At 65.3% G+C, this 227792-nt stretch carries 205 protein-coding genes and 3 pseudogenes (1 of these 208 running past the window's edge); 102 read left to right on the top strand and 106 right to left on the bottom strand.

The annotated features are described in order from the left end of the window. The 3 genes from QLQ85_RS17625 to QLQ85_RS17615 form a co-directional block, all read right to left on the bottom strand. A protein-coding gene (locus QLQ85_RS17625) for a scabin-related ADP-ribosyltransferase (RefSeq protein ID WP_282740202.1) crosses the window boundary here: on the bottom strand, positions 1 to 4139 show its 5' portion. Its footprint begins 3751 nt before the window's first position; only the first 4139 of its 7890 coding nucleotides appear in the window; the start codon lies at positions 4137 to 4139; the stop codon falls past the left edge of the window. Positions 4140 to 4719: 580 nt separating this feature from the next. Then, entirely contained in the window at positions 4720 to 13341 is an 8622-nt protein-coding gene (locus tag QLQ85_RS17620; RefSeq protein ID WP_282740201.1) for a hypothetical protein, read from the bottom strand. Positions 13342 to 13543: 202 nt separating this feature from the next. Continuing rightward, a complete protein-coding gene (locus tag QLQ85_RS17615; RefSeq protein WP_282740200.1) occupies positions 13544 to 14410 on the bottom strand; it encodes a LysR family transcriptional regulator in 867 nt (288 codons plus the stop codon). 215 nt (positions 14411 to 14625) lie between these two features. Between QLQ85_RS17615 and QLQ85_RS17610 the strand changes: the two genes are divergently transcribed. Beyond that, positions 14626 to 15300 (top strand): FMN-dependent NADH-azoreductase, encoded by a 675-nt coding sequence (locus tag QLQ85_RS17610; protein WP_282740199.1) that lies wholly within the window; start codon positions 14626 to 14628, stop codon positions 15298 to 15300. A gap of 437 nt (positions 15301 to 15737) precedes the next feature. After that, a complete protein-coding gene (locus tag QLQ85_RS17605; protein ID WP_282740198.1) occupies positions 15738 to 16610 on the top strand; it encodes a LysR family transcriptional regulator in 873 nt (290 codons plus the stop codon). On the opposite strand, the gene QLQ85_RS17600 is transcribed toward QLQ85_RS17605, so the two are convergent. Further along, positions 16594 to 18084, bottom strand: coding sequence for an AlkA N-terminal domain-containing protein (locus QLQ85_RS17600; RefSeq protein WP_282740197.1), 1491 nt, complete (start codon positions 18082 to 18084; stop codon positions 16594 to 16596). The two genes, QLQ85_RS17605 and QLQ85_RS17600, sit on opposite strands and share 17 nt — an antisense overlap. A gap of 76 nt (positions 18085 to 18160) precedes the next feature. After that, positions 18161 to 18907 (bottom strand): TIGR01458 family HAD-type hydrolase, encoded by a 747-nt coding sequence (locus QLQ85_RS17595; RefSeq protein WP_282740196.1) that lies wholly within the window; start codon positions 18905 to 18907, stop codon positions 18161 to 18163. 198 nt (positions 18908 to 19105) lie between these two features. Between QLQ85_RS17595 and QLQ85_RS17590 the strand changes: the two genes are divergently transcribed. Next, complete coding sequence (locus QLQ85_RS17590; RefSeq protein ID WP_282740195.1) at positions 19106 to 19444, top strand: MmcQ/YjbR family DNA-binding protein; 339 nt, start codon at positions 19106 to 19108, stop codon at positions 19442 to 19444. Positions 19445 to 19776: 332 nt separating this feature from the next. Then, positions 19777 to 20406 carry an MSMEG_1061 family FMN-dependent PPOX-type flavoprotein gene (locus tag QLQ85_RS17585; RefSeq protein ID WP_282740194.1) on the top strand — a complete coding sequence of 210 codons (630 nt, stop codon included), beginning with the start codon at positions 19777 to 19779 and terminating at the stop codon, positions 20404 to 20406. 14 nt (positions 20407 to 20420) lie between these two features. On the opposite strand, the gene fusA is transcribed toward QLQ85_RS17585, so the two are convergent. After that, on the bottom strand, positions 20421 to 22463 hold the full coding sequence (gene fusA / locus QLQ85_RS17580) for an elongation factor G (protein WP_282740193.1): 2043 nt from the start codon (positions 22461 to 22463) through the stop codon (positions 20421 to 20423). A 121-nt stretch (positions 22464 to 22584) separates the two neighbouring features. Here fusA and QLQ85_RS17575 point away from each other — a divergent pair, with 121 nt between their 5' ends. Beyond that, positions 22585 to 23244: a hypothetical protein gene (locus QLQ85_RS17575; protein ID WP_282740192.1), complete on the top strand. Its 660-nt coding sequence runs from the start codon at positions 22585 to 22587 to the stop codon at positions 23242 to 23244. Between the two features lie 280 nt (positions 23245 to 23524). Here QLQ85_RS17575 and QLQ85_RS17570 read toward each other — a convergent pair whose 3' ends face one another. Next, complete coding sequence (locus QLQ85_RS17570; RefSeq protein WP_282740191.1) at positions 23525 to 27853, bottom strand: DEAD/DEAH box helicase; 4329 nt, start codon at positions 27851 to 27853, stop codon at positions 23525 to 23527. A gap of 146 nt (positions 27854 to 27999) precedes the next feature. On the opposite strand from QLQ85_RS17570, the gene ftsH reads away from it, so the two are divergent. From ftsH to QLQ85_RS17550, 4 genes are all read left to right on the top strand, one after another. Continuing rightward, positions 28000 to 29952, top strand: a complete 1953-nt coding sequence (gene ftsH / locus QLQ85_RS17565; RefSeq protein WP_282740190.1) for an ATP-dependent zinc metalloprotease FtsH — start codon at positions 28000 to 28002, stop codon at positions 29950 to 29952. A gap of 102 nt (positions 29953 to 30054) precedes the next feature. Beyond that, positions 30055 to 30600 (top strand): cytochrome P460 family protein, encoded by a 546-nt coding sequence (locus QLQ85_RS17560; RefSeq protein WP_282740189.1) that lies wholly within the window; start codon positions 30055 to 30057, stop codon positions 30598 to 30600. 124 nt (positions 30601 to 30724) lie between these two features. Further along, positions 30725 to 31654 (top strand): hypothetical protein, encoded by a 930-nt coding sequence (locus tag QLQ85_RS17555; RefSeq protein WP_282740188.1) that lies wholly within the window; start codon positions 30725 to 30727, stop codon positions 31652 to 31654. Positions 31655 to 31757: 103 nt separating this feature from the next. Continuing rightward, positions 31758 to 32039: an MmyB family transcriptional regulator gene (locus tag QLQ85_RS17550; RefSeq protein WP_282740187.1), complete on the top strand. Its 282-nt coding sequence runs from the start codon at positions 31758 to 31760 to the stop codon at positions 32037 to 32039. An 88-nt stretch (positions 32040 to 32127) separates the two neighbouring features. On the opposite strand, the gene QLQ85_RS17545 is transcribed toward QLQ85_RS17550, so the two are convergent. Beyond that, positions 32128 to 33036: a LysR family transcriptional regulator gene (locus QLQ85_RS17545; protein ID WP_282740186.1), complete on the bottom strand. Its 909-nt coding sequence runs from the start codon at positions 33034 to 33036 to the stop codon at positions 32128 to 32130. A gap of 144 nt (positions 33037 to 33180) precedes the next feature. Here QLQ85_RS17545 and QLQ85_RS17540 point away from each other — a divergent pair, with 144 nt between their 5' ends. The 3 genes from QLQ85_RS17540 to QLQ85_RS17530 all read left to right on the top strand — a co-directional run bounded on the left by QLQ85_RS17540 (position 33181) and on the right by QLQ85_RS17530 (position 37534). Continuing rightward, on the top strand, positions 33181 to 34314 hold the full coding sequence (locus QLQ85_RS17540; RefSeq protein ID WP_282740185.1) for a 4-oxalomesaconate tautomerase: 1134 nt from the start codon (positions 33181 to 33183) through the stop codon (positions 34312 to 34314). Positions 34315 to 34371: 57 nt separating this feature from the next. After that, a complete protein-coding gene (locus QLQ85_RS17535; protein ID WP_282740184.1) occupies positions 34372 to 35496 on the top strand; it encodes a Bug family tripartite tricarboxylate transporter substrate binding protein in 1125 nt (374 codons plus the stop codon). Positions 35497 to 35584: 88 nt separating this feature from the next. Beyond that, on the top strand, positions 35585 to 37534 hold the full coding sequence (locus QLQ85_RS17530) for a tripartite tricarboxylate transporter permease (protein WP_282740183.1): 1950 nt from the start codon (positions 35585 to 35587) through the stop codon (positions 37532 to 37534). Between the two features lie 103 nt (positions 37535 to 37637). On the opposite strand, the gene QLQ85_RS17525 is transcribed toward QLQ85_RS17530, so the two are convergent. Then, a complete protein-coding gene (locus QLQ85_RS17525; RefSeq protein WP_282740181.1) occupies positions 37638 to 38792 on the bottom strand; it encodes an MFS transporter in 1155 nt (384 codons plus the stop codon). Positions 38793 to 38859: 67 nt separating this feature from the next. On the opposite strand from QLQ85_RS17525, the gene QLQ85_RS17520 reads away from it, so the two are divergent. After that, entirely contained in the window at positions 38860 to 39381 is a 522-nt protein-coding gene (locus QLQ85_RS17520) for an Lrp/AsnC family transcriptional regulator (protein WP_282740180.1), read from the top strand. Here QLQ85_RS17520 and ada read toward each other — a convergent pair. Beyond that, positions 39345 to 40448, bottom strand: coding sequence for a bifunctional DNA-binding transcriptional regulator/O6-methylguanine-DNA methyltransferase Ada (gene ada / locus QLQ85_RS17515; protein ID WP_282740179.1), 1104 nt, complete (start codon positions 40446 to 40448; stop codon positions 39345 to 39347). The genes QLQ85_RS17520 and ada overlap by 37 nt on opposite strands. Before the next feature lie 241 nt (positions 40449 to 40689). Between ada and QLQ85_RS17510 the strand changes: the two genes are divergently transcribed. After that, positions 40690 to 41460, top strand: coding sequence for an SDR family oxidoreductase (locus QLQ85_RS17510; protein ID WP_282740178.1), 771 nt, complete (start codon positions 40690 to 40692; stop codon positions 41458 to 41460). A 44-nt stretch (positions 41461 to 41504) separates the two neighbouring features. On the opposite strand, the gene QLQ85_RS17505 is transcribed toward QLQ85_RS17510, so the two are convergent. The 3 genes from QLQ85_RS17505 to QLQ85_RS17495 form a co-directional block, all read right to left on the bottom strand. Continuing rightward, positions 41505 to 42377: a DMT family transporter gene (locus QLQ85_RS17505; RefSeq protein WP_282740177.1), complete on the bottom strand. Its 873-nt coding sequence runs from the start codon at positions 42375 to 42377 to the stop codon at positions 41505 to 41507. Between the two features lie 102 nt (positions 42378 to 42479). Continuing rightward, on the bottom strand, positions 42480 to 42656 hold the full coding sequence (locus QLQ85_RS17500; protein ID WP_282740175.1) for a hypothetical protein: 177 nt from the start codon (positions 42654 to 42656) through the stop codon (positions 42480 to 42482). A 167-nt stretch (positions 42657 to 42823) separates the two neighbouring features. Next, positions 42824 to 43720, bottom strand: a complete 897-nt coding sequence (locus QLQ85_RS17495; protein ID WP_282740173.1) for a LysR family transcriptional regulator — start codon at positions 43718 to 43720, stop codon at positions 42824 to 42826. A 124-nt stretch (positions 43721 to 43844) separates the two neighbouring features. Between QLQ85_RS17495 and QLQ85_RS17490 the strand changes: the two genes are divergently transcribed. Then, on the top strand, positions 43845 to 44171 hold the full coding sequence (locus QLQ85_RS17490; RefSeq protein ID WP_282740172.1) for a rhodanese-like domain-containing protein: 327 nt from the start codon (positions 43845 to 43847) through the stop codon (positions 44169 to 44171). Positions 44172 to 44322: 151 nt separating this feature from the next. On the opposite strand, the gene QLQ85_RS17485 is transcribed toward QLQ85_RS17490, so the two are convergent. Next, positions 44323 to 44598, bottom strand: a complete 276-nt coding sequence (locus QLQ85_RS17485; protein ID WP_282740171.1) for a YrhK family protein — start codon at positions 44596 to 44598, stop codon at positions 44323 to 44325. Between the two features lie 321 nt (positions 44599 to 44919). On the opposite strand from QLQ85_RS17485, the gene QLQ85_RS17480 reads away from it, so the two are divergent. Further along, positions 44920 to 45327: a VOC family protein gene (locus QLQ85_RS17480; RefSeq protein WP_282740170.1), complete on the top strand. Its 408-nt coding sequence runs from the start codon at positions 44920 to 44922 to the stop codon at positions 45325 to 45327. Between the two features lie 93 nt (positions 45328 to 45420). Then, entirely contained in the window at positions 45421 to 45771 is a 351-nt protein-coding gene (locus QLQ85_RS17475; RefSeq protein ID WP_282740169.1) for an antibiotic biosynthesis monooxygenase family protein, read from the top strand. Positions 45772 to 45959: 188 nt separating this feature from the next. Here the strand turns inward: QLQ85_RS17475 and QLQ85_RS17470 are convergent, their stop codons facing one another. Further along, positions 45960 to 46667, bottom strand: a complete 708-nt coding sequence (locus QLQ85_RS17470) for a glutathione S-transferase family protein (RefSeq protein ID WP_282740168.1) — start codon at positions 46665 to 46667, stop codon at positions 45960 to 45962. A gap of 104 nt (positions 46668 to 46771) precedes the next feature. Here QLQ85_RS17470 and QLQ85_RS17465 point away from each other — a divergent pair, with 104 nt between their 5' ends. Genes QLQ85_RS17465 through QLQ85_RS17455 form a run of 3 tightly spaced genes read left to right on the top strand, consistent with a single transcriptional unit; the run spans position 46772 to position 48536 of the window. Then, entirely contained in the window at positions 46772 to 47725 is a 954-nt protein-coding gene (locus QLQ85_RS17465; RefSeq protein ID WP_282740167.1) for a helix-turn-helix transcriptional regulator, read from the top strand. 34 nt (positions 47726 to 47759) lie between these two features. After that, positions 47760 to 48089, top strand: a complete 330-nt coding sequence (locus QLQ85_RS17460) for a hypothetical protein (protein ID WP_282740166.1) — start codon at positions 47760 to 47762, stop codon at positions 48087 to 48089. A gap of 27 nt (positions 48090 to 48116) precedes the next feature. Continuing rightward, positions 48117 to 48536, top strand: coding sequence for a sigma-70 family RNA polymerase sigma factor family protein (locus QLQ85_RS17455; protein ID WP_282740165.1), 420 nt, complete (start codon positions 48117 to 48119; stop codon positions 48534 to 48536). Here the strand turns inward: QLQ85_RS17455 and gcvA are convergent. Beyond that, on the bottom strand, positions 48531 to 49451 hold the full coding sequence (gcvA, locus tag QLQ85_RS17450) for a transcriptional regulator GcvA (RefSeq protein WP_282740164.1): 921 nt from the start codon (positions 49449 to 49451) through the stop codon (positions 48531 to 48533). The genes QLQ85_RS17455 and gcvA overlap by 6 nt on opposite strands. 141 nt (positions 49452 to 49592) lie before the next feature. Between gcvA and QLQ85_RS17445 the strand changes: the two genes are divergently transcribed. Both QLQ85_RS17445 and QLQ85_RS17440 read left to right on the top strand, forming a co-directional pair. Further along, on the top strand, positions 49593 to 50312 hold the full coding sequence (locus tag QLQ85_RS17445) for an FMN-dependent NADH-azoreductase (RefSeq protein WP_282740163.1): 720 nt from the start codon (positions 49593 to 49595) through the stop codon (positions 50310 to 50312). 98 nt (positions 50313 to 50410) lie between these two features. Next, positions 50411 to 50857 carry a GNAT family N-acetyltransferase gene (locus QLQ85_RS17440; RefSeq protein ID WP_282740162.1) on the top strand — a complete coding sequence of 149 codons (447 nt, stop codon included), beginning with the start codon at positions 50411 to 50413 and terminating at the stop codon, positions 50855 to 50857. Positions 50858 to 50875: 18 nt separating this feature from the next. On the opposite strand, the gene QLQ85_RS17435 is transcribed toward QLQ85_RS17440, so the two are convergent. The 4 genes from QLQ85_RS17435 to QLQ85_RS17420 form a co-directional block, all read right to left on the bottom strand. After that, positions 50876 to 51646: a phosphodiesterase gene (locus QLQ85_RS17435; RefSeq protein WP_282740161.1), complete on the bottom strand. Its 771-nt coding sequence runs from the start codon at positions 51644 to 51646 to the stop codon at positions 50876 to 50878. Positions 51647 to 51651: 5 nt separating this feature from the next. Then, positions 51652 to 52401, bottom strand: coding sequence for an arsenical resistance protein ArsH (gene arsH / locus QLQ85_RS17430; protein ID WP_282740160.1), 750 nt, complete (start codon positions 52399 to 52401; stop codon positions 51652 to 51654). Next, positions 52398 to 53561 carry an MFS transporter gene (locus QLQ85_RS17425; protein ID WP_282740159.1) on the bottom strand — a complete coding sequence of 388 codons (1164 nt, stop codon included), beginning with the start codon at positions 53559 to 53561 and terminating at the stop codon, positions 52398 to 52400. The genes arsH and QLQ85_RS17425 overlap by 4 nt, the downstream gene beginning before the upstream one ends. A 130-nt stretch (positions 53562 to 53691) precedes the next feature. Next, positions 53692 to 54114: a PadR family transcriptional regulator gene (locus QLQ85_RS17420; RefSeq protein WP_282740158.1), complete on the bottom strand. Its 423-nt coding sequence runs from the start codon at positions 54112 to 54114 to the stop codon at positions 53692 to 53694. Between the two features lie 119 nt (positions 54115 to 54233). Here QLQ85_RS17420 and QLQ85_RS17415 point away from each other — a divergent pair, with 119 nt between their 5' ends. The 3 genes from QLQ85_RS17415 to QLQ85_RS17405 all read left to right on the top strand — a co-directional run bounded on the left by QLQ85_RS17415 (position 54234) and on the right by QLQ85_RS17405 (position 56221). Then, positions 54234 to 54965, top strand: a complete 732-nt coding sequence (locus tag QLQ85_RS17415; protein WP_282740157.1) for a DUF899 domain-containing protein — start codon at positions 54234 to 54236, stop codon at positions 54963 to 54965. Positions 54966 to 55034: 69 nt separating this feature from the next. Then, positions 55035 to 55469 carry a VOC family protein gene (locus tag QLQ85_RS17410; protein WP_282740156.1) on the top strand — a complete coding sequence of 145 codons (435 nt, stop codon included), beginning with the start codon at positions 55035 to 55037 and terminating at the stop codon, positions 55467 to 55469. After that, complete coding sequence (locus tag QLQ85_RS17405; RefSeq protein WP_282740155.1) at positions 55466 to 56221, top strand: DUF899 domain-containing protein; 756 nt, start codon at positions 55466 to 55468, stop codon at positions 56219 to 56221. Before QLQ85_RS17410 ends, QLQ85_RS17405 begins: the two co-directional genes overlap by 4 nt. Positions 56222 to 56242: 21 nt before the next feature. Here the strand turns inward: QLQ85_RS17405 and QLQ85_RS17400 are convergent, their stop codons facing one another. Together QLQ85_RS17400 and QLQ85_RS22890 are read right to left on the bottom strand one after the other, a co-directional pair. Next, positions 56243 to 56560: a helix-turn-helix transcriptional regulator gene (locus QLQ85_RS17400; protein ID WP_282740154.1), complete on the bottom strand. Its 318-nt coding sequence runs from the start codon at positions 56558 to 56560 to the stop codon at positions 56243 to 56245. Positions 56561 to 56790: 230 nt separating this feature from the next. After that, positions 56791 to 57003 (bottom strand): annotated as a pseudogene (locus tag QLQ85_RS22890) (hypothetical protein); the annotation flags it as partial. 152 nt (positions 57004 to 57155) lie between these two features. Between QLQ85_RS22890 and QLQ85_RS17390 the strand changes: the two are divergent. Next, a complete protein-coding gene (locus QLQ85_RS17390; RefSeq protein WP_282740152.1) occupies positions 57156 to 57608 on the top strand; it encodes a carboxymuconolactone decarboxylase family protein in 453 nt (150 codons plus the stop codon). A 10-nt stretch (positions 57609 to 57618) separates the two neighbouring features. On the opposite strand, the gene QLQ85_RS17385 is transcribed toward QLQ85_RS17390, so the two are convergent. Then, complete coding sequence (locus tag QLQ85_RS17385; protein ID WP_282740151.1) at positions 57619 to 58518, bottom strand: arylamine N-acetyltransferase family protein; 900 nt, start codon at positions 58516 to 58518, stop codon at positions 57619 to 57621. Between the two features lie 302 nt (positions 58519 to 58820). Here QLQ85_RS17385 and QLQ85_RS17380 point away from each other — a divergent pair, with 302 nt between their 5' ends. Then, complete coding sequence (locus tag QLQ85_RS17380; protein WP_282740150.1) at positions 58821 to 59690, top strand: Nmad3 family putative nucleotide modification protein; 870 nt, start codon at positions 58821 to 58823, stop codon at positions 59688 to 59690. A gap of 41 nt (positions 59691 to 59731) precedes the next feature. Here QLQ85_RS17380 and QLQ85_RS17375 read toward each other — a convergent pair whose 3' ends face one another. Beyond that, on the bottom strand, positions 59732 to 60628 hold the full coding sequence (locus tag QLQ85_RS17375; protein ID WP_282740149.1) for a LysR substrate-binding domain-containing protein: 897 nt from the start codon (positions 60626 to 60628) through the stop codon (positions 59732 to 59734). 162 nt (positions 60629 to 60790) lie between these two features. Here QLQ85_RS17375 and QLQ85_RS17370 point away from each other — a divergent pair, with 162 nt between their 5' ends. Continuing rightward, on the top strand, positions 60791 to 61126 hold the full coding sequence (locus tag QLQ85_RS17370) for a hypothetical protein (RefSeq protein ID WP_282740148.1): 336 nt from the start codon (positions 60791 to 60793) through the stop codon (positions 61124 to 61126). Between the two features lie 60 nt (positions 61127 to 61186). On the opposite strand, the gene QLQ85_RS17365 is transcribed toward QLQ85_RS17370, so the two are convergent. Further along, positions 61187 to 61675, bottom strand: coding sequence for a MarR family winged helix-turn-helix transcriptional regulator (locus QLQ85_RS17365; RefSeq protein WP_282723141.1), 489 nt, complete (start codon positions 61673 to 61675; stop codon positions 61187 to 61189). 92 nt (positions 61676 to 61767) lie between these two features. Between QLQ85_RS17365 and QLQ85_RS17360 the strand changes: the two genes are divergently transcribed. Together QLQ85_RS17360 and QLQ85_RS17355 are read left to right on the top strand one after the other, a co-directional pair. Then, positions 61768 to 62715: a DMT family transporter gene (locus tag QLQ85_RS17360; RefSeq protein ID WP_282740147.1), complete on the top strand. Its 948-nt coding sequence runs from the start codon at positions 61768 to 61770 to the stop codon at positions 62713 to 62715. Between the two features lie 30 nt (positions 62716 to 62745). Next, entirely contained in the window at positions 62746 to 63381 is a 636-nt protein-coding gene (locus tag QLQ85_RS17355; RefSeq protein ID WP_282740146.1) for a nitroreductase family protein, read from the top strand. A gap of 107 nt (positions 63382 to 63488) precedes the next feature. On the opposite strand, the gene QLQ85_RS17350 is transcribed toward QLQ85_RS17355, so the two are convergent. Beyond that, the gene (locus tag QLQ85_RS17350) at positions 63489 to 63929 is read right to left on the bottom strand and encodes a cupredoxin domain-containing protein (protein WP_282740145.1); all 441 of its coding nucleotides are present in this window, start codon (positions 63927 to 63929) and stop codon (positions 63489 to 63491) included. Between the two features lie 317 nt (positions 63930 to 64246). Here QLQ85_RS17350 and QLQ85_RS17345 point away from each other — a divergent pair, with 317 nt between their 5' ends. The 6 genes from QLQ85_RS17345 (at position 64247) to QLQ85_RS17320 (ending at position 68326) form a co-directional block, all read left to right on the top strand. Further along, a complete protein-coding gene (locus QLQ85_RS17345) occupies positions 64247 to 64729 on the top strand; it encodes an OsmC family protein (RefSeq protein ID WP_282740144.1) in 483 nt (160 codons plus the stop codon). Positions 64730 to 64799: 70 nt separating this feature from the next. Continuing rightward, a complete protein-coding gene (nfo, locus tag QLQ85_RS17340) occupies positions 64800 to 65651 on the top strand; it encodes a deoxyribonuclease IV (RefSeq protein ID WP_282740143.1) in 852 nt (283 codons plus the stop codon). A 44-nt stretch (positions 65652 to 65695) separates the two neighbouring features. Next, entirely contained in the window at positions 65696 to 66106 is a 411-nt protein-coding gene (locus QLQ85_RS17335; protein WP_282740142.1) for an ArsR/SmtB family transcription factor, read from the top strand. Further along, complete coding sequence (locus QLQ85_RS17330; RefSeq protein ID WP_282740141.1) at positions 66093 to 67085, top strand: SRPBCC domain-containing protein; 993 nt, start codon at positions 66093 to 66095, stop codon at positions 67083 to 67085. The genes QLQ85_RS17335 and QLQ85_RS17330 overlap by 14 nt, the downstream gene beginning before the upstream one ends. Beyond that, positions 67082 to 67792 (top strand): DUF899 domain-containing protein, encoded by a 711-nt coding sequence (locus tag QLQ85_RS17325; protein ID WP_282740140.1) that lies wholly within the window; start codon positions 67082 to 67084, stop codon positions 67790 to 67792. The genes QLQ85_RS17330 and QLQ85_RS17325 overlap by 4 nt, the downstream gene beginning before the upstream one ends. A gap of 105 nt (positions 67793 to 67897) precedes the next feature. Further along, on the top strand, positions 67898 to 68326 hold the full coding sequence (locus QLQ85_RS17320) for a VOC family protein (protein WP_102628357.1): 429 nt from the start codon (positions 67898 to 67900) through the stop codon (positions 68324 to 68326). 15 nt (positions 68327 to 68341) lie between these two features. Here QLQ85_RS17320 and QLQ85_RS17315 read toward each other — a convergent pair whose 3' ends face one another. Continuing rightward, positions 68342 to 69520, bottom strand: a complete 1179-nt coding sequence (locus tag QLQ85_RS17315; RefSeq protein ID WP_282740139.1) for an MFS transporter — start codon at positions 69518 to 69520, stop codon at positions 68342 to 68344. A 154-nt stretch (positions 69521 to 69674) separates the two neighbouring features. Here QLQ85_RS17315 and QLQ85_RS17310 point away from each other — a divergent pair, with 154 nt between their 5' ends. Both QLQ85_RS17310 and QLQ85_RS17305 read left to right on the top strand, forming a co-directional pair. After that, entirely contained in the window at positions 69675 to 70691 is a 1017-nt protein-coding gene (locus tag QLQ85_RS17310; protein WP_282740138.1) for an AraC family transcriptional regulator, read from the top strand. Further along, complete coding sequence (locus QLQ85_RS17305; protein WP_282740137.1) at positions 70657 to 71217, top strand: GrpB family protein; 561 nt, start codon at positions 70657 to 70659, stop codon at positions 71215 to 71217. The genes QLQ85_RS17310 and QLQ85_RS17305 overlap by 35 nt, the downstream gene beginning before the upstream one ends. An 18-nt stretch (positions 71218 to 71235) precedes the next feature. Here the strand turns inward: QLQ85_RS17305 and QLQ85_RS17300 are convergent, their stop codons facing one another. Further along, positions 71236 to 71673, bottom strand: coding sequence for an META domain-containing protein (locus QLQ85_RS17300; RefSeq protein ID WP_282740136.1), 438 nt, complete (start codon positions 71671 to 71673; stop codon positions 71236 to 71238). Positions 71674 to 71749: 76 nt separating this feature from the next. Next, positions 71750 to 72307: a Spy/CpxP family protein refolding chaperone gene (locus tag QLQ85_RS17295; protein WP_282740135.1), complete on the bottom strand. Its 558-nt coding sequence runs from the start codon at positions 72305 to 72307 to the stop codon at positions 71750 to 71752. 227 nt (positions 72308 to 72534) lie between these two features. Between QLQ85_RS17295 and QLQ85_RS17290 the strand changes: the two genes are divergently transcribed. Then, positions 72535 to 73131 (top strand): Crp/Fnr family transcriptional regulator, encoded by a 597-nt coding sequence (locus tag QLQ85_RS17290; protein WP_282740134.1) that lies wholly within the window; start codon positions 72535 to 72537, stop codon positions 73129 to 73131. A gap of 7 nt (positions 73132 to 73138) precedes the next feature. Here the strand turns inward: QLQ85_RS17290 and QLQ85_RS17285 are convergent, their stop codons facing one another. Continuing rightward, positions 73139 to 73459 (bottom strand): DUF1330 domain-containing protein, encoded by a 321-nt coding sequence (locus QLQ85_RS17285; protein WP_282740133.1) that lies wholly within the window; start codon positions 73457 to 73459, stop codon positions 73139 to 73141. 110 nt (positions 73460 to 73569) lie between these two features. On the opposite strand from QLQ85_RS17285, the gene QLQ85_RS17280 reads away from it, so the two are divergent. The 3 genes from QLQ85_RS17280 to QLQ85_RS17270 all read left to right on the top strand — a co-directional run bounded on the left by QLQ85_RS17280 (position 73570) and on the right by QLQ85_RS17270 (position 75980). Then, positions 73570 to 74376, top strand: coding sequence for a helix-turn-helix domain-containing protein (locus QLQ85_RS17280; protein ID WP_282740132.1), 807 nt, complete (start codon positions 73570 to 73572; stop codon positions 74374 to 74376). 342 nt (positions 74377 to 74718) lie between these two features. Then, on the top strand, positions 74719 to 75111 hold the full coding sequence (locus QLQ85_RS17275) for a hypothetical protein (RefSeq protein WP_282740131.1): 393 nt from the start codon (positions 74719 to 74721) through the stop codon (positions 75109 to 75111). Between the two features lie 476 nt (positions 75112 to 75587). Continuing rightward, positions 75588 to 75980, top strand: coding sequence for a hypothetical protein (locus QLQ85_RS17270; protein ID WP_282740130.1), 393 nt, complete (start codon positions 75588 to 75590; stop codon positions 75978 to 75980). Between the two features lie 220 nt (positions 75981 to 76200). Here the strand turns inward: QLQ85_RS17270 and QLQ85_RS17265 are convergent, their stop codons facing one another. Continuing rightward, positions 76201 to 77112 (bottom strand): LysR family transcriptional regulator, encoded by a 912-nt coding sequence (locus QLQ85_RS17265; RefSeq protein ID WP_282740129.1) that lies wholly within the window; start codon positions 77110 to 77112, stop codon positions 76201 to 76203. Positions 77113 to 77207: 95 nt separating this feature from the next. Between QLQ85_RS17265 and QLQ85_RS17260 the strand changes: the two genes are divergently transcribed. Further along, entirely contained in the window at positions 77208 to 77957 is a 750-nt protein-coding gene (locus tag QLQ85_RS17260) for an NAD(P)H-dependent oxidoreductase (RefSeq protein WP_282740128.1), read from the top strand. Between the two features lie 32 nt (positions 77958 to 77989). Here the strand turns inward: QLQ85_RS17260 and QLQ85_RS17255 are convergent, their stop codons facing one another. Continuing rightward, a complete protein-coding gene (locus QLQ85_RS17255; protein WP_282740127.1) occupies positions 77990 to 80653 on the bottom strand; it encodes an insulinase family protein in 2664 nt (887 codons plus the stop codon). A gap of 110 nt (positions 80654 to 80763) precedes the next feature. Continuing rightward, positions 80764 to 82284 (bottom strand): MocR-like pyridoxine biosynthesis transcription factor PdxR, encoded by a 1521-nt coding sequence (gene pdxR, locus QLQ85_RS17250; protein ID WP_282740126.1) that lies wholly within the window; start codon positions 82282 to 82284, stop codon positions 80764 to 80766. Between the two features lie 82 nt (positions 82285 to 82366). Between pdxR and QLQ85_RS17245 the strand changes: the two genes are divergently transcribed. From QLQ85_RS17245 to QLQ85_RS17235, 3 genes are read left to right on the top strand one after another with little or no spacing between them, the layout of a single operon-like run. Beyond that, complete coding sequence (locus QLQ85_RS17245; RefSeq protein ID WP_282740125.1) at positions 82367 to 82840, top strand: GNAT family N-acetyltransferase; 474 nt, start codon at positions 82367 to 82369, stop codon at positions 82838 to 82840. Continuing rightward, positions 82837 to 83568 carry a GNAT family N-acetyltransferase gene (locus QLQ85_RS17240; protein ID WP_282740124.1) on the top strand — a complete coding sequence of 244 codons (732 nt, stop codon included), beginning with the start codon at positions 82837 to 82839 and terminating at the stop codon, positions 83566 to 83568. Before QLQ85_RS17245 ends, QLQ85_RS17240 begins: the two co-directional genes overlap by 4 nt. Continuing rightward, positions 83565 to 84167: an FMN-binding negative transcriptional regulator gene (locus QLQ85_RS17235; protein WP_282740123.1), complete on the top strand. Its 603-nt coding sequence runs from the start codon at positions 83565 to 83567 to the stop codon at positions 84165 to 84167. Before QLQ85_RS17240 ends, QLQ85_RS17235 begins: the two co-directional genes overlap by 4 nt. On the opposite strand, the gene aroQ is transcribed toward QLQ85_RS17235, so the two are convergent. From aroQ to QLQ85_RS17215, 4 genes are all read right to left on the bottom strand, one after another. Beyond that, positions 84164 to 84769: a gamma subclass chorismate mutase AroQ gene (aroQ, locus tag QLQ85_RS17230; RefSeq protein ID WP_282740122.1), complete on the bottom strand. Its 606-nt coding sequence runs from the start codon at positions 84767 to 84769 to the stop codon at positions 84164 to 84166. The genes QLQ85_RS17235 and aroQ overlap by 4 nt on opposite strands. Positions 84770 to 84911: 142 nt before the next feature. Continuing rightward, positions 84912 to 86351 (bottom strand): efflux transporter outer membrane subunit, encoded by a 1440-nt coding sequence (locus QLQ85_RS17225; protein ID WP_282740121.1) that lies wholly within the window; start codon positions 86349 to 86351, stop codon positions 84912 to 84914. After that, positions 86344 to 89517 carry an efflux RND transporter permease subunit gene (locus QLQ85_RS17220; protein ID WP_282740120.1) on the bottom strand — a complete coding sequence of 1058 codons (3174 nt, stop codon included), beginning with the start codon at positions 89515 to 89517 and terminating at the stop codon, positions 86344 to 86346. Before QLQ85_RS17220 ends, QLQ85_RS17225 begins: the two co-directional genes overlap by 8 nt. Positions 89518 to 89607: 90 nt before the next feature. Beyond that, complete coding sequence (locus tag QLQ85_RS17215; protein WP_407650417.1) at positions 89608 to 90795, bottom strand: efflux RND transporter periplasmic adaptor subunit; 1188 nt, start codon at positions 90793 to 90795, stop codon at positions 89608 to 89610. A 293-nt stretch (positions 90796 to 91088) separates the two neighbouring features. On the opposite strand from QLQ85_RS17215, the gene QLQ85_RS17210 reads away from it, so the two are divergent. Next, positions 91089 to 92051, top strand: a complete 963-nt coding sequence (locus QLQ85_RS17210) for a LysR family transcriptional regulator (RefSeq protein WP_282723173.1) — start codon at positions 91089 to 91091, stop codon at positions 92049 to 92051. Between the two features lie 11 nt (positions 92052 to 92062). Here QLQ85_RS17210 and QLQ85_RS17205 read toward each other — a convergent pair whose 3' ends face one another. Next, positions 92063 to 93541 (bottom strand): sensor histidine kinase, encoded by a 1479-nt coding sequence (locus tag QLQ85_RS17205; RefSeq protein ID WP_282740119.1) that lies wholly within the window; start codon positions 93539 to 93541, stop codon positions 92063 to 92065. Further along, complete coding sequence (locus QLQ85_RS17200) at positions 93538 to 94302, bottom strand: response regulator transcription factor (RefSeq protein ID WP_282740118.1); 765 nt, start codon at positions 94300 to 94302, stop codon at positions 93538 to 93540. The genes QLQ85_RS17205 and QLQ85_RS17200 overlap by 4 nt, the downstream gene beginning before the upstream one ends. 192 nt (positions 94303 to 94494) lie before the next feature. Between QLQ85_RS17200 and QLQ85_RS17195 the strand changes: the two genes are divergently transcribed. From QLQ85_RS17195 to QLQ85_RS17185, 3 genes are all read left to right on the top strand, one after another. Beyond that, on the top strand, positions 94495 to 94722 hold the full coding sequence (locus tag QLQ85_RS17195; RefSeq protein ID WP_282740117.1) for a hypothetical protein: 228 nt from the start codon (positions 94495 to 94497) through the stop codon (positions 94720 to 94722). 68 nt (positions 94723 to 94790) lie between these two features. Beyond that, complete coding sequence (locus tag QLQ85_RS17190) at positions 94791 to 95672, top strand: cytochrome b/b6 domain-containing protein (protein WP_282740116.1); 882 nt, start codon at positions 94791 to 94793, stop codon at positions 95670 to 95672. Then, a complete protein-coding gene (locus QLQ85_RS17185; RefSeq protein WP_282740115.1) occupies positions 95665 to 96435 on the top strand; it encodes a molybdopterin-binding protein in 771 nt (256 codons plus the stop codon). The genes QLQ85_RS17190 and QLQ85_RS17185 overlap by 8 nt, the downstream gene beginning before the upstream one ends. A 155-nt stretch (positions 96436 to 96590) precedes the next feature. On the opposite strand, the gene putA is transcribed toward QLQ85_RS17185, so the two are convergent. The 4 genes from putA to lhpI form a co-directional block, all read right to left on the bottom strand. Continuing rightward, positions 96591 to 100256 carry a bifunctional proline dehydrogenase/L-glutamate gamma-semialdehyde dehydrogenase PutA gene (gene putA / locus QLQ85_RS17180; RefSeq protein WP_282740114.1) on the bottom strand — a complete coding sequence of 1222 codons (3666 nt, stop codon included), beginning with the start codon at positions 100254 to 100256 and terminating at the stop codon, positions 96591 to 96593. A 110-nt stretch (positions 100257 to 100366) separates the two neighbouring features. Continuing rightward, a complete protein-coding gene (locus QLQ85_RS17175; RefSeq protein WP_282740113.1) occupies positions 100367 to 101644 on the bottom strand; it encodes an NAD(P)/FAD-dependent oxidoreductase in 1278 nt (425 codons plus the stop codon). After that, the gene (locus QLQ85_RS17170) at positions 101641 to 101781 is read right to left on the bottom strand and encodes a hypothetical protein (RefSeq protein WP_282740112.1); all 141 of its coding nucleotides are present in this window, start codon (positions 101779 to 101781) and stop codon (positions 101641 to 101643) included. The genes QLQ85_RS17175 and QLQ85_RS17170 overlap by 4 nt, the downstream gene beginning before the upstream one ends. An 89-nt stretch (positions 101782 to 101870) precedes the next feature. Beyond that, positions 101871 to 102833: a bifunctional Delta(1)-pyrroline-2-carboxylate/Delta(1)-piperideine-2-carboxylate reductase gene (gene lhpI, locus QLQ85_RS17165; RefSeq protein WP_282740111.1), complete on the bottom strand. Its 963-nt coding sequence runs from the start codon at positions 102831 to 102833 to the stop codon at positions 101871 to 101873. A gap of 123 nt (positions 102834 to 102956) precedes the next feature. On the opposite strand from lhpI, the gene QLQ85_RS17160 reads away from it, so the two are divergent. Further along, entirely contained in the window at positions 102957 to 103796 is an 840-nt protein-coding gene (locus QLQ85_RS17160; protein WP_282740110.1) for a helix-turn-helix transcriptional regulator, read from the top strand. Here the strand turns inward: QLQ85_RS17160 and QLQ85_RS17155 are convergent. Continuing rightward, positions 103793 to 105682 (bottom strand): ABC transporter ATP-binding protein, encoded by a 1890-nt coding sequence (locus QLQ85_RS17155; protein WP_282740479.1) that lies wholly within the window; start codon positions 105680 to 105682, stop codon positions 103793 to 103795. The two genes, QLQ85_RS17160 and QLQ85_RS17155, sit on opposite strands and share 4 nt — an antisense overlap. Positions 105683 to 106070: 388 nt before the next feature. Between QLQ85_RS17155 and soxR the strand changes: the two genes are divergently transcribed. Then, the gene (soxR, locus tag QLQ85_RS17150) at positions 106071 to 106520 is read left to right on the top strand and encodes a redox-sensitive transcriptional activator SoxR (protein ID WP_282723180.1); all 450 of its coding nucleotides are present in this window, start codon (positions 106071 to 106073) and stop codon (positions 106518 to 106520) included. An 8-nt stretch (positions 106521 to 106528) separates the two neighbouring features. On the opposite strand, the gene QLQ85_RS17145 is transcribed toward soxR, so the two are convergent. Beyond that, positions 106529 to 107050, bottom strand: a complete 522-nt coding sequence (locus QLQ85_RS17145) for a DUF4231 domain-containing protein (RefSeq protein WP_282740109.1) — start codon at positions 107048 to 107050, stop codon at positions 106529 to 106531. 272 nt (positions 107051 to 107322) lie between these two features. Between QLQ85_RS17145 and QLQ85_RS17140 the strand changes: the two genes are divergently transcribed. Together QLQ85_RS17140 and QLQ85_RS17135 are read left to right on the top strand one after the other, a co-directional pair. Continuing rightward, complete coding sequence (locus QLQ85_RS17140) at positions 107323 to 107796, top strand: glycine zipper 2TM domain-containing protein (RefSeq protein ID WP_282723182.1); 474 nt, start codon at positions 107323 to 107325, stop codon at positions 107794 to 107796. A 10-nt stretch (positions 107797 to 107806) separates the two neighbouring features. Next, positions 107807 to 108814: a hypothetical protein gene (locus QLQ85_RS17135; RefSeq protein WP_282740108.1), complete on the top strand. Its 1008-nt coding sequence runs from the start codon at positions 107807 to 107809 to the stop codon at positions 108812 to 108814. A 13-nt stretch (positions 108815 to 108827) separates the two neighbouring features. Here QLQ85_RS17135 and QLQ85_RS17130 read toward each other — a convergent pair whose 3' ends face one another. The 3 genes from QLQ85_RS17130 to QLQ85_RS17120 form a co-directional block, all read right to left on the bottom strand. Further along, entirely contained in the window at positions 108828 to 113075 is a 4248-nt protein-coding gene (locus tag QLQ85_RS17130; protein ID WP_282740107.1) for an nSTAND1 domain-containing NTPase, read from the bottom strand. A gap of 144 nt (positions 113076 to 113219) precedes the next feature. After that, positions 113220 to 113438, bottom strand: a complete 219-nt coding sequence (locus QLQ85_RS17125; RefSeq protein WP_282740106.1) for a hypothetical protein — start codon at positions 113436 to 113438, stop codon at positions 113220 to 113222. Between the two features lie 88 nt (positions 113439 to 113526). After that, positions 113527 to 114555, bottom strand: coding sequence for an AraC family transcriptional regulator (locus QLQ85_RS17120; RefSeq protein ID WP_282740105.1), 1029 nt, complete (start codon positions 114553 to 114555; stop codon positions 113527 to 113529). A gap of 205 nt (positions 114556 to 114760) precedes the next feature. On the opposite strand from QLQ85_RS17120, the gene QLQ85_RS17115 reads away from it, so the two are divergent. Then, positions 114761 to 116200, top strand: a complete 1440-nt coding sequence (locus QLQ85_RS17115) for an FAD-binding oxidoreductase (protein WP_282740104.1) — start codon at positions 114761 to 114763, stop codon at positions 116198 to 116200. A gap of 102 nt (positions 116201 to 116302) precedes the next feature. On the opposite strand, the gene QLQ85_RS17110 is transcribed toward QLQ85_RS17115, so the two are convergent. Further along, entirely contained in the window at positions 116303 to 117502 is a 1200-nt protein-coding gene (locus tag QLQ85_RS17110) for a M24 family metallopeptidase (RefSeq protein WP_282740103.1), read from the bottom strand. Positions 117503 to 117660: 158 nt separating this feature from the next. Here QLQ85_RS17110 and QLQ85_RS17105 point away from each other — a divergent pair, with 158 nt between their 5' ends. Beyond that, positions 117661 to 118383 carry a YebC/PmpR family DNA-binding transcriptional regulator gene (locus tag QLQ85_RS17105; RefSeq protein ID WP_282740102.1) on the top strand — a complete coding sequence of 241 codons (723 nt, stop codon included), beginning with the start codon at positions 117661 to 117663 and terminating at the stop codon, positions 118381 to 118383. 54 nt (positions 118384 to 118437) lie between these two features. Here the strand turns inward: QLQ85_RS17105 and QLQ85_RS17100 are convergent, their stop codons facing one another. Together QLQ85_RS17100 and menA are read right to left on the bottom strand one after the other, a co-directional pair. Beyond that, entirely contained in the window at positions 118438 to 119277 is an 840-nt protein-coding gene (locus QLQ85_RS17100) for an alpha/beta hydrolase (protein ID WP_282740101.1), read from the bottom strand. Positions 119278 to 119323: 46 nt separating this feature from the next. After that, positions 119324 to 120196 (bottom strand): 1,4-dihydroxy-2-naphthoate octaprenyltransferase, encoded by an 873-nt coding sequence (gene menA / locus QLQ85_RS17095; RefSeq protein WP_282740100.1) that lies wholly within the window; start codon positions 120194 to 120196, stop codon positions 119324 to 119326. Positions 120197 to 120292: 96 nt separating this feature from the next. On the opposite strand from menA, the gene QLQ85_RS17090 reads away from it, so the two are divergent. Further along, on the top strand, positions 120293 to 121183 hold the full coding sequence (locus tag QLQ85_RS17090; RefSeq protein WP_282740099.1) for a bile acid:sodium symporter family protein: 891 nt from the start codon (positions 120293 to 120295) through the stop codon (positions 121181 to 121183). Between the two features lie 34 nt (positions 121184 to 121217). Here the strand turns inward: QLQ85_RS17090 and QLQ85_RS17085 are convergent, their stop codons facing one another. The 4 genes from QLQ85_RS17085 to QLQ85_RS17070 all read right to left on the bottom strand — a co-directional run bounded on the left by QLQ85_RS17085 (position 121218) and on the right by QLQ85_RS17070 (position 125915). After that, positions 121218 to 121415 (bottom strand): tautomerase family protein, encoded by a 198-nt coding sequence (locus QLQ85_RS17085; RefSeq protein ID WP_282740098.1) that lies wholly within the window; start codon positions 121413 to 121415, stop codon positions 121218 to 121220. Between the two features lie 96 nt (positions 121416 to 121511). After that, positions 121512 to 122255 (bottom strand): creatininase family protein, encoded by a 744-nt coding sequence (locus QLQ85_RS17080; protein ID WP_282740097.1) that lies wholly within the window; start codon positions 122253 to 122255, stop codon positions 121512 to 121514. A gap of 84 nt (positions 122256 to 122339) precedes the next feature. Further along, positions 122340 to 124322, bottom strand: coding sequence for a putative bifunctional diguanylate cyclase/phosphodiesterase (locus QLQ85_RS17075; RefSeq protein ID WP_282740096.1), 1983 nt, complete (start codon positions 124320 to 124322; stop codon positions 122340 to 122342). A 228-nt stretch (positions 124323 to 124550) separates the two neighbouring features. Continuing rightward, the gene (locus tag QLQ85_RS17070; RefSeq protein ID WP_282740095.1) at positions 124551 to 125915 is read right to left on the bottom strand and encodes a hypothetical protein; all 1365 of its coding nucleotides are present in this window, start codon (positions 125913 to 125915) and stop codon (positions 124551 to 124553) included. A 382-nt stretch (positions 125916 to 126297) separates the two neighbouring features. On the opposite strand from QLQ85_RS17070, the gene QLQ85_RS17065 reads away from it, so the two are divergent. After that, positions 126298 to 127449: an alanine racemase gene (locus QLQ85_RS17065; RefSeq protein WP_282740094.1), complete on the top strand. Its 1152-nt coding sequence runs from the start codon at positions 126298 to 126300 to the stop codon at positions 127447 to 127449. Between the two features lie 36 nt (positions 127450 to 127485). Here the strand turns inward: QLQ85_RS17065 and QLQ85_RS17060 are convergent, their stop codons facing one another. From QLQ85_RS17060 to QLQ85_RS17035, 6 genes are all read right to left on the bottom strand, one after another. Continuing rightward, the gene (locus tag QLQ85_RS17060) at positions 127486 to 128457 is read right to left on the bottom strand and encodes an ornithine cyclodeaminase family protein (RefSeq protein WP_282740093.1); all 972 of its coding nucleotides are present in this window, start codon (positions 128455 to 128457) and stop codon (positions 127486 to 127488) included. 24 nt (positions 128458 to 128481) lie between these two features. After that, positions 128482 to 129753, bottom strand: a complete 1272-nt coding sequence (locus tag QLQ85_RS17055) for a TRAP transporter large permease (protein WP_282740092.1) — start codon at positions 129751 to 129753, stop codon at positions 128482 to 128484. After that, positions 129750 to 130388 (bottom strand): TRAP transporter small permease, encoded by a 639-nt coding sequence (locus QLQ85_RS17050; protein WP_282740091.1) that lies wholly within the window; start codon positions 130386 to 130388, stop codon positions 129750 to 129752. The genes QLQ85_RS17055 and QLQ85_RS17050 overlap by 4 nt, the downstream gene beginning before the upstream one ends. A 28-nt stretch (positions 130389 to 130416) precedes the next feature. After that, positions 130417 to 131442, bottom strand: coding sequence for a DctP family TRAP transporter solute-binding subunit (locus QLQ85_RS17045; RefSeq protein ID WP_282740090.1), 1026 nt, complete (start codon positions 131440 to 131442; stop codon positions 130417 to 130419). A 265-nt stretch (positions 131443 to 131707) separates the two neighbouring features. After that, positions 131708 to 133237 carry a M81 family metallopeptidase gene (locus QLQ85_RS17040; RefSeq protein WP_282740089.1) on the bottom strand — a complete coding sequence of 510 codons (1530 nt, stop codon included), beginning with the start codon at positions 133235 to 133237 and terminating at the stop codon, positions 131708 to 131710. A 71-nt stretch (positions 133238 to 133308) separates the two neighbouring features. Beyond that, entirely contained in the window at positions 133309 to 134223 is a 915-nt protein-coding gene (locus QLQ85_RS17035; protein WP_282740088.1) for a LysR substrate-binding domain-containing protein, read from the bottom strand. A gap of 197 nt (positions 134224 to 134420) precedes the next feature. Here QLQ85_RS17035 and QLQ85_RS17030 point away from each other — a divergent pair, with 197 nt between their 5' ends. Further along, positions 134421 to 135881 carry an aldehyde dehydrogenase family protein gene (locus QLQ85_RS17030; protein WP_282740087.1) on the top strand — a complete coding sequence of 487 codons (1461 nt, stop codon included), beginning with the start codon at positions 134421 to 134423 and terminating at the stop codon, positions 135879 to 135881. After that, a complete protein-coding gene (locus QLQ85_RS17025; protein ID WP_282740086.1) occupies positions 135878 to 137524 on the top strand; it encodes a GMC family oxidoreductase in 1647 nt (548 codons plus the stop codon). Before QLQ85_RS17030 ends, QLQ85_RS17025 begins: the two co-directional genes overlap by 4 nt. Before the next feature lie 24 nt (positions 137525 to 137548). On the opposite strand, the gene QLQ85_RS17020 is transcribed toward QLQ85_RS17025, so the two are convergent. The 4 genes from QLQ85_RS17020 to QLQ85_RS17005 form a co-directional block, all read right to left on the bottom strand. Continuing rightward, complete coding sequence (locus QLQ85_RS17020; protein WP_282740085.1) at positions 137549 to 138451, bottom strand: PA4780 family RIO1-like protein kinase; 903 nt, start codon at positions 138449 to 138451, stop codon at positions 137549 to 137551. Positions 138452 to 138466: 15 nt separating this feature from the next. Next, positions 138467 to 139867, bottom strand: a complete 1401-nt coding sequence (dbpA, locus tag QLQ85_RS17015; protein ID WP_282740084.1) for an ATP-dependent RNA helicase DbpA — start codon at positions 139865 to 139867, stop codon at positions 138467 to 138469. A 197-nt stretch (positions 139868 to 140064) separates the two neighbouring features. Then, complete coding sequence (locus QLQ85_RS17010; RefSeq protein WP_282740083.1) at positions 140065 to 140766, bottom strand: glutaredoxin family protein; 702 nt, start codon at positions 140764 to 140766, stop codon at positions 140065 to 140067. 175 nt (positions 140767 to 140941) lie between these two features. Continuing rightward, positions 140942 to 141799: a PhzF family phenazine biosynthesis protein gene (locus QLQ85_RS17005; RefSeq protein ID WP_282740082.1), complete on the bottom strand. Its 858-nt coding sequence runs from the start codon at positions 141797 to 141799 to the stop codon at positions 140942 to 140944. Positions 141800 to 141899: 100 nt separating this feature from the next. Between QLQ85_RS17005 and QLQ85_RS17000 the strand changes: the two genes are divergently transcribed. After that, positions 141900 to 142835: a LysR substrate-binding domain-containing protein gene (locus QLQ85_RS17000; RefSeq protein ID WP_282740081.1), complete on the top strand. Its 936-nt coding sequence runs from the start codon at positions 141900 to 141902 to the stop codon at positions 142833 to 142835. A gap of 41 nt (positions 142836 to 142876) precedes the next feature. Here the strand turns inward: QLQ85_RS17000 and QLQ85_RS16995 are convergent, their stop codons facing one another. Continuing rightward, entirely contained in the window at positions 142877 to 143320 is a 444-nt protein-coding gene (locus tag QLQ85_RS16995; RefSeq protein WP_282723212.1) for a DUF6789 family protein, read from the bottom strand. An 87-nt stretch (positions 143321 to 143407) separates the two neighbouring features. On the opposite strand from QLQ85_RS16995, the gene QLQ85_RS16990 reads away from it, so the two are divergent. Then, entirely contained in the window at positions 143408 to 144343 is a 936-nt protein-coding gene (locus QLQ85_RS16990; RefSeq protein WP_282740080.1) for an aldo/keto reductase, read from the top strand. A 30-nt stretch (positions 144344 to 144373) separates the two neighbouring features. Then, the gene (locus QLQ85_RS16985) at positions 144374 to 145051 is read left to right on the top strand and encodes a DUF6064 family protein (RefSeq protein WP_282740079.1); all 678 of its coding nucleotides are present in this window, start codon (positions 144374 to 144376) and stop codon (positions 145049 to 145051) included. Positions 145052 to 145071: 20 nt separating this feature from the next. Here QLQ85_RS16985 and QLQ85_RS16980 read toward each other — a convergent pair whose 3' ends face one another. Further along, on the bottom strand, positions 145072 to 146649 hold the full coding sequence (locus tag QLQ85_RS16980; RefSeq protein WP_282740078.1) for an NAD(P)H-dependent oxidoreductase: 1578 nt from the start codon (positions 146647 to 146649) through the stop codon (positions 145072 to 145074). A gap of 44 nt (positions 146650 to 146693) precedes the next feature. On the opposite strand from QLQ85_RS16980, the gene QLQ85_RS16975 reads away from it, so the two are divergent. Further along, on the top strand, positions 146694 to 147140 hold the full coding sequence (locus QLQ85_RS16975) for an SRPBCC family protein (RefSeq protein ID WP_282740077.1): 447 nt from the start codon (positions 146694 to 146696) through the stop codon (positions 147138 to 147140). 80 nt (positions 147141 to 147220) lie between these two features. On the opposite strand, the gene QLQ85_RS16970 is transcribed toward QLQ85_RS16975, so the two are convergent. Next, positions 147221 to 147424, bottom strand: coding sequence for a hypothetical protein (locus QLQ85_RS16970; RefSeq protein ID WP_282740076.1), 204 nt, complete (start codon positions 147422 to 147424; stop codon positions 147221 to 147223). 301 nt (positions 147425 to 147725) lie between these two features. Further along, positions 147726 to 148358: a TetR/AcrR family transcriptional regulator gene (locus QLQ85_RS16965; protein ID WP_282740075.1), complete on the bottom strand. Its 633-nt coding sequence runs from the start codon at positions 148356 to 148358 to the stop codon at positions 147726 to 147728. 237 nt (positions 148359 to 148595) lie between these two features. Here QLQ85_RS16965 and QLQ85_RS16960 point away from each other — a divergent pair, with 237 nt between their 5' ends. After that, positions 148596 to 149702, top strand: a complete 1107-nt coding sequence (locus QLQ85_RS16960) for a class I SAM-dependent methyltransferase (RefSeq protein WP_282740074.1) — start codon at positions 148596 to 148598, stop codon at positions 149700 to 149702. Between the two features lie 109 nt (positions 149703 to 149811). On the opposite strand, the gene QLQ85_RS16955 is transcribed toward QLQ85_RS16960, so the two are convergent. Further along, on the bottom strand, positions 149812 to 150687 hold the full coding sequence (locus QLQ85_RS16955; protein ID WP_282740073.1) for a helix-turn-helix transcriptional regulator: 876 nt from the start codon (positions 150685 to 150687) through the stop codon (positions 149812 to 149814). A gap of 152 nt (positions 150688 to 150839) precedes the next feature. On the opposite strand from QLQ85_RS16955, the gene QLQ85_RS16950 reads away from it, so the two are divergent. From QLQ85_RS16950 to QLQ85_RS16930, 5 genes are all read left to right on the top strand, one after another. Next, on the top strand, positions 150840 to 151916 hold the full coding sequence (locus QLQ85_RS16950; protein WP_282740072.1) for an aldo/keto reductase: 1077 nt from the start codon (positions 150840 to 150842) through the stop codon (positions 151914 to 151916). A gap of 36 nt (positions 151917 to 151952) precedes the next feature. Further along, positions 151953 to 153002 (top strand): aldo/keto reductase, encoded by a 1050-nt coding sequence (locus tag QLQ85_RS16945; RefSeq protein ID WP_282740071.1) that lies wholly within the window; start codon positions 151953 to 151955, stop codon positions 153000 to 153002. Positions 153003 to 153483: 481 nt separating this feature from the next. After that, positions 153484 to 153795 carry a hypothetical protein gene (locus QLQ85_RS16940; protein WP_282740070.1) on the top strand — a complete coding sequence of 104 codons (312 nt, stop codon included), beginning with the start codon at positions 153484 to 153486 and terminating at the stop codon, positions 153793 to 153795. Between the two features lie 461 nt (positions 153796 to 154256). Beyond that, positions 154257 to 154517, top strand: a complete 261-nt coding sequence (locus tag QLQ85_RS16935; protein WP_282740069.1) for a hypothetical protein — start codon at positions 154257 to 154259, stop codon at positions 154515 to 154517. A 240-nt stretch (positions 154518 to 154757) separates the two neighbouring features. Then, positions 154758 to 155261, top strand: coding sequence for a hypothetical protein (locus tag QLQ85_RS16930; protein WP_282740068.1), 504 nt, complete (start codon positions 154758 to 154760; stop codon positions 155259 to 155261). Positions 155262 to 155291: 30 nt separating this feature from the next. Here QLQ85_RS16930 and QLQ85_RS16925 read toward each other — a convergent pair whose 3' ends face one another. Continuing rightward, entirely contained in the window at positions 155292 to 155699 is a 408-nt protein-coding gene (locus QLQ85_RS16925; RefSeq protein WP_282740067.1) for an HIT family protein, read from the bottom strand. A gap of 117 nt (positions 155700 to 155816) precedes the next feature. After that, positions 155817 to 156461 (bottom strand): MBL fold metallo-hydrolase, encoded by a 645-nt coding sequence (locus tag QLQ85_RS16920; RefSeq protein WP_282740066.1) that lies wholly within the window; start codon positions 156459 to 156461, stop codon positions 155817 to 155819. Between the two features lie 336 nt (positions 156462 to 156797). Between QLQ85_RS16920 and QLQ85_RS16915 the strand changes: the two genes are divergently transcribed. Next, entirely contained in the window at positions 156798 to 157169 is a 372-nt protein-coding gene (locus tag QLQ85_RS16915) for a septal ring lytic transglycosylase RlpA family protein (protein ID WP_407650404.1), read from the top strand. Positions 157170 to 157224: 55 nt separating this feature from the next. Here QLQ85_RS16915 and QLQ85_RS16910 read toward each other — a convergent pair whose 3' ends face one another. Continuing rightward, entirely contained in the window at positions 157225 to 157662 is a 438-nt protein-coding gene (locus QLQ85_RS16910) for a YciI family protein (protein WP_282723226.1), read from the bottom strand. Between the two features lie 249 nt (positions 157663 to 157911). On the opposite strand from QLQ85_RS16910, the gene QLQ85_RS16905 reads away from it, so the two are divergent. Beyond that, complete coding sequence (locus QLQ85_RS16905) at positions 157912 to 159039, top strand: hypothetical protein (protein WP_282740065.1); 1128 nt, start codon at positions 157912 to 157914, stop codon at positions 159037 to 159039. A 208-nt stretch (positions 159040 to 159247) separates the two neighbouring features. On the opposite strand, the gene QLQ85_RS16900 is transcribed toward QLQ85_RS16905, so the two are convergent. The 6 genes from QLQ85_RS16900 to QLQ85_RS16875 all read right to left on the bottom strand — a co-directional run bounded on the left by QLQ85_RS16900 (position 159248) and on the right by QLQ85_RS16875 (position 167203). After that, complete coding sequence (locus tag QLQ85_RS16900; protein WP_282740064.1) at positions 159248 to 159700, bottom strand: DUF2846 domain-containing protein; 453 nt, start codon at positions 159698 to 159700, stop codon at positions 159248 to 159250. 390 nt (positions 159701 to 160090) lie between these two features. After that, entirely contained in the window at positions 160091 to 161233 is a 1143-nt protein-coding gene (locus QLQ85_RS16895) for a tryptophan 7-halogenase (protein WP_282740063.1), read from the bottom strand. Beyond that, positions 161181 to 162950, bottom strand: a complete 1770-nt coding sequence (locus QLQ85_RS16890; RefSeq protein ID WP_282740062.1) for a LodA/GoxA family CTQ-dependent oxidase — start codon at positions 162948 to 162950, stop codon at positions 161181 to 161183. Before QLQ85_RS16890 ends, QLQ85_RS16895 begins: the two co-directional genes overlap by 53 nt. A gap of 26 nt (positions 162951 to 162976) precedes the next feature. Further along, on the bottom strand, positions 162977 to 164221 hold the full coding sequence (locus tag QLQ85_RS16885; RefSeq protein ID WP_282740061.1) for a ferritin-like domain-containing protein: 1245 nt from the start codon (positions 164219 to 164221) through the stop codon (positions 162977 to 162979). A gap of 117 nt (positions 164222 to 164338) precedes the next feature. Beyond that, a complete protein-coding gene (locus tag QLQ85_RS16880) occupies positions 164339 to 165412 on the bottom strand; it encodes a peroxidase, FMP-type (RefSeq protein WP_282740060.1) in 1074 nt (357 codons plus the stop codon). A gap of 810 nt (positions 165413 to 166222) precedes the next feature. Continuing rightward, positions 166223 to 167203 (bottom strand): AraC family transcriptional regulator, encoded by a 981-nt coding sequence (locus QLQ85_RS16875; protein WP_282740059.1) that lies wholly within the window; start codon positions 167201 to 167203, stop codon positions 166223 to 166225. Positions 167204 to 167371: 168 nt separating this feature from the next. Here QLQ85_RS16875 and QLQ85_RS16870 point away from each other — a divergent pair, with 168 nt between their 5' ends. Next, positions 167372 to 168709, top strand: coding sequence for a tetratricopeptide repeat protein (locus QLQ85_RS16870; protein WP_282740058.1), 1338 nt, complete (start codon positions 167372 to 167374; stop codon positions 168707 to 168709). A gap of 61 nt (positions 168710 to 168770) precedes the next feature. Here the strand turns inward: QLQ85_RS16870 and QLQ85_RS16865 are convergent, their stop codons facing one another. The 3 genes from QLQ85_RS16865 to QLQ85_RS16855 are packed head-to-tail and all read right to left on the bottom strand — an operon-like array spanning position 168771 to position 170319. Next, complete coding sequence (locus QLQ85_RS16865; RefSeq protein ID WP_282740057.1) at positions 168771 to 169184, bottom strand: hypothetical protein; 414 nt, start codon at positions 169182 to 169184, stop codon at positions 168771 to 168773. 17 nt (positions 169185 to 169201) lie between these two features. After that, positions 169202 to 169378, bottom strand: a complete 177-nt coding sequence (locus tag QLQ85_RS16860; protein ID WP_282740056.1) for a hypothetical protein — start codon at positions 169376 to 169378, stop codon at positions 169202 to 169204. Continuing rightward, a complete protein-coding gene (locus tag QLQ85_RS16855; RefSeq protein ID WP_282740055.1) occupies positions 169378 to 170319 on the bottom strand; it encodes a LysR family transcriptional regulator in 942 nt (313 codons plus the stop codon). The genes QLQ85_RS16860 and QLQ85_RS16855 overlap by 1 nt, the downstream gene beginning before the upstream one ends. Before the next feature lie 117 nt (positions 170320 to 170436). Between QLQ85_RS16855 and QLQ85_RS16850 the strand changes: the two genes are divergently transcribed. Continuing rightward, the gene (locus QLQ85_RS16850; RefSeq protein WP_282740054.1) at positions 170437 to 171339 is read left to right on the top strand and encodes an MBL fold metallo-hydrolase; all 903 of its coding nucleotides are present in this window, start codon (positions 170437 to 170439) and stop codon (positions 171337 to 171339) included. A 4-nt stretch (positions 171340 to 171343) separates the two neighbouring features. Further along, on the top strand, positions 171344 to 172024 hold the full coding sequence (locus tag QLQ85_RS16845) for a DsbA family protein (RefSeq protein ID WP_282740053.1): 681 nt from the start codon (positions 171344 to 171346) through the stop codon (positions 172022 to 172024). 273 nt (positions 172025 to 172297) lie between these two features. On the opposite strand, the gene QLQ85_RS16840 is transcribed toward QLQ85_RS16845, so the two are convergent. After that, positions 172298 to 173335 (bottom strand): GlxA family transcriptional regulator, encoded by a 1038-nt coding sequence (locus QLQ85_RS16840; RefSeq protein WP_282740052.1) that lies wholly within the window; start codon positions 173333 to 173335, stop codon positions 172298 to 172300. 156 nt (positions 173336 to 173491) lie between these two features. On the opposite strand from QLQ85_RS16840, the gene QLQ85_RS16835 reads away from it, so the two are divergent. Further along, on the top strand, positions 173492 to 174559 hold the full coding sequence (locus QLQ85_RS16835) for a class I SAM-dependent methyltransferase (protein WP_282740051.1): 1068 nt from the start codon (positions 173492 to 173494) through the stop codon (positions 174557 to 174559). 143 nt (positions 174560 to 174702) lie between these two features. Here QLQ85_RS16835 and QLQ85_RS16830 read toward each other — a convergent pair whose 3' ends face one another. The 3 genes from QLQ85_RS16830 to yghU all read right to left on the bottom strand — a co-directional run bounded on the left by QLQ85_RS16830 (position 174703) and on the right by yghU (position 176724). Next, positions 174703 to 175149, bottom strand: a complete 447-nt coding sequence (locus tag QLQ85_RS16830; RefSeq protein WP_282740050.1) for a GNAT family N-acetyltransferase — start codon at positions 175147 to 175149, stop codon at positions 174703 to 174705. 118 nt (positions 175150 to 175267) lie between these two features. After that, complete coding sequence (locus QLQ85_RS16825) at positions 175268 to 175753, bottom strand: DUF523 domain-containing protein (RefSeq protein ID WP_282740049.1); 486 nt, start codon at positions 175751 to 175753, stop codon at positions 175268 to 175270. Between the two features lie 95 nt (positions 175754 to 175848). Continuing rightward, positions 175849 to 176724, bottom strand: a complete 876-nt coding sequence (yghU, locus tag QLQ85_RS16820) for a glutathione-dependent disulfide-bond oxidoreductase (RefSeq protein ID WP_282740048.1) — start codon at positions 176722 to 176724, stop codon at positions 175849 to 175851. Between the two features lie 342 nt (positions 176725 to 177066). On the opposite strand from yghU, the gene QLQ85_RS16815 reads away from it, so the two are divergent. The 5 genes from QLQ85_RS16815 to QLQ85_RS16795 all read left to right on the top strand — a co-directional run bounded on the left by QLQ85_RS16815 (position 177067) and on the right by QLQ85_RS16795 (position 187712). Beyond that, the gene (locus tag QLQ85_RS16815) at positions 177067 to 183756 is read left to right on the top strand and encodes an nSTAND1 domain-containing NTPase (RefSeq protein ID WP_282740047.1); all 6690 of its coding nucleotides are present in this window, start codon (positions 177067 to 177069) and stop codon (positions 183754 to 183756) included. Positions 183757 to 183945: 189 nt separating this feature from the next. Further along, positions 183946 to 185166 (top strand): helix-turn-helix domain-containing protein, encoded by a 1221-nt coding sequence (locus QLQ85_RS16810; RefSeq protein WP_282740046.1) that lies wholly within the window; start codon positions 183946 to 183948, stop codon positions 185164 to 185166. Positions 185167 to 185205: 39 nt separating this feature from the next. Then, positions 185206 to 185835, top strand: a complete 630-nt coding sequence (locus QLQ85_RS16805) for a Vgb family protein (protein ID WP_282740045.1) — start codon at positions 185206 to 185208, stop codon at positions 185833 to 185835. A 148-nt stretch (positions 185836 to 185983) separates the two neighbouring features. After that, positions 185984 to 186571 (top strand): GNAT family N-acetyltransferase, encoded by a 588-nt coding sequence (locus QLQ85_RS16800; protein ID WP_282740044.1) that lies wholly within the window; start codon positions 185984 to 185986, stop codon positions 186569 to 186571. Between the two features lie 7 nt (positions 186572 to 186578). Next, on the top strand, positions 186579 to 187712 hold the full coding sequence (locus tag QLQ85_RS16795; protein WP_282740043.1) for an aminoglycoside phosphotransferase family protein: 1134 nt from the start codon (positions 186579 to 186581) through the stop codon (positions 187710 to 187712). A 90-nt stretch (positions 187713 to 187802) separates the two neighbouring features. Here the strand turns inward: QLQ85_RS16795 and QLQ85_RS16790 are convergent, their stop codons facing one another. From QLQ85_RS16790 to QLQ85_RS16765, 7 genes are all read right to left on the bottom strand, one after another. Then, positions 187803 to 188450, bottom strand: coding sequence for an acyl-homoserine-lactone synthase (locus QLQ85_RS16790; RefSeq protein ID WP_282740042.1), 648 nt, complete (start codon positions 188448 to 188450; stop codon positions 187803 to 187805). Positions 188451 to 188732: 282 nt separating this feature from the next. Further along, positions 188733 to 189842, bottom strand: a complete 1110-nt coding sequence (locus QLQ85_RS16785) for a tryptophan 7-halogenase (protein WP_282740041.1) — start codon at positions 189840 to 189842, stop codon at positions 188733 to 188735. Between the two features lie 13 nt (positions 189843 to 189855). Further along, on the bottom strand, positions 189856 to 191979 hold the full coding sequence (locus QLQ85_RS16780; RefSeq protein WP_282740040.1) for a LodA/GoxA family CTQ-dependent oxidase: 2124 nt from the start codon (positions 191977 to 191979) through the stop codon (positions 189856 to 189858). Positions 191980 to 191989: 10 nt separating this feature from the next. Beyond that, the gene (locus QLQ85_RS16775; RefSeq protein ID WP_282740039.1) at positions 191990 to 193396 is read right to left on the bottom strand and encodes a hypothetical protein; all 1407 of its coding nucleotides are present in this window, start codon (positions 193394 to 193396) and stop codon (positions 191990 to 191992) included. A gap of 412 nt (positions 193397 to 193808) precedes the next feature. Continuing rightward, positions 193809 to 194513 (bottom strand): LuxR family transcriptional regulator, encoded by a 705-nt coding sequence (locus tag QLQ85_RS16770; protein WP_282740038.1) that lies wholly within the window; start codon positions 194511 to 194513, stop codon positions 193809 to 193811. Positions 194514 to 194689: 176 nt separating this feature from the next. After that, entirely contained in the window at positions 194690 to 194953 is a 264-nt protein-coding gene (locus tag QLQ85_RS22930; protein WP_456070618.1) for a hypothetical protein, read from the bottom strand. A gap of 146 nt (positions 194954 to 195099) precedes the next feature. Then, the gene (locus QLQ85_RS16765) at positions 195100 to 196026 is read right to left on the bottom strand and encodes a DMT family transporter (protein WP_282740037.1); all 927 of its coding nucleotides are present in this window, start codon (positions 196024 to 196026) and stop codon (positions 195100 to 195102) included. Between the two features lie 78 nt (positions 196027 to 196104). Here QLQ85_RS16765 and QLQ85_RS16760 point away from each other — a divergent pair, with 78 nt between their 5' ends. Beyond that, positions 196105 to 197025 (top strand): LysR family transcriptional regulator, encoded by a 921-nt coding sequence (locus QLQ85_RS16760; protein WP_282740036.1) that lies wholly within the window; start codon positions 196105 to 196107, stop codon positions 197023 to 197025. Between the two features lies 1 nt (position 197026). On the opposite strand, the gene QLQ85_RS16755 is transcribed toward QLQ85_RS16760, so the two are convergent. Beyond that, positions 197027 to 197806 (bottom strand): DUF899 domain-containing protein, encoded by a 780-nt coding sequence (locus tag QLQ85_RS16755; protein ID WP_282740035.1) that lies wholly within the window; start codon positions 197804 to 197806, stop codon positions 197027 to 197029. A 94-nt stretch (positions 197807 to 197900) separates the two neighbouring features. On the opposite strand from QLQ85_RS16755, the gene QLQ85_RS16750 reads away from it, so the two are divergent. The 4 genes from QLQ85_RS16750 (at position 197901) to QLQ85_RS16735 (ending at position 200485) form a co-directional block, all read left to right on the top strand. Continuing rightward, positions 197901 to 198221 (top strand): ABC transporter permease, encoded by a 321-nt coding sequence (locus QLQ85_RS16750; RefSeq protein WP_282740034.1) that lies wholly within the window; start codon positions 197901 to 197903, stop codon positions 198219 to 198221. Next, positions 198214 to 198420, top strand: a complete 207-nt coding sequence (locus QLQ85_RS16745; protein WP_282740033.1) for a P1 family peptidase — start codon at positions 198214 to 198216, stop codon at positions 198418 to 198420. The genes QLQ85_RS16750 and QLQ85_RS16745 overlap by 8 nt, the downstream gene beginning before the upstream one ends. A gap of 352 nt (positions 198421 to 198772) precedes the next feature. Then, on the top strand, positions 198773 to 199072 hold the full coding sequence (locus QLQ85_RS16740; protein WP_240569221.1) for a hypothetical protein: 300 nt from the start codon (positions 198773 to 198775) through the stop codon (positions 199070 to 199072). A 414-nt stretch (positions 199073 to 199486) separates the two neighbouring features. Next, positions 199487 to 200485: an NADP-dependent oxidoreductase gene (locus QLQ85_RS16735; protein WP_282723251.1), complete on the top strand. Its 999-nt coding sequence runs from the start codon at positions 199487 to 199489 to the stop codon at positions 200483 to 200485. 125 nt (positions 200486 to 200610) lie between these two features. Here QLQ85_RS16735 and QLQ85_RS16730 read toward each other — a convergent pair whose 3' ends face one another. After that, on the bottom strand, positions 200611 to 201225 hold the full coding sequence (locus QLQ85_RS16730) for a LysE family translocator (protein ID WP_282740032.1): 615 nt from the start codon (positions 201223 to 201225) through the stop codon (positions 200611 to 200613). A 612-nt stretch (positions 201226 to 201837) separates the two neighbouring features. Between QLQ85_RS16730 and QLQ85_RS16725 the strand changes: the two genes are divergently transcribed. The 6 genes from QLQ85_RS16725 (at position 201838) to QLQ85_RS16700 (ending at position 205538) form a co-directional block, all read left to right on the top strand. Next, entirely contained in the window at positions 201838 to 202326 is a 489-nt protein-coding gene (locus QLQ85_RS16725; protein ID WP_282740031.1) for a PAAR domain-containing protein, read from the top strand. Continuing rightward, positions 202323 to 202856 carry a hypothetical protein gene (locus QLQ85_RS16720; RefSeq protein WP_282740030.1) on the top strand — a complete coding sequence of 178 codons (534 nt, stop codon included), beginning with the start codon at positions 202323 to 202325 and terminating at the stop codon, positions 202854 to 202856. The genes QLQ85_RS16725 and QLQ85_RS16720 overlap by 4 nt, the downstream gene beginning before the upstream one ends. Next, positions 202853 to 203413: a tetratricopeptide repeat protein gene (locus tag QLQ85_RS16715; RefSeq protein ID WP_240569226.1), complete on the top strand. Its 561-nt coding sequence runs from the start codon at positions 202853 to 202855 to the stop codon at positions 203411 to 203413. Before QLQ85_RS16720 ends, QLQ85_RS16715 begins: the two co-directional genes overlap by 4 nt. A gap of 58 nt (positions 203414 to 203471) precedes the next feature. Then, positions 203472 to 203837: a hypothetical protein gene (locus tag QLQ85_RS16710; protein ID WP_282740029.1), complete on the top strand. Its 366-nt coding sequence runs from the start codon at positions 203472 to 203474 to the stop codon at positions 203835 to 203837. Next, entirely contained in the window at positions 203838 to 204014 is a 177-nt protein-coding gene (locus QLQ85_RS16705) for a DUF1289 domain-containing protein (protein ID WP_282740028.1), read from the top strand. It abuts the gene before it with no gap. 282 nt (positions 204015 to 204296) lie between these two features. Further along, the gene (locus tag QLQ85_RS16700; protein WP_240569229.1) at positions 204297 to 205538 is read left to right on the top strand and encodes an NAD(P)/FAD-dependent oxidoreductase; all 1242 of its coding nucleotides are present in this window, start codon (positions 204297 to 204299) and stop codon (positions 205536 to 205538) included. 100 nt (positions 205539 to 205638) lie between these two features. Here the strand turns inward: QLQ85_RS16700 and QLQ85_RS16695 are convergent, their stop codons facing one another. Continuing rightward, positions 205639 to 206649, bottom strand: a complete 1011-nt coding sequence (locus tag QLQ85_RS16695; protein ID WP_282740027.1) for a hypothetical protein — start codon at positions 206647 to 206649, stop codon at positions 205639 to 205641. Positions 206650 to 206948: 299 nt separating this feature from the next. Beyond that, entirely contained in the window at positions 206949 to 208940 is a 1992-nt protein-coding gene (locus QLQ85_RS16690) for an acetyl-CoA hydrolase/transferase C-terminal domain-containing protein (protein ID WP_282740026.1), read from the bottom strand. A 282-nt stretch (positions 208941 to 209222) separates the two neighbouring features. Here QLQ85_RS16690 and QLQ85_RS16685 point away from each other — a divergent pair, with 282 nt between their 5' ends. The 3 genes and pseudogenes from QLQ85_RS16685 to QLQ85_RS22925 form a co-directional block, all read left to right on the top strand. Continuing rightward, on the top strand, positions 209223 to 209615 hold the full coding sequence (locus QLQ85_RS16685) for an HIT family protein (protein ID WP_282740025.1): 393 nt from the start codon (positions 209223 to 209225) through the stop codon (positions 209613 to 209615). Further along, entirely contained in the window at positions 209612 to 210727 is a 1116-nt protein-coding gene (locus QLQ85_RS16680) for an HNH endonuclease domain-containing protein (protein ID WP_282740024.1), read from the top strand. The genes QLQ85_RS16685 and QLQ85_RS16680 overlap by 4 nt, the downstream gene beginning before the upstream one ends. Positions 210728 to 210761: 34 nt before the next feature. Further along, positions 210762 to 210896, top strand: a pseudogene (locus QLQ85_RS22925) (IS481 family transposase); the annotation flags it as partial. Positions 210897 to 210983: 87 nt separating this feature from the next. Here the strand turns inward: QLQ85_RS22925 and QLQ85_RS16670 are convergent. The 8 genes from QLQ85_RS16670 to QLQ85_RS16635 all read right to left on the bottom strand — a co-directional run bounded on the left by QLQ85_RS16670 (position 210984) and on the right by QLQ85_RS16635 (position 221004). Beyond that, positions 210984 to 211814: a hypothetical protein gene (locus QLQ85_RS16670; protein WP_282740023.1), complete on the bottom strand. Its 831-nt coding sequence runs from the start codon at positions 211812 to 211814 to the stop codon at positions 210984 to 210986. A 256-nt stretch (positions 211815 to 212070) separates the two neighbouring features. Further along, on the bottom strand, positions 212071 to 212283 hold the full coding sequence (locus tag QLQ85_RS16665; protein WP_282740022.1) for a transposase: 213 nt from the start codon (positions 212281 to 212283) through the stop codon (positions 212071 to 212073). 270 nt (positions 212284 to 212553) lie between these two features. Beyond that, entirely contained in the window at positions 212554 to 214500 is a 1947-nt protein-coding gene (locus QLQ85_RS16660) for an AAA family ATPase (RefSeq protein ID WP_282740021.1), read from the bottom strand. Between the two features lie 93 nt (positions 214501 to 214593). After that, positions 214594 to 216171, bottom strand: coding sequence for a glutamine-hydrolyzing GMP synthase (guaA, locus tag QLQ85_RS16655; RefSeq protein WP_282740020.1), 1578 nt, complete (start codon positions 216169 to 216171; stop codon positions 214594 to 214596). Positions 216172 to 216266: 95 nt separating this feature from the next. Then, entirely contained in the window at positions 216267 to 217736 is a 1470-nt protein-coding gene (guaB, locus tag QLQ85_RS16650) for an IMP dehydrogenase (RefSeq protein ID WP_282740019.1), read from the bottom strand. Between the two features lie 117 nt (positions 217737 to 217853). Continuing rightward, positions 217854 to 218942, bottom strand: a complete 1089-nt coding sequence (locus tag QLQ85_RS16645) for an ABC transporter substrate-binding protein (RefSeq protein WP_282740018.1) — start codon at positions 218940 to 218942, stop codon at positions 217854 to 217856. Further along, positions 218939 to 220339, bottom strand: a complete 1401-nt coding sequence (locus QLQ85_RS16640) for a sensor histidine kinase (protein ID WP_282740017.1) — start codon at positions 220337 to 220339, stop codon at positions 218939 to 218941. The genes QLQ85_RS16645 and QLQ85_RS16640 overlap by 4 nt, the downstream gene beginning before the upstream one ends. Then, positions 220336 to 221004: a response regulator gene (locus tag QLQ85_RS16635; RefSeq protein ID WP_282723273.1), complete on the bottom strand. Its 669-nt coding sequence runs from the start codon at positions 221002 to 221004 to the stop codon at positions 220336 to 220338. Before QLQ85_RS16635 ends, QLQ85_RS16640 begins: the two co-directional genes overlap by 4 nt. A gap of 115 nt (positions 221005 to 221119) precedes the next feature. Here QLQ85_RS16635 and QLQ85_RS16630 point away from each other — a divergent pair, with 115 nt between their 5' ends. The 4 genes from QLQ85_RS16630 to QLQ85_RS16615 all read left to right on the top strand — a co-directional run bounded on the left by QLQ85_RS16630 (position 221120) and on the right by QLQ85_RS16615 (position 225260). Continuing rightward, on the top strand, positions 221120 to 222106 hold the full coding sequence (locus QLQ85_RS16630) for a Bug family tripartite tricarboxylate transporter substrate binding protein (protein WP_282740016.1): 987 nt from the start codon (positions 221120 to 221122) through the stop codon (positions 222104 to 222106). Beyond that, entirely contained in the window at positions 222103 to 222564 is a 462-nt protein-coding gene (locus tag QLQ85_RS16625; RefSeq protein WP_282740015.1) for a tripartite tricarboxylate transporter TctB family protein, read from the top strand. Before QLQ85_RS16630 ends, QLQ85_RS16625 begins: the two co-directional genes overlap by 4 nt. A 12-nt stretch (positions 222565 to 222576) precedes the next feature. Further along, positions 222577 to 224106, top strand: a complete 1530-nt coding sequence (locus QLQ85_RS16620; RefSeq protein ID WP_282740014.1) for a tripartite tricarboxylate transporter permease — start codon at positions 222577 to 222579, stop codon at positions 224104 to 224106. 89 nt (positions 224107 to 224195) lie between these two features. Continuing rightward, a complete protein-coding gene (locus QLQ85_RS16615) occupies positions 224196 to 225260 on the top strand; it encodes an AbrB family transcriptional regulator (RefSeq protein ID WP_282740013.1) in 1065 nt (354 codons plus the stop codon). Positions 225261 to 225336: 76 nt separating this feature from the next. On the opposite strand, the pseudogene QLQ85_RS16610 reads toward QLQ85_RS16615, so the two are convergent. After that, a pseudogene (locus QLQ85_RS16610) lies at positions 225337 to 225537 on the bottom strand (IMP dehydrogenase); the annotation flags it as partial. Positions 225538 to 225768: 231 nt separating this feature from the next. Between QLQ85_RS16610 and QLQ85_RS16605 the strand changes: the two are divergent. The 3 genes from QLQ85_RS16605 to xseA form a co-directional block, all read left to right on the top strand. Continuing rightward, entirely contained in the window at positions 225769 to 225966 is a 198-nt protein-coding gene (locus tag QLQ85_RS16605) for a CsbD family protein (RefSeq protein ID WP_282740011.1), read from the top strand. Between the two features lie 41 nt (positions 225967 to 226007). Next, the gene (locus QLQ85_RS16600; RefSeq protein ID WP_282740010.1) at positions 226008 to 226727 is read left to right on the top strand and encodes a PRC-barrel domain-containing protein; all 720 of its coding nucleotides are present in this window, start codon (positions 226008 to 226010) and stop codon (positions 226725 to 226727) included. 122 nt (positions 226728 to 226849) lie between these two features. Next, positions 226850 to 227792, top strand: a 943-nt coding sequence (gene xseA / locus QLQ85_RS16595) for an exodeoxyribonuclease VII large subunit (RefSeq protein ID WP_282740009.1), incomplete at its 3' end; no start/stop codon positions are given.

Raw genomic sequence — 227792 nt, 5'->3', positions numbered from 1 at the left:
TCGATCAGCTCGGCATCATCCGTGCCGAACACTTCGCCCAGGCTCTCCTCCAGCTTCTCATCGATGGCGATGATGCGCCCTTCCGACAGATTTTCGGACGTGGCCTCGACACGCGCATCATCGGCCTCCTGATCCTTGAATACCGTGACGATCTCGGGCCAGTTATCCGGATCGAGGCGATGCGTCTCCTCCTGTTCCAGCAGGTGCGCGTTGAACCGACTGGCTCTCTCGATATTTCGCCGATGGTCGGCATTCGCCTCCAGGGCGTCCCGCAGATCAGTCCCCTCATCTTCCAGGGCAGCCAGCTCATCGGATAGCTCCAGTTCCGGATGCCTTTCCGACCAGCCGGGATCATTCTCCATCGAAGAGATGCCCGCTTCCCCGAGGCCAATCTGGGTAAGCAGGCGTGCCTCACGACTGTCGGTGAGGGCCTGCTGGGCCTGGAGATAACCACCCTCCAGCTCGAGGTAGGCGTCCTCCCACTGCCAGGATGCCGCCGGCCCCGGTCCTTCTGATGCCGGTGCGGCCGAGGTGCCGCCGTCGAGCAGTTGCCAGGTCGACGGCTGGGCGGCACGATAGGCTTCCATTCGGGCGTGCCACTCACTCGCCTCGAGAGAGTCGCGCTGCTCCTCGAGCAGCACCAACTCCTCCTGTGCCGCGGCCACTTCGGGATGCACCCAGCGCATCCCCTCCCCCATCTCATCATCGATGATCGGCACCAGCACCGGGTCCACGTCATCGGGCAGGGAATCGGTGAGTTGCTCCGTCCCGCCACGGCCGTACTCCTCGACGGTATCGTCATAGGAAGTCTGGGCTTCCTCCTTGGCCGTCGTGGCCTCTTCCAGGCTGCCTCCGGCGGCCCAGTCCGCCCACTCCTGGTCGAGCCGTTGCTGCGTCTCGCTACGTTCCATTCCCTCGGGGACGTCACCCGGCGCATAGGTCAGCGGGGTTTCCAGGGTGTGGTTCTCGTAGATGATCGTCAGATGGAGCTGGCCGTCTTGCACAGTGACATTGACGTCGTTCTCGCTGAACCGCCCGGCAGACTGCATGCGTCCTTCTCCCCGAGGGTCGCGGCTCGCATCATAGTAGCGATAGTTGTCGCCGAAACGATCCGGGTGCTGTTCCCGATAGGCCTCGAGTACCGCCTCCTCGAGACGCGAATACTCCGCGAGCCGCTCCTCGGCGTCGTTCAATACCTCGTGGGCCGCCGCCACCTCCGGGTGCACATACCAGGTCTCACCGTCGTCTCGCTCGATCGGTACCGTGGCCTCACCGTCAGACACCAGCGAGCCTTCCCCGAGCCGCTCCTCCAGATCGTCAAGGGCCTGCTGGGCGGTGGCGATCTCGCCATCCTCGCCCTCGAGCCCCGCTCGCTGCTCCGCGAACTGCTCGGCGAGCATCTCCTGGTAGGCTTCCCTCGCCTCGTTATAGCTCTCCGTGACATCGATCAGGCCATCTTCCGAGCTGTCCCGATCCGCTTTCCAGCGCGCCCAGTCCTCATCAACCTGTTGTTGTGCGTCAGTACGACCGCCTCCCCCTGGGCCATGGGTCAGTTGGATTTCTACCTCCTCGGAGGCATAGGTATTCACCAGATAAAGCTGCCCGTCCCGCTCGATGACGTCCTGTTCCAATAACTCCCCGGTATTCTTGTCTCGGGTGGTTCGTCCCCCTCGCCCTTGGGACGTCACTTCATATTCGTATCCCTCCGCCTCGAAATAGTGCGGATTCTCTTCACGTTCGGCATCGAGGGCGCTTTGCCGGATATCATTCAGCTCGAGGGGGTCGCCGCCGCGCATCAGGCTTTCCCACTCCTGGTCGAGATCCCGCGCGGCTTCCTGGCGTCCCCTCGGCGCATCGCCCGGGGCGTAGGTGAGCTGGACCTCCTCCTCCTCGTCCATGTTCTCGTAGGTGTTGACCAGGTAGAGCTGCCCGTCCCGCTCGATGATCTCCTGGTTCTCCAGCTCCCCCGTATGCTCCGTCTTCGAGCCTGCCCGACCACGACTCACGGTATACTCATAGCCATCTTCATCGAAATACCGTGAGTACTCCTCGTCTTCCTCGTAGAGCGCGAGAAGGCGTTCCTCGATATCCTCCGCTTCTTCCTGAAGCGCCTGCCATTCCCGCTCCGCGTCGAGATAATCGATCCAGGAATTGACGTCCTCCAGCCGCTCTTGCGTCTCTTCCAGTGAGTCCTCAGGCTCCGGCAGTTCCCAGCGGACGCCATGAGCCTCGCCCGCGGCGTTGAGGCGCTCGAGAGCAGCGCTCCAGGCGTCCTTGTGCTCCGGCTCGAGGGCGTAGACATCCAGCTGCAACTGCCGTTGCATGACGGCCGCCAGTGCCTCGTCACGGGCGCGACGTGCGGCCTCCTCCGCCTCGACCGCCTCGACCAGCTCGGCGTCTACCCAGACCCACACCCCGTTGCGCCGCACGGCCTCCCAGTCACCGCCGGAAGGAGCCTCTTCATCGGGTGGCGTACCCGGGTCGTCGCCGGACGCATCGGAGGCGGGCTTGATGACGTCGTCCTCGTCGCCCTCGTCGCCCTCGTCCCCGATGATCTCGTCGATGGCGGCTTGCGTCTCCTCCTCCAATCCGGCGAGCTCGTCTTCCAGCTCCTCGATGCGGGACAGCTCCTCGCTACCCAGCAGGATACTTTCGAGAATTCCCTGGAGAGCCTGTTTTTCATCCGAATCGCCGTCCAGCCCCATCAGCAGCTCGGTGAGCGATTCCTCCTGGGTCGCGGGTTCGATGTCGACTTCCAGGCCATCCTCATCACGCCGCAGTGTCATGCTCCCATCCGGCGAGGTGGTCAGGGTATAGCCATTGTCGGTCACCTCGACCGTGGTCTGCGTGGCACCCTCGATGACCACCGTTTCGCCTTCGTGGATGACATTGGGGTCGCGAGGCGAATCGAAGAGTTCGGGGTTACTCTCCTCGAGTTCCTCCAGTGTCACACCGTGGCGTTCGGCAATGGCGATCAGATAGTCGCCATCCTGAACTTCATACTCGATGGCCTCTCCATTGTTCTCCGCCACCGTGGTCGTCCTGGTTTCACGCCCATCGGCGTCGATCACGGTTTCGATCACCGTGCCGTTGCCATATTCGGTCCGGTTGACCTCGTTGCCCTCGGCGTCGATATAGATCGAAGAGGTTCCGGTACCTCGCCCGGAGCTGTAACTCGCGATCACCTCCTCATCATCTTCTGCATCGACGATGCTGGTGGTGTATTGCTCCCCGCCATTGGCCAGCTCATCGGTCTCGAACTCGACCTCATAGCCGGCCGCCGCGAGCTGGGCGATCACCTGCTCGCGAGTGAGCCCCCGCTCCTCGGCAATCTGGTCGAGGCCCTTGCCCTCGGCGACGTCCTCGGCGATCCCGTCGATCCCCTCCCGGGTCGTCTCCTGGCCCTCTTCCAACGTCGTGCGATTGCCCTCGTCATCGACGACGACCGTGAGGGTGTCACCGTTCGCATCGGTGAACTCTTCGACCACCACACCACTCGGCAGCTCGGTCACCTCATACTCGGCCAGGGGGTCGTCGGTTTCCGGGTCGGTGATGGTCGTGATGCGTCCCGCCTCTCCGTCGGCCTCCGTCGTCTCGACCTCCAGCCCGGCGGCTTCCAGCTGTTCGATCAGTTCCTGCCGACTCAGCCCCTGCTCCTCGGCGATCTCATCGATGCTTTGACCGTCGGCGACCCCTTCGACGATCTCCTCTGCCGCCTCCGCGGCGGCATCCTCGTCGGCCTCGATATTGTCCACTGGCTCGGCCGTATGCACGCGCTGGTAGAGGGGCTCATTGCCATCCGGGGCGTAGCTATCGGGAATGAGATAGGGATCGTCCTGGTTCAGGCTCAGGTCCAGGTCCAGGTCCAGGTCCAGGTTCATCATCTCCAGATATTCCGGCGAATAGACGCCATAGCCCGGTAAAGGCGTGCTGTTCGTGGCCTGAACTGGATGGAAGGTCGTATTGCCGCCGTTCCACTGCACCGGGGTCGTCACTTGCGGCGAGGAGTATTGGGGTGGGTTCGGCGGAGGCGGGGGTGGCTTGGCGACAGCCCTTGCGACGGCCTTGGCGAAAAAGGCCGCGTTGCCGGCGAGGGCGAGTTTCGGGCTCAAGCGCAATATCGCGGGTATTCTGGCCATGGCTCTCTCCGTGCCTTACCGATATCTCCCTGATGGCCCGTTCCCTCGATACCCTCGCCACAGGAAGAGATCACCGAATCGATGCGAACCGATATTCATCGACGATGCGGCACTACCCGGCCACATCATGCGCGGCAGTATGTTCACCCAGCGTTGCTGTTTTCCTGCCCTTGTCGAACAGCGCCAAGCCATTCGACCGATCCAAGTCAGACGCTCGAATCTGCCTCTCGAGGCACCGGAACACAACAAGAACAATGTGGCAGCTTACCGATACTCATTACCCGATAAGATCATGATAGTTGCGCAGAGAGAAAGTGCAACTCACCTGAAATAAAAACCGGAGGAGAAATGTTACACAACACAGAATTAAGGTTTTATATTGTGACCGCCAGCCATCACTCATAATGAAACGTTATGATGCAGCACTTATGAACGATCGCTATCGAAATAGCAATATTGCAGAAATAATTTTAACCAACGATACGATCAATGGCACACTTATATCCATCGGAATCTCATTCTCTTATCCCAACCGATTTTCGGCTTCTGAAAGATACTCGACAGCACTCATCCACTGGTGCTAAGCCAACTCACTCTTGGGCAGATATACTCGATCCCCAGGGTGAAGAGTACCGGGATCACTGATATGTCCCAGGTTAAGCTCCACCACTTCCGCGATATCGCGTCCCCGGCGGATGGCGATGCCGCCCAGTGACAGGTGTGACTCAGCCTCGACCCAGTCATGCCCTTGATCCTCAAGTGCAGGGTTAGTACGCCGCCCCCCTGCCTCAACATTCTCAGAACTGGAGTAGTGCTCGAAACTGCCTGAGGACAATGCAGAAACTTGAGGATAAAGTCCTTCCCAACTCGATTCTAGCTGATCTGGCAACGGTGAAGGCGACAGAGTAGACTCCGGTGTCGAAGACGGTGAAGCCTCGGCGGGCTCGGGAGTTGGTCTCGGCGAAGGGCTCGGCTCTACTGACGGCAGTGGAGATTGGATACTGCCAGATTCCGACTCCTCGTCCTCCGTCTCATCCGATCCGGAATTGGACTGATCTGCGGAGTCGCTTATCAAGCGTTCTAACACGGGCAAACTAGAGTAGGCAGTCATCATCGGAACACCAAAGAAGAGTGCGAAGTCACGATCCGCCGTCGAGGGGAATTTCAATCGCTTCCACAATGGCAACTGATCCCAATTTAACACTTCATCCAACACTCTCGCGTCCATTTCTCTAATTCCATGAGTCAATCTATTTTTTATTTTCTCCTTAACCAATTTAGCCATATGAGCATCTCTAAGCAAGAGAAGCGACCCGAGTGTAAACATCCCTCCGCCGACTACCCCTAGCAGGTTATTGAAGTCTGTAAGGGTTGCCATTATTTCTCTGATGCCTTGCGAGTCATTAAAAACCGACTGTGTTGCGAGGCCACTACTAACCGCATAAAGGGGAAGCCCTAGATCATCCACCTTAAGCATATCATATTGTTTCTTATGCTTTGCCTCCCACGCGGCAATAACACCTTTCCCCGTAATTGCCTCAAATCCAGCATTCCCCATATATAAAAGATAGGCAATTGTGGTCGGCCAGGTGACCCACCCGCTTTCTCCACCAAGTGCTTTTTCAGCAGTAGGAATTAGATTCATCACAGTGGTGGCAACCTCCAATATTCGAAGGTTCCTACCTAGAGTGGTATCTGCCGCAGTCCTGATCGGGGCTAGCGATCTTCCGAAGAAGCTGGCCCCCCGCAAAAAGGAGGCCGAATAATTCGCCCCCTGGGATATCACCTCCGGGACTATTGAAATGCTCTCCGGCAGCATGAGAGCACTGCCGCCAGCACTCGCAATCGCAATCGTGAGCGCCGTTTTCATCATCGCTTTTGAGTTTCGAGACACATCGGGTGCAGGGGGAGACTCCCTATGGACTTGTATTTCTATTATTTCCGATTGCTCAGGGAGGAGTGCCTCGGCCTTCGGATCCAAAAAGCCTAGATCTCGCAACCGGCCACTATCGATGCTGAATTTCGCCGTAGATTCCGTCCCATCTGAACTCTCAGTAATTCTGGCTGTTCTCTTCATCCTAAGGAAAAGCAAGTCCCAAGACGACTGCCGCCGCAGCTCGTCGAACCCCCTACGTTCCACACCGTGAAGTTGGAAGATAGGACCTTGAGACCCCACCGAGAGTTTAGTGATCGTCCCTTTTCGATCTGCTTCTTTCAGAGCTTTCTGCGTCGCGTACTGCTGGAGTAATGAAGTGTCTATCTGATCGAGCTGGGGTTTCCTGAGAGCATTCCACTGGGCATCCGTGAACGCTGCCAACTTATCAGACGGTAGTTGCCCGAACAGCTTGGGGTCGGCTTGAGCCAGTTCTGAAGGAGAAATACTTTTCAGTTGGGGCTCGGACAGGCTGGGAAGCTGATCAATACCCGGAGTCGTATTCTCAGTCGCTGCGGAAGCCTCCGACTTTTGAGACATTGATGTCGGTTGCGACTCAGGCAATGCTCTGGGCGCCGTATCCGGCGTCGTGCCGTCCACCTTCGGTGAGTTAGACGTTTCCATCGGCTGACGCGGCTGAGTCTGTTGCCATGTATGGAGTGGTGTAACTGAATCGCCATCTTGCGGTGTCGGCTTGTCATTTGACGCCGACGGATTGCGAGTGGAATCGTTCAGCGTTAGGCCATCAGCCCCCCGAAGGGATGTCACGGGGCGATATTCATCAAAAGGCAGCCCTCCTTGGGCCTTTCGTATATCGGCTGCTGTCAGTGTCGTTACAACTGCATAGACATCTTGGTTGGATTGGACATGGTGGATCCGTTTCCCATCTTTGCCTTCATTACGAATCTCGACGACTTGCCGGCCCTCAGCATTGAGCGTCGTTACAGAGATATCATCGGCCTGCCCAGTTCGACCTGCCGGCCATCGAATCTTTCCATCATCTTGTACAACCCCGCTGTACGGCACCTTACCGCCACCCAGAGCGATACCTTCAGCGGATCCTTGTAAACGCACGAAGTGAATGTTGTGTCCAACGGGTACCTGGCCGTCAACTATGGCTTGGCGCAGAGCATCCAGATCACCCAGACGATACAGGTGAGTACGTGGTTTTGCGGCTTGTCCTTCACTATGGGGCCGAATGGTGAAGGTCCCGGGTTCAGGCATGCCCCCCTGCTCCAAAGGAGGGAAGCGCCACGGAACAGGGGGCATTGCTCCGCTCGGAGTATTATCCCCCGGAGCCGCGGCCGAAAGCGATTGAGGGGGAGTTCGCTCCTGCTGGCGACGAACCTGCTCCGTGAACTCTCTCACTACCCTATCTTCGGTAGCGCGCCTCTCGGCGAATTGCTGAGCCGTACTGGTAGTCTCAGACTCGTCGGTAATCGCCCTCCCCGCCTCGACACTGACGTCCTCCGCCACTCGCTCGGCCTGGGGTGTCGAAGGCTCAGGTGTGGGTACATTGTCGTTCGCTCCAGGTGTCGGATCGCGAGGAGCCACTGGAGACTCTCCCATCCTGCCTCCGAGAACATCACCGCCAGCGATTTCGGGGGCAAGAGATGACTGGCGTGACGCTCTCTGACGCACGACTGATTCGGCAAGCCCGATATGGTGATCAATCAATTTTATTAGAGAACTTGGTGTGCTAATCGGTCGAATTACTGAAAAATCATGCAACCATACGCTACCATCGGCATGAATCAAGAACTGGGGATCATCGACTTCGATACCTGACCTGGAATAAAAGTCTCTCATCGCTCGTAGACTTCTCAGACTATTCTCATTGAGAAGGCTGACATCGGTGAGGGATCCAACAGTTCTATTATTACTTCCATAGGACCGGCTTACTATCGTGCGATCATGCGTTGCATAAAAGTCCATCACTCTGGCATCATGAGAAAACTCTCGACTCACACCATTGACATTTACAGCATAAAAAATATCTATCTTCTCATGTACAGGAGCAACATACGGAGCCCCTTTTTCGATAAGTTCCTTGGTGACTTTTTCTTGTTTGTCTATATCATTAAAAATATCTGCTCCCTCTTCATAGGATATAGATCCCGGCAATTGACTTTCATCCGCATACTTGACTACGATGACTTTATCGAACCAGCGGAAAGCCACGCTTGTCGCTCCCATTCCCAACACTTGCCCAAAGTCGTTAACGTCTGGCTCAATGACGCTACGCTCAACCCCCTGCGTCAAGATCCAATCTCCGCTATCCGATAGTGAAACAGATCCCGCCCGATGCTCGGCCAAACCATGTTTAGGGAGAAAAACTTGCCATTTCGATGTGGCATCGAAACTCGGCACGACAACGGGCTTACTTAAAACATCAGACAACCTTTGCGACAACGACATATCCATAGATCTAGTATCTCGGACATCTAGCACAACAGGAACATCTGGCCCTATATCTCCTTCCTCTATATATCCAGAGAGTATAAATTCGTGTGGTGTAAGCTCTTTACCGTCGACCCTAAAGTGGCCATCTCTAATCGCCTCAATTGAGATATCCGCATACGCATAATTATCAAGGTCATTCTGATTAACAATCACACTCTCAAGCGCGTCTTCATAGGTATCGAAACGCTGTTGAGGGATTTCGGATAACTGTGCAGAAATTTCTTGGGGAGATCTGGAAGGAAAGACTTCAGAGATCGTGGGATGCGCCGTACCGGTAAGGCTCAGTGGCGAGTCGCTGGCGATATCGGGAAGCTCCCGCTGTGGGCTGGACCTACGAACGCCTTCAGGAAGCTGTGAAGGTCGCTCGGGATAGGGTGTACCTTCTGGGTGGTAAGCGGCAGAAAGCGGGTCGGGGGCGCCGTTCTGCCCGTCGCGTCGAGAAGCATAGTAGCCGTCATCCGCCTGGCCCTCTGTGGTTCCCTCTTCACCTGGGTTGGATAACTGCAACCCTCTAATACTCATGCCGGAGCCATAAACCCCGATGGCAAGGTTCGTCATCGCCTCTGTAAACTCACGACCCGCCATTTGGTGATGATTACGATGTAAATAGGCCGCAGAGTAGAAAGTTTGAGGGACGTCGACGGCCAAAGAGGCAACATCCCACCTCCGCGCCCACCTACCGCCCTGTTTAAGGCTCTCTACGGCGTGCTGGTACACTGGATTATAGCTGAGGGGATTGACCGCGCCGATGCTAGTGCGCGCCGCCGCGGTCATGTTCACACCTTGACCGACCATACCGGTGAAACGCAGGGAGCTCGCTACCATGGGCAACGCAGCCGAGGCAATCGAGGCGTAATTCATCAACGATTCCGTATCGTACCAGTCGCCGCCATGCCCAATATGGTGCCACTGGTTGTAAGCAGAACGTGCACCGATATAGATTCCTCCAACAATTGCCAGGGGAACCGCAATCGGAGCAGCACCAGGGATAAAAGAAGCCCCTGTGGCTGCCATGGTGGTGTAGTTGACCGCATAGTCGAGCGTCGTATCGGGGCCCCGCACATCCACCACCTTGAGAGGAATGGAACCATCTCGGCCCGGTGTCATCTCGAGGTCGGCTGGCGCCACCAACCTGCCATTTCCGTTGAGCTGCCGGTTGTGCTTGCGGAAATCCTCGAGATCTCTGAAGTCCCTGCCGGTGGCATCGACATAGCGCGTATCGCCATCACCATCCTTGACCGCCACCAGGGTGATTGTCGCCATACTCCCATCCAGGCCCACGTAGGAGAGCGGCACGGCCCTGACCTCGGGATTGTCACCTCCGTGATCGCGGATCTGCTCCAGCACCTGATCGAGATTTTCGACCCGCCCCCCTGACACGCCAAGCGCTTGCCTCGTCCAGCCCCCCAGCTCACTCTCACCCAACCGCGCGAATTCAGCATTGAAAATGGGACCGTCGAGAAACTCCCGGAAGCGGGGTTGGTAGACATTATCCAAAGTACGCTGCTGATATTCTTCTCCCAAGGCGTCATATCTCGCTCGCTGCCTATACTCCTCCTCCGATTCCCCCAGCTGCCTTGCAGGCTGAGAGGCCTCCTCGGCATACCACTGCGCAGTGCTTTCAGCAACTGCGAGTTGCTCCTCGAGATCCTGCTGTTCTAGATAGGTGTACGCATCTCCCGAGCTCTCAACCCACTGCCACTGCGGGCGGCCCAGTAGATCCCCCTCACCATCGGCCATGACTCTGACCGGCAGGTCAAACTCTCTCAGCGCCTCTATTCCAACCTGCTCATAGCGTTCAGCGACGGGCCCCGGGACCTGAACTCTACCGTCGATCTCGACAAGCTCGTGCTCGGGTAGCGCACCATCCGGCGCTTCGATGCTGAGTGGCCCAAACTCTCCTTCCTGCTCTTCCAACCCGCGAATATCCTTACGCAGTTCTTCTATTCGAGCTTCGCTATGCTCCTCGCCAACTTCGCCCGCGGCCCATTTAGCCTCAACCAAGCGACTTCGCGCATCATGCCACTGTCCAATAAGCTCACCATTGCGATTTTCCTCCCACCAAGCATCCATCTCAGCGCGAGGTGGAGCAACATTCACCGTCTTGGTCGTATTTTCATAGTGGATATCGATCCAAATACTACCATCCGCCGCACTCCACGAATTGTTGAACGAATATCCTTTATACTCTCCCGAGTGCTGGCCGAGCACTCCATCATATCTATAAAAAGTTCCGTCCTCATCCACATACTCCTCTATATACTCATCTATAATATGCTCGCGCACTTCCGCAGCTTCCCGCTTAGCCACATCAACATCATACTGGGCCTCAACTCTTCCCAGGTTCTCCTCGGCATCATCACTTCTGCTTCTCGCCTCCTTTAGGTATCTATTTATATCGTCGATATCGACCCCTTCATAAGCATCTGGATTTCTTTCCACATCCCCTTTAATTAATTCAAGATCAGCAACTTTGAATTCGGCAAGAAATCTAGCTCCTCTAGCACCATGCACATCCGCGCTGGAGAACGTTTCGTTGACCCGAGTATGAGCCACACTATTGTCACCATCAAATTCTCCCGGAGATAAACGCTGGCTAATATCCTCTTGCTCAGAGTTTGCCTCTCCCAGGAGGCGTTCGGATTCCTGAAGCTCTGTTTTTGCTTTACGGGCAAGTTCCAGAACAGCCTCCAGCTCTTCTAACCGTTCCCTGGCTTCATCAGGGCTAAGCTGTGAAACCGGCTGACTCCATCCCCACCCATGGGAGTTCAGTATTTCGTTGATCCTGGCCATACTGCTACGCATGGCCTCTTCGGAGTCAGGGTCAACCGCGTAAAACTCCAGGGTAGCCCGGCGCACCAAGGAAGCATAGATAGCTTCCTGCCATATGATATAAGCCAGGTCACTCGCAAGAACTGCCTCTCGTGCCGCTTCTTGTGCTTCCTTTGAGTCATCCCCTTCCGCAATGATTTCCTCCCACTCTCTTTCACGAGCTCTATATTCCTCCTCCAGTTCATCTGCGCGACTTTTCTCATCTTCATCGCCTCCAAATAACCATGAATCTCTATTAAGCCAAGCGTCTATGAATATTTGAAAAATCTCCCCATCTTCCCCATCCAGATCCGCTGCTTGTATCGCCTCGATCATGGCTTCATCTATATCATCATTTACATCTCCGCTGACCTCTCCATCTTCTATCGCTATCTCATCCCCACTCTCATCATCACGCAGCGTGACATTCCCATCATCATCGGCAATCACGGTACGATCATTACGCGATACTTCCCGCGTCGTTTCTCCATTATCTATGGTCGTTCTTGTTGTCACCCCTTCTTCATCAACAATAATTGTAATGTCTAGCCCACCATCTACCAGAGGCCCCTCTGGACGGGTTGAGTATCTCTCTACTTCCCTACCTTGTGAATTAACAAAATAAGAATGGTGACCATTCCCCCCATTCTCACGACCACGAGGGCCATAGTTGGAAACTGTGCTTTTCCGATCATCGTAGGAAGCTATTATCTCTCCACCACCTCCATCGTCTCCATGCGAATATATTGCCCGATACCGACCGTCCTTTGCTTCACTGTCAGTCACTTTAAATCCAGCCGCCAACAGCTGGGCTATCAGTTGTTCTTCGGTAACTCCCAGTTCATTAGCTATCGCTTCGAGCTCCTTGCCTTCAGAAAATCTCCTGGCAATCTCGTCTACACTTTCCCGGGTCGTGTCCTGGCTCGGATCCAGTTCCGTGCGATTACCATCTTCATCGATGACCGTCGTCGTAGTCTCACCGTCGGCATCGGTGACTTCTTCGACTGTTACGCCATTCGGATCGGTCACAACGGATGTGCTTGTACCACCGGGGTCCGCCTCGTGACTGACGACAAGTTCGCCACTCTCCTCATCGGTGATCCTGGTGGTATTGCTGTAATTCGGCCCTTGCCCTTCCGGTCCCGACTCGACTTCGAAACCGGCCGCCTCGAGCTGGGCAACCACCTGATCAGGGTCCAGTCCCTGCTCGCGGGCGATCTCATCGATGCTTTGGCCGTCGGCCACACCTTCGACGATCTCTTCGACGCCTTCGCGGGTCGTCTCCTGCTCGGGATCGAGCTCGGTGCGGTTACCTTGCTCGTCGATCACCGTCGTCGTGGTTTCACCATCGGCATTCGTGCTCTCCTCGACCACTACGCCATCCGGCTGTTCGGTGAACCTGTATTCGACGACGGTCTCATCCGTTTCGCCATCGACGATTTCGATCGTGCTCTCACTGCCGTCATCGGATTGGGTGGCCTCGACCTCCAAGCCACCCGCCTCGAGCCGGTCGAGAACATCCTGGGGGCTGATGCGGTATTCCTCGGCGACCTGGGCGATGCTCTTGCCCTCGGCGACGTCGTCGACGATGTCCTCTGCCGTGGCCTCCTCGGTCTCGATATTGTCCACCGGATCGACCGTAGGCACGTCCTGGAGGGGATCCTCGCTTCCCGCCGGGGCGTAGCTATCGGGAATGAGATAGGGGTCGTCCTGGTTCACGCTCAGGTCCAGGCTCATCGCCTCCAGATATTCCGACGAATAGACGCCATAACCCGGGAAAGGCGTGCTGTTCGTGGCCTGAACCGGATGGAAGGTCGTATTGCCGCCGTTCCACTGCACCGGGGTCGTCACTTGTGGCGAGGAGTATTGGGGTGGGTTCGGCGGAGGCGGGGGGGGCTTGGCGGCAGCCCTTGCGACGGCCTTGGCAAAAAAGGCCGTATTGCCGGCGAGGGCGAGTTTCGGGCTCAAGCGCAATATCGCGGGTATTCTGGCCATGGCTATCTCCGTGCCTTACCGATCTCTCCCTGATGGCCCTCTCACTCGACATCCTCGCCACAGGAAGAGATCACCGTATCGATACACGCCGATATTCATCGACGATGCGGCCCTTCCCGGCCACATCGTGCTCGGCAGTGTGTTCAACCAGCATTGCTGTTTTCCTGCCCTCAGGTTCTGTACGAAAAGTCAGCACGAACGCTCAGGCCGGCTCGGCCACTTGGGAAACCACCAGGTGCTCGGCAATGCTGTCCGCCAGTGCCGCCAACACTGCCTGGTCGCCGGCCGGGCTGGTCATGAGCATGAACTCTGCATCGGGCAAGGCGGGGAGACCATGCTCCGACGTCAAGGCCACCAACCCCGGGGTCAGTTGACTGGCCGGCATGGGGGCCAGGGCGAAGCCGCTCTCGGCCGCCGCCCTCAGGCTGGCACCACTCATGCACAGCATGGCCGTGCGCTGGGCAATCCCCGACAGCGCCAGCTTCGTCAGGGCGGCCTCCCGATAGGGACACGGCTCGGGAAACAGGGCCAGAGGCAGGGGGGCCGACAAACGGACCGGAGCCCGCTCGGCCCAGGCCCATACCAGGGGTTCGCGCCACAGCAACCGCCCCGGTTCGTGCGTGCCGCACTGGGCCCCCAGGACCAGGTCCACGTCTCCCCGCTTCATCGCCGTGACCATATCGCCGGGGATGCCGACGCGAACCCCGATATCGACCCCGGGGTTGTCATCCATGAAACCCTTCAGTGTCTGCAGCAGCAGCGGATGCGCGCAGTCCTCGGCGACCCCCAGGCGTACGTTGCCCTGATACGTCGATCGCGAGAGTTGCGTCATGGCATCCCGGTTCAGGGCGAGAATCGCGCGAGCATACCCTGCCAGGCATTCACCATCCGGCGTCACTTCGAAGGCCCGCGTGGTGCGCTGCAGTAGCGGCTTGCCGACCTGAGCTTCCAGTCGCCGCAGATGGCCGCTGATCGCCGGCTGGGTCAAGTGCAGACGCTGGGCGGCCCGAGTGAAGCTCCCTTCGTCGATGACGGCGACAAAGCTCCTCAGCAATAGTAGATCGAGCATGGGCATATCATTCCGTGATAAATATTGTCACGCCATCTTATATATCGTTCAGGCAGCTCCGGTATGTGCCACCCACTTTTCCGATCTTCTGGAGAATAGCAGAAGCTCGGAAAGTTACACATATGGCTTCATTATCAATACCATCATGTAACTCAATTTATATTTTCTTATGCGACATGTTGGCATATGGTGTCCCCATACAGGAGTCACGACCCATGACCACCATCCTGCATATCGAGTCTTCCCCGCGCAAGCAGCGCTCCGCATCCTTGGAGGTTGCCCGCGAGTTCATCTTTCACTATCGGCAATGCCATCCGTCAACAGTGGTCAAGAGCCTGGACCTCTGGAGTGCGAGCCTGCCTGAATTCGATGCAGATGCCATGGCAGCAAAATACGCCGGCCTCAGCGGCGCCACCCTGACCGCGCCCCAGGAGCATGCCTGGAATCAGCTACGCTCCCAGGCGGCGCCCCTGCATGAGGCGGACATCCTGGTCTTCTCCGTTCCCCTCTGGAATTTCAGCATTCCCTATAAACTCAAGCACTTCATCGACCTGGTATCGCAGAAGGACATCCTCTTCTCGTTCGACCCCGAAAAAGGATTCGGCGGGCTGCTGGAGAACAAGAAGGCGGTCGTCGTCTACGCGAGAGGCCTCAACTATATGAAGGGCTCCTTCACGCCCGCACCAGAGTTCGACTTTCAGAAACCCTACGTCGAGGCATGGCTGAAGTTCATCGGCATCACCGATGTCTCCTCCTTGATCGTCGAGAAGACACTGTTCGGCCCTGACATCGATACGGAAGCCAGGGCGTTGGCCAACCGCCAGGCCCAGCAACTCGCCGCCACCCTTGCGTCCCCCCAGCACACCAAGCCATCGCCTTCGCTCACCTGACCCCTGAGCGGCCGTCCCGGGCTCGAACGTGTCTCGAGCCCGGGACGATAACCTCCGCACCTGGCCACGTGCTACCGAGCAGCGTCGGCAAACGCTCTCCATGGCGCTAGGCTGCCAGCGGCGGTTGCGCACTTGCCTCCTCCCGGGCCCTGATCGGGTGCTGGGCCCCGGCTCATCATCGCCGCCTCCCATGGCCCTGCAACGCGGGTCGTGATTCACGGGGGCGTGGCAATGGCTCAACAGCGTGGTGATTAGTCAATCCCGCCATCAATCCGGCAAGCACATATGAAATTCAGCCGAAAAAAACCCACCAAGGGCATTATTTTTATCGGGCAATTGATCCTCTGCGCTCTTCTGGCATATCGTTGCCCGTTCTGCACGGCATTAGAAACCGGATTAAATAACAACACTCGATGTTATTCATCATGGAATGATATATGTTAAACCCACTGCTGCTTAGAAGCTTCGTCGCCGTCATCGACGAGGGCAGTTTCACTCGGGCCGCCCAGCGTCTTCACTTGACCCAGCCGGCGATCAGTGGACATATCCGGCGTCTCGAAGCACAAGTCGGCAAGCCACTGTTGCGACGCACCACTCGCTCGTTCGAGGTGACGCCGGACGGCGAATGGCTGATGGGTTATGCGCGTGCCATTCTCTCGCTGGCCCGGGATGCCATGGCCCAGCTCTCACGCTCCTCCTTTCAGGGCAGAGTGCGCATCGGCATTACCGAGGACTTCGCACACTCCCACCTGCTGGGCATGCTGCAGGCGTTCATGTGGGACAATCCGGACATCGGGATCGAGGTGCAGGTCGGGATTCCCGGCGGCCTGATCAAGGCCATGAGACAGGGGTATGTGGACCTGGTCCTTGGCGCACACGGGGGAGCACATGAAACGGGCCGGCTGCTCTGGCGCGAGCCGCTGGTATGGGCGTGGAAAGAGCGAGACGAGCATCACCTGCCCTCGCCGCTACCCCTGGCCCTGTTTCCCGAGCCCTGCCCCTACCGGGAAGCCGCCCTGACGAGGCTGGCGCTATGGGGCTTCACTCAGCGTACCGCCATGCTGTGCCTGAGCAACGCAAGCCTGCACGCCGCAGCCGCGACAGGCTTCGCCATCGCGCCGATGCCGGCCAGTCAACTGGCCCCCGGGCTGGTGGCCCTCACCTCTGACCATGGCCTGCCACCACTGCCGGACACCGAGTTCATGGTGACCATCAACCCGGGGGGCGATCAACCTGTCCTGGCCGCGCTCGCCGATAGCCTGGTCGAGAGTTTCGCCTTGCCCTCCTCGCCGGTCACCGTGCCCGCCTGAGGCACGGCCGGCTCGCAGTAGCCGCATCGGCATGCCACAGGTGCATCACCGCATAGGCGCGCCAGGGCCGCCAGGCCTCGGCTCGCGCCAGCAGGCCCCGCGCGGTCGGGCGCCGGCCGTCGACCACCAGCGCACGCTGCAGCGCCACGTCCGAGGCCAGGAAGGCGTCGTTCTCCTGCAAGGCACGCATGGCGATGTAGTGCGCCGTCCAGTCGCCGACCCCCGGCAGGTCACGCAGCCGGGAGATGGTCTCCGCGAGATCGTGGCACCGATCGAACAGCCGTGGCTCGGCCCGATACGCCGACGCCAGCTGCACCAGGGCCGCCGCCCGGGCGCCGGGCATGCCGATGGCCGCGATGGTCTCCAGCGCGAAGCGTTCGGGCAGGGGAAACAGCCGGTCCAGCCCGGGCACCCCCGCGTCCTCCGGCAACCGATCGCCCAGGCGATCGACGAGACGTTCGGCCAGGCGCGTGGCCGCCCCGACGGTGACCTGCTGGCCGAGGATCCCGCGCACCGCGACCTCGAAGGCATCCCAGCCGCCCGGCACTCGCAGCCCGGGGCGTGCCTGGACCAGCGGCGCCAGTGCCTCGTCGCGGCTAAGCGCCCGCCGGATCGCCTCGGGGTCGGCCTGCAGGTCGAACAGCCGCCGTACCCGGGCGATGATCCCCGGCAGCGCGTCGAGGCGAGGAAAGCGGATGGACACCCGCAACACCGCCTCCTCCGGCACATGGGTCACCGCGATCTCGCCGATCTCGGCCCCGAGGCGAATGGTGCGGCGATAACGGTTGCCGTCGACCGCTTCGAGGCCCCGGATCGCTCGCACGCCGAGAAAACCCAGCATCGCCTGCCAGTCGTAGGGCGGCCGATACGGCAGCAGCAGGGAGATGTCCGGCCTGGTTGGCGCCCGATCGGCACCGCGCCGGCCCCGCAGCGTGCCGGGAGCGCGGCCGTAGAGCCGCCGGAAAGTCTCGTTGAAGCGCCGCACGCTGCCGAAACCGCTGGCCAGCGCCACCTCGGTGATCGGCAGCTCGGTCTGGTGCAGCAACTGCTTCGCCAGCAGCAACCGACGGGTCTGGGCGACCACCACCGGTGCGGCGCCGACATGCCGCAGGAACAGCCGCCGCAACTGCCGGGCGCCCAGACCCAGCCGATCCGCCAGGGCTTCGACACTGCCGCCATCCAGCGCGCCCTCCTCGATCAGCCGCAGCGCGCGCGTCACCGTCGTCGAGGTGCCGGCCCAGGCGGCGGAATCCGGCGCGCTTTCCGGGCGGCAGCGCAGGCAGGGCCGGAAGCCGGCGGCCTGGGCCGCTGCGGCCGAGGCCACGAAGGTGCAGTGCTCGAACTTCGGCGGCGGCGCCGGACAGAGGGGCCGGCAGTAGATGCGCGTGCTCTTCACGCAGGTGAAGAAACGCCCGTCGTAACGGGGGTCGCGCGCCAGCAGCGCCCGATAACAGGTATCCGGAGTCAGGTTCATGGGGTCAAGTCTAGCCGCGCCTGCCGGCTGTACCGGCGGCTTTCGGACCCGGTTGTCAGTTGCGAGTCGGGCCGCTTCACTGCAGCCCGGCCACCAGTTCGGCCAGGCTGGCCTCGACCGACGCCCCGGGCGTGCGCGCCTCGTCGCCCTGTCGATACTTGCCGGTCCGGACCAGCGCACCGCCCATGCCGATATTCATGGCCGCCGCCACATCGGCTTCGGCATCATCGCCGATCATCAGCGCCTCCTTCGCGCCGACGCCGACATCCTCGAGCACGGCCCGGAAGAAGCCCGCCGCCGGCTTGCCCAGCACCACGGCCTCGGTGTCGGCGGCATATTCGAGTGCCTTGACGAAGGGGCCAACGTCCAGGTGCAGGCCGCCGTGCTGGCGGAAATAGCGGTTGGTGCCCACCGCCAACAGCGGCGCACCCTGCTGGAGCACCTGGAAGGCCTCATCGAGATGCCGATAGTCCAGTCGATGCTCGGCATCGCACAGCACCACCGCATCGGGGTCGACGAGGTTCAACCCGTCGAACTCCGGCTCGAGGGCCTCATGAACCAGCAGGTAGGGGCGCAACCGGTGCCGCTCGAGATAGCGCCGGACGGCGGCCGGCGCCGTGAAGACCTGTTGCCGCTCCAGCTCGAAGCCCATCCCCAGCAGCTCGGCATAGACAGTAGCGCTGGTCTTGCGGGAGGTATTGGTCACGAAGCGCAGCGCCAGGCGGGAAGCCTGCAGCCGCGCCACCGCCTCCACGGCACCGGGCAGTGGTACCCCGTCCTCGTGCAGCACCCCGCTGATATCGAGCAGAACCGCCTGCAGCATCTTCCTCCCCCCTTCTTCCCTGCCCCCTCTCCAGCCTAGCAGGCAGCGGTGGAGAAGCGTGCCCTGACAGTCGCCGACCGCTGCTGCCTGTCGGGTGCCTCGTCGCGACGTCGCGAGGGTACCGACAAGGAAAGCCGGCCGATAAGGTCCTATCCTGAAACCGAGGCAGAGGACCCGAATGATCGCCAGGAGACCGTCATGCTAGACACGGATTTCCGAATGCTCGCGATGGGGCTACCCGGCGCGGTGGAGCACGCCCACATGAACCATCCCGACTTTCGGGTCAGCGGCAAGATCTTCGCCTCCCTGGGCTACCCCGACGGCGCCTGGGGCACCGTCATGTTGACGCCGGAGGAACAGCAGCACTTCATCGCGGAGAACCCCGAAGGGTTCCAGCCCGCCCCGGGGAGCTGGGGTGAACAGGGCTGTACCAGCGCGCACCTGGCCTCGGTGGATCATCACCAGGTGCGCGCCGCCTTGATCGCCGCCTGGCGCGACAAGGCCCCCAGGCGCATGACAGAACACTTCCAGGAATAGGTCCGAACCGGGCACGCCCGGGCCGCTGCCCCGTCGCGCGGCGACCCCGGCGGGCCATCGTACCGGGGCTGGCGCCACCCGGGCGAGCTGGCGTGCGCTCGAACAACGACTCTCTCGAACGACTCGAAGTGAATAGGCAACGCCCTGTCATCGACACGGTGAATCCATGGAACCGTGACAAACCGGATTCTTGGCCATGTGGGCTGGAGCCTGGGCTAATCAAGTGTGATTTCAAACTCGCATACTTCAACCTGCCGTCTACCACAACACCCTACCGCAGGTGGGGATCATGTCGCTGCATGTTGCAGGCACTTGAATAGCAGGAGTGAAGTATGGAAACGCGATTCGACGAAATCATCACCTCACGGGTGCGGCTTCGAGAAGTGATCCAGGAACCCAGCCGCAAGGTCAGCCACAAGGTAATCGACCACATCGACGATATCTGCGCACGCTTCATCGCCGCCTCACCGTTTGTCGTCGTGGCGACACGCGGACTGGAGAATCGGCTGGACCTCTCGCCCAAAGGCGACCCCGCCGGGTTTGTCGCCGTCCTCGATGCAAATACGTTAGCGATCCCGGATCGACTCGGCAATAACCGGGTCGACAGCTTCGAGAATCTGCTCGTGCATCCCCAGATCGGGTTGATCTTCATGATCCCAGGGGTTGGCGATACCCTGCGTGTCAGGGGCAAGGCGCGCCTCGTCCGCGACAAGGCGCTACAGGAACGATTGGCGGTGGCGGGAAAGGCACCCAACCTGGTGCTTGTCGTGACCGTCGAGGCGGCTTTCATGCACTGCCCCAAGTGCATCGTACGCTCGCACCTGTGGAGCCCGGCACATTGGCCCGACACCCGGAAGGTACCGTCGCTTGCCGAAGCGATGGTGGCGCACGGGGCTCTCGACGACAGCGTGCCTCAAATGCAAGCGATCATCGACCATGACGGACGGCAACGGCTGTATTGATGATGCGGGCCGGGCTACTCCTCCTCGGTGGGCCGATAGGCCTGCATCAGCCGGCGCTGGACGGGCTCGGGGGCCGGCTCATAGTGGCTGAACTGCAGGGTGTAGCTGCCGGCACCTCCGGTCAATGCATTGAGCCGATTGGAGTAGTCGGCGATCTCCGCCAGCGGCACGACCGCCTGGATGCTGACCTGATCGCCATGGTTGCTTGTGTCCTGGATGCGCCCGCGACTCGCGGCGAGATCCGCGGTGAGATCGCCCATGGCGCTGCTCGGCCCCTCGACCACCAGCTCCGCCACCGGCTCGAGAACCACCGGGCTCGCCTTGCGCACCGCGTCGAGGAACGCCTTGCGACCGGCGATGACGAAGGCGATCTCCTTGGAGTCCACCGGGTGGGTCTTGCCGTCGTGCACGGTGACCCGGATGTCCTGCAGCGGGTAGCCGGCCACCGCCCCGCTGGCCATGGCCTGGCGTACGCCCTTCTCCACCGCCGGCAGCAGCGAGCCCGGGATCACTCCGCCGCGGATGGTATCCACAAACTCGAAGCCGGCCCCGCGCGGCAGCGGCTCGACGCGCAGGAACACCTCGCCGAACTGCCCGGCCCCGCCGGTCTGCTTCTTGTGCCGGCAGTGCCCCTCGGCGGGGGCACCGATGGACTCCCGATAGGCGATGGAGGGCGTGCTGGTCTCGACCTCCAGCCGGAAGCGCTCGCGCAGCCGCTCCAGGGCGGTGCGCAGGTGCAGCTCGCCCAGGCCGCGCAGCACGATCTCCTGGGTGGTGGCGTCCTGCTCCACCTCGAGTCCCCGATCCTCCTCGACCATCCTGGCCAGGGCTTCCCAGAGCTTCTGTTCGTCACCATGGCGGGACGCCTGGATCGCCAGGCCGAACACCGGAGCGGGCAACGCCACCGGGCGCAGGTGGATATGGTCCTCGTCATGGGAGTCGTGCAGCACGCTGTCGAAGGTCACCTCATCGACCTTGGTCAGGGCACCGATCTCGCCGGGGCCCAGGCGCTCGGCGTCGAGATGCTCGCCGCCCTGCAGGCGAAACAGGGTGCCGACCCGGAACGGCTTGCGGGCCTCGCCGGCAAACAGCCGGGTGTCGCGGGTGACAATGCCCTGGTGGACACGAAACACCGCCATCTTGCCGAGAAAGGGGTCGTGTTCGATCTTGACCACGTGGGCCAAGACATGAGCATCCGGGTCGGGGCGGGCCCGATACTCCCGGGTGCCCTGCGCGTCGTCGCGCAGGAAAGGGGGAGGATTGCCCTCCAGGGGATTGGGCATCAGCCGCGCGAAGACGTCCAGGAGTTCGCGGACCCCGGCGCCGCTGGTCGCCGAGGTGAAACAGACGGGCACCAGATGTCCGTCGCGCAGGGCGGCCTCGAAAGGGTCGTGGAGCTGCGCGGGGTCGAGCTCCTCGCCCTGCTCGAGATAGAGCGCCATCAGCTCCTCGTCGAGTTCCACCACCTGGTCGACCAGCATCTCGTGAGCCTCGGCCACGGAGGAGAAGTCTGCCTCGCCAGCGGGGGTGAAGAAGCAATCCACCACCGCCCGGGCCCCCTGCGACGGCAGATTGAGCGGCAGGCACTCGGCACCGAAGGTGGCACGGATCTCCTCGAGCAGGGCGGGCAGTGCGGCGGGCTCGGCATCGATCTGGTTGACGACGATCAGCCGGCACAGCCCCCGCTCGCCGGCCCACTGCATCATCCGCCGGGCGCTGGCCTCGATGCCGCGGCCGGCGCTCACCACCACCGCGACGGTCTCGACGGCCGGCAGGATGGAGAGCGCCGCCCCCTGGAAGTCGGCCAGGCCGGGAGTATCGACCAGGTTGATCCAGGTCTTTCGCCACTCGATACCCAGTACCGAGGCGGTGACCGAGTGCTGCAACGCCTTTTCCTGTGCCGAGGTATCGCTGAGCGTGGAGCCCTTCTCCACGCTGCCCGCACCGTCGACCGTCCCGGCCGCCGCCAGCAGCGCCTCGGCCAGGGTGGTCTTGCCGGTACCGGACGGGCCGGTCAGGGCGACATTGCGGATACGTTCAGGGGGTCGCTCGGGCATCGCCATACCCTCCATGCCGGCCCATATCATGATGAATGCACGATCTCCCTAGAAGGGTAGCAGCCGGCGGGGGAAACGGCGGTTCGCACCGTCGCTACTGCATGCTCCGTCCGCGGAAGTGATGGCGCTCGATGCCCCCGCGAATGGGCGCTCGCCGCTGGAAGTGCCGGTGTTCGAAGCCGCGGCGAATCGCCTCCCGCCGCTGGATGCCCTGATGCTCGATGCCGATGCGAATGGGCGCACGCCGCTGGAAGTGTCGGGGCTCGATGCCGCGGTGGGACGGTGCAAACCGCTCGCGTTCGAACCGGCGTGGGCCGAAGTCGACCGTCGGCGAGTGAATCCGGCCGGGGGTCCCGAACTTCACGTCGTCGGGCCGTCGAATCGGATGCCGGATAACGCGGCCGGGACGTTCGAACCGACGGGGGGCGATGTCGACCGCCGGCGAGTGAATCCGGCCGGGGGTCCCGAACTTCACGTCGTCATGTCGCCGTGTCCGATGCCGAATGCCTCGGTCGGAATGCCGCGGCACGTGACGCCAACGGTGGCCATCGTGGTGCCGCACCCGATGCCGCGGAGTGATCACGACCGCCCCCGGCGGATGCCGATGCATATGCGTCACCCCATGGCGGGGGTGCCGGTCGACGGTGCCGAAGGCGAACTGCGTCGACACCAGAACCCCGGGACGCCACAGGATGTCGACATGCACCCGAGAGCTCGCCACCGGCAGGGAGCGAGACGGCAACGTCTCGGGATGGAGCGCGCTCGAGTGCAATACCGGTGACGCTTCCGCTGCAGACGGGGCCTGGGCAGACAGGGGCGATACCGCCATGAACAGGAGCAGCCAGGGGGCGAGTACCAGCCTGGCAAGGACACCCATGGGTCATACCTCCTCGGCGGGCAGGCCTGATCAGGAAGGACCACACGGCTCGTTCCCGCGTCAAGCGCGCACACCGCTTTCCGGCGCCCGGACGTGGGCAGCGCAGGTGTGTGGCGCTCCCGCGGCGGGGGCTCGGTGTCGACTAGATAGGACCTCCGTCGCCCCCGCATCGTTCCCCTGGCAGTCACGCCGGGCGGGGAGCCCGCGCCTCGGAGGAGAGCGACCGATAGCCGGGGCCGCGCCGCAGCTGCTGCGTCGCCTGCCACTGCTCGGCGGCAGTCAGCACCGCCAGGCAGTGGACCTCGCCGTTGTGCAGTACCGCCTCCGGCACACCGTCTCGGTAGCGCAGGCGGTTGCCCGCCACCGCCGGCAGGCGCGAACCGGGGGTGAGAATCCCCACCAGGTTGAGTGGGTCGGCGGCCGACACCACGACGCGGGTCTCATCCGGTTCGCGCTTGCGCATCGCCTTGAGCGCGCCCACCGCCTCCGGCAGCGCGAACTGCTCGCCGGCGAACTGCTGCACGAAACGCCCACCGCGGATCTCGCCGCGCGCCTCCAGGCGGCGATAGACATACAGCAGCTCGCGCCACGGCGGCAGCGCCGGCTCGCGTTCCAGGACCCGCCGGAACACCACGCCGTAGCGGCCGAGCAGCACCCAGGCGATATGCTCCAGGCTCTCCATATCGGTATTGATGCGACGCTTCTCGGCGGCCGGTTCCCGCTCCGGTGCCGGTAACCAGGACCAGCGCCCCGCGGCGTCCACCCCCGGTGCCTGGTGGCGACGCCGTCGGCCGCGCGCGGCGATCGGCGGCCGCTTGCTGGCCGGCGCGATCAGCGCGCGCACCCCGGTGAAGCTATCGGACGTGACCAACCCCCAGGCGGCCAGTTCGCCCAGCGCTTCCTCCACCTGGGTGCGCAGCATCCGCGTGGGGGCGGGCAGGTCGGCGAAGAACATCGCCCCGCCGGCCTGCAGCGCCTCGAGCACCCGGCGGGCGCCGCCGGACAGCGGCAGCGCCGCGGGATCGGGCCCTGGGGCGGCGGCACGCCAGTCGCCCAGCGCCTGCCGCTCGACCAGGGCGATCGGCGTGTTGCGCAGCGGTCCCGGGCGGTGACGCTCGTCGTCCGCCGCCACCCGCGGCGCCACCAGGCGCAGCCACACGAAACGCCCGCTGGCGAGCAACTGATCGAGCAGGTGGGGGGCATAGTCCGCGATCCGCGCCGGCAGCACGTCCTGCTCCCAGGCGCCCGCCGCCATCGGGAACCCCTCCAGGCGCTCCACCGCCGCGGCCAGGGCGTCCACGCCCTCTGGCCGCTCCGTCAGGCCGTGCCAGTCGAACAGGAAGCGCAGGTAGTGCTGGACGCTGACCGGTTCGATCTCGGCACGCTTGAGATCGACGGCGTAGCGATGCATCCGCGCCAGCAGCCGCCGTTCGCACCATTCGACCTCGCCGGCGCCCCCGGTGAAGCTGCCCTGGAGCACGAAGCCCTCGGCCTCGAGCCTGGCCAGCGCCGCCGTTACCCGCGCCAGCGGCATGTCCAGCGGGGCGGCAAGCGTCGCGGCCGTCACCGGCCCCAGCGCCTCCAGCCGCGAGCGCAGCACCTCGATCAGCGCCTCGTCGGCACTCTCGGGAACCGGCCCCACCGCCTCGATGGCCGGGTCGAGCCGCGCCTCCGGCTGGATCCCGAGCAACTCGCCGAGCCGTTCCGCGGCGACCCATAGCATCTCGCCGCCAGCGATGGACACGGCCGTGGCCCGTCGTGACTCGATCAAGCCGGCGAGCCAGGCCCACCATTCGCGACCCTCGGCTTCCGTTGCGGTCAGGAAACCGCATAGCACCAGGGCATCGTGGAGTTCGTCCGCGTCCCGCGGGTCCGGCCAGGCCTCGTCGCGTACACGGCGGATGACCTCGGGGTCGTAGCGTGCCGAGGCCGCGGCTTCCGCCACATCCAACGCCCCGCCGGTGCGCACGCTCAGGGTGCGGCGTTCCTCCTGGGCACCGTCGTCGAGGAAAGCATAGGGCCGCGCATTGACCACTTCCTCCGCCAATGGTGACGGCACGGCGAGGTCGCGTCCGCTCACCGCGATCTCCCCCCGCTCCAGCCGCGCCAGCAGCCGTTCCAGCCCCTCCACGTCCATCGCCTCGGTCAAGCAGTCGCGCAGGGTCTGGGCGACCAGTGGGTGGTCGGGAATCTCGCGGGCACCGGCCAGGTTCTCGGCGCAGGCCAACTGGTCGGGAAAGACCACCGACAACAGGTCCTCGGCGTCCTGGCGCTGCAGCTGGGGCGGACGCCGCCGGCCGTTGCGGGTGCGCGGTACCGCCAGGCCGATCGAGGCGTTCCAGCGCCAGCGCAGGCCGAACATCGGCGCGTCGAGCAGCGCCTGGACGAGCACCTCGCGCACCGTCCCGGCGTTCAGGTAGTGCCAGACCTCGTCGAGCGGGAAGCTGTGGGTGGGGCCGAGCGACAGCACGATGCTGTCCTCCAGTGCCGCCGCCTGCAGCTCGAAGTTGAACTTGCGACAGAAACGCTTGCGCAGCGCCAGCCCCCAGGCACGATTGAGCCGCGAGCCGAACGGTGCGTGCAGCACCAGGTGCATGTCGCCGGCCTCGTCGAAGAAGCGCTCGAGCACCAGGTGGTGTTGGCTGGGCACCACCCCCAGTGCCGCCCGCGCCACGGCGAGATAGGCCGTCAGTTGTTCGGCGGCGGCGGGCGACAGGCCGTAGGCGGTTTCCAGCCACGGCTGGGCCTCGTGGCCCTCGGCCAGTTGGTTATCCACGCCCTGTCGCAGCCGCGACACCGCCATCGACAGCTCCGCGCTGCGCCCCGGCGCCTCACCGAGCCAGAAGGGAATGCTCGGCGGTGCGCCCCTGGCGTCCTCGACGAACACCCGTCCGGTCGCCACCTTGAGGATGCGGTAGCCCTGGTTGCCGAGCTGGAAGACATCGCCCGGCATGCTCTCGAAGGCGAAGTCCTCGTTGACCGTGCCGACGCGGAGCTCTTCCGGCTGCAGCACCACGTCGTAGTCGAACTGGTCGGGAATCGCCCCGCCGTTGGTCAGGGCCACCAGACGCGCGCTCCGCCGCGGCCGCAGGCGGCCGTTGACCCGGTCGCGGTGCAGGTAGGCGCCACGCCGCCCGCGGCGGGTGGTGTAGCCGTCGGCGAGCATCTGCAGTACGTCGTCGAAGCGCTCCCGGGGCAGCGCCCGATAGGGCCAGGCCGCGGTCAGGCGGCGGTACAGCGCCGCCTCGCCGCACTCCTCCGCGCCGGCCACCTCGGCGACGATCTGCTGGGCCAGCACGTCGAGCGGTCCCTCCGGAATCTGCAGGCGATCCAGCTCCCCCTCCTTCACAGCGCCCAGCAGGGCCGTGCACTCCAGCAGGTCGTCGCGGGTCAGCGGGAACAACCGCCCCTTGGGCAGCCGGCCGACGCCGTGGCCGGAGCGCCCCACCCGCTGCAGCAGGGCGGAGATGGAGCGCGGCGAGCCGAGCTGGCACACCAGGTCGACCTCGCCGATATCGATGCCCAGTTCCAGCGAGGCGGTGGCCACCAGGGCGCGCAACTCGCCCCCCTTGAGGCGTCGTTCGGCATCCAGGCGGTGCTCGCGGGCCAGGCTGCCGTGGTGCGAGGTCACCGCCGCCTCACCCAGGCGATCGGCCAGGTGGCGCGCCACCCGCTCGCAGACGCGCCGGGTGTTGGCGAAGATCAGCGTGGTGCGGTGCTCCGACACCAACGCCGCCAGGCGCTCGTAGACCTCCTCCCACACCTCATTGGCCATCACCGCGGCGAGCGGCGAGCCGGGCACCTCGAGCCCAAGGTCGCGCTCGCGCCCATGGCCGATGTCGAGCACCGTGCACGCGGCGCCGCCGGTGAGAAAGGCGGCGACCTCCTCCACCGGCTTCTGGGTGGCCGAGAGACCGATGCGCTGGGGCGGTGCGTCGGTCAGGGCGGCCAGCCGCTCCAGCGACAGCGCCAGGTGCGAGCCGCGCTTGCTGGCGGCGACGGCATGGATCTCGTCGACGATCACCGAGCGCACGGTGGCCAGCATCCGCCGGCCCGACGCCGAGGTGAGCAGGATGTAGAGCGACTCCGGGGTGGTCACCACGATATGCGGCGGCCGCTTGCGCATCCGCTCGCGGTCGCCGGTCGACGTGTCGCCGGTGCGCACCCAGGCACGGATCTCCGGCGTCGGCAGGCCCTCTGCCGCCAGTTCCTCGGCAATCCCCGCCAGCGGCGCCTGCAGGTTGCGCTGGATGTCGTTGGACAGCGCGCGCAGTGGTGACACGTAGAGCACCACCGTCTCGTCGGGCAGACCCACTTCCAGCCCACGGCGCACCAGGGCATCGATGGCCGCCAGGAAGGCCGCCAGGGTCTTGCCCGAGCCGGTGGGCGCGGCGATCAGCGCGTGGCCACCTGCGCCGATCGCCGGCCAGGCGCGAGCCTGGACCTCGGTGGGCGCGCCGAGGTCACGCTCGAACCAGGCCGCGACGGCGGGATGGAAGGCATTGAGCGGCATCGTTCCACCCAAGGAAGCATCAAAGGAATACCTCTCCTGCCTCCTGATGATGACGCCTCATTAGAGCTTGGTCCAATCAATCGCCTTGTAAAACCTCACTGACGGAACCATGGTCAAAGTAGAGCTTGATTGCCTATGGAGAGTCCATGACACAGTGGAACGATAGGCGGCCGGAGAAGCGGCAAGGCCAAACAGGGCAAGGTAATGGCCCGCCGGGCTTGAACGAGGAGTTTCGGAACAGATTCCGGCAACAGTGGCTGCTGTTCGTGTGGCTGTCGCTGGGGATCGTGCTCCTCTTCTACTATCTCGACTCCCAGCAACAGCCAACACAGGCCAAACTCACTTACTCCGAATTCGTGGAAGCCGTGGAAGAGGGCTACGTAAGTGAGGTTACCCTGCATGGTCAGCAGGTCGATGGCACCTTGACCGACGATGGCCGCAGGAACCTGGATGTCGGTGATGCTCAGGCATTCGAGACCGTACGCCCGGATACCGATGCCCAACCGCTTCTCGACCGGCTCGAGCAACATGGGGTCAACATCACCGCCCTGTCGACCGAGCCCCCCTGGTGGCAGCGGATCCTGGCAGGAATGCTCCCTTTGATCCTGATCCTCGGTCTGCTGTTCTGGTTCTGGTATCGCATGCAGCAAAAGGCGATGTCCGGAGGCGGGCTTTTCGGCATCGGCCAGTCGAAGGCCAAGAGGATCCAACGTGAAGACAGCCACGTCCGCATGAGTGACGTGGCCGGCTCGGACAACGTCAAACGGGAAATCACCGAAGTGGTGGAATTTCTCAAGAATCCCGAACGCTTCCGCCAACTCGGCGCCAAGATCCCACGCGGCATCCTGATGATGGGGCCGCCAGGCATCGGCAAGACCTTGATGGCACGTGCCGTGGCCGGTGAGGCCAATGTGCCGTTCTTCAGTATTAGCGGATCCGAGTTCATCGAGATGTTTGTCGGTGTCGGCGCTTCCCGGGTACGCGATCTCTTCAAGCAGGCCAAGGAAGCAGCCCCCTCGGTAATCTTCATCGATGAACTCGACTCCGTGGGCCGCACCCGCGGCGCCGGCATGGGCGGCGGTCACGACGAGCGCGAGCAGACGCTGAACCAGATCCTCTCCGAAATGGATGGCTTCGAGGTAGAAGAATCGGTGGTGGTGCTAGCCGCCACCAACCGCCCCGACGTCCTCGACCCGGCATTGCTGCGTCCCGGTCGCTTCGACCGCAAGATCACCATGGAACGTCCGCACAGGGAGGCGCGTCATGCGATCCTCCAGGTCCATACGAAGAATATTCCCTTGGCCGAAGACGTCTCTCTGGAGCGTTTGGCCCAAATAACCACTGGTTTTTCCGGTGCCGACCTTGCCAACCTGGCGAACGAGGCCGCTCTGTTCGCCGGGCGTCGCGAACAACAAGAGGTCGACTGGGCCTGTTTCGCCGATGCACGCGACCGCATTTTGCTCGGCGAAGTACGGGAAGCCGCACTTTCCGAGCGAGAACGACATATCGTGGCCTATCACGAGTCCGGCCACGCGCTATTGGCCTACCTGCTACCCAATGCAGACCCGCTGGAGAAAGTCACGGTCATCCCGCGCGGACAAGCATTGGGAGTGACCGCTCAGGTTCCCGAGGAAGAGCGCTACAACTACAACGAATCCTACCTGCGAGATCGCATCACCGTGATGTTCGGCGGTCGCCTGGCCGAATCCATCGTCTTTGGCGAAGTCAGCAGTGGCGCGGAGAACGATCTTCAGCAAGCGACCCAACTCGCCAGGCGCATGGTGGCGCACTGGGGCATGAACGAACGCATCGGGCCCGCCGCCTTCCCCCAGAGTCAGGAGCATGTCTTCCTCGGCAAGGAACTCGCCCAGGGGCGCGAACACAGTGACGCCACGGCCGCCATGATCGACGACGAGGTTCGCCGGCTGCTGACGGAGATCGAGTCCCATGGCCGCGAGTTGCTCGAGCAGAACCGTGACCGCCTGGATGCCCTTGCCAGCGCCCTGGAGCAGTATGAAACCCTGGAGGTCGAGGAGATTCGTCGTATTCTCGAAACACCGGAAGAAAGCCAACGCTCGCGGGATCCCCAACCCAAGTGACGGAACGATTGACAACCGAAAGCCCCTGCCCTAAGCCTGAATTAACTCGCAGCACCCTCGGAGCAACGGTTCTGTTCCGTTCACCACCTGGAGGGGCGTCTCATGCCTCAACAGAAACGCCTATGCCGGCTGAGTCTCGCAGCAACCGTCACGCTATTGATGGCCGGGACTGCCTTGGCCGGACCAGAGAACATCGAGTTTCCGGAAAACTACGCCAGCACCTTCGTGCGCTACACCACGGTGGACAAACCGGAGCGCGATCCGCCCATCGTGCGCTTCATGTACGTCAATGCCGATGCTTTGGCTGCAGCGCAGCCGAACGAACCATTGCCGCACGGCACCATCGTGGTCATGGAGGACCACAAGGCCGAACTGGCGAACAACGGTGAGCCGACACATGACGCAAGCGGACGTTTCATCCCCACGGATGAGATCAGCAACGTGTTCGTGCAGCAGAAGGAGCAAGGCTGGGGAGAGGAGTATCCCGAAGAGAAGCGCAATGGCGAATGGGAGTACGCCTGGTTCCAGCCCGACGGCACCCGACAGGACAGGAGCATGGATTCCTGCTTCGAGTGCCACCAGCAGGTCGCGGATCAGGATTTCACCTTCACGACCTGGCCATTCGTCATGCACATCAAGAGCGAGTAACCCCCGCCGCGCATGACGCTGTCCCCCCGCTGGCGGCAAGGGTGCCGGGCGCGGACCCGGCAATTTGACTCCTACTTTCCACGAGCATTATTATGCATTCGATTCTGTTTTCCTAGGGCCCCTTATGCTCAACCGAGTTTCCACGTCTCTCTCCTCTGTTGCGCTATGTTTTTCGCTTCTCGTCGCCACGCCCTCAGCCTCCGCGTTCACTTTGTCGGAGGGCAAGGGACGTTTCTGGTATTCCCTGCCGAGCAGCGATCAGCGACTCGAGGTCTATACCTATCTACCGGACAACGTAGATTCGGCATCACCCATCGTGATGGTGATGACCGGTAGCTCACGCAATGCCGTTCTTAATCGCGATATATGGGCCACTAAGGCCGACGAATACGGCTTCATCATCGTCGTGCCGCACTTCGACAAGGAGGATTATCCCGGAGCAAGGAGCTACAACCGGGGAAACCTGGTCGACAGAAAAACCCAGCGGCTCAACCCCCCGGAGGAGTGGTCATACAGCGTTATCGAGCCACTATTCGAGGAAGTGGCGGAGACGCTGGGCTCGACCCGAGAGGAGTACTACCTTTTCGGTCATAGTGCCGGCTGCCAAGTGGCTCATCGACTACTGACCTTCGACATCACCAACAAGGTAGAAGCATTGGTATGCAGCGCACCAGGCGTATGGACGTTTCCAGATGACGACATGCCATGGCACTTTGGATTAAAGGATGATCCCCTGGATGTGGAGACGGCGGATCTGGCCGACTATTTCGCCATGCCGGTGCTGATCATGGTGGGTGAGAATGACGACAACCCCAATCACTCCAAGCTTGCAAACTCCTCAAGAGCGATGGCCCTAGGTGCGAACCGCGTAGAACGCGCCGTCAATTACTTCGAAACTGCGGAAGAGCAGGCCCACCGGCTTGACGTGCCGTTCCACTGGAATTTCTACCTCGTGCCCGACGTCAACCACAGCACTCGCAAGACGGCCGAATTCGCCGCAGGGCAGATTGCTCGCTTCGAACGCGGCGAGGGTTTCGTCGATATGGAGCCCTGACTCGCTGAACTGGAACCGGGCCTGACAGAGCTAGCAGGGCTCGCCTTTCTCTACCGATGGCCCATGGACTTCCCCACCTAGCGCGCCGACATGGCGCAGGCTGATGATGGAGACCACCGCCTGCTCGCCCAGTTTCGCTGCGACCTGGCAGCCGCCCCCCGAGGACCTGGCCATGCAGGAGCTGATCGAAGCGCTTGCCAAGCGATCGCCGGACTTTCGCCGTTGGTGGGAGCAACCCAATCATGAGGGGTACCGCTACGGTATCGGCACGATTCTCGATACCGCATCGAACCCGAGAGAGTACGAACATGCCACGCTGCTGGTAGACGAGTACCGGCATCTCAGAATGGTGGTTTATTTATCTTCCTCCGTCTCATCCGGATAAACGAACAACGTCAACATATTGCCATCGCCAGCACAAGCACAAGCTGTCTAAAAGCCAGCGCTATATTGAGGCCGATAACGGTCTTGTTTCAGGAGTGCATGGAATTTCCCCAATGCTCGAGAAGCATATCGATAAACAACTGGGCTGTACTGGAGATACTGTGCGAACTACTTCTGACCAGGCCAATGGTTCGCTGTATGCGGGGTTCGGGAAGCTCACGTGCGCAGAGCGTGTCATGGTCCGGGCCGGGCATCGTCATCTTGGGCAAGATCGCCACGCCCAACCCGGATTCGACCAAGCCAAGTGAGGTGGAAAGGTGTTGAACTTCGTAAAAGCTGTTCAGCCGGATGCCTTCGGGAGAAAGTGCATTGTCCAGTAAGGTACGATTTCCACTATCGCGACTGACGGTAATCAATCTGACCTGCTCGAGATCCGCCCATTCGATACTCTCCTTTGCCGCCAACGGATGGTCGGATCTCAGAGCCAGTACGAAGGGATCTCGTAATAGTGGTGTAAAGGAAACCTCCGGGCTTTGTGCGCTGAACATGTTGATGCCGAAGTCGGCCTCGCCATTGATGACCCGCTGCAGTCCCTCGTTGGCGCTGACGTCGAGGATGCGGATGCGGATACCCGGCCAAGCCTCGCTGAAACCACGAATCACGCTTGGCAGGAAGTAAAAAGCGGCGGTGGGCAGGCAGGCGATCGTGACAGTGCCCTTCTGGTGCGTCGCCAGCTCTCGTATGTTCAGAATCGACGACTCGTATTCCTCGATCATACGCCTGGCACGTGGCAGGAAATCCGCCCCGATAGGCGTCAGCTGTGTCCTTCGAGTGGTTCGTTCAAGCAACTCGATTTCCAAAAGCTCCTCGAGCTTCTGAATGCGTCGCGATAGAGCCGGCTGAGAAAGATGGAGACGTTGCGCAGCCTCATGGAATGAACCCAGCTCTGCGACCAGTATAAAAGCTTGAAGATCAAGGAATTCCAGGCGATGTAGCATGGATGCACTCGTGCATGACGTGATAGACATTGATAAGCATAGCACATTAATCCGATATACGAATCAATCACGCCATTTATTTGCATTTGAAGCATCAGTTGTCCACTGACATGCTCACATCACGACTTCCAAACGCGATGTGGCATGACGATGATAAACAGCATTCCCTGCATGATCATGCGCGGCGGCACCTCCCGAGGCCCCTTCCTGCGCATGAGCGACCTTCCCAGCGGCCAGGACGCCCAAGCCGAGATCCTGCTTAGCCTGATGGGCTCGGGCCACGCCCTGCAGATCGATGGCATCGGCGGTGGGGACCCCCTGACCAGCAAGATTGCCATCGTGGAGCGCTCTTCCCATGCCAACGCCGATGTCGATTACCTGTTTGCCCAGGTCGATATCCTCAATCGACGTGTCGACTTCACCCCGAACTGCGGCAACATGCTCTCGGCGGTCGGCCCCTATGCGATCGAGACGGGCCTGGTGGAACCCCAGGACGGCAAGACCGTCGTGCGGGTGCGCAACCTCAACACCCAGCGCCTGATTGAATGTCACGTACCAACGCCGGGCCGCCAGGTCAGCTATGAGGGCAATACGTCCATCAGCGGCGTGCCCGGAAGTGCCGCCGGCATTCAACTCAGCTTCCTGGATATCGTTGGCGCCAAGACCGGCGCGTTGCTGCCGACCGGAAAGGCGTGCGACTCGATCGAAGGTGTCGATGTCACCTGTCTCGACGCTGCGACGCCGATCATCATGCTCGACGCTACGGACCTCGGCCTGAGCGGCGATGAGTCCCCCGCCGAACTGGACGGCCATAGCGCCCTTCTAGAGCGTCTCGAAAGCATTCGCCGTAAGGCAGGACGGAGCATGGGACTGGGCGACGTCAGCAACAGTGTCTTGCCCAAGCCGGTGCTGGTCTCCGCAGCGCGTGACAGCGCCATCACCCTGTGCACGCGGTACTTCGTACCCCACCGCTGCCACAAGGCCATCGCCGTCACGGGTGCCATTGCCGTCGCCTCAGCGGTCAGTGTTCCCGGTACCATCGCCCACCGCATCGCAGTGGAAAGCGGGCGCATATCCGCGGGAGAGTGCCTGGCGCAGGTGAGACTGGCGCATCCGTCCGGCTTCATCGACCTCGACGTCGAGCACCGCCAAGGCAATGCCTGCGATATCGCGCGCGTGTCACTGGTTCGTACCGCCAGGAAGATCATGAGTGGCACGATCTTCTACACCGCTTCCACGCCACCCGGTGAGACAATGCCTGCATTGCAGGCCAATTGATCATCGCTACCCTCGGGTGTCTTGCCACCCGCTAACGACAACAACCAGGAGCATGCCATGACCCTCCACAAGACCACGACAGCTCGCACTTCGCTCGGTCGCCTGAAAAAAGTCGCCGCCCTTGGCCTGGCAATCGCCGGGCTCGGTCTGACGGCCTCCGCATCCGTACAGGCACAGAACGTGGATGTGCCAGGAACCATCAAGTGGACCGTTCCCTTTGGCGTCGGTGGTGGTACCGATGTCTGGGCCCGATTCTTCGCGCCCTGGCTGAGCGAGCACATTCCCGGCCAGCCCAACATCATGATCGACAACGTGCCGGGTGGTGGCTCCATCAACGGCTCCAACCTCTTTGCCATGCGCGCCAAAAGCGACGGTAGCGATTGGCTGGGCGCCTCCGCTTCGACCCAGTATCCCGCCATGCTGGGAGACAAGCGGGTACGCTACGACTACTCCGCCTGGACACCGATCCTGGCGACCCCAACCGGTGGCGTCGTCTACGCCCAGGCCAGCCTGGGTGAGGACAGCGAGAGCGCGCTTGCCAGCCTGCTGGAACAGCCGGTCAAGCTGGCGGTCCAGAGCCATACCGGACTCGAGCTGCCGGTCCTGATCGCCCTTGACATGCTGGGTGTCGAGGTTCAGGCCGTCTCCGGCATGCAGAGCCGCGGCGAAGGCCGCTTGGCCTTCGAGCGTGGCGAAGCGGACATCGATTTCCAGACCACATCCGCCTATCTGAGTAGTGTGGCCCCCCTGGTGGAGTCGGGCCGCGCCGTCCCGCTCTTCTCGCTCGGCGTGATGAATGACGCCGGGGAGATCGTGCGCGACCCAGCCTTTCCCGACCTTCCCACCTTTAGCGAGGTTTATGAAGAGGTGCATGGCGAGGCCCCGAGCGGTACCGCCAACGACGCCTACGAGAAGTTCTTCGCCTCGGGCTTCACGCTCCAGAAGTTGATCATGGTGCCCAATGACACGCCCGAGGCACTCGTCGAGACCTACCGGGAAGCGGCCCTCAAGTTCATCGACACCGAGGAGTTCAAGCAGGAGGCCGACGCCCAACTGGGTCCCTACACCCCGATCGTTGGCGATACCGTCCAGCAACATCTCGAGGACGCCATGTCCCTGGATGACGCTACCCGCGAGTGGCTGGTGGACTGGTTGTCATCGAAGCACGGCGCCAGTATCTGACGCGTGACATCGGGCATTGGTCCTTGGGCCCCAGGGTTTAGGCCAATGCCCCGGGCTCCCCTCATCGAATAACACGAGAGCCGCATTCATGTTCGATATCCTTCTCTCCAGTCTGGGGCAGCTGTTCACCCTGCATCATCTGCTCTACATGGTCCTTGGCGTGCTGGTCGGTCTGGTGGTCGGGATCATTCCCGGCCTCGGTGGCATCGCGGGAATGGCGTTGCTGCTGCCCTTCCTCTACGGCATGGAACCGAGCGTAGCCCTCGGCATGCTGATGGGCCTGGTTGCCGTGATACCCACTGGCGATACCTTCGCCTCGGTGCTGCTGGGCATTCCCGGCTCCAGCGCCTCCCAGGCCACCGTCATCGACGGCTTCTCCCTGGCCAAGCGCGGCCAGGCCGCACGGGCCCTGTCCAGTGCCTTCCTCGCCTCGATGATCGGCGGACTGATCGGCGCCGCCGTGCTGACGGGATTCATTCTGATCGCCCGGCCGGTGGTGCTGTCGTTCTCCTCCTCCGAGCTCTTCATGCTGACCCTGCTCGGGCTGTCGATGGTAGCGGTACTCTCCGGACGCGACCTTCTCAAGGGACTCGCCGCCTGCGGCCTCGGCCTGCTGGTCGGGACCATCGGCATGGCGCCCGCCACCGGAGAGTTCCGTCTCAACTTCGATATCGACTATCTCTACGATGGCATACCGCTGGTGGTCATCGGCCTGGGGATCTTCGCACTCCCCGAGATCATCGATCTGCTGGTCAAGCGCGGCGCCATCGCCGGGGAGCCCGCTCGGCTCGGTAAGGGCTGGCGGCAAGGCATCAAGGATGTCGGCCAGCATCGTGGATTAGTGGCGCGCTGTGCGGGCATCGGTAGCCTGCTGGGCACGATTCCTGGCCTCGCCGGCTCGGTGGTGGACTGGATGACCTATGGCCATGCCGTGCAGAGCGCCAAGGACAAGTCCCAGTTTGGCCAGGGCGACATCCGCGGCGTCATCGCACCGGAATCCGCCAACAATGCCTGCGCCTGTGGCGCCATGGTGCCCACCCTGCTGTTCGGCGTGCCTGGCTCGGGCACCGCCGCCGTCTTTCTCGGTGGCCTGCTGCTGCTCGGCCTGCAGCCCGGTGTCAGCATGATCGAGACCAATCTCGACCTGACCTACACCATCATCTGGTCGCTGGCCCTGGCCAACATCCTCGGTGCGGCGCTCTGCCTGGGCCTGGCCCGACCGGTCGCCAGTCTGACCCGTGTGCCCTTCGTCATTCTGGCGCCCCTGATCACGGTACTGATCATGTTCGCGGCCTTCCAGGCCACGCGCTCCCCGGGAGACCTGCTGGCCCTTGGTGCGGTCGGGCTCCTCGGTGTCCTGTTCAAGCAGGCCGGCTGGTCACGTCCCGCTTTCCTGATCGGCTTCGTCCTGGCCCCTGGCGCTGAAGCCTACTTCTATCAGGCCGTACAGTTCCAGGGCAGCGATGCCTTCCTGCGCCCAGGTGTGCTGATCATCGGCGCCTTGATCCTCGCCGCCCTGCTCATGCCCATGCTGCGTCCGCTGTGGCGCAAGCTCCGGTCGGTCGATCCCGAGGAAGCGGCTCCAGAAAGCCCCAAGCCCCCTGTCCCGATGGGCGCCATCGACCTGGTACTCTTCGTCGCCCTGGTGGGAACGGCCATCTTTGGCTGGTTCAACCTCGCCGACCTCAGCCTGCTCGGCGGCCTCATGCCACGCCTGGCCCTTGCGATCATGGGCATCGCCTGTCTACTGGAAATCCTGCGCAGCCTGATTCATCGGCCGACGTGGCAACGCCACCCCCTCGGTCAACAAGTCGTCTGGCTGGTAGGCTTCTTCGTCCTGGTCGGCACGATCCTGACGCTCGGCTTCATCACCACCGCAACGCTGTTCTGCCTGGCCTTTCTGATGATCATCGCGCGTCTCAAGCCCTGGGTGACCATCGGCATGTCTGCCGGGGTGGCGGTCTTCCTGGTAAGCATGGCGAAAGTGCTGACCCTGACCTACCCGAGCGGACTACTCGATCCCTGGCTGTTCGGCTGAGGGGAACTGGAAATCTGCTCACGAACGAACCGCCGCTCCAGGAGCGGCGGTACGTCCTTTGTCCAGAGCGCGGACATCTGCGCGAGCGAGGGGATCCCCGGCGCTACTCCAGCGCGGCCTGTTTCCTGCGCCACTGCCCCAGCGCCCAGCCCATGGCCGGCAGCACGAGCATCGCCGAGGCCCAGGCACAGACGGCAAAGCCGTAGTGCGTGAAGATCGGCCGGTAGAGCAGCGCCCCGGCGAAGACGCACAGATAGGTGATCGCGCTATAGAGGCCCATGATGGCACCGCGCTGCGCCGGGTCGAGTTCGCTGAGTTGCCGCATGAGCAGGTTCAGGCCCAGGTGATTGCCCACGCCCCAGGCCAGACAGAGCAGCAGCAATACCAGAGGGAGTGCCGCCGCCGTCATCAGTCCCAGATAGACGAGCATCAGGCCGGCGAAGGTCAAACACGCCACCGTGCTCATCTCGTGACGATCGATCCAGCGCCCCAGCGGCGCGGCAACGCCGAAGCCCAGGCCATAGACGGCAATCGCCAGCCCCGCGAAGGAAGCGGGCAGCTGCAGGACCTCGCCCAGATGCGGGCCGAGATAGGTATACAGGCCGTAGAAGGCCGTCATGAAGGCGGCGACGTTCAGCAGCACCGAGCGAATGCCGGGGATGCGCAGGGCTGTCAGTGAGGAACTCGACTTCTCACCCCCCATTCTCGTCCCCCAGCCCTCGCGCCGGGAGATTGCCAGGGCCAGGCCGACTCCTGCCATCGCCAGCACCGAGAAGACGGCGCGCCAGTGCAGCAGATCGGCCAACAGCGCCGACAGGCCGACTCCGACCACCAGGCTGAGGGTCCACCCCGTCAGTACGATGCCCAGCGTCTCGCTCTCACGCCCTTTCTCGGCGACCTGCGCCGTCAAGGTATAGATCGCCGGCAGCGCCACGCCCGCCGCGAGGCCCGCAAGCGCCTGAGCGATGATCAGGATCATCAGCGACGGCGCGCTTCCCGCCAACACCAACGACGCCGCCAACACCAACAGGGCTCGCACCAGCGCGCGCTCGGCCCCGATGCGGTCGGCCATCGAGGCCAGGAAGAGTGCACTGCCAGCCGTGGCCAAGCCGTAGAGGGCCGCGGCCGTCATCACATCGGCAGCGCTGCGACCCGGGAACGATGCCGCCACCGTAGCAGCGATGGGGCTCAGCGCCAGTGAGTTGGCGCCGATCACGGCAATGGCTGCGGTTAGTAAAAGAACACGAAGAGTAAGCACGGCTCGCTCCATATGAAATTCGACACTAACATTGAAGAAAGGAATGTCATTCGGAGCAATCGCAAGAATGCCGAACCCTGAAAAAACAGAAATCGTTCGGGACAAGAGCCAGGAGGCCCGCCCTCTGGATGCCTTCGACCGAAGAATATTAGGCGAGCTCGCCGCGGACGCCGGACTCAGCTACGCCGAGCTGGGCCATCGTGTCGGGCTCTCGGCGCCGGCCGTGCACGAACGGGTGAAACGGCTGCGGGCCTCGGGGCGCATCCGCGGCACGGTGGCGGTGCTCGACGGTCCCGCCACGGGCAAGCCCTTCCTGGCCTTCGTGCACGTCGACTCCACGGGTTGGGGCAAGACCAGGGAGCTACTGGCGCTCTCGGCGCTGCCCGAAGTCGAGGAGATCCACTCGGTGGCCGGCGACGCCTGCATGCTGCTCAAGGTGCGCTGCACCAGCAGCCGCGCACTGGAAGGCCTGCTCGCCCGGCTCTATGCCCTGCCGAGCGTCAAGGCCACGCGCAGCTATGTGGTGCTCTCCACCTACCTGGAGCGCACGCCTCAGGCAGGCATCACCGAGGCGTTGGAGGAGGAATAACGTTCGCGCTCGAGCAAGGCGCGCTTTCTCTCCACGCCCCAGCGATAGCCCGAGAGCGCCCCGTCGCTACGCACGACCCGGTGGCAGGGAATGGCAAGCGCAATGGTATTGGAAGCGCAGGCCCTGGCCACGGCGCGTACCGCCTTGGGAGAGCCGATCCGCTCCGCCAACTCTGCATAGCTGATCGTGGTGCCCACGGGAATCTCGGTCAGCGCATGCCAGACCCGCTGCTGAAAAGCGGTACCACGAATGTCCAGCGGCAGTGACAGCCCAACACCAGGCGCCTCGACGAAGCCCACCACCCGGGCCACCCAGGCGTCGAAATCCTTTCCCCCCGGGACCAGGTTGGCGTTCGCGAAGCGCTCCTGGAACTCCTGCAACAGCCGCTCCGGATCGCTCCCTAGGGAAATGGCACAAATGCCCTTTTCACTGGTCGCCACCAGTATCGTGCCCAACGAACATTCGCCCAGGGCGAAGCGGATCTCCATGCCCTTCCCTCCCGAACGGTAACGCTTCGGCGTCATGCCGAGCATGCGATTGGAACCGGCATAGAAGCGCCCGCTGGAATTGAAGCCCGCCTCATAGATCGCCTCGGTCACCGTCTCGCTGTCCAGCAGTTCGGCCCGCACCCGTTCGGCACGCCGTGCCACGGCGTAGGCCCTGGGCGTCAGCCCCGTGACCGACTTGAAGACACGATGGAAGTGGAAACGACTCAGCCCTGCGGCTTGTGCCAATTCGTCGAGCGAGGGGAGTTCGTCGGATGTCTCGATGAGACGGCAGGCCTTGGCGACGCTCTGGGCGTGCCGCTGGGTCAACGATGGCTCCTGGGGGCGACAGCGCTGGCACGGCCGGTAGCCGGCCCGCTCGGCTGCCGCCGCATCGGCATGGAACTCGGCATTTTCGCGCCGCGGCCGGCGCGATGCGCAGGTGGGACGACAATAGACCCCGGTAGTACGCACCGCATAGACGAAAGCGTCGTCCGCCGCGGCATCGCGGGCCAGTACCGCCGCCCATTTCGCCTCATCGGAATCGAAGGTGGCAAGTGAATCGGTGGATGTCTCGATCATGGCGGGCTCCCGCTGTGGATTCGGCGTTCTCCGTGAGTTCAGGATGAGCCCTGGGCCCGCCGGGCACACTCCGTCCCTTGCTTTCAAAGTGAGCCCGCCGCTTCGCAACATCTGCAGCATAGCACCATCGAGTCGCCAGGTTGTTTGACGGCAAGAAGCGGAGTGAGGGCTTAGCCGGACGCCGGCAGGGTAAGCATGGGGCCGCAAACGCCCCCCTTATCCACCCATGGAGAATACCGCTATGAACCGACTTACCGGCAAGATCGCCATCGTCACCGGGGCCAGCTCAGGAATCGGTCATGCCACCGCTCGTCTATTCGCCGGCGAAGGCGCCAACGTAATAGTGAGCGCCCGCCGTCAGGACGAATTGGATGCTCTGGTCGAAGCCATTGCACGCGACGGCGGCACTGCCGTCGCTGTAAGCGGAGACGTGTGCGACGAACGCTTGGCTCAGCGCCTGGTAGACACCGCACTCGAGCGCTTCGGTGGCCTCGATATCGCCTTCAACAACGCCGGGGCGACAGGTGCGATGGGGCCGGTGCCCGATATGGCACTGAGCGACTGGCACGAGACGCTCGACACCAATCTGACCAGTGCCTTCCTGGGCGCCAAGTACCAGATACCGGCGCTGCTGCAGCGCGGTGGCGGTAGCCTGCTGTTCACCTCGAGCTTCGTCGGCCATACGGTCGGCATGCCGGGCATGGCGGCCTACGGCGCAAGCAAGGCCGGCATCCTGGGCCTGGTGAAGTGCCTTGCCACCGAACTGGGACCCAACGGCATCCGCGCCAACGCGCTGCTGCCCGGCGGCACCGATACCCCGGCAAGCATCACCAATGCCCCCGATGCCGGGCCGGAAGTATTGGCTTTCGTCGAGAACCTGCACGCCCTCAAGCGCATGGCCACGCCGGAAGAGATCGCTCGAGCGGCGCTCTATCTGGCTTCCGACGATGCCAGCTTCATTACCGGCACGGCGATGCTGGTCGATGGCGGCGTCTCGATCAGCCGAACCTGAGCACTACCCGCCCCCGCCTCGGCATGCCGAGGCGGGGATAACGCCTAGTCGGATTCCGGCACCCCGGGCTGCCGGAACACCAGCACCAGCCCCAGCAGGATGGCCAGCATGCCCGCCAGGCTGAGCGCGGACAGCGCATTGCCCAGGAACAAGTAGTCCATCATGGCGGTGGCCGCGGGCACCAGATAGAACAGGCTGGTGACGTTGACCAGGTTCCCGGCCTGGATCAATCGATAAAGCAGCAGCTGCGCCACCACCGAGATGACCAAAGCCAGCCAGAGCAGCGGAACCAGAAACTCCCAGGTCGGCTCGAACACCACTGGCTGGGCCGCGGCAAAAGGCAGGCACAGCAGCAGGCTCGACACGTACTGCAGCGGCAGGATCTCAGCGGGCGACTGCCGGATGCGTTTCTGCATGATGGCGCCTGCCGTCATGCACCCCAGCGCGCCCAAGGCGAAGCCTACGCCTGCCAAGGAAAAGCGCACCAGGACGACGCTCTGATATACCACCAGTACCAACCCCATCAGCGCCACGCAGAGCCCCGCCATTCTCATCGGCGCGAAGCGTCGCTCCAGCAGCACCAGGGTAAGAATCGGCTGTATTCCCAGCAAGGTGGCCAATACCCCAGGCGTAATGCCTTGCTCCATGGCCAGGAAATAGCAGATCGCATAGGCACCGATCAGCAGCAGGCCGGTGCAGGCGACGCGCAGGCGCGTGCCGGGCGCGGGCAACCAGCGTCGTCGGTACAGCCCGATGGCCATCAGCACGGTCAGCGCCAGGGCGAAGCGCAGCACCAGGAAGGCGGAAGCGGAGGCGTGATCGAGCCCCCACTTGGTGAAGATCGCGCCGCTGCCCCACAGCAGCACGAAGAGCGCCGTGGAGCCGTAGACGGCCCAGGCAGTGTTGTGGAATGTCATGAGGAAAGTCACCTGTCGAGAGACGCACAGGCTCCAGCGGCCCTATCGGGCCAGCGCTGCGGAGAGGCAATCGACTGCTGGAGCCGCCTGGCGGGCTGGCGATCAGCCCAGGGCAGGCGCGGGCGGCGGGGAAACACCGGCCACGGCGATCCCCACCGGCGGCGAGACACCGACCGGCGGGGCAACAGATGACAGGGGGGGAGCAGTCGCGGCACGCACCACGGCGGCGACCGGCGTGGCCACCAGCGTGGAAAGAGGAGAGCGTGCAGAGGTGGTCATGAAGGGTTCCGCCTGGATGCGACTACGCATTAGAAAATAGCATGCCCAGCCGCGGCGTCAATCCACATCGCGTCGTGACGCCTGGCCAGGCAGCTGCCTACCCGGCAGCGGGGCTCGTTCCTCGGTTGCCACGCCGCCGCGGGCCTGGCGCTCGGCGAGTCCCTTGGTTAGCGGCCTTCCAGTTCGGCCTGCCGCTGCTTGACCGCCTCGACCGCTAAGGCCATGAAGGCGCGGATACGGGCACTGTGACGCAGGTCAGGATGGACCAGCAACCACAGGTCGGTCGCGACCTCCGGGCCGATCGCCAGCACGCACTCCAGCTCGCTCTCCTGGCGAGCCATGTAATGCGGCACCACGGCGAGCCCTACGCCGGCCCGAGCGGCCCCCAACGCCGCGACGACGCTGTTCGTGCGTAGCGCGAAGGCCTCCGGCGGCACCCGTTCGTCCAGCCATCGGCTGCTGGCGAGATGGCGGATCATCTCGTTGCCGCCGACGAAACGGTGTCCCTCCGGACACGCCGGATCCTCGAGCGCCGGACGTTCCCGCAAGTAGTCGCGCGCGCCGTACACCCCCCAGCGGATGGTGCCCAGCCGGCGTCCGATCAGGTTCTCCGGCGGCGCCTGCGTCGGGCGAATGGCGACATCCGCCTCGCGTCGGGCCAGGTCGAGAAAGGCACTGACGATCAGCAGCTCCAACTCGATGCCCGGGTAGCGCTCGACGAAGCCCTGGAACACAGGCGCGAGAAACGCATTGGCCAGGGTATCGGTGGTGGTGACGACGACCCGTCCCGACAGCCTCACGTCACGCCCCCCGAGCTCGCGCTCGATGGCCTGCGTCTCCTCCTCCACCCGTTCCGCGTGCTTGCGCAGCATCTCGCCCGCCGCCGTGGGCACATAGCCCTGCGGCAAGCGGTCGAACAGGCGCACCTCCAGGCCGGCCTCCAGCGCCTTGAGCCGCCGGAACACCGTCGAGTGGTTGACGCCAAGCGTGCGTGACGCCCCGGCCAGGCTGCCGGCGCGGGCGATCGCCAGGAAGAGGCGCAGATCGTCCCAATCGAAGTTCATGCCTTGCAACCCTGCAATGATCCTATGCAATTTTTGTCGATTTCATTGCTGATGCGCAAATCCTACGCTGATCGTCACGTTGCCGAGGCAACGGATTCACATCGCCGACACCCGGAGAACCAACATGAAGACGATCAACCGTGAAGAGCTTGCCGCCCGCCTCGAAGGCCGGGAGCACCCGATCCTGGTAGAAGCGCTGCCGGAGAAGTATTTCCGGCAGTGGCACCTGCCGAATGCCGTCAACATCAACCACGACCAGGTCAGGCAGCGGGCGCCTGAATTGTTGCCGAACAAGCACGCCGCGATCGTGGTGTACTGCGCCAGTGCGACCTGCCAGAACTCGGACATGGTGGCCAACCAGCTCGAGGCCATGGGCTATACCGACGTCGCCGTCTACAAGGGCGGCAAGGCGGAGTGGGAGGAGGCCCAGTTGCCCGTCGCCACCGCCTGACGAGCCTGTGCCCTCCGCTGGGGCCTGCCGTGCTTCGGTCCGGCGGGCCCCCTTCGTGGCGGCCTGGGCCCCATCCCCGCGACATGTCGCATCCCACCCGCGGCGCCGGTGTTCTCGGCACCGGACGGGGAGACCGGAAGCGTGATGTCCCTCAACTCTCCCAATGACTCGGCGGTACTCGCTGGAGGTGGAGGTGGCTGGCCAGGCGAATGGTGGGACGAATCAGGAACTGGAAACTGCCGATGATGAACAACCATACGGCGGTCCTTTCCATGCTGGGATAGAGAAACAGAATGCTGCCGGCCAGAAACCAGATGGCAATCAGAAAATCGTTGACGATGCTGAGCGTCTCGTAGCGACGCCGGATCACCAGCTCCTCCCGCCCGAGATGCAGGGTGAGCGGGCTATCGATTCGAGTATCGGGCACGCGGGTATCTCCTCCGCCGGGGTGCTTGAGCAGGCCATCATATTACGCTTTGTCTGAAAACTGCCTGCGCTCGGTCATACGGCGTTAAAAATCGGCTCAAAGTACTCATTTACACCGCGTAAACTCCGTCTTTTCGCCGATTTTTGCCTTGTCTGACCATCGCTCGACGACTTTTCGGACAAAGCTTAGACAATACCCTTTTTCTCTTGGCCCTCGCGCCTCGGATCCTCCACCCTTGACTCGTGCCCCGGCAAGTGCTTACTCACTTGCCACCATGAACGGCATACGAATCTTGTCTGACCAGCGAAAAGGAACGTCGCCATGGAGTTTCTCGTCAATCTCGATGTGGACGATCTCGAGCGCGCCATCGATTTCTACGTCACCGCCTTCGGGCTCGAGGTCGGCCGCCGGCTCGGCGACGACGGCGTCGAGCTGATCGGAGGCCCGGCGCCGCTCTACCTGTTGGCCAAGTGTGCCGACACCCCGGCCTGGAAGAACGCCGACCAGCACCGCCATTACGGCCGGCACTGGACGCCGGTGCACCTGGATGTGGTGGTCGAGGATATCGATGCCGCAGTGGCGCGGGCCATCGCGGCCGGTGCCGCCCAGGAGCAACCCACCGTCACGGACAACTGGGGCAAGCTCGCGCTGATGGCCGACCCCTTCGGCCACGGCTTCTGCTTCGTGCAGTTTCTGAACCGGGGCTACGATGAAATCGCGACCGCTTGATCACTCTTCCGGTGAGGCAATCGCCAGCCCGAATCCATGGGCCGAGGCGTGCGCGGCCCGCCCCACACCACATGAAAATCGGGAGATTCCCCCATGATCGCCGTGATCTTCGAAGTCATCCCCAAGCCCGGTCGCCGCAACCAGTACCTCGACATCGCCGCCAGCCTGCGCCCGCTACTCGATGGGATCGATGGCTTCATCTCCATCGAGCGCTTCGAGAGCCTGACCCAGCCGGGCAAGATCCTCTCGCTCTCCTTCTGGCGCGATGAGGACGCCGTGACCCAGTGGCGCCAGCTCGAGCGGCACCGCACCGCCCAGACCCAGGGCCGCGAGGTGGTGTTCGACGACTACCGGCTGCGCGTGGCCACGGTAATGCGCGACTACGGCATGCACGAACGCGAACAGGCGCCTGTAGACAGCCGCGAGCGACACGACCCCGAGTGACAGGCATCCCGCCCCGGTAAGCCCTTACTTACCGGGTAGCCACAACCATTCCTAAAGCAGGCGAAGTCGGCCTATCTGCCAAGGGTGCCCTCAGTGCTGTACGTGATGGGGCAACCGATGAAGTCGCCGGGGCATCGCCCGATCCTAGCGTGCCCGGCGACACTCGACTGCCTCAGCGCGTGCCAGGCCTAGGCGGCCAGGCGCGGCTCGAGCTCCTGCAGGGTGACATGCCCCTTGAAGTGCCCCCGCCCCGTCGGCCAATCGCCGCGTTCGATGGCCTCCGCGAAGTGTACCGCCGGGTCGTCCTGCAGCTTGCGCACATGGCGGGCCAGGTGCGGATACCCCTCCTCCAGATCAAACAATCGGTGGTAGCGGACCCAGCGGATCAGCCCTGCCAGATAGGCATCGGCCAGGCTGCGCCGCTCGCCCAGCAGCCACTCTCGCTCGGCGAGCAGGCCGTCGAGATGGGCGCAGCCCTGCTCCACGGCCTCCCGCCCCAGCTGGCGCAACAGCTCCTGCTGCACACCGCCGAGCCCCTGCTTCTCGTAGAGGGTCCAGAGTGGGCCGAAGGCCGCGAAGAAGTCGGTGTTGAGGTAGGCCAGCATCTCGCTCAGGCGGTCGAACTCGCGACTGCCCTGCACGACGCCCAGCCCGGCGGCCCGACCGCGGGCCGCCAGATGCTGCAGGATCGCCTGACTCTCGGTCAGCGCCTCGCCGTCTTCCAGCAGCAGAGCCGGGGTCAGGAACAGTGGATTCACCTTGGCATAGAGCGGATCCCACAGCTGCTCCAGCATCTCGATGCGGCACAGGCGGTAGGGCTGGCCCAGCCACTCGAGCGCCACGAGCGAGCCGAACGAACAGCCGTGAGGGACGCCATAGAAGAGTACGGGTTCCATCGGATTCTCCTTGAAGTCGGGTCGGGCCAAGGCGGTCGTGCCCTGGCCGTAGCAACAAGGTAGTGGCTGAATAGGACAGAATCCGCCCTATTGGATCCACCAAAATGGCCAACCCCACCTCCCGCGTGCTGGCCCTGCTGGAACTGCTGCAGACCCACCGCCACTTGAGCGGCGGCGATCTGGCGAACCGGCTGGGCGTGGACCGCCGCACCCTGCGGCGCTATATCCACACCCTGGAGGAGCTCGGCATCCCCGTGACCACAGAGCGCGGGCGGCACGGCGGCTATCGACTGATGCCCGATTTCAAGCTGCCGCCGATGATGTTCACCGGCGAGGAGGCGCTGGCCGTTTCGCTGGGGCTGCTGGCCGCCCAGGGGCTGAGGGTGACAGAGGCGAGCCCGGCGGCGGAGAGTGCCCGGGCCAAGCTGGAGCGGGTAATGCCCGCCGACCTGAAGCAGCGAGCGCAGGCACTGCGCGAGAGCACGCGGCTGGAGCTGCCCCCGGCCAGGGCCCCGAGCGACGAGCGCCTGCTCGGGCTGCTCGCCACCGCCACCCAAGTACGCCAGCGGGTGCGTCTCGACTACCGGGACGACCGCGACCGATCCACCCGGCGGGTGCTCAACCCCTATGGCCTGGTCTATCGCGGCGGGCGCTGGTACGTCAGCGGCTGGTGCCACCTGAGACGCGACCTGCGCAGCTTTCGCCTCGACCGCATCGGCGAGGCCGTGCCCCTCGATGCCACCTTCGACCGGCCGGCGGACTTCGACCCGGCCGAGCACCTGACCCGCAGCATCGCCAGCCTGCCCCGCGCCATCGCCGTGGAGCTGCGGCTGCATACCGACCTGGCCACGGCCGCCGCCGAACTGGGCCGCAACATCGGCATGCTCTCCCCCGTGGAGGGCGGTGTGGCACTGCACGCCCGCACCGACAGTCTCGCCTGGTTCGCCCGCCAGTTGGCCCGCCTGCCGTTCGACTTCGAGGTCATCCAGCCCGCCGCACTGCGCGATGAACTACGACGGCAGGCAGCACGGCTGCTGACGCTGGCCGAGAAGGCCTGAGGGCCGGATCGACATATGCAGGAGATCGGCAGACATGCCGCTCATGTCACGAATCCGTTGCCTGAATCGTCATCACAGTGACGGCCTTACGGCCTTCACTATCAGCGTTTCAGGAGCCACACATGAACCAGAGCACTCTCTTCATCACCCACAAGGCACTGCCCGGCAAGCGCGACGAGGTACGGCGCGCCTGGGGACCCACCTGCTCCCCAGCATCGAGCCGCGCCAGTCCTTCATGCAAGGGCCGGCATATGATGCCTATATCGCCGCGGTATCGCCCCTGCTTGCCCATCCGCCCGAGATTCATGCCGCCACGGTGGCCTGGGCCAAGGGCATGACAGCCCCGGAAACCGAGACAGCGTGATGCCATCCGCCGGCCTGCCGCAAGCTCGTGTCCCGGGCGCGCGCCAACCTGCAGGCGGCCGAGGAGCGACACGCCCCGCCGCGCGAACGCCAGCAAGCGCTGCTGGAAGCGTTCCGGCTCGCCATCACCGAGGGTGCCACGGCGCGGCTTGCCGCCCTGCTGTCGGCCGAGATTCGCCTCAGCGCCGACGGCGGCGGCAAGGTACCCACCCTGCTCGAGCCGCTGCACGGCCAGGGGGAAGTGCTTGCCTTCCTGGCGAACCGGCTTCGCCAGTACTGGGCCGACTACCGATGGCGCGAAGCCGACATCAACGGTGGTCGTGGCATCGTCCTCTATCAACAGGACAACGTCGCGGCCGTGGTCACCTTCGGCTTCGACCCTACGGGCCGGGTCACGGACATCTTCATCGTGCGCAATCCCGACAAGCTGGCAAGGCTGACGTTATGAATCGCGCTCGATAATGGAACGGCAGGCATTCTCTCTCGACAGGGAGTCCAACAGTCCCATGATCCAGCCACGCACGGCGGCGATGGCCGGCTCCTCGAGTCGCTCGGGTGGGTAGACGAGCTGGAAGGGAGCAGCTTCTATCTCGGGACCGAACGGCTGAACCAGGCGTCCCTGGCGTAGCTCCTCCTCGATCAGGTACCGGCTCATCAGGGCCACGCCCTGGCCATCCAATGCGGCAGCGATGCCGTGGGTCTCGTCGGAGAACAACAATCTGGCGCTGACGTCGAGCCCCGGCACCTGGACCTGGCGCTGCCAGGCCGCCCAGTCCACCGGCGTGGGCGAAGAGAAGTGGAGCAGCGTATGACGCACCAGCTCGGCGGGCTCACGCAGCGCCAGTGAGGGGCTGCAGACGGGTACGAAGACGTTGTCGAACAGCTTCTCGGCGACCAGCCCGGGCCAGGGGCCCTCGCCATAGCGAATCGCCATATCGGCGACGACGCCATCCAGAGCAACCGCTTCGTGAGATACCTGAATACTCAGGTCGATCTGCGGGTGCGCATCGCGCAGCAGGCAAACCCAAGGCAGCAGCCAGCGTGCGGCGACGGCCGGCGTGGTGGAGAGCGTTACCGCCTGCCGCGCCGGCGGCCGGCGCAGCTTGGCCACCGTCTCGTCGATCGCATCGAAGGAGTCGCTCAGCACCGTGAGCAGCGCCTGACCCTGCGCCGTCAACAACAGCTGGCGCGGCCGGCGCACGAACAGGGCGACACCCAGGCTTTCCTCGAGTTGGCGGACCTGGTGGCTGATCGCCGTCGGCGTCACCGAGAGTTCCTCGGCAGCCCGCTTGGCACTGCGGTGTCGCGCCGCGGCCTCGAAGGCGCGCAGGGAGGAAAGGGAGGGCAATCGGCGCGGCATCATGGATGAGTTTTATTTTCTCTTATTGAAAAAGAATCATCGTTTGTCGCCCTGTAAGACCACAGGCTTATATGAAGCAAGCCGTCAAGCAAGGCTGAAACCAACTCATTCAAATGATCCTACACCCAGTAAAGGAGAAAGCCCATGACCCGCCTACTCCACCTCGATGCCAGCCCGCGCCCCGGACGCGCCGGCAGCCAGGTCCACGGTTCGCATACACGCCATCTGACCCACCACTTCGTGTCCCGCTGGCGCACTTTGGAACCGGATGTCGAAATCGTTTATCGCGATATCGGCGCCAACCCGCCTCAGTTGACCAGCGTCGAGTGGATCGAGGCTGAATTCACACCCGCTGAGCACAAGACGGAGTCAATGCAAGCAGTGCTTGCCGAGAGCAATGCCCTGGTCGACGAGGTCGAACGAGCCGACATCCTGGTGCTCGGCGTGCCCATGTACAACTTCGGCCCGCCGGCCGCCTTCAAGGCCTGGATCGACAATATCGTCCGCATCGGCCGTACTGTAGATTTCGACATGCAGCAGGGTGCCCACCCCTTCGTTCCGCTGGAACACTATGTGCCGCTGCTGGCCGACCGTCCGCGTCATGCAGTGCTGCTTTCCTCACGGGGTGGATTCGGCTTCGATCAACAGGACCCTCTGGCCGCCTTCAACCACCTGGAACCGAGCGTGCGCACTGCCCTGCAGTTCATCGGCATCGGCGCCTTCCACGACATCGCCATCGAGCACCAGGAAGAAGGTGGCGAGGCGCTGGCGGCATCGACCGAAAGCGCCCTGACGCGTATCGATCAGTTGGTCGAGCGTCTGCACAGCGAAATCGCAGCGCAGCATTTACCGCAGCCGGCCTGACAAGTTCTCGTCGAGATGGCCAAACACCGGGGCGCATGACGCCCCGGCCTCCTTTCTGTAGCCTCGACCGGGTAGCGCTTCGTCGTAAGGACACCGACATGCTGATCAAACGCGTACCCAGCACCGATGCACCTCTCGATCTCCTGCTGGAAGCAGACCCGTCGGTAGAGACGATCCGAGGCTATCTCGAGAATTCGAGCTGCTATGTCGCGACAATCGGGAATGAAACGGTCGGGGCTTATGTCATCCAGCCCATGGGAGACGGCGCTCATGAGCTGATGAACATCGCCGTCGCCCCGGCGCATCAGCGCAAGGGGATCGGCGTGAAATTACTTAACCACGCCATTACCATGGCGCGAGAGGTGGGAGCGCAGCGCCTCGAGCTGAGCACCGGCACCTTCGGTTACCAGCTCGCCTTCTACCAGCGCGCGGGATTCCGGGTCATCGCCGTGGAGCGGGATCATTTCCTGACCCACTACGACGCGCCGATCTACGAGAATGGCATTCAGCACAAGGACAGGTTGCGGCTGGCCCTCGAGTACTGAGGCGGGAAACCGCCTCCATCAGCGGTCGATGGGAGTATCCACGTAATTCACGATCAGCCTGCCATCGTCGAACAGCAGTACCCCATACCCTGGAGATTCCTCGCCACGTGTCAGGCGACTCGCCCGCATATCGAAAGCAAACTGCGTATTGGTGCTCTTCAGAGTCGCAAAGGGGTGGCCGCTCCATCGGCCGGATACGTTCCGGTGCACATGACCGCAGAAGAGATGCGTGGGCGCGCGCCGAGATTGCAGCAGCGCCCTCAACCCGTCGCTCTCCAGCAATCTGAGCTTGTCGAGTGCAGGCACGCCGATTTCCATCGGCGGGTGGTGCAGGAAAAGCAACACAGGACGCTCCGATGCTTCCTTCAGCTGCGCCGCCAGCCAGTCGAGCCGAAAGGAGCAGAGTTCACCATGGTGTCCCTGTGCTGCCTGGGTATCGAGATAGATCAGGCGCGTCTCACCGATATCGTCGCTTCCCTGAAGAAAGTCTCCGACTACAGAGATATCGGGAAACGCCTCGTGCAGTGCAGCGCGATCATCATGGTTGCCAACCAACAGCCGGTAAGGCATGGGTAGCCGTTCCAACTCCTCACGAAGCAATGCATATGCGCCTGGATTGTTCATGTGAACGAGATCGCCAGTGAGCACCAGTAGCTCCGCATCCGTATGCTCGCGGCGTATTTCGTCGAGGCAGAGCCTGAATCGCTGCCAGGCTTCGGTAGGAGCCTGCGACGTTGTCCAGTCGGGCTCGACGAGGTGAGGGTCCGTCAACCAGAGTACCTTGTGCATCGGCTCTACTCCGTCGTTTGCGCAACCGCTGCCTTGTCCGTTACCGGATCGGCCTGGGCGCCGGCCGCCTCGCGGCGCTCCGAGTAGCGGTCCACCAGCGCCTCATTATGGGGGCGCAGCAGCAGGGTGAAGCGCACCAACTCCTCCATCACGTCGACGATGCGGTCGTAGAGCGGCGAGGGGCGCATGCGGCCGGCCTCGTCGAACTCCTGGTACGCCTTGGGCACGCTGGACTGGTTGGGGATGGTGAACATGCGCATCCAGCGCCCCAGCAGGCGCAGGGTGTTCACCGCATTGAACGACTGCGAGCCGCCGCTGACCTGCATCACCGCCAGGGTACGCCCCTGGGTGGGCCGAACCGCCCCCATGCTCAGCGGCAGATGGTCGATCTGCGTTTTCATCACGCCGGTGATCTGGCCGTGTCGCTCGGGGCTGCACCACACCTGCCCCTCCGACCAGATGGCGAGCTCGCGCAGCTCGCGCACGGCGGGATGGTCGTCGCCCGCGACCTGGTCGGGCAGCGGCAGGTCGGAAGGGTCGAAGATCCTCGTGTCGGCGCCGAAATGACGCAGCAGCCGTGCCGCCTCCTCCACCGCCAGGCGCGAAAAGGAGCGTTCTCGCAGCGAACCGTAGAGCAGCAGGATCCGCGGCGGATGGCCGAGCGGGTCGGGCAGGCCCTGGCCTGGCCACTGCCGAGTGAAGCGCGCGTCGAGCGCCGGGAGATGGTCGGGGTCGGACAGTGTGCGAAGCCTCATATCGCCTCCTTCATGGCGTGGGTTTGCAAAGAGAGCAGCGCCACCAGGGCCGCCAGCCCCAGGGCGGAGGAAAACAGCAGCGCCTGGGTGCCGAAGCCCTCGATCAGCAGCGCGAAGGCCAGCGGCGCCAGCGCCTGACCAAAGCGTGCCGGCACCATCAGTACGCCCTGGCGCAGGCCATAACCATGGGGGCCGAAGATCGCCAGCGGCAGCGTCCCCTTGGCGATGGTCAGGATGCCGTTGCCGGCGCCATGCAACAGCACGAAGACGAACGCCAGCGGCGCCCCCAGCGTCATCACGCCGAGTGCCCCGAGCGGGTGGGCAACCACCGCCAGCTTTGCCGAGAGCAGTGGATGAAAGCGCTGCAGCAGCGAGAACTCGAGCAGACGCGCCGCCACCTGGGCCGGCCCCACCAGCGCGGCGGCGGCTATGGCGGCAGCCGGAGACAGGCCCGCGATCTGCAACAGCCAGGGCAGGTGCGCCGCCATGCCGGTGCTGATGAACCAGGTGACGGCGAAGACGAAGGCCAGCAGTGCCATGGGCAGCCAGGTCGACTCCGCGTCGTCGGATGTCACCTCGGCCTGGGGAGCGGGCGGCTGAATGCCGACAGGAATCAACAGGCGGTTGAGTGGCAGACCCAGCAACAGGTGCACCGCTGCCCAGGTAAAGCAGGCGTTCTGCCAGCCGAACTCGGCATCGAGCCAGCCGGTGATCGGCCAGCACACGGTGCTGGCGAATCCCGCCAGCAGGGTAATCCCGGTAATCGGGCCGCGCGCCTCGCGACCGTAGAGCCCGGCCAGGGTCGAGAAGGCCGATTCGTACAGCCCCATGCCCATGCCGATGCCGATCACCAGCCACCCCACCCACAGCATCATGGGCCCGGCGGCCAGCCCCAGCATCACCAGCCCCAGGGCGAACACCAGGCTGGAAACCGTCAGCACGTCTCGCCCGCCGCAGCGATCGATGCGCCGCCCCACCGCCGGCCCCAGCAACGCCGACACCACCAGCGCCGAGGAGAACGCCGCGAATACCGTGCCGGTGGACAGGCCAAGATCCCGCGCCATGGGCACGGCGAGTATCGCCGGCAAGTAGTAGGTCGAGCCCCAGGCCAGGGTCTGGGTGGTGCCCAGCACCGCGACGATGCGGGGTCGGAGCGTCATGTGCACCTCCCCATGGCCGCCGGGCTTGCCAGGACATCCACTCGCAAGGCATCCATCATCAAGGCATCGATCATCGAGGTATTAGGACCTGAAAAGAGCACTGAAAAGACACCCGGACACCACCTGATCATCACGTCTCCTCGCTCTCGGGGTCGGTCGACGCGGCGTCGGCCATCGCGCGGCTGGCCACGATGCACTCGGTGGCCTCCAGCCAGGCATCCACCGCCACCCGGAAGGCATGGCGGCCCTTGTCCGTCAGCGCGTAGACCTTGCGCGACCGGCCCTGGACGACCTGGGTATCGGAAGAGAGATAGCCCCCCGCCTCGAACTCGTTGAGCACCGGGTAGACCGTGCCCTCCGAGGGACTGCAGCACCCGTTGGTGGTCCGCTCCACCGCCTGCACCACTTCGTAGCCGTGCATCGGCTGGCGGTGCAGCACGCTGAGCACGAAGAACTTCGACAGCGACATCTTGATGGTGCCGCGCCAATACGAGGGGTCGCTGTAGTCCGGGACCTTGCGGCCGCCGGCGGGTGTCGGTCTGGGGGTAGTCATGGGTCGAAGCCTATACCTCGATGATCGAGGCGTCAATCGCCTCGCATGCTGCCGGCCCCCGGTGTCGATTCCGCCTCGCCCCGAGCGACTCTCTCCTGCAGGCCACAGGAGGACATGTCATGTCACCACACGATCTCACCCCCACAGGCATCGTCTCCCGCGACGAATGGCTCGTCGCCCGCCAGGAACTGCTGGCCAGGGAGAAGGAGCTCACCCGCCTGCGCGACGCGCTGAACGCCAAGCGCCGCGCCCTGCCATGGGTGAAAGTCGAGAAGGCGTATGCCTTCGATACGCTCGAGGGCCGCAGGACCCTCGCCGAGCTGTTCGACGGGCGCAGCCAGCTCATCGTCCATCATTTCATGTTCGGCCCCGGCTGGGGGGCGGGCTGCATCGGCTGCTCCTTCACGGCCGACCACATCGAAGGCACGCGGGTGCATCTCGAGCACCACGATGTCAGCCTGGTCCGGGTCTCGCGGGCGCCGCTCGCCGAGATCGACGCCTACCGCAAGCGCATGGGCTGGCAGGTGAAGTGGGTCTCCTCGCACGGCAGCGACTTCAACTACGACTACCGGGTCTCGTTCACTCCCGAGGAGATCGCCCGGGGCGCGGTCGCCTACAACTACGCCACGGCCAACGTCTCGATCGAGGACCTGTCCGGCCTCAGCGTGTTCTACCGGGACGCCAACGGCGAGGTGTTCCACACTTACTCGACCTACGGGCGCGGCGACGAACTCGTCGACAGCACCTACATGCTGCTCGACATGACGCCCCGGGGCCGCAACGAGACGGGACCCCACCACAACCTGATGGACTGGGTGAAACGCCACGACGAATACGCAGCGGCGAAATAACGCGCGCCCTGTCGAACCGACGGGCCCTCGCTCGACCAGAGAATGGACATCGATACGGAGGAATCCCTCATGCTGCTGAACACCTACCTCATCTTCAACGGCGACTGCCGCGCTGCCTTCGCGTTCTACCAGCGCTGCCTCGGCGGCGAGATCGCCGCGCTGCACCCCTACTCGGAGGCGCCGGAGGAGTGCGCCCAGGACGTGCCGCCGGAGCATCTCGACAAGATCATGCACGCCCGGCTGGTGGTGGACGGGCAGGTCCTGATGGGCTCCGACACCACCCCGGCATGCCCCGCCCCCTACGAAGGCATCAAGGGCGCCCATGTCTCGATCAGCGTCGACACCCCCGAGGAGGCCGAGCGAATCTTCCCCGCCCTGGCCGACAACGGCAGCGTCGTGATGCCCCTGGAGGAGACCTTCTGGGCCCTGCGTTTCGGCATGCTGGTCGACCGCTTCGGCGTGTCCTGGATGATCAACTGCGAACGGCAGGAGGCACCGTCATGATCCCATCGGGAGGCACCGCCATGCACGAACACGACCTGCCCCATCCCCCCATAGCCACCCGCGACGCCTGGCTGACCGCCCGCAGGGCCCTGCTCGCCGAGGAGAAGGCCCTGACGCACCAGAGGGACGCGGTGAACGCCGCACGCCGACGGCTGCCGATGGTGAAGCTCGACAAGGCCTACGTCTTCGACGGCCCGGCCGGCAAGACCCGGCTGCTCGACCTGTTCGAGGGGCGGCGCCAGCTCATCGTCTACCACTTCATGTTCGACCCGGAGTGGGAGAAGGGCTGCAGCGGCTGCACGGGGTTCGTCAACGCCCTGGGGGACCTCTCGCTGCTCCATGAGCGCGACACCAGCTTCGCGCTGGTCTCCCGGGCGCCGCTGGCCAGGCTCGAGGCCTACCAGGCCGAGCAGGGCTGGCACTGGCCCTGGGTGTCGTCGCTCGACAGCGACTTCAACTACGACTTCCACGTCACCCTCGACGCGGCAGTCGCGCCGCCCGAGTACAACTACCGCAGCCGGGAGGAACTCGAGGCACGCAGCGACGAGCCTCACTTCATGAGTGGCGAGTGCCACGGGCTGAGCGTGTTTTTCCGCCTGGGCGAGGAGCTCTTCCACAGCTATTCGGCCTACGCCCGGGGCTGCGAGAGCCTCACCGACGCCTACGCCCTGCTCGACACCACGCCCTACGGTCGGCAGGAGGACTTCGAGGTCTCGCCGCCGGGCTGGCCCCAGCGGCCGACCTACGGCTGAGCACCCCGCGGTGGGCCGCGACTATCGATAACGGCGCCGCACATGGTCGAGATAGCCGCCCGGGGTGACGCCGGTGACCGCCTTGAAGTCATGAATGAAGTGCGCCTGGTCGAAATATCCTGCCTCGTGGGCGGTATCGGTCAGCGATACCGCCGCCCCGCCCCGCTTGATCAGCTCGCGGCTGCGTGCGATGCGCAGCAGGCGGGCATAGCGCTTGGGCGAGAGCCCCACATGGTGCTTGAACAGCCGCTCCAGCCGGCGCTGGCCGATCGGCAATTCGTCGGCCAACGCCGCGATGGTGCCCGGGCCACCCCCTGCAGACAGCGCCGGCGCAGCCATTCGAGCGATGCCGGCAGCGCCGGATGCAGCGCCTCGGCATGGCGCAGCCGCTCCAGCAGGAAGCGCTCCAGCAGCGCGATGCGCCCGGCGAGATCGGGCGCCTGGCACAGCCTCTCGTGCAGCGCCTCGAGCGCCAGATAACGCAGAGCATCGCCCGGTACCAGCTCCATCCCGGCCAGCACGGACAGCGCCTCGCCGATGAACAGCGCCCCGTTTCCCGGCAAGAAGCGAACGCCGAGCAAGTCGAGATCCTCGCCCAGCGTCAGCCGCGCCGTGCACAGCTTGGGGCCGTCGACCCAGCAAGCACCGGAAACGTCTTCCCCGTTGCGGTTCAAGGCACCGCCGAAGTTGAACAGCAGCCCCATGCCGCCATCGGGGTGCAGCAACTCCACCGCATCCGCACCCGGCGCAGCAACTCCCTTGGCGCGCCAGAAGCACTGCACATGGGAGCTCAGCGCGGGACTGGGGGCGAACTGCTGCAGGCGAAGGCCGGTCGCGTGCACGACGCCGCCAGGTCGAAAATCTACAATGCCGCGCCCGACGCCCGGGCTAGGTTGGGACCTGTCATTTACCGTCAGGAGACCCTCCAATGCGCATGAACTACTTTTCTGCCAACCCCGCCGGCCTCAAGACCCTGGTCGACGTCCAACGCCATGTTTCCAAGGCCGCGGAAGACGGCGAACTGGGCGACGGCCTGCTGGGACTGATCTATACGCGCGTCTCGCAGATCAATGGCTGCGCCTACTGCATCGACATGCACACCAAGGATGCCCGACGCGCCGGCGAAAGCGAACAGCGGCTCTACGCCCTGAGCGCCTGGCGCGAGACACCCTTCTTCACCCCCCGCGAGCGCGCCGCCCTGGCCTGGGCCGAGGCCAATACGCTGATCGCCGGCCGCGGCATCGATGACGCCCTGTTCGACGCCACCCGGGCGCACTTCTCGGAGCAGGGGCTGGTCGACTTGACCCTGGCGATCTGCACCATCAACGCCTGGAACCGGCTATCGATCAGCTTCTCGGCGGACGCCGGCAGCTACCGCCCCGACTGACCCTCGTGCTTCAGGTGCCGAGTTGCTCGCCCTCGGACGACGCCCCGGCGAGCGACTCGGCACGCCGCAGCAGGATCGCCTCCTGTTCGGGCGAGAGCACCAGCCCGAACAGCTCGCGCAGCACGCCGGGCAGCGCTTCGGCACCGATCTGGCGCAGTTCCGGCGCCTCGCCGGGACGGAAGGTCTTCAGCTCCAGGTCGGTGAGGGCGTGACGAACCTCCGCGCCGTTGCGCTGGGCCACGATCCTCCGCACGAAGGGCGAGTCCGGGTGATGGGACACCTGGTAGTTGTGCTCCTCGTAATCGGCACGATAGTAGGGCTCGTCGCTGAACTGGTAGAGGTTGAACCAGCCGTCGTGGCGCCGGTAGCGCAGCAGCCAGTACCCCAGCGGCGAGCGCTCGAGGCGGTATTCCCAGCGGCCATGGCGCACCTCACCCCCCGCCTCGAGCGGGATCGGCTCACGCGGCCCGACGTTGCCGACGCCGACATCGACCAGCCACTGCTGCCCCTCCAGGGTGACATTGAGGATCGTATGCCCGATAGCGGTGAGCTTGCGCTCGTCGTCGCCCATCAGCATCCGCGCGCTGCGCCCCTCGACGGCGAAACCGAGCCGGTCCAGCACCGTGGCGAACAGGATGTTCTGCTCGTGGCAGTAGCCACCGCGGCGACGCCGTACCAGCTTGTCCTGCAGGCTCTCCAGATCGAGCCGGATCTCGCCGCCGGTGACGATCTCCAGGTTCTCGAAGGGCACCGCCGCAAGGTGCGCCCGCTGCAGATCGCGCAGCGTCGCCAGGCTGGGGGTCAGTGGCCCGCGGTAGTCGATGCGTTCCAGATAGGCCTCGAGATCGAGAAGCGGCGTTTCCCAATGGGCCGACGCGTGGGGTGGAAGCGGGGACACGGAGGCATTCATGGCTGGGATTCCTTCGCTGAGCGGCACCCTGCCGCGATGAGTGAGATGGCCGCCAAGGGCAACCGTTGCACCGCAGGCTAAGACCTCAAGTACGCTTGAGGTAAAGCACAAGATGTCCTATCGGCCCCATAGCCATCGCCAATGCCAGACCATCCCTTCCGCCCCACTACCAGCATATTTGGTGAGACACAGAATCTTCAGCGCGAACTGGCCGTGTCGAACGGCGGAAAGCGTCTCTGATACCATCCCATGGCATACCATTCCCAGCCGACCGCTACACGTTTCTGGCCCCGTGAGACGAGATGAAACTGATCCTCAGCCGCAAGGGCTTCGACTCCTCCGCCGGCGGTGTGCCAAGCCCCATCTTCCCGGATGGCCGGATGGTCGCCCTGCCCATCCCGGACGGAAACTCGATCATCCGCTACCGGGATATCGCCTATGACGGGGCCTCGCTCGGCGACCTGGTCGGCCAGCTCACCCGGGGCAGGGTGACGCCGGGCGACCGTGCCCATCTCGACCCCGACCTGATCCCCGACATGCTGCCCCGAGCGCCCGGCTGGCGACCGATCTTCGGGCAGGCCGGCCAGGCCCAGGGGCACCTGCGAAACCAGGAGGTCGGGCCGGGCGATCTGTTCCTGTTCTTCGGGCTCTTCCGGCGCATCGAGCCTCACCACGGGGCCTGGCACTGGGCCCTCGATTCGCGCCCCTGCCATGTCGTCTGGGGCTGGCTGCAGGTGGCGGAGGTGCTACCGATCGACGGCTCCCGGCCGTCGGGATACGAGTGGGCGGCCTATCACCCCCACTTCCGGCGGGGAGCCGTTGCCAATAACGTGGTCTATCTGGCGAGCCGGCGGCTACGCCTCGACGGGCTATTCGACGAGCCATACGAGGCGCTGCCGGGCGCCGGGGTCTTCCCGCGCTTCTCCCCGGACCGGCAGTTGACCGCGCCCCAGGCCCCCAACACCTCCGTCTGGCGGCTGCCTGCCTGGTGCTATCCGCAGGGCGACCGCACGCCCCTGACCTACCACGCGAACCCTCAACGGTGGCGAAAACGCGCGGATCACACGGAATTGACCGCGGCGGCACGGGGGCAGGAGTTCGTCCTCGACGGCGACGAGTACCCGGAGGCGCTGCCCTGGGCAGGCGACCTGATTCGCCACCGGGATCGGTAACCCGACACCACTGGTTTCGCCACGCTGAGTGCTGCGTCGGGTCAGCCGTGCATATTGCCGAACGCCTCGATCACATACCCCACCAGGGCCTCGCTGGCCTGGCCCACGCCGCTCCGCTTGACCAGCTCCAGCTGGTAGTCGCCGAGGGGCGGCAGCAGGTTCTTGTCGATCCGGCGCAGCGGCGGCCGGATCAGGGCCAGCGGGAAGGGCGAGACCGCCAGGTCGGCGAGCATGGCGGCCTCCTGTCCGGCGCAGTGTTCGCAGGTGTAGGCGATGCGGTAGCTCACCCCGGCCCGGTCGAGGGCATCGAGGGCCATCCCGCGCCAGGCACAGCCGTGGTGGGCCAGCGCCACCGGCAGCGGCGAGCGCTGGGCGGCGATCCCGCCTTCGCGCCCGGCCCACACCAGCGGCTCGCTGTGCACGATCTCGCCACGCACGCCTTGCCCCGGGTTGCCGGCGGTGACCAGCACCAGGTCGAGCTCGCCGGCATCCAGACGCGCCAGCATCCCCGCGCTGCTGCCCACCACCACGTCGACCTGGACCGCCGGGTGCGAGCGGGCGAACCGCGCCAGTACGCCGGGCAGGATGCGCGTGCCCACGTCGTCGGTGGTCCCGATGCCCACCCGCCCCTCCAGCGACGGCGCCAGGAACTGGGTCACCGCCTCCTCGTTGAGCTTGAGCAGCCGTCGCCCGTAGCCCAGCAGCACCTCGCCCTCCGGCGTGAGCCGTACCTGGCGCGCCTCGCGCACGAACAGCGGCTGGCCGAGGGTCTCTTCCAGGCGCTTGATCTGCATGCTCAGGGCCGACGGGGTGCGAAACACCTGCCGGGCGGCGCGGGTGAAGCTGCCGCTCTCGGCGATCGTCACGAAGGTGCGCAGCACGTCGCTATCCAGCAGCGGCAGCGTCGCGCTGCCGGTGGGTAAGGACAGTTGTGTCATGATCGCAACCTTTCAGAAATTCTTAAAGGTCAATGTAGACCTTTTCGTTTGATTGATCAAAGGGCCAGGACCATGCTGTCCCCAGAGGTCGCGACCCTCCACCCACCCGCAAGCAGACACCGGCAGCCGCCCGCCAGGCGGCCGCCTGGATGGAGGTGCGAGATGAGCCAGTACGAACCGATTCGCCGTCCGAGAGTCGTCGCCGACAAGCCGGTGCCACCGCCAGAACCGAACATCTATATGCCGGCCATGCCGCCCCTCGGGCTGATCGCTGCCGTCGAGCACCGGTGGCACGTCTACCGCCGCCGGCGGCAATTCCGGCAACGTTTCTTGCCGCTGCTCGCCCACGACGACCATATCCTCGAGGACATGGGCCACCACCGCGACGACATCCTGTGGGCATCGCGCCTGCCGCTGAAGGTCGATGCGCTGAAGGCCCTCGAGGAGTGCCGGGCGCTACGCAAGGCCCAGCAGGGCCCTTTCTCCCGGCTTGGTTGAGACCTCAGGGCCCCTGGCGAATCGTCGCCGGGGGCCTTGTCCGCGGCCGCGAACCGGCCGCTATTCCACTTCCAGGCCGTCGAGCAGCTTGCCGAGCAGCCTGCCCAGCGTCTCCTGCTCCTCCCGGCTCAGGGCGGAGAGCAGGCGCGCCTCGTTCTCGACATGCAGCGGGACGAGCCGGTTCATCATCTCCAGCCCCTGCTCCGTCAGCGAGACCAGGGTGCCGCGACGGTCCTCGGGGTTGGGGGTGCGTACGATCAACCCCGCCCGCTCCAGGCGATCCAGGCGGTTGGTCATGCCCCCGGACGAGACCATCAGGGTGCCGAACAGCTGGGTCGGCGTCAGCGCATAGGGCGCGCCGGCGCGGCGCAGGGTGGCCAGCACGTCGAACTCGCCCGCCTGCAGGCCATGGGTCTTGAAGAAGGCCTCCAGCTGGTTCCGGGTGATCAGCTGGCTGGTCTTCAGGTAGCCGACCACCTCCATCGGGAGCAGGTCGAGGCCGGGCATCTCGCGTTGCCACTGGGCGATCGCCGATTTCACTCTATTCATTGCCAACCATTTATCTCGATGCTAAGATATTTTTATCTTGATACAAAGATACTTTTCGAGAAGATACTTTCCACCAAGCTACGGGAGGATGGATGATGTCGAACGCAACGCCGTCGCGCAAGGGTATGGATCGGGCCGGGCTCTACGCCCTGGGCTGCCTGCTGCTGGTCGGCACCTTCCTGGCGCTGTCGCTGGTGGTCGCCAAGCTGGCCGATAGCGCGGGGGCGCCGCGGCTGACCTTCCTGATGACGGCCATGGCCGGGGCCGGGATCGTGCTGGGCACCATCGGGGCGCTGCAACATCGGTCGATGGCGCTCAACCGCCGTACCCTGGAGTACGCCGCCGTGGCCGGGGCGCTGTTCGCCGTGCCCAATGCCCTGGCCTTCCTCGCGGTACGCCATGTCGGCGCGGGCTTCATCTCGCTCAGCTTCGCCTTCCCGATCCTCCTCACCTGGTTGCTGGCCGTCTGGTTGAGCCTGGAACGCCTGCGCGCCCTGCGGCTGCTGGGCGTGCTACTGGGACTCTCCGGCGGGCTGGTGCTGGCCGCGGCCAAGGCCGGCGGCGCCGGCGGTGCCCAGGGGTGGGTCCTGCTGGTGCTGGCCATGCCGCTGGTGATCGCGCTCGGCAACATCTACCGCACGCTGCGCTGGCCCGACGGCACCGCGCCGGTGTTCCTGGCGGCGCTGATGATGTTCGGCGGCGCCGTGACGCTGCTGCCCTTCGTGCTGCTGCTCGAGCCCGGCCAGTCCCTGGCGCTGTTCACCACCGGGGCCGCCCTGCAGCTGCTGCTGGTGGAAGTCGCCGTGTTCTCGGTGCTCTACCTCTTCTACTTCGTGCTGCAGAAGCTCGCCGGCCCCGTCTACCTGAGCCAGATCGGCACGGTGGCGGCGCTGGTCGGCACGCTGATCGCGGTGCTGGCGCTCGGCGAGGCCCCGCCCCCTAACCTGGGCCTGGCCGCGCTGCTGGTGGCGCTCGGTACCGTGCTCTTCCATCGCGGCGCCCGCGCCGCGTCCGTCCCGAGTGGCGCCAGGACCACCTGATAGCGTCACCTTTCCCGACAAGGAGTCATCATGAGTCTCATCGAAGCCCTCAACTGGCGCTACGCCACCAAACGCATGAACGGCGAGCGAGTGCCCCGGACACAGGTCGACCGGATCCTGGAGGCGGTGCGCCTGGCGCCCTCCTCCTACGGCCTGCAGCCCTACTCCGTGCTGGTGATCGAGGATCGGGCGCTGCGCGAGCGGATCAGTCCGGTGGCCTTCGACCAGCCGCAGATCACCCAATCCTCGCACCTGCTGGTGTTCGCCGCCTGGGATCCCGTCGAGGAGGCCCACGTCGACGACCTGATCCGGCTCACCGCCGAGACACGCGGCCAACACCCGGACGACCTGGCGGCATATGGGAGCACCATCAAGGGAGCCGTCGGCGGCTTCGCGTCGATCCACGAGAAATTCCAGTGGGCGGCCAAGCAGGCCTACCTGGCGCTGGGAACGGCGCTCGCCGCGGCGGCCGCGGAGCGCGTGGACGCCTCGCCCATGGAGGGCTTCGACCCGGCGGGGCTGGATGACCTGCTGGGGCTCAGGGAGCAGAACCTGCGCAGCGTGGTGCTGATGGCGCTGGGCTATCGTGACGGCGAAGCCGACCGGCATGCCGGCCTCGAGAAGGTGCGCTGGCCCCGGGAGAAGCTGTTCATCCATATGAGCTAGACGTGATCTCTCGGCAGGTTGTTCATCCGGAGCCTACCCGGATCACAGGAGGCGCGCCCTCACTCGATCCTCCGGGAGGCCCGGATGCACAGCCGCCAGCCACCGGCTCACTCCACCACCTCCAGCACACCGGACATTCCCCTGTTGCGGTGGCTGGGCAGGAACCACAACTTCTTCCCGCAATAGAAGACCACCCGACCCGGTACCTGGGGGGTAAAGCGGATGACCTTCTCCTCACGCTCCAGCTCCTCCTCGATATCGAGCCCCAACGCCTCCGACTGGATCACCAGGTCATGCGGCGCAAGGCCGCGCTCCCGGCTGACCACCAGCTCCACCGGAACGCCTGCCTTGACCTGTATATGCTCGGGCTCGAAGAAATAACTGCCACCGACGAGGCGGATACGTTGCACACCGTCGTCGTCGGGCGTGGCCACATATGGCTCCGCATTGGCCCAGGCCTCGCTCGTGGCCAGGGTAATCAGCGCCGCCATCATCAGCATTCCCACCCGGATGATTTTCCCGTCTGTCTTGTTGTCGGCTACCATCATGTCTGCCTCTGGTTATACATCATCACCGCGGGAGTGAGCCCTCGCTGCGTCCCAATATCATGAAGGAGCGAGGATCTGTCACGTTTTTTCGGGTTACTCTTGGTCGCCCCGATCGGCACTAACTTACACTGTGCTTATGAACCGGGAGACCCCATCTATCCACTCCAGCATAGCGGGCCACGAGGTGGTCGATCGATATCGCCGGGACAGGGAAGCCTATACCGCGGCCAAGGGTGACTTCGTGCGTGCGATACTCCATGGCTCACCGCTTAGCGGGGCACGCGGCGACTGAGCGTCAGACACCAGAGGAGAAACCGATGAGCCAACCCCAGCACGACTACCGGGTGCGGGTCACCTGGACGGGTAACCAAGGTAGCGGCACCCGCCGCTACCGCGACTATTCGCGCGACCACGAGATCGAGGTGGCCGGCAAGGCCACGCTGCGGGGCTCTGCCGACCCCGCCTTCCTGGGCGACGCCGAGCGGCACAACCCCGAGGACATGCTGGTCGCCTCCCTCGCGGCCTGCCACATGCTGTGGTACCTGCACCTGTGTGCCGATGCCGGCGTCGTCGTCGAGCGCTACACCGACCAGGCCGAGGGCAGCATGGCCCTGATCGGCAACGGCGGCGGCCACTTCACCCGGGTGACGCTGCGCCCGCAGGTCGGTATCGCCGCCGGCAGCGACCCGGCGCTGGCCGAGCAGCTGCACGAGCGTGCCCACCGGCTCTGCTTCATCGCCAACTCGGTCAACTTCCCGGTGCACTGCGAGCCGACCATGGAGCGGGCGTCGGCGCCTTGAGCGGCTGATGGCGACCCGTCACGGTGCTATCGTAAGCTCACCCTTGAGCCGTGATGGAAGGAAACGCCGCATGAAATATCTCGGAGCCCACGTCAGTGCCGCCGGTGGCCCCGATCAGGCCGTGCTGCGCGCCGTGGAGATCGGCGCCGACGCCTTTGCGCTGTTCACCAAGAACCAGCGCCAGTGGCACGCCAAGCCGCTGACCGACGAGGCCATCGAGGCCTTCCGCACGGCCTGCCGCGAGCACGGCTTCGGCCCGGGGCAGATCCTTCCCCACGACAGCTACCTGATCAACCTCGGCCACCCGGATGCCGCCGGGCTCGAGAAGTCCCGCGCGGCCTTTCTCGACGAATTCCAGCGCTGCGAACAGCTCGGGCTCACGCTGCTCAACTTCCACCCCGGCAGCCACCTGAAGAAGATTAGCGAAAGCGAGTGCCTGACCCGCATCGCCGACTCGATCAACCATGTGCTCGCCGAGACCCGGGGCGTCACGGCGGTGATCGAGAACACCGCCGGCCAGGGCACCAACCTGGGCTGGCGCTTCGAGCACCTCGCCGAGATCATCGACCAGGTCGACGACGGGTCACGGGTCGGGGTGTGCATCGACACCTGCCACGCCTTCGCCGCCGGCTACGACCTGCGCACGCCGGAGGCCTGTACCGCGACGCTGGACGAATTCGATGCCGTGGTCGGCTTCGAGTATCTACGCGGCATGCACCTCAACGATGCCAAGAGCGAATTCGCCAGCCGCGTCGACCGCCACCACAGCCTGGGCCGGGGCAACATCGGGCTGGACGCCTTCACCACCCTCATGCGCGACCCGCGCATCGACGATATCCCCATGGTGCTGGAGACCATCGAGCCGGCGATCTGGGCCGAGGAGATCGCCTGGTTGCGCGCCCAACAGCTCGACGCCGCCTAGGCCTCCAGGCCTGACACCCCCTTCTACGCGTAGATGACCACCCAATGCTCAACCAGACGGTTGACAAGCCTTCATCGGCGATCTATCTAAACCATATGGTTGAACAACAAGCGATCGTCCTGGATCGGGTCTTCCACGCCCTGGCCGACCCGACCCGGCGGGCAATGCTCAAGAGCCTCGCCTCGGGCGAGCGCAGGATCGGCGAGTTGGCCTCGCCCTTCTCGATGTCGCTCGCGGCCGCCTCCAAGCATGTGCGCGTGCTGGAACAGGCAGGCCTGATCCGTCGCCGCGTGGAGGGTCGGGCCCACCTCTGCCGACTCAATCCGGACCCGCTCGCCGCGGCCGACGAGTGGCTGCACTTCTACGAGCGCTTCTGGCGCAAACGCCTCGATGCGCTGGAGGAGGCCCTGAAAGCCGAGGATGCCAGCGAAGGAGATCATCATGACGGACGATAATCATATCTCGGTCAGCATCAGCCGGGATTTCGCCGCGTCCCCCGAGCGGCTCTTCGACGCCTGGCTCGACACGGCGATGGTCCAACACTGGTTCGCCCCCGGGCTCGGCGAGATGGTGCACGTCGAGATCGACCCGTGCGTGGGTGGCACCTTCCGGCTCGACCAACAGCGCGGCGATGAACTCGCCCGGCACTGGGGCACCTATGTCGAGCTCGAGCGGCCCAGGCGGCTGGTCTTCACCTGGTGCGTCGACGGCGTGGATGGCGAGGATCTGGTGACGATCGATATCGCCCCCGTGGAAACGGGATCCCGTCTCACCATCACCCATCGCATGGAAGCCGACTTCGCCGAGTATGCCGACCTCACCCGGCAGGGCTGGAGCATGATGCTGGAAGGCATGGCCCGGGGCCTGGCCAGCCAGTCGCAGCACGGCCAGCTGTTCGCGCCGGACACCATCCGCTTCGAGCGGCTGTTGCCCGGCCCCATCGAGCGGGTCTGGGCCTACCTCACCGAATCCGACAAGCGTGCCCGATGGCTCGCCGCCGGCAGCATGGCGCCCCGGCCGGGCAGTACCTTCGCCCTGCACTTCGACCACGCCGGTCTCTCGCCTCACCAGTCGCCGATCCCTGAGCGCTTCCGCCAATTCGAGGGCGGCTGCACCACCCGGCACCAGATCCGCCGCTTCGAGCCGCCCCATGTGCTGGTGATGACCTGGGGTGGTGGTCACGAGGGCCCGTCCGAGGTGACCTTCGAGCTCAGCGAGGAAGGCGACCGGGTGCGGCTGGTGCTGACCCATCGCCGGCTGGGCGATGTCGACACCCTGGTCGACGTGGCCGGCGGCTGGCATACCCATCTCGCCATCCTGGTCGAGGTGCTGGAGGGCCGTACGCCACCGCCCTTCTGGCCATTGCTCGAAGAGTTGGAAGAATACTACCAGCAGCACATCACGTTGCAGCGCAACGGGAGGAACCAGCAGTGAACGATGCCCCCCATCCCCTGCCCCCCGTCGTCTCGATGGACGAGTGGCAGGCCGCGCTCGAGCGCCAGGTCGCCAGGGAAAAGGCGCTGACCCGGGAGCGCGACCGGTTGAACGCCGCGCGCCGCCGGCTGCCGATGGTCGAGGTGACGAAGGCGTACACCTTCGAGGGGCCGGCGGGCACCGCAAGCCTGCTCGACCTGTTCGAGGGACGTCGCCAGCTGATCGTGTACCATTTCATGTTCGGCCCCGACTGGGAGGCAGGCTGCGACGGCTGCTCCTGGGTCGTCGACGCCATGACCCACCCCGCCCACCTGCACGCCCGCGACACCTCGCTGGTGCTGGTGTCGCGCGCGCCCCTGGAACAGCTCGAGCGCTACCGGGCGCGCATGGGCTGGCGGCATTTGCCCTGGGTCTCCTCCCTGGGCAGCGACTTCAACCTCGACATGGGCGTGACGAGCCAGGACTGCTGCGCCCCGGACACCGACCGCGGCGAACGACACGGGGTCAGCGTCTTCCTGCGCGACGGCGAACGTATCTTCCGGACCTACTTCACCGGCAAGCGCGGCGTCGAATACCTGGGCAGTCACTGGACCTACCTGGACCTGACCCCCTACGGCCGCCAGGAGACCTGGGAGGACTCGCCCGCGGGCTGGCCTCAGACGCCGCCGTATGCGTGGAACCGTCGCCACGACGAGTACGGGTCGTGAACAAACGCCCCGAGCACTGCCCACGGCGACAACTTGATCTACCCTGAATGCCACCTCACCGGGGTTTGCCCGGGGATGAAGTGCCACGAACGGGGGTAGCACCGCATGCAACCGCGTATCACGCTGATCACGTTAGGCGTCGACGACCTGGAGCGCGCGCTGCGCTTCTATCGCGATGGCCTCGGCCTGGAAACGCCCGGCATCGTCGGCGAGGAGTTCGAGGAAGGCGACGGCGCCGTGGCGTTCTTCGAACTGCAGGGCGGGCTGAAACTCGGGCTCTGGCCGCGTCGCTGCATCGCCAATGACGCGAACCTGACGATGGGCGCGCCGAGCGCGACCGAGTTCACCCTGGCGCACAATGTCGCCTCCCGGGAAGAGGTCGATGGCGTCATGGAGCAGGCTACCAGCGCCGGCGCCACCATCACCAAGCCCGCTCACGAGACCTTCTGGGGCGGCTATGCCGGCTACTTCCAGGACCCCGACGGCCATCTGTGGGAAGTGGCCTGGAACCCTGTCTGGGAAATCGAGGAATGAGTGGGCCTGCGCGATTCACGCCGTGGCCAGCGGCCGCGTGCGTACGCCCGTCAGGATCATCAGGGCGGCCAGCAGCAGCACGGCGCCGCTGGCGGCAAAGACGTTGCCGGCGCCCCCCAGGTCGAAGATCACCCCACCCATGGCCGCACCGGTCGCGATCGCCAGGTTGATGGCCGCCACCAGCAGCCCGCTGGCACTCTCGGCTTCATCGGGCACCGTGCGGGTCAGCCAGGTCGACCACGCCACGGGAATGGCGCCGAAGGCCAGCCCCCACAAGGCCACCATCGCCGCATCCATCAACGCCACGTTCCCCATGGTGACGAGCCCCAGGCCGAGCACGCCCATCGTCAGCGGCGCCACGATCATGGTCAGGCGCAGGCTTCGCTCGATCAACCAGCCGCCCAGGTAGTTGCCGAGGAAGTTGGCCACGCCGAAGCCGAGCAGGATGCCGGCCACGCCACTCACGCCGACACCGGTCACGGTCTCGAGGAAGGGGCGGATATAGGTAAAGAAGGCGAAATGGCCCGTGAAGACCAGGGCGGCGGCCAGCATGGCGAGCCCGACCCGGGGGCGCATCAGCACATCGAACAGGGTACGCAGGCGGGTCAAGCCGCTCGGCGCCATTCGCGGCAGCGTCATGAACTGCACCGTCAGCGCCACGAGCCCCAGCAGCGCGGCCAGCCGGAACACATCGCGCCAGCCGACGATATCGCCCAGATAGCTGCCCAGAGGAGCGGCGGCGATGGTCGCCGCGGAAACCCCGCTGAACATGATTGACAGCGCCCTGGGCACCAGGGCCTCGGGCACGAGACGCATCATCGTCGCGATCGACATGGTCCAGAACCCGCCCAACGCCAGGCCGAGCAGGAGGCGCCCGAGCAGCAGGACCGTCAGGTTGGGCGCAAAGGCGACCAGCAGGTTCGAGGCGACCAGCAGCAGCGAGAAGCCCAGCAGCACATGGCGCCGATCGATGCGCCGCGTGGCGGTCGAGATCACGAGGCTCGTCATCAGCGCGACGGCGGCGGTCGCCGTCACGGCCTGACCCGCCATGCCCTCGGTGATCTCCAGATCCGCCGCCATGGGCGTCAGCAGGCTGGCGGGCAGAAATTCCGCCGTTACCAGCCCGAACACACCGAGGGCCATCGCAACGACTGCCCCCCAAGCGGGCTTGGCCCGCCGTGCCAACTCGTTCATGGTCGTTCTCCCTTGCTAGTGAAGCGTTCGTCAGGAACGAGCAGACTAGAGGGGCCACCTCGGACGTTCTATATTAAATGCTCTTGAATGCTTGATCATTCGTCCGAATCGGATGAAAACGCGAAGGGATGTGACGAACAGCGAGGAGGGCAAGATGCCAAAGCCGGAACTGGCCAGCGACCTGGTGAGCGAGCTACTGCTCGGCATGCGGCTGCGCGGTATCGCCTATCGCCGTATCCAACTCTCGCCGCCCCTGGGCGTCGAGTTCGGCACGGTGGCGGGCTGGGCCCAGTTCCACTTCGTGGCGCGCGGCCCCGTCTACCTGCGCAGCCCGAGCGGCAACATTCATACCCTCTCGACGGGCGATGCCCTGCTGCTGCCGCGCGGCGGCCCCCACGCCCTGCTCTCCACGCCCGACCAGCCGGCGCAGGACATCGCCGCCTTCGAGAGCGCCAGGCTCTGCGAGGCGGTCAGCGCGATCCGCGCCTGCCCGCAGGGCTGCACCCTCGATGGCGCCCTGACCTTCAGCGGCTGCATGGAGTTCGACCTGGGCAGCATGCATCCTCTCGTCGCGCTGATGCCCGAGGTGATGTACGTGGGCACCCTGCTGGAGCGGCATCCCGAGATCCTGCCCATGCTGGAAGCGATGGAGCGCGAGGCGAGAAGCGAGCGGGCGGGCTTCGCCGCCATCCTGGCGCGGCTGGCCGACGTGGTGTCCGCCTTCATCGTGCGCGGCTGGGTGGAGTGTGGCTGCGGCGATGCGACGGGCTGGATCGAGGCCCTGCGTGACCCGCGCCTGGGCCGCGTCATCGCCGCGCTGCATCGCGACCCGGGGCGGCACTGGACGGTGGCCGAACTCGCCGCCGAGATGGGCAGCTCGCGCTCGGTGTTCGCCGAGCGCTTCCTGGCGGTAACGGGCATGACGCCGCACCGCTACGTGACCGAGCTGCGCATGCACCTGGCGGCCCAGTGGATCGGCAAGGAGCGGCAGCCGATCGAGACCGTGGCCTATCGCCTGGGCTACGGCAGCGCGGCCGCCTTCAGCCGCGCCTTCAAGCGCATCCATGGCTACCCGCCCGGCGCCCTGCGCCAGCAGCGCGAAGCCGGCGCGGGTGCCCCGACACCCAGGAGCCCCGATGAACGAAGCCCAGTCGCTGCAGCAGGCCATTGATGAACCGGTGCGCCTGGCGGACTACGACCCCGCCTGGCCGGCACGCTTCGATACCGAGCGCGCCCGCCTGCTGGAACGGTTTCCCGCCGACCTGCTCGACGTGCAGCATATCGGCAGCACCGCCATTCCCGGCATGCCGGCCAAGCCCATCATCGACGTCATGGCCGGTGTCGCTTCCATGGCCGTCGCCGACGCCCTGTTCGAGCCGCTGCTCGATTTCGGCTACGTGACCTCGGTCGAGTTCAACGCCACTCTGAGCGACCGGCGCTGGTTCATGCGCCACGCCCACGGCCGGCGCACCCATCACCTGCACGTGGTGGTCCACGACGGCGACCTGTGGCGCCAGCGACTGGCCTTTCGCGACACCCTGCGTCGCGATGCGGCGCTGGCCGCGCGCTACGCCGCCCTCAAGCGCGAGCTGGCTGCCTGCCACCGGGGGGACCGCGAAGCCTACACCCGGGCCAAGGGGGATTTCGTGCGCTCGATCGTCGAGCCGGGCTGGGATCACGGCCGAGCAGTTCGATAGCGGCGAGGCCAGCGCCGCTCAGTAGAGATGTACCGCCTCGAAGTGCGCCACGGCGGCACCGGCCTCGTCCTTGAGGGTCAGCGCCTGGCCTTCGACCTGCCAGCTCGCTGCCGCCTCCAGCGCCGTGAGGAAGGCCTGCTCGGTCTCGGCTCCCTCCAGGCAGGCCATGCGCGTGGTGGCCAAGGGGCCGAAGCGGAGGGAGTCGTTCTCCAACCGGTAGCTGCCCGCCAGGCGATTGCATCCGGTGGAGCCCGCCACGCGGCTCTCCTCGACGTGCAGCACGAAATGCGCCTCGCGCTGGTTGTCCACCGCCTCGGCCGCGACATCGCCGACTCGGGTCAGCTTCCAGTAGGTGTTCTCCAGTGACTCATCATGCGTCATCGGACTCTCCATGCCGGCACAGCCCGCCAGGACGATGGCCAACGATCCCAGCAAGGTGGCGAAGCGCCTTTTCATTTCACATTCCCTCGACAAGCAATGTTCGATCCCGCCTCTGACGCAGCGGGCTCATGCGCCGTGACTGACTGGCTAATTATTCCGTGAAACCGTTCCGCGAGCCATGGTCCCTGTCATAACCACGGAGGTGGCTATAGCGCGCGACCTGCTCTGCGGTGAGTACCTGCTTCATCTCGAGGTGGTACGTCAGGTGCGTGGCGCGTAGTTCTCCCCGGAGGCGAGCGGCTTCGGTGGTCGCCCGCATGACGGATTGCGGCTCCGCCCGGCCATCGGCAAACAGCGCTTCGAGCGCACGCTCGCTGTCGATGAGGCGCTCGCCCAGCCTCACGGCCTCGGCCTGCATCTCCGCGAACAGCGCCTCGGTCTGGCGTTGCTGCGCCGGGGTCAGCTCCAGCCCCTCGGCCAGCTCCAGGACATGGCTGGGGCCGGGATAGCCGTTGAGCTCCGCCGGCAAGGCAAACGACATGCCCCGCCCGGCTCGCAAGTCGTCGAGCTGTTCGTCCGTCAGCGCCCCGAGCTCCTGCTGCTGCCTGCCCGCGTAGGGCGAATGCTCCCCGGGGTCGTGGCTCTGCGCCTCGGCGCTTGCCTGCATCGTCAGCGACAGGAACAGGAGTGTTGCAACTGCGATCTTCATACTGGGGTCCCCTTGAATTGCCGTTACGACTACGCTTTGTCTGAAAACTGCCTGCGCTCGTCCATACGGCGTTAAAAATCGGCTCAAAGACCTCATTTACAGCTCGTAAACTCCGTCCTTTCGTCGATTTTTGCCTTGTCTGATCATCGCTCGCCGATTTTTCAGACAAAGCTTAGACTGACCTCGCGGCGCCCTACTTCATATGATTGCGATCATACGGACACTCCATGACGACCATCGCCGAGATTCTCGAGGCGCTCGTGGCACGCCCCGGCGCCAGCCGGACTCTCGAGGCCGGCGAGCCCCTCTTCCGCGCCGGTGACCGGGTCACGGCGCTTTACGTCATCGTCGCCGGACGCTTGCGCCTGGTGCGGCCGGGCAGTGCCGGTGCCGAGGTGACCCTTCATCGCGCCGCCGCGGGGGAGGCCTTTGCCGAGCCGTCACTGTTCGCCGAACGCTATCACTGCGATGCCGTCGCCGAGACAGCGGCCCGGGTGCGGGCCTATCCGAAAGGCGCGATTCTCGCCGCCCTCGGCACCAGGCCCGAGCAGGCCTTGCGCTTCACCCGCCACCTCGCCGGCCAGGTGCAGACCGCCCGCTCGCGTGCCGAGATCCTCAGCCTGCACACCGCGGCCGACCGCGTCCTGGCCTACCTTCGCCTGCATCTGCCGAGCGGCAGCAATGCCCTTGATATCGACCAGAGCTGGAAACAGCTGGCATCGGAGCTCGGCCTGACCCACGAAGCCCTCTACCGCACCCTCGCGCGGCTCGAGCGGGAAGGCCGCATCCAGCGCAGCGGAAGACGGGTCAGCCTGATGCGGTAGGCCCTCGTCAGCCCAGGATATCGATGCCCCGGTGCCCCTCCGGCACGCCTTCCACCAGGATGACATCGCCCACGGCATTGGCGGTGCGCAACGGCAGGATGCGCCGATAGGCTTCGGAGCGATACCACGCCTGGGCCTGCGCCAGGTCGGGAAAGCCGAGCATGATGGTATCGCCCTGCCAGCTACCCTCCAGCACCTGGGTGGTACCGCCATGGATCAGGTAGTGGCCGCCGTAGGGGGCCAGGGTGGCATCGATCTTCTCGAGGTATTCGACGATCGCCGGTCCCATGGTGACGTCCTGCAGGCGGGCGATGGCGTAGGCGGCCATGGCGATGCTCCTGTGATGTGGTGTCACGCATAGCGTCGCCCGCCGCGCGCAGCCTGGCGATTACCTGCGAGGTAATAGCCAGCCATATTGCTTGACGCTAATCTAGGTCCATGACCACGAACGCCTCCACGACCGGGCAGCTGTTGAAGATGTGGCGACAGCGGCGACGGCTGAGCCAGCTCGCGCTCGCCACCGACGCCGACATCTCCCAGCGCCATTTGAGCTTCGTCGAATCCGGGCGCGCCGTGCCGAGCCGGGAGATGCTGCTGCACCTGACGGAACGGCTGGACGTTCCACTGCGCGAACGCAACCGGCTGCTGCTTGCCGCCGGGTTCGCCCCGGCCTTCGGCGAGCGCGGCATCGATGCGCCTGAACTCGAGACGGTGCGCGGCGTGATCGAGCGGCTGCTGGCGAGCCACGCCCCCTACCCGGCCCTGGCCGTCGACCGCCATTGGCACCTGCTGATGGCCAACCGCCCACTCGAGCTGCTGCTCGGTGGCATCGAGCCCGCGCTGCTGAAGCCGCCGATCAACGTGCTGCGGCTCACCCTGCATCCCCGGGGGCTCGCGTCACGCATCCGCAACTTCCGTGAATGGCGCGCCCACATACTCGAACGCCTGGCCCGCCAGGCCGACAGCGCCGCCGATCCGGCCCTTGTCGACCTCGCCGAGGAGCTCAAGGGCTTCCCGGTACCGACCGGGGCACGCCCCCACCTTGCCGCCGCGCGCCCGCCCCATGCCGGCCTCGCCGTGCCGCTGGAGCTGGCCCTGCCGGATGGCCGCGTGCTGTCGATGCTGAGTACCACCACGGTGTTCGGCACCCCGCTCGACATCACCCTGGAGGAGCTCGCCATCGAGTCGTTCTTTCCGGCGGATGCGGCCACCCAGGAAGCGCTGCAGCAGTTGGAGGATACCTAGCCGTAACGCCCGTCAGCAGCGTCGCCGCCCTCGTCGATATAGCCCCGCCGCGCCGGCGCCATCGCGACCCGGTCGATCCACGCATTCACCTGACGGTCGACCTGTTGCGGCGAAGTGCCCAAGGATTTCTTACAGCGGGCGAGGAAACACTGACAGCAACTTTATTGGTCGATAAAACCATCACCAACCTTACACAACATCTTATCCACCCCATAGGCCACAACGTTATTTATAATCCGAGAATCTTTGTAAGATACCCCCACCTCTCCCTACAAAGCCACATGGAACACACACTGTGCTCCTGACCATTATCCTCAACTGCAATGAAGTGGGAGGTGCATCATGATTTCCACGAACCTTATCAAGAAGCTTGGCATGCTCGGCGTTTCCATGGGCCTCATCGTCAGTCCGCTGGCGTTGTCCGATGAGGTGATACTGCCGGCGGTGGTCGTTATCGCCGAAGACGCGATCAGCCCCAGCTTCCGGAGCAACCCGATCAATGATCCTCGATACATCACCCAAGCGGCCTTTCGGGGTCAGATGACGACGAACGGTGTCGCTATGGAAGATCTCAGCCCCAGCTTCCGGAGCAATCCGATCAATGATCCCCGATATATAACCCAAGCGGCCTTTCGGGGTCCTGTGACGGCGAGCGGTCTCGCTACCGCAGACCTTAGCCCTAGCTTCCGGAGCAATCCGATCAATGATCCGTTCATGAATGGCTACGACTATTAACAACGACGCCATCTTGCTTGATGACCTCCCGAGCCCCTGCCTCTCGCAGGGGCTCTTTCATCGGGTGTTACCTGACCCGCACGCCGGGTGGCCAGTGCCGACGCGACGCCGCACATCACGCAGCAGCGCCGCGGCAGCGGCCAGGGGGCGAGGGGACGAGGGGACGAGAGCGATAAGAGTCGCATCCAGCGGAGTGGGCGTCGCGGGCGTGATGGTATTCACCTGACGGTCGACCGCTCTCGGCGAAGTGCCCAAGGATTTCATACGGCGAGTCAGAAAAACTGATACCAACTAATTAGTCAACAAAACCAGCACGAACCTTACATAACATTTCACCGAGCCCATAGAATAAAGCGGTATTTACAAACCGAAAATTTTTGCAATATTAACCCACTCTCCTCTACTAAGCTATTCAGGGAACACACACCGTGTTCCTGACTTTTTATGCTGAACTGCAACGCAGGGGAAGGTGCATCATGATTTCCACGAATCTTATCAAGAAGTTTGGCATGCTCGGCGTTTCCATGGGTCTCTTGATCAGTCCGCTGGCGTTGTCCGATGAGGTGGCCCTACCGACGGTGATCGTTATCGGCGGGGACTTGATTAGCCCCAGCTTCCGGAGCGATCCGGTCAATGATCCTCGATACATCACCCAAGCGGCCTTTCGGGGTCCTATGACGGCGAACGGTGCCGCTACGGAAGATCTTAGCCCCAGCTTCCGGAGCAATCCGGCCAATGATCCTCGATACATGATCCAATTGGGCCTTCGAGATCCTGTGATGGCGAACGGTTTGGCCACGGCAGACTATAGCCCAAGCTTCTGGAGCAATCCGACCCATGATCCGTTCATGACTGGCTACATCCATTAACAAAGACGCCATCCTGCTTGATGACCTTCAGAGCCCCTATCTCTCGCAGGGGCTCTTTCCTTGGGTATGTTCCACTCTCACGCGGGATCGCTTTCCATCGCTTCGCGTCATCATTATGCACCAGGTGTGAGCTCTCGGTAGGCTGTTCGTCCGCAGCCTACCCGGAAACCTGGAGACGCGACCCACCTCGAGGGCGACCAGCGTAGCATCCAGGATGGCTTCATTGCCGATCTGGACGGTTCGCCGCCGGACGGCTGGCGATACGCGATCCCTGTGCAGGAAGACGGCCCGCCAGCGCCTCGGCGACGAAGGCCATAAAGGCGCGGATACGCGCCACCCGACGCAGGTCGGGGTGGGTCAGCAGCCACAGCTCGGTGGCGAGCTCGGGGATCGGCTCGCCGAGGCGGGTCAGCGCCGGCTCGGCATCGGCCAGGTAGCAGGGCAGCACGGCGCGGCCCAGGCCATCGCGGGTGGCGGCCAGCATGCCGAGCAGGGTGTCGACGCGATAGCGGCAGTGGGCGTCGGCCCCCTTGTCGGCCATCCAGGCCTCCAGCGGCGCATAGCCCAGATGGCGATCCGGTCCGATCCAGGCGGCGGCGTCCCCCGCCCCGTCGCCCCGGGCATAGATCGCCTGGGCAATGCTGCCGACCCGCCGCCCCACCAGGTGCTCGGGCGACGACGACGAGGGCCGCACCGCCACGTCGGCGTCACGCTGGGAGAGATTGAACAGCGCATTGGAGACCGCCACCTCGAGCACGATCTCGGGATGGGCGCGCCGGAAGTCGGCGAGGATCGGCGACAGCAGCCCCATCAGCAGCGTGTCGGTGGTGGTCACCCGAATCACGCCGGAGAGGCGCAGGTCGCGCCCCACCAGGCGCCGTTCGGCACGCAGGACCTCGGCTTCCACCCGCGACGCCGTCGCCGCGAGTTCCTCCCCCGCCGCGGTGGGCGAATAGCCCGTCCGTGCCCGCTCGAACAGCCTGACCCCCAGGCGTTGCTCGATGGCGTTGAGGCGCCGGAACAGCGTGGCGTGGCTGGCCCCCAGCCGCCGCCCCGCCCCCGACAGCGTTCCCGTCTCGGCGATGGCCAGCACCACGCGCAGGTCGTCCCAGTGCAACGCTTGTTCATTCATGCAAGGTTCATTGTCACTCTTGGGGAATACCGGTTCGTCAGCGTACAGCATAGCCTGCAGGGACACACAGTACGCTTTCCCACCGGAGACCCGCCATGCATGCCCTGATCGTGTTCTGCCACCCCGAGCCCCGCTCCTTCAATGGCGCCCTGAAGGACGTGGCGGTGGAGACGCTCGGGCGCCGCGGCCACAGCGTCGAGGTCTCGGACCTCTACGCCGAGGGGTTCGACCCCGTCGAGCACCCGGCACACTTCGCCGAGCGCGCCGAGCCGGCGACGTTCCTGCCGCTGACCGAGCAGCGCCACGCCTTCAACGCCGGCACCCTGCCCGACGACGTGCGGCGCGAGATCGCCCGGCTGGAGCGTGCCGACCTGGTGATCCTGCAGTTTCCCCTCTGGTGGCACGGCCTGCCGGCGATGCTCAAGGGCTGGTTCGACCGGGTCTGCGTCTATGGCGGGGTCTACTCCGGGAGCATGCGCTACGACCGAGGGCGCTTGCGTGGCAAGCGTGCGCTCTGCTCGGTGACCACCGGTTCGCCGGCGCCGGCCTTCACGCGGCACGGCCGCGGCGGCGACATGGCGACCCTGATGTGGCCCATGCACTGCTCGCTCTACTACCTGGGCATGGACGTGCTGGCGCCACAGGCCACCTACGGCGTCCAGGGCGGCGGGCTGAGCTACCAGGCGGAAGCGGACTTCCACGCCCACCTCGAGACCGCGAAGGCGAACTGGGCCCGGCGGCTGGCCACCCTCGAGGGGGCATCCCCGATTCCCTTCAGCGGCTGGGGCGACTGGGACGAGCACGGCGTGCTCAGGGACGAGCATCCGGCCCGGTGGCGCCCCTGAGCGGACCGATCCGCCGGCGGCAACGCATGGCGTCAGGTATGCAGCCAGACCCAGGGAGAGGGCAGCAGCTGGGCCTGGTAGAACCGCTGCAGCTCCTCGAGGGTCAGGTCGGCGACGGCCTGCAGCAACTGCCGGGGCCGCTGGAAATCGGCGTCGCCCGTGGCCAGGTCGGCCCAGAACCGCGCCGCCTGCTGGGCGGGCTGGCGCTGCTGCGCCTGCAGGGTCTGCAGCAGGCCGTCGCGGTAGTGGGCAAAGCGCTCGGGGTCGAGCGTGGGGAGGGGGGCGTCGGGCGCCGTCAGGAAGTGGCGTATCTGCTCCTGCAGCTCGTCCACCGAGAGCGACGGCGACTGCACCAGCAGGATCAGTCCCGGCCGGTCGTGCAGGGGCAGGTAGCGGGCCAGCACCACATAGCCGAGCTGCCGTTCGATGCGCAGCCGGTGAAAGAAGGGGTCGTGGAGCAGCGCGGCCAGCAGACGGTAACGAGCCTCCTGCAGCGGCGAGGCGTCGGGCCCCGGCAGGTACAGGGCCACCGCGCTGTCGGGGTGGCTCGCCTCGAGCCGATAGTGGCAGGCCTCACCCGCCTGCAGCGGCACGATCGGCGGTCGGCGGCGTTCCACCGCTGGCGGGTCGCCGGCCAGCAGGCGCGTTTCCAGCACGTCGGCCAGCCGCTGTGCCTGGGCCCCATCCAGCGGCCCCGCCATCAGGCAGTCGATCCCCAGCGGGTGCAGCAGCGCGTGCCGAAACGCCTGCAACCGCTCCCGTCGCACCGTGGCCAGTTCGGCCAGGCGCTCCTCGTCGCCGAAGCCGTGGCCCAGCCGTGCCTCGGGCAGCTGCAGCAGGCGACGAAACGCAGGGTCGTGCTGCCGCTGGTACCAGCGCGCCTGCAGTCCCTGCCGGGCCTGGTCGAAGCGCGCCGCGGTGATCCGGGTTCGGGTCAGGCTGCTCGACAGCCGTTGCAGCAGCCTGTCGAGCTGCCCGGGAAAGCCGCCGGCCCTCAGCGTGATGCCCTGGTGATGGCGGCTCATTGCCACCTCCAGGCCCGCGGCCCGTGCCTGCTGCAACTCGGCGGCCAGCTCCCGTTCCAGCCAGGCAATCAGCAGCTCCGTCAGGACGGTGGCGCTCAGGGTGTGCGTGGGGCAAGCAGCCACCAGGTTCAGGTAGAGCGTGGTGTGCCCGCCCGGGGCCCGGGCGAGCGGCTTATACCAGACCCGGCTCTGCCCGCTGTCGCGCAGCAGGCGGGGCACGGGGGCACTCGCCTCCCCCGGCTTGGCATCGGGCATCGCCATGATGAAGGGATTGGGGGGCGGCAGCGTGAAATCGAGCGCCCCGTCCCACCGGGCGGCCCCGGGATCGGGCGCCGCCGCGATCCGGTAGGGCGCCGGGAACCAGGGGCTCGTGCGGTCGCCCCGCACCGCAGGATCGATCGTCAGCGCCAGCAGGTTGTCCGGGGTCAGGCGGGCCAGGCAAGCGCGGATCACCCGGGGCTGGAACTCATCCAGCCGGTAGGGGCCGCGTAGCGCTTCCGCGACGGGATAACGGTGGAGCTGGTCGGCCAGCGACTTGACGAACTCCAGGGTGGACGTCGTCGCCGCGAGCCGGAAGCGCTGGTCGGCCAGCGCCTGTCGCTCCCGGTGGCGCCAGGCGGCGATGCCGTCCGCCTCGATCCGCCTCAGGCAGGCGAACACCGCCGCCGTGATGACCGCAGTGTGGCCCATGCCTTCGGGCGTGAGGCACAACCGGATCTGGAACAGGGCCTGGGGCCGGGTATCCAGCAGCACCGCGCCGTCGATGTCCGTGAGCCACCCCCGATCCATGAGCTGGCCGTACAGGCTGCCGGGGCCGCGGAACGCGAGCAGCTGCCCGAGGTACTCCCAGGGTTGCAGGTAGTCGTCCGGCCGCAGGGCGGGCACCGGAAAGCACAGGCGCAACTCATGGCAGCGATGCGTCGGCTGCAGCGCCAGTCTCAGGGGGAGGCTCCCCGGCGGCAGCAGGGGGGGATGGGCAACCGGCGCCGGTCTCGTCCCGCACGGGATGTCGGCGAAACAGCGACGCACCTGCCGCTCCAGGCTGTCCAGCGATGCCCCCCCGACGACCGCCAGCCGCAGGTTGGCGGCCGTGTAATGGCGCTGCCGGAAGGCCATCAGGGTCCGACGCAGCGACTCGGGAGCCGCCCCCAGGGTGTCCCGGTTGCCGGCCAGGAAGCGGCTGGCGGGATGGGAGGGATCGAGCACCTGCTTGATGACGCCCAGGATGCGCTGCTCGTCGTCCTGTCGTCGAGCCCGGTACTCCGCGTCGATCACCTCACGCTCCTGCGCGATGGCCGACTCGGTCAGGCGCGGGGCGATGAAGAACTGGGCGAACCGCTCCAGGGCGCCGTCCAGCTGGGCCGGGGGAATCTCGAAGAAGTAGCGAGTCTGATCGAGCTCCGTCGTGGCGTTGTAGCGCCCGCCGTGCCCCTGGACATAGGCCGGGAAGTCTTCCGCTGCCGGGTACCTTTCCGTGCCCAGGAACAGCATGTGCTCCAGCAGGTGGGCCAGCCCCGCGCAATCGGGCGGTTCATCGCCGCTGCCGGCGCCGACGCTCATGGCGGCCCCCGCCTGGTCGGCGGCGGGATCGCAGAGCAGCAGGACCCGGAGCCCGTTGGGCAGGGTGAGCGATCGACACCGGCGACGGTCACCGGGAGGCGTATGGATCATCGGGGCGGTTCCGGGCGATGGGGAACGGGCGACAGACGCTCGGCCGACGCTGTCGCTACCGTCAACGGTACCACAACCCGGGGAGCGCTCGAACAGGGGCAGGAGACCGTTCAGCGGCAGGAGCGCTCGCTGGTGACCGCTGCCCATTCGCGCGCCAGCCAGCTTCCGGCACGCTCGATCTCGTCTTCATGTGCTCCGGCATAGCCCAGCACCAGGCCGGGGCGCCCCGGCCGGCGCAGGTAATAGCGCGACAGCGGCGAGAGCGTGACGCCCTGCCCGGCGGCCCTGGCGACCAGGGTCCGTTCGGTTTCCGGATCGTCGAGCCAGGCCACCAGGTGCATCCCGGCCTGGCCCTCGGAGAGCGTCAGGCCTCGCGCCACCGCCGGCGCCAGGGCCTCGCGCAGCCGTGCCTGTCGCCGACGATAGCAGTCGCGCATGCGCCGCACATGGCGCGAGAAGTGCCCCTGGGCGATGAACTCGGCCAGCGCCGCCTGCACCGGATACTGCCCCTCGCGATGCAGGCGCGCATTGGCCCGCCGGAACGGCACCACCAAGGGATCGGGCAGCACCAGGTAGCCCAGCCGCAGCCCCGGATAGAGCACCTTGCTGAATGTGCCGACATAGATCACCCGGGCCCCGTCGACCAGCCCCTGCAGGGCGGCGATGGGCCGCTGGCCGTAGCGGAACTCGCTGTCGTAGTCGTCCTCGACGATCCAGGCGCGATGACGCTCGGCGACCTCGAGCAGCGCCAGACGCCGTGCCAGGCTCATCGTGACGCCGCTGGGATATTGATGGGAGGGCGTGACATGGATTAGCCGGGGCGAGGCGCCTCCGACGGGCACCCCTGGAACGCTCATGCCCTCGGCATCTACCGGCACCGCTTCCACCTCGAAACCGGCCGCACTGAAGCAGGCCTGGGCCCCGTGGTAGCCGGGCTCCTCGACCCACACCCGGTCGCCGTCATCGCCGAGCATCCGCGCCAGCAGCTCGAACCCCTGCTGGGCCCCCTGGACGATCAGGATCTGCTCGGGGCGACAACGCACCGAGCGCGACAGCCGCAGATAGTCGCATAGCGCCTCGCGCAGCGCCGGCACGCCGCCCTGGGCCTGGTAATCCAGCCATGGGGTGGGCGTCGCATGCAGGTGGCGCCGCAACAGCCGTTGCCAGAGCGCATGGGGAAAGCGATCGAGCGCCGGCACGCCGGGCGCGAAGGCGCCGAAGCGGTCGTCCAGGCTGGCGCAGAAGTCGAGCAGGCGCACGCCACGTGACGACAGCTCGGCCTCGCCCACTGCGGTCCGATCGGCCAGGGGACGCGTCTCGCCGGACCGACTCGCCACGGAGTCGAACGCCACATCCGCCACGAAGGTGCCGGCACCGGGGCGGCTCTCCAGGAAGCCTTCGGCGATCAACTGGTCGATGGCCGCCAGCACGGTGTTGCGGCCCAGGCTCAATTCACGCGCCAGGCGGCGCGAGGACGGCAGCCGCTGGCCGCTGGCCAGGCGCCCTTCCCGTATCCAGGCACGCAAGGCACGGTATAGCCGTTGTGCCAGCGGCGCCGAGGCCGGGCTGGCCAGTTCGAGCCCCAGCGCCTCGCTTACCCAGTCCGCTTCGCCACCGACAACCGGTTCCATGATTTTCCCCGGAATTGGTTCTTATCGAGGAACCAATATGCCGCCAGACTGACTGGGTGTCACCCCTCAGGAGGACCTTTCCATGTCGGTGCGTCATGCCAAGCTGCGCGATATCGAAGCCCTCGGTGAGCTGCTCGACGGCTACCGGGTGTTCTACGACCAACCTTCGGACCCGGCCGGTGCCCGGAACTTCCTGGCGCACCGCCTGGGCCTGGGCGATTCCCACCTGCTGGTCGACGAAGGCGAGGACGGCGAGTTGCTCGGCTTCGTGCAGCTCTACCCGCTGTTTTCCACCGTGCGCCTGGCTCCGCTATGGCAGCTCAACGACCTCTTCGTCACCCCCAACGCGCGCCAGCGCGGTATCGGCCGAGCGCTGATGAACGCCGCCCGCGACCTGGCCCTGGCCAACGGCGTCAGGCACCTGAAGCTGGCCACCCAGATCGAGAACCGGGTCGCCCAGGAGCTGTACGAGTCGCTGGGCTGGCGGCGCGATACGGTGTTCCATCACTATGCGCTGACGGTGGACGACCGGGTCCTCGAGGAGAGCTGCCCATGACGGAGATGAACGCCTACGGCCAGCCGGTGGGCCACCCGGTAGCGGGCTGGCGAGGCGCCGCCTTTCCCGATCCCGAGCCCATGACGGGGCGCCTGGTACGGGTCGAGCCGCTGGACGTCGACCGCCACGCTCCTTCGCTGTATACCGCCCTTCTCGACCCGAACACTACACCCGGCGAGGGCCTGGAGGCGCGTTGGACCTATCTGGGCGGTCGCCCTTTCGACAACATCGCCCAATACCGCGACTGGCTGGGCGGACGAGCGGCCAGCCGCGACCCGAGCTTCCATGCCATCGTCGAACGCGCCAGCGGCGAGGCGCTGGGCCTGGCCGCCTATCTGCGCATCGAGCCCGAAGAGGGCTCGATCGAGGTCGGCCACCTGCACTTCACGCCACGCCTCAAGCGGTCTCCGGCCGCCACCGAGGCGATGGTGCTGATGATGCGGCGCGCCTTCGCGCTCGGCTACCGGCGCTACGAATGGAAGTGCGACGCGCTCAACGCCCCCTCGCGGCGCGCCGCCGAGCGCCTGGGCTTTCGCTTCGAAGGCGTCTTTCGTCAACACCGCGTGGTGGCTGGCCGCAATCGCGATACCGCCTGGTTCTCGATCCTCGACGGCGAATGGCCCACGCTGGAGAGCGCCTTCACGCGCTGGCTGTCGCCGGACAACTTCGATGACCGAGGGCATCAGCGCACGGCGCTTTCCACCCTGACCCGGGAGGCCCTGGCATGATGCACATTCCATCCGCCATGCAGATGCCCCTGGAGCAGGCCCACGCCCTTGTCGAAGCGTTCAGTTTCGGTGTGCTCGTCAGCGATGGCCTGCAGGCCACGCACCTGCCCTTCCTTCTGGTACGCGATGAAGGCGAGTACGGCACGCTATACGGCCACTTCGCCCGGGCCAATCCCCATTGGCGAGACCTGGACGGCCAGCAGGTGCTGACGATCTTCAATGGCCCTCATGCCTATATCTCTCCCACCTGGTACGCCGGGAAACCGGCGGTCCCCACCTGGAACTATGCCGTCGTACACGTCGAGGGCACGCTCGAACTGCTCGATTCCTCCGCCACGAACGACATCCTCGACAAGACGCTGGCCAAGTACGAACCCGAACTGCTCGATGATCCCGACACCTTGAGCGATGCCCTGCGCGACAGGCTGCTTCCCGCCATCGTCGGCATCAGGATCCGTATCCACGCGATCCACGGCAAGGCCAAGCTCGGCCGGCACCGTTCGCCGGAAGACCAGGCCGGCGTTGACGCCGGGTTGCGCCATAGCAATGACCCGCAAGCCCGGCAGCTGTGGCGTTATATGCAGGCCATTCCGACTTAGCGCGCCATGCGTTCCATCAGCGGTGCCAGTGCCACGGCGCGCGGCTCGCCATCGAAGTCGTCCGGGACCAGCACCCGGGCCCGCGCCTCCAGGTAACGGCCCGCTCCCTCGACCCGGGCGATCCGCTGCATGTCGCCCAGGGCGTCGATGAGCTGCGGTGTCAGGCGATCGAGCACCGGCCGGACCTCCTCGGCCAGATCCGGCGGACTGGCGAATGGTCCCCGTCCCTCCTGCACCCACCGAAGATGAAGCCGGCGCTGGATCTGCTTGCTGGCGTCGAACTGCTTCTGGAAGAACTCGCGGGCGAAAGCCTCGTCGACCCCGGCCTCGGCCGCCTCCGCGGCGACCTGGTCGAGGATCTGCGCCTCGCGTTCCGGGGCCTCTATCGCCGCGCCGGAGTTCCATTTCGATCTCGCCACGACGGGCGCGACGTCGAGCCGTTCGTCGATCAACGACAGCATCCGGTCGATGGCCAGCTTGTCCTCGTCCGCGGGCTCCGAGGGCTGCAACTGGCAACCGGCGAGGAGGATCAGCACGAGCAGAGCGAGGGCATGCCGAGGATAGGAAAACGAGGGCAACCTTCCTGTGCGGTAACGGGGCATCGGGGCAACTCCCTTGCGAGTGGATTCAGAGCCATTGTGGCAAGAAATCACCGAACCGGCCTCCTGCCGTCCGGGCCGTGCTCCCGGGCATCTCCCGCCGGCCGACTGTCGTAGCGCAGACTCGGCCGCCGGCGGTCGCGCCTCAGAGCGAGGCGCTCTCGACACTCATTCTCCTGCCCTCCGGGACGTCGTCCCAGCCGCCCACCAACGCCTTGTAGAGCCCGACCAGGGCCGTGGCGGAACGGGTATGGCTGCGCGCCAGGCTGTCCTCGGCCTCGAGCCGCGAGCGCTCGGCATCGATGACCTCCAGGAAGTCGATGACCCCCACCTCGAAGCGCACCCGGGCCTGGCGCGCCGCCTCGGCGCTGGCCTCGGCGGCGTCGACCAGGTGCTCGCGCTCGCGCAGCGCCTGGGCATAGCGGGCGAGCGCGGTCTCGGTCTCCTCGAGCGCCACCAGGACCGTCTGCTCGTAACGCGCCAGGTCGGCGTCGGCGTCGGCATCGGCGGCCGCCATCCGGGCGCGCACCCGCCCCGTATCGAGGAACGACCAGTCGATGCCGAGCGCGATCAGCCGGGTCTCGCTGTCGCGAGCGAACAGGTCGCCGGTGCTGGCCGCCTGGGTCCCCAGCAGCCCGGTCAGGGTAAAGCGTGGATAGAGGTCGGCGGTGGCGACGCCGATGCGGGCGCTGGCGGCCTCCAGGCGGCGCTCGGCGGCGGCGATGTCGGGGCGCCGGCGCAGCAGCTCGCCGGGCAGGCCGGTGGCCACCCGGGTCGGCAGCGCCGGCGGTGCGGCCGGCTCCTCGAGCACCGCGACCAGGCCGCCGGGCTCCTCGCCCGCCAGCACGGCGATGCGATGCGTGGCGGCGGCGATCTCACCCTCGAGGGCCGGAAGGCGCGACAGCGTGCTCTCCAATTGGGCCCGGGCGCGCACGCTGTCGAACTCGGTGCCGCGGCCCGCCTCGAGGCGTGCGTCCACCAGCGCCAGCGACTCGCGCTGGTTGTCGGCGTTGGCTTGCGCGACCCGCAGCTGCTCTTGCAACCCGCGCAGCCGGAAGTAGGTGTCCACCAGTTCGGCGACCACCACCACCTGCAGCGCGCGCAGGTCGGCGGCCGAGGCCTCGGCGTCGGCGCGCTGGGCCTCGACGCTGCGGCGCACGCGGCCGAAGAAATCCAGCTCCCAGAAGGCCGATACCCCGGCATCGAAGCTGTCGCTGTCGCGGTCGGCGCGTGAGACGCCCGGCATCTGGTCGGCGCTCAGGCGCTGATTCGCCACACCGCCTTCGGCCGTGACCGTCGGCGCCAGGTCGCGGCGCGACTCTCGCAGCAGGGCCCGGCTCCTGTCGTAGCGCGCCAGGCCGATACGCAGGTCATGGTTGGCGGCCAGGGCATCCTCCACCAGTTGCGTCAGCAAGGGGTCCTCGAAGCGCCGCCAGAACTCGGCCTCGACCGGATCGGCCGAATAGAGCGCCTCGTCGGCACGCACCAGCGCCTCGGGCGCCGGTGACTCGGGCGTCCGATAGTCGGGGCCCACGGCACAGGCCGTGAGCGTCAACAGCACGGGAATCAGCAGCAGGTTACGCACGGTATTCGCCCTCCATCGGCAGTGAACCCTCGGGCTCCGGGCGGCCACGCGTCACCAGCTTGCGCAGGGCGACGTAGAACACCGGGGTCAGGAAGAGGCCGAACAGGGTGACGCCGAGCATGCCGGCGAACACCGCGGTGCCCAGCGCCTGGCGCACCTCGGCGCCGGCCCCGCCGGCCAGCATCAGCGGCACCACCGCCGCGGTGAAGGTGATCGAGGTCATGATGATCGGCCTCAGGCGCAGGTGGCAGGCCTCCAGCGCCGCCTCGACGATGCCCCGACCCTGCAGTTCCAGCTCGCGGGCGAACTCGACGATCAGGATGGCGTTCTTGCACGCCAGGCCGATCAGCACCACCAGCCCGACCTGCACGAAGATGTTGTTGTCGCCGCCGGTGAGCTTCACCCCGATCAGCGCCGAGAGCATGCACATCGGCACGATCAGGATCACCGCCAGCGGCAGGGTCCAGCTCTCGTAGAGCGCCGCCAGCGCCAGGAACACCAGCAGGATCGCCAGCGGGAAGACCACCAGGGCGGCGCCGCCCTGGTTGACCTGCTGGTAGCTCAGATCACTCCATTCGAAGGTCATGCCGGCCGGCAGCACCGACGGCGCCAGGCCCTCGACCACCGCCAGCGCCTGGCTGGACGAGAGAACCCTCGGATCGGACTCGCCCATCAGGTCGGCGGCCGGGTAGCCGTTGTAGCGGATCACCGGATCCGGCCCGAAGGTCTCGCTTACGCGGATCATGCTGCCGATCGGCACCATCTCGCCATTGACGTTGCGGGTGCGCAGCCGATCGATGTTCTCGGCGTCCAGGCGGAAGCCGCCATCGGCCTGGGCGATCACCTGCCAGGTTCGGCCGAAGCGGTTGAAGTCGTTGACGTAGGCCGACCCCAGGTAGACCTGCAGCGTCTCGAACAGGTCGGTGAGCGGCACCCCCTGGGTCTTGGCCTTGATCCGGTCCACGTGCAGGTCGAGCTGCGGCACATTGGACTGGTAGGAGGTGATCGGATAGCCCATCCCCGGCGTCTGCGCCAGGGCACCGCTGAGGCCGTCGACGGCGTTCTGCAACTCGCCGTAGCCGAGGTTGGCGCGATCCTGCACGAACAGCGAGAACCCCGAACCGGAACCGAGGCCGAGGATCGCCGGCGGCATGAAGGCGAAGGTGAAGGCCTCCTGCAGGGCGGCGAACTTGCCGTTGAGCTCGGCGTTGATCGCCTCGGCGCTGCGCTGGCGATCGCCGAACGGTTCCAGGCCGAAGAACACCGTGCCGGAGTTGGGCGTATTGGTGAACTGCAACGGGTTGAGGCCTGGGAACGCCACGGCCGCCTCGACCCCTTCCGTCTCCAGGGCGATCTCGGTCATGCGCCGGATCACCTCCTCGGTGCGGTCCAGCGAGGCGCCCTCGGGCAGCTTGGTACCGCCGATCAGGTACATCTTGTCCTGGGTGGGGATGAACCCGCCCGGCACCGCCTGGAACATCAGCCCGGTGGCCGCCAGCAGCACGACATAGACGCCGAACACCACACCACGCCGGCGCAGGCTGCGCCCCACCCCGCCCTGGTAGCGTTCGGAGCTGGCGTGGAAGAAGCGGTTGAAGGGGCGGAACAGCCAGCCGAAGAGGACGTCGATGAGCCGCGAGAAACGATCCCTGGGGGCATCGTGGGGCTTGAGGAGCAGCGCCGCCAGCGCCGGCGACAGCGACAGCGAGTTGATCGCCGAGATCACCGTGGAGATGGCGATGGTCACCGCGAACTGGCGGTAGAACTGGCCGGTGACGCCCTCGAGGAAGGCCATGGGCACGAATACCGCGCACAGCACCACCGAGATGGCGATGATCGGCCCGCTCACCTCGCGCATCGCCTGGTGTGCCGCCGCCAGCGGCGCCAGGCCCTCGGCGATGTTGCGCTCGACGTTCTCGACCACCACGATGGCGTCGTCGACCACGATGCCGATCGCCAGCACCAGGCCGAACAGCGTCAGGGTATTGATCGAGAACCCCAGCAGGTAAAGCACCGCGAAGGTCCCCACGATCGACACCGGCACCGCCAGCAGCGGGATGATCGAGGCGCGCCAGGTCTGCAGGAACAGCGTCACTACCAGCACCACCAGCAGCACCGCCTCGAGCAGGGTCTTGATCACCGACTCGATGGAGTCGCGCACGAACACCGTCGGATCGTAGACGATCTCGTGTTCCACCCCTTCGGGAAAGCGTTCGGCCAGCTCCTCCATCTTCTCGCGCACCGCGTCGGACAGCGCGATGGCGTTCGAGCCCGGCGCCTGGAAGATGCCGATCGCCACGGCCGGATCGTTGTCGAGCAGCGAGCGCAGCGAGTACTCGGCGGCACCGAGCTCGAGCCGGGCGACATCGGAGAGGTAGGTGATCTGGCCGTCACTGCCGGCCCTGACGATGATGTCGCCGAACTCCTCCTCGGTGGTCAGGCGCCCCTGGGCGTTGATCGAAATCAGGAAGTCCGAGGTTTCAGGCGTCGGCGGCGCGCCGAGCTGGCCCGCCGAGACCTGCACGTTCTGCTCGCGGATCGCCGCCAGGATATCGCCGGCGGTCAGCCCCCTCGCGGCGGCCCGGTCGGGATCGATCCACACCCGCATGGCGTAGTCGCCGGCGCCGAACAGCATCGCCTGGCCGACGCCGGGCAGGCGTGCCAGCTCGTCGCGCACGTGCAGCGCCGCGTAGTTGCGCAGATAGGTGCTGTCGTAGCGGCCATCGGGCGAGGTCAGCTGGGGCACCATCGTCAGGTCGGGCGACTGCTTGTCGGTGGTCACCCCCTGGCGCCGCACCTCTTCCGGTAGCCGGGCCAGCGCCTGGCTGACCCGGTTCTGCACCTGCACCTGGGCCGCATCCGGGTCGGTACCGGGGCGGAAGGTCAGGGTCATCGCCAGCACCCCGTCGGAGCCGGCCACCGACTTCATGTACATCAGGTCCTGGACCCCGGTGATCGCCTCCTCCAGCGGCGTGGCCACCGTCTCGGCGATCTCCTTGGGGTTGGCGCCGGGATAGACCGCCCGCACCTGGACGGTGGGCGGCACCACGTCGGGGTACTCGCTGACCGGCAGCAGCGGAATGGTGATCGCCCCGGCGATGAAGATCAGGATCGACAGCACCGCGGCGAAGATCGGGCGGTCGACGAAGAACTTGGCAAAGTCCATGACATGGCTCCCGCGTCGAGACGGACACGCGATGTCCGTCTCGAAGGCGATATCGGTTACTGGGGAAGGGGTCAGCGAATCCCGTCGAGCTCAGTGTGCGGCGATGAGATCGGAAGGCGCAGGGTCCTCCCCTCTCATGTCGACGCTCTCGGCCGCCACCTCCATGCCCGGGAAGAAGATCCGCTGGGCACCGCGCACGACCACCCGGTCACCGGGCTCGAGGCCGGACGCGACGACCCGCAGTCCCTCGGCCATGCGTCCGAGCTCCACGTCACGGCGCTGCGCCCGGCCCTCCTCGTCGACCACGTAGACATACTTGCGGTCCTGGTCGGTGAGCACCGCCTTGTCGTCGATCAGGATGGCGTCGTCGGTACCGTTGCCGAGCAGCTGCACCCGGGCGAACATGCCGGGCGCGAAGCGTCCGTCGCTGTTGTCGAGCACGGCACGCGTCAGGATCGTTCCCGCCGCGGCGTCCAGCCGGTTGTCGACGAAGTCCACCTCGCCCTCGTAGGGATAGCCCACATCGGTGGCCAGCCCGACGCGTACCGGCGTCCGCTCGTCGCGGGAGCTCGCGCGCTCGCCGTTGCGCGCCATGGCGTCATATTGCAGGTAGGTCTGCTCGTCGCTGAAGAAATGCACGTGGACCTTGTCCAGGGAGACGATGCTGGTCAGCGGCGTGGCCTCCGAGACCAGGTTGCCGACGGTCACCAGGGCGCGGCCGGTACGCCCGGCGATGGGCGCGCGGACCTCGGTGAACTCCATGCGCAGGCTCGCCGTGTCGACCGCCGCCCGCGCCGCCAGGATATCGGCTTCGGCCTGGGCCGCCGCCGCCCGGCGCTGGTCCAGCTCCTCCCGGGAAATGGCGCGGGTCTGGGCCAGGGTCTCGGCGCGGGCGGCCTCGCTACGGGTGAGTTCGGCCCGGGCACGCGCCCGTTCGAGATCGGCCTCGGCCCGCGCCAGCTCGGCCCGGTAGGGACGCTGGTCGATCACGAACAGCACCTCACCCGCCTCGACGCTCTGGCCCTCGGTGTAGTGGATGCTCTCGATGTACCCCGTTACCCGTGGACGCAGCTCCACCGTCTCCACCGCCTCGATGCGACCGGTGAACTCGTCCCAGAAACGCACGTCCTCGACCACCACATCGGCCACGCTGACCTCGGGTGGGGGCGGCGCCTGCTGCGCGCTGTCTGCCTGACTGTCACAACCGGCCAGGAGTGCGAATCCCGCGAACATGGCGGTAACCATGACGTTTCTCACGGGACCCGAAAGCTGGAACATCTTGTGGACGTTCATGAGTGACCTCTATCGACTCGGAATGGTGGAGCACTACCACCGTTTATCGTTGGGCCTGGCAGTTGAATTGCCGTGGACTCTATCCAGTCGATTGATGGGGTGGGGAATCGACAACCGGCAACCTGATACAATGCGCCACCATAAAGCCATATCGACAACTTGATTAGTCGGGTCGTCAGGGAAATACTGTCCCATTGACGGGACAGTCACCGTGCAGACATTCCCCTACTCGTTTATCCCCTCCCCCTGAATCTCGAGCACGGCACAGGACAACGACAATGTTGCAGGATCTCAACGACGCCTTGATCTTCGCCAAGGTCGTGGAGCAGGGCAGTTTCATTGCGGCGGCCAAACAACTTCGTCTTGGAAAGACGACGGTCAGTCGCAAGGTGCAGGACCTGGAGCGGCGCCTCGGTGCCCGACTGCTGAACCGCACCACTCGCAACTTGAGCCTGACCGAGGCCGGCGCCGTCTTTTACGACTACTGCAATCGCATCGTCCGGGATCTCGGTGAAGCCGAGAGCGCCGTCCATCAACTCGAGGAGAGCCCGAGAGGCTGGCTGCGCATCACCGCACCCTTCACCATGTGCACCGAGTTCACTTCGACCTTGGTGCGGGATTTCCGCAAGTTGCATCCCGCGGTCAGGATCGAACTGGTGCTCTCCAACGAGCGCCTGGACCTGGTCGCCAACCAGATCGACGTGGCGCTGCGGGTCGGTCCCCTGCCGGATTCCAGCATGGTGGCTCGCCCCCTGGCCCGTTTCCGCTCGTTCGTCTATGCCAGCGAGGAGTACCTCGCCCGCCATGGCGAGCCCCGGGAGCCGGCGGAGCTGGCCTTTCATCCGGCCCTGGCCAAGTCCACCGACCAGCGCGGCCAGCGCTACCTGTGGCAGCTGCGCAAGGGGGCGCGCCGGGAGGAGGTCGAGATCGACCCCATCGCCATCGCCAACGACCCCTTCGTGCTGCGCGGGCTGCTGGTCGAGGGCCAGGGGCTGATGCTGGCCAGCGAGATCGTCGCCTGCCTGGGCCCGGAGGAGAAGCAGCTGAAGCGCATCCTGGACGGCTGGGAAGGCCCCGAGGTGGAGCTGAATGCGGTCTTCCCGGGCGGGCGACTCATCTCGCCCAAGGTGCGCACCTTCATCGATTTCGTGGTCGAGAGCATGCGGATCGAGAGCCTGTCCCCCCCCGAACTGTGGCAGCCGCCGGTTCACACCGAGGAGGCCGCCGGCGAGACGGCCTGATCCACCGCCCTTCAGGCACGGGGCAGGGTGACGCTCACCTCGGTCCCCTCGCCCGGTGAACTGACGAGTTTCCATGCCACCCCGTGGCGCTCGCAGATCTCGCGAACGATCGACAGCCCCAGCCCCGAGCCATCGCCCCTGGCGAGGCTGGCGCGGGTGCGATAGAAACGCTGGGTCACCAGCGGCAACTCCTCCTCTGCGATACCGACGCCATTGTCGGTGACCGCCAACCGCACCCCCTCCGGCAGCGCTTCGGCGTCGAGGCGTACCCGGCCCCCGGCGGGCGTGGCGCACAGCGCATTGTCGATCAGGTTGGACAGCAGCCGGTCGATCAGGCCCAGGTCGGCATCGACCCGGGGCAGGGAGGGGTCGCAGGCCACCGTCAACGTGATGCCCGCCTCGCGGGCCTGATGCTGGAACTTGCCGACGATGTCGTGGGCCAGCTCGGCCAGCGAGAACGGCTCGCGCTGCAGCGGCCTGTCATCGGCATCCAGCCGCGCCAGGGTCGAGAGCTGCTGGGCGAGACGGGTCAACCGATCGGCATTGTCGAGGATCGCCGTCAGCATCCGCCGACGCCCCTCCTCCTCGACGGTTACCGTGGCCAGCAACTGTTCGGCATAGCCGCGCAACGAGGTCAGGGGGGTACGGAAATCATGCGAGAGATTGGCGATCAGCTCTCGACGCTGGCGATCGGTCTCGCGCATGGCCTGCAGCTGCGCCTCGATGGTCCCGGCCATGTCGTTGAAGGCCCTGGCCAGGCGGCCCAGTTCGTCGTCGCGGGGGGTGGCGATGCGCTGCCCGTAGTCGCCATCGGCGAATCGCTGCACCGCCGTGGTCAACCGCGAGAAACGCCGGGTCAACAGCGCGAACCACACCAGGCCGAAGACGCCCGAGATCAAGAGCGCCATCAGCCCGGCGGCCACCAGGGTGCGGGTGATGGAACTGGTGCGCAGCATGGCGAACATCGACGCCTGGCCAGCATTGTCGAGATCGGCATACAAATAGCCCGGGCGGCGCTCCTCGCCATGGCGGATGGGGGCGACGGAGAAGATTCCCGGCTCGTCACCGCAGGGCGCCGTCGCCAGCACCGGCAGCATCGGCTCGTCACCGAGCAGGGTCTCCAGCGCCGAGGGATCCACTCGCTGCCCCAGCCCGCAGGCCGGCTCGGCATAGTCGGCGATCACCTGGCCGTTTTCATCGAGCACGTACAACGACAGCGAGGGGTTGATCGACAGGATATGACGGGCCATGTCGCGTGCGGCGTCGCTCTCGGCGCCCTGCCACAATGCCGGCTGCATGACCTGGGCGAGATTCCTGGCGAGATCGATCTCCATCCTCTGCTGCAGTTCCCGGGTGAGCTGGTTGAACTGGCTGATGGCGATCCAGGCGGTGGCGACCGACAGTAGCAACAGGCTGGTCAGGTAGACCAGCGCGATGCGCGCATAGAGGCCGCGCCCCAGCCGCCCGCAGCGGCGCAGCAGGCCCGTCATGGACGCTCGCCACCGGACCCGGCAGATGCCGGGCGGTTACCGTCCGGTGTCTCGCTGAAGCGATAGCCCACCCCCCAGACGGTCTGGATGAAGCGCGGGCTGGCCGGGTCGGCCTCGATCTTGTTGCGCAGGCGGTTGATATGGGTGTTCACGGTATGATCATAGCCGTCGAATTCCTCGCCCCAGACGTGGTCGAGCAGCTCGCCGCGGCTGAAGCTGCGCCCGGGATGGCGCGCGAACAGCGAGAGCAGCGCGAACTCCTTGCCAGTGAGCTGGAGCGGCTTGTCATCGAGGAGGACCCGGTGCTGGTCGGCATCGATGACCAACGGGCCGCAGACCAGCGGCGGCGTGGCGACGATGCCGTCGTCGCTGGGCGCCTGGCGCTGGCCGCGGCGCAACAGTGCCTGGACCCGGGCCAGCAGGATCGGCATGGCGAAGGGCTTGGTGACGTAGTCGTCGGCCCCGATCTCGAGTCCCACCACCACGTCGCGGATCGCCGCCTTGGCGGTGACCATCAGCACCGGCGTCTGGTTGTCCTGCCGGCGCAGCCGGCGGCACACCTCCAGGCCGTCCATCCCGGGCAGCATCAGGTCCAGCGTCACCAGGTCATAGCGTACCCCCGCGGCCTCGGCGCCCAGCAGTGCCAGCGCCGCCTCGCCGTCGCGAACCCAGTCGCAGGCATAGTCGGCCGCCACCAACGACTCGGTGAGTAGCCTGCCGATCTCGGGATTGTCCTCGACACAGAGGATTCGATAGCTCATCGCCAGACTCCCGCCCGTTGCCCCTGCCCACTCTAGAGCCGCACCCGCGCTCGAGCATCACGAAACCATCACGGAAAAAGATACCACGCCGTGATGGTTCCGTGATGAACCGCCGGCGGCGCCTGGCTAGTGTGAGCCTTGCCGCTGCGACCTTACCGGTGGCGGCCCATCCCCGACTGGAGGAACCAATCGATGAATCATCCCAGGACCACACTCTTCGCCGCCCTGCTCGGCGCCGCCCTGCTACTGCCGACCACCGCCCTGGCAGACGACCCCATGGAAGAGGACGGCATGGCGCAGGAGACCATGGAGGAAGAGACCATGGAGCACGACGCCATGGACGAGGAGGAGCCCATGATGGAAGAAGAACCCATGATGGAGGAAGACGACGAGATGATGGAAGACGACGACGCCATGTGAGGCTCGGCCCCTGCCGGCCGGTGCATCACGAAGGATCGCCGGCCGGTCTCGCCCCGGGGAGGTACCCCATGCGATTCCCGACCATGCAAGTCCTGAAACGCTCCTCCAGCTCCTCCGCGCCTGGTGCCGGCCGGGCACCGGTGGTCATCCGGCGACACGGCGCCTTCACCCGCCTCTGGCACTGGGTCAATGCGGCCTGTCTGGTGGTGTTGCTGATGAGCGGCCTGCAGATCTTCAATGCCCACCCGGCCCTGTACTGGGGCAAGGATTCCTCGTTCGACGCCCCGGCGCTATCGATCCGTGCCATGAGCGGGAGCGACGGCGAACCGCGCGGCATCACCCGGCTCGGCGACCATCGTTTCGATACCACCGGGGTGCTGGGCGTCTCCGGCCCCATTGATGCGCGCGAGCGGCGTGCCTTCCCGGCCTGGGCCACCCTGCCCGGCCCGCGCTGGCTGGCCGCGGGGCGCCAGTGGCACTTCCTCGCCGGCTGGCTCTTCGCGCCCCTGCTGATCACCTACCTGCTGTATCTGGTGCTCAGCGGTCAATTGCACCGTCGCCTGCTGCCACGCCGGCACGAGTGGCGAACCCTCGGTCATGTCGTCACCGAGCACCTGCGGCTGCGCTTTCCGCGGGGTGAGGAAGCACGCCACTACAACCTGCTGCAGAAGCTCGCCTACCTGCTGGTGCTGTTCGTCGTCATGCCGCTGGTCGTGCTGACCGGATTGACCATGTCACCGACCATGGACGCCGCCTGGCCCTGGCTGCTGGACGTCTTCGGCGGCCGCCAGAGCGCGCGTACGATCCATTTCCTGTGCGCCCTGGCGCTGGTCGGCTTCTTCCTGATCCATATCGTGCTGGTGCTCGTCTCCGGCGTCGTCAACAACCTGCGTTCGATGATCACCGGGCGCTATGTGCTGCCCCCCGAGAAGGAGGCCCAGGATGACTAGTCCCACCGACCCGGCGCGCCGCCGCTTCCTGGCACGGGCCGCCCTGGCCGGCAGCGCCCTGCTGCTGACCGGTTGCGACCGGCTGTCGCGTAGCGACACCATGCGTCAACTGTTCGATGCCACCGGCTCGCTGACCCAGCGGGCCCAGCGCCTGCTGGCCTCCCGCGAGGCCCTGGCGCGGGAGTATTCTCCCGCCGACATCGCCCCGACCTTCCGCGCCAACGGCACCACGAATCCCCGCGACGAGGCGTACCGACGCCTGGCGACCGACGGCTTCCGCGACTGGCGCCTCGCGATCGGCGGCCTGATCGACACGCCGCAGACCTTCTCCCTCGACGACCTCAAGGCCATGCCGTCGCGCACCCAGATCACCCGTCACGACTGCGTCGAGGGCTGGAGCTGCATCGGCCAGTGGACCGGCGTGGTGCTCGGCGACCTGCTGGCCCAGGTCGGGGTGCGCGACGAGGCGCGCTTCGTGGTCTTCCACTGTGCCGATCGCTATCGCGGCGGGGATGCCTACTACGAGAGCCTCGACATGCGCGAGGCCTATCACCCACAGACGCTGCTGGCCTACGCCCTGAACGGCGCCGACCTGCCCATCGCCAATGGCGCCCCGCTACGGCTGCGGGCCGAGCGGCAGCTCGGCTACAAGATGGCCAAGTACGTGATGCGCATCGAACTGGTGGAGAGCTTCGCCCACCTCGGCCGCGGCCGGGGCGGCTACTGGGAGGATCGCGGCTATCAATGGTGGGCGGGGATATAGCAGCCGGATTCGTTAAATAGCGGGCTATTCGCCTTATCCGATCGATAAACTTGACTCGAAGTCCGTATCTCTCGCGACGATCGGTCAAGCCCGACAGACTGCCAGGGGAGTTGCCGGGCGGCGGCTCGCTTTGCCGCCCGACAGAGCCGACGAGTCTACTCGGAAGCCGCCAGCAGGCTGGCGTTGCCGCCCGCGGCGGTGGTGTCGATGCACAGATGGCGTTCCACCACGTAGCGCTCCGGCGAGACGGTCTGGATCTCCAGCGACACGATGGGGCCGTCGCGCTGGGCGAGCGCGAGGCGCAGCTCGCGGGTCCAGTCGCTGGCACCGGCAGCGGCCACTGCCGCGATACCCTTGACCGCGGTCAGCGTCTCGGCCGCCACGCTGCCGTCGAGCGCGGCGACGGGCGCCCCGGCATCGATCAGCGGCTGCACGACCTGCGCCGCCCCGGGCACGACGAGCACCGCCGGGCAACCCGCGCCGAGCGCCTGCGCCGCCTGGGCGACGGCGATATCGAGGGTCGGTCCGAGGCAGAGCACCGGGCCCTTCGCATACAGCGACAGCCGGTTGCTTTCCCCCGTCGGCCCCGGCAGGGTCTGTGGCGTCATGCCCAGGGCCGCGGTCTCGGCGAGCGCCTGGCGGATCACACCGCGTTTACCGGAAAGCGCCTTGCGCAGCACCTCGACCCGATCGGGTCGCGCCGCCCAGTTGCGCGCGTCCAGGCCATCGAGGGCCGACTGGAGATCGCCGAGGGACACGACGGTGCCCTGGGGGGCGTCGTGGCGCTCCGCGGCGGCGGTGCGGCGGAAGCGGTTGACGTAGAGCGGACCGCCGGCCTTGGGCCCGGTGCCCGAGAGGCCCTCGCCGCCGAAGGGCTGGGAGCCGACGATGGCACCGATCTGGTTGCGGTTGACGTAGATATTGCCGACATGGATGCGCTCGACGATCTGCTGCACGCGGTCGTCGATGCGGGTATGCAGGCCGAAGGTCAGCCCGTACCCCCTGTCATTGATCGCGTCGACCACCCCGTCGATGTCGCGCGCCTTGAAGGTGGCCACGTGCAGGACCGGGCCGAAGATCTCGCGCTCGAGCTCCTCGATGCCCCCCACCTCGACCACGGCCGGCGTAACGAAGGTGCCGGCCTCCGGCGCGGGCAGTTTCTTCAGCACCTTGCCGGCCTGTTCCTGCGCCGCCACATAGGCGCCGATGTCGGCCTGGGCCTCGGCATCGATCACCGGCGAGACGTCGGTGTCGGTGTTCCAGGGATCGCCGATGGTGAGCGCGTCCATGGCGCCATCGAGCATGTGGAGCAGCCGGTCGCGCGCCTCTTCCTGGACGTACAGCATCCTCAGCGCCGAGCAGCGCTGGCCGGCCGACTGGAAGGACGAGATCAGGATGTCGCGCACCGCCTGCTCGGTCAGCGCCGTGGAGTCCACGATCATGGCGTTCAGCCCGCCGGTCTCGGCGATCAGCACCGCCTCCGGCCCGGCATTCTTTGCCAGCGCCTGGTGGATGATCTGCGCCACCTCGGTCGAGCCGGTGAAGCAGACGCCGGCGATCCGCGGGTCGCTGGTCAGCGGCCCGCCCACCGTCGGCCCATCGCCGGGCAGCAATTGCAGCGCCGCCTCGGGCAGGCCGGCCTCGCGCATCAGTTCGACGCCGCGGGCGGCGATCAGCGGCGTCTGCTCGGCGGGCTTGGCGAGCACCGCGTTGCCGGCCGCCAGCGCCGCGGCGATCTGGCCGGTGAAGATGGCCAGCGGAAAGTTCCACGGGCTGATGCAGACGAAGACGCCGCGGGCGCTACCGGGTTCCTCCGTCTCCAGCCGCTCGCCCTCGTTGGCGTAGAAGCGCAGGAAATCCACCGCCTCGCGCACCTCGGCGATGCCATCGAGAATCATCTTGCCGGCTTCGCGCGTCGCGATCACGCTCAGCTCGGCGATGTGCTCCTCGTAGAGATCGGCGGTCCGGCGCAGCACCTCGGCCCGCTCGGCCACCGGGCGTGCCGACCAGTCGCGGAAGCCGTCCTGGGCGGCGTCAAGCGCGGCCGCCACCTCGGCCGGGGTCGCCTCATGCACCTTGCCGACCACGCGCGAGTCGTCGGCGGGAGACACGGCATCGCGGGCCGGCCCCTGCGGCGCCGGGCTGCCGGCGAGCATGGGCCCGGCGGTCCAGGTGGTGTCGGCGAAGTCCTCGCGCGCCGCCAGCAATGGCAGGATCGAGGCGGGCTCGTTGATCCGGTAGCCGCGGGAGTTCTTGCGCTCGGGGGCGAAGAGCTCGCCGGGCTGGCGGATCAGCGGGCTGGCGATGGCGTCGCCCAGGCGTTGCATCTCGGCCACCGGGTCCTTCGAGACCTCGCTCGGGGGAATCGTGTCGTCCACCACCTGGTTGACGAACGAGGAGTTCGCCCCGTTCTCCAGCAGGCGGCGCACCAGGTAGGCCAGCAGGTCACGGTGCGCGCCGACCGGGGCGTAGATGCGGCAGCGCGTGCCCTCCGACTGCTTGATGATCTGGTGCAGCGATTCACCCATGCCATGCAGGCGCTGGAACTCGTAGCTGTCCTTGTCGTCGCCCGCCATGGCGACCACGGCGGCACAGGTATGGGCGTTGTGGGTGGCGAACTGCGGGTAGATGCGGTCGCGCCGGTCGAGCAGCAGCTGCGCGCAGGCCATGTAGCTGACGTCGGTGTTGACCTTGCGGGTGAAGACCGGGAAGGTCGCGACGCCCATCTCCTGCGCCAGCTTGATCTCGGTGTCCCAGTAGGCACCCTTCACCAGCCGCACCATGATCTTGCGGTCGAGGCGCTCGGCCAGCTCGTAGAGCGTCTCGATCACCGGCGCGGCGCGGCGCCCGTAGGCCTGCACCACGACCCCGAAGCCATCCCAGCCGGCGAGGCCGGGGTCGGACAGCAGCGCCTCGATCACGTCGAGGGACAGGTCCAGCCGGTCCTGTTCCTCGGCGTCGATGTTGAAGCCGATATTGGCCTTGGCCGCCTGCTTCGCCAGTTCCAGCGCGCGCGGCACGAGCTCGGCCATCACCGTGTCGCGGTGGGTGGTTTCATAGCGCGGATGCAGCGCCGAGAGCTTCACCGAGATCCCGGGGCTTGAGCGCACGTCGCCCTTGGCCTGCTTGGCGATCGCGGCGATCGCCTGGGCGTAGGCCTGGTGATAGCGAACCGCATCGGCATCGGTACGCGCCGCCTCACCCAGCATGTCGTAGGAATAGGTGTAGCCCTGCTTCTCGAGCTCGCGGGCATTCTTCATGCCCTCCTCGATGGTCTGGCCGAGCACGAACTGGCGGCCGAGGATCTTCATCGACTGACCGACCGCGGTGCGCACCACCGGTTCGCCCATCCGGCGCACCAGGCCGCGCAGCGCGCGCACCGGGCCCTTGGGATCCTCTTCCAGCACCTTGCCGGTCAACATCAGCGCCCAGGTCGAGGCGTTGACCATCGACGACGAGGACTTGCCCAGGTGCGCGCCCCAGTCTGAGGGCTCGATCTTGTCGTGGATCAGATCGTCGATGGTCTCCGCGTCGGGCACGCGCAGCAGCGCCTCGGCCAGGCACATCAGGCCGACGCCCTCGGCGGTCGAGAGCCCGTATTCGGCGAGGAAGGCCTCCATCATCGAGGGCGACGTCTCCTTGCGCACACGCTCCACATAGTGGGCGCCGACGGCGGCCACCTTGCGGCGGTCCTCCTCCGACAGCCTGATACGTTCGACGAGCCCACGCAGCACCGCTGCCTCGTCGACCGCATAGTGGGCGCGGACGCGCGCCCGCGATTCACTCACGGCGCCATACGGGTGAAGTTTTTCTTCGTTCATGATCGATACCCTTTTGCTACTCGAAACACATCGTCGATGCACAGGCTCGGATGCCGTCGTCATTGTCGAAAGTCATTCATCTAGCGTAGGCGCCCCAGCCGGGATTGCGCCTACTCCGTTTTCCAGCGCCGCGAGAAGCGGGTCACCCGATAGGGAGCTAGGTCCAGCGTCGGCTTCTCACTCATCACCAGCGCCGTCACGAGTTCCGCCGTGATCGCCGCCTGGGTGAGGCCCAGATGCTGGTGACCGAAGGCGAAGTGGATCGCTGGGCAAGTGGGATGGGTATCGATCACCGGCAGGGAATCGGGCAGGGTCGGACGGAAGCCCATCCACTCCTCGGCGGTGTCGTCGAGGCCCCGGCCATCCGCGAGCAGGGCACCGGCATGATGGCGCAGGGAGGTGTAGCGGCGCGCCCGCGGCGACAGCGACAGCCCCCCGAGTTCGGTGAAACCGACCACCCGCAGGCCGCAGCTCATCGGCGTCATCACGCAGCGCCGCTCCGCCGAGCCCACCGGCTGTCGCAGCGCCTGCCCCCGCTCGGGCAGGGTCAGGTGATAGCCGCGCTCCGTCTCCAGCGGCACTTCGAGACCGAGGCTCTTGGTCAGGTGGTGGCTCCAGGCGCCCGCGGCGACCACCGTCCGGTCCGCCTCCAGTTCGCCCGCGTCGGTGTGAAGGCGCACGCCTTCGCCACGCGGCTCAATGCGCTCCACCTTCGTCTGGCGGATAACCCCGCCGCGGGCCTCGAAGGCCGCAGCCAGGCACCGCACCAGGGCATAGGGGTCGCGCACCTGGTGGGCGCCGGGGAAATAGAGGCCATGACTCAGCCGGCCCGACAAGCCCGGCTCTCGGGCACGGATCTCGGCTGCCTCGAGCCATTCGACCGCGTGCCCCCAGCACTGTAGATGCGCCATCTGTACTCGGGCCGCGGCACGGCCACGCTTCGACTCCCAGACCAGGAGATACCCCGAGGCCAGCAATTCCTCCTCGGCCCCGATCTCGGCCAGGCAGCGCTGCCAGGCGGCCACCGCTTCCCCGTTCAGGGCCGCCAGTGCCTGGCGGCCCTTGGCGACCTGGGCAGGGCGGGCGGCGGCGATAAAGCGCATCAGCCAGGGCGTCAGCCGAGGCAAATAGCGGTACGGCAAGGCGACGGCGCCGTGGGGATCCAGCCACAAGCGTGGCACCTTGCGCAGCAGGGCGGGTGTCGACAGCGGATCGATCAGCTCGGTGGCCAGGAAGCCCGCATTGCCGTAGGAGGCGCCCTCCCCCGGCGCCCGGGGGTCGAGCACGGTGACCCGATGACCACGGCGCTGTAGGGCCAGCGCGGTGGTCATGCCCACCACGCCGGCGCCGACCACCGCGATCCGGCAGGGGGAGGCGGCCTGGCTCATGCCTGGTTCCCCGCCACGACCGCACCAACCGGTGCCTCGGGCTCGGCCCGCCGGGAGAACCAGCCGAGCTGGGCATAGAGAATGCCGATCAGCGGCAGGCTCGGTACGGGAATGTCAAGAGCCGAACCGTCTCTCATGTCTTATGCACTCCGGGGCGGGGTATTACCCCACCCTGTTGTCATTGTGTCAGGAGTCGGAGCTTGAGCGAGGGCAACCCGCCCATCGTTCAGGGCTGGGCGGTGCAGCGCTCGTAGGCCAGGATGGCGGCCGCCAGGTCCTCCACCGAGGCACCCACCGACTTGAATACGGTGATGGCCCGGTCGGCATCGGGCAGCGCTTGGCGTCCCGCGTGCCGGCCTGCACAGAGATCGGAAAAATCGGCCAGGATATCGGACTCCTGGATGACCCCGGTCTTCAGCGGATCGATCAGGTCGCCGGTCTCGCTCAGAGCGCCGTCACGGGTATCGACGAAGATGGCGCCGCGGCGCATCACTGCGTCGTCCGCCTCGCGCATGAAGGGCGTGAAGCTGCCGACCAGATCCAGGTGCGTGCCGGGCGACAGCCACTCGCCCAGGATCAGCGGGTCACGACTCAGGGTGGCGCAGCTGATGATGTCGGCCCGGCCGGCAGCCGCGGCCAGGCCGTCCGCCGGCACCGCCTGGGCATCGATCCCTTCGGCGCGAAGTTCTTCCGCCAGGGCATGGGCCGACTCTTCACGGATATCCCAGATGCGCACCCGCTCGATAGGACGAATGGCGCGGTGGGCCGGTATCAGGCGACGCCCCATGCGCCCCGCTCCTACCATCAGCAGTTCGCAGGCATCCTCGCGGGCCAGGTAGCGTGCCGCCAGGGCCGAGGCCGCGGCCGTACGGCGTGCGGTGAGCTCATTGCCCTCCAGTTGGGCCAGGTGGCGCCCGGTGCGGGCACAGCTCAGCAGGTAGTGGCTGCTCAGGCCGGGCTCGCCGCGGGCACTGTTGCCGGGGAAAACGTTGACCTGCTTGACCCCCAGGTACTCGCCCTCCAGCCAGGCCGGCATCAGCAGCAGGGTCGCCTCCGGGTCGCCGGGCACATGCATATGATGGTGATGGCGCACCGGCGAGTGCACGGTGCGGGTGAAGATGTCGGACAGGGCGTCCACCAGGGCATTCCAGGGGAGCGCCCTGGTCACTTGCTCGGCATTGAGATTCATGTCAGCCTCGTTTCAACGATGTTGAAACGCCCAGTCTAGGGAGGTCGACGACCCGAACTCTTGGCCCTGGCTCCGATATCGTTGTTCGAGGCTCTGCACTCGTTCTCCTGGAGATCCAACGCCATGCACCAGACTCTAGCTCGCTGCAACCCGATCGCGCGTCGCAGCGGCGAGCACCTCCATGCACACCCACAGCTGATGCTGGGCTGGCGCGGCACCATGGATTATGAATTCAGCCAGGGTGGGGAGCATCTGGTTCTGGGACAGGCCGCCATCCTGCCTCCCGGCGAGCGCCATCTTTATCTGGGGCGAGGCGACGACTGCGAGGTCCTGGTCATCGATCTCGACGCCGACGACCCCTGCCTGACGGCGCTGGAGCAGAGCTGTGGCCTGGACCTGCGCGAGTCCTTGTTCGCGAAACCCCGGACCGTCAGCCTGCCGCCACCCCTGATCCCCATGGTGGAGCTGGCCATCCAGCAGTTGAAGGCACCCAAGTCCATGGCGCAGTCCTCCCTGCTCAACCATCAGTTGGCCATGCTATTCGTGAGCCAGCTCGGTGAACTGCTGATGCTGGACGATGGAGCCACTCGTGGCCAAGGGCGTCTGCCCGCCACGCTTCTCGATGCCTTCATCGACGAGCGCCTCTCGCAGCCCCCCGACAACCAGACGCTGGCCGATGCCTTCCATCTCGGCCAGAGCCAGCTCCATCTGCTCTGCCTGCGCGACTTCGGCGTGACACCCCAGCAATACGTGATGAATCGCCGGTTGCTGTGGGCCCGTTACTGGTTACGCGAGACGGCTCGCGCCGTGAGCGAGATCGCCTTCGACGTGGGCTTCGCCGAGGTGTCGAGCTTTTCACGGGCTTATCGGCGCAGGATGGGCTGCTCACCGAGTGCGGAGCGAAAAGCCGCCATGCAATCAGGGCGAGCCGAAATGGGCACTGTGTCAAGCCGTGGTCACTAGGACTCGACCCGAGCGGCGTCCGGCACCTCGACCGCCTCGCCGTTGATGTCCAGCCCCAGGAAGCCGCCGGACTGGCGACGCCACAGGGCGGCGTAGAGGCCGTCGCGGGCCAGCAGTTCCCGGTGGGTACCGGTCTCGACGATGCGCCCCTCGTCGATCACCACCAGCCGGTCGAGCATGGCGATGGTGGAGAGCCGGTGGGCGATGGCGATCACCGTCTTGCCCTCCATCAGCGTATAGAGCTGCTCCTGGATCGCCGCCTCCACCTCGGAATCGAGCGCCGAGGTGGCCTCGTCGAGCACCAGGATCGGCGCGTTCTTGAGCAGCACCCGGGCGATGGCGATGCGCTGGCGCTGGCCGCCGGAGAGCTTGACCCCACGCTCGCCGACGTGGGCATCGAGGCCGCGGCGCCCCTTGATGTCCACCAGGTCGTCGATGAAGGTGTCGGCGTGGGCGCGGCGCACCGCCTCCCATATCTCGTCCTCGCTGGCCTCCGGGCTGCCGTAGCGGATGTTGTCGCGCAGCGAACGGTGCAGCAGCGAGGTGTCCTGGGTGACCATCCCGATCCGCTGGCGCAGCGACTCCTGGGTCACTTCGGCGATGTCCTGGCCGTCGATCAGGATGCGTCCGCCCTCGAGGTCGTAGAAGCGCAACAGCAGGTTGGCGAGCGTCGACTTGCCGGCCCCGGAGCGGCCGATCACCCCGACCTTCTCACCGGGCGCGATGCTCAGGCTCATGCCGTCGAACACGCGAACCCCCTCGCCATCGGGCCGCTCGTAGCCGAAACGCAGCGCCTCGAAGCGGATCTCGCCATGCGGCACGGCGAGTTCCCCGGCCCCGGGGCGATCCTTGACTGCCGGCTCCCGGGCGATGGTGTTGATGCCGTCCTGCACCGTGCCGATGTTCTCGAACAGCCCCGCCACTTCCCAGAGGATCCAGTTGGACATGAAGCGGATGCGCATCACCAGGGCGATGGCCACGGCGATGACGCCCAGGGATACCGCCTGCAGGTACCAGGCACCGATGGCCATGGCGGCGACGCTCGCCAGCAGCAGCGAGTTGAGCAGCGTCAGGCTCACCGTCAGCTTGGTGGCCAGGCGCATCTGGCGGTGTACGGTGACCATGAACTTCTCCATGGCATCGCGGGCGTAGGCCTGCTCGCGGCGGGTGTCGGCGAACAGCTTGATGGTCTGGATGTTGCTGTAGCTGTCGACGATACGCCCGGTCATCCGCGCCCGGGCGTCGGCCTGGTCCATGGAGACACGGCGCAACCGCGGCACGAAGATCCACATGATCGCCACATAGCCGGCGAGCCAACCCACCAACGGCAGCATCAGCCAGGGTTCGGCGCTGCCCATCAGCAGCATGGCACCGGCGAAATAGACGCACACGTAGACCAGCAGGTCCATCAGCTTCATCACCGTCTCGCGAATGGCGAGCGCCGTCTGCATCACCTTCTGCGACACCCGGCCGGCGAACTCGTCCTGATAGAAGGCCATGCTCTGGCCGAGCATGTGGCGATGGGCCAGCCAGCGGCCGATCATCGGGTAGTTGCCGAAGACGCTCTGGTGGGTGACCAGCGATTGCAGCAGGGTCAGCAGCGGCAGGCCGATCACCACCAGCGCCGCCATGCCCGCCAGGCGCCAGCCGTACTCGGCGAAGAACCCCGCCCGCTCGGCGCCGGACAGCCAGTCCACCAGCTCGCCCATGTAGCTGAAGAACAGCACCTCGGCGGCCGATACCAGCGCCGTGAACAGCGACATGGCCACCAGCAGCGGCAACACCGGACGCGAGAAGTGCAGAATGAAGGGGAAGAGGCCTCTGGGCGGCGTCTCCGGCGTCCCCGCGGGGTAAGGGTTCACCAGGGTTTCGAAGTAACGGAACATGGCATCACCGATCATCAAGGAAGCGTCGGGACGCGCCATGGGCTCGCCCCGGTTCAGGCCTGCAGGGTAAAACCTCAAGTTAAGTAGAGGTCAAGAAAGTGCCAGCAAGAAAATTCGCCGGCGGCGAAGTATCGAAGCGCATGCGAACGACTCGGAAAGAGTAAAAATAGTACCGGGGAGAGTAACGTTACAAGCCACGCGTCGACATGGGAAATGAAGAATCCTCGTTCGATCGATCATGAAACCTGATCGTCGGGACGAAACACCAGCGTGAACAGCCAATATATATAACGGTTGGTTTTATATGACGATTCCGGCAGGAGAAACTTGCCATTGCCCGCACCAACGGGATAAAACCTCACGCACCGTCGAGACGAGGGAGAGACACATGACCGCGCGCCTCCACCGGGAACTCAGCGTCGGCGAGGTCGCCACGCGCAGTGGCCTGGCGATCTCGGCCATTCACTTCTACGAAGCCAAGGGGCTGATCAGGAGTCGTCGCAACGCCGGCAACCAGCGCCGCTTCAGTCGCGATGTGTTGCGTCGCGTCGCCATCATCAAGGTCGCCCAGCGCACCGGCATCTCACTGGCCGAGATCCGTGACGCCTTCGATACCCTGCCCTCGTCCCACGCCCCCACCGCGGCCGACTGGCGGCGCCTCTCGGCCAGCTGGCGCCAGGCCCTCGACGAGCGCATCACCCGCCTGACCCGGTTGCGCGACCAGCTCGATCATTGCATCGGCTGCGGCTGCCTGTCGATGGACGACTGCCCCCTGCGCAACCCGGAGGACGAACTGGCCGAAGAGGGCACGGGGCCGCGGCTGCTCGACCCCGACTGATCGCGCACTCACGCCTTGCCTTCCTTCTCTCGCACCCGGGGCGACAGGCGCTGCTCGGAGGTTCGCACCCAGCGAGCATGCTCGCTCGAGACATGCTCTTCCACCCGCTCGGCGAGCAACCGCAATGCCTCCGCCCGGCCCAGGTCACGATAAGGACCGGCTGCCGCGAGCAGGAGGAACTTCTCGTGCTTCAGGTGTTCGGCGGTGGCCCGGTACTGAATCCACAGCGGGCCGAACTGATTGATCTGCTCGGTGGCCTCGAGCACCGCGATCGAGGCCCCCAGGAGAGCCGTCGACCAGCGGGCCAGCGGCGCGTCCGCCAGCGAGAGCACCGGGATGGCGGCGGCGAATGTCACCTGCACCAGGCGCAGGCGCTTGTGCCAGCGTCGGCAGTAGCGGCTGCGCTGCCCATACCAGGCGAGCTGGTCCTCCAGCCGGCGCCACTCGGCACGCCGGGTCAGGGTGTCGTCCGGCAAGAGACCGTCGACGGCCGGTGAATCGCTGTGCTCAGCGGGTTCGGTATCGTCCACGGTTCCCTCCGGTGGTCATCGCCACTGCGCCCCTGCAGGGCAGCGGCCCCGCTCGCCAGGGCCTGGTCTGACAAGTCGTCGAACTCGGTCGGTTTCCGGGCCAGGCCTAAAGAAAGATAGCAGCCTGACGCCTACCGCATGGAGCGAATGCCTCCCCGCTGCAATACTATCGACAAGGACGCGAAGAGTGTCGGGGACGGAACCTGAGCAACTTCCCTCGACAGCGGTTACTGTACCGCGGCCGAGGACCCACCCACACCGTGGAGGTGGTCATGGCAACGTCAATGGCGCGTACCTTACGCCTGCTGTGCATCCTGCTGCTGAGCCTGTTCACGCTGGGCGGCTGCCAGACCACCAGCACCGGAGAGGGAGTCGGCACAGGTCTGGGGGCCCTCATCGGTGCCGGGCTGGGTTCACAGGTGGGGAGCGGTTCCGGGCGGACCGCCGCCATGCTGGTCGGTGCTGGGCTGGGCGCATGGCTCGGCAGGGAGATCGGCATCCGGATGACCCGTGGGGATCAACGGGCGATGAGCACCGCGCTCGACCGGACGCCCGATGGCGCATCGGAGAGTTGGCACAACCCCCAGACCGGCACCGAATTCACGATGACACCCCGGAACACCTTCGAACGCGGCGACCAGCAATGCCGGGAATTCGAGATGGAGGTCCTGGTCGACGGCGAGCCCCGCAGCACCACTGGCACGGCCTGTCGACGCCCCGAGGATCAGGCGTGGACCACGGTGTAGGTGAGCCAACATGAACACAGTCGGCCCGGGGCATCGGCGATGGAAGCGGTTTCTTGGCTGCCTGCTGGCCGGCGTGCTGGCGGCCGCTCCCCTGGCGTCGACCCACGCCAGTAGCCACGACGACGTCGACTACTACGACGATTACGACAGCCAGGACGATACCGGCACCACCAGGGAACCGACGGGTAATGGCGGTAGCGACTGGACGGTACCGGCCATCGTGGCCGGCGCCGCAGCCACCGTGTTGGTAGTGCGCTGGCTGCGGAACCGCCAACAGGCAGGCCGCCAGCAAGCGTCCGCGGGCGAGGACGACATGCTGATGCGGCTGCGGCAGCATGGCCCCGAGTTCGCCCCCGCGTACAACGCCAGCGCGTTCGCCGCCGTCGGCATGGTACGCGGCGGCTGGCCGTTCGTGATGGACTTCACCCATGAGCGGCCAGTCATGGTCACGCTACGCCTCAGCGCCCGGGGACTACCGGATATCTATACCCTGCGGCTTCCCTTCGGCGCGGGAGAGACGGGGGCGCATCGTCTGCAGTTCACCTTGCCGCCGGAGTTCGGCGACAGCGAGCGTCCCGCCGCCATTGCCGTGACCGCGACCGACCTGAGTGGCGAACACCCGGCGCCCTCGTTCCGGATCCAGGCACTCGGCTGCGGCCCGCGCGCCGTGGGCTCGGTCGCCATCGAAGAGGTGTCGTTCCTGCCGCGCCTGATCCGTGCCCAGGCCCGCGAGCAGGCCTCCTACCGTTTCTTTTCTCACTCCGACTTTCCCAGTGCCGTGGCCGAGTTCATGCGCGTGGAACCGGCCGATGACGGTGAGCGCCACTTCTTCGTCCACGAGGCACCGATCGCCGGCGGCGTGGTCGCCGGGCGCAGCATCGACCCGCGACAGTGGGACGGACGCGACGCCGGGCAGCGCCTCTCCACGGGGACGCATCGCCTCAAGATACGTGCCTGGGCGCCGACGGAAGGCTGGGTCACCGCCTGGTCGACTGCCCGTGTCAGCGTCTCGCCCTGAGGCCTGCGCGGCGTCACTCCGCCACCCCGGCCGGGTCGGTCACGAGCTGTCGCCAGGCCTCCGCCGGCAGGACCACCACTTCGCCCGGCGCGGTCAGGCGCGTGCCGGTCAACACCTGCTGTCGATGCACCGGCCGGGCCGGCGAGGCCTCGAACGGCGGCAGGTGCCACAGGGTGGCGCGATCTCCCGTGGCGACCAGCAGCCGGCTCGCCGTCGCCCCGAAGTCGCCATCGACCGCCGACAGGAGACGGCCCGCGCCGCGCAGCGCCGGGGTCAATGAGTGACCGCTGACGGCATCCCAGAGATGCACGCTTCCCGCAGCCTGCCAACTGAGCACGCGCTCCCCGTCCGGCACGAAGATCGCGCCGGCGACCTCGCCCTCGTGAGCCAGGGAGGCGAGCAGCGTAGCGGTCTCCGCCTCCCAGATGCGCACGCTGCCCCCTCCCCAGCTCAGGACCCGGCCGGTGTCGACATGCAACCGGGCCCCCTGGACGGCATCGTGGTACAGGGCGATGCGGTCGTCGGCGTTCTGCCAGGCGATGAGGTCGAGGACACCGTCGTCGCGCGTAACCAGCAAGCGAGGCCCATCGAGCTCGGCGGCGCGGACCAGCGCGCCCTCCAGGAGGATCCGCCGCAATGTCGGGTCGCGCGCCTCGACGTCCCAGAGTCGCAGGCGCCGGTCCTCCCCCCAGGTCGCCAGGAGCCCGCTCCCGTCGCCGGCGAAGGCCGCGCCACGCAGCCGACACTCCGCCACCTCGTCATCCGGCGCGATCGGCACCGCGCGAGCACTGCCGACGCGCCACAGCCAGGCGGTGCAGCCCCGCTCCCCCCAGAACAGCAGGCGGTCGGCATCGGGACTCCACACCACGCCGGCCACGGGACCCTCGCCCGCGGTATCCCCCGGCGATGCCAGGGCCCGGAAGGCGGCCTCCTCCCAGCTCCACAGCCGCACGTCGCCCCGGGCGTCCGCGGTCAGCAGACGGTCGCCGCCGGGGGCAAAGGCCGCGAGCACGGCCTGGGGATCCAGCAGGCGTCGCGCCGGTTCGTCGCCGCCGGTCGTCGACCAGGCATGGACATGCCCATCGAGGGTGACGGCCCTAACCATGGGCTCGTCCGCTACCAGGGCGGCATCGAGCACCTCGGCCGGGAACCGCTGTGTCGCCATGGCCTCCACGGGCGGCGCTTGCCACCACCTCAGGCTGCCGTCACTCCCCCGGCTGAGCAGGTACCGCCCGTCCTCGCTGGCCATGACCTCCCTGACCGTCGCCTCATGCCGCAGCGGCAGGCCCAGCGGCTCACCGGTACGACTCGACCAGAGCCGGGCTTCGCTGCCGTCCCAGGTCAGCAGGAGACCGCCGGGGGCAAGGCGGGCCCCCGTCACGGAGGACGCCAATTCGGCTACCGGCTCACCGGTCGCCCCGTGCCAGAGTCGGGCCGGCCCACCACCCGGACTCCAGGTCAGGATGCGGTCGCCCCGCACCAGCGGCGGGACGATCTCGTCCACGTGGCGCACCACGGGCCCCACGGGGCGCCGCGCCTCGAGGTCCCACAAGCGCGCGGCCCCGCAGGCACCATGGTTCCAGACCAGCAGGCGGCGGGCGTCGTCGAGCAGCCGCGCCCCGATGGCCCTCGGGCTGCAGCGCCCACCCTCCGCCGGAAGCGGCTCGAAATCCGGCAGTGCGGGCAGCCACAGGCGACCCTCGCGGCTCCAGAGCACCAGCTCGTGCGCCCGCCGGCCCAGGGCACCACCGATGATATCGCCGGCATGGTGCGCCACCACCCCGGCGGCGTCGACGCTCCAGACCACCGCCTCGCCGTTGCGGGCCCACAGTAGCAGCCGCACACCGTCCGGCGAGATGGCCGCGCCCGCCACCCCGGCCGCATGATGCCACTCGCCCAGCGGTTCGCCGCTCGTCAGGTCCCATACCCGGGCGTCACCGCCGCGGTGCACGCTCACCGCCGTGGTCTCGTCGTCGCCCCCGATCCAGACGCCCTCCACCGCCTCCGGGAGCGTGACCAACAGGGCACCGCTGCGGCGGTCGCGAATCTCGGTGTCCCGACCGTCACCATGAAGGACGATCCGGTGCGTCCACGGCCGCCCCCCGGCGGAGACGCTCTGCAACCCACGCCCTCCCGGGGCGAGAGTCGGCGGCTCGGCATCGTCGCCCCACGACCAGGCCTGGCTGCCGCCGTCGCTGTCCCATAGCCGCAGCATGCCATCGGCGGCATCGAGGGTGGCGGTCAACAAGGCCGGGCCGAGGTCCGCCGCCCCCGCCAGGGCCGGCCCGTTGCCCAGCCGGACGCCGGCCCAGTGGGCACTCGCGGCACGCGACGGGTCGAGCGCCAGCTCCGCGGCCTGCATGAAGTGGTGACTCGCCTCGAGGAGGCGGCCATCGCGGTCGCGGGCGCTCACCCCGCTGGCCCAGTGCAGATCGGCCAGGCCCTGCCGGGTGATCTGCTCCTGCCGGTGCAGCGACCAGGCGAGCCAGGACAGCCCGATGACGCCCAGCACCAGCGACAGCCAGGCGGCGGTGATCCAGCCGCGTCTCACCCGCTCCCGCCAGCGGCACGCCTGCAGGTAACCCCGCTCCGCCTCGTCGAGCGTGAAGGCACCCGCTGACGTGAGCGCCTGCGCCGCCTCCAGGCGGTTGCCACGGTGAACCAGCAGCTCGGCGGGACGCCCGCCGCCATCCCACTCGACGGCGGCGCGGCGCAGGCCGTCGCGCACCCGCAATGCCTCGCGGTTGGCCTCCAGCCAGCGATTGAGCCGACGCCAGACCCGAAACAGCGACTCATGCGCCACTTCCAGGGTGCGCTCTCCCTGGTGGCTGCCGGCGATCAGCAGGCGCGCCTGGATGAAGCGCTCGAGCAACGGATGGCTGACCGCGGGCAAGGCCTCCCAGCGCACCGCCTGGCGGGTGTAGCGCCCCTCCTCGTCGAGTCTCACCAGATCGAACAGGGCGGCGCGCAGCGCCTGCCACTGCGCCTGGGTGGGCACGGCGGCATCCAGTACCGCCTCGGCCGACCTGGCCACCGAGCCGTGCAGTCCGCCGAGACCTTGGTACTCGGCCAGGGTGAGGCGCCCATCCGCGCCTCCCGCCTCCCACAGTTCGCGCAGCGTGAAGGCCAGCAGGGGCAGCGCATCCTGGGTCGCGGTATCCGCCACCATGGCGCGCACCAGGCCGGGCTCGAGCTCGAGCCCGGCAAGCTCCGCCGGCCCCTCGATGACCGCCGCGAAGCCCTCCACCGACAGCGGCTCCACGGTCAGCGGCACCAGCGGGACGTCACGCCAGGCGGGGTGCTCCTGGAGGGCACCGAGAAAGTCGGAGCGCAGGGTGGCGATGACGAGCACGGGGGCGCCGATATCCTGCAGGACGGGGCGCAGGAGCTGCATGAACTGCTCGGCCTGGGGCGAGTCCGACAGCAACTCCTCGAGCTGGTCGATGACCAGCAGCAGGGTCGAGTGCGCCCTGCCGGGCTGCCGCTGCAGCTCGCGCTGCATCCTCGTCAGTGCCGCAGGCTCCGAATCGGCACCGGACGCGAGCGCCGCCACCGCATCGTCGCCGAGCGCGGCGCGGAGTTGCGCCCTGAACTCATCCAGGGGCCGGTCGCGGGGTCGCACCGGACCGATCAGCGTCCAGGCGTCGGGGATGGCCCGCAGCCGCGGCATGATGCCGGCGCGAACCAGCGACGACTTGCCGCTGCCCGAGGCCCCCAGCAACAGCAGCAGCCGTGGGCCGCCGAAGTGTCTCAGCTGATGGAGACGGTCCAGGGCCTGCTGGCTCTCGGCATCGCGGCCGAAGAAGATGGCGGCGTCCACTTCCTCGAAGGCCATCAGGCCCGGATAGGGCGGGCGGCGGCGATCCCAGTCGAACACGCCGATCAACCCCTGACGCAGCCGCTCGTAGCCCGCCTGCGGCTCCTTGACCAGGTCGATCACCTGCAGTTCCGCGAGCTGGGGGCGTAGCCGGCAGGGCGCGATGCGCACCGGGAAGATCCGCTTGCCGAGGGCCCGGGCGTGGCTCAACTCGGCGAGGCACCAGCACGAGGCCATGGCGGATTCGCTGCACAACACGATCAGCGCCTGGCAGGCGCGCAGCCGACGGTAAAGCTCGGCCTCCCAGTCGCGACCGGGGGGAATGCCATGCTCGGGATCGAAGTCCAGGAACAACGAATGGTGGCCGTGCCGTTGCAGCCAGTCGGCCATCTCGCGGGCCGCCTCGCTGTCGGTGCTGCTGTGGCTGATGAAGAGCGTGCTCATCACCCAGCCCCCGTGTCAGCAAGGGGCGCTCCTCCCGACTCCGGCCCAGGCGTCATCGGCCACAGCCACCGCGATGGCGAAGCAGGCCTGGGCCGGCGGTCCCGACCCGATGCCCCACCGCCAGCGACGGGGACACCGCTTCCCTCAGCCCTCGAACGGCCGCGACCAGAACTCATCCGGCCCATGGCGCCGCAGGATCTCTTCCGCTTCCGGCTTCGAGGTGTCCGGGATGATCACCTTGACCTGGTTGGTCTCCTTGTCGAGGAACAGCTTCTCGCGTGGAAACCCCTCGGACACCAGCTCATCGTACGCATTGGTGGCCTTCATGGCGCTGCCATAGGCAGCCGTGACGGTCTGTGTCATGACGTCCTCCAGAGACGGGCTGACGGCTCGCAGGCGCCCACCGGCGCCGCGACAAGCAGCGGGAGCGCCAGCCCCCGCTTCGCCCTCCTCAGTATAGTGACTCCCGCTCGGCCAGCCGGGTCTGCTCGCGTCGCCAGGTGGCCGGGGGGAGGCCGGTCTCCCGCCGGAAGGCGCGGCTGAACGCGGCCTCCGACTCGTAGCCGACCTCCAGGGCGATCGAGGCCACCGAGGCGCTCGACTGGCGCAGCAGCCCGGCGGCCACCTGCATGCGCCACTTGGCCAGGTAGTGCATCGGCGCATGGCCGGTGAAGCGCGCGAAGCGCTCATGCAGGGCCGAGCGGGACAGGCCGATGAAGTCGGCGAGCCTGTCGATCGTCCACGCCTCTCCCGGGCGTTGATGCAGCAGCGCCAGGGCGCGGCCCACGTGGCGATCGCGCAGTCCGGCGAGCCAGTTCGACTGCTCTTCGGGAATCGCCTCGAGATAGCGGCGCATCAGTTCGACGAACATCGCCTCGCTGAGCCGCTCGAGCAGCGCTTCGCCGCCGGGCCGCTTGTCGGTCGACTCCGACAGCGCAAAGCGGATGAAGTGAGCGATCCAGTCGTGATCGGCGCCGGCCCTGGCGGGTACATGGAGCAGGTGCGGCAGGCTGGCGAGCAGCGGGTTGAAGGGATTCGCATCGCAGCCGAAGAAGCCGCACACCAGGGTCGCAGCGTGCCGCTCGCTGTCGCGATCGAGGCGCGACATCGACAGGGACTCGCCCTGCCGGCTGGCGAAGAACGGCAGCTGCTCCGGTCGCGGCAACTCGTAAGGTGTCAGGTCCACCGTGCCGCGCATGCCCGGTTCGCTCGACATGACGTGTGGGTCGCCCCGCGGAAAGATCACCACGTCACCCTCGCGCAGGGCCACCGGCGACTCACCGATTACCGAGGCCCAGCATTCGCCATGGGTGAGGACATGGTAGGCCATCACGTGCTCGACCCCCGGCATGATCAGCGCGGCGACCTCGGCGGCCGGGGGCGACTCGCTCACCCAACGGGCACTGCCCTCGACGTGATAGAACACCGCCCCCCGCAGGCGGACGCTGCGCAGCACCTGAGACAAGGTGTCCTGGCTCATGTCCGCCTCGCGAGTGGTGGGGAAGGGGCATGCACCCCTGCCTGAACCAGTATCGCGGACGATCCATCGTGCCGCCATGACAAACCGGATTCCCGATCAAGTGCCGAGGAGTTCCGGTCAGTCAGGATGGCGCCCGACTCCCCATACTGCACTTCGCAGCATCACTCCCCCATCCGTTGCGAGCATGATCGACAAGGAGAACCCCATGCAACACCTGACCTATCAGACCCTCGACGGCAGCCGCGCCGCGCTGTCGCCCGATGAACTCGATGCACTCGCCCAGGGCATTCGTGGCGGGGTGCTTACCGCCGCCGATGCGGACTACGAGCAGGCGCGTCGCGTCTGGAACGGCATGGTCGACCGCCACCCGGCGCTCATCGCCCGCTGCCTCGGGGCCCAGGACGTGCGCCATGCGGTCGACTTCGCCCGGAGCCACCGCATGCTGCTGAGCGTGCGCAGTGGCGGCCACCACATCGCCGGCAACGCCGTCGCCGATGGCGCCCTGATGGTCGACCTGTCGCTCATGCGCACCGTGCGCATCGACCCGGAGCAGCGCACGGCGCGGGTCGGCGCCGGCGCACTGCTCGGCGACCTCGACCACGAGGCCCAGGGCGTCGGGCTGGCGACGCCGCTCGGCATCAATTCCACGACCGGGGTGGCCGGCCTGTGCCTGGGCGGCGGCTTCGGCTGGCTGACCCGCAAGTACGGCATGACCATCGACAACCTGCTCTCCGCCGACGTGGTGACCGCCGACGGCCAACTGCGGGTCGTCTCGGCCACCCAGGAGCCCGAGCTGTTCTGGGCCATTCGCGGCGGCGGCGGCAACTTCGGCGTGGTGACCTCCTTCGAGTTCCGGCTCCACCCCGTGGGGCCCCAGGTCTACGCCGGCCTGGTCGTCTACCCCTTCGCCCAGGCGCGCCGGGTATTGCAGGCCTGGCGCGACTTCGCCGCCGGCGCCCCCCGGGAACTCAGCGTCTGGACGGTACTGCGCCAGGCCCCGCCCCTGCCCTTCCTGCCCGAATCGATCCATGGCAAGGAAGTCGTGGTCTTCGCGCTGGTCCACAACGGCGACCCCGACGAGGGCGAGCGCCTGGCGGCCAGGGTGCTCGAATTCGGCGAGCCGGTCGGCAGCATGCTCGGCACGCAGCCCTATGCCGGCTTCCAGACCGCCTTCGACCCGCTGCTCACCCCCGGCGCGCGCAACTACTGGAAGTCCCATAACTTCGCCGAGATCGGCGATGAGCTGATCGACGCGCTGATCCACGGCGCCTCGAACCTGCCCGGCCCCGAGTGCGAGGCCTTCATCGCCCAGCTCGGCGGCGCCATGGGCGAGGTCGCGGAGACGGACACCGCCTACGCCGGACGCGATGCCAACTTCGTGATGAACGTCCACGGCCGCTGGCAGGATGCCGCCGACGATGACAAGGTACGCGACTGGGCCCGCGGGGTCTTCCGTGACACCGCGCCGTTCGCCACCGGCGGCGGCTACGTCAACTTCCTGACCGAGGACGAGGAGAGCCGCGTCGACAGCGCCTATGCCCAGAACTACGCCAGGCTCCAGCAGCTCAAGCAGCGCTTCGATCCCGACAACCTGTTCCGCATGAACCCCAACATCGCCCCCGCGGCGCTGGCCAGGACGGCATGACGACATCGGGCCCGCCCCCACTGGGCGGCGGGCTCGATCGCCAGCCGACTTCGGCGTCCAGCGCAGAGAGGAAGGCCTGTTCAGTCTCCATGGCGACGCGGATCAGGCTCCGCCCGCTGCCCGCTCATGCAGCCGCCAGTCGTTGTCGGTGATCGCCTCCCCACCGTTCGGTGTGACCCGCACGGTGTCGCTCAGGCCGATGCCCCACTCGCCCGGCAGGCGCAGGCAGAGCGGCAGGTGGAAGACCATGTCGGCCGCGAACTCGCGGTGCTGGCCCCGGGCGATATAGCCGGTGCCCTCGACCCAGCTGGGTGGGAACTGGGCCCCCACCGCGTAACCGAACACCCCGGAGTGGAACACCCGGTCGGCGTGGGGCGCCAGCACCGCCTCGGCGGCCCGGGCGGCGGCGTCGAAGCTATGGCCCGGGCGCATCTCGGCGCACAGGGCCTCGTAGATGGCGCGGCAGACATCGCGCAGCGCCTGCATCTCCGGGCTCGCCCGGCCGACCACGGCGGTACGCATCATCGGCGCGGTGTAGCGCTGGAAGGCGGCACCGAACTCGAGGAACACCGGCTCGTTCTCGGCAATCACGTTACGCTTGTGGTTGACGTGGATGACGCTGATGCGACGGCCGGCGGTGACGATGGGCTGCAGGCTCATGAACTCGCTGCCGGCCGCCAGCAGCGCCCGGCTGCCTTCCGCGGCCACCTCGTTGTCGGTGACACCGGGCTCGATGCTCGCGATTGCCGCGCGCAGGCCTTCGGACGTGATCCGCGCACTCTCGCGCAGGCAGCCGAGCTCCGCCGGCGACTTGACGATGCGCAGGCGATCGAGCAGTTCGCCGCCATCGTCACTGAAGCGCCCGGCGCCGAGGCGCGCCTGCAGCTCGCGGATCAACCCATGGCGCAAGCCGGCACCGAAGGCATCCAGGCCGATGGCATGGAACGGTGCCAGGGTCTCGGTCAGCGGCTCGATCACCTCCTCGATGCCCTCCCAGCGGTAGCCGAGGATCTCGTCGACCGAGGCGGTGACCACCGCCGGGCCGGTCTCGATGGAGGGCACCTGCAGCACCAGGCGGTCGCTGGAGACGACCAGGCAGGTGTGCACCGAGACCTCGAAGGTGTGGTAGCCGGTCAGGTAGAAGATGTCGGCGGGGTCGGTGAGCAGCAGCGCCTCGAGCCCCGCCGCGCGCATGGCCCCGCGCACCCGTGACAGGCGCGCCGCGAACTCGGCGGGGGAAAAGGGCAGCTCGCTTGCGGCGAGATGCTCGGCGAGGGCGTGGCGATAGGCGTGATGATCCATGACGCGCTCCGGCAAGGGGGAAACCATCTCGGGAAGACTATCGCCAGTGTAGCCATGACTCGCCTCACGCCACTCGGACAGGGAGCAAAATATCCCTGTTCGCGTCCGGTGCGGTTTCGTAGAATCCAGCCTCGTGTGAGACGCAACAGGACAATGATATGGGTAGGGCCTTCCAGAACCGCAAGGAATCCATGGCCAAGACGGCCGCCGCCAAGACCAAGGTGTACAGCAAGTACGGTCGCGAGATCTATGTGGTCGCCAAGCAGGGTGGCACCGATCCCGCCGGCAACCTGAGCCTGCGCGGCCTGATCGAGCGTGCCAAGAAGGATCAGGTGCCAAGCCACGTGATCGAGAAGGCGCTGGACAAGGCCAGCGGCGTCGGCGGCGAGGACTTCTCCCCGGCCCGCTACGAGGGCTTCGGTCCCGGCAATTGCATGGTCATCGTCGATTGCCTGACCGACAACCCCAACCGTACCTTCGGCGACGTGCGCGCCTGCTTCAACAAGGCCAAGAGCAAGCTCGGTACCCCGGGCAGCGTCAGCCACATGTTCGACCACTGCGCCATCCTCGCCTTCGCCGGCAGCGACGAGGAAGCCGCCCTCGAGGCGCTGATGGAGGCCGATGTCGACGTGACCGACATCGAGAACGAGGACGGCCGCATCACCGTCTTCGCCCCCCACACCGAGTACGCCAAGGCCAAGCAGGCACTGCTCGACGCCTTCGGCGAGCTCGACTTCGAGGTCGACGAGATCCAGTTCGTGCCCCAGACCGTGACCCCGGTCGAGGGCGACGACGTGACCATGTTCGAGAAGCTGCTCGACAGCCTCAACGACCTCGACGACGTGCAGAACGTCTTCCACAACGCCGAGGTGACCGAATAGTCCGCTGGTGCGCTGTTACAGCGGTGGACGCTACCCGAGCGACGAGTGGCCGGCTCACGGCCGCTCCAGCCCCGCCTCCTCGCTCAGGAAGGCATCGATCCCCGCCGAGTAGTCCGGCTCGCTGTCGATGAACCCGGTATTGTGGCCGCCGCGGATCACCAACAGCCGCTTGGGCTCGCGAGCCGCCGCATACACTAGCTGGCCCTCGGCGAAGGGGATGATCTCGTCCTCGCGGCTGTGGATCACCAGCAGCGGCGCCTCGATGCGGGTCACATAGGTCTCGGTGTCATAGTCGAAGCGCACCAGCCAGCGCGCCGGCAGGAAGGGGTAGAGCCGCTGGGCGAGCTTGGGCACCGAGCGGAACGGCGATTCCAGGATCACCGCGCCCGGCGGGCTCTCGTCGGCCAAGGCACTGGCCAGTTCCGCCGCCACCGCGGCCCCCAGCGAGCGGCCGAACAGCACGATCTCCCCGGGCGAGGCCTCGGCCTCCTCCATCAACCAGCGCCAGCCGGCCCGGGCATCCCGCGCCGTTCCCTCCTCGGAGGGGCTCCCCTCGCTGCGGCCATAGCCCCGGTAGTCGAGGATCAGCACCGAGAGCCCCAGCCGGTGGAACTGCCGGATCGACGCCAGCCGATGGGAGATATTGCCGGCATTGCCGTGGAAGAACAGCAGGCTGGCGCGGGGCTCGTCCGCCGGTATCCACCAGGCGTCCAGGCTCAGCCCATCCCCGGTCTCGAGTGTCACCGGCTCCCAGGCCAGCCCCAGGTCCGCCGGGGTGCCGACATGGTCGCGCCCCATGTGCGGCAGGTAGAGCAGCCGGCTCTGGAAGCCCCAGGCCAGTGACACCACCAGGGCATAGACCAGCACCAGCCCGACTAGAAAGCGCAGCACCATGAGACCTCCGTGATCCAGGAGCCCTGTGGCCCCGGCCCGGTTACACTCAGGCGACGGCCAGGACGAAACGCAGGCCCAGCCAGGCGGCCACGACCAGCGAGAAGAGTGCCGTCTGCCCCAGCAGCGGGTTGAGGGCCGCGCCGTCGCAGCGCCATATTCGCCGGTTCAAGCCCAGTGCGGCCACGCCGGTGACGCCCCAGGCCAGCCAGCTCCACGGCGGCAGTTGCAGGGGCAGGCTGGGCAGCAGCGGCCCCACCGTCAGGGTAGCGAACAACAGGCGGGTTCTCCGCTCGCCCAGCCGCACCGCCAGGGTGACCTTGCCGGCACGCGCATCGGTATGGCGGTCGCGCAGGTTGTTGACGACCAGGATGGCCGCCACCGGCAGGCCCATCAGCACCGCGGCGAGGTAGGCATGAGCGGGAATCGGGCTCCGCTGGGCCAGCAGGCTGCCCAGCACCGCCACCGGCCCGAAGAACAGCCAGACCGCGGCCTCCCCGAGCCCCAGGTTGGCGTAGGGTCGAGGGCCGCCGCTGTAGCCGAGCACACCGAGCAGCGACAGCCCGCCCAGCACCCACAGCAGCCAATGGCCGAAGAGCGCCAGCCACAGCCCCGTCGCCACCGCGATGCCGAGCGTCAATGCCAGCCCGGCGCGCAACTCGCCGGCACCCAGCAAGCCGGCCTGGAGCGCCCGGGTCGGCCCCAGGCGATCCGACCGGTCCACGCCGGCGAGACCATCGAAGAGGTCATTGGCCAGGTTCACTGCCAGCTGCAGTGCCACGGCACACAGCAGGCAGAGGATCGCCGTCGGCCAGGAGAAGTGGCCGGGTACCACCAGCGCCTGGCCCAGCAACACGGGGCCCAATGCCGCCGGCAGGGTACGCGGGCGTAACGTCTGCCACCAGATTGCCGTCTTGCTCATTGCATGCTCATCCCTGACGTCAGGGATGCCGATCGCCGGCACCCCGAGGCATGGGTCATACTGTGTTGGCAGCAGGGTTCCGCGCAAGGAGGCAGGATGTCCGCAGAGTGGTTGTCGCAGGTCGTACTTCCCTGGGTGCTGGCCAGCGTGATGATGGCCATGGGCCTCAACCTGACCGGGGCCGACTTCGTCCGCACCTGGCACCATCCCCGCCGTGTACTGCTCGGCACCGGCCTGCAGATGCTGGCGCTGCCCCTGCTGGCCTGGGGGCTGGTACTGCTGTTGCCCCTGCCGCCGCTGGCGGCCGCCGGGCTGCTGCTGGTGGCCCTGGTGCCGGGCGGGGCGACCTCGAACATGTTCAGCTACCTGGTCCAGGGCGACCTGGCCCTCTCGGTCAGCCTGACCGCCATCGCCGCGGTGCTGGCCCCCTTCACCCTGCCGATGATCATGGGCTGGAACCTGGAACTGCTCGGGCTGACCGCCCCGGGCTTCTCGCTCCCCTACTGGCACACCGTGGGCCAGCTGCTGCTGGTGACCCTGCTGCCGGTGCTGGCCGGCATGCTGCTGCGCCGGTCACTGCCCGTTCGCTGGCTCGCCTGGCTGCTGCCCAAGGTGAAGGTCTTCACCGGCGTGGCGATGATCTCGGTGGTGGCCGCACTGTTCGTCAGCCATGCCGAACGGCTGCCGGCCCTGCTCAGCCTCGAGACCCTGGCGGTGCTGCTGCTGTGCATGCTGGGCATGACGCTCGGCCGGCAGCTCGCGCGACGCCTGCGCCTGCGCCACGCCAGTGTGCGTGCCATCACCGTGGAGGTCGGCGTACAGAATGCCGGCGTGGCGATGATGGTGGCCTTCGTGATCCTGCAGCAGCCGGCCATCGGCCTGGTGCCGCTGCTCTATGGGCTGCTGATGAACGTGCCGGTGTTCCTGTGGATGTTCGTCTGCCTGTGGCGTGACCGGCAACTCGCGGCCGCGGCGGAGCGGCCCTAGGCGCGCTCCGGCCGCCGCCGTAAGAGGCGGGGCTTCAGCGCGACCCGGCTTCCCGGTCGCAACCCATCACCCCGCCCTTGGCCCAGTTCTCGCCGTCAACCTCGCTGAAGAACACCTGCACGGAATCGGCCTTCGCCCCGTAGGCCTCGGCGAAGGCCTCGGTGATGCGCCGTGCGAGTTCGCGTTTCTGCTCGACGCTGCGGGGAAACTGCTGGATGGTGACGATGGGCATGCTCGGCTCCTCTCGTGAACGGGATGTCTGGAGTCCGCCACGATAGCAGGAAAGCCACCGCGTGGCGGGTTTCCGAGGCGCCGGGAGGCGGAAGGTTCAAGGTTGGCCGATAAAGGCCCGATAGGCCTCCCAGGCGTCCTCCACCCCCGCCTCGAGGAAGCGGGCGCCGTGCTCGATGCTGGCCAGCGACGGGTCCGAGCCCATGCGGCCGTCCGGGAAGCGGCGACGGAACTCGTCGGCATCGCACTGGGCGCTGCCCTTCGGGGCGACCCGCGGTGACATCGGCACCTGCTTCACCGCTTCCGGCCTGGCAAACCAGGAGAGCGACACCTCCGAGGGCGTGGCATGACCGCCCTCGGCATCGCCGTACAGCGACTCGGCCAGCTCGCGTCCCCGCCGCCCGGTGAACCAGTTGAACAGGGCCAGCTCGAGCTCGCCACTCTGCCCCTGCAGGCTGCGCTCCGCCAGGACCTCGGCGAAGGCCGCATTCACGGTGGCGATGTTGCCGCCGTGGCCGTTGAGGAAGAACACATGGGTGAAGCCGTGGCGCGCCAGCGAGACGATGGTGTCGCGCAGCACCGCGATCAGGGTGCTCGGCCGCAAGGTGAGGCTCCCCGGGAAGGCCAGGTGATGCTGCGCCATGCCGATGGCCTGTGTCGGCCCCACCAGCACGTCGTGGCGCTCGCCCAGTGCCCAGGCGATCGCCTCGGGGCAGATCGCATCGGTGCCCACCAGGCCGTTCGGCCCGTGCTGCTCGGTGGAGCCGATGGGCACGATGATGCCCGTCGCGCGTTGGAGATAGGCCTCCACCTCAGGCCAGGTGGCGTGTTGCAGTCTCATGGGGCGGCTCCTCGATTGTCCGTCAAGCGATCCACCGATGATGCCAGATAGACGGACGCCGTGCCGGGTCCCGGCACGACGGCGCTACTCCGGGGCCTGGTCGTCGGGGGCGTCGCGGTACTCCATGCGCGACCAGAGGGGCCCCCGCAGGAGATCACACCCCTGCTGGCGCAGGTAGTCGGCCTGCTCCCGGGTCGCCACGCCGCCGGCGATGACCTGCTGACCCAGTTGATGGGCCATGCCGATCATCGACCCGATGATCGCCTGATGGTGGGGGCTGTCGAGACAGCCGGCGATGAACGGCTTGTGGAGCTTGATGGTATCGATCGGGAAGCGGTTGAGGTGCCCGAGGATCGAGTGTCCGCTGCCGAATTCGTCGACGGTCAGTCGCACGCCGAGCGCCTTGAGCCGCTCGAGCATGGCCGCGGCACGCTGGGGGGCACGCATCAGGCCGCTCTCGCTCAGCTCGAGTTCGAGCATCTCGCCCGGCAAGCCGCTGTGGTCCAGGATCTCGCCGACCCGGTCGATGATCTCGCCATCCAGCAGCTCGGCGGTCGAGACCTGCACCGCCACCCGCAGGTCGATGCCCGCATCGATCCAGGCCTTGGCATGGCGACACGCCCTCGCCAGCACCCACTGGCCGATGATGGCCGCCTGGCCCGCCTCCTCGGCGACCGACATCCAGCGCGCGGATTCCATCGTGCCGAGCCGGCGCGACTGCCAGCGCGGCTGTGCCGAGATGGCCACGACCTGGCCGCTGCGTGCACACAGCGTGGGCAGGTAGAAAAGCTCCAGCTCGCCGAGCGGCAGGGCCTCGCGGAGTTCGCTGCGCAGGGCGAGGCGATCGAAGTCGTCGTCGCGCAACTCGGGGGTGAAGACATGGTAGCGGCGACGACCGAGACGCTGGGCATGGCGCCGGGCGCGATTGGCATGACGCATCAGTTCGTTGACCGTACGCCCATGTTCGGGAAACAGGCTGATGCCGATACAGCAGCTCGCGACCACCTTGTGGCCACCCAGTTCGACGGGTTTGCAGGTCCAGTCGAGCAGGCGCTCGACGACCTTCAGCACCTCGTCCAGCGGCTCGATGCCCGGCAGCACCGCCATCATCTCATCGCTGCCGAGGCGACTGACGATCCCGTTGCCGCCCAGGCAACGCTTGATGCGCTGGGCGGTCTCGTGCAGGTAGTAATCGCCCATCTCCAGGCCCAGCGACTCGTTGATCGCCTTGAGCTGGTCGATGTCGATATGCAGCACGGCCACCCTGCCCCCCTGGCCGCGAGGATCGGCGATGAGCTCCGCCAACCGTTGCTGGGCATGCCCGCGGTTCGTCAGGCCGGTCACCCCATCGTGAAGGGCGTGGTCGGCCAGTTCCATCAGCATCTCGCCACACAGCCGCTGCACCGCGGCCAGGTTCTGTTCGGCCTGCCGGCGGGAGGCGCGCTCGTGGTGGAGCGCCTGGACCTGCTGCTGCAGGCGGGAGATCTCGCGCAGCTGCTGCCGCGACTCCAGCCGGCTGTAATGCTCGGCCGGCAAGACATGGGAGTGATGGTCGCAGATGGCGTCGAAGGCCGCCTGATCCTCGGGCCGATCGAAATGCTGCAGGGCATAGCCGCACAGCAGGGTCAGCGGCAGGCGATGGCAGGCCGCATGCCAGAGCGCCTCCACCCGCACCGCCGCGGCGGCGTTGCCCCGGGCACACAGCAGGTCGACCAGTTCGCCGAAGGCGCGGGTGGACGCAGCGCCGGCGGCCTCGATGCCGGCAAGCAGGTGCCGCTCGAACAGCGCCTCGACCGGCATGCCGTCGCGCATGATGGTCTCGAGCATGAGGTCGGCGTCATGTGTCACGAGTTGCCCGCTCGACATGGCCGCACAGGTATCCAGGCCTCCGGTTTCCAGCCGCTGCAGAACGGCCGCCAGATGGGCTGGCGTCAACAGCACCAGCAGGCGTTCACCGGCGTCGGCCCCGGCCCGCAGGTAATCGGCGACGACATCGGCAAGGAAGGTCTCGTCCTCGTAGAACTGGACGATATGATCATGAGGCTGGCACGGGGTGGCGACTTGCATGGGGCACGCTTACTCCACGGTGGCGAATCCCGCGCGATCAATCCAGCCGCCCTGTATTGGTGCTGACCATGCGACCTCGACCGATGCCGGTGCGGATTCTTTGCGACCTTCGTCAATAGCACGACCGCCTCGCCGGGGTCAAAAGCTGAATCGAGAATGCAACTTAACTCGATGATTCATGACTCTCGAGGGGGCGGGACAACCGCCCCTGCTGGCCGGCAGAGCGGGTTACTCGGCGCTGACGCTCAACCGGTAGTTGCCGCCTTCGCTGTTGCCGTAGGTGCGGGCAATGGCCCGGTAGTCACCGGGCTCGAGATGCGCCAGGATGCGCGCATCCAGGCCCTCGCCCCCGTCGTCATCGGTGAGCGAGGTCCCCGTCCCCTCCAGCTCGAGATAGGCATCCATCTCGCCGGACATCATGTCGATGCGGTAGCGCCCCGCCTGCGCCACCCGGAAGGTGTAGGTGTCGTGGACACCGGGCGCCAGCCAGGCGCTGATCGATTCGCCGAGCTCCAGTTCGCCACCGTTGGGCTGCGCGGCGGCGTCGCCCAGGCTGGTCTCGAGCTCGAACAGGCCGCTGCCGCCCTGGCTGTAGCTGCGGGCGGTGATGGTGTAGCGGCCCGGGGCCAGGTGCTGGTAGAGACGGGCGTCGGTACCGCCACCGCCATCATCATCGCTGACCGATACGCCATCGCCGTGCAGTTCCAGGAAGGCATCGAAATCCGACGACCGCATGTCGAGGGTGACGGTAGCGGCGCTCTCCAGGACCAGCTCGTACTCCAGTCCCTGGCCACTGAACCAGCCATGCAACGACTCATCGTGACTCAGTTCGCCGCCATTGCGCAGGGTATCGGCATTGGGCAGCTCACGGGGCTCCACCGCGAGGGTGTACAGACCGCTGCCTTCGCCATAGGAGGTGCGCGCCGTCAGCTGGTACTCCCCGGGCTCGAGGAAGTCGGCGAGGCGCGCATCCAGGTCGCCGGCACCGTCGTCGTCCTCGCGCCGGTAGCCGTTCGGCCCCTCCAGCTCCAGATAGGCATCCAGGTCACTGGAGCGCATCTCGATCTGATAGAGGCCGGTCTCCTCGATGGTCAGGGTGTAGGTGTCGGGAGCATCCTGCAGCCAGCCGTCGTGGCGCGACGGCACCTCCAGGGTGCTGATGTCGTCGAGTTCGATGCGTCGGCTGTTGACCTCGAAGGGGCCGTAGCTATGAGCGTCGTTGCCGCTGACCACCAGGGTGTAGTCGCCGCTCTCGGCGATGCGGTGGCGCAGCGTGGGGGCCGCCTTGAGCAGTTGATCCTGGTCGTCGTAGAGCGCCAGGACGCCCTGCAGGGCCCCGCCCAGCGCGACCTCGACCAGGGTGTCTTCCTCGAGCGGCAGCGCGTAGCGCGTATAGCGACTGCCATCCTTGCCGTTGAGCTCGCTCTGCGAGGTGATCTCGCCGCGCTGGCGTTCCCCCAGCTGCAGCGACGCCTCGAGGGCGGAGGGCTCATCATCGCTCGGCGACGGGGAATGCAGTTGCCAGCCGGCGACCGCGCCGACGACGACACCGCCCAGGGCGGTCAGAATCAGGGGAGAGACGGGAGTGGCCATGGAAGCGTCCTTGTTCGATGGCAAGCATCGTGAGGTTGGATGAGTGCCCGTGCCACCGGCCCGATGCAACGGCCCAAGCGTCACGCGACCCCGATATTATATTAGGATTTTTCATCGTTGTGACGAAAATCCTCCCCTGATGCCGAAACGGGGACATCCGTTATCGACGTCTCGCTCGGGTCTTATCGCCATGCCGGGCCTTTGCGGTCGACCTGGGCCAATAGATGCCCGCAGCGTCGAACCCGCCATCGTTGCATATCTTTCGCTCTGGGCATCGTACTAGGAGAATCCGGCATTGGCTTACCGGACACGGCTTGCGTAGCTTATCAATGATGATTTCCGGTGCCTTCATGAATGTGACCAGAGAGGTCTGCCATCCTTTATGCCGCCTACTACCATCTTTGATCTTCCTACACCCAGCCTGATTCTCGATCGTGCGAAACTCGTGCGGAACCTCAGGCGTATGGCCGATACGGCCAGGAGAAAAGGCGTGCAGCTTCGCCCTCACCTGAAGACGGCCAAATCCATCGATGTGGCCCGACTGGCCATTGAAGGTCAATCGGGTGGTATCGCCGTGTCAACTCTGAAGGAGGCCGAATTCTTCGCCAGTCAAGGCATCCAGGATATCCAGTACGCGGCCTGCATCATTCCTGACCAGCTGGCGCGAGTCGCAGATATCCAGCGGCTTGGTTCACGCATCACGCTGATCACCGACAGCGTCGAGGTCACTCGAGCGATCTGCTCAATGAGTCGGGAGCTCGACGAGACATTCCGGGTGCAAGTCGAACTGGACTGTGGTGAGGGTCGTTCGGGTGTCTTTCCCGACAGCGAGGAGCTCATCGAGATAGCCCGCATTCTCGACGAAGCCTCGCATGCAACCTTTTCCGGTGTCATGACACACGCCGGTCACTCCTATCAGTGCCGGACCATTGCCGAGATCGAGGAAGTGGCCGAAGCGGAACGTCATACCGCCGTCTCGGCGGCTGAACGCATTCGTCGCCATGGAATTGCATGCGCCACGGTCAGCATCGGATCCACGCCAACGGCTCTATACGCGCGCTCACTGGATGGCGTAACGGAAGTACGCCCGGGTGTCTACATGTTCGGTGATATGTTCCAGGCACAGATCAACTCCTGCAGTGTTGATGATCTCGCCATTTCGGTGATCGCGGAAGTCAGCAGCCACCATGCCGCCATGAACCGACTGCTGGTCAATGCAGGAGCACTTGCACTGTCCAAGGACCGCAGTACCGAGAACATGCCCAATGACATCGGCTTTGGACTGGTAACAGAGGCAGACGGACAACCATTCAAGGCCCCGATGAAGGTCGCAAGGGTCTACCAGGAGCACGGACAGATTCCGCTGCTTGGTGGGATGTCATGCGAACAGCTTCCCGTGGGGACACGGCTGCGCATCTATCCCAACCATGTCTGCATGACGGCCGCCATGTACGACCAGTATCACCTGGTCGACAGCGAGCAGGGGGATGGCTGCGAAATCATTGCCATCTGGCCGAGGATCAATGGCTGGTGACCGAGGGGCGCTGCTGCGTCTCTCGATGTCCCGGTTTCAGTAGTCGACCGACATGCCGAGGCCCCGCTTCGTCGCCAGGCGTACGGCGAGCCTCGCCACCACCAGGTCCTGCAGCGCCACACCGGTGCCGTCGAAGATGGTGACCTCATCGGCATCACGTCGGCCTTCGCACTGCCCTTCGATGACCTGACCGATGCTGCCGCGAAGGCCCTCTCTGGTAATCAAGCCGCTGGCATAGGCATGCTGGAACTCGCCGATGGAGACGGATTGCTCGGCCTCGTCCACGAACAGGGCGCTGGCAGCGACCAGTTCCGGGGCCAATTCCTGCTTGCCCCGGGTATCGCATCCCATCGCATTGATATGGGTACCCGGCTTCACCCAGCCCCTTTCCACCAGCGCCTTGCGTGATGGTGTCGCCGTAATCAGGATGTCCGAGTGACGGGCAACGGCCTCGGGGTCTGGTTCTGCAACGTATTCCAGCCCCAGACCGACCACCAGCTTCCCGAATGCCTCCAGGCTCTCCGCGGAACGGCTCCAGGCATGGACCCGCTCCAGATCCCGCACCGCCATCGAGGCCTTGAGCTGATACTCGGCCTGCACACCCGTCCCGATGAGCCCGACGACACTCGCATCCTGGTGCGAGAGGTATCGGGTGGCGATCGCACTCGACGCCCCGGTCCTGATGCCGGTCAGGTAGTTCGCACTGACGAGCGCCGTCGCCCTCCCCGTTTCCGGGTCGAACAGCAGCGTCGAGGACTGGTGGTTGCTCAGCCCTTTTCCGGTATTGTTCGGCCAGTACCCACCGGCCTTGAGGCCCAGCAGCGGGGCCACCACATCGCCACCGGCTTTTACGCCGTAGACCGCATCCTGATAGCCGACCATCTCGCGCACCACGGGGAAGTTTCGTGCCGTCCCCCTCGCCATGGAAACGAAGGAGTGCTCCACCTCGAGGATGGCATCTTCGATGCTCACCAGCTCGCGGGCATGTGCTTCTGAAATCACCAGCATTCGAGATCCCCTTGTGGGTGTGCCTCAGCGCAGCAGCGTCGGCAGGAAGGAAGAAAGAGCGGGGACGAACACCAGCATGATGACGACCCCGATCTCCGCCACCAGGAATGGAAGCACCGCCCGGAAGATGGGAAAAACCGGGCTCTCGGCGATTCGACAGGCGACAAACAGGCAGACCCCCACGGGGGGCGTGATCAACCCCAGGGTGAGCGGCAGGATCACGACCATGGCGAACTGCAACGGCTCGATGTCCATCGAGGCCGTCACCGGCATCAGCATGGGCACGATCAACACGATTGCGGCTCCCGGCTCGAGGAAGGTCCCCACGAGGAGCAGCACCCCGACAAGCACCATGAGAAACAGCGTGGGGTTGTCGGCAAACTGCATCGCAAACCCCTGCACCCAGCCGCCGATCCCGCCAATGGTCAGGACATACGACACGACTGTCGCGGCTGCGATGATCAGGTAGATGGTAGCCGTGACCCTGGCACTGCGCTTCAGCGCATCCCAGAGACTGGCGAGGTCCATGGTCCTGAAGACGAACCAGGAGATGATCAAAGCGTAGACGACGGCCACCCCACCCGCCTCGGTGGCGGTGAAGATGCCCGACAGCGTGCCCCCGACGATCAGGACCGGCAGCCCCATCACCAGCAGCCCGTCCCGGACCAGGGTGGCGACCTCGTGCCTTTCCACCTTGAAGCTGGACCGAGGCAGCCGCCCACCACGTGCCTGCCACCAGATGACCAGCCACATGACCCCGGCCAGCATCAGACCGGGCACGATCCCGGCAACGAACAGGTCGATCACCGACTGGCGGGTCACGGCGGCATAGATGATCATGATCACGGACGGGGGCACTATGGGGCCGATGATGGACGAGGCGATCGTCACCGCCGCCGCATAGTTCTTGTCATACCCCTCCTCGGGCATGCCCTTGATGAATATCTGCCCGAGTGCGGCCGTATCGGCGACGGCGGCGCCGGATATGCCGGCAAACAGCACCGACGATGAAACGTTGGTATAGGCCGTTCCGCCGGGTACACCACGCGTGACCAGCCCCGCCAACCGGATCAGTCGGGTCGTGATGCCCCCCCGGTTCATGATCTCCCCGGCGAAGATATAGAACGGAGCGGCCAGCAGCACAAAATTGTCCATGCCGGTGAACAGCCGCGTAGGCACCGTGATCAGGTTCAGGTCCAGGGCCCACAGGCCGACGGCTCCCGCGATGCCCAAGGCAAACACGATCGGAACACCGATGATCAACATGACAACGAAGGCGAGGGACATCGCGATCATGGCTGGTTCTCCTCGGCTTCTTCCCGGCGCAGGACATCCTCGGGCAGGAGCATCAGGCACAGGACCTTGAGCAGCATCAGCGAAGCCCCTACGGGAATCGCCATGTAGGGCAGGGTCATCGGGATCCGCGTCGCGGGCGACATCTGCCTCATGTTGTTGATGGCGGCCGGGAAGCCCTCCCACATCAACAGCAGGCAAAAGCCGGCGATGCAGGTCAGCACGGAAAGATGAATCAGTCGGCGGAAGAAGGGCGAGCGCACGCTGGTGAACAGGCTGATCACCATGTGCTCTCCCCGGAACAAGGCGGCACTACCGGCCAGCATGACCATCCAGGTAGTCGAGTAGCGCATGGTCTCTTCGCTCCACGAGAGTGGATCGACCAGCACGTAGCGGAAGAACACCTGAGCCACATTCATCAGGATGATGCCAACCAGCAGAACGGCCGATATCGCCTCCGTGGCTTGGGTAACCCCCATGGCAAACTTGAATACCCTGTGCTTCAAAGTGGATTTCTCCAGCGGGTCTCGGCAAGCACTCGGGACGGCGGGCAAAACAGGCTTATCAATCATTATCGTCTTAACACCTGCTGCAACGTGAAAGAGCGGAAAGAGGCTGTCTTCTTCCCACTCTTTCAACTTATGGGATCACAAGCCCACTGTCGTTTCAGGAGCCATAAAGGGCAGGCTCATAGGAGGCAGCAGTGTCCAGAAGCTCCTGCACCAGGTCCTCACCGACCTGCCCTCTCAGATACTCCAGCACCGGTTCCTGGGAGACTTCCGCGAAAGCGGCTTTCTCGGCCATCGTGGTCATGTGGATGTCGACCCCCTTTTCCCTGATCAAGTCGATATATCTCTTGGCCCCGGCAAGCTTCTGGGTATTCTCTATGCGTGCGGCCAGTGTCGCCGCTTCCAGCACTATCGCCTTCTCATCGTCACTCAGGCCGCTGAAGAAGTCGTCGTTGATGATATAGGCGTGAATCCCGAGAATGTGCTCGTCGGTGGACATGTATTTCTGTACGTCCATCAAGTTGTAGTCGTAGTTCACCTGGGCGGGATTTTCCTGCCCGTCAATGACTCCCTGCTTGGCGGCCATGATGATTTCAGAGCCAGGCATCGGTGTGGCCGCCGCCCCGAATGACTCCACAAAACGAATGAAAACAGGGCTTTCCATGACACGCATCTTCAGCCCCCGGAGATCCTCTGGCGTGCGGATCGGCCGTACATTGTTGGTAAAGTCGCGGAAGCCGTTCTCTCCCCATGACATGATCCGGATACCCGTATCCTGTCGCATGTTCTCGGCCAGATTCCTGAAGAACGGGCTATCGAAGACGGCCCAGGCATGAGCGGAAGACTTGAACAGATAAGGAACCGAAAGCACCTGGATGTCATTGTAGAACCCTGCCAGGGCCCCGGTATCCACCAGGCAGACCTCGACAGCACCCTGTTGCACCTGTTCGGCGCATGCCCGCTCGGCACCGAGCTGTGCGCTCGGGAACAGCTGGACCGTGATGTCACCTTCGGTCTTGTACTCGACATGATCCTTGAAGGCGACCAGCGCGTTCCATTCGGGATTGTCACCTTGCGGCGCATTCATGCCAAACTTGATGGTCTTTGCCATTACGGGACTCGTGGCGCCCAGTACCGCCGCGGTGACAGCGACCACCATGGTCCACTTGAGACACTTGTTCATGCGATTCCCCTATACTTATTGTAGGAAGAGAAGTTTCCTTCTCAGACACACATACAGACTATTGGCAACATGGGCTCTTGGCGAATGCAAAGACATGATAGTCCGATGCCGGTGGCGTATAGACTCCTTCTTTCAGGTATAGACTCCTTCTCTCAGGATAGTGCAACGGAAAAGGATCCCTGCAGGGAGACAGCACTTTCCCTGACCATGGTCAAAACAATCAGCAATTCTGATAAAGAAAACGCTGGACATTTCCGCGACGGACTCAGCCGGGCAGCGTCCAATCGACCCGAGAGTCAACGGGAAAGGCGGGGCGGGGCAGGTGCCTGAAGTCGAAGCGTGAGAGGATCGGCGAAGTCAGCCCCGGCGTGTCGACCTCGATCACCTGGTCGGCGGAGAAGAATTCATCGAAGCCGGCTCGGAAGTGGCCTCGTGACTTCACCACCACCGCCCGCGCCCGGGCAATGTCCAGTCCCATCATCTCCAGAAAGACAGGGTCGGCGCATTGCGTGCGGATCGATATCACGACCACCTGGATACCACCCAGCTCCAGGAGCGCCGACGGCCCCAGGCTCATGTGCCGCCCGGCGTAGAAGCCGCGCCTTCCGACGCAATCCCCATCCTTGAGGCAGGCCACTCTGGCCGTCGCCTCGAATCGGCGTGAGAATTCGTCGGGCTCGACACGATTGAAGATGGCCTGGAACGTGGCTCCTTCGCCGCGTTCATGGGCTTCGTGAGCCAGTGCGGGATCGTGGATCACTCCGACCATGACGCCCGTGACGTTGGCATCATGCAGGGCTTCAAGAATCCACATCGTGTTGCCCCGGCCGCCGCCACCCGGGTTGTCCGCGACGTCGGCCAGGATCAGGGCAGGCAGCTCGGTGTGTCGCCCGGCCTCCACGACACGGGCAACGGCGTCTTCCAGCGAGGCGAGATGCGGCACATAGCGCTCATGATCAGCCCAGGCCTTCTGCGCGATCAGGCGTGCCACCGCCCGCGCGACACCGCCAGCGTGTCGCGCGGTCACGAGGATGGCCATGCCGTTCTTGGGGGTATCGCCGAAGGCAAACCCGCCGAGAATGGAGACATTGGCGATCTCGTCCGTGATCAGGCTCTGGCCGTACTCGATGATGTCGGCATAGGGGCCGGACTCGGTCAGCAAGGTAACGGTTGGTGGAATCAACGGCAGACGGATGAACGCCATCTCCGGCCGCATGCCGGTGAACATCTCCAGCAGGATGCCGGCGGCCTCCATACCGCGGGCTCGCATGTCGACATGCGGGTTGGTGCGATACGCCACAATGGCATCGGCCGACTCGACCATGCGCTCGGAGACATTGCCGTGAAGATCCAGCGTCGCCACGATGGGCACCTCGGGCCCGACGATGGAGCGCACCATCGCGAAGATCTCGCCGTCGGGGTCGTCCTCTTCGGTGGTGATCATGGCACCGTGGTTGGCGATATAGACGGCATCCAGTGGCATGGCGGCTTCCAGACGGCGCTTCATCTCGTCGCGGGTGGCCTGGTAGAAGGCATGCTCCAGCGGCCCGCCGGCCTCGACCAGGCCGACCAGGATGGGAACAGCCGTCCAGTCGCAGTGTGCATTCATGGCACCGATGAAGCCGCGAATTTCAGTGGGCAGCTTGGGATCGGGGAGGTTCAGGTCTTCCAGGATTTCAGTGCCCGCCAGATAGACCCGGTTGAGATAGTCTTCCTCGGTGGTTACCGGCGCGAAGCGGTTGCTTTCGAGCATCAGCCCCAGGATGGCGACACGCCGCGAAGAAGTCCCCGTCATCTGCTCGCCCCCCGTCTCATGGAGATTAGACCTTACATGGCGCACTCCCCGGGGCCCAATGCAAGCTCGGCCTAGCCCGATGCCGCAGCGGTATCACCGAGCGCCGCCCAGAACGCTTCCGCAGCGTGAGGGAGGGGGTCCCGGGAGCGAAACACCCGGATGTCGACGGGAATACACCAGGAGGGGTCGCCCGATACCAGCAGGCTGCCGGTTTCCAGCTCCGAGAGGATCTGGTTCTCGGGTAGCCAGGCGAGGCCACGCCCGTCGCGTGCCATGGTTTTCAACACGGCCGCGAGGTGGGTCTCGAAGACGCGTTTCATGACGGGGCGGGCGGGATGGTGCGCCAGCATGAAATCCACCGCGCGCCCGATGGCGGAGGTTTCCGCATAGGCCAGATACGAGAGGGGATTGGTCTCCGACCCTGGCAGCAGCTGCGACGGCTGGCCGTGTTCGTCCGGTGCGGAGACCGGCACCAGCCTATCCTCGCCGACCTTGACCGACTGGTAACGCTCCTCGGGCAGCGGGATATCCACCGAGGGGTGGGTATGGCACATCATGAAATGGCAGTCGCCACGCAACAGCGCCTGAACGCAGTTGCCTACCTGATTGGAGTCCAGCCGGATCAGCAGCACCCCGACCTGCTCCTCGATGTGGCGGATCCAGTCGGGGAAGAAGGTCAATGACAGGCTGTGGGTGGACGAGAAGGTGATGGTGTTCTCGGTCGTCTGCCCCAGCTGGCGAATCTCGTCGCGAGCCTGGAACAGGCGGCGCAGCACGCCCTCGGCCACCGGGTGGAAACGTTCACCCGCCGGCGTCAGCGTGATGGGCTGCTTGCTGCGGTCGAACAGCGACGCCCCCACCCACTCCTCCAGCGCCTTGATGCGGCGGCTGAAGGCAGGCTGGGTCGTGGCACGCGCCTCAGCCGAACGCGAGAAATTTCCCGTATCCGCCAGGGACAGGAAGTCCATCAGCCACTTGATTTCCATCGCAACGATTCCAGCAACGATTCCAACAACAACCCGGCCGCCCCGGTCCATTTATAACGAAATAATGACCTTCCCCGCACAAGCATGCAAATCAGGCATAGATTGATCCTGAACCGGCATTCGCCAAGCGTTGCCAGACTCGTAATGATGGCGGAAGTGTGACCAGGATCGAGAACCGTGCCGGGAAGCCCGGCGCCATGGGGGACACAGTGACCAGCATCAGGCCATATTGGAAGAATTTCATCGGTGGCGAGTGGGTCGATGGCACCGGTAACGAGCGTATCGTCGTTACCGACCCCGCGACCGGCGCCCCCCTTGCCGAGGTCGCCCGCGCCATGCCCGCCGATGTGGATCTGGCCGTGGCGGCAGCCCGCCGCTGTTTCGACAGCCGGGCCCTGGCGGCCATGCGCCCGCACCAGCGCGGCGAGATGATGCTGGAAGTAGCGCGACAGCTCGATGAACTGGCCGATGACATCGCCACCGTGGAGTGTTTCGACAATGGCAAGACCCTGGCCGCCGGCCATGCCGACATCGCCCTGACCCAGCGTTACCTGAGCTACTACGCCGGCATGGCCGACAAGCTGGAGGGGCGGCAGATCCCCCTCGGCGAGGGGGTGCTCGACTACACCACCCACATGCCGTTCGGCGTCTCGGCTCAGATCGTGCCATGGAACGGACCGCTGCCCGTGGGTGCACGTTCCGTCACCTGCGCCCTCCTCACGGGAAATACGGTCGTCCTCAAGTCACCGGAGGACTCTCCGTTGAGCCTGTTCCTGTTTGCCGAAGCGTGCGAGCGGGCGGGGGTACCCAAGGGAGCCGTCAATATCATCTGCGGTTACGGGCATGACACCGGCGCAGCGCTGGTCGCGCATGGCGATATCGACCACATCGTCTTCACCGGCTCCGTCGAGACAGGCAGGAGCGTGCTGCGGGCCGCCGCGGAGCGGATCATTCCGTGCATCATGGAACTGGGCGGCAAGTCGGGCGGGATCGTCTATCCGGACGCGGACCTGGACCGGGTGGCGAAAAGTGCCGCGCGGGCCATCTTCCATCATGCCGGACAGATCTGCTCGGCCGGTTCTCGCCTGATCGTGCACCGCTCGATCCATGACGATCTGGTGGCACGGCTCAAGGGAGAGGCCGAAACCCGTACCATCGGCCCCGGCATCGACGGCTGCGACATGGGGCCCCTGATCTCCGCGCGGCAGCTCGATCGGGTCGAGTCGCTCTGCCGCGTCGGGGTCGAGGAAGGCGCGACACTGGTCACGGGAGGATCGCGCCTGGCCGGCATGCCAGGACATTTCATGGCCCCCACCCTCTTCAGCGGGGTGCGTCCCGAGATGCGGATCGCCCGGGAGGAGTTCTTCGGCCCGGTGCTCGTGGTCCTGCCCTTCGACACCCCGGACGAGGCCATCGCCATTGCCAACGGTACCGACTATGGCCTGGCCGCCGGGGTCTACACCAACGACCTGAGGCTGGCCCACTGGACGGCCGACCGCCTGGTGGCTGGCCAGGTCTATGTCAATGAATGGTGGACCGGTGGCGTGGAGACTCCCTTCGGCGGCACCAAACGCTCCGGGTATGGCCGGGAAAAGGGGCAGGAAGCCCTACTCGGCTACGTGCAGACCAAGAATGTCGGCATCCGCCTGTCGCCATGACGGATCGTTTCGACTACATCGTCATCGGCGCAGGCAGCGCCGGCTCGGTGGTCGCCGGCCGGCTGTCGGAAGCGGGCCAGGGCAAGGTCTGCGTGCTCGAGGCCGGCCCACCGGACCGCAGCCCCTACATCCACGTCCCGGCCGCCGTGGTGCATCTCCTCGACAATCCCCGCCTCAACTGGATGTATCAGACGGCGCCCAGTTGGGGAACGGCCGGGCGCAGCCTCGTCCAGTCGCGGGGGAAAACGCTCGGCGGGTCGGGAGCGATCAACGGGCATGTCTATACCCGAGGGCACCGCACGGACTTCGACACCTGGGCGGCCCTGGGCAATCGCGGCTGGAGCTATGCGGAGGTGCTGCCGTACTTCAAGCGCTGCGAACGGCGTATCGGCAACGGTGATGATCGCTATCGTGGGCGTAGCGGCCCCTTCACCATTACCGACATCGATCAGGCCGACCCGCTCTGTGATGCCTTCATGGATGGCGCGGAGTCACTCGGCATTCCACGCAACCCCGACTATAACGGTGCGTCACAGGAGGGTGTCGCTTACGTTCAGCGCAGCATCCATCGGGGGCGCCGGGTCAGTCCCGCACGGGCCTTCCTCTATCCGGCGATGAAACGCGGCAACACGGAGGTCCGGACGCAAGCCCGGGTGCTGCAGATCGTCTTCGCGGGCAAGCGTGCCATCGGTGTGCGCTACCGGCGGGGCGGCCGTGATGAAGTGGTGCTCGCGAACCGGGAGGTGATCCTCTGTGGCGGTGCCATCGCATCACCGCACCTGCTGCAGCTGTCGGGTCTCGGGGCTCCGGCCCGGCTACAGGCCCTCGGCATTCCCCTGGTGCACGCCCTCCCCGGTGTCGGCGAGAACCTGCGCGACCACTATGCCGCACGGTTGGTGATGCGCATCCGCGGTATCGAAACCATCAACGAGCGCGTGCGTGGGCTCGGGCTGGTGAAGGAAGTCGCCCGCTACGCCTTCACGCGACGCGGGGCCCTGGCCCTGACGCCGACGCTGGTCTACTGCTTCGGGAAATCCGACGAGACGCTGGAGGTGGGCGATATCCAGGTCTCCTTCACTCCCGCCAGCTATCCGGCGGGCATCTGGAGCGGACTGGACCGCTTTCCCGGTGCGACCATCGCATGCTGGCAGCAACGCCCGGCCAGCCGGGGGCATGTCCGCGCCCTGTCCGCCGACCCCTTGGCGGCGCCGGAGTTGCAGCCGAACTACCTGGCAGAGGAAGAGGATCGCCAGGCCATCCTCGCGGCCATGCGCCTCGGCCGACGTCTCGCCGCCAGCCTGCCGTTTGCCAATCATGTCGAGCGGGAAATCTGGCCCGGCGACCCTGTGCAGAGCGATGCCGAGCTGCTCGACCACGCTCGCCGCACCGGCAACACCACCTACCACCCCATCGGCACCTGCCGCATGGGGCCAGCCGAACGGGCGGACAGCGTGGTCGACGACCACCTGAGAGTCCACGGCATGCAGGGGCTGCGTGTCGCCGACGCCTCCATCATGCCGACGATGCCGGCGGCGAATACCAATGCGGCGACCTTGATGATCGGGGAGAAGGCAGCGGACCTGATCCTGGGCAGGCGGCCATTGCCGCCCGAGCTGGCGGGTGCTCCACAGGATCCATCGTGATGCCCCGCGGCAATGCAGCCGGGCTCAACACTCCCGCCGGGACTCCCGCCACTCCTCGGCGGCCTCCTCGACCCCGGGCTCGTCGCCGCGGTGGCGGGCCGCCTGGCGGTGGGCCTCCTCCTCGCGCACGTCGTCGATCACGGTCATCAGGTCGTCGACGTCCACCAGGCTGGTGTCGTGGGCGAAGCAGCCGGTCAGCCGGCTCTCCGGGTACAGCTCGCCCGCCTCGTAGAGCGCCCAGATCTCCTTGGCGTAATCGGTCTCGAGCAGCTCCGGCGCGAAGCGGCCGAAGTAGGCCCGCATGTTGTCGACGTCGCGCTCGAGCATCAACGCCGCACTGTTGTTGCCCGCGGCATCCACCGCCTGGGGCAGGTCGATGATCACCGGCCCCCTCTCATCGAGCAGCACGTTGAACTCGGACAGGTCGCCGTGCACCAGGCCGGCACACAGCATGCGCACCACCTCGCCGATCACCCGGGCGTGGTGTTCGCGGGCCTCTTCGGCGCCGAGCGTGACGTCATCCAGCCGTGGGGCGGCGAAACCCTCGGCGTCGCCGATCATCTCCATCAGCAGCACGCCGTCGACGAAGCCGTAGGGCCTGGGCACCCGCACCCCGGCGCTAGCCAGGCGGTAGAGGGCATCGACCTCGGCGTTCAGCCACGCCTGTTCCTGCTCCTTCTGGCCATAGCGGGTCTTCTTGGCCATCGCCCGGGCGCGGCGACTGTTGCGCTCCTTGCGGCCTTCCTGGTACTGCACCGCCTGCTTGAAGCTGCGCTGCCTGGCCTCCTTGAAGACCTTGGCACAGCGCAGTTCGCCGCCCGAGCGCACCACATAGACCTGCGCTTCCTTGCCACTCATCAACTGGGTCACGACCTCGTCGATCAGGCCGTCATCGACCAGCGGCTGCAATCGTCTGGGTATCTTCATGTTCCCCCTTTTCCGTCAGCGGCTGACGCGCCGGGCGCGAAACGAGCGCCCCTTGAGTTTACCCGCGCTCAACTGGGCGAGGGCCACCTTGGCGACCTCACGCTGCACGGCCACATAGGCGCTGCGCTCGAGCACCTTGATCCTGCCCACCTGGTCGCCACGCAATCCCGCCTCGCCGGTCAGGGCGCCGAGGATATCGCCGGGGCGCACCTTCTGTTTCTTGCCGCCGTCGAGTTGCAGCGTGGCCATGGGCGGCGTGAGCGGGTCCCGCTCGAGTACGGCACGCCCCGGCAGCGGCGCCTCCTCGAGGGTTTCGCCGAGGAACTCGCCGAGCCGCACCAGCCGATAAGCCTCATGCTCGGTGACCAGGGTGCAGGCCACGCCGGAGCCGCCGGCCCGGCCGGTGCGCCCGATGCGGTGCACATGGACCTCGAGATCGCGGGCGATCTGGTAGTTGAACACCGCGTCCAGGGACTCGATATCCAGCCCGCGCGCAGCCACGTCGGTGGCCACCAGGATCGACGCGCTGCGGTTGGCGAACAGTACCAGGATGCGGTCGCGGTCGCGCTGCTCCAGATCGCCATGCAGTGCCAGGGCACTGAAGCCCGCCTCGCCGAGGGCCTCGGCGACCTCCCGGGTCTCGCGCCGGGTGTTGCAGAATACCACGCTGGACTCGGGCCGATGGTGCAGCAGCAGCCGGCGCAGGGCCTCGAAGCGTGCCGCCTCGTCCGCCACCCGATAGACGTGCTGGCGAATGCTGGTCGCGTCGTGGACCTCGGCGGTCTCCACCGTGGCCGGCGCGCGCATCAGGCCCTCGGCGATCGGCTTGATGCCTGCCGCATAGGTCGCGCTGAACAGCCAGGTCTGCCGGCTCGCCGGCGTCTCGGCGACGATCGCCTCCATCGACGCCTGGAAGCCCATGTCGAGCATGCGATCGGCCTCGTCGAGCACCAGGGTCTCGAGCGCCGCCAGGTTCAGCGAGCCCTTGCGCAGATGCTCCTCCACCCGGCCCGGCGTGCCGACCACCACATGCGCCCCATGGGCCAGCGAGGCGAGCTGCGGGCCGAAGGGCGCCCCGCCGCACAGGGCCAGCACCTTGACGTTGGGCAGGGTGCGCGCCAGCCGGCGGAGCTCGCCGGCCACCTGGTCGGCCAGCTCGCGGGTCGGGCACAGCACCAGCGCTTGCACCCGGAAGGTCGTCACCGACAGCCGCGAGAGCAGCCCCAGGCCGAAGGCCGCGGTCTTGCCAGAGCCGGTCTTGGCCTGGGCGATCACGTCGCGCCCCGCCAGCATCAGCGGCAGGCTCTCGGCCTGGATCGGGGTCATGGCGTGGTAGCCGAGCGAGTCGAGGTTGATCAGCAGCTCCGGCGTCAGCGCCAGGGAAGCAAAGGAAGAGTCGGGCAAGGGATCGGACACTGAAATAGACCTGCGATGGGGGACGGGAGCCGGGGCGACAAGCGAGCGATGGCGGGAGCCAGGAGGCGAGAGTCGAGGGAATGGCAAGGGAAGGCGGGCAGGATAACAGAAAGGGGCGAGCGTTGCCTCAAGATCATCGGCTGGGCGGGCGGTGGCACGCAGGCCCCTTTCTACGCATCAGAGCAGAATCTTACGCTTCAGAGCAGAATCAGCACCCATAGCCCCATGACCGCCATCATGGCGTTCTCGGTGAAACTGATGATGCCGAGCGGCACATTGGAGTCGCCACCCACGCAGGCGCAGTTGAGGTCGGTCTTGTCGATATAGACGGCCTTGACGATGGAGATGCCCCCCGCGACACCGACGAAGAGCGCCACCAGCCCGGTGGCCAGGGGCAGCAGCCCCGAGAGAAACCCCAGGCCGGCGAACAGTTCGGCGAAGGGATACACCCGGCCATAGGCCGGCACGCGCCGGGTGATCAGGTCGTACTTCTCGAACCCTCGTACGAACCCCTCGATGTCCATCAGCTTCAGGCACGCCAGCACCGCCAGCGAGAAGCCCATGAAGCCCATGACGCCGGTCTGGGTCGCCAGGGCCAGCAGCGCCGTGGTGGAGAAGATCGCGATGACCGGCACATAGGAGGTCTCGCTCTCCTCCTCCGCGGCCTCTTCATCGAAGCGCTCGGCCAGTTCCTCGTACCCCCCGATCCGCTCGCCGTCCAGGAACACCTGTGGGGTGGTCCTGACGCCATGCTCGGACTTGAAGGCCTGCTCCTCCTCCTTCGAGGAGAACACATGCTTTTCGAACGGCACGTCGTGCTTGTCCAGTAACCGCATGGCCTTGTCGGCCCAGGCACAATCGCGCTTGTGGTAGACGGCATTGCTCGGTTGATCGCTCATGCTGGTCTCCGTTGCTCGGCAGAGTCGTCATCCTGCTCTTGCCTGGGGCGCGTAACCCCTGGCCACTCCGCACAGGTCCACTCCTATAGGTGGTGCAGATCGGCAGAGATTCCATACCGGCGGTTACCGAGAGCATGTTTATGCATCACACCGTATAGTTTCCTTACGGCCTGTATCACGACGCTTCCCCACGCGACGCAGGGAGCGCCACCGCCGTGCCGGTGACCACGATGCCGCCGGTCGCGGGGATGTCCACCTCGAGCAGGCTCGGCCGCCCCATCGCCTCGCCCTGGCGGATCGTCAACCGGGCGGGTGCCTCGAGCAGTCCCGCATCGCGCAGGTAACCGCCCAGCGCCGCCGCCGCAGCGCCGGTGGCCGGGTCTTCCACCACGCCGCCCACCGGAAAGGGATCGCGGGCATGAAAGCGGGTGGCGCTCTCGCGCCAGACGAGCTGCAGGGTGGTGAGGTTCTCGCGCAGCATCAGCGCCCGGAGTCGCTCGAAATCGTAGTCCAGCCGATCGAGTCGTCCCCGCGATGACACCGCCAGCACCAGGTGCCAGGCACCGGCATAGGCCCTGGCCGGCGGCAGGTCCGGGTCCAGCTCGGCCGTCTGCCAGTCGAGGAGGGCCAGCACCTCCTCGACCAGGGCCGATGGTGCCGCCCGCTGCTCGGGTGTCACCGATACCAGCGAGGCCCGCCACTCGCCATCCGCCTGGCAGACCGTCACCGGCACCCTGCCCACGGCGGTCTCCAGTTCATAGGTACCCGCCCCGCTCAACTCTCCCAGAGCCACGCCGGCGGCGACCGTGGCATGGCCGCAGAAGCTCACCTCGGCCTGGGGGCTGTAGTAGCGAACCGTGTGCCGGCCGCCCTGCAGCGGGGCGATGAAGGCCGTCTCGGAATAGCCCACCTCGGCGGCGATGCGCTGCATGGTGGCGGCGTCAGGCAGCGCGTCACCCAGCCAGACGCCGGCCGGGTTGCCGCCCCTGGGGTCATGGGTGAAGGCGGCGAGTCGATAGAGGGTAGCGGTCATGGGAGGGCTCCCGGTCAGTGGACGATGACTCGCATTCTGACGTTAGCTGGTGTAATGACAACGGACAGTTATTACCCCTTAGACTTAGCAGGATTTAGCCATGACCCGAACACCTCGCCTCCCCCTGGCGACCCTGCGCGCCTTCGAGGCGGCGGCACGCCTCGGCGGTTTCAGTGCCGCGGCCGAGGAGCTGCACGTCACCGCGGCCGCCGTCAGCCACCGCATCAAGGCCCTGGAAACCGAGCTCGGTACCCGGCTGTTCGACAGAAGGGCACGCGGCGTCTCGTTGACCGAAGCGGGTCATCGCTACCGCGAGCGCATCGCCGCGGCCTTCGCGATGATCGAGCAGGCCACGAGCGAACTCGGTCGGCCCTCCCTCGATGGCCCTCTCACCGTCTCGGCACCGCACGCCTTCATGCAGCGCTACCTGCTGCCGCGGCTCGACGGGATACTGCATCGCCACCCTGGCCTGGAGTTGCGCCTGGTGGGCGACAACCGTCCGGCAGACTTGCGCGAGGGTGAGGTCGACGTCGCCATCCGCTTCGGCAGTGGTCACTACCCCGGCCTGCAGGTCGACTACCTGTCCGGCGATGCCATTACCGTACTGGGTCCACCCTCCCCGGCACCGGACAGGACGGCGAGCGACACATGGCGCGAAGCGCGCTTCATCGAGGACAGCAGCGCCATCGCCACCGAACCCTGGAGCCACTGGGCCCCCTGGTGGCACGAGGCAGGCCTGCACGATCCGACCGGCCTGCACCGGCTGGCCGTGTCCGACAGCGGCCTGGCGCTCTCCGCCTGCCAGCAAGGCCTGGGGCTGTGCCTCGCCCGGTTCTCGGTGGCACTCGATACGCTCAAGCGGGGACAGCTGATCCCGCTGCGCCCCTGGCGGGCCACGGAGTTCAGCTACTACCTGGCCACCCTGCCCGGCATGGCGAACATGCCACGCGTGGATGCCTTCCGGGAGTGGCTGCGCAGGGAGATGGCATCACTGGGGCGTGAACTGGAAGAGCGCAGGGCGAGACGCCCGGCCTGAACGGCGCCGCCGCCACCGGGGCGGGGTCGTCGGTACGCCGGCTACAGGCGTCGCAACCAGCCGTAGGTGGCGCCCAGCACCAGCCCGAACACGATATGCCCCAGCAGCGTGGAAAGAGGCGCTATCAGGCCGAAGCCCATGCCGAAGAAGCCCGAGCCAGCCAGCGGGAAGACCGTGACCATCACCACCAGCCAGGCGCCCAGGCCGAATACCAGCCCACGGCGCGTATCGCTGCCGCCGGGCAGGTCCGACTCCATCAGGCCGAACAGCGTGCCCCAGATCAAGGTGCCGACCACGAAGTGAATGGCCCAACCCACGAATATGCTGCTTGGCGTGCCCAGCGCCCGCTGGGCAGTCAGGTTCATGATCTCGATGGGGTTGTACCAGGGCATGACCCCTGCCGACAGGCGCAGGATCAGGAACATCGAGATGGTCAGGGTGGCCACCAGCCCCGCCGCCATACCCCGGCCCAGGCGAATGATCATGGCATACCTCCCAGGGGCTACCGTGTTTGCTGACAGTATAGTCGCAACAACTTACACTGCTCTGAGCAGCACGAGCAGGAGACGACCATGCCCCTTGCCCCAAGCCGTCTGTCTCGCCGCGCGCTGCTGGGTGGCCTCGTGTCGCTGGCGGCGGCCACGGCACTGCCGCCACTCGGGGCCCTGGCGCAGCGGCCGGAACCTCTGGCACGCGAGGTACCCGCCATCGGAGAACGCTTGCCGCTGGTCGGACTGGGCAGCTGGATCACCTTCAACGTGGGCGACGACCCGGTACTGCTTGAGGAGTGCACCGCGGTGATGGCGCAGTTCTTCGCCATGGGCGGGCGCATGATCGACTCCTCGCCGATGTACGGCTCGTCCCAGGCGACCATCGGCCACGGGCTGGGCGAGCTCGATGCGCTCGACCGGGTCTACGCGGCGGACAAGATCTGGACCTCGCGCCCCGGCAATGGACCGGCACAGGTCGAGGCGTCGCGCCGTCACTGGGGCGTGCCGCGCTTCGACCTGCTGCAGGTCCACAACCTGGTCGCCTGGGAGGCGAATCTCACGACGCTGCTCGAGATGAAGGCGGCCGGCGAGGTGCGTCATGTGGGTATCACCACCTCCCATGGCCGGCGCCACGACACCATCGAGCACATCATGCGCGACGCGCCGCTGGATTTCGTCCAGTTGACCTACAACGTCGTCGACCGCGAGGCCGAACGCCGCCTTCTGCCCCTGGCCAAGGAGAAAGGCATCGGCGTGATCGTCAATCGTCCCTTCCGGCAGGGGCGGCTGACCGAGCGCCTGGCGGGCGAGCCGCTGCCGGAGTGGGCGGCGGAGATCGGCGCCGGGAGCTGGGCACAGTTCATCCTCAAGTTCATCATCTCCCACCCGGCGGTGAGCTGTGCCATTCCCGCCACCACCCGCGTCGATCACGTGCGCGAGAACCTGGCCGCCGCCAGCGCGCCGCTGCCCGACGACGCCTTGCGCCGGCGCATGGCCGATTACGTGCGGGCCTTGTGAGGGCAGCATGGGGAGGGGCGAATGGTCGGCATGAGCGAGTGGCTGAGCTATCGCCCCGCGGACTTCCTGATGTTCTCGCCCCGCGTCTACGAGCGGCTGTTCGAACTGCACAACCAGGCGCTGTGGCCCCTGCAGCTGCTGGCCCTGGCGCTGGGTGGCGCGATGCTGTTTGCCCTGCTGCACCCGCGCCCCTGGAGCGCCCGCCTGGTCGCCGCCCTGCTCGCGGTCGGCTGGGTCTTCGTCGCCTGGGCCTTCCTGTGGCAGCGCTACGTGCCGATCAACTGGGGGATCCGCTATGTGATCCCGCTGTTCGTGCTGCAGGCGCTGCTGCTGATCGCCCTCGGCGCCCTGAAGGGCGGGCTCGACCTGCCGACGCGCTGGGGCGTGCGACGCGCCCTGGGGGTCGTGCTGTTCGTCCATGCCCTGGCCCTGCACCCGCTCGTGGCCCTGCCCGCCGGGCGTGGGCTGCAGGGTGCCGAAGTCATCGGGCTCATGCCCGACCCGCTCGCCATCGCCACCCTGGGCGTGGCGGCCATGATCGCCCCCGGGCCGCGCGGCTGGGCGCTGCTGGTCATTCCCGCTCTCTGGTGCCTGGTGAGCGGCATCACCCTCGCGGCGCTGGGCACACCGGGCGCCTGGCTGCCCCTGCTGGCCGTCGGGCTGGCCCTGCTGGCCAGGGGATGGCCGAGAGACTCACCCACTGCATAGGGCAGGCCGGCGGGGCGCGATCATGCCAACCGAAACAGCGGCCACAGCCCGAACCACAGCACATAGCCGAGCGAGGCGCCCATCAGGCCGTCGATGCGCCCGGCCGGGCGGTCGTCCCGGAGATGCCGGGCCAGCAGCCAGGCCAGCCAGGCGCCATGGGGCACGACCACCCAGGCGATGCCGGCCAAGGCGCCGGCCGCCAGCCCCATCAGTTGCCAGGCCAGGGCGCAGGCGGCGGCGAGCAGCGTCGCGGCCTGCGCGATTCGCAGTGCGCCCCGGCGCCCCAGGCGTACCGCCAGGGTGCGCTTGCCGGCACCGGCATCGGCCTCGAGGTCCGGGATGCCCGACAGCGTGATGGAAGGGAGGATCGCCAGCAGCAGCGGCAGGCTCAACAGCCACGGCAGCGGATCGCGCCAGTCTCCGCCGAGGAACACGGCACCGCACAGCATCACGCCGATGCTGTGGGTGACCGCGACATCGAGCTCGCCCAGGCCACGATAGCTGAGCATCAGGGGCGGCGCCGTGTAGCCGATGGCCAGGACCGCCAGCGCCCCCAGCACGGCGATCACCGCGGCCGAGGACGCCGGGGTCACGGCCAACAGCCAGGCCGTGCCGCCCACCAGGCCCAGCAGCGCGACGAGGATCCCGGCCTTGACCTCGCCCAGGCTCAGCCGGCCCTCCACCAGGACGCGGGAGCCACCCGTGAAGGTGCTGTAGAAGCGATTGGCCCGATCGGTGCCCAGGTCGACCACCTCGTTGATCAGCACGGTGGCCACCTCCAGCAGGAACAGGCAGAGGTAGCCGAGCCAGAACACCGGGTTGCCGAATACCCCCCCGGTCGGCGCGGCGGCCAGCGCCCCGACCGCATAGGCCACCCAGGTCATCGGATAGAACTGCAGCCGCAACGCCCGCAACCAGGCGCCAGCCTTGTGCCTCAACCGCTCCGCGGGGGTGATCCGGCCCTGCGCCAACCGCCGGCCCTGGTGGTGCGCGCGAGCCAGCCAGGCCTGGCGCTGCGTCGGCGAGGCATCCTTGACCGAGCCGAACACCAGACTGCGCACCGGGCGAATGCCGCAGAAGCCCAGGGTCGCCCGTGCCAGGGCATTCCTGCCGGGCTCGCGATAGAGCAGCCGATGGATCAGCGGCGGGGTATCCATGGTGGTGATGAGCTGTGCCGAGCGCCCGGCCAACAACCCCTGATAACCGATCCCGCCCTCGCAGGTCCGGAACGCGAACCCCGGCGCCATGATACGGTCGAGAAACCCCTTGAGCAGTGCGGGCGCCCCGCCCCACCAGGTGGGATAGACGAACACCAGATGATCCGCCCAGGCGACGAGCTCCTGCGCCTGCCTCAGGTCGTCCTCGAGGGGCTGGTCGTTGGGCGACGGGGTATGCACATGGGGATCGAACTCCAGCGTCGCGAGGTTCAAGCGGCGCAGCTGCGTACCCGCCACGCAGGCCCCTTCGCAGAAGGCATCCGCCAGGGCACTACAGAGGCTGTCGCGGCGCGGGTGCCCGAGGATGACCAGCACCTTGATCGGCGACCGAAGCTGGGCTCGGCCGTCGATAGGCGCGTCGTTCGTCCTGAACGTTGTCATACCTTACTGTGTCATCGCATTGTCTGGCGAAGGTGGAGAAGGCCATGCCCATCATCGAGCACGACGCCGAGATAGCGGCCAGCCCACGGGAGGTATTCGCTCTCGTCGGCCAAGTGGAAACGTTTGCCGATTACAGCGACGCCATAGATACCATAGTCCGCCTGGGAGAGCGTCGCTACCGCTGGCGGGTGCGCATCGCCGGCGTGCCGCTGGACTTCGATGTGGAGATCACCGAGTTCACGCCCCCGGAGCGATTCGCCTGGCGCTCGGTGACCGGCGTACCCAACCGCGGCTGTTACCGCCTGACGCCCGTCGAAGGCGGCACGCATATTCACCTGACACTGGAATACAGCCTCAGCGACCCCCTGCTGGAGAAGGCCGTCAACCTCGCCGCCAAGCCCCTGCTCCACAAGCTCGCCGACGACATCATCGGCCAGGTGGAAACGCAGTTGCAGGCACAGCGAACCGGGCCACCCAAGGCGTCACGGTAACAATGCAACGCTGGGCGAATGTGGGCCCAGCAAGCCGGCATGAAGGTAAGGAAAGGACGATCACTCTTCCTCGAACTCCCTCATGGCCCGTTCACACCCCATGCCGACATTTTCGCCTCCACCCAGGGCAGAATCGCCGCGGGCGGTGCGACCAAGGCATTGGCCACATTCAAGGGCAGCAGCTTCAACTCGAGAGAGACATCGGTAAACGGCACATGCTTGGCCTGGACGTTCATCGCCCGGTAGTCGAGCACGATATCCGTGCCACGCAGCCCCTTCAACATCCCAGCGGCGATCGGGAAAAAGCCGTTGGCGGCGCCTGTCCTGCTCGGCCCATTGCTCCTGTTCGGGAGAGGCTGTCTCGCCCGACCCGGTATTCGGTGCAATACCCTGCATCGAGTTGAGGGTGCCGTCCTCTCATCGTGCCAGATGGAGCATTAGCCGCTCGCCGCGCACGAGCAGCAGCACGCAGCCGAGCGCCCCCTCCACCAGTCGAGTCGCCGTTGTCGCAGCCCTATCCAACTGTGGAACCAGTCCTTTGATCATGGACAGGGATACGGTGCCAGTCCAATGTCGCGCGCCGGCTTAATGCACCGCCGGCGGCGCCGGTTCCAACAGCAGCTTGATATAGTCGCGCAGCAGCATGATTTGCGTGGGAAGAATGTTCGGATCGCCGGTGGCCCGACCCAATACCAGCCCGCCCTCGATTACGGTGGACACCATGTCGGCGAGGGCATCGAGATCGACCGGTTCCTGCATGGCGGTATGTTCGACGATTTCTTCCAGAAGCGTGCGAAAGCGGGTACGCCAATGGAAAACGATATGCCGGTTCAGCTCACGCACGCCGCGGTCGAACAGGCGTTCCTGATAGCAATAGGTCGCGACGAGGCATCCCGGATGCCCGCCCGGCAGGTCCGCCATGGTTTCCGCCAACAACTTCAGGCCGACCAGAAACCCGTTCAGTGGATCGGCGCCAAGCTCCCGGCCACGAGCGAAGACCTCGTCGAGCAGCACATCGTCGCGTTCCATGTATCGCTGCAGCAATGCACGCGCCAGCTCGTTCTTGTCGCGAAAATGGTAGAAGAAACCGCTTTTGGTAATTCCGGCTTCCGCGATGATCTCCTCGATCGAGGTGGCACCAAATCCCTTGGCCAGCACCGCTGTCTCCGTGATGGCCAGGATCCGCTCGCGGGTCGCTTCCCCCCTGCCCATTGCCATGGTTGCCCCCGTACCTGCCGAGTCCACTGTACCGGAGGTACAGTTCGCCGGGACCAGGTCTTGCCGGAACCCTCGTCTCGGCGAGAAACCTCTTCGTATGTGCTTGATTGTAGTTGAAGTCAAGCCCCTCGCGAGAACCAGACCACGAGTTCACTAGCCGGCAACCGGGCAGACGGCCATGCTTATTCCCAGGTCCGGTGCAAGCCCACCGGTGGATAGAAAAAAGGGGGAACCACCATGTCTGCAGTAACCGGTGCGGCCCATAGCGTGACCGCCTTCGACGACAAGCGGGCCGAAGCTTTTGCCGAGCGACTCGTCGGCATCTTCAACTCAGGGGCACTCACCCTGATGACCTCGATCGGCCATCGTACCGGCCTGTTCGACGCACTGGCCGCCATGGGCCCGGCCACGAGCCAGGAAATTGCGGATAGCGCAGGGCTCAATGAACGCTATGTGCGCGAATGGCTAGGCGCGATGACGGTGGGAAATATCGTCGAGCATGACCCCGGGGCCGGCACCTATCACTTGCCACCGGAGCATGCGGCCTGCCTCAGCCGCCGCTCACCAACGGACAACGTGGCGGTGTTTGCGCAGTACATCCCGTTGCTGGGAACGGTGGAGGACGACATCGTGCACTGTTTCCGGCACGGTGGCGGAGTGCCCTACGAGCGCTTCGGTCGCTTCCACGAGATCATGGCCGAGGATAGTGGCCAGTCGGTGATACCGGCATTGGAAGAGCATATCCTTCCGTTGGTCCCGGGGCTCAAGCAACGTCTCGAGCAAGGGATTCGGGTGCTGGACGCCGGCTGTGGGCGGGGAAAGGCCATCAACAAGCTGGCGGCGCTGTTTCCCAACAGCCACTTCACCGGCTACGACATCTCTAGCGAGGCGATTGCCCTCGCCCGCGAGGAAGCCCACGAGCTTGGCAACACCAACGTGACCTTCGAGATCCGTGATCTCACCGACTTCGACCGTAGTGCCAAGCCGGCGGCATTCGACTTCATCACCACCTTCGACGCCGTTCACGACCAAGCCGACCCCGCAGCCCTGCTGCGCGGCATTCGCCGCGCCCTGGCCGACGACGGCATCTACCTGGCCCAGGACATCAAGGGCTCGAGTCACCATCACGAGGACTGTGACCACCCAATCGGGCCACTGCTCTACACCCTCTCATGCATGCACTGCATGACGGTGTCGCTGGCGAGTGGCGGCGAAGGGCTCGGCGCGATGTGGGGAAGGGAAAAAGCCCTGGAATACTTCCAGGCGGCCGGGTTCGGCGATATCGAGGTACACGAACTCGACCACGACTTCCAGAACTATTGGTACCTGTGTCGTCCACGGTAATCTTCGACATGAACCCATGCCTTGACTCCCAATACCAGGAAACCGGCACCAACAAAAAGCCTGCCACGTCGGCAGGCTTTGATTTGAATGGCCACTTCCCCAGCACTGACTAGCCCTGCCGTCGTGAGCGAGGCGAGTGGTCGAAGCCTACCAACAGGGCTTCCATCTTCTCCTGGGTGCCCGAATCACTGGTGGGTACATAGGTGATCAGCTGCAACGGCACACCGTTGCCACCGGCCACCTGAAGGATGGCGTAATCGAATACCAGTCGTCCCGCATCGGGATGCTCGTAGGCCTTCACGCCGTCCTCGGGTAGCCGAACGTTGTGCTCCCCCCACCACTCGACAAACTGCGGACTCCGCGAGCACAGCAGCCCGATCAGCTCGCTGAACCAGGGGTCATCGATATAGTTCGCGTAGGTCAGCCGCAGCTTGGCGACACAGTCCCGGGCGTGGGCCTCCCAGTCCACCAGCGTTCGGCGCATCCGCGGGTTCAGAAACAGCTGATGGATACCGTTCCTCTCGATTCCCTGCATGGTGTGGAGATTGCCATGGATGACGGCCGCGGCCCGGTTCCAGGCCAGGATGTCCGAGCGCGCGCCCATGATCCATGCCGGGCAGCACTCGAGCTGATCCATCAGCCGCTGCAGCTGGGGGCTCACCATCGCCTCGCGTGCCGAGCCATGGCTCCCGCTCTCCTGGCCGTAGCCCCCGAGGGTCAGCAGATGTTGCTGCTCGGCAGGCTCGAGCTTCAAGGCGAACGCGATGCGCTGCAAGGTATCCATCGAGGGGTGCACATCCCGTGTCTGCTCCAGCCAGGCGTACCATTCGGTGCTGATACCGGCCAGCTCGGCGACTTCCTCCCGGCGCAGGCCGGGGGTGCGGCGCCGTGCGCCACGCGGCAGGCCGATCTGCTCGGGTTGCAGCCGGGCACGCCGAATTCGCAGGAAGGTAGCGATCTCGCTACGACGGTCGTTACTGAGCAATGTGCTTTTCCTTTGGGGGGAAGTGCCGATACCAGTATGCGGCATTCCTTAATGCCTCGCCGCGGCGAACGTATCGTCGTCATGACAAGCCGCGACCGGCCTTCAGGTGCGATCGACGGTACCGGCAACCAATGACCGAGATGAGGGTACCCATGAGCCAAGCTATCACGACACTCGATTCTTACCGGCTGCTCGGTCGCTCGGGCCTGCGCGTGTCACCACTCTGCCTGGGCACCATGACATTCGGTGCCGACTGGGGCTGGGGTACGGACGAGGCGACCTCCGAGGCGATCTTTCGCGCCTATGCCGAGAAAGGCGGCAACTTCATCGACACGGCCAATTTCTACACCGAGGGCAGCAGCGAGAAGATCGTCGGTCGATGCCTCGCGGGCGAGCGGGATCGCTTCGTGCTTGCCACCAAGTATACGCTCAACACCCGCCGTGGCGATCCCAACGCCGGCGGCAACCATCGCAAGAACATGGTGCAGGCCGTGGAGGCCTCGCTCAAGCGGCTGGGTACGGACTATATCGACCTCTACTGGGTCCACGCCTGGGAGTATCGCACGCCAATCGACGAGGTGATGCGCGCCCTGGACGACCTGGTCCGGCAGGGCAAGGTGCTCTATGTCGGGGCGTCGGACTTTCCGGCCTGGAAAGTCGCGCAGGCCAACACCCTGGCCGAGTTCCGGGGCTGGTCGCGATTCATCGGCCTGCAGGTCGAGTACAGCCTGGCGATGCGCGACATCGAACGCGACCTGGTGCCGATGGCCGTGGACCTGGGGCTCGGCGTGACGCCCTGGTCTCCCCTCGCCGGCGGCCTGCTGACCGGCAAGTACAGCCGCGACGACATCGAGCGGCAGCGACGAGCGAACGCCGCCGGCGAAGTCGATGTCTTCAACTCTCGACAGCGGGTGTTACTGCCGGATGAGAGGCAGCTGTCCATCGCCGAAGAGGTCAGGGCCATCGCCGAGGAAGTCGGCCGTTCCCCTGCCCAGGTGGCGCTGAACTGGACGCTGACCCGACCGGGCGTCACCAGCACGCTCCTGGGGGCACGCCGTGTGGCACAGATCGAGGATAACCTCGGCGCCCTGGAATTCAGCCTCGACGACCAGCAACTGACGAGGCTCAACGAGATCAGTGAGGTCGACCTCGGCTTCCCGCACGACTTCATCACCGGTGAGTTCGTCAACGACATCATCACGGGCGGCGCAAGGATCGCGCGCCGCTGAGCCATGTCACCACCCAGCAGCAACAGGAGTGCAACCATGCGTTACCGCAAATTCGGCAATACCGGCCTGTTCGTCTCCGAGCTGTGCCTCGGCACCATGACCTTCGGCGGCGAGGGCGAGCTGTGGAGCCAGATCGGCGACCTGCAGCAGAGCGACGCCGAGCGGCTGATCGGCCGCGCGCTCGACGCGGGCATCAACTTCATCGACACCGCCGATGTCTACTCGGAGGGCCTGTCGGAACGCATCACCGGCCAGGCGCTGAAGAACCTCAAGGTGCCACGGGACGACATCGTGGTGGCCACCAAGGTCTTCGGCGAGACCGGCAGCCAGGGCGTCAACGCCCGAGGCAACTCGCGCTACCACATCATGAACGGGGTCAAGGCGAGCCTGAAGCGCCTGCAGCTCGACCATATCGACCTCTACCAGATCCATGGCTTCGATCCGGCGACACCCATCGAGGAGACCGTGCGCGCGCTCGACACCCTGGTACAGCATGGCCACGTCCGCTATGTCGGCGTCTCGAACTGGGCGGCCTGGCAGATCATGAAGGCACTGGGCATCGCCGAGCGTCACGGCCTGGCGCGCTTCGAATCGCTGCAGGCCTACTACACGCTCGCCGGCCGCGACCTCGAGCGTGACATCCTCCCCATGTTGCAGAGCGAGACCCTCGGCCTGATGGTGTGGAGCCCGCTCGCCGGCGGCCTGCTGAGCGGCAAGTACGGGCGCGACACCCAGGCCGAGGAAGGTAGCCGCCGCACCACCTTCGATTTCCCCCCGGTGGCCATCGAGCGTGCCTATGACAGCATCGACGTGATGCGAGGGATCGCCGAGGCACACGGCGTGTCGGTCGCCCAGATCGCCCTGGCCTGGCTGCTGCACCAGCCGGCCGTGACCAGCGTGATCGTCGGCGCCAAGCGGGTCGACCAGCTCGACGACAACATTGCCGCGACCGACGTCAGGCTGAGCAATGCGGAACTCGCCGAGCTCGAGGCCGTCAGCGCCCTGCCGCCCGAATACCCGGGCTGGATGTTCGAGCGGCAGGGGGAACACCGCCGGCAGCAGTTGGCGCAAGCCCGCAAGAAATAAGGGCCATCGGCGTATCGGCTTCACAGGCGGCCAGTCGGGAGCGATAGCGGACTGCCTCGGCGCGGGAATGGGTCATCGGCGGGAGCCAATACATGACTAATGAAGGCTTTTCTGACATAAGAAAAGAAATGCTGCATTGCAACAAGAATGCGGCTACGCTGGGGAAGCAATCCTTTCAGGAGGATCAACTCCATGAATACCCTATGCCCGCAACCCCACCCGCTTGACACCGAAGTGCTGCAGTTCTGGGCTCGACAGGCCCTGTTGCAGCGCGCCGCCCTCGAGGCCATTGCCGCCCATCTTCGCTGACGGACCCTGGGCCTCCCGGGCAGGCGTCACTGCCGTTACAGGCGGGCCGCATCATTCACGCTGCTTGCACTGTCCTGGCCTCTGAAAGCCTGTATGATGAACTGGCACGACATTTCATTACGGAGAAGCAACCACGATCGATCATTCTTTCAAGCCAGCACGGGAGGTTCTCATGAAGGTCTACAAACCTGAGTGGCAGTGCACGTTTAGCGTAAACGAAGGCGTGGAAGAATCGGCCAGCTGGAAAGAGCGTATCGCCTGGCGCATACGGGGATTCGCCGACAGGCTGGACGGTGGCGGAAGAACGATCAAGATTGACTGCAACGTCTCCCCTCGAGTAAGCCGCCAGGATATCGATACCTGCCTGGGAAAGGGCTTCGAAGTGACCCAGGGCCTGCTCCTGCAGCTCGCCCATCAAGCCGCCTGCGAGGTCGTCATGCGTCACGCCAAGGCAGAGCTTTTCGAGGAAGAGCACCAGCGTTGAGGGCATGACGTTGCCGGCAATTACCGCACCCCATTCGGCCCCTGGCCGGATGGGGTGTTTTACTTCCAACCGATCTGCCGACTCCGGCCGGTCCCTCGAGCTACCGCCCCACCACGGCACCCTTCACATCGGCCAGAAGCCCCCGTACTCACTGACGCCGGCGGCCACCGGCGCTTCGCGAAAGCAACCAAATGCCGGTGCTGCAGAGCTACCGACCTGGCATCCGTCGGGCCTGACCTCCCAAAACTCCCCTTTACTTACATAAAAACACACTATAGTTACAGAGGAGAAGGATCTCTGGTGTTTTCGCTCAGCTCCAGGAGGGAGACCTGCTGCCAGCGGCACCGTCTCGACAACGGCATACACCGAGGAAGCACCGGGCCTGTAGGCCGGTACCCAGGACATTCGGTGGTGAGATCGGAGTTCGGAGCCGAGGAGTTAATGTGATGGAAGTCACCAGCATGACACGCGCACTGCCCGACGACCTGGTGGATCAGTTATGCCCGATGCCTGAAGCGCCTCCCGGCTGCATCGGGCTCGATGCGGCACTGGGGCGCCGCCTGGCAACGGCCAAGGCTCGCCTCGATCGTATGGAGCGAGAGGTGGTCTCGCGAGACCTGAGTGCACTGGCGATGGCTCGCGTGGAATTCACCCTGGCGGCCCGGGCGCTGGCGGACGATCTCATCGCCCGAGGCCTGCACTTCACGGGAGAGAGCGACTGAGAACTCGTCCAGCCGGGCGTCAGCTACCGACCGAGGACAGTCGCCTGTCTCCTGCACCTCCACTCTCGCATCACGGCAGCAGGCCAAACCACGCCATTGCCCTGCAGCCCGGGCCAGGACGTCACCGGTGCCGGCCTCGCACTCGCTCCGCCCCCATTTCCGGGCTTCTGACTCGGCCTGGCAAAGGGTGGCACTATATTAGACAAGGGAATGGCCCATTTCCGGCAGGAGGTGCCCCGCATGCCGAAGACCAGGAACAGGCGTCGCAAGCCGATCGGTCCCTCGAGCAAGTCCCTCGCCGGCAAGCCGCGACGGCGTTTCCGCCCTCGCCGCCTGGTACGTGGCATCCTGATCGCCCTGGCCATCCTTGCCGTGCCGGCGGCCTGGCTCATTCTCGAGGAGCGTAACGTCCGCACCCTGGCCGACCTGAGCGTGATCGGCAGCGGCGAACCGGTCGCGGTGCAGGTGTTCGATCAGCGCCGCTCGGCGAGTCGTCGCCTGCGCGACAATGCCGAACAGGCGCTGGCCAACATCGAACACCCACCCGCCTGGCGCGTGGTGAACATCAACACCACGCAGGGGGCGCGCTTCGCCGGTGAGCATCTGGTCGACCAGGTCACCATCGTGCTGTTCGATGAACAGGGCCGGCGCATCGACGTCATACGAGGCGTCGCCAGCGTTGGCGACCTGGAGACGGCGTTCACCGACCTGCGAGGCCAAAGGGTACGTCGCGCAGAACGCTGAAGCCCCGCCTCTCCCACGCGACGTCATCGGTCAGGCAGTCGAGCCCCCGTTCAGGGCCCCCCGGAGTCGAGAAGCGGCATCCGCCAGCTCCTCGGGCTGGGCCTGGGCCAGCCCCTCCACCCGGATGTCCTGCATCGCATCGATCGGTACCAGGTGGATATGCACGTGCGGCACCTCCAGGCCGACGACCAGCATCCCCACGCGCTCGCAGGGGAAGGCGCGCTTGAGGGCCTTGGCGAGCTTCTGCGATACCGCCATGAGGTGGGCGACCAGCTCGGCCGGCAGGTCGTCCCAGTGGTCGATCTCCTCGCGCGGAATCACCAGCAGGTGACCGGGCTTCATCGGATTGAGGGTCATCAGGGCCACGCACTGTTCATCCTCCCAGACGAAGTGCCCCGGGAGCTCGCCCTGGATGATGCGGGTGAAGATGCTTGCCATGGTCGGATGCCTTTTCTCGGAAAACCCCAACGATGCCACAGCTCACCGTGACTTTCTTGTCCCTGACCACCCAGGCCGTCTCGAGCGGCGCGACGTTTCGGGCGCAGGCGACTCCGCTCACCCCAGCAACTCGTCGAGCGCCCGATCCACCAGGCCGGGCCACTCGCCCGGGGCGAGCTCCTCAAACCCGGCCTCGCCAGCGAAGGCGCTGGAGAAGACCACGTCCGGTTCGAGCGTCTTCAGCAGCCGCAGGCTCTCGGCCAGCGTCTCCCGGTCCTCCTCGGCGCTGTGCCCGGGAATGAAACCGGCGCGCCAGCCGCCATCCTCGTTTCGGTAGAGGGTATCGCCGGTGAACAGGTAGCGCTTGCCGTGGGGCGAGTCGACCAGGAAGCAGGTACTGCCAGGGCTATGGCCAGGAGTGGGGATCACCTCGATGGTGTCCAGGTGCCGTTCGCGCCTGTCGAACAGGATCTCCGGGGGGCGCACGCGGGCGAAGTCGTCGCGCTCGGCGATATGCCCGGCCAGTCGGGTCCCGAAGCGCTCGTGGATCAGCGCCAGGGTCTCCCCCACCTCGTCGCGGTGGCTCAGGTACTGGTAGGTCACACCCCCCAGCGCCGCCATCCGCTCGATCTCGTGACGATGGCCGGTATTGTAGAAGAGCACGTTGCCCGCGTCCCGAACGAACAGGTAGGCGTGCACGGTGAGCCCGGTGAAGGGGCTCTCCACCTCGGTCTCCCAGATATCCGGCTGTACGCGTTGCATGGGTCGCTCCTCTCGCTCAGGTGACGCCCCACAGCCTAAAACCTCAAGCGAAGTTCAGGTCAAGCCGTACGCCAGGACGCCCCGAACCCGCCCAGCGGCCGGACTTGGCCGCCGCAATTTCACGACGGGTCGCCATCCCCCGGCGTGGTCGTGGGCGATCGAGCCTTGACGGCCGCACGCCTTGCTATACGAATAGCGTTCTTTTGTCGCCAACGTCGTCGATCTTTGCTACGGGTTGCCCCCCTTGGCCAGGGCGGTTACCATGCCCCCTGCCTACCGGCACCTCATCGCATCGATGGACGCGCAATCCGCTGCACGAGAACCATGAGGTAATCCATGGGAACCCGAGTCCGACTGACTCTCGCCTGTTGCCTGGCCGGCCTGCTAACGGCGGGTAGCGTGCAGGCGCACGATGACGCTACCCAGGAAGGCATGGCCTCCTTCTACAGCGACACCTTCCAGGGCGCACCGACGGCCAGCGGCGAACCCTTCGACCAGCAGGCCCTGACGGCCGCCCACCCGAGCCTGCCCTTCGGTACCAAGGTGCTGGTCACCCGTCCGGATACCGGTCAGGAAGTGGAAGTGCTGATCAACGACCGGGGACCCTTCGTCCAGGGGCGCATCATCGATCTCTCCAAGCACGCGGCCCGCAAGCTCGGCATGCTCCGTCGGGGCGTTGCACCGGTGATGATTACCCAGGTGAATTGAGCCCGCGGGCGGACGCCTGGCGTATCCACACCGACGGCATTGCGACCGGCACCGCTCAGCGCTTCTGCTGCCACTCGGCGGCCTGGGCGCGCAGCCGCTCCTCCTGCTCGCGCAATTCCGGGGTGAACTCCTCACCGAAGTCGTCGGCCTCGAATACCTGGCGGATCTCGATCTCGGCCTCGGTGCCGGGCATCGGGTTCGGGCAACGCTTGACCCACTCGATGGCCTCCTCCTTCGACGCCACCTGCCACAGCCAGTAGCCGGCGACCAGCTCCTTCGTCTCGGCGAAGGGGCCGTCGATGACGATGCGCTGGTCGCCCGAGAAGCGCACGCGCGCCCCCTTGCTGCTCGGCTGCAACCCTTCACCGGCGAGCATGATCCCGGCATTGACCAGCTCCTCGTTGTACTTGCCCATCGCCTCCAGCAGCTCCTGGCTCGGCAGCGTGCCGGCCTCCGACTCCTTGCTCGCCTTCACCATGACCATGAATCGCATGTTGGTCTCCTCTCATGTTGTGGTCGTCCACCTCCATATCGAACGGCTCGGCCTGCAATCGACAGGTGGCTCAATCGAAGATCAGCATGACCACAACAGCTTCGTGGCCCATCGCGGGGCACCGAATTCCGCACGCGCGACTGCTGTTGGGCTATTCTGTTGAAGCCCCGTCCCTATGACCCCGTAGGCGAAACAGCCCATGCCCACGGAGAATAGTAAAAATTAAATCAATGGGTTAATGGTTTTGTGATGATTATTCTGGGCTCATCGTCCGTCGAAACCGAATGTTTCGACACCATGGCCATCCTTGGCCACCTCGAGGGGGAAAGCCTGATGCCAGCATTCCACTCCAGCACACCTCGCAAAGCGCTGGGCACGGCCCTGTTCGCCGGTGCCGGTTTGCTGCTCGCCGATCATGCGAACGCCGAAGCCCAGCCGCCAGAAGCCGAGCCGGCGTTGTCATCGGGACCCTCCGAAATCGTATTCGAGGAACATAACCTCTTCCCGGAGGGTATCGCCTATGATCAGACCCGCGACGAATTTCTCGTGAGTTCGCTATATTTCGGGGGCATCTACCGCGTCTCGCTTGAGGGCGATATCCAACCATTCGTCGAGGACGAGCGACTGATCTCGACCTTCGGCTTGCACCTGGATACGGAGCGCAACCGAGTGCTGGTGTGCAACTCCGACCTCGGCGTCGGCGAGCGAACGGCGGAAGACACCAAGATGCAAGTGGCGGAGCTTGCCATCTACGACCTCGCTACCGGTGAGCCGCTGCGCCATGTCGACCTCACCGCCCTTCACGAGGGAGCAGCCCATTTCTGCAACGATGTCATCGTCGGACCAGACGGCACTGCGTATGTGACCAACAGTCTTTCGCCGGTGATCTACCGGGTGCCGCTGGACGGCGAACCCGACGTACTGACGACCTCCGAGCTGTTCGAAGGCGAAGGCGTCAACCTCAACGGGCTGGTGTATCATCCCGACGGCTACCTGATCGTCGCCAAGTACAATGACGGCACGCTGTTACGCGTATCGCTCGATGATCCTTCAGACGTCCAGCAGGTCGAGCTCGACCGCACCTTCGAGGGTGCCGACGGCATGGTCTGGGACTCGCAAGGCAAGCTGGTCCTGGCAGCCAACGCCATCATCGGTGGCGAGGTGAGCACTGATGCAGTAGTGCAACTGTCCAGTGAGGATGGCTGGCAAAGCGCTCACGTCTCCGGCCGCATGGACACGGGCGCCGTTTTCGTGACGACGGCGGCGCAGCAGGGCGACGACACCTACGTGCTCTACGCCAAGCTCGACCAGCTGTTTACCGGCAAGCTGCCCGTGGAGCGCTTCAGCATCCGCCGCGTGGACTTCGAAGCACAATAGCCACGCTGTCGCAGTGCATTTGCTCCAGGAACCCACCGGCGCCGTAGAGTCGCCCAGTGCCACCAGCTCCCCGGCATCACCGTGACCTTCACTCGTTGGTTTTCAATCTCCACTGCGCGTGCTTATTTTCCAGATCATGTGATCAAGAGAGTCAATGGAGATCAACGTAGCCCACAGAGACCTTCTCTGTGGGCTACGACAGCCAGCGTTACTGCGAAGCCGCCAAGCGACAGCATTCCCGCACAGCCATCATCCCCTGCTCCTCGTCGACCATTTCCAACCCTGCGCCACCGACGAAAACGCCCATCTTGATGTATTGCCGGACAAAATAATTCCTGTCGGCGTCTGCCACAAACGAGAGGGCATTGTCACTGAATTCGGATTCCGTCGAAATGACGTGCTCTCCGGGGGGGATTACCTTATAGAAATACACGCCATTAGCCGTTTCTCCAATTATCTCCCCGTCCAGAGATACGGTCTTCTTCAAGGCCTTCCCTATGAAGCTGTCACGGTACACGTATACACCCGCCATGGAGTCTGGCGGCGCCGGAAACTGCTTCAGCGCCATATCCTCTTCCTTGGACCCCATCGACACCGACGCACAGCCCGAAACGACCAGTGTCGCCGCGAGCACCACCCCTATCATCACATTTCTCAACATCTACCTGCTCCCTGATCCGTCATGTCATCTCTTCAATAGCATTGAAATCGCGCCTTATTGGAACGACCTCGATACTGCATATCGGCCAGGATATTGAATAATTTAGTAAATTCTTTAACCTCAGGCTTGATGGCGCTGCCACCGAAGGCCTGACGACAGCCATCACATCGTGCAGTAGTCCTCGACCTGGTGCCGCGCTTCGATCTCGTATTCGGAACTGGGGGCAAGCAGGAACTCGCTTACCCCATGGGGGTATCTCCCGCATCGGTGGCCCAGTCATAGGTCCAGCCGTACCGTGTCCAGGGCGCGCCGACGGCACTCCACGCCATCGGCAAGCCAGGCAGCATAAGCCTCACGAGTCAGGTCCGGCACGATTTCCGGATACCCCTTTTAAATAGGCATAGCCTCACAACGGTGGGCCCAGAATGGATGATCCGACCACCGTCGCTCCAGGCTATATTGGCCCTGCCACTCCCTGAGAAAACGGGTTACCCCCCTGTTTGCCCGAAATGCATACTGTTCCGCCGCATGCAGGCCATTGTTGTGCAGCCAATCGGTGATTACCGGTGCCGCAGCCAGACCGTCGCCCAGTGCGTTGGAAATTCCCGAAGAGGTCAAAGGATCGAATGCAGCCAGGGCATCGCCCACGGCGATCCAGCCCGGTCCGGCTGCCCGGGTAACAAAACCGCTGTATGCGGCAAAGCAGGTAAGGGAGAGTGCGTGCCGGCGGGTAGGTTGCAGCCACTGCTGCAGCTCCTCTGTCTGAGCCCAGAGCGCATAGAACGTTTCGCGATTTCGTAATCCCTTCTGGCGAACAAGGGCTGCATCCGACATCAACGCCAGCAGCGCTGAACCATCGGGTAAACGGGTCGCGTACCACCATCCGTCGGCCACCGATTCCACCAGTGTTATCCCTTCCAGCCTGCCAGCATTGGGCCACTTACACGCCACCGCCACCAGATCGTCGAGACGCTTGCGCTCAATTCCCAGTCGCCTGCAAAGGGCAGCTCTGCGACCGGAGGCGTCGACGAGGTAACGACAACACAGCAGATGCTGTTTGCCCTGGTAAGTGATTTGCAGTTGCCACTCTCCACTATCCCAGCGTAGGGATTCCAACACCGCAGGAGTCAGTAATTGCGCACCTCTCACACAGCTGGCTTGACGCAGATCCTCGTCAAAGCGTTCCCGATCGAGATGCCAGCCGTCCCCTGTCGAGCGATGGAGAAAATCGTCGAACCGGCGCTCTCCCGCCCATAGGGAGAGATTGGTGTAGTAGGGTCGGTGTCCTCTCGCCTCAAGGTCATCCGATATCCCCAGCAGCCTCAATTTAGCGACGACATCAGGCGCTGCGGATTCCCCCACCCTGAAGGCCTGGCGGGCGGGCCTGTCCAGAATAGCCACGCGCTCGACGCCCGCCGCTATCGCGGCGAGAGCCGTGGCGCAACCGGCAGGGCCGGCGCCGAGGATAACGAGATCGAAATCAGTTGCCATTCGGTGTGAAAGGTCGAGGTAGGGTGCGTGCAACTTCCACAAAGCGGCGCTCTCCTTCGACCTCTTTTGCCATCACGAAGCCCAGTTGCGACCAGTACTGCACCATCTGTACGTCGTCGGCAAAGGAGATGAAATCTCCCCGCATCTGATCGAAATCGGTACCGATCCAGGCAACCTGCCCTCCCGTCTGCTCATCCGGGGTCGAAATAGCCGCCAGGCCCCCGACCTGGGATCGCGGCTCCAGATAGACGAATTCAGGCCTTTGTGCGGGCCACCACCACAATACTCGCTCACCGATGGGCTGTGAGGAGCACTCATTGAAGTCTGCCTGCCAGGGTATGGCCATGTAGCGAGTGAGATCCCCGGGTTCCATCGCAGAAGGCGTAAAACCCAGGTTGAGTGGCCCTTCGGTGGGCGGCGCGGCGTTGATACGGAAAGGGTCCTCACGACTGTAGATGGCCCGATTGCGGGAGATCCAGGTGAGCTCGATACCGGGAGAAAACGCGCCTCCTACACAGTTTTCCAGAACATTGCGCGTCAGTGATTGAGGGCTACTATCGACAACAGGCTCGTTGACGAAGTGTCCCGCCGCCCACTGTTGAACAAAGAAGAACTGGGTATCCGTCAAACGCAGATAAGTGGATGTAAGCGTGCCGTCGATAAGACAGTTGTCCCCCGCCAGGTAGGGCATCATGGTACCTCCCCGCTCGGAGATAATGGTGTTCTCATCCGCCGGTGGTCGCAGGATATCCAGAATCCAGTTGCGCAGGCCGCGGTAGTGATCCTCCTGATACGGCACCGCACCCAGCATCTCCATGTCGAATTTGTGGGGTTTGGGGGGGATTGCCGCGACCCAGGTGTAGGTGGTGGCCCGCTCCAGTAGTGGTCTTATCTCGCTCTGGAAGTTGGGCTTGTAGCCATCGGGTCCACTTTGCCACATGCCCTGATCATTGATCTTCGGGTAGTGTCCGGCACGCACAGCGCTGTCGAAGATGGTGTCCCAGAGCGTTACCAGGTTGGCGATCTCCGGTGCATAGGAGGGCGGTGCCACAGACACCCAGGCCGGATCAGCTGGATCAAGGCTGTCATCGTCCCACTCGATTACCGCCCTGACCGGACCGTCACCGGTGTCATCCCACCAGCCGTCGTTATTGGCGTACTGTTTGATCACGGCGTTTTCATCTTCGGTCCCGGATATGCCCAGCCCCCCCAGCACCAGCAGGCGACCGGCTTCGTCGGTACGCAGCTCTCCCAAGGTGTCGATACACTCCCGATTGGGATACAGGATGCCCTTGGGGAAGTTTGCGCCCTGATAGTCCACGGGAACCGTATGGCGATCCATGGGGACGGGGCCGGCATGGGTGCCGCTGATCCGCCGTGGGCCTGGATCGATAATCAAGCTGCGTCGGTCCTTCACATCGGCGTTGCGCAAGGGATGATTGCTGGCGTAACCCAGTTCCCCTTCGTTGGTGGCGAACTCGTACCAACTGGCTTTCTTGTTCGCCATGTGCACGGTCCAGGTAATCGACTTGATTCCGGGCGTATCCAGGGTGATCTCTTCGTTGCCGTGATAAATATGAAAGCGCGCCGCCTGGCGACACATGCGACCCTGTCCATCCCGGAAGTCATCCTGGGTGAAGAGGCTGCCGTCGGGGTTGATGGGCAGACCGCGATACGTCTCGGGCCCGATATAGAATTTTTCCGGCGCGTTCCCCACACGGGCGATGCCGACAGGCGGGTAAATCTTGTAGTCAGTCATGATGATTTCCTTTCAACTTGATCCCGTTACAACCCCAGCTCTTTGGCTGCCGTCAATATCTCTTTGTCGCCTGCTATGGCTGCCTTGAGGTGCGTGCGCAACGCATTGTCCCTGGGCGATGTCGACAGCTGGTAGAGCTCACCTTCAAGCTCCTGCGTCAGTTCCTCAAAGGTGCGCCCGGTATCGCTTCTGTAACGCCAAGCCGGTGCGGCATTGGGGCCAACGGAGCTGTCGCCGTCGGCAAAGGCCGGGGTAGACATCAGCGCCCTGGCAAGATGCGGCAGCACCCGGTGCATGATTGACAGGACGACGTTGAAATAGGGGTCGGGGGCGTCGTCCTTGAATGCGGCCTCGAAGGCGCGCAGCATCAGGCTGTAGCGGTGATCGAAGCTGTCAGACAACCGTTTGGCCCGCTGGTTGGTGTAGTCGCTGCTGTCGGGATTGGAGATGATGGGGAGCGTCGCCGGGAAATTGGCACTGTCGAGCGAAACTTCGCGGAACTTGAGGAAGTGGCTCATCTCGTACGGGGTGCCAAGGATGGGCCCGTAGGTGCCGTCGGTGCGCTTGCCATAGTGGTTGTAAGTACCGAAACTCTCAACCGGCACCAGAGGCTTTTCAGGGGGGACGGTCCCTTCACCTTGCTCGACGATTTCGTTTACCGCTACATGAAAGCTCTCCTTGTCCACCACTTCGTTGACGTTACCGCCAAATTTTCCAAGATAAATGTTGGTCCTTTGTCGACCAGGAACATCAGTTGTACTGAAGGGGTTTCCGGGATAGGTATTCACCGCCGCGATCAGGGCGCCGTACAGCTGCGCGATGCTGTCATAGTTGTCGCCCTGAGGAGGCGCGCCATACTGCGCCGGGCTCTCTATGGCGGCAAAGACATTGGCGAATACATCGGGGGATGCGCGAAACAGGCCGACCATGGGGGTCGTGTTCGGGTTGGCCTGTGGCAAATAGCCGGGGAAAGTAGGGACCGCATCACCGGTAAATTTGGGCAGCGCGCCCAAGGCGACGATGATATTGGCCGCCTGGTTGACATGGAACATCTCCTCCATGGCTACGCTTCGCAGGGTCTGGTAGGCGTGGCTCCCGGTGTCTGAAATGGAATAGAGTGCCGAGAGGTAGACAGGTATGGTGGTAAACTCCACCTGTAAAGCGAGCTGCGCCGCCTCCCGGAGGTCCTGCAGCGCGGGTTCACTGGTGCTTGCGAGCCTGTCGAACAGGCCCGGAGAAAGGTTCTCTCTCACTGTTTCTGATGGCGCCATGGTCTTCATCTCCTTAATGTTTCGTTATCCCGGTTAGCCTGTTTCCGCGGCAGATGGCGGGAACCCGACGCCTGCAGTCATGAACAGCGGCGGGTTCCCGTGCGGTCAGGCGTGCGGTCACGCTTTTTTGCGCAGGGTATTGATCTGAATGTGTGGCCAGCGGGTCGTGCCGCCATCAGTGCCGAATTGAAACTCGAAGAACTGGATCTGCTCGTACTGCAGCTGCAGAACCTCCTCGCCGTTTTCGATCACAGTTTCGATCCACATCCGCAAGCTCATCTCGGTTACACGCGCGAATCGCTCTACGAATGGGGTGTTCAGTAGTCCACCCTCAGGCCCGCCGGGCTCCCGGGTGCGCATATCGATCAGTACGAAGCTCTTGATCTCCTGATCCTGGATGGCGTCGCGCAAGCGGAGGTCGGGACGCACCGAGTAGGGGTAGTGATCGTCCGCCAGAATGCGCTGTGTATAGGTTCTGTTGCCGCTTGGATCTCTCTCCGCCAGACTGGGATCGTGAACCCAGGGCGGCGCCGGTTCATCGAGATTGATGGGGGTGTCGGCGGTGGTGCCTGCCAGCCCCATGCTCGGGGAGATGGCCAGGTGAGCGGGGTCCCATGTGGCAGTGCCATGGGGGAATTGCGGTTTGCCCTCATTTTTTGAGTCTCTACCCAACAACAGCACGGTGCTGCCGTGGGGGATCGTGCCGCTGCGGGAGACCGAATAGGGGGGGATATAAACCGGGCCGTCGGCGCCGGCGCCCGCCGATAGTTCGGGATAACCGATATCGGTCATGATGGAGTCGTCGTCGGCGGGATGGTTATAAAGAGTATCCAGCCAGAGGTACATGCCGTTCTCTTCATGGAGCAGGTTGCCATCGAGATCATGAATGGTCTGGTCGTATTTTACCGCTCCGCTGAACTGCTCGTTGGCGCCACCTCGGTTGCGTACTCCCCCGGGTACCAATGTAAAGGTAAGCTCCTCGTCGTAGTTCTGGCAGAGAAAATGAAACTTGCCGGGAATGGTTTCGGAGTTGCTTCCGGGGGAGGGCAGGCAGGTGGTGTGTAATCCCCATCCGGTCGTGTTGTTGTCCGGGTTGTAGTTGACCCAGGTTCCCGCCAGCTGTTCGAGTACGCCGTAATTCGCGGGCTTTTTGAGTACCTCGGGAGTATATCTCGGTTGTTGGGTAGCCATGATTTCAATTTCCCCACTGTTATTGTTGATCGTTGGCTCGCAAGTTGGTGAGTGTGGTCGCGCGCCTTTCATTCGGATCCAATCGGCTCCGGGGAATGACAAAAGTCGCCTTTTACGACAACCACGTTGTTCCGTTTCCACACTTAGCAGCCAACTCTACCCGGCGGGCTTGGTTTGGCTTCCTTCCTGAAGGAAAACTAGCCGCATGTACCTTAATACCTTACATGCCACAAGCAGACATACACCATTACTTACACGAAAAATGTACTGACATTATCCATTCGGGTAATTAATTAAGCCGCACGACTGACACATTAACGTTCATGAATGCATTCATGATATCTTCCTGTGCACGTCGCAATAAAACCACCAATGTAACGAAGTGCGATTATTATTCCCTAACATCATTTCTCTGACAAGAAATGTAATTCCCAGTATTAATATGTTTCACTATAGTAGACGCAGATGGCTTGGCTGTAGAAAATACGACATATGGTACGTGCGAGTTATACCACCTTACTTGCACGCTTCTTGCCATGCAGCTTATAAGACATAGTCCATGTATCTGTAGTCCTGAAGCCATAACGGCGATCTCAATGACCAAGTGCAACATCTGACCCATCAGATATCGTGTTGCCATCACTCATTGCGGGTATGGATTGACCTGTCAAAGGCTCGGTTGGCTCGGCATTGGCCACGTCAGCGCCCTTCCCGAAGGTGTGGCCGACCATGCGCGCGTCATCGCCGGGCGGACATCGATCTTCCTGGTCCGGCGCCGCACGTGCGCATGCGCCTGAAAGCACCCGAAGGTCAGTCGGCCGGGGTGGGCTGCGGCGGGTTATGCTGCTCCCGGCGCCAGGTCGCCGGGGGCGCCCCGAAGGCGCGCTTGAACGCCTTGGTGAAGGACGCTTCCGATTCATACCCCGCTTCCAGCGCAATGCGCGAGATCGGGGTCTGGGACTCGCGCAGGCGGCGGGCCGCCATCTGCATGCGCAACCCCGCCAGGTAGCGCATGGGGGGAACCCCCACCAGCTCGGTGAAACGCTCGGCGAAGGCGGAGCGGGAAAGCCCCACTTCCCGCGCCAGCGCTTCGGTCGTCCAGTGGCGTTCCGGCCGATCGTGCAGCAGGGCCAGGGCGCGGCTCACGAGAGGGTTGCGCAACCCGCCCACCCAGGCACGCTGCCCCGGCGGCAAGCCGGCGAGGTAGCGCTGCACGGCCTCGATGAAGAGCAGCTCCGCCAGCCTGGCGAGCAGCGCCGGTGAGCGCACCTCCCCGGCAGCGAGTTCGCTGGCGGCCAGGCGGAAGGAGCTTTCGATCCATGGTCCGGTAACGCCCTCGGCCACGTCGAGGGTCATCACGCTCGGCAGCATGCCGACGAGCGGGTCGGTCGTCGTCTCGCTGAGCAGAAAGCCGCACCACACCCGCGTCGCCTCCCCGCCGCCGCCGTGAACGATCCGGGCAATGCCGCTCTCCACGCTGGCCTGCATCAGCCCCTCGGCGCTGACGGCCGGGCCCGCCAGGTCGCTGCCGAGCACGTGCGGATCGTTGCGGGGCAGCACCACCAGGTGCCCCGCCGACACCTCCACCGACGCCCCCTCTCCCACCCGCAACCACAGCCGGCCGGCGCTGACGTAGTGATAGGCGATGATGCCCATGGGTAATGGGGTGAAGGGGTGGCAATCCTCCGGCGCAACCTGGGCGGCCACGCACCAGGGCGCGGTGAACTCCGCATCGAGGAAGAGGCCACCGGTCAGGCGCAGCGTGCGCAACACATCGAGAGAGGCATCCATCGGTCGACGTTCCCGTGATGGCGGCGGCTCGGACAAGAACTCCGGCGCCTCGCCCATTATTCCCCGCCGCACCTCCGGGTAGTTTAGCAGCGTGGCGTGGGGCGAGGCCGTTGCCCGCCCTTCGCCGCCCTGACGAACGACAACAACCGCACCCAGGAGCCATCCTCCATGCTGACCGACCGCCAAGGAAACCCCCTGCCCGGCGCCACCGCCGAGACCGCCGACCTTTACACCCGCTCCGTCGACGCCTTCAACCTCTATCGTGGCGACCCCGTGGCGCCGCTGGACCAGGCCCTCGAGATCGCGCCCGATTTCACCATGGCCCGCCTCTTCCGGGCCTATCTGTTTGCCCTGGCCACCGAACCCGATGCCGCCGACGCGGCCAGGGGGGACGTCGCCATCGCCAAGACCTCACGCCTGAACGACCGGGAAGCCTCGCACGTCGCCGTGCTCGACCAGTTGCTGGCCGGCGAGTGGACCGCCGCCGCCTGCGCCCTGGATCGCCACAACCTGCGCCACCCGCACGACCTCCTGGCGCTACAGGCCGGCCACCTGGCGGACTTCTACCGCGCCAACGGCCGCGACCTGCGCGACCGAATCGCCCGCGTGCTGCCCAGGTGGTCGCCCGACATGCCGGGCCATTCGATCCTGCTGGGCATGTACGCCTTCGGGCTGGAGGAGAGCGGCGCCTACGCCCGGGCCGAGGACACCGGCCGCCAGGCGCTGGACGGAGAACCGCTGGACTGCTGGGCGCACCACGCCGTGGCCCACGTCATGGAGATGCAGGGCCGGGCCGAGGACGGCCTCGGCTGGATGCTCGCCCGCGAACCCTACTGGGCCGCCGACGACAACCTGTTCAAGGTCCACAACTGGTGGCATCGCGCGCTCTGCCACCTCGAGCTGGGGCAGACCGGCGAGGCACTGGCCCTCTACGACGGCCCGATCCGGCAGGAGCGCAGCGCCGTGGCGCTGGACATGGTCGACGCCTCCGCCCTGCTCTGGCGCCTGCACCTCACCGGCCAGGACGTCGGCGCCCGCTGGCGGGAGCTGGCCGACACCTGGGACCGGCACGCCGACGGCAAGCTCTACCCCTTCAACGACTGGCATGCCGTGATGGCCTACCTCGGCGCCGGGCGTGACGACCGGGTGGAACGGCTGCTGGCCGCGCTGCGCAACGCGGGAGGCGGCGCGGAAACCGCCGCCTGGGCACGGCGCATCGGCCTGCCCCTGACGGAGGGCTTCGTCGCCTTCTGGCGCAGCGACTACGCCTCCGCGGTGGAGCGCCTGCACCCGGCGCGCTTCATCGCCAACGCCTTCGGCGGCAGCCACGCCCAGCGCGACATCATCGACTGGACGCTGACCGAAGCCGCCCTGCGCGGCGGCTACCGCGACGTGGCCGAGGGCCTGGCCCACGAGCGCCTCGCCGCCAAGCCGCACAGCCCGTTGAACCGCTCGTTCCTGAGCCGGGCCAACGCATCCGCCGTCGGCGAAAAACAGGTGGCCTGAGACGCAAGCGCCGGATACCCCGCATTGGGGAGGTATCCGGCGCCTTCCCGAGGCACCACTGCTACCGGGTCGTCCGCAGCAGGTAGGCGAGATGGAGAAAGGGCACCAGCAGCGGGCTGGCAAAGACCCCGAGGGCAATGATGGTCACCCATTCCGGCGGCTCCCAGCCGAAGGCGATCGGGCTGAATAGCATCAGGGAGACCGTCACCAGCCCGGCGCCCATGCAGGCGGCCCGCCACCACCAGATGAACCGCGCTCGCCGTGCCAGGTAAGTCACTGCTGCACACCACAGCCCAACGATACCCAGCGTGCCGATAAACACGAAGAGCATGATCACCAGCTCTTCCAGGCCCCAGGGAAATCCCACCGTCATTAACAGGGCCAAGCCAAAGAATAGACAGATCACACTCGCCGGCAGCGCCAGCAAGAGCATCTCTACCGCGATCAGGATACGGTGGCCCAACGCCCTGTTCATGTTTCGTCCTGCTGCCATTACCGCTCCATTTCCCCAAGCAGTTCCAGTTCGGCACCGTGCAGGGCGACCAACAAGGGCTCGCCGCGTTCGTTGACACGGAACCGGCCGTAGCGGGCGGACTCGCCATCGCCGTCAGTCACCGACATGCCGGCCTGGGCAAGTTGATCTGTCAGCGGCGTAATGGAGCGGCCCATCAAGATGTCTCCGTGCGAATAGAGCGATCAATGGCGAGATCGTGATCCCAGGGCGCAGTATCACCGCCAAGCCGATCGGCCAGGAAGTCGATCATCACCCGTAGCAATAGCGGCTGGTAGCGGCGCGACAGATACACCACATGAATCCCCAGCGGCTCCGGCTCCCACGCCGGCAATACGGGTACCAGCCGGCCTTGACGCAGGTCATCGGCAACGAAATAGGTCGGTAGCATCGCAATGCCGGCGCTGGCCAGCGTGGCCATGCGCACGACGCCCGTCTCGTTGCTGGAAAGTTTCCCTGTCACCGGCACGGTCACACTGCGGCCCTCCCGGCGCAGTCGGATCTCGCTACGGCTGACATAGGAGTGTGCCACACAAGCATGCTCAGCCAGCATCTCGGGCGTGTGCGGTACGCCATAGCGCTTCGCATAGCCGGGAGACGCGCACAATACCGAGCGACAGGAGCACAGTCGTCGCGCCACCAAGGCTTCATCGAGCTGATTGGTGATACGCACCGCCAGGTCCACCCGCTCCTCCACCAGGTTGACGGCCCGCTCCAGCACCAGCAGCTCGACCTGCGCCTGCGGATGATCTTCGAGAAATTCCGCCACTGCTTCCGCGAGCCAGGCCTGGGCAAACGACTGGCTGGTGGCGATGCGCAACCGGCCTTTTGGCTCGACACCGCGCGCACCGGCCGCCAGCTGCACTTCATCAGCGAGGTCCAGCATCTGGCGGCAGCGCGCCAGGGCCTCGTGACCGGCATCGGTCAGGGCGATGCGGCGCGTCGTGCGGTGCAACAGCCGCGCGCCCAGCCAGCGCTCCAGGCTTTCAAGATAACGACTGGCCATCGCCCGCGACATATCCAATGCTTCGGCGGCCGCGGTCACGCTGCCGCGCTCGGTCACCGCAACGAACACCTGCATGGCGGTAAAACGGTCCATCTATTCGCTCGATCTGGTTGACAAACTGTCGATCAGAATAGCGTATATCCAACCATTGCGAACCAATATCCTGTGCACAACCACCCACCTGTTCACTCACCTTGCAGGATAAGCGCGATGAAAAAACTCCTCTCTCCGGTCCACTGGTTCACCCTCGTCACTGCGGCGCTGGGTTTTGCATCCGCCAACGCCGACGCGCAGACCGACGAGACCACGGCGGCACCGCTGACGCTGCAGGTCTATAACGCCGATGCCGGCAGCTTTCACGTCAATGCCGTACTGGTGTCCGGCGAGAACGACGCCGTGCTGCTGGATACCGGCTTTACTCGCGCCGACGCACTGCGCATCGCGGCCATGGTGCTGGATAGCGGTAAAGAGCTGAAAACGATCTACATCAGCCAGGCCGACCCCGATTACTACTTCGGTATCGACGTCCTCAGGCAATTCTTCCCCGACGCGGAGGTAGTAGCCACCGAGCCGACGGTGAAGAAGATCGAGGATACCCTGCCGACCAAGCTGGAAATCTGGGGCCCGCGTCTGGGCGCCAACGCACCGCAGCAGGTGCCACTGCCCGAGGTGCTGTCCGGCAATACCATCCCGCTGGAAGGCCAGACGCTGGAAATCCGCGGCCTGGACGACAGCCTGCCGCACCGCAGCTATGTGTGGATCCCGTCCATTGGGGCAGTAGCCGGCGGCGTGAACGTATACGCCGGACTGCATGCATGGACCGCCGATGCCCAGACAGCCGCGGAGCGCGCGGCCTGGGTGGAGAAACTGGACGACATCGCCGCACTGAATCCGACCACCGTGGTACCGGGCCATTCCTTGCCTGACCTGCCGCAGGATGCTTCGCAGTTGGCCTACACCCAGGATTATCTGCAGCGTTTCGAGACCGAATTGGCCCAAGCCGATGACAGCGCAGCGCTGATCGAGGCGATGCAGGACGCCTACCCGCAGGCGGGCCTGGGCATTGCGCTGGAGATCGGCGCCAAGGTCAACACGGGCGAGATGGAGTGGTAACCCCATGAACGACCAGGCAACCTCTTTCCGCCCCGGCAATGCCGGGGCGGTGACCCTGCACTACATCCTCGATCCATTGTGCGGCTGGTGCTACGCCGTCGCACCGTTGATCCAGGCGGCGCACGAATCGCTGCCGATACGGCTACACGCCGGCGGCATGATGGCCGGCCCCAACCGTCGTCCCGTGACGCCGCAGTTGCGCCAGATGGTGGAACAGCACGACCGGCGGATCGCACGGCTCAGCGGCCAACCGTTTGGAGAAGCCTATCGCGACGGTCTGCTCTGCGACCAAAGCGCGGTGTTCGATTCCGAACCACCGATCACCGCCATGCTGGCGGCCGACGAGATCGACGGCCGGGGGCTTGATCTGCTGGCACGCATGCAGACAGCCCACTACGTCGAGGGGCGGCGCATCTCCGACCCAACGGTGCTGCGCACGGTGGCGCTGGATATCGGGCTCGACGGGTCCGCCTTCGACGCGGCCTACGCCCCACAGCAGGGCGAGCCGACCAAGGCGCATATCCGCGCCAGCCGGGAACGGCTGGCCCGCGTGGATGGGGCGGGGTTTCCGACACTGGTACTCGAACGCGAAGGCCGCTACGAGGTCATGGACATCATGGGGTATCTCGGCCAGCCGTCGGCCTGGCTGAGCCGTCTCGCAGCGGTATCACGCAGCAACTCATGATTCCAACTCCGCGTGGAGCCGCTTGAGCCAGAACACCGCCGCGGCGCCCAAGCCCAATACCGCCAGGGACATCAACAGGAAACCGGCCGCCTCGGCTTGCCAGAACAGGTGCCAGGGCGAGCCAACCTCTTGCCACTACCGGGTCACTTTGCGGCGAATCGCTGGGGATCGCAATCGCGTCTTTCCCATGGGCCACAACGGTGCTTGAGAAAAACCTGTACTGGCTGGCACCGGCTTGAAGGACGGCGGAAACGCGAGCCGGTTGGCCCCGACTCAGCGTGGCGACCGAGCGAAGTCGGGGATGCGAAAGCGCCGGCGATAGGCGCTCGGGTTGAGGCCGGTGGTGCGCTTGAACAGCCGCCGGAAGAAGGCCGAGTCCTCGTAGCCGACCCGCCAGCTGATCTCTTCGACCGTGGCCTCGGTGCGCTCGAGCCGGCGCTTGGCGTCTTCGATGCGCAGGCGCTGGACGTAGGCGATCGGGGTCAGGCCGGTGGCGCTGACGAAGCGCCGCTTGAAGGTACGCTCGGCCAGCGTCGAACGTTCGATCATCGCCTCCACCGGGTGTGCAAGGGCGAAATGCTCATCCAACCACTGCTGCCCGCGCTGGATCTCGCCGTCGCCATGGTCGGTCTTGGCGGCGAACACCAGGTAGGGCGTAAGACCATCCTGGTGCCACTGCAACGCGAACAGGCGGGCGACCTCCTGCGCCGTGGTCGCCCCGGCATAGCGCGCGATGAGATAGAGCGCCAGGTCGTGCCAGCTCATCGAAGCCCCCGAACTCACCAGCTCCTCATGCTGACCGGCAATCACCAGCACGCGTTCCGGGTGAGTCGACACGGCTGGGTAGCTGGTCATGAACGCTTCCGCGTAGCCGAAGTGAACCGTTGCCTCCTTGCCGTCGAACAGCCCGGTCTCGGCCAGCAGGAAGACACCCGAGCACGCCGAGCACAGCACGGCGCCGCGCTCATGCATGGCACGTAGCCATTCGACCAGGTGGGGATAGCGGCCCTTCTCCCAGCCCTGGGCAGGGAGTAATACCGACGGAACGATCACGATGTCGCTCGTCTCGATGGTGTCGATGGCGCGTTGGACATCGATCGGCACGCCGCTGGCCAGCTTCAGCGCCCCCACCGCCTCCCCCACGATCTCGATACGAAACGGGGCCGGGGCGTTGGGCGCCACCAAGCCCATGAGCGCCACCCCGTTCATCACATCGAAGAGACCGGCGAGCGTGGAGACCACGGCGTCGGGCAGCGCCACGAGGCTGACGTGTCGGGGGCTTGCCCCGGCAAGGATGGCGGGTCCGGCCATGGCGCCTGGCGCCTCGCAGATCGGGCAGAGAGGGACAATTCAGTGTGGCACAAACGGACCGATTACGGGTGATTCAAGCTCTTCAGCGGGCAGCGCCGTGCGACGATGATGAGCGGGACGCTGGCCCCCGACACAACAAGACAGGAACCGCACTCCATGAATGCCCCCATCATCGATCAGACCAAGCTGGAAGCCTTCGTCGCCCAGGCCGTTGGCGACCTCTCCTCCGCCTACGGCGGGGTGATGGTCAGCCTGGGCAACAAGCTCGGCCTGTACCAGGCCATGGCGGGCGCCGGCCCGCTCAGCGCCGAGGAACTCGCCAGCCGCACCGGCTGCGCCGAGCGCTACGTATCCGAGTGGCTGAATGCCCAGGCCGCCGGCGGTTACGTGGGCTACCACGCCGTCAGCGATACCTACGAACTCTCCCCCGAACAGGCCATGGTGCTCGCCGACGAGGAGAGCCCGGTGTTCATCCCCCACGCCTGGCAGGTACCGGCTTCGATGTGGTTCGACGAGGAGCGCACCCTCGAGGCGTTCCGCACCGGCAAGGGCGTGGCCTGGGGCGATCATGACGGCCGCCTGCAGTGTGGCGTGGCGGCGTTCTACCGCAACGGCTATCGCGCCAGCCTGGTGCCGGAATGGCTGCCCGCCCTGGAGGGCGTCGTCGAACAGCTCGAGGCCGGCATCGACGTCGCCGACGTGGGCTGCGGCCACGGCCACTCCACCGTGCTGATGGCCCAGGCGTTCCCCCGCTCGCGTTTCCACGGCTTCGATGCCCATGCGGCCTCGATCGACGCGGCCAGGCGCAACGCGGCCGCGGCGGGCGTTGCCGATCGCGTGAGTTTCGAACTCACCCAGGCGGTGAACTACCCCGACAGGCAGTACGGGCTGATCTGCTTCTTCGACTGCCTGCACGACATGGGCGACCCCATCGCCGCCGCTCGCTACGCCGAGCAGGTACTGGCCCCCAACGGCACGGTGATGCTGGTCGAGCCCTACGCCCAGGACAAGGTCGAGAACAACCTCTCTATCGTCTCGCGCATGTACTACGCCGCCTCCACCACCATCTGCTGCGCCCATGCGATCTCGGAAGGCGGCCAACTCGTGCTCGGCGCCCAGGCCGGCGAGGCGCGCCTGGCCGAGGTGTTCCGCAAGGCCGGTTTCGCCCACTTCCGGCGCGCGGCCGAAACGCCCTTCAACCTGATCCTCGAAGCACGCCGCTGACCAGGCCGGAGGAGCGGACCCGGGTAACCGGGCCCCTCCTTCGCGCCGGAGCCTCGAGCGATGACCACTGCCGACCGACACGATCAGCCTGAGGGGTCCCCCACTTGGGGATCAGGCGACGGCCGATCGTCTGCGACACGGGGTCACGCGCCATCTCCCGCAAGGCGCTTCGCATAGAACGCCATGTTCTCGCTACGGCGGAACCCCAGCCCGGAGTAGAACGCGGCCGCGGGAATGCCTCGATCGGTCGCGAGATAGAGCGCCCGGGCCTGGTGCCCATGGAGCCTCGCCTCCAGCGCCCGGTACAGCGCCGTCCCCACCCCCCGCGACTGCCACGCGGTGCCAACGCACATCTCCCTCAGGTAGAACAAGGTCCCCCTGCAGAAGGGTTCCAGGTTACCCAGCGCGAATCCCAGCACCTCGCCCGTCTCGTCATCGCCGTCCGCCACCACCCCCAAGAAGCCGCTCGACGCCTCGAAGTGCACCAGTCGCCTCAGCGCCAACTCGGCGTCCCAGGGCTCGTTCCAGGGCGCGGCGGCGAAGACCCGCGCATAGAGGCGCGCGCAGGCCTTCAGGTCCTCTCTTTCCATTGAGCGCAGCTTCATCCTTGACCTCGTTGCATGCTCTCCCATGGGCGCCATCCCAACCGGCGGGCCGGGCACACCAAGGATCAGAATTCGATCGTGCCCTGCCGCCACGCGCCGAGCGTCAGGCGCATGACAGCGCACGCTGGGCGGCGGCGATGTCGAGCTGGCTGAACACGGCAATGCCGTGCTCCCTGAGCAGGGCGGTCGTGACGCCCATGCCGGGCAGCCGGGTCCCCGAGAAATCGCCGGCGTAGATCTCGCCGCTGCCGCAGGAGGGGCTCTTCTCGGCCAGCACCGCGACACGAATGTCATGCTGTCGGCACAGGGCCAGCGCCATCTCGGCACCGGTTCGAAAACCGTCGGTCACGTCACGGCCCGTCATCTCGATCACCCGGGCCTGGCCAGCCAGCACCATCGCGCCGTCGCCGCCCTGGATCTCGGCGGGTGGCCGCGGAATGCTCATGCCCGCATTCACTTCCGGGCACACCGACACCACGCGTCCCTCGCCGATCCAGCGGTCGAGAATGGCCGAGGAGGCCGTCAGCGCCTCCGCATCGTAGCGTACCCGCCTGCCCAACAGGCAGGCACTGACGAGCACTTTCTGCATGCGAGCCCCCAGGTCACCATCACCGGGCGGCGCCGCCGGCCATGGGCCGGCATGGCCCCCACCCCTCGCTCAGAGTATACAGGCCTCGCCCTCGTTCAAGCCGTCACCCCTCGCTTGTCCTGGGTCTTCCTCTCGAAATCGTGGGCGTCGTGGCGCTCGTGGAGCTGCATCGAGGGTTCCCCGAAGGTGCGGTTGACCATGCGCCCACGCTGCACCGCCGGGCGGGCGTCGATCTCCTGTGCCCAGCGCTGCACGTGCGCGTACTCCTGCACCTGCAGGAACTCGCCGGCGTCGTAGAGCCGGCCCAGTGCCAGCTGGCCGTACCAGGGCCAGTTGGCGATATCGGCGATGCTGTAGTCGTCGCCCCCCAGGTAACGGCTCTCGGCCAGGCGCCGGTCGAGCACGTCGAGCTGGCGCTTGGCCTCCATGGCGTAACGGTCGATGGCGTACTCGAGCTTCTCGGGCGCATAGGCATAGAAGTGGCCGAAGCCGCCGCCCAGGAAGGGCGCGCTGCCCATCTGCCAGAACAGCCAGTTCAGGGTCTCGGTGCGCTTCGCCAGGCTTCCGGGCAGGAATTCACCGAAGCGCTCGGCGAGATAGAGCAGGATCGAACCGGACTCGAAGACCCGGATCGGCTCGGACGCGCTGCGGTCGACCAGCGCCGGGATCTTCGAGTTGGGATTGATCGCGACGAAGCCGCTGCCGAACTGGTCGCCCTCGCCGATGCGGATCAGCCAGGCGTCGTACTCGGCGTCCTGGTAGCCCAGCGCCAGCAGCTCCTCCAGCATCACCGTGACCTTCACCCCATTGGGCGTGGCCAGCGAATAGAGCTGGAAGGGATGCTCGCCCACCGGCAGCGCCTTGTCGTGGGTGGGGCCGGCGATGGGCCGGTTGATACTGGCGAAGTCCCCGCCGTTCGCCTTGTCCCAGGTCCAGACCCGCGGCGGGGTGTAGTCGGTCGCTTGACTCATGACAGCTCCTTCAGGGTGGTGACGCGGTCCCAAGCCGAGCGTCATGTCGGATGGGCCCTCTCCATTCAGTCAGACAAACGATAGCCTGATAATGTTTCGGTCGCGACTCGAGGCGGCCAAGTGCCGGTCGTGCTCGTCACCCTGCAGCCCGGCACCAGGCGCTTCACCGTCTTGATGCGCAAGATCGCGACATCTCCAAGCAGATGCTCTCGCGCACCCTCAAGGTGCAGTAAGCGACCAGTGCCGACCAGTCGTCGATGCCATCGCATGTTCGCCTGCGCAAGTCGCAGGAAGTTTGATTAGTCTGAAATGGTAAGAGCACGACATGATCGGTGGCTCTCGATGCGCGTCTTCATCAGCTACCACTCGCCCGATCAGCCCGAGGCAGAACGGCTGATCGCAGCCCTTGGCGGCGCACTACCGCAGCTTGACCCCTATTTCGCGCCACGCAGCAATGTCGGTGGCGCCTACTGGCTCCCGAGGCTCGGCGACGAGCTGGAGCGGGCGGATGCCGTGCTGCTGCTCATCGGCAAGCGCATCGGGACCTGGCAGGAACTGGAATATTACGAGGCGTTGCGCCTCAATCGGGTCGCCGGGCGGCCGCGCATCGTGCCCGTGCTGCTGGGCGACGAGACGCCGGGGTTACCCTTCCTGCGTCAGCTTCACCTGCTTCGAGTTTCTCACGGCATGGAAGTGGCCGTGGGCCAGATCCATGCCGCGCTCGAAGGGGCGGATGTGGAGATGCCGGGCCCACCGCCTTGGCGCGAGACGAACCCCTATCGTGGGCTCGAGGCCTTCACCTCGGAGAACGCCGCCTTCTTCTTCGGCCGTGATGTGCTGACGTGCGAGCTGATCGAGACCGTCGCCAGGGCGCACGGCGAGATCCTGACTCTCGTCGGCAATTCCGGCGTCGGCAAGTCCTCGCTCGTCATGGCCGGGCTCTTTGCCGCACTGCGCAGCCGGCTCTGGCCCGGCGACCTCGACCGCCCATGGCCCGGGCCGCTGACGGACAGCCATCGCTGGCAAAGCGTCGTGATCCGTCCCGGCGAGCGCCCGCTCAAGTCGCTCGCCCTCGGCTTCGTACGGCTCTGGCTGGATGATCCCGCCGAGATAGACGCTCAGGCGAACGCCTGGGCGCGGAATTTCCGCGACGGCTCGGAGCTCGTCGATCTTGCTTCCGCCGCCTGCGAGCGTCTCGCCACCCTCGCCGGCGATGCCGCGCCGAGCCGCCTCCTCCTGTATGTCGACCAGGGCGAAGAGCTCTATGTCCGCGCCGAGCCGGCGGAAGCGACGCGCTTCGCGGCGCTCCTCGCCCAGGCGTCGGCGGCGCCGGGGCTGCTGATTCTGACCAGCCTGCGGTCGGATTTCTATGGCCGACACCAGGCTGACACGGCGCTCTTTCCCGTCAGCCGGCGTATCGATGTGCCACCGCTCACCCGTGCCGAGCTCGAGGACGTGATCGCGAAACCCGCCGCCCGACTCGGCGCGCGGTTCGACACGCCGGACATCGTCACTGTGATCGCCGAGGCCGCCGACCGCGAACCCGGGGCCCTGCCGCTGCTCTCCTTCCTGATGGTGGAGGCCTGGGATGCGATGCGGAGGGACGAGCGGGCGGAGGGGGTCCTGCGCTTTCCCGTCGAGATGGTGGACATCGGCAAGCCGCTTACCGAACGCGCCGAGGCCTTCCTCGCCGCCGATCCCGGGTGCGAGGAGGCACTGCGCCGGCTCCTGACACTGCGTCTCGCCCAGGTACCGAAAGAGGGCGAGGTGGTGCGCCGCCGCGCAGTGCAATCCGAGTGCCGGTCGGACGAGTGGAGCGTGGCCCTCACCCTCGCCGGTTCGGGGTGGCGGCTGCTGACGACAGGTGAAGTGGGCGGCGAGGCGACGGTCGAGGTCGCCCATGAAATGCTCTTGCGCAAGTGGCCGCGGCTCTCGCGCTGGATCGATGAAGAGCGCGAATTCCTGATCTGGCACGGCCAGCTCGAGACGGCACGGCGGGAATGGGAAGCCGCGCCCGAGGAGACGCGCGACGAGGCGGTATTGATGGGCCTCGCCTTGGCAACGGCACGGGACTGGATGGCGACGCGCAGCGAGGCGTTGTCGGAGGCGGACCTGGCGTTCCTTCGTCGCAGCGTCGACGTCGCCGAGACCAGGCGCGCCGAGGAGCTGCGGCAGGCGCAGGAGCTGGCGGAGGAGCGCGAACGCTCACGCCGCCGGCTCGCCTGGATCAGCCGGCTCGCGACGGTGGCGGCGGTGATCTTTCTGCTGCTCGGCGGCTGGGCGACGAAGCTGTTCTTCGACGAGCGCGCGGCGAGGGATGCGGCGCAAGTGGCGCTTGATCGTGAGGAGGCCTCACGCGAACGCGCGGAGCGGCAGGCGATGCGCGCAGACGCCGAAGCGGGACTCGCCGTCGCCAGGAGTCTCGCCATCGTGGCGGACAAGACCCTGGCCGAGAACTCCGGGGAGGCCTCCGCCGCGGCGATGATCGCGGTCGACTCGCTCCACCGCCGGGTCACACCCGAAGGTGTCGGCGCCTTGCGAGATGCGCTTGCACTCGCCGCGGGCTCGGTGGCGCCAGCCGACGACGACTGGGCCGACGAGAGTGTCGTCGCCGACGACGGAGAGACCGCTGCCTGGATACGGCGCGACGCACATGGAAGGGATTTCGAGAGCGATGCCGCGCTCCATTCGGACGTCGCACTTCTCGACGCTAGCACCTTCGAGCCGCGATGGACGGGGCGGGTGGAGGGTGGCGCCGACCCGGTGCTCTCGCCGGATGGCCGAACGCTCGTGGTGGGGGGTGCAACGCGCAACGTGCTGGTGCGGGACGCCGAAGCCGACGATCCACGCCGGCTTACAGCCACGGAGGGAGATGCGGCGGTGCTGTTCTCGGACGATGGCGAGGACCTGTATGTCGTGCGCGAGGACGGCCGGATCGAGGTTCGGAGAGCGCCGGACTGGCACGTTGCCCACGAACTCCTGTTTCCGCGTAGGGGTGGGGCGAGCCGGGTCGAGGCGCGGCTCGTCCCCGGGAGAAACGAGCTTCTCGTCGCCGAGTTCGGTTTTCATCGCGGTTCTATCAGCCGGGTTCCCCTGGACGAAGGCGAGGCGACAACCCTGCCGGTCGAACTCGACCTGCTTGCAGAGGAACGAGGCCAAGGGCATCCCGTCTCCGTCGAGACCGCCGCCGACTGGGCGGTCAGTAGCCACGATGACGGTTCGACGCGTGTCTGGGATCTCGACGAGGTCGCCGCGCCGGTGGTTCTACGCATAGACGGGGCGTTGTTTCTGACGACGCGCTCGATCGTTTCGGCGCAAGGGTTGATCGCCACGGCTAACCAGCAAAGCGGTTCCTGGATCCGGACGGTTGTTCCGGGTGGGTGGATTCATCTTGACTTGGGTTTATCCGACGACGAGAGCCTCGTCGTCCTCTGGCAGCAGGGCAATACGGCGCGGATAGACGGCTGGCGCCATCCCGGTCGCGCCAATGCGTTGGCGTTCTCGCTCGACGGTGCATGGCTCGTGGCGGGCGGCGAGGGCGGGCTCAGCGCGCGCCGCGTCGACGGGGACCAGGTGCTTCGGGCGCTCGAAGCGGACACCGTAAGCGTTCTTCGCTTCGAGCCGGAGGGCACGCTGTTGGCGGGGACCGAGTCCGGACGCCTGATCAGACTCGCTGCGGACTTCCGCACGATCCTGGCAGAAAGGCGATTCGATCTTCCGCTCCGCCGCATCGTTGCCGATGAAGCTGGCAGGAGCGTTGCGGTGTCGCTGGGCGCAAACGGGTCGTCGGCCAACTGGACGGACATCCGTATCTCGGATCTGTCGACGGGGGCTCGCCTGTCACACTGGTCGTGGAACGGCGAACTGAGAAATCCCGCACTCAGCCCCGACGGGCACCTCTTCGCGGCACGGGATGGCCAGGCCGATCAGGTCCTCATCTGGAACACCGCCGATGGGGAACTTCGCCGCCGGGTCCCGATACAGGGGGGATTCATCGGCTTCGACCCGTCCGGCAGCCTGCTCTTGGTCAGAGACTCCAAGCTCGCGCTCTACGATGCGGACACTGGGCGGCAACTGGCCGAGCTTGGCGAGGCGGGCGGCGTATACGAGGTTTTCTGGTCCGATGACGATCGCTTCGTTGTCACCGGGGGCGACGGTACCTTCGCCGGCTGGGATGTGGAAACTGGCGAGACGACATGGCGAACCGAGCCAGGCGATCACGCCTCGTCGGGCTGGCGCAGCGCCGACGGCCGACTCGCCGCCAGCCACGACGGCGCCGAGGAGCGATTGCGGATTTACGATGCTGCGTCTGGTGTGGAGATAGCCGCAATACCGGGACCGCGACCTGACGAGGCCGTTCTATCGAACGATGCTAGGCGGATACTGACAGCGTACTATGTTCACGAAGACGAAGGCGCCTCCCGGGACCGTGCGCGAGTCGTTCTCTGGAACATCGAGGAAGGTCGGGCGATCTGGTCCGAAGAATTGGATACGAAGGTGACCAAAACGGCTCGCCTCACGGCGCTGCCGGGTGGCCTGTTCGTCGCCGAAGGTATCGGAGCCGACGATCGCTACATGGCGCCTTGGATCCGCTACTTCCCGGCGGACGGCGACGGGCCGTGGAACCCCGCCGGTGAGGACCCCGTCCGATTCGAGCATCTCGCGACAGACCCGGGGGCGAATGTCACCCTCCTGCACGATCACGAGGCCATCGAGCTGCGTGATGCTGCGTCAGGAAACCGGATCTGGCGACGGGCTCGAAGCTTTATTGGCGGCGGGTCCGTCCCTATCGAAGCCGCATTCCTGCCGAATCGAGCGGGTGTTGCCGTAGCAGAAAGCGGCTATGGGAATCCCAAGCAAAGGCTGCGCATTTTCAGCCTCGACACGGGCCGGGAGTCTCTGAGCCGCGAAGGGACAGCTTGGGCCCGGAGCATCGCCGTAACCCGTGACGGCTCGTCGGTGGTGCTCGCGCTTGAAACCGATGAGGGCGCTGCGCTTTCGGTCATCCGCATCGCGGATGGGATGGAACTCAAACGCATCCCTCTCATAGACACTCCGGTGACCATCAGAACCCTGCCAGACTCGGCCCAGGTCGCGATTCGATATTCCTCCTCCATTCTGGAAATTCGCGACCTTGATAGTAGCGAAACGCTGCGACGTTTCGATATGGCGATCACTGCCGATGCATCCGCTCATGCGACGCGTGCTCAGCGCGCCATCACCCAGAAGGGAAACGCTCTTCGCCTGTGGGATACGGCCGCGCTAGGCGAGATAGCGCCCCCAATGGTCGACGGCAAGATCAGGCATCCACGGATTTCCCCCGACGGGGCGCGAGTCGCCTACGCCTTCGAGAGTGCCGAGACCGGCTCCGGCATCAGGCTTCTGGATGTCGACGCCGAGGATGAGGCGCGCACGATCCCGGCGGAGGATGTCCGCGGCCTGGACTTTTCTCCCAACGGACGATGGCTCGCGATCCAAGGGGGGCAGCACACGGTACGCATCGCCGATGTGGAGACCCTGGCGACCCGGCTGACGGTCCGCGCGCTTTCGACGGGAGAAATCAGTCAGGTCGGCTTTACGGGCGACGGCTCCTTCCTCTTCGTTGTCGAGAGGGCGAGATACGTCGGCCGCGGTATGCAGAATCATCGTTGGGGTCTCAGGGCGTTCGAGGTTGCCACTGGCCGAGAGGTTGCACGCCGCGACGTGTCCGGAGCAGGGATCGCAACCGTCCCGGAGTCAGCCGAGATTATCTTCCGCGACGTTGATCGCCGTCTGAGACGGATGCGCCTTCCCGGCGATCCGCTGGACACCTGGCTTGCAGCAAGCGCTGACGATGTTGCCACAGCACCCGACTCCACGATTGCTCTCACGGTTTCGTATTGGAATGCGGATCAGGTTTTCGACGCCAGTGCCGGACCCATTATGAACCTGACGACGGGCGACGAGCCCTACAACGTTCTGGCGGCAGACCTCTCCTCGGACGGGCGTCACGCGCTGCTGTCGCTGCGGGAGCGGGATTGGTCTGACGCTTCCCCAGGAGTTCTGAGCGTGCGCGAGACGGCAACCGGGAACGAGGTTGCTCGGCTTACGCGGGAGCGACACTTCTGGTCCGTCAAGCTCGCCGGGAAGGATGTGGCCCTGTTGTCCGAACTTAGAGATAGCTACGTCGATGATCCTCGGTGGCAGCTTGTGTGGTGGAACTGGCGATCTGGAGAGACACAGACACTCGTGTCCGACAATCCGGTGACCGGGATCGAGATCAGTCCCGACGGCCGACTCTTCGCGACGGCCGAAGGTAGTCAGGACGACAACTCCGAGAACCGGCGCATCTTGGGTGACCGGCTGGTCCGGGCCTGGGACATCGAGACCGGAGAGGAGCTGCTTCGAGTGTCGACGGAATTCACCTTCGCCAGGCTCGCCTTCTCGCCGGACAATCGTTTCCTGGCGGTGATGGAGAAGGCCTCGGGGCTCGTCATGGATCTCGAGGCTGGCCGGGTCGCGCTTACGCTCGGCCCCGCGCATAAGGCGAGGCCGGACGGAACGCCTCATATCGTGAACGACATCATCCCGATGCAAGTGAACCGGCTTTGGCCGGGGTTTACCGAGGGTGGCGGGAGCCTGGTCGTTGTCACCGAGGCGGATATCGTCATGCATGATCTCGAGACCGGTAAGACGACGAGCCTGCCCGAGGCCGAAGCGATCAAGGGCGCCTCCTTCTCGGCGGATGGCCGCTTCGTTGCGGTCATCGCGGGCGATGCAGCTCGGATATGGGATCTGACCACGCATGCCTTGGTGGCCAACATACCGGTGAACGGCCTTCGCTCACTCCATTTCGCCGGGCCGGACGCCTCGAACTTGCTCGCCCTCGGGAATGCCGGTGTCGTGCGTCTGAACTGGCGACCGGAAGAACTTATCGAGCTCGCTTGCCGCGCCTTCTCCCACGACGGATGGCACAGGAGTCGTTTCAGACTCACTGGTGAGACCCAGCCAGGTCCGTGCGGAGCACAGAGAGTGGCAGACCGGACGCCGTGACAATGAGGGCCGGCCGTGGCCAGCCAACTCGTCGCGTGTGCCGGTCGTGTGTGTGGTCATCGTCTTGCCCTCCCGTCGTCAGGTGTCCTGGCTCGTTCCGTTCTCGGTATGACCGGCTCTTCGCGGTCATGAGATACATTGAGTGTCAGGTGACCGAACGCTGGGAGTAACAAGGGTGGCGGGATTGCGATGGACTCACTGATCACGGCCGCGGCCCATGCGCTTGCGGCGGGAGATTCCCTCGGCGCACTGAACCGCGTCGCACTGCGCGACGATGCGCCGGCGCTCGCGCTGCGCGGGATCGCGATGGCGCAGCTCGGCGATCTCGACCGGGCGAAGGCGCTGCTGCGCAGGGCGGCGCGCGCCTTCGGCCCGAAGGAGGCCGTGGCCCGCGCGAGGTGCGTCGTCGCCGAGGCCGAGATCGCCCTCGCCTCGCGCGACCTCGGCTGGCCCGCGAAGGCGCTCGACGCGGCGCGGGCGACGCTCGAGGCACACGGCGACCGGGTGAACGCCGCCCATGCGCGCTACCTCGAGGCCCGGCGCCTGCTGCTGATCGGGCGCCTGGACGAGGCGGAGCGTGCGCTCGCCGAGCTCGACCATGCGCCCCTCCCGCCCGCCTTGAGCACGGCCCACGCGCTGGTGGCGGCGGGGGTCGCGATACGCCGCCTGCACACGACGGCGGCACGCACCGCGCTCGCTCGGGCCGAGCGCGCCGCCCGCCTCGCCGGCATCCCGGCGCTCACGGCGGAGGTCGAAAGCGCCGCCCGCGTGCTGGCCACGCCCGCGGCACGCCTGATCGCGCGTGGCGAAGCGCGGCTCCTGCTGCTCGACGAGGTCGAAGCGCTGCTGGCATCGAAGGCCCTCGTCGTGGACGCCTGCCGCCATGTGGTGCGTGACGCCCGCACCGTGGTCTCGCTCGCCAGGCGCCCGGTGCTGTTCGCGCTGGCTCGCCTGCTGGGCGAAGCCTGGCCCGGCGACGCGCCGAGGGGCACGCTCATCGCCCGAGCCTTCCGCACCCGATTCGCCGATGAAACCCATCGCGCGCGGCTGCGCGTCGAAGTCGGGCGACTGCGCACGGCGCTGGGGCCGCTGGCCGACGTGCGGGCGACGCCGCGAGGCTTCACGCTGGTGCCCCACGGCACCGGCGAAGTCGTGGTGCTGGCGCGGCCGATCGAAGAGCCGCATGCCGCGGTGCTCGCCCTGCTCGACGACGGCGAGACCTGGTCGAGCTCGGCCCTGGCGCTGGCGCTGGGCACCAGCCAGCGCACCGTGCAGCGGGCCCTCGACTCGCTGGCGGCGACAGGCAAGGTGCAGTCGCTGGGTCGCGGGCGAGCGCGGCGCTGGATGACCCCGCCCGTGCCGGGATTCACGACAACCTTGTTACTCCCCGGTCCCTATCCGGGTAGCTAGGCTGGAGTCACCAACCCAGCAACCAGGAAGGACGTAACCATGAACCACTCAGCCGCTCACATCCTTCGCGAATATGGCCCCTTTGCCGGCATCGACAACGTGCATGGCGTCACCTACGACGGCCGGCACGTCTGGCTTGCCACCGGCGACACGCTGACCGCCCTCGACCCGGCGAACGGCGAGACGCTGCGCTCGCTCGACGTCGCCGCCCACGCCGGCACCGCCTTCGACGGGGAGCACCTGTTCCAGCTCGCCGAGAATCGCATCCAGAAGATCGACCCGGAGACCGGCGCCGTGCTCGCCACCATCCCGGCACCCGACGGCGGCAACTCGGGGCTCGCCTGGGCCGAAGGGTCGCTGTGGGTGGGGCAGTATCCGGACCGGCGAATCCAGCAGATCGATCCCCAGTCAGGCGAGATCCTTCGCACCATCGAGTCCAACCGCTTCGTCACCGGGGTCACCTGGGTCGACGGCGAGCTCTGGCACGGCACCTGGGAAGAGGACGCAAGCGAGTTGCGGCGCGTCGACCCGCGCACGGGAGAGGTACTGGAGAGTCTCGAGATGCCGCCCGGCGTGGGCGTGTCGGGGCTCGAGTCCGATGGCGGCGACCGCTTCTTCTGCGGCGGCGGGAACAGCGGAACGATGAGAGCCGTGCGCCGCCCCAGGTGAGGCTATGCGGCCGGCGGCGGCTCCGGGCCCCGTCGGCCCCGCGAGCAAGTCGTCGACCTGGAGCACCGTAACAGCCGACGGCTCACTTCTGATAATCCTTGATAAGCGGTAGTCTATGGGCCGGCGGAGTGAGGCATGAGGGTGCGGCGTGAGCCAGGGAGTGGTGACCTATCAGGTGGCGGGAGCCGAGGCGGCGAGGCCCGAAGAGCGGCGGTTGGCGTCGAGCTCGCCATCGTTCCTGCGGCCGCTGTTGGGCAGGGCCCATCAGCGGCGGAGTTTGCTGGCGGCGGGGGTCAACTGGCAGCGGATCCTGTTCATCGAGGTGGACGGCGAGGTGGCCGGCTATCTGCAGTTCTACCTGCGCGGCGAGGGCCCGCACCGTCTCTCCTTTGCCGACCTGCGCGCCGAGTTCGGGGCGCGTAACGCGGCCTGGCGCTGGGCGTTCTACCGGCTGGTACAGCGGCGTTTCCGACGGTACGAAGCCTATCTCTATCGCATCATCATCGACGAGCGGTTTCGCTCCCTGGGCCTCGGCAGGCAGTTGCTGGAACGCTGGCTGGCACTGCTGGCCCGGCATGAGGTTCAGCAGGCGGACCTGGAGGTGTGGGGCAACAACCCACGGGCCGAGGCCTTCTATGCGTCGCTGGGGTTCCAGGTGAGCCGACGGCGCAGGCTGCCGCTGCGCGCGAGTTGGCTGCGTGATCGCGAGCTGACGCACATGATCAAGCGGTGGTAGCGCGGCCATGTCATCGGTGAACGGTTATGTCGATCGCGTGTGGGCCGAGGGGGTAGCCGGCTGGAGCCTGGCCCCCCAGGTGCTGGTGTCGGTCAATGGCACCGCGCTTGGCAGCGTACCCTGCACGAACAGGCGGCCCGATGTGCAGGCGGAGGGGCTGTCGGCCGATGGCCGCGTCGGCTTCCGCGCCCCGCTCGCGCTCGCCAGCGGGGATATCGTGCGGGTGACCACGCCACAGGGCAGGCCGCTGCGCCATAGCCCCTGGCTCTACCTGTCGCCGGAATCCGAGGGCTGGCTGCCGGTGTCGCTGGCCTCTCGCCACCCGGAGTATGCCGAGATCGCGGTGCTCGCCGGGCAGCTGGCCTTGACGCGCTTCCGGCCGCTGTTTGGCCAGCCCGGCCAGGTGGCGGCGGTGAAGCTCGATGCCGGCGAAGGCCCGAGGGTAGCGTGTTTCGGCGTAGCGCCTCGCGATGCCGATCACCTCCAGCACTTCCATGAACGAGTGCTGACCCCCGCCGGCGTGGCCTGCCCGGCGCTGCACCATCGGGTAGGGCTCGGCAAGCGACAGGCGCTGATCTTCGATTTCTTCCCGGGGCGACCGCTGGATCGGCTCGGCCCGGGCTGGGAGGCGTGGCTGCCGGCCGTGATGGATGAGCTGGCGCGCCTGCAGCGATTCGGCGACCAGCATCGCCAACGCCTGCGGGCCCGTGCCGGCCGCAAGCGCCCCCTGCTCAACCGCCTGCTGCGCCGGGCCATGAGCGATGCCCTGCGCTGGGATCGCGCCCGCGGCGAGCGCCGCTTCCTGCTATGGCTGCTGGCCCGGCTGGCGCGCCTGCCGCGGGTGCTGTCGCACGGTGACCTGCATCGCGAGAACGCACTGGTGGATGCCGAGCGTGGCGACATCGCCCTGATCGACTGGGACCGCTGGGGCTACCTGCCCACCGGCTTCGATCTCGCCCTGCTGATGCGCGGCCTGCCGGGCGACACCGCCGAACACCTTGCCGGTGGCAGCCAGGCCCAGCGCCTCGGCGTGGTGGGCTTCACCTACCTCTTCCAGCGCCTCGATCGACCGGGCCTGGTCGATTCCGAGGAGGGCCGGGCGCTGCGCCGGCGCTGCCGGGAGTTGGCCGGGGTCGAGTAGAAGTGAGCCGCCCTCCCCCGTACGGCCGGACTTTTCGAATCCCCCTGCCGCCATTACCTTCTGTCCGCCGAGAAAGACACCTGGATACCTTCACGCCCGAACAGACAAACGAGATTCACCTTCTGCCATCGCGAAGACATCGCCGTGGATGTCGGATCTTTGTCGGATTGAATCTATTGTCACTTGAGAGACTTCGAACACCCCCGCTACCGTTTTCAAGCCATCATAGGCAACCGGCTCCCCAAGCCTATTGAAACGGCATCCGGCACGTCTCAAGATCCGCTCCACGAACAGGTCATAGACCGAAACCACATTGACGATGGCCGCATTCAGCGCGATCTCGAACAGCCCTACAAGCAGTTCGCCGGTAACAGTGTTCACCCCGGCTGCCATGTGATTTTTGGCCGCCGCAGTGTCCACACAGAACCTGGAGCTTTCCAATATCAAGGGATGCCGAATGATTCGCGCCCCTGTCATGGTGTCCGGGAACACGTCGGACAGCATATGAGGGCCGGTAGTAGGCAACAGGCGTAGCGATGCCAAGAGCTGTCCGCTCGGTGCGACTGACAGTACATAGAGCGGATTCATGGCATCGAACCGATCGATCTCTCTGTTATCTTTAACCTCAACAGACCAGCCACGACGCTCAAGAAAAGATTGAGCTCGCAAAATATACACCTGATCTACAAGATCGCCATGGGTGTGCCGAAGATTGTCAGCATAGTCGAACACTATCATCTTCCCATCCTCTTGAGAGATGGGTGAAAGCTATTTCTATTAATGATTGACAGCAATACGCAAGAAATTGAGTATGGATCAATTCAGAATACCTATCTACATCCCTTTAGCGACGACCTCAGGCTTGGTTACGGCTGATAATTTGATCTTGCCCAGTAATCGTGGATACCAGCGAACAGGTCAAGCTGCGCTTCGGTCAGGCAGGCATCTGCCCCGTTTCCGCAGATGGACGTCCATCTGCACAAGAATGCCAAGGATTCAGAAGCCTTTTTCACGAGGCTCTCAAACCAGGCGTTGACGCTCCTGCCAGAAAGCGGCGTCGGGCCAGCGGCGCTCCTGGGCATAGAGATAGCGGCGCATCTGGCGGAACTCCTCGTAGCGCTCCCGGATCTGGCGGCCGTAGACTTGCGCCGGGTCCGGGTCGTTGGCCTGCCAGCCGATAATGACATCGGCAGCGGCGAGGCCATCTTCCAGCGCCTTGTGGACTCCACGCGCCGTCAGTGGATCGAAGCGGGTAGCGGCGTCGCCGACGGCGAGCCAGCGCGCTCCCATCACCCGGTCCAGTCGGCCGGAAGGGGCCGGAGTGGCCTGCATGCGTGCCGGATGGAAGCCGTGGCCCTCCAGGTTCGAGGCGGTGTGGCGAGTGCCGGCGAGTAGCGTCAACCAGTACTGCCAGTCGTTGGCCCGCAGGCGACGCAGCTCAGGCAGGTCGCAGGCAAGGGCGATGCAGAGCTGGTCGTCGGGCAGGCTGGCACGATACCACCAGCCGTATTCCACCGCCTCGAGCAGGGTCAGGCGGCTGGCCGTGACTGCGGCGGGGCGGGTGAAGAAGCCATACACGCAGATCAACTGGTCTAGCTCCAGGAGCCTGGCCCCCAACTGCCGGGCGACCCGGGCATGGCCGCCACTGGCATCGATCAGATAGTCGGCATGCAGTAGCCGTTGTGCCGTGTTGTCGCGCAAGTGCAACCGGAAGCCGTTGGCACTCGCTTCCAGTGTCTGCAAGCGGGTTTTCGTGATCAGGTCGGCGCCCCGCCCCACGGCTTCGTCGGCAAGCCATCGCTCGAAACGCCGGCGGTCCAGGTGCCAGCCGCTGCCATGGGGGCTGCTGATGAAGTCGTTGTAGCCGAGTTGGTCGTCGCCCCAGGCGGAGCAGCTACCCAGGCAGGGATCGTGTCCCTGTTGCTGGAAGGCCACCCAGAGCCCGAGCCGGATGAGCAGGTCGCGGGTATCCGGCGGCAGGCTCTCACCGATGCGAGGTCGGCCGTAGTCGCCGGCCTCGATCAGGGTCACGCCGTCCAGGCCGCGCTGCAGCAGGGCCAGGGCGGCGGCACACCCCGCCGGGCCGCCACCGACGATGGCGACCCGACAGGCGGCATCCGACGCTGGCAAGGTCTTCGTCTTACTACAGATCATTGAACCGATCATTGGTCGACGATAGTTCATCGAACCGATCATTGGTCGTCGGTGCCACCGTGTTCGGCCAAGGCACCACCGGGTCACCGCCGTCGTCCAACTGGCTCTGCACCTCGAGGAAGTACTTGGCGCTGAACGGGCCGTGTTCGATGGCATCGATGGCACTGCCCTGGATCACCACGCCGATCTTGTGCCAGTTTCGCACCATGTCGATTTTCTCCTGGAAGCGGCCGACCTGGGCCGGATCGAAGGGGTTGGTCTTGGTCCCTTCGCCGCGAACCGAGAAGCGCTGCTGCTTGGGCAACTGGCTGCCGGTCATGTCCTTGGCGACGTACACCGCCACTGGGCGCTGTGCCGGCCAGGACCAGTACAGGGTGTTGCTGAAATGCGGTACCGGGTCCGGCTGGTGGGTGGCGCAGGAGTTGTAGTCGGTGTGCCAGGGCAGGGCCATGAACTTGGACGCGTCGCCGGGTTCCAGGCCGGGGCTGCCGGGGTGGGTGTCCACCGGGCTGCTGTCCTCCAGCGGATTGTTCTGGATGTTCGGCGTGTAGCCGGCGCTGAGGAACGCCTGGCCGGACGTCGCCCGGCTGTAGTCCAGGGGCTTGGGCTGGATGCGGAACGGGCCGGTACCGGAGGTCTGCCAGTCCTGCACGTAGAGCGCCGGGTCGCGGACGATGAAGGTGAGGTCGATGCCGGGGCTGAAGCGCCCGCCCAGGCAGTTGACCAGCACCGCCTTGTCCAGCTGCTCGCCGGCGTTGAGGTTCAGGGCGCCGTTCTGGCGGTACTGCTTGGCATTCCACTGCTGCAGGTAGAAGTATTGGGTCTTGCGCAGCACGAGGAAGGACTCACCGGCGTCGCCCAGGGACAGCGGCATGCGCCGGCTATCCTGTAGCTGCGACGGGTCGTTCGGGTTGCGGATGAAGCCCAGGCCGGCGAGGACGGTGGAGTCCGGGTCGGTGTCCGGCTGGATTTCGTCCACGGAGCCGTGGGCGGTGGTGCCGGTGACATTGAGGTTGGTGTTCCACATCTGCATGGCGGCGGCACGGAAGATGGGGAAGAGCTCGTCGCTGAAGGACGGCTGATAGCCGTCCTGGAACGTCCCGGCGGCGAACAGTTTGGGTCGCAGGCCCAGGTGACGCACCCAGATGTCGTGGATGTCGTCCCACAGGGACACGCTGTTGAGGGTCTGGGGCGCGTAGGCCGGATCGGTGGCGGTGACCCAGGCGTGCCCCTGCACCTGCTGGGTGCTGCCGTCGCTGAACTCCAGCACGGCATAGACCGGGCCATCGCTGCCATCGTCGAACCAGCCGTCGTTGTCGATATCGCTTTCCAGCGGGAAGGGGTTGCCATCGCTCTGCAGCATGCCGCAGGCCCGGCCGTAGCCGCCGGTGACGACCAGGCGGCCGTACTGGTCGGTCTGCAGTTCGCCCAGGGTGTCGATCGGGCCATTCGGGCAATCCAGCTGGAAGAAGTCGCCGGGAAAGGACTTCGGGTAGTCTGGCCATGGCTTCACATCCTTGGCGCCTTCCACATAACTGCTGGCGGTGATGCTCTGGTCGAAGGCGACCGGTGCGGCGTTTCTACCTTGAACGGTGCGCGGACCGGGATCGATGATCAGTTGGCGAAGACGGCTGGGCTCGTTGAGCAGTTGGCGACGATGGCTGGGCTCGTTGATGTCCGCGTCGAAGGGAGCGATGTTGTTGCGCGGTTTCGGGGTATTGCCATCCTTGTAGGCGTCGATGCCGTCGCTCTCGGGGATTTTGTACCAGTTGGCTTTCTTGTTGGCCAGGTGCACCGTCCAGACGATGTTGGTCACGGTCTTGCCGTCGATCTGGCTGCCGATGCGGATTTCCGTGCCATCGACGCCCATCGGATACCTTTCCGTGGTCTGGTCGGTGTAGGCGTAGATCTTGAAACGCGAGGCCTGGCGCTTGAGCGCGCCTTTGGCATCGCGCAAGTCGGACGAGGTGATGGTCTCGTCTTCGGTACCGGGTTTGATCGGCAGGCCGCCGCCGCGGGAAAGGGCCGCGGGGGTGCTGGGTTCCAGGTAGTACTCGGGGCTGTTGCCGACGCGGGCGAAGCCGATGGCCGGGTGGATGCGGAAGGTGCTCATGCTCGGCTCCTCATTGTTCGTTCTGCTGGGCCTGCAGCCAGGCCTGGTAGTTGACGATGAAGTGCGACAGGTTGAGGTGCTTGGCCGGGACGATCTGCCCCGAGTCGTCTACCGTCACCGTGTGAACGCCGGCGTTATGGCAGGCGAAGCAGTTGGCGTCCTGGGTGAAGGTCTCCATGGTGGTGTTGGCTAGATTGTGAGAGCCGCGAAATTGCGACTGCGCTTCGGCATCTAATGGCAAGAAGCCATTGGGGCCGGGGATCGCGCCGCTGCCAGTGGTCCACTGGGCGCCGACCAGCTGGTAGTTGGCCCAGACACTGTCGCCCAGTTGGCTGGCGACGCTGGCGTTGAGGCTCTTGATGTTGTCGATGTTCTGCGGGTCGCCGCCGCCGAACGGCACCTGGCGGCAGACGCTGACCGCCGTCAGCGGATTGTTCACGTCGAACTGGTTCTGTACCGCCAGCGGGCTCTCGGGGGTATACAGCGACCAGGCCAGGTCGCCGACCGGCGAAGCGCCGCCGCTGGGCACGGCGCTGCAGTCCGGCGCGTTGGCCTGGTGCTCGAAGGTCGCCCAGATGAATTCCGGGTGGTCCTTGACCACGCCCACCACGTGCATGCCGATCAGCGCCAGTTGGACGCGCATCTCCTGTTTCTGTTTGGTGTTGTCGGTGATCTTTCCGTCGACCACTTTCACCACGGGCACGGTCTGCTCCTCGGTGTGGAAGTAATCGCTGGCGCTGGGGATGAAGACCTGCTGTGGCTGACCGTCGTCACCGAGGATCGCCGCGATTCGCCAGGACAGCTTCAGTTCCAGGCTGTTGACCGGGAAATCCAGCATGGGGGATACGCTGGTCAGTGCGCTGAGATCATAGAGCCTTTTTTCCTTGACGAAATCCCAGAACTCCCGATTCAGCAGGCCGGTGTAGTAGACGACATTGCCGCCTTGGTCGACGAGAACCCCAGCGCCGGGTCCGGCCTGGAAGATGTCGACGTGGTCCGCCGTGTTTTGTGACTTGGCCACGCGGACGTGGATGTCCGGCTGTTCGTCTTCGCCTCGCCCCGGATACGCTTTGTCTTTCGGGCTGTGCCCGTCCTTCGGGAACAGGGCCTTGGGGGAGGCCAGGGTTTGGAAATTCAGCGGGGCGCCCTGTGCGTCGGAAGCGGGTCGACTGAGCCAGAGGAACATCTGGTAGGCCCACTGATGGAAGTCGCAATTGCTCACCTTGCTCACGTCGGGAAACTGGTTGCCGTCCGGGAAGGGAGTGTGCGGGAAACGGGACGAGAACCAGTCGTTCGGTGCCGTGCATTCGGATGATGCTGAAGCATCGTTGGCGGCGAGGCCCGGGGTGGAGAGGCTTGGCAGCAGTGACAGGGGCAACAGCCAGAGCCCCCTGCGGATGGAGTGGCGTATACGCATGGCTGTCCTTCCTTGTGCGGAGAGGCGATGAGCTTGTTAAAACAGGGATTAAGAGCGGCATGTCTTCAACGGGAAAGCACACCGATTCCCTGTTCGGGGATGGCTAGCCTCTGGATGATGTTTAACGGAGAGAAGCTGGTGATTGCCACGAGCGCCCCCCGCGCCATTTTGTCTACCTGCGCTGTCTTTTTAGAGATAGGTGAATACTAGTTCGGCTTATGATTGCCAGCAGTACCCAATAAATTGAGTATTGACCAGGCGGACTCTATGGCCATGTGCAACACCTGGCCCATCAGGTAGCGGATTACCATGCCCCTTGCTATCGCCAGCTCACTGCCGAAGGCCGTGTCGCACGCGCGACACGGCCCGGACACTCTTCACAAGAGTGTTGCGGTTGGAGTTTGAGACCACCCTAATGCAGAAGCCCTATCCGCATCGCTTTGGCGATGGCCTGAGGCTTGGTTGTGGCTGATAATTTGACTGCTGCGTTTCTCAGGTAGAAGTTCGCGGTATTCTCGGTGATCCCCAGTATCTTGGCCGTTTCCCACGCTGTCTTTCCCTCAGCTGCCCACCTGATAACGGATAGCTCGCGCGCGGAAAGCGTCACATTGGGGGCAACCTGCTCTATTCCCCGCAACTCAAGGATCCTGAGATGGAACATGTAAGCGAAGAGTGCCAGGTCACCTAGATGGGTCTCTTTGAAGCACTCCCAGTCCTTACTTGGCAGACTGCTGTTGACGGAAAACATGGCTCTTTCGCCATGGGCACCTCGAATTGGAAATGACACCCCCTGACGGCTCACGCCAAATTCCCGGGCTACGCTGAAGAACTCCCTTAGCCTCCTCACGGTATATGGCCGCGAGTTCCAGTCGAATGGCAAAACACCCGACAATCCCTGGATAATTGCAGGATCGATGCGATGATACCGCTTGTTGAAATAGTGCCTCGCCCACTCCGAAGAGTATGTTGTCACGTCCAGGGGTTTGTTATCGCTCTCCCTAGGCAATGAGATGCCGAGGTAAGCAAAGTTCGTCACCTCGTCGCGTGCGGTCAACGATTTCAAGAAACTGCGCGCTTCATCAATAGTCTTGAATGATGGTGGGTTCTCAAGGCGCATCGTAGACCTCCCATCCTGTTTTGTTACATCTTATTTTCGGGCACTCTGTCGTCGATGTCATTCTAGTAGATGACTGTTGCGCTTGTCGGCGGATCACCACGCTACCGGCTCTGCAGCGGTTAACACCGTACTCCGGGGCGAGGTGCCGCGTTAACGGAACCAGGGGGCATTTGAAGTCAAGGCGCTTCGATCCCTCGCACTGAGTCGCGAGCTAGCCGCCGTTCGCGAAGAAAGACGTAGAGCCCCGAGGCGACGATGATCGACGTGCCCAGCGGTAGAACGGCGGCCCAGCCGAATGCCTCCCAACTCGGCCGGATGACGATCATCGCCCCGAGCAGACCGACCGCCACCGCGACCAGTCGCCGTGCGCCTACCGATTCGCGCAGGAACAGGGCTGAAAATAGGGTCAGGATCAGCGGTTCGACGAAAAAGATGGTAATGGCGTTGGCCGTTGGATCGCCGGCGTGCCTTCATGGGGTTGCCGGTTGCGCTCATGGGATCGCCTTGTTTTTCGCGAATGCGAAGCCGTTAGGACTATATCGTGGAATGCCGGAGTGCAGGGAGCCTTCCCGCGATAGGCTGCGCATCAGGCATTACGGAAGACTCTTCTGAAGAGGGCCATCCAGAGCCAACGGCCAGGCGCGTGGCCGGCGAGGGTCAGTGCGACGCCCACGCCGATCAGCGTCGCCGAGGCGAGGTCTCGAGCGCCCGCCGCCTCGTCCAGGGCGACCACGCCGAGGCCCAGGGTCACCAGCGGAATCAGGGCCGGGAGGGTCGCGCCCACGACCGGCCCGAGCAACTCCCTGGAGCGGTTGAAGGCGAAAACCGCGACGACGCTGACGAACACGCCCTGGAATACCGCCTGCATCATGATGTCGGGCATCGGGGCGACGGGCAGTTGCGTGGGCAGGGCCGCGACGTAGACCGGCAGGTAGAGGATGGCGGAGCCCACGGCGACGATGGCGGTGGCGTGCAGGGCCGGGATGCCGGCCCGGCGGACGACCAGCGCGTACCCCGCCCACATCACTCCGGTGAAGATCAGGATCAGATGGCCGACCGACGCCGTCTCCGCCCCTGGCACACCCGCGAAGAAAGACGCACCGACCAGGATCGCCACGACCCCGACGACCCGTGCAGGACCGATCCCGTCGCCGAAGAGCCTCCAGCCCAGCAGCACGGAGACGACCGCCATTATCCCGGGATTGAGGGAGCCGGCCGCCGATGCCGGCGCGGTTCCCAGGCCGAGCGAGATGAGCAGGATATACGGCGCGCCGAACCCGACCACCATGGCCAGGACTCCTCCCACCCCCAATCGCTCCAGGGCAAAGCCGCGCCGGCAGATGACCGGCGCCAGGAGCAACGCGGCGACACCGACGCGAAGCGCGGTCAGGTCGTAGGCATTCAGGCTCGTCGTCACGCCGAGCCGCAGCATGACCAGCGACCCGGACCAGATGACGATGGCGGTCGCGGCCCAGACAAGACCGAGCACGCGCGCTTTCGGTAACGGTGACATTGCCACTCCTTTCGGCTTCGTTTCCGATAGGAGCGTAGGCTTTGACCGATGTTGAGAAAAACGATATGTTCTTACTAAATGAATCAGAAAAACTCAACTAACCGGCCGAGCGGCGAGCCGCATCCCGCCACCCGGACGCTCAATCTAGACGCCGCCCGAACCTTCGTTGCGATCTGCGAAACGGGGAGTTTTCGGCGCGCCGCGGCGCGTGTGAACCGCTCGCCCTCGGCGGTCAGTCTGCAGGTCGGCAAGCTGGAAGAGCAGCTCGGCGTCCGGCTGCTGCATCGCGATGCGCGCCGCGTCCGCCTGACCGACCAGGGAGAAGTGCTGCTCGGCTTCGCGCGGCGTCTGGTCGGGATCAGCGACGAGGCGATGGCGGTGTTCCACGGCTCACCGTTGTCCGGGAGCCTGCGTCTCGCCGCTCCCCATGACCTCGGTGTTTCCCTGGTGCCGGGGTTGCTCCGACGCCTGGCCGAAACGCATCCACGGATTCGCGTGGACGTCCGGCTCGACTCCAGTGAAGCGGTGCAACGTCTCTTCGTGGAGGGCGATGCCAATCTCGCCCTGTTCAACGAGGCAGGCTCACCGCTGGTCCCGGCGCGGGATCTCTTTTCCGAAGAGCTCCGCTGGTTGATGCGAGACGGCGGCCGTGCCGTGGAGCAAGATCCCCTGCCGCTTGCCGTGGCCGAGATCGGCTGTGCCTGGCGCGACGCCGCCCTCGGCGCCTTGGAGGGGGTCGGGCGGGCCTATCGGATTGCCTACTCCAGCGACACCTCGATGGGCCAGGTCGCGGCCCTGCGCGCGGACCTCGCGGTGGCCGCCCTGCCCGGCTCGCTTGTCGACCGCGATCTCGTCGAGGTGCCGGAGCATTGGGGCCTGCCGCCGTTGGGCCGGACCCACATCTATCTGGCCGATGACGGCAGCGACACGGCCAAGGCGTTCGCCGCTCTGATCACGCCCGATCTACGCTCTATCACGCCAACTCCCCCCACCACCTGACTCAACGCTTGTCGTACTCATCGTGGCGGCGCCACCAGACGCCCGCCGTCTCATTGCGCCCCCTGGGCGCGCGGTCGAGCCACTGGTACATGCCCCACAGGCCGTCCAGTCCGCGCGCATAGGTGGAATAGGTGTGATAGATGACACCATCCTCGAGCGCGAATGCGCTCATGCCCGGCCTATCGCGCTGGAACGTGGCCGAGTCGGTTCCACACATGGCGGCGATCTGGTCCTCCGCCCCTTCGCTGCCTTCCTGGCCCGCGCGCCACTCAATCACCACCGGCTCGTGCTGGTAGTTGTATTCGATGCCCCCCTCACGCTGCTGCTGCTCGGAGAACCACACATTGAAGTCGCCGTTGAAGTCGCTGCCATGCGAGGACGCCCAGGGAAAGGTCCAGCCCAATCGCCGTTTGTACGCCTGCAACTTTTCGAGTGGCGCCCGCGACACCGCCCACAGCATCACATCGTGGTTGGCCAGGTGAACCGCAAAGCCGTTGAAGCTGTCCGCGATCGATGAGCAGGAGGGACAGCCCGCCTCGTAGTCGGGTCCGAACATGAAATGGTAAACGAGGAGCTGCGAACGCCCTCGGAAGAGATCCGCCAACGAGGCGCTCCCTTCGTCGGTCTCGAACCGGTATTTCTTGTCGACCCGCACCCACGGCAGCTCCTGCCGCCACCGCGCCAGTTCGTCGCTGCGCCGCGTGAGATCCTTCTCGCCCTCGAGCAGTTCAAGTCGTGCGGCCAGCCACTCTTCGCGTGTTCCGGTCTTGTGTGTCGTCATCGTCTTGCCCTCCCTTCGTCAGATATCGAGGTCATGGGACAAACGTAGTGCCGGATGACCGAACGGTGGGAGTAACAAGTGTGACGGGATTCCGATGGGCTTACCGATCACGGCCGCAGCCCGTGCACTGACGGCGGATGACCCCCTCGGCGTCATCGGCGGCGCGATGCTCGCCTTTATCATCTCGATGGACGACCTGGTGATCACCTATTTCATCTCCGGCGTCGATTCCACCACCTTGCCGGTATTCATCTACGGCCTGATCCGCCGCGGCATCAAGCCCGAGATCAATGCCATCGCCACCCTGCTGCTGCTCTCCTCCCTGGCGATCGCCGCCATCGGCCTCTACCTGCGCAACAAGCTGCACTCCGCCACGCCAGCCACCCCCGACAAGACCGATCATGCCAATGACTAAGACCACTCTTCCGCCGCGCCGCGGCCGTGATCTCGGCCTGCCGTTTCCCGGTACCCCGGGGCCGAACAACGGCATGATCTGCTACGAGTACAAGGGCGGCACCGGCACCGCCTCGCGACGCCTCAGCGTCGACGGTCGGGGCTACACCCTGATCGAGCTGGTCACGGGGCAGCGCAGCCGGAAGCGGTTGGCGAGATAGGAGACAAGATCAGCGTAGGCATTCGAACCAATGGTGGCGGCCCTGACCGGTTCACTTATCGACCACGATCTCGTCGAAGTCCCGGAGCATTGGGGCCTGCCGCGAACTCGTGCAGAAAGTCGGCGCACTGGCCAAGAACTGGCAACGCCTGATCGGCAATAACGGAAGCCATCGGGATGCCGAGGGTGTGTCAGCGCACCGACACCGATCGCAGGCAACGCTATCTTGAACCTACCCCGCTTCTCGATGACTCCATGGCGAGGTTCGGGCGGCGATATCCGCCATCCACAGGAGCAGGGTTCATGAACAAGCACCAAGCCGACGGTAAAAGGAATGAGGAGTACCAGACGAAATGAAGTACAACCCGATGGACATGATGGTCGCATGGATGAAGGTCGCATCTTCCTACAACATGATGATGCTTTCTGCCGCTGAGGTGATCGCCCGTCGCACCATGATGATGGCCAGCGGCGCCATGACCGCCCCCGAAGCCATGGGCATGGTGATGGAGAAGGCGACGATTTACGCCACAGCGTCCGAGCGAGCAGCAGTGGCGGCGGCCAATGGTGCCGACCCCGCGCGAATCACCGCGGCGGCGCTGAAGCCATACAGCACCAAGACGCAATCCAACGTCCGCAAGCTGCGCAGCTGAACGGCGCCACCTCCTCCCGCGGCGATCGCGGCCGAGGAGGCCCTCAAGGCAATACCGCCACCCGGAGTGATCCGCAAGTGGCGGTTTTTAAACTATTATCCTGTCCAAGTATCAGAATGCGAACCTACCGCCCTTGCCTCTCGCAAGAGCGAAACTGCAAGCACTACTGCCCCTGATTACCACAACCAAGCCAGGTGTTGCCCTGGTCATCGATGGGGAAAATCACCCCCCCTTAGGTGATCAAGCTCATCCGCGGATCCATACGGCCACCTACCAGCCTGTGCCCTATCAATAGCAACACCATAGCGGGCAGACGAGATTCAGTGCCACAGGATCAGCAACAATGAGGACCTGTCCCTCTTTTCTCCGCTGCCCTAAACTGGCGTGTTCATCGTCATATGAAGGAGAAACACCATGCAGTCACGCTACTTCTCCATCCACGACTTTCCCCAGGGCACGCCGAACCGCGAGCTGTTCGAGCTGCACGAGACCGAGCTTCCCGCCCTGGCCGAGGGCGAGGTGCGCATCCGCAACACCTGGCTGTCGGTGGACCCCTACATGCGCGGGCGCATGAGCGGGGTGAAGACCTACGTCGACCCCTTCGTCATCGGCGAGCCGCTGGAAGGCGCCGCGGTGGGCGAGGTGATCGAGTCCCGCGACTCCCGCCTGGCCGTGGGCGACAAGGTGCGGCACATGGCCGGCTGGCGAGACATCGCCCAGCTTCCGGGTGACCAGGTGGAGCCGCTGCCAAGCATCGAGGTACCCGAACAGGCCTACCTCGGCGTGCTCGGCATGCCGGGCATGACCGCCTGGACCGGGCTGAACCGGATCGCCGAGATGCGCGACGGCGACAACGTGCTGGTCAGCGCTGCCAGCGGCGCGGTGGGCTCGCTGGCCGTTCAACTGGCCAAGGCCCGGGGTGGCACCGTGGTGGGCATCGCCGGAGCACCCGAGAAACTCGAGTGGCTGGAATCCCACGGCATCAAGGCGGTGAGCTACCGCGATCGTGATACCCGACAGCTCACCGAAGCACTCACTGCCGCCTGCCCCGAAGGCTTCGATGTCTACTACGAGAACGTCGGCGGCGTCTGCCTGGAAGCGGCCCTCAACACCCTGCGTACCGGCGGCCGTATCGCCGTGTGCGGGATGATCGCCCACTACAACGCCGAGGAGCCGGCACCGGGGCCGAGCAACCTCGCGATGCTGCTGATCCGGCGCCTGCGCATGCAGGGCTTCATCATCTTCGATCACTGGGCCGACTATCCGCGCTTCCTGGAAGAGGTCGGCCCGCGGGTCGCCCGGGGCGAGATCGACTACACGGAAACCGTCGAAGAGGGGCTGGAGCGCACGCCGGACGCCTTCCTTGCACTGTTCGAAGGCGCCAATACCGGCAAGATGCTGGTGCGGCTGTAACCGCGTCCCTCAATGAGCCGGCGCTGCGATCGTACTGTCTGATGCAGACCTCATGGGGTGATGGCCACTCCTTCAAGGCATCCAGTGCCGAGGGCACCTAGGCGGCGATCCATCGTCCATGCCCCTCAGGGTCGACGCATGGCGGCGACCAGGGCGCTTGCCCCGATCAGGCTGCCGGCACCGGTGCGGTGCAGGATACGGCGAAGCCGGGCACTCAGCAGCTGGCCGCCGGTGGTGGCCAGGAAGGTGTAGGCGAGATCGCTGAGCACGCCGATGACCAGGAAGGTCGAGAACAGGATGGCCAACTGCGGCAACAGGGGCTGGTGCGGTGTCACGAACTGGGGCATGAAGGCCATGAAGAAGGCCAGGCTCTTGGGATTCAGCGCGGTGACGAGAAACGCCTTGGCCGTGCCGAGCCGGATGTCCGTGCCCGAAGGCTTCAGATCGCCCAGTCGGCCGGCCTCGCGCCACATCCTGATGCCCAGGTAGAGCAGATAGGCGGCCCCGACCCACTTCAGTACCTGGAACAGTTCGGCGGAGCTCATCAGGAGCGCGCCCACCCCGGCGAACGACAGGGTCATGGCCAGCAGGTCACCCACGAAGAAGCCCGGCAACATGGCCAGGGCGGCCCGCCGCCCACGGTTGACCCCGGTGGCGACCAGCAGGGCCACGGCGGGGCCGGGGGAAACGATGATCAACAGCGAGGCCAGGCAGAAGGAGAGCCAGAGTTCCAACGGCATAACGCGTTCCTCATGCGACGTTCAGTGGGTCATGTCCGTGACGATCGGCAAATGAACATGCTCATGAAGGATCACTGCCGCCATATGGAAAAGCAACACGGCCATCAGGAGGTTGAAGCGGATGAGCCGGCGCGGGGTGGTGATCCGTCGGCCGGGCCCCCGAGGGTGCGTTTACGTCGATCCGCCGCGGATGGCATTGAGGCGCTCGGGATCGGGGCCGTCCCTGAGGTATCCCCAGAAATATTTCTGGCATTATCAACATGTTCGGCATGGATGGATGGCAGGCTGCCAGCGTTGCCGGTCCCTATGGGGTCGGACCCCGGCGGCGTCGAATCCGCTCGCAAGGCGCACCATGATGGGCTTCGTGACTTGGTTGGGGTCTGACCCCATAGGGGCAGCCTCGGCGCCTTTTTCGGCGCACAAGCGATCAACGTCGAGCAAAATGTGGGGATTCGTCAGGGGCCGTCCCTCAGGTCCTGCGCCTGCGATCGCACCAGTGTGGACAATCGCTTACATACGCGTAAGAGATGTGTGGCGATCGCTCCAACGGGTGGCACGGCCATAGACAAAGCTCATAAACTCGCCACATCGCGATGGAGCAAGGAATCTCCCATGGATCTAGCGAAGATCGGCGACAAGGTGGCCTGCTCCTGCAAGGGCGGGCCGCATCGCATCGTTTCCGGTGCGTCCATGGCCCAGGTGGATGGCATTCCCATCGCCCGGGTCGGTGACAAGAGCTCCTGCGGTGCCACCATCACCGCCGGGGTGGCCTGGTATGCCGTGGAGGGCTCGCCTGCGGCCATACATGGCAGCGCCACTTCCTGCGGCGGTCAGGTCATTACCGGCTGCAGCACCGAGGTCGGCTCGCCTCGTGCGGCGGCTGCCAGCCTGCTCACCGAGCTGCCCAAGCGCTACAACGAGCGCTTTCGCCTCGTCGACGCCACCGGCAAGCCCGTCGCCGGCATGGAGTATCTCATCGTGCGGCAGGGTGGCGAGCAGATCCGCGGCGTCAGCGACGCCCAGGGCCTGACACGCCTGGTGCCCGACCACGACAAGCCCGAGAACCTCCAGGTCTACATCAAGGGGAGCCAGCCGGCATGAGCGAAGCACCTACCCGCCCCACTGCAGACGGCTACACGCTGCTCGGCGACTTTCTCTCCACGCTGACCACCGAAACCGAGCCGAAGGACATCGAAGTACCTGCGCTGAAGTATCGCGAGTTCTCCGAGCCCTTCTACAAGGTCAGGCCCGATTACCTGCTCGTGGAAGGGGTAGGCGTTCACGCCTCCTATAACCTGCGCGGGCATGTGACACTACGCGGCGATACGTTGAGCGTTAGCGCCATGGGCAGAACCGCTGCCAGCCGGCTCGGTTCCGTCGATTGGTTCGTTTCGGCCGCACTGCGCGATGGTATGCAGGAAATCGCCAAGCAGGATCTCGCCAGGGGAGGCGTTGCCGCCTGGCCAGAAGATGACTTCGAGCCCATCGGCCATGTTACCTTCACCCTGCCCATGCCGCCCCGCCGCCTGACGCTACAACTCATTGGCGGCTACTTCTTCTCCAGTGGCTCGGGGCACCTGGCTTCCGGCACGTCAGAAATCGGCTTCGAGATCGAGGTAGAAGCGCAGTGAAGAAAATCCTGTTCATCTCGATTGCCGCCCTGCTGCTCACTGCCTGCTCACCGGTCAACGGCGAGCCACCGGCGCATTACCTGGAGCGTGCCGGCGCCGCCCTCGTCGAAGCACGCGGCGATACGCAGCAGCTCGAAGAAGTGCTCACGATCTACGAGGAAGGACTGGAACGACACCCCAACGATCCCGCGTTGCTCAACAGCCGTGCACAGCTCCTCGCCAGCCTCGGCCGGTATGAGGAAGCCAAGGACGACCTGGATGAGCTGCAGGAAGGGGAACTGCACAAGGAAGGAATGCTGCTGCGCTGCATGGTGCACGAGCGCCTGGAAGGAGCCACGGCAGAAGCCCTGGCCTGTTACGAGGAAGTGGAGAACGCCTACGCCAGCGAGGCGAGTGCCCCCCCGGATGCCAATCACATCCTGGCGGCCCGCCTGGCCGAATCGCCCGAGGCCGAAGCGCTATTGCTGGAGTGGCAAGCCAGCGAAAACGCTGACCCGATGTTGGGGGAAATGCTGAAGATGGAGCGGGAGGAGATGATTCGGCAGTTTTTACCGTAAGCTGCACGACCTATGGTGCCGAGCGCTACCGTGGCAGGCAGAACAGTTTGGAGAGTGAATGATTGCCAAGAAAGAACGCGGCAAGATGGAGCGACGATTGACCGCTTCACTGACCCACGCCTGCGAGCATGCCAAGCCTCTGCTGCCCGGCTTTAGCTGGCTGACACACGAGGTCGACTACCAGCGCTTTCCCGAGAGCCTGGTGGTCACCTGGGTGTTCGATACCCACCCCAACCTGGCGAATGCCCTGAAGGGCGATGCCCGACGCCACATTGATGACCTGACCGCCGAGGCATTGGCCGAGGCCGGCCTCGATGTCGGCGACGTCTCGCGGCATCTCGATTTCGACAGCGAAGAAGCGTGCCAGCGGGAACACGGCGGCGACTGGCAGCGTCGGCTACGCAGCAAGCCAACGAGGCATTGAATGGCGAAGAAGATCGAAAGCCCCTGTGTCTCCGTTTGCCAACTGTCAGGAGGCCTGTGCACCGGCTGCGGCCGCACGGTGGAAGAGATACGCCACTGGAAAGCCATGAAGCGGCCGGAGAAGATGAAAACGGTGAAGCGCGCCGAAGAGCGCATGAAGAAGATCCCGCGTGATTGAATCCACTTAGCAAAGGCGCGCCGTCGGGGCGAAGACCTCGGCAAGCGGGTGCGCCGACTACGTACCGAGCAGGCACTGGACAACCCCAGGAGTACGGAGCGGCAATTATTCTATCTCTCCTTCATTTTTCCGAACAATAATTCTGCCTTTTGAGCTTACTATAGAACCATCATCTTAATTATCAGCGCATATCCGATTTTCTGGGAAGCGCTGCTAAACTCCTTGCTTGACAGGCTCTGCCCCGCGGCGGAGCTTTCTGTATCCATCGGCAGGGAGACCTTCATGACCCGCAATATCATCGTTCTTGGTGCCGGCATGGTCGGCGTTTCAGTGGCCTGGCATCTAGTGCGTCGCGGTCATGACGTCACGCTGGTGGACCGCCGCGAGCCGGGGCTCGAGACCTCCTTCGGCAATGCCGGCATCATCCAGCGCGAGGCGGTGCGCCCCTACGCTTTCCCCCGTGATGTCGGCACCCTGCTGCGGGTGCTGCCTAACCGCAAGGTGGATATCCGCTACCGCCCCACCGGCATGATGAACGCGGCGGGCCCGCTGCTGAACTACTGGCTGAACTCGAGCGGTAAGCGCTACGAGCGCATAGTAAACGAGTGGGCGTCACTGATCATGCGCTGCCAGGATGCCCACGCGCCGATGATCGAGGCCGCCGGCGCCGAGGCGCTGGTGCGCAAGGGCGGCTGGCTGGAGCTTTACCGCACCCGCAAGGAGTTCGAGGAGCGCCAGGAAATGGCCAGGGAGAACCACGAGCGCTTCGGGGTCGAGTATGAGGTGCTTGACGCCGAGGCGCTCTACGCCAAGGAGCCGTATCTGGGCAAGGGGCTGATCGGGGCGATCCACTGGACGCAGCCCTGGATGGTCTCGGACCCGGGCGGCTTGGTGCAGGCCTACGCCCGCAGCTTTGTGGAACAGGGCGGCCGCGTGATGCAGGCCAGCGTCGAGGACGTGCTCCAGGTAGAGGGCGGCTGGCGAGTCAAGACCAGCGAGGGGGCCCTGGAGGCAGATGAGGTGGTGGTGGCCCTGGGGCCCTGGGCCGGAGAACAGCTGGCGAGGCTGGGCACGAAAGTGCCGCTGTTCGTGAAGCGCGGCTACCACATGCACTACTCCGCGGAAGAGGGAGCCAAGCTCAACCACTGGGTGATGGATGCCGAAAAGGGCTTCCTGCTCGAGCCGATGCGCGCCGGGATTCGCCTGACCACCGGCGCCGAGCTTGCCGACCTGGACTCGCCGCCCCAGTACAAGCAGTTGGCCGCCGCCGAGAAGGTGGCACGCAAGCTGTTCCCGCTGGGCAAGCGTCGCGACGGCCAGCCCTGGAAAGGGGCCCGGCCCTGCCTGCCCGACATGAAGCCGGTGATCGGCCCGGCCCCCGACAAGGCGGGGCTGTGGCTCGCCTTCGGCCACGGCCACCAGGGCTTTACCCTGGGCCCGGCTACCGGTGAGCTGCTTGCCCAGATGATGGATGGCGAAGAACCCGCGGTGGACATGGCCCCGTTCCGCGTCGACCGCTTCTGAGTGTGAAGTAATACGAAAGCGGGCGCCCTTGAGGCGCCCGTTTTATGAAGCTTCAGTACTGATTGGACTGGTGTTCGATAGCCGAGGCACTCCGGGGGCGTCAGGTATCGATCTGCGGTGAAGTGGCAGGTCCCTGCGCTGATGATTCCGCCATTTCCATCTCTGCAGAGGAAAGCTGTTTCGAGGGATTGGTTAGCAAATAAATATGAGCGGCAATGCTGATAGGCCACAGGCTGAGACCGATTGTTTTGGCCAGTAGAAACAGCCACCCACTATCATAAAACTCGTTTATTGCCAGCCATACCGTACCGCCTCCGATGACGACTGTCAGGCCTATCCCCCAGCATAAAATTGCCACCGTAGCATCGGTGAAACTGTTCAATCGCTTGGCGATTAGCTTGAGAATCCAGATGCCCCCCAGCACTCCCAATAGCAGTAAGAAAAAACCACCGGTCTTTAACGTTGAATCGGCTGCCCAATAATAACCCATAACTGATGGGTTGTTGAGACGCCAAAATATGATGCTAATAATTGCGACGCCCATCACGCTGATCACCAAGTGGGCTAACAGGTAGCGGCGCAAGAAGGTCAGGCAGTCCAGCTGTTTTTCCGAAGGCATATCCGGCCGCTGTCGCAAGAGCGCATGTGACGGCTCGACATCGCGAAGAGAGCGTAACGTGAAACCCATGAGCAGTGCCACGATACCTATTATTGCCAGCACCACTATCGTTAGTAGTGGGTACCCGAGGTGCTCCTCCATACCATTCGACATCGCCCAATTGATCATTGAGGCCATAGCCCCTAATGAGTAAGTGCCGACCCCGGCGAGGCCACCCAGAACCCAGCCGAAGGCGTTAACACCCACTATGACGTACAGAGCGATCAATACGAGATCCATCGAGACGTGCGGCGTAAAATAGCTAACCCAAAAGAAAGCTTCAGGATAGAATCTTGGTGTCATGTCCCATAAGAAACGGTCTTGGCTCATAAGAAACGCACCACCTAACTGCAGGCTTAATAGCAAGTAGGCAGCCAGCCAGTAGCGGTGCCGATCCAGGCGCGGCTCGCTCATCGAGCGGAGCCAATAAAGTTCTTTCAAGATGTGAAACATATCCTTCCCTAGAATTTACGGTAACGTTAGAGGAGCTTAGCTTTAGGCTAAATCACTTCGCGAAAACCACTCCCACTCAATCGTCGCGGGCGGCTTTCTGATAGTATCCATGGCGCCGTTAGGCCATTCCACAGAGACGCGCATGGATTTTAAGCAGTCAGACCGCTAAGCCGCAACAACCCCGTTTCCTCGTTGTTGCGGCAGCCTGCTTGGCCCACCTCATCCATCACATGTAGGCCGCCGCCAAATACCTCTATTTGCGCACAGATTTCATCGTGCCTGCTAACTCGCTTGACCCACTAACTCGATCGCAGCGCCTGCAGCACCAGCCGCCGCTCCAGGTGTTCGTTCCAGCCGGTGGGCCGATCCAGCTCGAGCCGGGCCAGCAGCGACTGTTCAGCGTCGTTGGCTTGGCCTATGCCCAGTGCACCCAGCAGGGCTTTCAGCTTGCCGCGCCGGGTGGCAGTGCGCGCTTTGAGCTGTTTGAGGGCCTTGCCCAGGGTCAGCTCGTCGTCGGTGAAGTCGGTGCCGAACGGAAAACGGGGAAAGACCTGCTCACCCCCCATCTGCTCAAAGTGCTGCGCCAAGCGCTGCGGAGTATTGTCCTGCCAGTGCGCGGGAATCTCGAAGTCGGCGGCCACTTTACCGGCGTCCTTGGCCTGCGCCAGCAGCTCGGACTGAAAACGCGCATCGGCAATGGCGATCAACGCCAGGTATACCTGCTCATCAGACCGACCGCGCAAATCGGCGATACCGTATTCGGTCAGAACGATATCGCGCAGATGGCGGGGTATGGTGCAGTGGCCGTAGCTGAACAGAATATTGGACTGGGTTTCGCCGCCGCTCTCGCGGGTACTGCGCAAGGTAATGACCGAGCGCGCACCGCTCAGCTCGTGGGCCATGGCGACAAAATTGTACTGCCCGCCCACACCACTGATCACCCGGCCATCTTCCAGGCCGTCGGAGACCACCGCCCCATCGAGCGTGCACAGCATGGCAGAGTTGATGAACCGCGCATGCTGGCGCTGGGCCACCTTGAGCCGTTGATTTCCGAAGCAGTGATCGTAGAGATCATTGATGTAGTTGACGCTGGTCATGTTGATGCGCGCGCGCTCGGCGTCGGACAGCGCGTGCAGCTTGTCGTAGAAACGCCGTGGCCCCAGATAAAAGCCGCCGTGCATCACCACACCCTTGGCCGCACTGGGGTGGTCGCTGCTCTCGGGGTCGATCTCGCCCCGGTTGATCGCTTCCTGAAAGTCGGCGTCCGCAAAGACCTGGCGCTTGAGCACCCCGCCTTCCATCAGGTAGATAAACCCATCCGCCATCATCTCGCTGCAGCCATAAAGCCCCTGGCTGAAGGACTGGATGTCGCCCCACTGCTCGGCCACCGGAAACCGCTGGGCCACCTGCAGGTCCCGGTAAATCGCTTGCCAGCGGGCATTGTCCCGCTGACGCAACAAGGTGCTGTGCACCAGCGCCGCCCCCAGAGAACCGATGCCGATTTGCAGCGTGCCGGCATCCTTCAGCAAACAGCTGGCGTAGAAGCCGATCAGGTGATCTTCCGGCGAGATGGGCGTCTGGGGCGCGCTGAACAGCGGGTAGTCGGTGCCCGGGTTTTCCAACAGCAGGTCGAAGTCGGTACGCGCTAGCGCCGCGTCATTGCCCATATACGGCAGGTGCTGATTGGTTTCCGCGACACAAACGGTGGCATAGGGCTGTGCGCGCAGCCGGGGCAACAGATCCAGGGTCAGGTCCGGGTTGCAGCTCAGGCTCACCGTCTCGCCCCGCTCATCGGGCGCCACCAACTGACCGATCACATTGATGCCCTGGGCCATTAAATCTCGCAACGCGTGGGTGTAGTTGGTGCAGATATAACGGCGCTGCTGGTCGGCATTGTTTTTCAGGTTGCCGGCCTGGAAAAAGAATTCCGACACCGTGACATTGTCCGGCAGGCGGTTGGCCTGGGCATCCCGGGCATAGGCCAGCTCGGGGATATCGCCGTACAGGCGCTCGACAAAAGGCCCCAGGAAACGCCGCTCCAGGGAGGAGCTGCCCGCCGGTGCCAGCAAGGAGAGAGCGGTGACGATATGCAGCTTGATCGTCGGGTCGCGCTGGGCGCGGGCATAGAGGGCATTCACAAAACGCCGGGGTTTACCCAACCCCAGCGGCAGCCCCAACACAATGTTCTTGCCCACGCGATCGATGACCTGATCCACGCACGCCTCAGCGTCCTGATAACTCACCGGCTCGGCCATAGGCTGAACCCCATCCTTGGCTTCGATACGCTTCAAGCTAGCACATGGGGACAGCCACCGAATGGCGACACCCGTTGAACACCCGGCTCCCCGAGCCTGCCCATCGAAGCCCATCCGGCTACTTCTTTTTGAGCGGTTCAGGTAGCGTGGCTTCTGGTAGAGGTGTTGGAGTTGGAGAGGCAGGCGCTGATTCGCCAGTTTCTACCCTGATTGAGTGATCACTCCCAGCCCGTAGAGTAGGTCAAGGACTTCCCCATGTTCTAGAGGTGATACTCTGAGTGTCCCGCCATTGTTACTGATACTAAAAGGAGCTCGCGCATGGAGGCCCCCACCGATGCCGAATGCCCCTTCTGCCATCCGGAAAGAGCCAGGGTCATCGCCCAGCACTCGCACTTCTTCGTGTATCAGGATGGCTTCGCCGTATCGCCGGGGCATACCTTGGTGATTCCCTACCAGCACGTCGCGACGATTGCCGACCTCAGTGCCGATGAGCAGGCGGCGCTTTTCCCGGCGGTGCTCAATGCCCAGAGACGACTCGACGAGAGCCATCGGCCGGATGGTTACAATATCGGCATCAACCAGGGAGCGGCAGGCGGCCAGACGGTGCCGCACCTGCATGTCCATGTCATCCCACGCTACCACGGCGACCAGCCAGACCCTCGCGGCGGGATTCGCTGGATCTTTCCCGACAAGGCGGATTACTGGTCATGACGATGCAGCCCCCTCCTTGCGGCGAGATCGATATCCACGCCTTCAGCCAGCTCTTCAACAGCACGACCAACTCCTACAAGCTGGCCTTCTTCCAGGCCCTCCTCAACACCCTGCTGGAAAGGGAAAGGAGCGGCGCTCACGATCTCATCATCGAGCTACGGGAGCTGGCGACAGAAATGCTGGCCCTCGCCTGGTACCCCCACAACTTCTTCCGACTATCATTCGGCCTCCAGGACCGGACCGGTAGAGTTCTCGATCGACTGGATTTCAACCTGGATGAGCGAGCACTGACCAATCCGAGCACCCACGCTCGGCTAAGGCAAGCGATTGCGGACCAGTACGAGGCGATGCAGGCCGACAGTCTGCTGCGGTTCGTGCCTTACCGGCTGCTGTCGCCGTTCTTCTCCTCCGAGCTGAAGGGCCTCAGGGACAGCCAGAAGGACAGGCGCATCCGGGAACTCGCCGACGCCCGGTTCTCGAGCCACTCGCCGCCCATCTATCGCTTCACGGAGGCCGGGAATGCCATTGAGGTCCCCCCCGCCTGGCGCGACTATCTTGTCCGGCAAATCGCCATCATCGATGGCTGGGTGAAGCACCACTGGATCAGCTATCTTCAGGAACGCAATCCCAACACGCCTGCGATCATCAAGAAGATCACGCCACCGCTGCAACGCTCTCCCCTGACTCGGCAGACGCGCTTCTGGCAGCTGGTGATGGCGCAATCCACGCAGCGGTGCATCTACACGGGAGACTCGATCGAGCCGAGTGACTTCGCGCTCGACCACTTCATCCCCTGGTCCTTCGTCTGCCACGATCAGCTATGGAACCTGATCCCGGTATCCAGCACAGTCAACTCCTCGAAGGGAAACCGTTTGCCCCTGGAAACGCATGTGGACAGGTTCATCGAAGCCCAGCACCACGCCTTGAGGATTGGCCGCAGCCAGCTGACAGACACGGCCTGGGACAAGGCCACCGAACCCTATGTCAGCGACCTCAAACTTTCCCAACAGGCACTGCTCGACGGCCCGAGTCTCGACAGCGCCTATCGCAATACCTTGGGTCCGCTGATCTCGCTAGCCAGGCAGATGGGCTTCTCCGAGCACCATGGCTAATGAGTCGCTAATGAGGGTCTGTCCCTCATTTTCCCTGGTCATCTACAACACGAAGCGCCCTCACCAAGGCCGCAACATGAAGGGGATGACGCCCTATGCCGTCTTCAAGAAGGGGCTCCCCAAAACACCGAAGAAGGAGCCCAGGAAAACGGCGGAAAACACTGCTTAACTATAGGGACCCCACGGGGGTATGTGTCAGGTGATTACTGTCACTGCCCAGATGAGAAACATAAATCTTAGATATGAAAATGTTAGATCAACATAAGTGCTTTTCTTCCTTAACCGCCTCAATGATTTCCACATGCCTATTCTTTACCTTTTCATAACGGTCTTGGCGCCCTGATTCCTTTAAGCTTTTGGAAAGCGCCTGATATTTTTCACTATGTATTCTTTCAACATTTTCCATCAAGGCGTTGTTAACGAACGTTAACTTAATTCTTCCTGTCATCTCAATATGCTCGAAACTTATCAGCCCCATTGATTCGGCGCTAATTATGTATGCAAACATGTATCTGCTAGAAAAATCATTACCTACCTTAGAAAGAAGCTGATCAAGATCCGCCACCACTTCTTCCTTATACATGATGATTACCACAAGCAGTGCATCGCAACCAAGGAGAGGAGATTTTTCAATATATCTTTTCACCAACCCTTCCGAGATGTCATGTTTTTCCTTATCGCCTGAACTTGGAGTAAAAAAACTCTCCTCTGACAACCTTCTAATTAGTTGTTGCGAGTCATCCAGTTTTTTGTCTACCGAAGTGATCGCGGAGGGGATTCGCTCAACCTCCTTACGAAGCTCATTATTTGACTCACTAATATCAGATGATATTGTCTTAATACTCTCTGCAGAACCTTCTATCTTGTCAAGCGTCTTAAAAAGCGTCCCGCTAGAGTGAAGAGCATAAACTATTGCCAGAATCGCCAGAATCAACGACGACATCGTCAGAGCGAAGTTTATGTATTCATAAAGCCTTGGCACTTCCGACCATTTTACTGAAACCAGACCCACTATTATCGCTGACAGAATCACAATTGCATACGTCGAGTGAATTTTGTAATTGCTTGACTCATCACTTTCTTTCATTCGATCTCCTAGAGTTAAATCTATAGCAAGAAGAAAGGTTATCAGAAACCACTCTCATTTTTCCACATTATATACGACTTTGTCCGCCTTTCATCTAGGTATCGGACTAGGCACCCTGCGCTGACCTGCTACGATACCTTCTGAATGTCCCGGCCTGGGTGGTGTAGAAGGAGAAGGCCGGGAAGTAGCGGGTACGGGCTTTCTTCATCGAAAGCAGCTTAGCTAGCCATAGGTCGCTTCGTCTCCGTGTACTGCCTTAACGGGGTGTCCACTGCTCCTGGCTGGTCCACTGGTCGGGCGTGGCGGATCGTGATGGCAAAACCTGTCCTCGTGCTCTGGCCTGTTTTCGCCAATTGTAGAGGGTTGCGGCTGAGATGCCTTCCTGTTCGGCGAGTTCCGGGATGGTCAGGCTCATGGGCGGTGTCATCTTCTTGAGGATGGCTTCCTTACGCTCCGGGGAGTAACGCACGTTGATCACCTCTAAATTTGATTAGGTGACAACTACGCTGACAGATAGGGATACCTTGGGCCCGCTGATCTCGCTAGCCAGGCAGAGGGGATTTTCCGTCTTTCATGGGCAATGAGGGCCTGTCCCCTGGACACAATCTTAAAGGAATGAGACCCTATCCCGTCTTCGAGCATGGGCTTTCCAAAATAATGAGCCTAGGGCAATGTCAGAGAACAGATATGAGCCAGGCGAATACTGTTGCTGTATAAACATTCACCCAAATAATCCAGCTCACTTAAAAGGGAGTTTTTTTTCTAAAGAAGCTCTCAGAGCTTGAACCTCGCCTTCTGACAACTCCCGGAGATAATCATCACAGAAAGCATGTTTATATCTCATAGAAACCCTTTGATCAGGCGAACCTCCAAATATATGCTCTTTTGTTATTCTCAGCCCTTCAATCTCGCCAACCCCATTTTCAGCTATAACCGATGGAGATTGAGAGTTAACCTCTAAAAAAGAGGAACCAGGCTTTACAGAGAAATCATAGCCTGTTCTTTTCTTCAAAACTCTAGCAACTGCAGAAGGGCTCAATGTATCCTCGATACTACACTTTGAATAATCATTGCAACTCAGATCGGAAAATCTCAAGCTCTCATTTATATAATTAATTCGCCTAAAATACAAGACCCCATCAACCTCGGTAAATCCATTTGCTTCAGCCACCTTATTTGATGTATCTGGATCAGTATCTATAAGACAAACCACCCTGCCCGGGAAGGCTTTTTTATTAACACTTTTTAGCGAAATCGAAAGTTGGCGATATATATTTATCACTGAGATATCATTGCTGGCAGCTACAACCCTAAAGCCCTCTTTTTCTGGAAAAACCCTGCTCAAATAGCGCCTATCAGTCAGCCCTTCACAAACGATCCAACATACAGGCTCACTCCTAATAGACTGAATAATTGAGCTGGCCAGCTCATAACCGCTTCGCAACAGCACCTCTGTTGGTACTTTATGACTTCCAGGAACAAACTCTTCAGTGGCAAAAAAATCGCACTTCCCATTTTCTATATGTGATACACAGCCGGACGAAACAATTGGAATAAAGCCATACCAATGTGACGTGCATACTACCTGGCAACCTACAGACTCGGTTATTTCAGCCATTTTCCGAAATTGTTCAAAACCAGATGAAATATGCAGAGAGTTTTCTGGCTCATCTATTGCCATTACATTGAACTTTCCATCATCTGCTTGCCTAAGAAATGAAAACACAATATCTACTAGAGCCATCCTTTTTTCGCCCGAGCTCAAGCTGGTCACAGGCAAACCTTCTTTAACAAAGCTTCTGGCAGAGAAAAACGTTTCTATGATTGCATTCGTCAAATCCCTAGAGGTCAGGTTTTTAGTTCCTGACACGCTTTTAAAGCCGTATTTTTCATCAACCAGTTTTACAGTATTATTGATATCTCGAGAGAGCCTGTTAAGATCATCATTTATCAACTGAACCGGACTTTTTTTAGGGTTACGTCCCCTCTTTCGAGTGTGTACAGTAATTCTCTTATCATCTAAAATCCGAATTATCCCTGACACTATATCCGTTGGCAGAATCTTCTTCATAAGCCTTTGCTCTATTCTCAAAAGCTCAGGTATAGCATCCTCAACTGGGATATATGTGAAGCGAAAATGCGACATGCATTCAGCGCAATACTTTTGATACATCTCCTCAGCCACGCAGGCATCGACACTCAGATCAGAAGACAGATAATCTATTAAAAGACCATGAATCACGTCGCCCGCATAATAGTGTTTTTTGTTACTTTTAGGATCGCAATTTTTCCCAAATAAGGAAAGGAGCTTATCTGTCGCAACTTTTTCCAGGAAGTGACGAAACTTTGACAACACCTCATTAGTAGTTGATCTCTGTTCAATAAAACTTCCTGAGAAATCTTTTAGAAAATTATCAACGCTAACAGCAACTGCAACAATGCTTCGACTAAAAACCTCCCTCTCAATTACTGCACAACAACTAATGTAAGAGCTGTTTTTCATATACCTTGAATTAAAAGCCCAGTCCCTTCCATTGAAAAGGGTGTCCAACGCTTCTAAAACAGAGCTTTTCCCCACCCCATTCTTCCCGATTATTGAAGAAAATCTCTTATCAGGGTCCGAGAGCTGTATAAGGAAATTTTTGTGAAAAATCTTATAGTTTTTCAACTGCACTGTCAGAATCATACCCTGCCCTACTCATATTAGTTTTCAAGCAGCCTAATATAGGGGGAAACAAAAAAAAAGCCCACCTAACGGTGGGCCATTCCTGAGATAGTGCTACTCCCACTCGATCGTCGCGGGCGGCTTGCTGCTGACGTCGTAGGTCACGCGGGAGACGCCCGAGAGCTCGTTGATGATGCGGTTGGAGACCTTCTCCAGCAGCTCGTAGGGCAGGTGGGCCCAGCGGGCGGTCATGAAGTCGATGGTCTCCACGGCGCGCAGGGCGATGACCCACTCGTAGCGACGGCCGTCGCCGACCACGCCGACGGACTTCACCGGCAGGAAGACGGCGAAGGCCTGGCTGGTCTTGTGGTACCAGTCGGCCTTGTGCAGCTCCTCGATGAAGATGGCGTCGGCCTCGCGCAGGATGTCGGCGTACTCCTTCTTTACCTCGCCGAGGATGCGCACGCCGAGGCCCGGCCCCGGGAAGGGGTGGCGGTAGACCATGTCGTAGGGCAGGCCGAGTTCGAGGCCGAGCTTGCGCACCTCGTCCTTGAACAGCTCGCGCAGCGGCTCGACCAGCTTGAGCTTCATGGTTTCCGGCAGGCCGCCGACGTTGTGGTGCGACTTGATCACGTGGGCCTTGCCGGTCTTGCTGGCGGCGGATTCGATCACGTCGGGGTAGATGGTGCCCTGGGCCAGGAAGTCGACGCCTTCGATCTTGCTGGCCTCGTCGTCGAACACCTCGATGAAGGTGTTGCCGATGATCTTGCGCTTGGCCTCGGGGTCGGCCTCGCCCTCGAGCTTGCCGAGGAACAGCGCCTCGGCGTCGACGCGGATCACCTTGACGCCCATGTGCTGGGCGAAGGTCTCCATCACCTGGTCGCCCTCGGCCTTGCGCAGCAGGCCGTTGTCGACGAACACGCAGGTCAGCTGGTCGCCGATCGCCTTGTGCAGCAGCGCGGCGACCACCGAGGAGTCGACGCCGCCGGAGAGGCCGAGCAGCACGTGGCGGTCGCCGACCTGGTCGCGCACCCGGGCGACCTGGTCCTCGATGATCTGGGCCGGGGTCCACAGGCGCTCGGCGCCGCAGATCTCCAGCACGAAGTGCTCGAGGATGCGCTGGCCCTGCAGGGTGTGGGTCACCTCGGGGTGGAACTGCACCCCGTAGAAGCGCTTCGCCTCCCAGGCCATGGCGGCGATGGGGCAGCTCGGGGTCGAGGCGGTGACGGTGAAGGTGTCGGGCACCCGGGCGACCTTGTCGCCGTGGCTCATCCACACGTCGAGCAGGCCGCGGCCGGTCTCGCGGTCGACGTGGTCCTTGATGTCCTTGAACAGCGCGGTCTCCTCGTCGACGCGCACCTGGGCGTAGCCGAACTCGCGCTTGTGGGAGCCCTCGACGGCGCCGCCGAGCTGCTCGGCCATGGTCTGCATGCCGTAGCAGATGCCCAGCACCGGCAGGCCCATCTCGAACACGCACTGGGGGGCGCGGGGCGAGTCGAGCTCGATGACCGACTCCGGGCCACCGGCGAGGATGATGCCGCTGGGGTTGTACTCGCGGATCTCGGCCTCGGTGATGTCGAAGGCGCGGATCTCGGAGAAGACACCGATCTCGCGCACGCGGCGGGCGATCAGTTGGGTGTACTGGGAGCCGAAGTCGAGGATCAGGATCTTGTGGGCGTGAATATCGGTCATCTGGCCTTTCCCTTGAGAGGTAGACGGCCCGGAAACAGGAAAGCTGGAAGCGGCGCGGCCACTTCCAGCTTCAAGCTTCCGGCTTCAAGCTTGGGTTAGCCCGCGCGGTAGTTCGGGGCTTCCTTGGTGATCTGCACGTCGTGCACGTGAGACTCGGCGAAACCGGCGCCGGTGATCTGCACGAACTCCGGCTTGGTGCGCATCTCCTGGATGTCGCTGCAGCCGGTGTAGCCCATGGAGGCGCGCAGGCCGCCCATCAGCTGGTGGACGATGGCGCTCATCACGCCCTTGTAGGGCACGCGGCCTTCGATACCCTCCGGCACCAGCTTCTCGGCGCCTTCGCTCTTGTCCTGGAAGTAGCGGTCGGCGCTGCCCTGGCTCTGGGCCATGGCGCCCATCGAGCCCATGCCGCGGTAGGCCTTGTAGGTGCGGCCCTGGAACAGCTCGACCTCGCCCGGGGCCTCCTCGGTGCCGGCCAGCAGGCCGCCGACCATCACCGCGCTGGCGCCGGCGGCGATCGCCTTGGCCAGGTCGCCGGAGAAGCGCACGCCGCCGTCGGCGATCAGCGGGATGTCGTAGGGCTCGAGTGCGGCGGCGACGTTGGAGACCGCGCTGATCTGCGGCACGCCGACGCCGGCGACCACGCGGGTGGTGCAGATCGAGCCGGGGCCGATGCCGACCTTGACGCCGTCGGCGCCGGCCTCGGCCAGGGCCTTGGCCGCTTCGCCGGTGGCGATATTGCCGCCGATCACCTGGATCTGCGGGAAGTGCTCCTTCGCCCAGCGCACCCGGTCGACCACGCCCTTGGAGTGGCCATGGGCGGTATCGATGATGATCGCGTCGACGCCGGCCTCGGCCAGGGCGGCGATGCGGTCGGGCGTCTCGGGGCCGGTGCCCACGGCGGCGCCGGCCAGCAGGCGGCCGTCGGCGTCCTTGGCGGCGTGGGGGAAGGTGCGCGCCTTCTCGATGTCCTTGAAGGTGACCAGGCCGCGCAGGTGGAACTGGTCATTGACCACCAGCATCTTCTCGACGCGGTGCTCCTGCATCTTGCCCTTGATCACGTCGAGCGGGGTGCCCTCGGTCACGGTGACCAGGTGCTCGCGGGGGGTCATGATGTCGGCCACGCGATCGCCGTGGTTGGGCTGGAAGCGCATGTCACGCTGGGTGACGATGCCCACCAGGGTCTCGCCCTCGACCACCGGGAAGCCGCTGAAGCCGTGCTCGGAGGCCATCGCCAGCAGGTCCTCGAGCTTGGCCTTGGGGCCCACGGTGACCGGGTCCTTGACGATCACGCTCTCGTGCTTCTTGACCTTGCGCACCTCCGCCGCCTGCTGGGCGATGCTCATGTTCTTGTGGATGATGCCGATGCCGCCTTCCTGGGCCATGGCGATGGCCAGGCGGGCCTCGGTCACGGTATCCATGGCGGCCGAGACGAGCGGGATGTTCAGGTAGAGGTTGCGGGTCAGGCGGGTCCGGAGGCTGACGTCCTTGGGCAGGACCTCGGAGTAGCCGGGTACGAGTAAGACGTCATCGAACGTAAGAGCTTCTTGGGCCATACGTAACATAATCGGCAACACCCATTTTGAGCAGATGGGAAGACGGGGGCGTGGAGAAGTTAATCGACCATTATACCGGCTAGGGGACCGGGGCGGCAATGTGGTGTCGTGGCCAGCGGGATCCCCTCATTGCCCCTCCAGGGTTTGCCCCTCCAGGGCCTGCCCCCCCGCCTCGGCGGCCGCGCGCTGCGAACGTCGCGCGAATTCGCGCTGCCAGCGCGCCATGAAGGCGTCGCGGCGCTGGGGGTCGACGAAGGCCAGCAGCGAGGCATTGAGCGGGATGGGGTAGAGACGATCGCCGACCTGATCGCGCAGGCGCTGGGCGGTGTAGGGGCCGACCACGTCGGGCCGCACGCTGAACAGCGGCGTCTGGCCGGCGAGCACCCGCTGGCCGTCGCGGCTGAGCAGGAAGTCGAGGAAGGCCTCGGCGGCCCGCGGCTGCGGTGCGTCGCGATGGATGAAGGCCATGCGCATCATCACCAGCGAATAGTCCTGGGGCACCTGGACAACGACCTCGGGATGCTCCTGGGCCCACACCATGGCGTAGGAGCCCAGCAGGTTGTAACCCAGCCAGTAGCGCCCCGCGCTGATCCCCTCGAGCATGGCCCGGGTGTTGGCTTCCAGCACGGCCTCGGCGTCGCCCATGGCGGCGACCAGGTCCCAGAAACGGGTGGTGTAGCGGGCGTCCTGCTGGAACAGGGTATACCCCACGCCGCTGCGCGAGGGGGAATAGGTCGTCACCCGGCCCCGCAGCAGCTCCAGCTGCTCGGTCAACAGGGTATGCAGGTCGGCATGGGTGGCCGGCGGCAGCATATGGCGCGACAGGTCGAGGCGGTAGGCCATGACGATCGGCTCGAAGGTGAAGCCGAACACCTCGTCACGCCACTTGGCCCACTCCGGCCAGCCCCGCGCGGCGGCGGAGTCCAGCCGCCGCGCATAGCCCTCGTTGACGCGCGCCATCTGCCACGGCATCGCCGAGCTGATCACCACGTCCGGTGCCGGCTCGGCCCGGGCGACGCGCGCGTCGACCTCCAGGGTGGAGCGATCGCGGAAGTCCAGGGCGATGTCGGGATGCGCTCGCTCGAAGGCGTCCAGCAGCGGCGCGACCACCTCGCGGTCCAGCGCCGCCTCGACCACCAGCGGCGTCGCCGCCCCGCCCGCCGCCGGCGCCAGCAGCAGGCCGACCAGCAGCACGCTACGCCAGTGCGCGATCATGGCGTCTCCTCCGGTGACAGGGGGAAACGCAGGCCGACCCGGAGCCCGTGCGGCTCGCGAGCGGCCAGGCTCAGGCGGGCGCCATGGCGCCGGGCGATGGAGTCGACGATCGCCAGGCCCAGGCCGGAGCCGCGGGTGTCCTGGCGCCCGCCGCGCTCGAAGGGGTGGTGCAGGCGCTCCAGCACCTCCGGGGCCACGCCGGGCCCGTCGTCCTCGATGAACAGCGCCACCTCGTCGGCCTGGCGCACCAGGCCCAGGGTGATCATGCTGCCCGCCGGCGTGTAGCGCAGCGCGTTGTCGATCAGGTTGCCGAGCAGCTCGCGCAGCGCCCAGGGCTCGCCGTGGATGAACGGCGACGTGCCGGGCAGGTCGGCGAGCCCCAGGTCGTGGTCCCGGGCGACATCGCGCTCGGCCCAGTCGAGCACGGTCTCGCGCAGCAGCGCCGCCAGGTCGAGGCGGCGCATCTCGCTGCCATCGGCGACGTGGCGCAGCCGCGCCAGGCTCAACAGCTGGTTCGCCAGGCGGCTGGTGCGTTCGGCCCCACCGTGGACCGCCGCCAGCGCCCGGCGCCATTCGTCGGGCCGGGGGCTCTGCAGCGCCAGCTCGCTGGTGCTCTGCAGCCCGGCCAGCGGCGTCTTGAGCTGATGGCTGGCATCGGCGGTGAAGCGCAACAGCGCATCGCGGCTCTCGCGCTGGCGGGCGAACAGGGTATCGAGGGTCTCGGCCAGCTCGCGCATCTCCTCCGGCACCCGGGCATCGAACGGGCGCATGTCGTCGGCCTCGCGCTGGCGCAGCAGGTGGCGCAGCCGGCGCATGGGCGTCAGCGCCACGCGCATCGCCAGCAGCATCAGCAGCCCGGCCAGCAACACCATGACCAGGAAACGGGTCACCGCGCGTTCGAACAGCTCGCCGGCCAGCGCCTCGCGCCCGGCCAGGGTGTGGCCGACCCAGATCTGCACCGGGTCCTGGGTTTCCCAGCCGGCCGAATCGACTTCCCGCCCATGCAGGCGCCAGCCGGCGCCGGGGGTGTCGGCATTCTTCCACACCGGCCGCTCGGCCACCCGCTCGCGCCCGTCGGCCGGGATGGGGACATCCAGGTTGGCCGAGACCCGCTGCCCGTCGGCATCGAGCACCGCGTAGAAGACCCGTTCCTGATGGCGGGTGGCGAGGATCTGCAGCGCCGCGGCGGGAATCTCCACCACCGGCCGGCCCTCCTGCCATTGCACCGCCTCGGCGATGGTCAGCGCCGCGGCCTCGAGCTGGCTGTCGTAGGCGCGCTCGGCGGCACGCTGGGAGCTGACGTAGGCCTCGATCAGCAGCAGCGCCCCGAGTGCGCTCACGGTGACCAGCAACCATACCGCCAGGCGCGATTTCAGGGTGCCGTCGACCTCGATCACCGTGGCTCTTCCTCGAGGCGATAGCCCAGGCCGCGGAAGGTGCGGATGCGCAGCCCGCTGCCCTGCAACCGCTTGCGCAGCCGGCTGATGTAGACCTCCAGGGCGTTGGAGCCCACCTCGCCGAAGCCGAACAGCCGGCTCTCGAGCAGTTCGCGCGGGGTGATGCTGCCGGCATGCAGCAGCAGGCCTTCCAGCAGTCCCAGCTCGCGACGCGGCAGATCGAGGGGCGCGTCGTCGAGGGTGGCGAGGCCGGAGGTCGGGTCGAAGCACAGCGGCCCCAGGCGCAGGCGGTTGTCGCTGCGCTGCTGGCTGCGCCGCAGCAGGGCACGCACCCGCGCCTCGAGTTCGGCGAGCGAGAAGGGCTTGGCCAGGTAGTCGTCGGCGCCCAGGTCGAGCCCGCGCACCCGGTCGTCGACGCCGTCGCGGGCGGTGAGGATCAGCACCGGGGTGGTGTCGCCGCGCTCGCGCAGCTCGCCGAGCAGCGTCAGGCCATCGCCGTCGGGCAGCCCCAGGTCGAGCAGGATCAGGTCGAAGGCATCGTGGCGCAGCGCGGCGCGGGCCTCGGCGCAGCGGGCGAAGGCCTCGACGGTGTTGCCCAGCGGGGTCAGGGCGTTGTCCAGCGAGCGGGCGATGAGGGGGTCGTCCTCGACGACAAGCAGGCGCATGCGACCAAAGTCTCACTGTGTCGGGGCTGGGATGACAGGTTGATGAAAGGTCGCGCGCCTAGCATCGCTCCTGTCATCGACGGTGATGATGAAAACAAGAGAACAGGAGTTCGCCATGAAGATCAACAAGGCTTTCCGACACGGCTCCGGCCTGGCCCTGCTGGGCGGTTTGCTGCTGGCCGGCGGCGCCCAGGCCCAATCCGACTCCACCGAGTGCATCGCCCCGGCCAAGCCGGGCGGCGGCTACGACCTGACCTGTCGCCTGGCGGCCAACGGCCTGCAGGAGACCGGGCTGATCGACAGGCCGATGGTGGTCAGCTACATGCCGGGCGGTATCGGCGCCGTGGCCTACAACCACGTCAACGGCGTGCGCCAGGACGACCCCAACCTGATCGTGGCGGCCAGCACCGGCGCGGCGGTCAACCTGGCGCTGGGCAAGTTCGGCCAGTACGACGCCGACGAGGTGCGCTGGGTGGGCGCGCTGGGCGTCGACTACGGGGCCATCGTGGTCAATGCCGATGCCCCCTGGCAGAGCCTCGACGAGCTGATGGACGAGTTGCGCGACGCCCCGGGCGAGATCGCCTTCGGCGCCGGCGGCACCGTGGGCAGCCAGGACTGGATGAAGGCGGCCCTGACCGCCAAGGCCGCCGACGTCTCCCCGCAGAGCCTGCGCTACGTGGCCTTCGAGGGCGGCGGCGAGGCCCTGGCGGCGCTGCTCGGCAATCATATCCAGGTGTTCACCGGCGACCTCTCCGAACTCAAGTCGCAGCTCGAGGGCGGCAAGGTCCGCGTGCTGGCAGCCCTGTCCGAAGAGCGCATGGACGGGCCCTACGCCGAGATTCCCACCGCCGCCGAGCAGGGCTATGACGTCCAGTGGCCGATCTGGCGCGGTTACTACATGGGCCCCGATGTCGACGACGCGGCCTATCAGGCCTGGGTCGAGCGCCTCGCGGCGCTGGCCGAGGAGCCGGCCTTCGCCGAGCTGCGCGAGGCCCGCGGGCTGTTCCCGATGTCGCGCTTTGGCGATGACTTCGACGGCTACGTCAAGCAGCAGGTCGCCGAGTTCAAGTCACTGGCCGAAGAAGTGGGACTGGCGCAATGACGGTTCCCGGACGTCGGGCCGCCGACCGACTGCTGGGGCTCTGCCTGCTCGGCCTGGCGGCGTTCGTCGCCGTCCAGGCCCTGCGGCTGGAAGTGCCCTTCAGCTATGATCCCGTCGGGCCCAAGGCCTTCCCGCTGGGCCTGGCGATCCTGCTCGCCGGCCTGTCGCTGGTGCTGGTGGCCAAGCCCGGCGACAACGGCCACTGGCCGCATGGGGCCCTGGGCCTGAAACTCCTGGCGGTGCTCGGGGTGCTGCTGGTCTACGCCACCCTGTTCACCCGCCTCGGCTATATCGCCACCTCGCTGCTGGCCATCACGCTGCTGGCGCGGCTCTTCGCCGCCGCCTGGGGCAAGGCGCTGCTGACCGGCGTGCTGATGGCCGTGGGCAGCTATTTCCTGTTCACCCGCGGGCTGGGGATTTCGCTCCCCCAGGGCCTGTGGTTGAGCGCCCTGGCGTAGAGGAGCCCATCCATGTTCGATTTCCTGATCCAGGGCTTCGGCGTCGCCCTGACTCCCCTCAACCTCGGGCTGGCCTTCCTCGGCGCCCTGCTCGGCACGCTGTTCGGCGCCCTGCCGGGCATCGGCCCGATCAACGGCATCGCCATCCTGATGCCGCTGGCCTATACCCTGGGCCTGCCGGCCGAGTCGGCGCTGATCCTGCTCGCCGGCATCTACACCGGCGCCGAGTACGGCGGGCGCATGTCGAGCATCCTGCTCAACGTGCCCGGCGATGCCGGCGCGGTGATGACCACCCTCGACGGCCATCCGCTGGCCAGGCGGGGCCTCGCCGGGCCGGCGCTGGGGCTGTCGGCGGTCAGTTCGTTCGTCGGCGCCACCATCGCCATCCTCGGCCTGACGCTGTTCGCGCCGCTGCTCGCCGAGGTCGCGGTGATGTTCGGGCCCGCCGAGTTCTTCGCCCTGATGGTGTTCGCCTTCGCCTCGATGTCGGTGATGATGGGCAAGGACCCGGTCAAGACCGCCATCGGCGCGGTGCTCGGCGTGCTGATCGCCACCGTCGGCGTGGACTCCGGCACCGGCGTGCTGCGCTACACCTTCGGCATGGCCGAGCTCTACGACGGCATCGACTTCGTGGTGATGATCATCGGGCTGTTCGCCATCAGCGAGATCCTGCTGATGCTCGAGCACGCCAACCGCCAGGATGGCGAGGGCGACATCCCGCCGCTGGGCCGCGTGTTCGTCAGCCTCAAGGAGATCCTGTTCTGCAAGGGCGCCATGCTGCGCTCGGGCCTGATCGGCTTCATCATCGGCGTGCTGCCCGGCACCGGGGCCTCGGTGGCCGGCGCGGTGTCCTACACCACCGAGAAGCGCCTCTCCGACACGGAGGGCACCTTCGGCAACGGCGACATGCGTGGGCTGGCGGCGCCCGAGGCGGCCAACAACGCCTCGGCGGCGGGCTCCTTCGTGCCCATGCTGACGCTGGGCATTCCCGGCTCCGGGACCACCGCCGTGCTGCTCGGCGCGCTGATGCTCTACAACATCACCCCCGGGCCGATGATGTTCAGCGAGCGCCCCGAGGTCGCCGGCGGCCTGATCGCCTCGCTGTATATCGGCAACCTGGTGCTGCTGGCGCTGAACCTGCCGCTGGCCGGCGTCTTCGCCAAGGTGCTGACCATCCCGCGCTGGGTGCTGGTGCCGGGCATCGCCCTGCTGGCCTTCGTCGGGGTCTATCAGCTCCACTCCGATCTCACCGCCATCTACCTGATGCTGGCCATCGGCGTGTTCGGCTACCTGCTGCGCAAGCTGGGCTTCTCGCTGGCCCCGGTGATCCTCGGCTACGTGCTGGGCGGACTGATGGAGGAGAACCTGCGCCGCGCCCTGGCGATCAGTGGCGGCGACGTGGAGATCCTGTGGCGTTCGGGCATCTCGCTGGGACTGTGGATCGCCGCCGCGGCACTGCTGGTGCTGCCCTGGCTGCTGCCGACGCTGTTGGCGAAGCGGCAGCCCGGCAACAGGCCACTGGAGCGTGTCGAGGACGACTGATACCGTTCACCCCCTTCACCGCGAGCCCGCCGTGTCGACACGGCGGGTTCGACGTCGCCCCCTAATAGGCTAGAGGAGAATACAGCGCAGTGAGCAGCATCAGGCAGCGGATGATCGCCATGGGCAGGTTTCTGCCGACACTGGCACTGGGCATCGCCGGTGGCGGCCTCGCCTATTGGCTGCACATGCCCCTGCCCTGGCTGCTGGGTGCGATGGTTGCGACGACGGTCGTCAGCCTGGCGGGCGTCCGGCTGCGCCCGCCAAGCTCGTCACGCAAGGCGGTACTGGTGGTCATTGGCGTGATGCTGGGTTCGGCCTTCACCCCCGATCTGTCCGGCGACCTGCCCCTGTGGGGCGCCAGCCTGGCCATCATGCTGCTGGCCACGGCGCTGATGATGGCCTTCTCGGTGTGGTTCTCCCGCCGTGTGGCCGGCTATTCGCTGGATACCGCCCTGTACTCGGGAGTACCCGGTGGCGTATCGGCGGTCACGCTCATGGCGATGGACTCGAATGCCGACCTGCGCACCGTCGGCATGACCCATGCCGTACGCATCCTGATCCTGCTGATCGCCATTCCACCGCTCCTGCAGGCCATCGGCCATGTCAGCCTGCAGCCTGGCGGGATGAGCCTGGCGCAGTGGTTGTGGCTGCCGACGCTGGAGGATGCGGCCTGGCTCGCCGCCGCCGGAGCGGCCGGCGTGTGGCTGGGGAACTGGCTGAGGTTGCCCAACGCGTTGTTGTTCGGGCCGGCCCTGATCTCGGCGGCGCTGCACCTGACGGGCGTGACCCAGGCCGCGATCCCGCCGACGATCATCGCCCTGGCCCAGGTCATCATCGGCGTCTCGGTGGGGGTGCGCTTCGCGGGCACCTCGCTGCTCGATGTGGGCTACAACCTGACGATGGCCGCGCTGCAGACGATCGCCCTGCTGCTGATCGCCATCCTCGCCGCCTGGGGCGCGCACGCCTTGACGGGCTACTCGCTGGCGGCGGCACTGCTGGCCTATATGCCGGGCGGTGCGCCCGAACTGAGCCTCGTCGCCCTCTCGCTGGGCATCGACCCCGCCTTCGTGACCTCGCACCATCTGCTGCGCATCACGGTGCTGATCCTGCTGATGCCCGTGCTGCTGAACCACTGCCGACGCTGGAGCGCCTGATACGACCAGGGATCCCATGCGGCCCTCTTCCATCGCGGCTGCAGCCACTCCAACACTAGCTGTCGCGACATCCATGGATACCCACGAAATGGGCCATGGCGATGGCCAGGCGGGCTTCGGTCACGGTATCCATGGTGGCCGAGACGAGCGGGATGTTCAGGTAGAGGTTGCGGGTCAGGCGGGTCCGAAGGCTGACGTCCTTGGGCAGGACCTCGGAGTAGCCGGGTACGAGTAATACGTCATCGAACGTAAGAGCTTCCTGGGCCATACGTAACATAATCGGCAACACCCAGTGAGCTGGCGGGAAGGGAGTGACGTTAATCAACCTTTATCACGGCCATGGGTGGGTCACGTCACGGGGGAAGAGGCAACGGAAGCGTCGCCCGCCTACCAGCCGGCCCATGAGAAAAGCTGGTATTGCCATCAGGTTCGCCGCAGTAAACTAAAATGGATAGGCACGATCAGGGCTTCCCTCACACAACGCTCCACTCAGGAAAGGGGTGTCGACATGAACTGGGATCAGATCGAAGGCAGGTGGACAGAGCTGAAAGGCAAGGCTCGCTCGAGCTGGGGCGAGCTCACCGATGACGAGCTGGATCAGCTCGAAGGCAAGCGCGACCAGCTGGTCGGCAAGCTACAGCAGCGGTACGGCCTGGCCCGCGAAGAGGCCGAGAAGCAGGCCGATGAATGGGCCAGGAAGCTCTAACCCGCGTTATGACTCGATCGACGAGCCACAGGAGGACTGCCATGCGCAAGCACGTACTGACCGTGGCGATTGCGGCCCTGGCCGGAAGCCTTGCCCTCGCTGCCCAGGCGGCCGAGGAGCCCGGTGCCCCCCAGGGCCTCTATGCAGCCGATGACATTCTGGGCTCCGATGTCGTTCTGGCCGACGACCCCGAGGAAGACGTCGGTAACGTGGAAAACCTGTTGCTCGATGACGACATGCGCGTCACCGCCATCGTGGTCAAGAGTGGTGCGGTCCTGGGCCTGGGCGGACGCGAGGTGGTCGTCGAAGCCGGACAGTTCCGGCTCGAAAGCGAGCTGGACGAGGCTGGCGCTGCCACGCACCGCATCCTGGTGGAAGCCACCGCCGAGGAGATGGAAGCGTTTCCGGAGTATGACCGTGACTGGTGGGAACAGGCCAGGGCACAGGCTCGCGAGACCTGGGAGAAGACCCGCGCGGGTGCCGCAAGCGCCTGGCAGCGCACGCGCGAGGCCCTGACCCCCGGCGAAGAGCCCACGCAAGAGCCTCCCGAGGACGCTGACGTCCCTGAAGAGGCTGCCGTCCCCGAGGAGGCTGCAGTCCCCGAAGAGACTGCAGCGCCCGAAGAGACCGCAGCACCCGAAGAGGCTGCAGCGCCCGAAGAGACCGAAGTCCCCGAGGAGACTGAAGCACCCGAAGAGACTGAAGTCCCCGAAGAGACCGAAGTCCCCGAAGAGACCGAAGTCCCCGAAGACCAAGGCTGATCTCCGCTGACGGGCCATCGTCCCACCGCCATGACATGACGCCGAGCCGACCAGGCTCGGCGCTTTCGTTGCCGGCGACATGCTAGAGTGAGCGGCGTCATACGCTACAGGACAGCTGCCCCATGCCCGGCCCCGATACCTCCGTCCCCCTCTCCGTCAGCGAAGTGAACCGCCGCGCCCGGCAGACGCTGGAACGCGATTTCGGCGAGCTGTGGGTGGAGGGTGAGCTCTCGGGGGTGTCGCGGCCGGGCTCGGGGCATGTCTACTTCACCCTCAAGGACGAGCGGGCCCAGTTGCGCTGCGCGCTGTTCCGCAACCGGGCGCGCTTCGTCGCCGCCCCGATGCGCGACGGCGACCTGGTCAAGGTGCGCGGGCGGCTGTCGATCTTCGAGCCCCGTGGCGACTACCAGTTGATCGTCGAGGCGGTGCAGGCCGCCGGCGTCGGCGAGCTGCTGGCGGCCTTCGAGCGGCTCAAGACCCGGCTCGCCGCCGAGGGGGTGTTCGCCAACGCCCGCCCCCTGCCCTACCCGCCGCGCCACCTGCTGGTGCTCAGCTCGCCCACCGGGGCGGCGATCCGCGACGTGCTGGCGGTGCTGGCGGCGCGCTGGCCGCTGGCCAAGGTCACGCTGATCCCGGTGCCGGTGCAGGGCCGCGAGGCGGCGCCGGCGCTGATCTCGGCGCTGGGCCTGCTCAACCGTCAGTCGGCGCTGGACCCGGGCCGCGATGCCATCCTGATCACCCGCGGCGGCGGCAGCCTGGAGGACCTCTGGGCCTTCAACGACGAACACCTGGCGCGGGCGATCTTCCACTCGCGGCTGCCGGTGATGTCGGCGGTGGGCCACGAGGTGGACGTGACGCTGGCCGACTTCGCCGCAGACGTGCGCGCCCCCACCCCGTCCGCCGCGGCCGAACAGCTGGTGCCCGACCGCCGCGAACTGGCCGCCCGCCTGGTCGCCCTGGCCGGCCGGCTCGAGCGCGCCCAGCTCGGCCGGCTGGAGCGCGAGGCCCAGCGCCTCGACCACCTGCGCGCCCGGCTGCGCCACCCCCGAGAGGCGCTGGCGCGCC

The organism is Halomonas kalidii (assembly GCF_030010475.1).
In the GTDB taxonomy this organism is placed as follows: Bacteria; Pseudomonadota; Gammaproteobacteria; order Pseudomonadales; family Halomonadaceae; genus Halomonas; species Halomonas heilongjiangensis.
This window is presented reverse-complemented; position numbering and strand designations above follow the sequence as displayed.

Bases quoted from the DNA above. Each gene is read 5' to 3' on its own strand.
- QLQ85_RS16990 (WP_282740080.1), top strand. From the start codon at position 143,408: ATGCCCCTTGCCCCAAGCCGTCTGTCTCGCCGCGCGCTGCTGGGTGGC.
- QLQ85_RS16765 (WP_282740037.1), bottom strand. From the start codon at position 196,026: ATGTCACCGTTACCGAAAGCGCGCGTGCTCGGTCTTGTCTGGGCCGCG.
- QLQ85_RS16880 (WP_282740060.1), bottom strand. From the start codon at position 165,412: ATGGCTACCCAACAACCGAGATATACTCCCGAGGTACTCAAAAAGCCC.
- QLQ85_RS16970 (WP_282740076.1), bottom strand. From the start codon at position 147,424: ATGTTGAAGGGGCTGCGTGGCACGGATATCGTGCTCGACTACCGGGCG.
- QLQ85_RS17605 (WP_282740198.1), top strand. From the start codon at position 15,738: ATGTTAAACCCACTGCTGCTTAGAAGCTTCGTCGCCGTCATCGACGAG.
- QLQ85_RS17010 (WP_282740083.1), bottom strand. From the start codon at position 140,766: ATGAGCGATCAACCGAGCAATGCCGTCTACCACAAGCGCGATTGTGCC.
- QLQ85_RS17290 (WP_282740134.1), top strand. From the start codon at position 72,535: ATGACGACCATCGCCGAGATTCTCGAGGCGCTCGTGGCACGCCCCGGC.
- QLQ85_RS17220 (WP_282740120.1), bottom strand. From the start codon at position 89,517: ATGGACTTTGCCAAGTTCTTCGTCGACCGCCCGATCTTCGCCGCGGTG.
- QLQ85_RS17300 (WP_282740136.1), bottom strand. From the start codon at position 71,673: ATGAAAAGGCGCTTCGCCACCTTGCTGGGATCGTTGGCCATCGTCCTG.
- QLQ85_RS17000 (WP_282740081.1), top strand. From the start codon at position 141,900: ATGACCCGAACACCTCGCCTCCCCCTGGCGACCCTGCGCGCCTTCGAG.
- QLQ85_RS16980 (WP_282740078.1), bottom strand. From the start codon at position 146,649: ATGACAACGTTCAGGACGAACGACGCGCCTATCGACGGCCGAGCCCAG.
- QLQ85_RS16845 (WP_282740053.1), top strand. From the start codon at position 171,344: ATGAACGACCAGGCAACCTCTTTCCGCCCCGGCAATGCCGGGGCGGTG.
- QLQ85_RS17355 (WP_282740146.1), top strand. From the start codon at position 62,746: ATGAGTCTCATCGAAGCCCTCAACTGGCGCTACGCCACCAAACGCATG.
- QLQ85_RS17260 (WP_282740128.1), top strand. From the start codon at position 77,208: ATGCATGCCCTGATCGTGTTCTGCCACCCCGAGCCCCGCTCCTTCAAT.
- QLQ85_RS17445 (WP_282740163.1), top strand. From the start codon at position 49,593: ATGACCCGCCTACTCCACCTCGATGCCAGCCCGCGCCCCGGACGCGCC.
- arsH (WP_282740160.1), bottom strand. From the start codon at position 52,401: ATGAGGCTTCGCACACTGTCCGACCCCGACCATCTCCCGGCGCTCGAC.
- QLQ85_RS17320 (WP_102628357.1), top strand. From the start codon at position 67,898: ATGCAACCGCGTATCACGCTGATCACGTTAGGCGTCGACGACCTGGAG.
- QLQ85_RS16775 (WP_282740039.1), bottom strand. From the start codon at position 193,396: ATGCGTATACGCCACTCCATCCGCAGGGGGCTCTGGCTGTTGCCCCTG.
- QLQ85_RS17365 (WP_282723141.1), bottom strand. From the start codon at position 61,675: ATGAATAGAGTGAAATCGGCGATCGCCCAGTGGCAACGCGAGATGCCC.
- QLQ85_RS17375 (WP_282740149.1), bottom strand. From the start codon at position 60,628: ATGACACAACTGTCCTTACCCACCGGCAGCGCGACGCTGCCGCTGCTG.
- QLQ85_RS17045 (WP_282740090.1), bottom strand. From the start codon at position 131,442: ATGAACAAGTGTCTCAAGTGGACCATGGTGGTCGCTGTCACCGCGGCG.
- QLQ85_RS16710 (WP_282740029.1), top strand. From the start codon at position 203,472: ATGATTGCCAAGAAAGAACGCGGCAAGATGGAGCGACGATTGACCGCT.
- QLQ85_RS17295 (WP_282740135.1), bottom strand. From the start codon at position 72,307: ATGAAGATCGCAGTTGCAACACTCCTGTTCCTGTCGCTGACGATGCAG.
- QLQ85_RS16630 (WP_282740016.1), top strand. From the start codon at position 221,120: ATGAAGATCAACAAGGCTTTCCGACACGGCTCCGGCCTGGCCCTGCTG.
- QLQ85_RS17065 (WP_282740094.1), top strand. From the start codon at position 126,298: ATGCCGCCTACTACCATCTTTGATCTTCCTACACCCAGCCTGATTCTC.
- QLQ85_RS17490 (WP_282740172.1), top strand. From the start codon at position 43,845: ATGAAGACGATCAACCGTGAAGAGCTTGCCGCCCGCCTCGAAGGCCGG.
- QLQ85_RS17505 (WP_282740177.1), bottom strand. From the start codon at position 42,377: ATGACATTCCACAACACTGCCTGGGCCGTCTACGGCTCCACGGCGCTC.
- lhpI (WP_282740111.1), bottom strand. From the start codon at position 102,833: ATGAATCTCAATGCCGAGCAAGTGACCAGGGCGCTCCCCTGGAATGCC.
- menA (WP_282740100.1), bottom strand. From the start codon at position 120,196: ATGAGCAAGACGGCAATCTGGTGGCAGACGTTACGCCCGCGTACCCTG.
- QLQ85_RS16950 (WP_282740072.1), top strand. From the start codon at position 150,840: ATGAGCCAAGCTATCACGACACTCGATTCTTACCGGCTGCTCGGTCGC.
- QLQ85_RS17240 (WP_282740124.1), top strand. From the start codon at position 82,837: ATGACGGAGATGAACGCCTACGGCCAGCCGGTGGGCCACCCGGTAGCG.
- QLQ85_RS17120 (WP_282740105.1), bottom strand. From the start codon at position 114,555: ATGAGCCAGGACACCTTGTCTCAGGTGCTGCGCAGCGTCCGCCTGCGG.
- nfo (WP_282740143.1), top strand. From the start codon at position 64,800: ATGAAATATCTCGGAGCCCACGTCAGTGCCGCCGGTGGCCCCGATCAG.
- guaA (WP_282740020.1), bottom strand. From the start codon at position 216,171: ATGACCGATATTCACGCCCACAAGATCCTGATCCTCGACTTCGGCTCC.
- QLQ85_RS17585 (WP_282740194.1), top strand. From the start codon at position 19,777: ATGGAAACGCGATTCGACGAAATCATCACCTCACGGGTGCGGCTTCGA.
- QLQ85_RS17105 (WP_282740102.1), top strand. From the start codon at position 117,661: ATGGGTAGGGCCTTCCAGAACCGCAAGGAATCCATGGCCAAGACGGCC.
- QLQ85_RS17500 (WP_282740175.1), bottom strand. From the start codon at position 42,656: ATGACCACCTCTGCACGCTCTCCTCTTTCCACGCTGGTGGCCACGCCG.
- QLQ85_RS16740 (WP_240569221.1), top strand. From the start codon at position 198,773: ATGAAGTACAACCCGATGGACATGATGGTCGCATGGATGAAGGTCGCA.
- QLQ85_RS16935 (WP_282740069.1), top strand. From the start codon at position 154,257: ATGACACGCGCACTGCCCGACGACCTGGTGGATCAGTTATGCCCGATG.
- QLQ85_RS17350 (WP_282740145.1), bottom strand. From the start codon at position 63,929: ATGATGGTAGCCGACAACAAGACAGACGGGAAAATCATCCGGGTGGGA.
- QLQ85_RS17305 (WP_282740137.1), top strand. From the start codon at position 70,657: ATGAACGAAGCCCAGTCGCTGCAGCAGGCCATTGATGAACCGGTGCGC.
- QLQ85_RS17315 (WP_282740139.1), bottom strand. From the start codon at position 69,520: ATGAACGAGTTGGCACGGCGGGCCAAGCCCGCTTGGGGGGCAGTCGTT.
- QLQ85_RS17135 (WP_282740108.1), top strand. From the start codon at position 107,807: ATGAACACAGTCGGCCCGGGGCATCGGCGATGGAAGCGGTTTCTTGGC.
- QLQ85_RS16840 (WP_282740052.1), bottom strand. From the start codon at position 173,335: ATGGCCGGACCCGCCATCCTTGCCGGGGCAAGCCCCCGACACGTCAGC.
- QLQ85_RS16745 (WP_282740033.1), top strand. From the start codon at position 198,214: ATGACTAAGACCACTCTTCCGCCGCGCCGCGGCCGTGATCTCGGCCTG.
- QLQ85_RS16930 (WP_282740068.1), top strand. From the start codon at position 154,758: ATGCCGAAGACCAGGAACAGGCGTCGCAAGCCGATCGGTCCCTCGAGC.
- QLQ85_RS17170 (WP_282740112.1), bottom strand. From the start codon at position 101,781: ATGAGAGACGGTTCGGCTCTTGACATTCCCGTACCGAGCCTGCCGCTG.
- QLQ85_RS16750 (WP_282740034.1), top strand. From the start codon at position 197,901: ATGGGCTTACCGATCACGGCCGCAGCCCGTGCACTGACGGCGGATGAC.
- QLQ85_RS17595 (WP_282740196.1), bottom strand. From the start codon at position 18,907: ATGCTGCAGGCGGTTCTGCTCGATATCAGCGGGGTGCTGCACGAGGAC.
- QLQ85_RS17125 (WP_282740106.1), bottom strand. From the start codon at position 113,438: ATGACACAGACCGTCACGGCTGCCTATGGCAGCGCCATGAAGGCCACC.
- QLQ85_RS17035 (WP_282740088.1), bottom strand. From the start codon at position 134,223: ATGGAAATCAAGTGGCTGATGGACTTCCTGTCCCTGGCGGATACGGGA.
- QLQ85_RS17620 (WP_282740201.1), bottom strand. From the start codon at position 13,341: ATGGCCAGAATACCCGCGATATTGCGCTTGAGCCCGAAACTCGCCCTC.
- QLQ85_RS16965 (WP_282740075.1), bottom strand. From the start codon at position 148,358: ATGGCAATGGGCAGGGGGGAAGCGACCCGCGAGCGGATCCTGGCCATC.
- QLQ85_RS17185 (WP_282740115.1), top strand. From the start codon at position 95,665: ATGACTAGTCCCACCGACCCGGCGCGCCGCCGCTTCCTGGCACGGGCC.
- QLQ85_RS17080 (WP_282740097.1), bottom strand. From the start codon at position 122,255: ATGAGACTGCAACACGCCACCTGGCCTGAGGTGGAGGCCTATCTCCAA.
- QLQ85_RS16730 (WP_282740032.1), bottom strand. From the start codon at position 201,225: ATGCCGTTGGAACTCTGGCTCTCCTTCTGCCTGGCCTCGCTGTTGATC.
- QLQ85_RS16645 (WP_282740018.1), bottom strand. From the start codon at position 218,942: ATGATCGCGCACTGGCGTAGCGTGCTGCTGGTCGGCCTGCTGCTGGCG.
- ftsH (WP_282740190.1), top strand. From the start codon at position 28,000: ATGACACAGTGGAACGATAGGCGGCCGGAGAAGCGGCAAGGCCAAACA.
- QLQ85_RS17465 (WP_282740167.1), top strand. From the start codon at position 46,772: ATGGCCAACCCCACCTCCCGCGTGCTGGCCCTGCTGGAACTGCTGCAG.
- gcvA (WP_282740164.1), bottom strand. From the start codon at position 49,451: ATGATGCCGCGCCGATTGCCCTCCCTTTCCTCCCTGCGCGCCTTCGAG.
- QLQ85_RS17110 (WP_282740103.1), bottom strand. From the start codon at position 117,502: ATGGATCATCACGCCTATCGCCACGCCCTCGCCGAGCATCTCGCCGCA.
- QLQ85_RS17175 (WP_282740113.1), bottom strand. From the start codon at position 101,644: ATGAGCCAGGCCGCCTCCCCCTGCCGGATCGCGGTGGTCGGCGCCGGC.
- QLQ85_RS17530 (WP_282740183.1), top strand. From the start codon at position 35,585: ATGTTCGATATCCTTCTCTCCAGTCTGGGGCAGCTGTTCACCCTGCAT.
- QLQ85_RS17190 (WP_282740116.1), top strand. From the start codon at position 94,791: ATGCGATTCCCGACCATGCAAGTCCTGAAACGCTCCTCCAGCTCCTCC.
- soxR (WP_282723180.1), top strand. From the start codon at position 106,071: ATGACCGCGCGCCTCCACCGGGAACTCAGCGTCGGCGAGGTCGCCACG.
- QLQ85_RS17040 (WP_282740089.1), bottom strand. From the start codon at position 133,237: ATGACGGGGACTTCTTCGCGGCGTGTCGCCATCCTGGGGCTGATGCTC.
- QLQ85_RS17570 (WP_282740191.1), bottom strand. From the start codon at position 27,853: ATGCCGCTCAATGCCTTCCATCCCGCCGTCGCGGCCTGGTTCGAGCGT.
- QLQ85_RS17140 (WP_282723182.1), top strand. From the start codon at position 107,323: ATGGCAACGTCAATGGCGCGTACCTTACGCCTGCTGTGCATCCTGCTG.
- QLQ85_RS17345 (WP_282740144.1), top strand. From the start codon at position 64,247: ATGAGCCAACCCCAGCACGACTACCGGGTGCGGGTCACCTGGACGGGT.
- QLQ85_RS16735 (WP_282723251.1), top strand. From the start codon at position 199,487: ATGCAGTCACGCTACTTCTCCATCCACGACTTTCCCCAGGGCACGCCG.
- QLQ85_RS17085 (WP_282740098.1), bottom strand. From the start codon at position 121,415: ATGCCCATCGTCACCATCCAGCAGTTTCCCCGCAGCGTCGAGCAGAAA.
- QLQ85_RS17310 (WP_282740138.1), top strand. From the start codon at position 69,675: ATGCCAAAGCCGGAACTGGCCAGCGACCTGGTGAGCGAGCTACTGCTC.
- QLQ85_RS17560 (WP_282740189.1), top strand. From the start codon at position 30,055: ATGCCTCAACAGAAACGCCTATGCCGGCTGAGTCTCGCAGCAACCGTC.
- QLQ85_RS16790 (WP_282740042.1), bottom strand. From the start codon at position 188,450: ATGATAGTGTTCGACTATGCTGACAATCTTCGGCACACCCATGGCGAT.
- QLQ85_RS17480 (WP_282740170.1), top strand. From the start codon at position 44,920: ATGGAGTTTCTCGTCAATCTCGATGTGGACGATCTCGAGCGCGCCATC.
- QLQ85_RS16780 (WP_282740040.1), bottom strand. From the start codon at position 191,979: ATGAGCACCTTCCGCATCCACCCGGCCATCGGCTTCGCCCGCGTCGGC.
- QLQ85_RS16850 (WP_282740054.1), top strand. From the start codon at position 170,437: ATGAAAAAACTCCTCTCTCCGGTCCACTGGTTCACCCTCGTCACTGCG.
- QLQ85_RS17030 (WP_282740087.1), top strand. From the start codon at position 134,421: ATGGGGGACACAGTGACCAGCATCAGGCCATATTGGAAGAATTTCATC.
- yghU (WP_282740048.1), bottom strand. From the start codon at position 176,724: ATGAGTCAAGCGACCGACTACACCCCGCCGCGGGTCTGGACCTGGGAC.
- QLQ85_RS16870 (WP_282740058.1), top strand. From the start codon at position 167,372: ATGCTGACCGACCGCCAAGGAAACCCCCTGCCCGGCGCCACCGCCGAG.
- QLQ85_RS16810 (WP_282740046.1), top strand. From the start codon at position 183,946: ATGGACTCACTGATCACGGCCGCGGCCCATGCGCTTGCGGCGGGAGAT.
- QLQ85_RS16825 (WP_282740049.1), bottom strand. From the start codon at position 175,753: ATGCAGAAAGTGCTCGTCAGTGCCTGCCTGTTGGGCAGGCGGGTACGC.
- QLQ85_RS17195 (WP_282740117.1), top strand. From the start codon at position 94,495: ATGAATCATCCCAGGACCACACTCTTCGCCGCCCTGCTCGGCGCCGCC.
- QLQ85_RS16975 (WP_282740077.1), top strand. From the start codon at position 146,694: ATGCCCATCATCGAGCACGACGCCGAGATAGCGGCCAGCCCACGGGAG.
- QLQ85_RS17115 (WP_282740104.1), top strand. From the start codon at position 114,761: ATGCAACACCTGACCTATCAGACCCTCGACGGCAGCCGCGCCGCGCTG.
- QLQ85_RS16920 (WP_282740066.1), bottom strand. From the start codon at position 156,461: ATGCAACGCGTACAGCCGGATATCTGGGAGACCGAGGTGGAGAGCCCC.
- QLQ85_RS16700 (WP_240569229.1), top strand. From the start codon at position 204,297: ATGACCCGCAATATCATCGTTCTTGGTGCCGGCATGGTCGGCGTTTCA.
- QLQ85_RS17055 (WP_282740092.1), bottom strand. From the start codon at position 129,753: ATGATCGCGATGTCCCTCGCCTTCGTTGTCATGTTGATCATCGGTGTT.
- QLQ85_RS17550 (WP_282740187.1), top strand. From the start codon at position 31,758: ATGATGGAGACCACCGCCTGCTCGCCCAGTTTCGCTGCGACCTGGCAG.
- QLQ85_RS17330 (WP_282740141.1), top strand. From the start codon at position 66,093: ATGACGGACGATAATCATATCTCGGTCAGCATCAGCCGGGATTTCGCC.
- QLQ85_RS16705 (WP_282740028.1), top strand. From the start codon at position 203,838: ATGGCGAAGAAGATCGAAAGCCCCTGTGTCTCCGTTTGCCAACTGTCA.
- QLQ85_RS17025 (WP_282740086.1), top strand. From the start codon at position 135,878: ATGACGGATCGTTTCGACTACATCGTCATCGGCGCAGGCAGCGCCGGC.
- QLQ85_RS17460 (WP_282740166.1), top strand. From the start codon at position 47,760: ATGCCGCTCATGTCACGAATCCGTTGCCTGAATCGTCATCACAGTGAC.
- QLQ85_RS17510 (WP_282740178.1), top strand. From the start codon at position 40,690: ATGAACCGACTTACCGGCAAGATCGCCATCGTCACCGGGGCCAGCTCA.
- QLQ85_RS16830 (WP_282740050.1), bottom strand. From the start codon at position 175,149: ATGGAAAGAGAGGACCTGAAGGCCTGCGCGCGCCTCTATGCGCGGGTC.
- QLQ85_RS16905 (WP_282740065.1), top strand. From the start codon at position 157,912: ATGATTATTCTGGGCTCATCGTCCGTCGAAACCGAATGTTTCGACACC.
- QLQ85_RS16995 (WP_282723212.1), bottom strand. From the start codon at position 143,320: ATGATCATTCGCCTGGGCCGGGGTATGGCGGCGGGGCTGGTGGCCACC.
- QLQ85_RS17335 (WP_282740142.1), top strand. From the start codon at position 65,696: ATGCTCAACCAGACGGTTGACAAGCCTTCATCGGCGATCTATCTAAAC.
- QLQ85_RS16725 (WP_282740031.1), top strand. From the start codon at position 201,838: ATGGATCTAGCGAAGATCGGCGACAAGGTGGCCTGCTCCTGCAAGGGC.
- QLQ85_RS16940 (WP_282740070.1), top strand. From the start codon at position 153,484: ATGAAGGTCTACAAACCTGAGTGGCAGTGCACGTTTAGCGTAAACGAA.
- QLQ85_RS16985 (WP_282740079.1), top strand. From the start codon at position 144,374: ATGAGCGAGTGGCTGAGCTATCGCCCCGCGGACTTCCTGATGTTCTCG.
- QLQ85_RS16855 (WP_282740055.1), bottom strand. From the start codon at position 170,319: ATGGACCGTTTTACCGCCATGCAGGTGTTCGTTGCGGTGACCGAGCGC.
- QLQ85_RS17060 (WP_282740093.1), bottom strand. From the start codon at position 128,457: ATGCTGGTGATTTCAGAAGCACATGCCCGCGAGCTGGTGAGCATCGAA.
- QLQ85_RS17370 (WP_282740148.1), top strand. From the start codon at position 60,791: ATGAGCCAGTACGAACCGATTCGCCGTCCGAGAGTCGTCGCCGACAAG.
- QLQ85_RS17440 (WP_282740162.1), top strand. From the start codon at position 50,411: ATGCTGATCAAACGCGTACCCAGCACCGATGCACCTCTCGATCTCCTG.
- QLQ85_RS17090 (WP_282740099.1), top strand. From the start codon at position 120,293: ATGTCCGCAGAGTGGTTGTCGCAGGTCGTACTTCCCTGGGTGCTGGCC.
- QLQ85_RS16685 (WP_282740025.1), top strand. From the start codon at position 209,223: ATGGAGGCCCCCACCGATGCCGAATGCCCCTTCTGCCATCCGGAAAGA.
- QLQ85_RS16770 (WP_282740038.1), bottom strand. From the start codon at position 194,513: ATGCGCCTTGAGAACCCACCATCATTCAAGACTATTGATGAAGCGCGC.
- QLQ85_RS16915 (WP_407650404.1), top strand. From the start codon at position 156,798: ATGGGAACCCGAGTCCGACTGACTCTCGCCTGTTGCCTGGCCGGCCTG.
- QLQ85_RS17555 (WP_282740188.1), top strand. From the start codon at position 30,725: ATGCTCAACCGAGTTTCCACGTCTCTCTCCTCTGTTGCGCTATGTTTT.
- QLQ85_RS17535 (WP_282740184.1), top strand. From the start codon at position 34,372: ATGACCCTCCACAAGACCACGACAGCTCGCACTTCGCTCGGTCGCCTG.
- QLQ85_RS17410 (WP_282740156.1), top strand. From the start codon at position 55,035: ATGCTGCTGAACACCTACCTCATCTTCAACGGCGACTGCCGCGCTGCC.
- QLQ85_RS17100 (WP_282740101.1), bottom strand. From the start codon at position 119,277: ATGGTGCTGCGCTTTCTAGTCGGGCTGGTGCTGGTCTATGCCCTGGTG.
- QLQ85_RS16925 (WP_282740067.1), bottom strand. From the start codon at position 155,699: ATGGCAAGCATCTTCACCCGCATCATCCAGGGCGAGCTCCCGGGGCAC.
- QLQ85_RS16660 (WP_282740021.1), bottom strand. From the start codon at position 214,500: ATGATTCTGACAGTGCAGTTGAAAAACTATAAGATTTTTCACAAAAAT.
- QLQ85_RS17285 (WP_282740133.1), bottom strand. From the start codon at position 73,459: ATGGCCGCCTACGCCATCGCCCGCCTGCAGGACGTCACCATGGGACCG.
- QLQ85_RS17255 (WP_282740127.1), bottom strand. From the start codon at position 80,653: ATGATCCATACGCCTCCCGGTGACCGTCGCCGGTGTCGATCGCTCACC.
- QLQ85_RS17540 (WP_282740185.1), top strand. From the start codon at position 33,181: ATGACGATGATAAACAGCATTCCCTGCATGATCATGCGCGGCGGCACC.
- QLQ85_RS16875 (WP_282740059.1), bottom strand. From the start codon at position 167,203: ATGGATGCCTCTCTCGATGTGTTGCGCACGCTGCGCCTGACCGGTGGC.
- QLQ85_RS16605 (WP_282740011.1), top strand. From the start codon at position 225,769: ATGAACTGGGATCAGATCGAAGGCAGGTGGACAGAGCTGAAAGGCAAG.
- QLQ85_RS17070 (WP_282740095.1), bottom strand. From the start codon at position 125,915: ATGGCCACTCCCGTCTCTCCCCTGATTCTGACCGCCCTGGGCGGTGTC.
- QLQ85_RS17435 (WP_282740161.1), bottom strand. From the start codon at position 51,646: ATGCACAAGGTACTCTGGTTGACGGACCCTCACCTCGTCGAGCCCGAC.
- QLQ85_RS16625 (WP_282740015.1), top strand. From the start codon at position 222,103: ATGACGGTTCCCGGACGTCGGGCCGCCGACCGACTGCTGGGGCTCTGC.
- ada (WP_282740179.1), bottom strand. From the start codon at position 40,448: ATGATCGAGACATCCACCGATTCACTTGCCACCTTCGATTCCGATGAG.
- QLQ85_RS16900 (WP_282740064.1), bottom strand. From the start codon at position 159,700: ATGTTGAGAAATGTGATGATAGGGGTGGTGCTCGCGGCGACACTGGTC.
- QLQ85_RS16945 (WP_282740071.1), top strand. From the start codon at position 151,953: ATGCGTTACCGCAAATTCGGCAATACCGGCCTGTTCGTCTCCGAGCTG.
- QLQ85_RS17210 (WP_282723173.1), top strand. From the start codon at position 91,089: ATGTTGCAGGATCTCAACGACGCCTTGATCTTCGCCAAGGTCGTGGAG.
- QLQ85_RS17245 (WP_282740125.1), top strand. From the start codon at position 82,367: ATGTCGGTGCGTCATGCCAAGCTGCGCGATATCGAAGCCCTCGGTGAG.
- QLQ85_RS16620 (WP_282740014.1), top strand. From the start codon at position 222,577: ATGTTCGATTTCCTGATCCAGGGCTTCGGCGTCGCCCTGACTCCCCTC.
- QLQ85_RS17075 (WP_282740096.1), bottom strand. From the start codon at position 124,322: ATGCAAGTCGCCACCCCGTGCCAGCCTCATGATCATATCGTCCAGTTC.
- QLQ85_RS17270 (WP_282740130.1), top strand. From the start codon at position 75,588: ATGATTTCCACGAATCTTATCAAGAAGTTTGGCATGCTCGGCGTTTCC.
- QLQ85_RS16805 (WP_282740045.1), top strand. From the start codon at position 185,206: ATGAACCACTCAGCCGCTCACATCCTTCGCGAATATGGCCCCTTTGCC.
- QLQ85_RS17385 (WP_282740151.1), bottom strand. From the start codon at position 58,518: ATGAATGCCTCCGTGTCCCCGCTTCCACCCCACGCGTCGGCCCATTGG.
- QLQ85_RS17235 (WP_282740123.1), top strand. From the start codon at position 83,565: ATGATGCACATTCCATCCGCCATGCAGATGCCCCTGGAGCAGGCCCAC.
- QLQ85_RS16670 (WP_282740023.1), bottom strand. From the start codon at position 211,814: ATGAAAGAAAGTGATGAGTCAAGCAATTACAAAATTCACTCGACGTAT.
- QLQ85_RS17545 (WP_282740186.1), bottom strand. From the start codon at position 33,036: ATGCTACATCGCCTGGAATTCCTTGATCTTCAAGCTTTTATACTGGTC.
- QLQ85_RS16890 (WP_282740062.1), bottom strand. From the start codon at position 162,950: ATGACTGACTACAAGATTTACCCGCCTGTCGGCATCGCCCGTGTGGGG.
- aroQ (WP_282740122.1), bottom strand. From the start codon at position 84,769: ATGCCCCGTTACCGCACAGGAAGGTTGCCCTCGTTTTCCTATCCTCGG.
- QLQ85_RS17130 (WP_282740107.1), bottom strand. From the start codon at position 113,075: ATGAGCACGCTCTTCATCAGCCACAGCAGCACCGACAGCGAGGCGGCC.
- QLQ85_RS16910 (WP_282723226.1), bottom strand. From the start codon at position 157,662: ATGCGATTCATGGTCATGGTGAAGGCGAGCAAGGAGTCGGAGGCCGGC.
- QLQ85_RS16680 (WP_282740024.1), top strand. From the start codon at position 209,612: ATGACGATGCAGCCCCCTCCTTGCGGCGAGATCGATATCCACGCCTTC.
- QLQ85_RS17265 (WP_282740129.1), bottom strand. From the start codon at position 77,112: ATGAATGAACAAGCGTTGCACTGGGACGACCTGCGCGTGGTGCTGGCC.
- QLQ85_RS17200 (WP_282740118.1), bottom strand. From the start codon at position 94,302: ATGAGCTATCGAATCCTCTGTGTCGAGGACAATCCCGAGATCGGCAGG.
- QLQ85_RS17155 (WP_282740479.1), bottom strand. From the start codon at position 105,682: ATGTTCCGTTACTTCGAAACCCTGGTGAACCCTTACCCCGCGGGGACG.
- fusA (WP_282740193.1), bottom strand. From the start codon at position 22,463: ATGCCCGAGCGACCCCCTGAACGTATCCGCAATGTCGCCCTGACCGGC.
- putA (WP_282740114.1), bottom strand. From the start codon at position 100,256: ATGAACGAAGAAAAACTTCACCCGTATGGCGCCGTGAGTGAATCGCGG.
- QLQ85_RS17520 (WP_282740180.1), top strand. From the start codon at position 38,860: ATGCCGAACCCTGAAAAAACAGAAATCGTTCGGGACAAGAGCCAGGAG.
- QLQ85_RS16885 (WP_282740061.1), bottom strand. From the start codon at position 164,221: ATGGCGCCATCAGAAACAGTGAGAGAGAACCTTTCTCCGGGCCTGTTC.
- QLQ85_RS17425 (WP_282740159.1), bottom strand. From the start codon at position 53,561: ATGACGCTCCGACCCCGCATCGTCGCGGTGCTGGGCACCACCCAGACC.
- QLQ85_RS16865 (WP_282740057.1), bottom strand. From the start codon at position 169,184: ATGAACAGGGCGTTGGGCCACCGTATCCTGATCGCGGTAGAGATGCTC.
- QLQ85_RS17005 (WP_282740082.1), bottom strand. From the start codon at position 141,799: ATGACCGCTACCCTCTATCGACTCGCCGCCTTCACCCATGACCCCAGG.
- QLQ85_RS17415 (WP_282740157.1), top strand. From the start codon at position 54,234: ATGTCACCACACGATCTCACCCCCACAGGCATCGTCTCCCGCGACGAA.
- QLQ85_RS16600 (WP_282740010.1), top strand. From the start codon at position 226,008: ATGCGCAAGCACGTACTGACCGTGGCGATTGCGGCCCTGGCCGGAAGC.
- QLQ85_RS17160 (WP_282740110.1), top strand. From the start codon at position 102,957: ATGCACCAGACTCTAGCTCGCTGCAACCCGATCGCGCGTCGCAGCGGC.
- QLQ85_RS17590 (WP_282740195.1), top strand. From the start codon at position 19,106: ATGCTAGACACGGATTTCCGAATGCTCGCGATGGGGCTACCCGGCGCG.
- QLQ85_RS17470 (WP_282740168.1), bottom strand. From the start codon at position 46,667: ATGGAACCCGTACTCTTCTATGGCGTCCCTCACGGCTGTTCGTTCGGC.
- QLQ85_RS17275 (WP_282740131.1), top strand. From the start codon at position 74,719: ATGATTTCCACGAACCTTATCAAGAAGCTTGGCATGCTCGGCGTTTCC.
- QLQ85_RS16760 (WP_282740036.1), top strand. From the start codon at position 196,105: ATGAATCAGAAAAACTCAACTAACCGGCCGAGCGGCGAGCCGCATCCC.
- QLQ85_RS17215 (WP_407650417.1), bottom strand. From the start codon at position 90,795: ATGTTCCAGCTTTCGGGTCCCGTGAGAAACGTCATGGTTACCGCCATG.
- QLQ85_RS17390 (WP_282740152.1), top strand. From the start codon at position 57,156: ATGAACTACTTTTCTGCCAACCCCGCCGGCCTCAAGACCCTGGTCGAC.
- QLQ85_RS17600 (WP_282740197.1), bottom strand. From the start codon at position 18,084: ATGAACCTGACTCCGGATACCTGTTATCGGGCGCTGCTGGCGCGCGAC.
- QLQ85_RS17495 (WP_282740173.1), bottom strand. From the start codon at position 43,720: ATGAACTTCGATTGGGACGATCTGCGCCTCTTCCTGGCGATCGCCCGC.
- QLQ85_RS17020 (WP_282740085.1), bottom strand. From the start codon at position 138,451: ATGAAGATACCCAGACGATTGCAGCCGCTGGTCGATGACGGCCTGATC.
- QLQ85_RS16635 (WP_282723273.1), bottom strand. From the start codon at position 221,004: ATGCGCCTGCTTGTCGTCGAGGACGACCCCCTCATCGCCCGCTCGCTG.
- QLQ85_RS17420 (WP_282740158.1), bottom strand. From the start codon at position 54,114: ATGACTACCCCCAGACCGACACCCGCCGGCGGCCGCAAGGTCCCGGAC.
- QLQ85_RS17280 (WP_282740132.1), top strand. From the start codon at position 73,570: ATGACCACGAACGCCTCCACGACCGGGCAGCTGTTGAAGATGTGGCGA.
- QLQ85_RS17610 (WP_282740199.1), top strand. From the start codon at position 14,626: ATGACCACCATCCTGCATATCGAGTCTTCCCCGCGCAAGCAGCGCTCC.
- QLQ85_RS16815 (WP_282740047.1), top strand. From the start codon at position 177,067: ATGCGCGTCTTCATCAGCTACCACTCGCCCGATCAGCCCGAGGCAGAA.
- QLQ85_RS17400 (WP_282740154.1), bottom strand. From the start codon at position 56,560: ATGGCTGCGCCGGCGCTGTCTGCAGGGGGTGGCCCGGGCACCATCGCG.
- pdxR (WP_282740126.1), bottom strand. From the start codon at position 82,284: ATGGAACCGGTTGTCGGTGGCGAAGCGGACTGGGTAAGCGAGGCGCTG.
- QLQ85_RS16860 (WP_282740056.1), bottom strand. From the start codon at position 169,378: ATGGGCCGCTCCATTACGCCGCTGACAGATCAACTTGCCCAGGCCGGC.
- guaB (WP_282740019.1), bottom strand. From the start codon at position 217,736: ATGTTACGTATGGCCCAAGAAGCTCTTACGTTCGATGACGTCTTACTC.
- QLQ85_RS16835 (WP_282740051.1), top strand. From the start codon at position 173,492: ATGAATGCCCCCATCATCGATCAGACCAAGCTGGAAGCCTTCGTCGCC.
- QLQ85_RS17380 (WP_282740150.1), top strand. From the start codon at position 58,821: ATGAAACTGATCCTCAGCCGCAAGGGCTTCGACTCCTCCGCCGGCGGT.
- QLQ85_RS17205 (WP_282740119.1), bottom strand. From the start codon at position 93,541: ATGACGGGCCTGCTGCGCCGCTGCGGGCGGCTGGGGCGCGGCCTCTAT.
- QLQ85_RS17615 (WP_282740200.1), bottom strand. From the start codon at position 14,410: ATGCTCGATCTACTATTGCTGAGGAGCTTTGTCGCCGTCATCGACGAA.
- QLQ85_RS17475 (WP_282740169.1), top strand. From the start codon at position 45,421: ATGATCGCCGTGATCTTCGAAGTCATCCCCAAGCCCGGTCGCCGCAAC.
- QLQ85_RS16960 (WP_282740074.1), top strand. From the start codon at position 148,596: ATGTCTGCAGTAACCGGTGCGGCCCATAGCGTGACCGCCTTCGACGAC.
- QLQ85_RS17360 (WP_282740147.1), top strand. From the start codon at position 61,768: ATGATGTCGAACGCAACGCCGTCGCGCAAGGGTATGGATCGGGCCGGG.
- QLQ85_RS17575 (WP_282740192.1), top strand. From the start codon at position 22,585: ATGGCGCTCGATGCCCCCGCGAATGGGCGCTCGCCGCTGGAAGTGCCG.
- QLQ85_RS16755 (WP_282740035.1), bottom strand. From the start codon at position 197,806: ATGACGACACACAAGACCGGAACACGCGAAGAGTGGCTGGCCGCACGA.
- QLQ85_RS16695 (WP_282740027.1), bottom strand. From the start codon at position 206,649: ATGTTTCACATCTTGAAAGAACTTTATTGGCTCCGCTCGATGAGCGAG.
- QLQ85_RS16795 (WP_282740043.1), top strand. From the start codon at position 186,579: ATGTCATCGGTGAACGGTTATGTCGATCGCGTGTGGGCCGAGGGGGTA.
- QLQ85_RS16720 (WP_282740030.1), top strand. From the start codon at position 202,323: ATGAGCGAAGCACCTACCCGCCCCACTGCAGACGGCTACACGCTGCTC.
- QLQ85_RS17405 (WP_282740155.1), top strand. From the start codon at position 55,466: ATGATCCCATCGGGAGGCACCGCCATGCACGAACACGACCTGCCCCAT.